Annotated in this window: 213 protein-coding genes and 1 pseudogene (1 of these 214 cut by a window edge); 136 read left to right on the top strand and 78 right to left on the bottom strand. The window is 56.0% G+C overall.

Going from position 1 to position 230686, the window contains the following annotated elements; genetic code table 11:
* The 4 genes from AC5S16_RS09990 to vapC all read left to right on the top strand — a co-directional run.
* A protein-coding gene (locus tag AC5S16_RS09990; RefSeq protein WP_493929913.1) for an FG-GAP-like repeat-containing protein crosses the window boundary here: on the top strand, positions 1-1157 show its 3' portion. The gene continues 130 nt to the left of window position 1, outside the view; only the last 1157 of its 1287 coding nucleotides appear in the window; the start codon falls outside the window, past its left edge; it ends in the stop codon at positions 1155-1157.
* 33 nt (positions 1158-1190) lie between these two features.
* A complete protein-coding gene (locus AC5S16_RS09985) occupies positions 1191-2093 on the top strand; it encodes an FG-GAP-like repeat-containing protein (RefSeq protein WP_493929912.1) in 903 nt (300 codons plus the stop codon).
* Positions 2094-2244: 151 nt separating this feature from the next.
* The gene (locus AC5S16_RS09980; RefSeq protein ID WP_493929911.1) at positions 2245-2460 is read left to right on the top strand and encodes a type II toxin-antitoxin system VapB family antitoxin; all 216 of its coding nucleotides are present in this window, start codon (positions 2245-2247) and stop codon (positions 2458-2460) included.
* Positions 2457-2852: a type II toxin-antitoxin system VapC family toxin gene (gene vapC, locus AC5S16_RS09975; RefSeq protein ID WP_493929910.1), complete on the top strand. Its 396-nt coding sequence runs from the start codon at positions 2457-2459 to the stop codon at positions 2850-2852. Before AC5S16_RS09980 ends, vapC begins: the two co-directional genes overlap by 4 nt.
* On the opposite strand, the gene AC5S16_RS09970 is transcribed toward vapC, so the two are convergent.
* From AC5S16_RS09970 to AC5S16_RS09950, 5 genes are all read right to left on the bottom strand, one after another.
* Positions 2839-3459: a thymidine kinase gene (locus AC5S16_RS09970; protein ID WP_493929909.1), complete on the bottom strand. Its 621-nt coding sequence runs from the start codon at positions 3457-3459 to the stop codon at positions 2839-2841. The genes vapC and AC5S16_RS09970 overlap by 14 nt on opposite strands.
* Positions 3456-4298, bottom strand: a complete 843-nt coding sequence (gene kdsA, locus AC5S16_RS09965; protein WP_493929908.1) for a 3-deoxy-8-phosphooctulonate synthase — start codon at positions 4296-4298, stop codon at positions 3456-3458. The genes AC5S16_RS09970 and kdsA overlap by 4 nt, the downstream gene beginning before the upstream one ends.
* A 214-nt stretch (positions 4299-4512) precedes the next feature.
* Positions 4513-5790, bottom strand: coding sequence for a lactonase family protein (locus AC5S16_RS09960; RefSeq protein ID WP_493929907.1), 1278 nt, complete (start codon positions 5788-5790; stop codon positions 4513-4515).
* A gap of 144 nt (positions 5791-5934) precedes the next feature.
* Positions 5935-7326: a lactonase family protein gene (locus AC5S16_RS09955; protein ID WP_493929906.1), complete on the bottom strand. Its 1392-nt coding sequence runs from the start codon at positions 7324-7326 to the stop codon at positions 5935-5937.
* A 248-nt stretch (positions 7327-7574) separates the two neighbouring features.
* Positions 7575-9623, bottom strand: coding sequence for a M13 family metallopeptidase (locus tag AC5S16_RS09950; protein WP_493929905.1), 2049 nt, complete (start codon positions 9621-9623; stop codon positions 7575-7577).
* A gap of 241 nt (positions 9624-9864) precedes the next feature.
* Here AC5S16_RS09950 and AC5S16_RS09945 point away from each other — a divergent pair, with 241 nt between their 5' ends.
* Together AC5S16_RS09945 and AC5S16_RS09940 are read left to right on the top strand one after the other, a co-directional pair.
* The gene (locus AC5S16_RS09945) at positions 9865-10416 is read left to right on the top strand and encodes a hypothetical protein (protein ID WP_493929904.1); all 552 of its coding nucleotides are present in this window, start codon (positions 9865-9867) and stop codon (positions 10414-10416) included.
* Positions 10359-10874 carry a hypothetical protein gene (locus AC5S16_RS09940; protein ID WP_493929903.1) on the top strand — a complete coding sequence of 172 codons (516 nt, stop codon included), beginning with the start codon at positions 10359-10361 and terminating at the stop codon, positions 10872-10874. The genes AC5S16_RS09945 and AC5S16_RS09940 overlap by 58 nt, the downstream gene beginning before the upstream one ends.
* A 200-nt stretch (positions 10875-11074) precedes the next feature.
* Here the strand turns inward: AC5S16_RS09940 and AC5S16_RS09935 are convergent, their stop codons facing one another.
* A complete protein-coding gene (locus tag AC5S16_RS09935) occupies positions 11075-12151 on the bottom strand; it encodes an MlaD family protein (RefSeq protein WP_493929902.1) in 1077 nt (358 codons plus the stop codon).
* A gap of 261 nt (positions 12152-12412) precedes the next feature.
* Positions 12413-12817 carry a holo-ACP synthase gene (gene acpS, locus AC5S16_RS09930; protein WP_493929901.1) on the bottom strand — a complete coding sequence of 135 codons (405 nt, stop codon included), beginning with the start codon at positions 12815-12817 and terminating at the stop codon, positions 12413-12415.
* A gap of 20 nt (positions 12818-12837) precedes the next feature.
* On the opposite strand from acpS, the gene AC5S16_RS09925 reads away from it, so the two are divergent.
* Positions 12838-13266 (top strand): hypothetical protein, encoded by a 429-nt coding sequence (locus tag AC5S16_RS09925; protein ID WP_493929900.1) that lies wholly within the window; start codon positions 12838-12840, stop codon positions 13264-13266.
* A 10-nt stretch (positions 13267-13276) separates the two neighbouring features.
* Here the strand turns inward: AC5S16_RS09925 and AC5S16_RS09920 are convergent, their stop codons facing one another.
* Positions 13277-14284 (bottom strand): diguanylate cyclase domain-containing protein, encoded by a 1008-nt coding sequence (locus tag AC5S16_RS09920; RefSeq protein ID WP_493929899.1) that lies wholly within the window; start codon positions 14282-14284, stop codon positions 13277-13279.
* Positions 14285-14505: 221 nt separating this feature from the next.
* Between AC5S16_RS09920 and AC5S16_RS09915 the strand changes: the two genes are divergently transcribed.
* The 3 genes from AC5S16_RS09915 to AC5S16_RS09905 all read left to right on the top strand — a co-directional run bounded on the left by AC5S16_RS09915 (position 14506) and on the right by AC5S16_RS09905 (position 19953).
* A complete protein-coding gene (locus tag AC5S16_RS09915) occupies positions 14506-14838 on the top strand; it encodes a PadR family transcriptional regulator (RefSeq protein ID WP_493929898.1) in 333 nt (110 codons plus the stop codon).
* A 9-nt stretch (positions 14839-14847) separates the two neighbouring features.
* Entirely contained in the window at positions 14848-17562 is a 2715-nt protein-coding gene (locus AC5S16_RS09910; RefSeq protein ID WP_493929897.1) for an ABC transporter permease, read from the top strand.
* Between the two features lie 645 nt (positions 17563-18207).
* A complete protein-coding gene (locus AC5S16_RS09905; RefSeq protein ID WP_493929896.1) occupies positions 18208-19953 on the top strand; it encodes a glycoside hydrolase in 1746 nt (581 codons plus the stop codon).
* A 160-nt stretch (positions 19954-20113) separates the two neighbouring features.
* Here the strand turns inward: AC5S16_RS09905 and recG are convergent, their stop codons facing one another.
* Positions 20114-22453, bottom strand: coding sequence for an ATP-dependent DNA helicase RecG (gene recG, locus AC5S16_RS09900; protein WP_493929895.1), 2340 nt, complete (start codon positions 22451-22453; stop codon positions 20114-20116).
* 206 nt (positions 22454-22659) lie between these two features.
* On the opposite strand from recG, the gene AC5S16_RS09895 reads away from it, so the two are divergent.
* Both AC5S16_RS09895 and AC5S16_RS09890 read left to right on the top strand, forming a co-directional pair.
* Positions 22660-23565 carry an ABC transporter ATP-binding protein gene (locus AC5S16_RS09895; RefSeq protein ID WP_493929894.1) on the top strand — a complete coding sequence of 302 codons (906 nt, stop codon included), beginning with the start codon at positions 22660-22662 and terminating at the stop codon, positions 23563-23565.
* Entirely contained in the window at positions 23558-24805 is a 1248-nt protein-coding gene (locus AC5S16_RS09890) for an ABC transporter permease (RefSeq protein WP_493929893.1), read from the top strand. Before AC5S16_RS09895 ends, AC5S16_RS09890 begins: the two co-directional genes overlap by 8 nt.
* A 299-nt stretch (positions 24806-25104) precedes the next feature.
* On the opposite strand, the gene AC5S16_RS09885 is transcribed toward AC5S16_RS09890, so the two are convergent.
* A complete protein-coding gene (locus AC5S16_RS09885) occupies positions 25105-26151 on the bottom strand; it encodes an alpha/beta hydrolase-fold protein (RefSeq protein WP_493929892.1) in 1047 nt (348 codons plus the stop codon).
* Between the two features lie 605 nt (positions 26152-26756).
* Here AC5S16_RS09885 and AC5S16_RS09880 point away from each other — a divergent pair.
* Both AC5S16_RS09880 and queA read left to right on the top strand, forming a co-directional pair.
* A complete protein-coding gene (locus AC5S16_RS09880; RefSeq protein ID WP_493929891.1) occupies positions 26757-27443 on the top strand; it encodes a lysophospholipid acyltransferase family protein in 687 nt (228 codons plus the stop codon).
* A 112-nt stretch (positions 27444-27555) separates the two neighbouring features.
* Complete coding sequence (queA, locus tag AC5S16_RS09875; RefSeq protein ID WP_493929890.1) at positions 27556-28617, top strand: tRNA preQ1(34) S-adenosylmethionine ribosyltransferase-isomerase QueA; 1062 nt, start codon at positions 27556-27558, stop codon at positions 28615-28617.
* Positions 28618-28892: 275 nt separating this feature from the next.
* On the opposite strand, the gene AC5S16_RS09870 is transcribed toward queA, so the two are convergent.
* Together AC5S16_RS09870 and AC5S16_RS09865 are read right to left on the bottom strand one after the other, a co-directional pair.
* Positions 28893-29126, bottom strand: a complete 234-nt coding sequence (locus AC5S16_RS09870) for an anti-sigma factor family protein (RefSeq protein ID WP_493929889.1) — start codon at positions 29124-29126, stop codon at positions 28893-28895.
* The gene (locus tag AC5S16_RS09865) at positions 29123-29749 is read right to left on the bottom strand and encodes a sigma-70 family RNA polymerase sigma factor (RefSeq protein ID WP_493929888.1); all 627 of its coding nucleotides are present in this window, start codon (positions 29747-29749) and stop codon (positions 29123-29125) included. Before AC5S16_RS09865 ends, AC5S16_RS09870 begins: the two co-directional genes overlap by 4 nt.
* Before the next feature lie 215 nt (positions 29750-29964).
* On the opposite strand from AC5S16_RS09865, the gene AC5S16_RS09860 reads away from it, so the two are divergent.
* Positions 29965-32313: a lytic transglycosylase domain-containing protein gene (locus AC5S16_RS09860; protein ID WP_493929887.1), complete on the top strand. Its 2349-nt coding sequence runs from the start codon at positions 29965-29967 to the stop codon at positions 32311-32313.
* A 272-nt stretch (positions 32314-32585) separates the two neighbouring features.
* Here AC5S16_RS09860 and AC5S16_RS09855 read toward each other — a convergent pair whose 3' ends face one another.
* Together AC5S16_RS09855 and AC5S16_RS09850 are read right to left on the bottom strand one after the other, a co-directional pair.
* A complete protein-coding gene (locus AC5S16_RS09855) occupies positions 32586-35237 on the bottom strand; it encodes an ABC transporter permease (protein ID WP_493929886.1) in 2652 nt (883 codons plus the stop codon).
* On the bottom strand, positions 35234-35587 hold the full coding sequence (locus AC5S16_RS09850) for a PadR family transcriptional regulator (protein ID WP_493929885.1): 354 nt from the start codon (positions 35585-35587) through the stop codon (positions 35234-35236). The genes AC5S16_RS09855 and AC5S16_RS09850 overlap by 4 nt, the downstream gene beginning before the upstream one ends.
* Positions 35588-35843: 256 nt before the next feature.
* Here AC5S16_RS09850 and AC5S16_RS09845 point away from each other — a divergent pair, with 256 nt between their 5' ends.
* The 4 genes from AC5S16_RS09845 to AC5S16_RS09830 all read left to right on the top strand — a co-directional run bounded on the left by AC5S16_RS09845 (position 35844) and on the right by AC5S16_RS09830 (position 39100).
* Entirely contained in the window at positions 35844-36923 is a 1080-nt protein-coding gene (locus AC5S16_RS09845) for a class I SAM-dependent methyltransferase (RefSeq protein ID WP_493929884.1), read from the top strand.
* Between the two features lie 133 nt (positions 36924-37056).
* Entirely contained in the window at positions 37057-38169 is a 1113-nt protein-coding gene (locus AC5S16_RS09840) for a DegT/DnrJ/EryC1/StrS family aminotransferase (protein ID WP_493929883.1), read from the top strand.
* Positions 38170-38279: 110 nt separating this feature from the next.
* Complete coding sequence (locus AC5S16_RS09835) at positions 38280-38774, top strand: MerR family transcriptional regulator (protein WP_493929882.1); 495 nt, start codon at positions 38280-38282, stop codon at positions 38772-38774.
* A 59-nt stretch (positions 38775-38833) separates the two neighbouring features.
* Entirely contained in the window at positions 38834-39100 is a 267-nt protein-coding gene (locus tag AC5S16_RS09830; protein WP_493929881.1) for a hypothetical protein, read from the top strand.
* A gap of 170 nt (positions 39101-39270) precedes the next feature.
* On the opposite strand, the gene AC5S16_RS09825 is transcribed toward AC5S16_RS09830, so the two are convergent.
* Together AC5S16_RS09825 and AC5S16_RS09820 are read right to left on the bottom strand one after the other, a co-directional pair.
* Positions 39271-39621, bottom strand: coding sequence for an STAS domain-containing protein (locus AC5S16_RS09825; RefSeq protein WP_493929880.1), 351 nt, complete (start codon positions 39619-39621; stop codon positions 39271-39273).
* A 21-nt stretch (positions 39622-39642) separates the two neighbouring features.
* On the bottom strand, positions 39643-40083 hold the full coding sequence (locus AC5S16_RS09820; protein ID WP_493929879.1) for an ATP-binding protein: 441 nt from the start codon (positions 40081-40083) through the stop codon (positions 39643-39645).
* 160 nt (positions 40084-40243) lie between these two features.
* On the opposite strand from AC5S16_RS09820, the gene AC5S16_RS09815 reads away from it, so the two are divergent.
* The 11 genes and pseudogenes from AC5S16_RS09815 (at position 40244) to AC5S16_RS09765 (ending at position 53255) form a co-directional block, all read left to right on the top strand.
* Positions 40244-41500 carry a magnesium transporter gene (locus AC5S16_RS09815; protein ID WP_493929878.1) on the top strand — a complete coding sequence of 419 codons (1257 nt, stop codon included), beginning with the start codon at positions 40244-40246 and terminating at the stop codon, positions 41498-41500.
* A gap of 93 nt (positions 41501-41593) precedes the next feature.
* A pseudogene (locus AC5S16_RS09810) lies at positions 41594-41943 on the top strand (four helix bundle protein).
* Between the two features lie 37 nt (positions 41944-41980).
* The gene (locus tag AC5S16_RS09805; RefSeq protein WP_493930216.1) at positions 41981-43225 is read left to right on the top strand and encodes an NRAMP family divalent metal transporter; all 1245 of its coding nucleotides are present in this window, start codon (positions 41981-41983) and stop codon (positions 43223-43225) included.
* Between the two features lie 407 nt (positions 43226-43632).
* Positions 43633-44400 carry a hypothetical protein gene (locus AC5S16_RS09800; protein WP_493929877.1) on the top strand — a complete coding sequence of 256 codons (768 nt, stop codon included), beginning with the start codon at positions 43633-43635 and terminating at the stop codon, positions 44398-44400.
* A 53-nt stretch (positions 44401-44453) separates the two neighbouring features.
* Complete coding sequence (locus AC5S16_RS09795) at positions 44454-47573, top strand: hypothetical protein (RefSeq protein WP_493929876.1); 3120 nt, start codon at positions 44454-44456, stop codon at positions 47571-47573.
* Positions 47574-47688: 115 nt separating this feature from the next.
* Positions 47689-47955, top strand: coding sequence for a 30S ribosomal protein S15 (rpsO, locus tag AC5S16_RS09790; RefSeq protein WP_493929875.1), 267 nt, complete (start codon positions 47689-47691; stop codon positions 47953-47955).
* A gap of 316 nt (positions 47956-48271) precedes the next feature.
* A complete protein-coding gene (pnp, locus tag AC5S16_RS09785; protein WP_493929874.1) occupies positions 48272-50680 on the top strand; it encodes a polyribonucleotide nucleotidyltransferase in 2409 nt (802 codons plus the stop codon).
* 176 nt (positions 50681-50856) lie between these two features.
* Positions 50857-51267 (top strand): hypothetical protein, encoded by a 411-nt coding sequence (locus tag AC5S16_RS09780; RefSeq protein ID WP_493929873.1) that lies wholly within the window; start codon positions 50857-50859, stop codon positions 51265-51267.
* Between the two features lie 102 nt (positions 51268-51369).
* Positions 51370-51543, top strand: coding sequence for a hypothetical protein (locus AC5S16_RS09775; protein ID WP_493929872.1), 174 nt, complete (start codon positions 51370-51372; stop codon positions 51541-51543).
* Between the two features lie 13 nt (positions 51544-51556).
* The gene (locus AC5S16_RS09770) at positions 51557-51946 is read left to right on the top strand and encodes a YciI family protein (RefSeq protein ID WP_493929871.1); all 390 of its coding nucleotides are present in this window, start codon (positions 51557-51559) and stop codon (positions 51944-51946) included.
* 88 nt (positions 51947-52034) lie between these two features.
* A complete protein-coding gene (locus tag AC5S16_RS09765; protein WP_493929870.1) occupies positions 52035-53255 on the top strand; it encodes an RNA polymerase sigma factor in 1221 nt (406 codons plus the stop codon).
* A 25-nt stretch (positions 53256-53280) separates the two neighbouring features.
* Here AC5S16_RS09765 and AC5S16_RS09760 read toward each other — a convergent pair whose 3' ends face one another.
* The 6 genes from AC5S16_RS09760 to AC5S16_RS09735 form a co-directional block, all read right to left on the bottom strand.
* Positions 53281-53754, bottom strand: coding sequence for a DinB family protein (locus AC5S16_RS09760; protein ID WP_493929869.1), 474 nt, complete (start codon positions 53752-53754; stop codon positions 53281-53283).
* Positions 53755-53938: 184 nt separating this feature from the next.
* Positions 53939-55279 carry a UDP-N-acetylglucosamine 1-carboxyvinyltransferase gene (gene murA / locus AC5S16_RS09755; protein ID WP_493929868.1) on the bottom strand — a complete coding sequence of 447 codons (1341 nt, stop codon included), beginning with the start codon at positions 55277-55279 and terminating at the stop codon, positions 53939-53941.
* Positions 55280-55364: 85 nt separating this feature from the next.
* On the bottom strand, positions 55365-55757 hold the full coding sequence (locus AC5S16_RS09750; protein ID WP_493929867.1) for a type II toxin-antitoxin system death-on-curing family toxin: 393 nt from the start codon (positions 55755-55757) through the stop codon (positions 55365-55367).
* Positions 55758-55759: 2 nt separating this feature from the next.
* Positions 55760-55987 (bottom strand): AbrB/MazE/SpoVT family DNA-binding domain-containing protein, encoded by a 228-nt coding sequence (locus AC5S16_RS09745; RefSeq protein ID WP_493929866.1) that lies wholly within the window; start codon positions 55985-55987, stop codon positions 55760-55762.
* A gap of 96 nt (positions 55988-56083) precedes the next feature.
* Positions 56084-57061 (bottom strand): N-acetylmuramic acid 6-phosphate etherase, encoded by a 978-nt coding sequence (murQ, locus tag AC5S16_RS09740; protein WP_493929865.1) that lies wholly within the window; start codon positions 57059-57061, stop codon positions 56084-56086.
* A gap of 106 nt (positions 57062-57167) precedes the next feature.
* A complete protein-coding gene (locus AC5S16_RS09735; protein ID WP_493929864.1) occupies positions 57168-58286 on the bottom strand; it encodes a serine hydrolase domain-containing protein in 1119 nt (372 codons plus the stop codon).
* Between the two features lie 39 nt (positions 58287-58325).
* Here AC5S16_RS09735 and AC5S16_RS09730 point away from each other — a divergent pair, with 39 nt between their 5' ends.
* The 3 genes from AC5S16_RS09730 to lepB all read left to right on the top strand — a co-directional run bounded on the left by AC5S16_RS09730 (position 58326) and on the right by lepB (position 60752).
* Positions 58326-59258 (top strand): serine hydrolase, encoded by a 933-nt coding sequence (locus AC5S16_RS09730; protein ID WP_493929863.1) that lies wholly within the window; start codon positions 58326-58328, stop codon positions 59256-59258.
* A 71-nt stretch (positions 59259-59329) separates the two neighbouring features.
* On the top strand, positions 59330-60166 hold the full coding sequence (locus AC5S16_RS09725) for a hypothetical protein (protein WP_493929862.1): 837 nt from the start codon (positions 59330-59332) through the stop codon (positions 60164-60166).
* 25 nt (positions 60167-60191) lie between these two features.
* A complete protein-coding gene (gene lepB, locus AC5S16_RS09720) occupies positions 60192-60752 on the top strand; it encodes a signal peptidase I (RefSeq protein ID WP_493929861.1) in 561 nt (186 codons plus the stop codon).
* 189 nt (positions 60753-60941) lie between these two features.
* Here the strand turns inward: lepB and AC5S16_RS09715 are convergent, their stop codons facing one another.
* Both AC5S16_RS09715 and AC5S16_RS09710 read right to left on the bottom strand, forming a co-directional pair.
* Positions 60942-61412 carry a copper resistance protein NlpE gene (locus AC5S16_RS09715; RefSeq protein WP_493929860.1) on the bottom strand — a complete coding sequence of 157 codons (471 nt, stop codon included), beginning with the start codon at positions 61410-61412 and terminating at the stop codon, positions 60942-60944.
* A gap of 71 nt (positions 61413-61483) precedes the next feature.
* A complete protein-coding gene (locus AC5S16_RS09710; RefSeq protein ID WP_493929859.1) occupies positions 61484-62164 on the bottom strand; it encodes a TetR/AcrR family transcriptional regulator in 681 nt (226 codons plus the stop codon).
* Between the two features lie 104 nt (positions 62165-62268).
* Between AC5S16_RS09710 and AC5S16_RS09705 the strand changes: the two genes are divergently transcribed.
* The 7 genes from AC5S16_RS09705 to carB all read left to right on the top strand — a co-directional run bounded on the left by AC5S16_RS09705 (position 62269) and on the right by carB (position 70452).
* The gene (locus AC5S16_RS09705; protein WP_493929858.1) at positions 62269-62664 is read left to right on the top strand and encodes a GlcG/HbpS family heme-binding protein; all 396 of its coding nucleotides are present in this window, start codon (positions 62269-62271) and stop codon (positions 62662-62664) included.
* Between the two features lie 26 nt (positions 62665-62690).
* Positions 62691-63890, top strand: a complete 1200-nt coding sequence (fdhA, locus tag AC5S16_RS09700; RefSeq protein ID WP_493929857.1) for a formaldehyde dehydrogenase, glutathione-independent — start codon at positions 62691-62693, stop codon at positions 63888-63890.
* A gap of 381 nt (positions 63891-64271) precedes the next feature.
* Entirely contained in the window at positions 64272-64895 is a 624-nt protein-coding gene (gene rpsD / locus AC5S16_RS09695) for a 30S ribosomal protein S4 (RefSeq protein ID WP_493929856.1), read from the top strand.
* Positions 64896-64955: 60 nt separating this feature from the next.
* A complete protein-coding gene (locus AC5S16_RS09690; protein ID WP_493929855.1) occupies positions 64956-65186 on the top strand; it encodes a hypothetical protein in 231 nt (76 codons plus the stop codon).
* An 80-nt stretch (positions 65187-65266) separates the two neighbouring features.
* Complete coding sequence (gene carA, locus AC5S16_RS09685; RefSeq protein ID WP_493929854.1) at positions 65267-66397, top strand: glutamine-hydrolyzing carbamoyl-phosphate synthase small subunit; 1131 nt, start codon at positions 65267-65269, stop codon at positions 66395-66397.
* Between the two features lie 148 nt (positions 66398-66545).
* Positions 66546-67133, top strand: coding sequence for an REP-associated tyrosine transposase (locus AC5S16_RS09680; RefSeq protein WP_493929853.1), 588 nt, complete (start codon positions 66546-66548; stop codon positions 67131-67133).
* A gap of 19 nt (positions 67134-67152) precedes the next feature.
* Complete coding sequence (carB, locus tag AC5S16_RS09675; RefSeq protein ID WP_493929852.1) at positions 67153-70452, top strand: carbamoyl-phosphate synthase large subunit; 3300 nt, start codon at positions 67153-67155, stop codon at positions 70450-70452.
* A gap of 61 nt (positions 70453-70513) precedes the next feature.
* Here the strand turns inward: carB and AC5S16_RS09670 are convergent, their stop codons facing one another.
* Entirely contained in the window at positions 70514-71143 is a 630-nt protein-coding gene (locus AC5S16_RS09670; protein WP_493929851.1) for a BON domain-containing protein, read from the bottom strand.
* A gap of 196 nt (positions 71144-71339) precedes the next feature.
* Between AC5S16_RS09670 and AC5S16_RS09665 the strand changes: the two genes are divergently transcribed.
* From AC5S16_RS09665 to AC5S16_RS09635, 7 genes are all read left to right on the top strand, one after another.
* The gene (locus AC5S16_RS09665) at positions 71340-72080 is read left to right on the top strand and encodes a tetratricopeptide repeat protein (protein WP_493929850.1); all 741 of its coding nucleotides are present in this window, start codon (positions 71340-71342) and stop codon (positions 72078-72080) included.
* A gap of 87 nt (positions 72081-72167) precedes the next feature.
* The gene (locus AC5S16_RS09660; RefSeq protein ID WP_493929849.1) at positions 72168-72803 is read left to right on the top strand and encodes a class I SAM-dependent methyltransferase; all 636 of its coding nucleotides are present in this window, start codon (positions 72168-72170) and stop codon (positions 72801-72803) included.
* 19 nt (positions 72804-72822) lie between these two features.
* Positions 72823-73887 (top strand): dihydrodipicolinate synthase family protein, encoded by a 1065-nt coding sequence (locus AC5S16_RS09655; protein WP_493929848.1) that lies wholly within the window; start codon positions 72823-72825, stop codon positions 73885-73887.
* A 71-nt stretch (positions 73888-73958) separates the two neighbouring features.
* Positions 73959-74219 carry a hypothetical protein gene (locus tag AC5S16_RS09650; protein ID WP_493929847.1) on the top strand — a complete coding sequence of 87 codons (261 nt, stop codon included), beginning with the start codon at positions 73959-73961 and terminating at the stop codon, positions 74217-74219.
* 151 nt (positions 74220-74370) lie between these two features.
* The gene (locus tag AC5S16_RS09645) at positions 74371-76221 is read left to right on the top strand and encodes a 2-oxoacid:acceptor oxidoreductase subunit alpha (RefSeq protein ID WP_493929846.1); all 1851 of its coding nucleotides are present in this window, start codon (positions 74371-74373) and stop codon (positions 76219-76221) included.
* A gap of 15 nt (positions 76222-76236) precedes the next feature.
* Positions 76237-77286, top strand: a complete 1050-nt coding sequence (locus tag AC5S16_RS09640; protein ID WP_493929845.1) for a 2-oxoacid:ferredoxin oxidoreductase subunit beta — start codon at positions 76237-76239, stop codon at positions 77284-77286.
* Between the two features lie 402 nt (positions 77287-77688).
* A complete protein-coding gene (locus AC5S16_RS09635; protein WP_493929844.1) occupies positions 77689-78786 on the top strand; it encodes a YeiH family protein in 1098 nt (365 codons plus the stop codon).
* On the opposite strand, the gene AC5S16_RS09630 is transcribed toward AC5S16_RS09635, so the two are convergent.
* The 4 genes from AC5S16_RS09630 to AC5S16_RS09615 form a co-directional block, all read right to left on the bottom strand.
* On the bottom strand, positions 78783-79502 hold the full coding sequence (locus tag AC5S16_RS09630) for an SDR family oxidoreductase (protein WP_493929843.1): 720 nt from the start codon (positions 79500-79502) through the stop codon (positions 78783-78785). The two genes, AC5S16_RS09635 and AC5S16_RS09630, sit on opposite strands and share 4 nt — an antisense overlap.
* Positions 79503-79506: 4 nt before the next feature.
* Complete coding sequence (xylB, locus tag AC5S16_RS09625) at positions 79507-80991, bottom strand: xylulokinase (protein ID WP_493929842.1); 1485 nt, start codon at positions 80989-80991, stop codon at positions 79507-79509.
* Between the two features lie 198 nt (positions 80992-81189).
* Positions 81190-81999, bottom strand: coding sequence for an SGNH/GDSL hydrolase family protein (locus AC5S16_RS09620; protein ID WP_493929841.1), 810 nt, complete (start codon positions 81997-81999; stop codon positions 81190-81192).
* 193 nt (positions 82000-82192) lie between these two features.
* On the bottom strand, positions 82193-84667 hold the full coding sequence (locus AC5S16_RS09615) for an ABC transporter permease (protein ID WP_493929840.1): 2475 nt from the start codon (positions 84665-84667) through the stop codon (positions 82193-82195).
* 463 nt (positions 84668-85130) lie between these two features.
* Between AC5S16_RS09615 and eno the strand changes: the two genes are divergently transcribed.
* From eno to gpmI, 3 genes are all read left to right on the top strand, one after another.
* Positions 85131-86423, top strand: coding sequence for a phosphopyruvate hydratase (eno, locus tag AC5S16_RS09610; RefSeq protein WP_493929839.1), 1293 nt, complete (start codon positions 85131-85133; stop codon positions 86421-86423).
* Positions 86424-86500: 77 nt separating this feature from the next.
* Positions 86501-87121, top strand: a complete 621-nt coding sequence (locus AC5S16_RS09605) for a DUF2059 domain-containing protein (protein WP_493929838.1) — start codon at positions 86501-86503, stop codon at positions 87119-87121.
* Between the two features lie 93 nt (positions 87122-87214).
* The gene (gene gpmI, locus AC5S16_RS09600; RefSeq protein WP_493929837.1) at positions 87215-88825 is read left to right on the top strand and encodes a 2,3-bisphosphoglycerate-independent phosphoglycerate mutase; all 1611 of its coding nucleotides are present in this window, start codon (positions 87215-87217) and stop codon (positions 88823-88825) included.
* 54 nt (positions 88826-88879) lie between these two features.
* Here gpmI and AC5S16_RS09595 read toward each other — a convergent pair whose 3' ends face one another.
* From AC5S16_RS09595 to argJ, 3 genes are all read right to left on the bottom strand, one after another.
* Positions 88880-90691 (bottom strand): capsule assembly Wzi family protein, encoded by a 1812-nt coding sequence (locus tag AC5S16_RS09595; RefSeq protein WP_493929836.1) that lies wholly within the window; start codon positions 90689-90691, stop codon positions 88880-88882.
* 160 nt (positions 90692-90851) lie between these two features.
* Positions 90852-91676 carry a thiamine pyrophosphate-dependent enzyme gene (locus AC5S16_RS09590; protein WP_493929835.1) on the bottom strand — a complete coding sequence of 275 codons (825 nt, stop codon included), beginning with the start codon at positions 91674-91676 and terminating at the stop codon, positions 90852-90854.
* Between the two features lie 212 nt (positions 91677-91888).
* On the bottom strand, positions 91889-93109 hold the full coding sequence (gene argJ / locus AC5S16_RS09585) for a bifunctional glutamate N-acetyltransferase/amino-acid acetyltransferase ArgJ (RefSeq protein ID WP_493929834.1): 1221 nt from the start codon (positions 93107-93109) through the stop codon (positions 91889-91891).
* Positions 93110-93157: 48 nt separating this feature from the next.
* Here argJ and AC5S16_RS09580 point away from each other — a divergent pair, with 48 nt between their 5' ends.
* The 5 genes from AC5S16_RS09580 (at position 93158) to AC5S16_RS09560 (ending at position 98095) form a co-directional block, all read left to right on the top strand.
* Positions 93158-93949, top strand: a complete 792-nt coding sequence (locus AC5S16_RS09580) for an ABC transporter ATP-binding protein (protein ID WP_493929833.1) — start codon at positions 93158-93160, stop codon at positions 93947-93949.
* A gap of 471 nt (positions 93950-94420) precedes the next feature.
* On the top strand, positions 94421-95191 hold the full coding sequence (locus AC5S16_RS09575; protein ID WP_493930215.1) for a thiazole synthase: 771 nt from the start codon (positions 94421-94423) through the stop codon (positions 95189-95191).
* A 64-nt stretch (positions 95192-95255) separates the two neighbouring features.
* Positions 95256-95768 (top strand): crossover junction endodeoxyribonuclease RuvC, encoded by a 513-nt coding sequence (gene ruvC / locus AC5S16_RS09570; protein WP_493929832.1) that lies wholly within the window; start codon positions 95256-95258, stop codon positions 95766-95768.
* Positions 95769-96437 (top strand): hypothetical protein, encoded by a 669-nt coding sequence (locus tag AC5S16_RS09565; RefSeq protein ID WP_493929831.1) that lies wholly within the window; start codon positions 95769-95771, stop codon positions 96435-96437.
* A 131-nt stretch (positions 96438-96568) separates the two neighbouring features.
* Positions 96569-98095 (top strand): DUF6600 domain-containing protein, encoded by a 1527-nt coding sequence (locus tag AC5S16_RS09560; RefSeq protein ID WP_493929830.1) that lies wholly within the window; start codon positions 96569-96571, stop codon positions 98093-98095.
* Between the two features lie 61 nt (positions 98096-98156).
* On the opposite strand, the gene rsmA is transcribed toward AC5S16_RS09560, so the two are convergent.
* Positions 98157-98948 carry a 16S rRNA (adenine(1518)-N(6)/adenine(1519)-N(6))-dimethyltransferase RsmA gene (gene rsmA / locus AC5S16_RS09555; protein ID WP_493929829.1) on the bottom strand — a complete coding sequence of 264 codons (792 nt, stop codon included), beginning with the start codon at positions 98946-98948 and terminating at the stop codon, positions 98157-98159.
* Between the two features lie 75 nt (positions 98949-99023).
* Here rsmA and glgA point away from each other — a divergent pair, with 75 nt between their 5' ends.
* Complete coding sequence (gene glgA, locus AC5S16_RS09550; protein WP_493929828.1) at positions 99024-100478, top strand: glycogen synthase GlgA; 1455 nt, start codon at positions 99024-99026, stop codon at positions 100476-100478.
* Positions 100479-100637: 159 nt separating this feature from the next.
* A complete protein-coding gene (locus tag AC5S16_RS09545; protein ID WP_493930214.1) occupies positions 100638-101330 on the top strand; it encodes an NYN domain-containing protein in 693 nt (230 codons plus the stop codon).
* Between the two features lie 36 nt (positions 101331-101366).
* Here the strand turns inward: AC5S16_RS09545 and AC5S16_RS09540 are convergent, their stop codons facing one another.
* Positions 101367-102749: an APC family permease gene (locus AC5S16_RS09540; RefSeq protein ID WP_493929827.1), complete on the bottom strand. Its 1383-nt coding sequence runs from the start codon at positions 102747-102749 to the stop codon at positions 101367-101369.
* Between the two features lie 316 nt (positions 102750-103065).
* On the opposite strand from AC5S16_RS09540, the gene AC5S16_RS09535 reads away from it, so the two are divergent.
* Positions 103066-106476: a TonB-dependent receptor gene (locus AC5S16_RS09535; RefSeq protein WP_493929826.1), complete on the top strand. Its 3411-nt coding sequence runs from the start codon at positions 103066-103068 to the stop codon at positions 106474-106476.
* A 228-nt stretch (positions 106477-106704) separates the two neighbouring features.
* On the opposite strand, the gene uvrC is transcribed toward AC5S16_RS09535, so the two are convergent.
* A complete protein-coding gene (uvrC, locus tag AC5S16_RS09530) occupies positions 106705-108576 on the bottom strand; it encodes an excinuclease ABC subunit UvrC (RefSeq protein WP_493929825.1) in 1872 nt (623 codons plus the stop codon).
* 282 nt (positions 108577-108858) lie between these two features.
* Here uvrC and AC5S16_RS09525 point away from each other — a divergent pair, with 282 nt between their 5' ends.
* Positions 108859-109635, top strand: coding sequence for an OmpA family protein (locus AC5S16_RS09525; protein ID WP_493929824.1), 777 nt, complete (start codon positions 108859-108861; stop codon positions 109633-109635).
* Positions 109636-109695: 60 nt separating this feature from the next.
* Here the strand turns inward: AC5S16_RS09525 and pyrE are convergent, their stop codons facing one another.
* The 4 genes from pyrE to uvrA form a co-directional block, all read right to left on the bottom strand.
* The gene (pyrE, locus tag AC5S16_RS09520) at positions 109696-110298 is read right to left on the bottom strand and encodes an orotate phosphoribosyltransferase (protein ID WP_493929823.1); all 603 of its coding nucleotides are present in this window, start codon (positions 110296-110298) and stop codon (positions 109696-109698) included.
* Between the two features lie 55 nt (positions 110299-110353).
* Entirely contained in the window at positions 110354-111409 is a 1056-nt protein-coding gene (locus tag AC5S16_RS09515) for a cytochrome c3 family protein (protein WP_493929822.1), read from the bottom strand.
* A 269-nt stretch (positions 111410-111678) separates the two neighbouring features.
* A complete protein-coding gene (locus tag AC5S16_RS09510) occupies positions 111679-112602 on the bottom strand; it encodes a CPBP family intramembrane glutamic endopeptidase (RefSeq protein ID WP_493929821.1) in 924 nt (307 codons plus the stop codon).
* The gene (gene uvrA / locus AC5S16_RS09505) at positions 112599-115427 is read right to left on the bottom strand and encodes an excinuclease ABC subunit UvrA (RefSeq protein ID WP_493929820.1); all 2829 of its coding nucleotides are present in this window, start codon (positions 115425-115427) and stop codon (positions 112599-112601) included. Before uvrA ends, AC5S16_RS09510 begins: the two co-directional genes overlap by 4 nt.
* Positions 115428-115638: 211 nt before the next feature.
* Here uvrA and AC5S16_RS09500 point away from each other — a divergent pair, with 211 nt between their 5' ends.
* Positions 115639-115812, top strand: coding sequence for a hypothetical protein (locus AC5S16_RS09500; RefSeq protein ID WP_493929819.1), 174 nt, complete (start codon positions 115639-115641; stop codon positions 115810-115812).
* 49 nt (positions 115813-115861) lie between these two features.
* Here AC5S16_RS09500 and AC5S16_RS09495 read toward each other — a convergent pair whose 3' ends face one another.
* A complete protein-coding gene (locus tag AC5S16_RS09495; RefSeq protein WP_493929818.1) occupies positions 115862-116614 on the bottom strand; it encodes a hypothetical protein in 753 nt (250 codons plus the stop codon).
* Between the two features lie 86 nt (positions 116615-116700).
* On the opposite strand from AC5S16_RS09495, the gene AC5S16_RS09490 reads away from it, so the two are divergent.
* The 4 genes from AC5S16_RS09490 to AC5S16_RS09475 all read left to right on the top strand — a co-directional run bounded on the left by AC5S16_RS09490 (position 116701) and on the right by AC5S16_RS09475 (position 119685).
* A complete protein-coding gene (locus AC5S16_RS09490) occupies positions 116701-117684 on the top strand; it encodes a hypothetical protein (RefSeq protein ID WP_493929817.1) in 984 nt (327 codons plus the stop codon).
* 24 nt (positions 117685-117708) lie between these two features.
* Positions 117709-118359: a nitroreductase family protein gene (locus tag AC5S16_RS09485; RefSeq protein WP_493929816.1), complete on the top strand. Its 651-nt coding sequence runs from the start codon at positions 117709-117711 to the stop codon at positions 118357-118359.
* Between the two features lie 9 nt (positions 118360-118368).
* Positions 118369-118812 carry an NUDIX hydrolase gene (locus tag AC5S16_RS09480; RefSeq protein ID WP_493929815.1) on the top strand — a complete coding sequence of 148 codons (444 nt, stop codon included), beginning with the start codon at positions 118369-118371 and terminating at the stop codon, positions 118810-118812.
* Between the two features lie 132 nt (positions 118813-118944).
* Positions 118945-119685, top strand: coding sequence for a DUF4892 domain-containing protein (locus AC5S16_RS09475; RefSeq protein WP_493929814.1), 741 nt, complete (start codon positions 118945-118947; stop codon positions 119683-119685).
* Between the two features lie 628 nt (positions 119686-120313).
* Here the strand turns inward: AC5S16_RS09475 and AC5S16_RS09470 are convergent.
* From AC5S16_RS09470 to AC5S16_RS09445, 6 genes are all read right to left on the bottom strand, one after another.
* On the bottom strand, positions 120314-120919 hold the full coding sequence (locus AC5S16_RS09470; protein ID WP_493929813.1) for a UbiX family flavin prenyltransferase: 606 nt from the start codon (positions 120917-120919) through the stop codon (positions 120314-120316).
* A gap of 150 nt (positions 120920-121069) precedes the next feature.
* Positions 121070-121681, bottom strand: coding sequence for a DUF4126 domain-containing protein (locus tag AC5S16_RS09465; RefSeq protein WP_493929812.1), 612 nt, complete (start codon positions 121679-121681; stop codon positions 121070-121072).
* A 9-nt stretch (positions 121682-121690) separates the two neighbouring features.
* Complete coding sequence (locus AC5S16_RS09460; RefSeq protein ID WP_493929811.1) at positions 121691-122152, bottom strand: hypothetical protein; 462 nt, start codon at positions 122150-122152, stop codon at positions 121691-121693.
* 45 nt (positions 122153-122197) lie between these two features.
* Positions 122198-123205, bottom strand: a complete 1008-nt coding sequence (locus AC5S16_RS09455; RefSeq protein WP_493929810.1) for a zinc-dependent alcohol dehydrogenase family protein — start codon at positions 123203-123205, stop codon at positions 122198-122200.
* A gap of 17 nt (positions 123206-123222) precedes the next feature.
* Complete coding sequence (locus AC5S16_RS09450; protein ID WP_493929809.1) at positions 123223-123981, bottom strand: LytR/AlgR family response regulator transcription factor; 759 nt, start codon at positions 123979-123981, stop codon at positions 123223-123225.
* Positions 123950-125110: a sensor histidine kinase gene (locus AC5S16_RS09445; RefSeq protein WP_493929808.1), complete on the bottom strand. Its 1161-nt coding sequence runs from the start codon at positions 125108-125110 to the stop codon at positions 123950-123952. The genes AC5S16_RS09450 and AC5S16_RS09445 overlap by 32 nt, the downstream gene beginning before the upstream one ends.
* Positions 125111-125249: 139 nt before the next feature.
* Between AC5S16_RS09445 and AC5S16_RS09440 the strand changes: the two genes are divergently transcribed.
* From AC5S16_RS09440 to AC5S16_RS09420, 5 genes are read left to right on the top strand one after another with little or no spacing between them, the layout of a single operon-like run.
* On the top strand, positions 125250-126446 hold the full coding sequence (locus AC5S16_RS09440; RefSeq protein WP_493929807.1) for an anhydro-N-acetylmuramic acid kinase: 1197 nt from the start codon (positions 125250-125252) through the stop codon (positions 126444-126446).
* Complete coding sequence (locus AC5S16_RS09435; protein ID WP_493929806.1) at positions 126439-127965, top strand: ABC transporter substrate-binding protein; 1527 nt, start codon at positions 126439-126441, stop codon at positions 127963-127965. Before AC5S16_RS09440 ends, AC5S16_RS09435 begins: the two co-directional genes overlap by 8 nt.
* Positions 127966-127974: 9 nt before the next feature.
* Positions 127975-129006, top strand: coding sequence for a galactitol-1-phosphate 5-dehydrogenase (locus tag AC5S16_RS09430; protein ID WP_493929805.1), 1032 nt, complete (start codon positions 127975-127977; stop codon positions 129004-129006).
* Positions 129003-129800, top strand: a complete 798-nt coding sequence (locus AC5S16_RS09425) for an SDR family NAD(P)-dependent oxidoreductase (protein WP_493929804.1) — start codon at positions 129003-129005, stop codon at positions 129798-129800. The genes AC5S16_RS09430 and AC5S16_RS09425 overlap by 4 nt, the downstream gene beginning before the upstream one ends.
* The gene (locus AC5S16_RS09420) at positions 129797-130831 is read left to right on the top strand and encodes a ComEC/Rec2 family competence protein (protein WP_493929803.1); all 1035 of its coding nucleotides are present in this window, start codon (positions 129797-129799) and stop codon (positions 130829-130831) included. The genes AC5S16_RS09425 and AC5S16_RS09420 overlap by 4 nt, the downstream gene beginning before the upstream one ends.
* Here AC5S16_RS09420 and AC5S16_RS09415 read toward each other — a convergent pair.
* Positions 130816-132108: an MFS transporter gene (locus AC5S16_RS09415; RefSeq protein ID WP_493929802.1), complete on the bottom strand. Its 1293-nt coding sequence runs from the start codon at positions 132106-132108 to the stop codon at positions 130816-130818. The two genes, AC5S16_RS09420 and AC5S16_RS09415, sit on opposite strands and share 16 nt — an antisense overlap.
* 42 nt (positions 132109-132150) lie before the next feature.
* On the opposite strand from AC5S16_RS09415, the gene queG reads away from it, so the two are divergent.
* Positions 132151-133263: a tRNA epoxyqueuosine(34) reductase QueG gene (gene queG, locus AC5S16_RS09410; RefSeq protein ID WP_493929801.1), complete on the top strand. Its 1113-nt coding sequence runs from the start codon at positions 132151-132153 to the stop codon at positions 133261-133263.
* A gap of 13 nt (positions 133264-133276) precedes the next feature.
* On the opposite strand, the gene AC5S16_RS09405 is transcribed toward queG, so the two are convergent.
* Together AC5S16_RS09405 and AC5S16_RS09400 are read right to left on the bottom strand one after the other, a co-directional pair.
* On the bottom strand, positions 133277-134419 hold the full coding sequence (locus AC5S16_RS09405; protein WP_493929800.1) for a glycosyltransferase family 4 protein: 1143 nt from the start codon (positions 134417-134419) through the stop codon (positions 133277-133279).
* 411 nt (positions 134420-134830) lie between these two features.
* The gene (locus AC5S16_RS09400) at positions 134831-135037 is read right to left on the bottom strand and encodes a cold-shock protein (RefSeq protein ID WP_493929799.1); all 207 of its coding nucleotides are present in this window, start codon (positions 135035-135037) and stop codon (positions 134831-134833) included.
* A gap of 352 nt (positions 135038-135389) precedes the next feature.
* On the opposite strand from AC5S16_RS09400, the gene AC5S16_RS09395 reads away from it, so the two are divergent.
* The 3 genes from AC5S16_RS09395 (at position 135390) to cobA (ending at position 139276) form a co-directional block, all read left to right on the top strand.
* Entirely contained in the window at positions 135390-136298 is a 909-nt protein-coding gene (locus tag AC5S16_RS09395; protein ID WP_493929798.1) for a YihY/virulence factor BrkB family protein, read from the top strand.
* A 70-nt stretch (positions 136299-136368) separates the two neighbouring features.
* Positions 136369-138546: a PP2C family protein-serine/threonine phosphatase gene (locus tag AC5S16_RS09390; RefSeq protein ID WP_493929797.1), complete on the top strand. Its 2178-nt coding sequence runs from the start codon at positions 136369-136371 to the stop codon at positions 138544-138546.
* 7 nt (positions 138547-138553) lie between these two features.
* The gene (gene cobA, locus AC5S16_RS09385; RefSeq protein WP_493929796.1) at positions 138554-139276 is read left to right on the top strand and encodes a uroporphyrinogen-III C-methyltransferase; all 723 of its coding nucleotides are present in this window, start codon (positions 138554-138556) and stop codon (positions 139274-139276) included.
* Here the strand turns inward: cobA and AC5S16_RS09380 are convergent.
* The 3 genes from AC5S16_RS09380 to AC5S16_RS09370 form a co-directional block, all read right to left on the bottom strand.
* On the bottom strand, positions 139254-140417 hold the full coding sequence (locus AC5S16_RS09380) for a YVTN family beta-propeller repeat protein (protein ID WP_493929795.1): 1164 nt from the start codon (positions 140415-140417) through the stop codon (positions 139254-139256). The two genes, cobA and AC5S16_RS09380, sit on opposite strands and share 23 nt — an antisense overlap.
* A 52-nt stretch (positions 140418-140469) precedes the next feature.
* On the bottom strand, positions 140470-141528 hold the full coding sequence (gene aroF, locus AC5S16_RS09375) for a 3-deoxy-7-phosphoheptulonate synthase (RefSeq protein WP_493929794.1): 1059 nt from the start codon (positions 141526-141528) through the stop codon (positions 140470-140472).
* A 477-nt stretch (positions 141529-142005) separates the two neighbouring features.
* Entirely contained in the window at positions 142006-142431 is a 426-nt protein-coding gene (locus tag AC5S16_RS09370; RefSeq protein ID WP_493929793.1) for a BrxA/BrxB family bacilliredoxin, read from the bottom strand.
* A 93-nt stretch (positions 142432-142524) separates the two neighbouring features.
* Here AC5S16_RS09370 and AC5S16_RS09365 point away from each other — a divergent pair, with 93 nt between their 5' ends.
* Positions 142525-143547 (top strand): UDP-N-acetylmuramate dehydrogenase, encoded by a 1023-nt coding sequence (locus AC5S16_RS09365; protein ID WP_493929792.1) that lies wholly within the window; start codon positions 142525-142527, stop codon positions 143545-143547.
* A gap of 40 nt (positions 143548-143587) precedes the next feature.
* On the opposite strand, the gene AC5S16_RS09360 is transcribed toward AC5S16_RS09365, so the two are convergent.
* Genes AC5S16_RS09360 through AC5S16_RS09345 form a run of 4 tightly spaced genes read right to left on the bottom strand, consistent with a single transcriptional unit; the run spans position 143588 to position 146102 of the window.
* Positions 143588-144310: an ATP-binding cassette domain-containing protein gene (locus AC5S16_RS09360; RefSeq protein ID WP_493929791.1), complete on the bottom strand. Its 723-nt coding sequence runs from the start codon at positions 144308-144310 to the stop codon at positions 143588-143590.
* The gene (gene modB / locus AC5S16_RS09355) at positions 144303-144965 is read right to left on the bottom strand and encodes a molybdate ABC transporter permease subunit (RefSeq protein ID WP_493929790.1); all 663 of its coding nucleotides are present in this window, start codon (positions 144963-144965) and stop codon (positions 144303-144305) included. Before modB ends, AC5S16_RS09360 begins: the two co-directional genes overlap by 8 nt.
* Positions 144965-145708, bottom strand: coding sequence for a molybdate ABC transporter substrate-binding protein (gene modA, locus AC5S16_RS09350; protein ID WP_493929789.1), 744 nt, complete (start codon positions 145706-145708; stop codon positions 144965-144967). The genes modB and modA overlap by 1 nt, the downstream gene beginning before the upstream one ends.
* Entirely contained in the window at positions 145701-146102 is a 402-nt protein-coding gene (locus AC5S16_RS09345) for a TOBE domain-containing protein (RefSeq protein ID WP_493929788.1), read from the bottom strand. The genes modA and AC5S16_RS09345 overlap by 8 nt, the downstream gene beginning before the upstream one ends.
* Positions 146103-146264: 162 nt before the next feature.
* Here AC5S16_RS09345 and thrC point away from each other — a divergent pair, with 162 nt between their 5' ends.
* The 3 genes from thrC to trxA all read left to right on the top strand — a co-directional run bounded on the left by thrC (position 146265) and on the right by trxA (position 149135).
* Positions 146265-147632 (top strand): threonine synthase, encoded by a 1368-nt coding sequence (thrC, locus tag AC5S16_RS09340; RefSeq protein ID WP_493929787.1) that lies wholly within the window; start codon positions 146265-146267, stop codon positions 147630-147632.
* Positions 147629-148552 (top strand): homoserine kinase, encoded by a 924-nt coding sequence (thrB, locus tag AC5S16_RS09335; RefSeq protein ID WP_493929786.1) that lies wholly within the window; start codon positions 147629-147631, stop codon positions 148550-148552. Before thrC ends, thrB begins: the two co-directional genes overlap by 4 nt.
* 250 nt (positions 148553-148802) lie before the next feature.
* Positions 148803-149135: a thioredoxin gene (gene trxA, locus AC5S16_RS09330; protein WP_493929785.1), complete on the top strand. Its 333-nt coding sequence runs from the start codon at positions 148803-148805 to the stop codon at positions 149133-149135.
* Between the two features lie 54 nt (positions 149136-149189).
* Here trxA and lexA read toward each other — a convergent pair whose 3' ends face one another.
* A complete protein-coding gene (lexA, locus tag AC5S16_RS09325) occupies positions 149190-149795 on the bottom strand; it encodes a transcriptional repressor LexA (RefSeq protein WP_493929784.1) in 606 nt (201 codons plus the stop codon).
* A 234-nt stretch (positions 149796-150029) separates the two neighbouring features.
* Here lexA and AC5S16_RS09320 point away from each other — a divergent pair, with 234 nt between their 5' ends.
* From AC5S16_RS09320 to flgL, 36 genes are all read left to right on the top strand, one after another.
* On the top strand, positions 150030-150707 hold the full coding sequence (locus tag AC5S16_RS09320; RefSeq protein WP_493929783.1) for a response regulator transcription factor: 678 nt from the start codon (positions 150030-150032) through the stop codon (positions 150705-150707).
* 10 nt (positions 150708-150717) lie between these two features.
* Positions 150718-151986, top strand: a complete 1269-nt coding sequence (locus tag AC5S16_RS09315) for a sigma-54 dependent transcriptional regulator (protein ID WP_493929782.1) — start codon at positions 150718-150720, stop codon at positions 151984-151986.
* A gap of 99 nt (positions 151987-152085) precedes the next feature.
* Positions 152086-152478: a flagellar basal body rod protein FlgB gene (gene flgB / locus AC5S16_RS09310; protein ID WP_493929781.1), complete on the top strand. Its 393-nt coding sequence runs from the start codon at positions 152086-152088 to the stop codon at positions 152476-152478.
* 24 nt (positions 152479-152502) lie between these two features.
* Positions 152503-152946 (top strand): flagellar basal body rod protein FlgC, encoded by a 444-nt coding sequence (gene flgC, locus AC5S16_RS09305; protein WP_493929780.1) that lies wholly within the window; start codon positions 152503-152505, stop codon positions 152944-152946.
* Between the two features lie 20 nt (positions 152947-152966).
* A complete protein-coding gene (gene fliE, locus AC5S16_RS09300) occupies positions 152967-153266 on the top strand; it encodes a flagellar hook-basal body complex protein FliE (RefSeq protein ID WP_493929779.1) in 300 nt (99 codons plus the stop codon).
* A gap of 21 nt (positions 153267-153287) precedes the next feature.
* Positions 153288-154904, top strand: a complete 1617-nt coding sequence (gene fliF / locus AC5S16_RS09295) for a flagellar basal-body MS-ring/collar protein FliF (protein ID WP_493929778.1) — start codon at positions 153288-153290, stop codon at positions 154902-154904.
* Positions 154905-154916: 12 nt separating this feature from the next.
* The gene (gene fliG / locus AC5S16_RS09290; protein ID WP_493929777.1) at positions 154917-155999 is read left to right on the top strand and encodes a flagellar motor switch protein FliG; all 1083 of its coding nucleotides are present in this window, start codon (positions 154917-154919) and stop codon (positions 155997-155999) included.
* Positions 156000-156026: 27 nt separating this feature from the next.
* Entirely contained in the window at positions 156027-156761 is a 735-nt protein-coding gene (locus tag AC5S16_RS09285) for a FliH/SctL family protein (RefSeq protein ID WP_493929776.1), read from the top strand.
* A complete protein-coding gene (locus AC5S16_RS09280) occupies positions 156761-158071 on the top strand; it encodes a FliI/YscN family ATPase (protein WP_493929775.1) in 1311 nt (436 codons plus the stop codon). Before AC5S16_RS09285 ends, AC5S16_RS09280 begins: the two co-directional genes overlap by 1 nt.
* 88 nt (positions 158072-158159) lie before the next feature.
* Entirely contained in the window at positions 158160-158510 is a 351-nt protein-coding gene (locus AC5S16_RS09275) for a hypothetical protein (RefSeq protein WP_493929774.1), read from the top strand.
* 81 nt (positions 158511-158591) lie between these two features.
* Positions 158592-160034 (top strand): hypothetical protein, encoded by a 1443-nt coding sequence (locus AC5S16_RS09270; RefSeq protein WP_493929773.1) that lies wholly within the window; start codon positions 158592-158594, stop codon positions 160032-160034.
* A 30-nt stretch (positions 160035-160064) separates the two neighbouring features.
* Complete coding sequence (locus AC5S16_RS09265; protein WP_493929772.1) at positions 160065-160514, top strand: flagellar hook capping FlgD N-terminal domain-containing protein; 450 nt, start codon at positions 160065-160067, stop codon at positions 160512-160514.
* Positions 160515-160526: 12 nt separating this feature from the next.
* Positions 160527-161828, top strand: coding sequence for a flagellar hook protein FlgE (locus AC5S16_RS09260; RefSeq protein WP_493929771.1), 1302 nt, complete (start codon positions 160527-160529; stop codon positions 161826-161828).
* 292 nt (positions 161829-162120) lie between these two features.
* Positions 162121-162267 carry a hypothetical protein gene (locus AC5S16_RS09255; RefSeq protein ID WP_493929770.1) on the top strand — a complete coding sequence of 49 codons (147 nt, stop codon included), beginning with the start codon at positions 162121-162123 and terminating at the stop codon, positions 162265-162267.
* Between the two features lie 24 nt (positions 162268-162291).
* The gene (locus AC5S16_RS09250; protein ID WP_493929769.1) at positions 162292-162552 is read left to right on the top strand and encodes a flagellar biosynthetic protein FliO; all 261 of its coding nucleotides are present in this window, start codon (positions 162292-162294) and stop codon (positions 162550-162552) included.
* Positions 162549-163250 carry a flagellar type III secretion system pore protein FliP gene (gene fliP / locus AC5S16_RS09245; protein WP_493929768.1) on the top strand — a complete coding sequence of 234 codons (702 nt, stop codon included), beginning with the start codon at positions 162549-162551 and terminating at the stop codon, positions 163248-163250. The genes AC5S16_RS09250 and fliP overlap by 4 nt, the downstream gene beginning before the upstream one ends.
* Positions 163250-163519: a flagellar biosynthetic protein FliQ gene (locus AC5S16_RS09240; protein WP_493929767.1), complete on the top strand. Its 270-nt coding sequence runs from the start codon at positions 163250-163252 to the stop codon at positions 163517-163519. Before fliP ends, AC5S16_RS09240 begins: the two co-directional genes overlap by 1 nt.
* Before the next feature lie 3 nt (positions 163520-163522).
* Entirely contained in the window at positions 163523-164317 is a 795-nt protein-coding gene (locus AC5S16_RS09235) for a flagellar biosynthetic protein FliR (protein ID WP_493929766.1), read from the top strand.
* Positions 164314-165435 (top strand): EscU/YscU/HrcU family type III secretion system export apparatus switch protein, encoded by a 1122-nt coding sequence (locus tag AC5S16_RS09230; RefSeq protein ID WP_493929765.1) that lies wholly within the window; start codon positions 164314-164316, stop codon positions 165433-165435. The genes AC5S16_RS09235 and AC5S16_RS09230 overlap by 4 nt, the downstream gene beginning before the upstream one ends.
* Positions 165432-167549, top strand: coding sequence for a flagellar biosynthesis protein FlhA (flhA, locus tag AC5S16_RS09225; RefSeq protein WP_493929764.1), 2118 nt, complete (start codon positions 165432-165434; stop codon positions 167547-167549). The genes AC5S16_RS09230 and flhA overlap by 4 nt, the downstream gene beginning before the upstream one ends.
* Positions 167550-167628: 79 nt before the next feature.
* Positions 167629-168471, top strand: coding sequence for a FliA/WhiG family RNA polymerase sigma factor (locus AC5S16_RS09220; protein ID WP_493929763.1), 843 nt, complete (start codon positions 167629-167631; stop codon positions 168469-168471).
* On the top strand, positions 168471-169469 hold the full coding sequence (locus tag AC5S16_RS09215) for a flagellar motor switch protein FliM (RefSeq protein ID WP_493929762.1): 999 nt from the start codon (positions 168471-168473) through the stop codon (positions 169467-169469). Before AC5S16_RS09220 ends, AC5S16_RS09215 begins: the two co-directional genes overlap by 1 nt.
* Before the next feature lie 9 nt (positions 169470-169478).
* Positions 169479-170231 (top strand): FliM/FliN family flagellar motor switch protein, encoded by a 753-nt coding sequence (locus tag AC5S16_RS09210; RefSeq protein ID WP_493929761.1) that lies wholly within the window; start codon positions 169479-169481, stop codon positions 170229-170231.
* 203 nt (positions 170232-170434) lie between these two features.
* Positions 170435-171127, top strand: a complete 693-nt coding sequence (locus AC5S16_RS09205) for a cyclic di-GMP-binding domain-containing protein, MshE-related (protein WP_493929760.1) — start codon at positions 170435-170437, stop codon at positions 171125-171127.
* Positions 171128-171183: 56 nt separating this feature from the next.
* Entirely contained in the window at positions 171184-171567 is a 384-nt protein-coding gene (locus AC5S16_RS09200) for a response regulator (protein WP_493929759.1), read from the top strand.
* A gap of 26 nt (positions 171568-171593) precedes the next feature.
* Positions 171594-172079 carry a chemotaxis protein CheX gene (locus AC5S16_RS09195; RefSeq protein WP_493929758.1) on the top strand — a complete coding sequence of 162 codons (486 nt, stop codon included), beginning with the start codon at positions 171594-171596 and terminating at the stop codon, positions 172077-172079.
* Positions 172080-172149: 70 nt separating this feature from the next.
* Positions 172150-172881, top strand: coding sequence for a flagellar hook-basal body protein (locus AC5S16_RS09190; RefSeq protein ID WP_493929757.1), 732 nt, complete (start codon positions 172150-172152; stop codon positions 172879-172881).
* A gap of 38 nt (positions 172882-172919) precedes the next feature.
* The gene (gene flgG / locus AC5S16_RS09185) at positions 172920-173708 is read left to right on the top strand and encodes a flagellar basal-body rod protein FlgG (protein ID WP_493929756.1); all 789 of its coding nucleotides are present in this window, start codon (positions 172920-172922) and stop codon (positions 173706-173708) included.
* A gap of 5 nt (positions 173709-173713) precedes the next feature.
* The gene (locus AC5S16_RS09180; RefSeq protein WP_493929755.1) at positions 173714-174172 is read left to right on the top strand and encodes a flagella basal body P-ring formation protein FlgA; all 459 of its coding nucleotides are present in this window, start codon (positions 173714-173716) and stop codon (positions 174170-174172) included.
* Positions 174169-174876 (top strand): flagellar basal body L-ring protein FlgH, encoded by a 708-nt coding sequence (locus tag AC5S16_RS09175; protein ID WP_493929754.1) that lies wholly within the window; start codon positions 174169-174171, stop codon positions 174874-174876. The genes AC5S16_RS09180 and AC5S16_RS09175 overlap by 4 nt, the downstream gene beginning before the upstream one ends.
* 13 nt (positions 174877-174889) lie before the next feature.
* Positions 174890-176017, top strand: a complete 1128-nt coding sequence (locus AC5S16_RS09170; RefSeq protein ID WP_493929753.1) for a flagellar basal body P-ring protein FlgI — start codon at positions 174890-174892, stop codon at positions 176015-176017.
* Positions 176014-176334 (top strand): hypothetical protein, encoded by a 321-nt coding sequence (locus tag AC5S16_RS09165; protein ID WP_493929752.1) that lies wholly within the window; start codon positions 176014-176016, stop codon positions 176332-176334. The genes AC5S16_RS09170 and AC5S16_RS09165 overlap by 4 nt, the downstream gene beginning before the upstream one ends.
* Before the next feature lie 78 nt (positions 176335-176412).
* Positions 176413-176703 (top strand): flagellar biosynthesis anti-sigma factor FlgM, encoded by a 291-nt coding sequence (gene flgM, locus AC5S16_RS09160; RefSeq protein WP_493929751.1) that lies wholly within the window; start codon positions 176413-176415, stop codon positions 176701-176703.
* A 7-nt stretch (positions 176704-176710) separates the two neighbouring features.
* On the top strand, positions 176711-176980 hold the full coding sequence (locus AC5S16_RS09155) for a hypothetical protein (RefSeq protein WP_493929750.1): 270 nt from the start codon (positions 176711-176713) through the stop codon (positions 176978-176980).
* 37 nt (positions 176981-177017) lie between these two features.
* Positions 177018-178430 carry a flagellar hook-associated protein FlgK gene (flgK, locus tag AC5S16_RS09150; protein ID WP_493929749.1) on the top strand — a complete coding sequence of 471 codons (1413 nt, stop codon included), beginning with the start codon at positions 177018-177020 and terminating at the stop codon, positions 178428-178430.
* 11 nt (positions 178431-178441) lie between these two features.
* A complete protein-coding gene (gene flgL / locus AC5S16_RS09145; protein WP_493929748.1) occupies positions 178442-179344 on the top strand; it encodes a flagellar hook-associated protein FlgL in 903 nt (300 codons plus the stop codon).
* Positions 179345-179781: 437 nt separating this feature from the next.
* Here the strand turns inward: flgL and AC5S16_RS09140 are convergent, their stop codons facing one another.
* Together AC5S16_RS09140 and AC5S16_RS09135 are read right to left on the bottom strand one after the other, a co-directional pair.
* Positions 179782-180165 (bottom strand): response regulator, encoded by a 384-nt coding sequence (locus tag AC5S16_RS09140; protein ID WP_493929747.1) that lies wholly within the window; start codon positions 180163-180165, stop codon positions 179782-179784.
* 113 nt (positions 180166-180278) lie between these two features.
* Positions 180279-181241: a UDP-glucuronic acid decarboxylase family protein gene (locus AC5S16_RS09135; protein WP_493929746.1), complete on the bottom strand. Its 963-nt coding sequence runs from the start codon at positions 181239-181241 to the stop codon at positions 180279-180281.
* A 183-nt stretch (positions 181242-181424) separates the two neighbouring features.
* Here AC5S16_RS09135 and AC5S16_RS09130 point away from each other — a divergent pair, with 183 nt between their 5' ends.
* The 4 genes from AC5S16_RS09130 (at position 181425) to AC5S16_RS09115 (ending at position 187611) form a co-directional block, all read left to right on the top strand.
* Positions 181425-183515, top strand: a complete 2091-nt coding sequence (locus AC5S16_RS09130) for a S9 family peptidase (protein WP_493929745.1) — start codon at positions 181425-181427, stop codon at positions 183513-183515.
* Positions 183516-183887: 372 nt separating this feature from the next.
* Positions 183888-184301, top strand: coding sequence for a cupin domain-containing protein (locus tag AC5S16_RS09125; protein ID WP_493929744.1), 414 nt, complete (start codon positions 183888-183890; stop codon positions 184299-184301).
* Between the two features lie 120 nt (positions 184302-184421).
* Positions 184422-184766, top strand: coding sequence for a PadR family transcriptional regulator (locus AC5S16_RS09120; RefSeq protein ID WP_493929743.1), 345 nt, complete (start codon positions 184422-184424; stop codon positions 184764-184766).
* A gap of 127 nt (positions 184767-184893) precedes the next feature.
* Complete coding sequence (locus AC5S16_RS09115) at positions 184894-187611, top strand: ABC transporter permease (RefSeq protein WP_493929742.1); 2718 nt, start codon at positions 184894-184896, stop codon at positions 187609-187611.
* A 4-nt stretch (positions 187612-187615) separates the two neighbouring features.
* On the opposite strand, the gene kdpC is transcribed toward AC5S16_RS09115, so the two are convergent.
* The 5 genes from kdpC to AC5S16_RS09090 all read right to left on the bottom strand — a co-directional run bounded on the left by kdpC (position 187616) and on the right by AC5S16_RS09090 (position 192948).
* Positions 187616-188188, bottom strand: coding sequence for a potassium-transporting ATPase subunit KdpC (kdpC, locus tag AC5S16_RS09110; RefSeq protein WP_493929741.1), 573 nt, complete (start codon positions 188186-188188; stop codon positions 187616-187618).
* A gap of 9 nt (positions 188189-188197) precedes the next feature.
* The gene (gene kdpB / locus AC5S16_RS09105; RefSeq protein ID WP_493929740.1) at positions 188198-190231 is read right to left on the bottom strand and encodes a potassium-transporting ATPase subunit KdpB; all 2034 of its coding nucleotides are present in this window, start codon (positions 190229-190231) and stop codon (positions 188198-188200) included.
* 16 nt (positions 190232-190247) lie between these two features.
* Positions 190248-191975: a potassium-transporting ATPase subunit KdpA gene (gene kdpA / locus AC5S16_RS09100; protein WP_493929739.1), complete on the bottom strand. Its 1728-nt coding sequence runs from the start codon at positions 191973-191975 to the stop codon at positions 190248-190250.
* A 3-nt stretch (positions 191976-191978) separates the two neighbouring features.
* Positions 191979-192068 carry a potassium-transporting ATPase subunit F gene (locus tag AC5S16_RS09095; protein WP_493929738.1) on the bottom strand — a complete coding sequence of 30 codons (90 nt, stop codon included), beginning with the start codon at positions 192066-192068 and terminating at the stop codon, positions 191979-191981.
* A gap of 193 nt (positions 192069-192261) precedes the next feature.
* The gene (locus AC5S16_RS09090) at positions 192262-192948 is read right to left on the bottom strand and encodes a response regulator transcription factor (RefSeq protein WP_493929737.1); all 687 of its coding nucleotides are present in this window, start codon (positions 192946-192948) and stop codon (positions 192262-192264) included.
* A gap of 41 nt (positions 192949-192989) precedes the next feature.
* On the opposite strand from AC5S16_RS09090, the gene AC5S16_RS09085 reads away from it, so the two are divergent.
* Both AC5S16_RS09085 and AC5S16_RS09080 read left to right on the top strand, forming a co-directional pair.
* Positions 192990-194483 carry an ATP-binding protein gene (locus AC5S16_RS09085; RefSeq protein ID WP_493929736.1) on the top strand — a complete coding sequence of 498 codons (1494 nt, stop codon included), beginning with the start codon at positions 192990-192992 and terminating at the stop codon, positions 194481-194483.
* The gene (locus AC5S16_RS09080; protein ID WP_493929735.1) at positions 194471-194908 is read left to right on the top strand and encodes a secondary thiamine-phosphate synthase enzyme YjbQ; all 438 of its coding nucleotides are present in this window, start codon (positions 194471-194473) and stop codon (positions 194906-194908) included. The genes AC5S16_RS09085 and AC5S16_RS09080 overlap by 13 nt, the downstream gene beginning before the upstream one ends.
* Here AC5S16_RS09080 and AC5S16_RS09075 read toward each other — a convergent pair.
* Genes AC5S16_RS09075 through AC5S16_RS09065 form a run of 3 tightly spaced genes read right to left on the bottom strand, consistent with a single transcriptional unit; the run spans position 194880 to position 196899 of the window.
* Entirely contained in the window at positions 194880-195767 is an 888-nt protein-coding gene (locus AC5S16_RS09075; RefSeq protein ID WP_493929734.1) for a flagellar motor protein MotB, read from the bottom strand. The two genes, AC5S16_RS09080 and AC5S16_RS09075, sit on opposite strands and share 29 nt — an antisense overlap.
* Positions 195764-196543 (bottom strand): flagellar motor protein, encoded by a 780-nt coding sequence (locus AC5S16_RS09070; protein ID WP_493929733.1) that lies wholly within the window; start codon positions 196541-196543, stop codon positions 195764-195766. Before AC5S16_RS09070 ends, AC5S16_RS09075 begins: the two co-directional genes overlap by 4 nt.
* Before the next feature lie 17 nt (positions 196544-196560).
* The gene (locus AC5S16_RS09065) at positions 196561-196899 is read right to left on the bottom strand and encodes a flagellar FlbD family protein (RefSeq protein WP_493929732.1); all 339 of its coding nucleotides are present in this window, start codon (positions 196897-196899) and stop codon (positions 196561-196563) included.
* 240 nt (positions 196900-197139) lie between these two features.
* Between AC5S16_RS09065 and AC5S16_RS09060 the strand changes: the two genes are divergently transcribed.
* The 3 genes from AC5S16_RS09060 (at position 197140) to AC5S16_RS09050 (ending at position 200502) form a co-directional block, all read left to right on the top strand.
* Positions 197140-198333: a flagellin N-terminal helical domain-containing protein gene (locus AC5S16_RS09060; protein WP_493929731.1), complete on the top strand. Its 1194-nt coding sequence runs from the start codon at positions 197140-197142 to the stop codon at positions 198331-198333.
* A 333-nt stretch (positions 198334-198666) separates the two neighbouring features.
* Positions 198667-200058 carry a flagellar filament capping protein FliD gene (gene fliD / locus AC5S16_RS09055; protein ID WP_493929730.1) on the top strand — a complete coding sequence of 464 codons (1392 nt, stop codon included), beginning with the start codon at positions 198667-198669 and terminating at the stop codon, positions 200056-200058.
* A 3-nt stretch (positions 200059-200061) separates the two neighbouring features.
* Entirely contained in the window at positions 200062-200502 is a 441-nt protein-coding gene (locus tag AC5S16_RS09050; RefSeq protein ID WP_493929729.1) for a flagellar export chaperone FliS, read from the top strand.
* A 111-nt stretch (positions 200503-200613) separates the two neighbouring features.
* Here AC5S16_RS09050 and AC5S16_RS09045 read toward each other — a convergent pair whose 3' ends face one another.
* The 8 genes from AC5S16_RS09045 to AC5S16_RS09010 form a co-directional block, all read right to left on the bottom strand.
* Entirely contained in the window at positions 200614-202377 is a 1764-nt protein-coding gene (locus AC5S16_RS09045; RefSeq protein WP_493929728.1) for an ABC transporter ATP-binding protein, read from the bottom strand.
* A gap of 39 nt (positions 202378-202416) precedes the next feature.
* Positions 202417-204738 (bottom strand): LPS export ABC transporter permease LptG, encoded by a 2322-nt coding sequence (lptG, locus tag AC5S16_RS09040; protein WP_493929727.1) that lies wholly within the window; start codon positions 204736-204738, stop codon positions 202417-202419.
* A gap of 31 nt (positions 204739-204769) precedes the next feature.
* Positions 204770-205120: a metal-sensitive transcriptional regulator gene (locus tag AC5S16_RS09035; protein ID WP_493929726.1), complete on the bottom strand. Its 351-nt coding sequence runs from the start codon at positions 205118-205120 to the stop codon at positions 204770-204772.
* Positions 205117-207390, bottom strand: a complete 2274-nt coding sequence (locus AC5S16_RS09030; protein ID WP_493929725.1) for a heavy metal translocating P-type ATPase — start codon at positions 207388-207390, stop codon at positions 205117-205119. Before AC5S16_RS09030 ends, AC5S16_RS09035 begins: the two co-directional genes overlap by 4 nt.
* A gap of 3 nt (positions 207391-207393) precedes the next feature.
* On the bottom strand, positions 207394-207600 hold the full coding sequence (locus AC5S16_RS09025; RefSeq protein WP_493929724.1) for a heavy-metal-associated domain-containing protein: 207 nt from the start codon (positions 207598-207600) through the stop codon (positions 207394-207396).
* Positions 207601-207649: 49 nt separating this feature from the next.
* Positions 207650-208384 (bottom strand): response regulator transcription factor, encoded by a 735-nt coding sequence (locus tag AC5S16_RS09020; protein ID WP_493929723.1) that lies wholly within the window; start codon positions 208382-208384, stop codon positions 207650-207652.
* A 6-nt stretch (positions 208385-208390) separates the two neighbouring features.
* Entirely contained in the window at positions 208391-209314 is a 924-nt protein-coding gene (locus AC5S16_RS09015; protein WP_493929722.1) for a sensor histidine kinase, read from the bottom strand.
* Between the two features lie 73 nt (positions 209315-209387).
* Positions 209388-210320: an acyl-CoA desaturase gene (locus AC5S16_RS09010; RefSeq protein ID WP_493929721.1), complete on the bottom strand. Its 933-nt coding sequence runs from the start codon at positions 210318-210320 to the stop codon at positions 209388-209390.
* Between the two features lie 213 nt (positions 210321-210533).
* Here AC5S16_RS09010 and AC5S16_RS09005 point away from each other — a divergent pair, with 213 nt between their 5' ends.
* Positions 210534-213230: a bifunctional YncE family protein/alkaline phosphatase family protein gene (locus AC5S16_RS09005; protein WP_493929720.1), complete on the top strand. Its 2697-nt coding sequence runs from the start codon at positions 210534-210536 to the stop codon at positions 213228-213230.
* A gap of 131 nt (positions 213231-213361) precedes the next feature.
* On the opposite strand, the gene AC5S16_RS09000 is transcribed toward AC5S16_RS09005, so the two are convergent.
* On the bottom strand, positions 213362-214276 hold the full coding sequence (locus AC5S16_RS09000) for a GGDEF domain-containing protein (RefSeq protein ID WP_493929719.1): 915 nt from the start codon (positions 214274-214276) through the stop codon (positions 213362-213364).
* A gap of 482 nt (positions 214277-214758) precedes the next feature.
* Here AC5S16_RS09000 and AC5S16_RS08995 point away from each other — a divergent pair, with 482 nt between their 5' ends.
* From AC5S16_RS08995 to AC5S16_RS08975, 5 genes are all read left to right on the top strand, one after another.
* On the top strand, positions 214759-214971 hold the full coding sequence (locus tag AC5S16_RS08995) for a hypothetical protein (protein ID WP_493929718.1): 213 nt from the start codon (positions 214759-214761) through the stop codon (positions 214969-214971).
* Positions 214972-215132: 161 nt separating this feature from the next.
* Positions 215133-215867 (top strand): hypothetical protein, encoded by a 735-nt coding sequence (locus AC5S16_RS08990; protein WP_493929717.1) that lies wholly within the window; start codon positions 215133-215135, stop codon positions 215865-215867.
* A complete protein-coding gene (locus AC5S16_RS08985) occupies positions 215845-216372 on the top strand; it encodes a hypothetical protein (RefSeq protein WP_493929716.1) in 528 nt (175 codons plus the stop codon). The genes AC5S16_RS08990 and AC5S16_RS08985 overlap by 23 nt, the downstream gene beginning before the upstream one ends.
* 185 nt (positions 216373-216557) lie before the next feature.
* Positions 216558-217457, top strand: coding sequence for a hypothetical protein (locus AC5S16_RS08980; RefSeq protein WP_493929715.1), 900 nt, complete (start codon positions 216558-216560; stop codon positions 217455-217457).
* Entirely contained in the window at positions 217454-218179 is a 726-nt protein-coding gene (locus AC5S16_RS08975; RefSeq protein WP_493929714.1) for a hypothetical protein, read from the top strand. The genes AC5S16_RS08980 and AC5S16_RS08975 overlap by 4 nt, the downstream gene beginning before the upstream one ends.
* Before the next feature lie 33 nt (positions 218180-218212).
* On the opposite strand, the gene AC5S16_RS08970 is transcribed toward AC5S16_RS08975, so the two are convergent.
* Positions 218213-218956 (bottom strand): hypothetical protein, encoded by a 744-nt coding sequence (locus tag AC5S16_RS08970; protein ID WP_493929713.1) that lies wholly within the window; start codon positions 218954-218956, stop codon positions 218213-218215.
* Positions 218957-219044: 88 nt separating this feature from the next.
* On the opposite strand from AC5S16_RS08970, the gene AC5S16_RS08965 reads away from it, so the two are divergent.
* Positions 219045-219812, top strand: coding sequence for a MerR family transcriptional regulator (locus AC5S16_RS08965; protein WP_493929712.1), 768 nt, complete (start codon positions 219045-219047; stop codon positions 219810-219812).
* A gap of 179 nt (positions 219813-219991) precedes the next feature.
* On the top strand, positions 219992-223309 hold the full coding sequence (locus AC5S16_RS08960; protein ID WP_493929711.1) for a TonB-dependent receptor: 3318 nt from the start codon (positions 219992-219994) through the stop codon (positions 223307-223309).
* 135 nt (positions 223310-223444) lie between these two features.
* On the opposite strand, the gene pdxR is transcribed toward AC5S16_RS08960, so the two are convergent.
* Complete coding sequence (pdxR, locus tag AC5S16_RS08955; protein WP_493929710.1) at positions 223445-224866, bottom strand: MocR-like pyridoxine biosynthesis transcription factor PdxR; 1422 nt, start codon at positions 224864-224866, stop codon at positions 223445-223447.
* 76 nt (positions 224867-224942) lie between these two features.
* On the opposite strand from pdxR, the gene AC5S16_RS08950 reads away from it, so the two are divergent.
* The 6 genes from AC5S16_RS08950 to AC5S16_RS08925 all read left to right on the top strand — a co-directional run.
* The gene (locus AC5S16_RS08950) at positions 224943-225539 is read left to right on the top strand and encodes a hypothetical protein (protein ID WP_493929709.1); all 597 of its coding nucleotides are present in this window, start codon (positions 224943-224945) and stop codon (positions 225537-225539) included.
* Positions 225536-226177 carry a pyridoxamine 5'-phosphate oxidase family protein gene (locus tag AC5S16_RS08945; protein WP_493929708.1) on the top strand — a complete coding sequence of 214 codons (642 nt, stop codon included), beginning with the start codon at positions 225536-225538 and terminating at the stop codon, positions 226175-226177. Before AC5S16_RS08950 ends, AC5S16_RS08945 begins: the two co-directional genes overlap by 4 nt.
* Before the next feature lie 252 nt (positions 226178-226429).
* Positions 226430-227695: an efflux RND transporter periplasmic adaptor subunit gene (locus tag AC5S16_RS08940; protein WP_493929707.1), complete on the top strand. Its 1266-nt coding sequence runs from the start codon at positions 226430-226432 to the stop codon at positions 227693-227695.
* Positions 227696-227736: 41 nt separating this feature from the next.
* On the top strand, positions 227737-228456 hold the full coding sequence (locus tag AC5S16_RS08935) for an ABC transporter ATP-binding protein (protein ID WP_493929706.1): 720 nt from the start codon (positions 227737-227739) through the stop codon (positions 228454-228456).
* Positions 228457-228580: 124 nt separating this feature from the next.
* Positions 228581-229285 carry an ABC transporter ATP-binding protein gene (locus tag AC5S16_RS08930; RefSeq protein WP_493929705.1) on the top strand — a complete coding sequence of 235 codons (705 nt, stop codon included), beginning with the start codon at positions 228581-228583 and terminating at the stop codon, positions 229283-229285.
* 68 nt (positions 229286-229353) lie between these two features.
* Positions 229354-230686, top strand: a 1333-nt coding sequence (locus tag AC5S16_RS08925; protein ID WP_493929704.1) for a TolC family protein, incomplete at its 3' end; no start/stop codon positions are given.

Genomic DNA, 230686 nt, shown 5'->3' with positions numbered 1-230686 from the left:
CAAAACTGTCAGTTTCTGACAATTCCGTTAACACGGGAACACCAGTGCGACTGACTGCGACTGTTGCCTCCAATGGCGCGCCTGTCATTCACGGGGAAGTCGAATTCTGCTATTTCTCAGCCGGACGCTGCGAGGATACGACCCTTATCGGCACCGCAGAATTGACTGCCAACGGGACCGCCAGCATCAAGCTGATATTGCCTCCCGGCAGGCACGATATCTACGCCTGGTTCCTGGGTACAACAACCTGCTCCAGCAGTAGTTCCATGCCTGATATGGAAACGATAGACGTGCACGGTCGCCTTTACAGTACTGCTGACATATCTATATCGGGCAGTGCTGGCAGTTATGCACTCACATCAAACGTTGGTGGATTTGGCACTGAGCCTCCGGCAGGAAGAGTGCAGTTTCTTGATGCTGCAAGCAAAAAAGCTATTGCAAGTGCGCATTTGAGCGATGCTGCAACTTTTGGTCAGACAGAAGAACTCCTGTCCACATCCAACGTGGTTTCGCAGGGAGGACCTGCCTTTTCAGCATTTTATGTAGCAGGAGACTTTGATGGAGATGGCGTGCCTGATGTTGCCGCTGCTTATCCTCCTTTTACTACTGATTCACTCGGCAACCTGGTCACTCCCTACAATCCCGTCATCATTTTCAAAGGAGATCCTCAACATCCGGGACATTTTCTGCAGGGAGCTACCTTCGTAGCAGACGCTTCGAATAATCCTCCCGGATTTATTACTTCAATGGCGGCCGCTGACTTTAACGGCGATGGAATACTGGACCTTGCGATTTGTTTTGAATACCCGGCAAGCTTCCAGTCGGGTATTGGCATTTTGCTGGGAGATGCCGCACATCCGGGGCATTTTCTGCCGATTCAGGAGTACTACGAGTCTCAGGGTTACCTTAACAACCTGGTAGTAGCGGACTTTAACAAAGACGGATTGCCAGATTTGGCATACATGAGCGCTGGTTATCTGGCTATTCGGTTCAACTCGCCCGCCAATCCAGGACAGTTCCCGCAAGCTACTCCTTACCCGCTGAATGGCGCATTGCCCGATTCTTTTGTCGCAGGAGACTTCAATGGCGATGGCTTCCCGGATATCGCCATGAGTATTACGACCCAGGGCTCAGGCCATGTAGGTCTTGCGCTGTGAAATCCGGCAAATCCTGGAGAACTGCAGTCCTATGTGTTGTATCCAGTGGAGGGTTTTATCGGAAACATGGTGGTGGGAGACTTTAACGGTGACGGGGTTCTGGATCTGGCAGGACTCCATTATCAAACTGGATTGACGGATTACCAGTTGTTCGCCCTTTATGGAGACAAAGGGCAACCGGGGAAATTCCTTCCGGAAGTTTCTCTCTATGCATACCCCGAAAATACCAGCGCTGGTTCTGCTGCAACGGGAGATTTCAATGGAGACGGAATTCTGGATATAGCCGTTCCCAACATTACGAACACTCCCAGTATCCAACCCACCCCGGTTATATTGGCCTTGGACATCTTCTTTGGCGATTTGAAACAGCCCGGTCAACCTTCACGGAAGAGTTTTCCCGGTACTTATGATTTCAGTGGTCCATTCCTTGTAGCCGACATAAACAGAGACGGCTTGTCAGACCTTGTAACTGCTATACCGGGTTCGGAATTTGTATGGTCAAGGTTATCGACTAAAGTTGCTACAGCAACAGCAGCCAATGTTTCTCCCGGACCTGCTACCCGGTACGTGTACGCCAGCTATTCGGGAGATCGTAACTACTACGGTTACCAATCCTGCGAGATCAGCCTGACCGGATCGCCTGCTGCTCCCGCCATAAGCGGCCTGACGGTCTCAAACATCACCGCAACCACAGCGACCATTTCCTGGACGACCAATGTGCCCACTTACGGCGGCGTGAATTACGGCACCACCACGAATTTTGGCAGCAAGACACCCTGGGTCGATCCGGTTTCGGCCAGCCACTCATTTACACTTTCTAACCTGTCTTCGGGAACCGCCTATGACTACCAGGCGTGGGCGGTCTCCTACTTCAACGGCTGCACCCATTGGACGACTACTTCAACCACCGCCAGCTTTACCACTGCGAAACAATAAGACAGTAGTTGCTGAAGAGGGACTGGCTTCCAGTCCCTCTTCAGCTTTTAAATGTCCGCAGGCAATTCCAATTGCTCCGACCCGATGCTCTTTTTACTTTTGAGCTGGTACACAAAAATGTGAGATTCTTACACATGGAGAGAGAGTTTGGATGCGGACGAACATCGAAATAGATGATCAGCTGCTGCAGCAAGCGATGCACGACAGCGGCGCGAGAACAAAGAAAGCTGCGGTGGAAGCCGGTTTGCGGTTGTTGGTAAAAACTCATGCCCAGGTGAGATTCCGACGGCTTCGCGGAAAAGTGCAATGGGAAGGCGACCTGAACGAATCCCGCCTGGGGCGGGTTCGTGAGTCATCGCAGGAATGACAATAATAGATACTACAGTTTGGATTGACTACCTCGGAGGGGTTACCAATCCTCATGTGGAGTGGCTCGACCGGGAGTTGAACCAGCAGCGTCTCGGATTGACCGATCTCATTCTATGTGAAGTCCTGCAGGGAATTCGTAACGACTCAACATTCAAGCGGATCAGGCAGGAACTGTCCAGGTTCGAAGTGTTTGATACAGGCGGAGAGTTCTTCGCTGTAGCTTCTGCAGAGCACTACCGCATACTTCGGTCGCATGGCTACACAATCCGAAAAACAATTGATTGCCTGATCGCAACATTCTGTTTAACTCATGGGCATTCGCTGCTTCACCGCGACCGCGATTTCGACGCTTTTGAACAGCATCTGGGCTTGCGAGTCATTCACCCCTAAGGGCACCTGCTGTTACCGCGGGCAATTCTAACTGCTCCGACCCCACAAAGGGCTCGAAATGCGCGCGGCAGCGGGCCTCATACAATCCCGCAGCGCCCACTACCACCAGCTCCTGGCTTCCGCCCAGCCTTTGCGTATGAATCGCGGGCTGGCCGCACACCATGCACACCGCCGAGAGCTTCATCACCTCGTCGGCTACGGCCATCAGGTCAGGAATGGGCTTGAACGGCTCTCCGGCAAAGGTGGTGTCGAGGCCAGCGACAATCACGCGCTTGCCCATATGCACCAGTTCCAGAGATAGAGAAACGAGGCTCTCATCGAAGAACTGCGCCTCGTCGATGCCGAGCACTTCCATCCCGTCGATCTGCGGAAACAGGGATTCGCGCAAACGGTCGACATTGGCGACCACGCTGGCTTCGAGCGTCTGCGCGCTGTGCGAGGCGATAGCAGTCTTGTGGTAGCGCAGATCGATATCCGGCTTGAAGCAGAGGACGCGCTGCCTCGCAATCCGCGCGCGCTTCAGGCGGCGAATCAGCTCTTCAGATTTTCCCGAAAACATCGGCCCGGTGATGACTTCAATCCGCCCCGGCGCATCGGCAGACGTCATCGGCGAACCGCCTGAGCCACATTCGCAGGGGCAGCGGCTTCGTGAATCGCCAGCAGCGTCTCAAGCACTCCGCGCAGATATTTCAGATCGAGAGCGTTCGCTCCGTCCGACTTGGCCTCGGCCGGATTGTCATGCACCTCAAGGAAAATGCCGTCCACTCCGGCAGCCACGGCTGCGCGCGCCAGCACAGGAATGAACTCCGGCTGCCCTCCGGAGACGCCGTTGGCAGCTGAAGGCATCTGCACCGAATGCGTGCCGTCAAAGGCCACAGGAGCAAGCTTGCGCATGATAGGCAGCGAGCGCATGTCCACCACAAGATTGTTGTAGCCGAAGCTCGCGCCGCGCTCGGTCAGAAAGACGCGCGTGTTTCCCGTCGTTGCGATCTTCTCGACCGCGTGTTTCATATCTCCTGGAGCGACAAACTGGCCCTTCTTTACATTGACTGCACGGCCGGTGCGGCCGGCGGCCACCAGAAGGTCGGTCTGGCGGCAGAGAAATGCGGGAATCTGTAGCACGTCTGCGCCTTCAGCGGCAATTTCGCAATGGCCCGGCTCATGGACATCGGTCAGCACCGGCAATCCGGTCGACTCAGCCAGCTTGCGCAGAATCGCCGTGCCTTCGACCAGTCCCGGTCCGCGAAAGCTCGTGACCGAAGTGCGGTTGGCCTTGTCATACGAGGCCTTGAAAATGTAGGGAACGCCCAGGTCAGAAGTAATGCGCTGGATGGCGTCGGCCATCTTGCGCACATGCGCTTCACTCTCAATCACACACGGCCCGGCGATAAGAAAGAGCTTGCCCGACCCGACATGCGTATTGCCAACTTCAAATTCGTAACTCACATATCGATTATAGGACTGGCCCCTTCGACTTCGCTCAGGGCAGGCTAGGCACACGCGGGACTGGCCGTCCAGGCATACGCGCTTCGCGCCATTCGTGCTCACGCTTGCTGCTAAGACTTTTTATTCGCTCCCGTTGGTCGCTTGATTTGTTCTAACTGAAATAAGAAAAGGCCCGCATTTATGCGGGCCTTTCGTGTCCGTCTGAACGTCAGGTTTAACTTCCCGCCGAGGGCGACGTGGACTGTGTCGAGTGGTTGCCGTGCGGAATCGCTGCTGCGCAGGTCGGCTGTCCGGCTGCCAGATACGGTGAGTTCTGGTTTGTGGTCAGCGCACCTGTGTTGGGATTCAGTTCGAGGCCGGTCACCGTGTTGTCGATGAAGTTTGCCGTGTACACGAATCGTCCGAGCGCCGGCTCAATCAGCACGCAGGAAGGACCTGCGCCTGTGGCATAGGAGCTGGCTCCGGAAACCGCGGAGAGGCCGCCCGTGCCCTGGTTGATAGCGTAAGCTGATACGCTTGCGCCATTGTAGTTCGCAACATACAGGTATGTTCCGCGCGGATCGACGGTCACTGCGACCGGGAAGGTTCCGGTTGCTGTCGTTCCCACCTGGTTCGGGTTAAGCGCGCCGGTCGAGAGGATTGTGTAATTGATGAGCTGGTTCTGGCGGCTGTCCGTCACATAGAGGAAGCGGCTTGTAGGATCGGTAGCCACGGCAGTGGGCGAAGTTCCGGCCTGGTACGGGCTGCCGGCATTCGTGGTCAGCACGCCGCTCCCGTCCACATCAAACGCGTAAACCTGGCCTACCGTGTTGGGCTTACTGGCGTCGTCGTTCTGCGCTGATACGTAGACCGCTGTGCCGTTCGCAAGCGCAGCGACGCCGGTCGGGCTCCAGCCCACCGGAACATAAGGTGCGGTCTGGGTGGCTCCGGTCGAATCCACATAGGTCTGGGTTACAGGAGTGCAGCTCGCCAATCCCTGGGCCGTCGTGCTTGTGCCGCCGTTCAGCGTATAGGCCGCGACATCGCCCGGGCCGGGGTTGGCGCTGCTGTAGACCGGGCCGCCCGGAGTCGTGGGCGAAAAGAAATCCACTGCATACAGAAGTGTTCCCGAACTATTGATCGCCAGCGATACCGGCTCCGATCCCGGAGTGTTGCAGGTCTGCTGCGGATAGAGCTTTCCGTCCGTGCCGATGGCAAACTCAACGATATTGTTATCGTCCTTGTTGGCAACGAAGAGGTACTTGCCATTCGGCGTGGTGACAGCGGACACAGGGTTTCTTCCGCCCGAAGGATAAGGCGACTCCTGGATCTGCGTCAGAGCGCCGGAGAGCGAGTCCACACGGTACACACCGATCTGGCCCGGATTGTTCTTCGAGGCGGTGACAAAAACATAGTCCACCGTGTTGCTGGGACTGCAGGAGGTAAGACCGAGACCTGTTGCCAGAGTTGCTGCGGCGGCCAGAAGCACCCGGCCCGATTTGCTTAACTTCATGCGCTTCCTTCGTCCTGGCCCGTAATGGCGCAGGCTTCTTGTATAAGGGATTGCTCCCGCTTGCATTGTAACTTCAGTGCGGCCACTCCTTCATCCGCAGCCGCTATTCCCGGCGGCTGCACAGATGAAGGACATGCTTTCTGCTTATGTGGTGCGTCCGCTTACCGAGCACCATGTAGGATTGCCCACTGTGTTGAACGTCGTGCCTCTGCGCAGCAGCGTCAACACGCCAGTGTTCGGGTCGAGAATGCGCCCGGTGATCTGGCTGTCGTTGAAGCTGGTGGTATAGATGTACTGGTTTGAGGTGTCCTCAAAGATGCAGTTCACGCCGGAACCGGAACCGAAGGGCTCGCCTGCGATCGGCTGCAGCGTTCCGTTCGTGGGGTCAATCGTCCATCCCGTGATCTGGCTGATCGGGTTCACGATGCCCGTTGTCGGACCGGAGTTCACGACGTACAGGTATTTCCCTTTGCTATCCACCACGAGCGATGTCGGATTGGCCGCAGTCGAAGTGTTCTGAATCGTTCCGTTGGTCAAGCCCTGCAGACTGCCACTCGTTCCAACCGTAAATGGAAGAATTTGCCCCGGGCAGGCGGCGCTTGCAGAGGGCGTGCAGGCATTCGGAGCATTATTGCCGGCATCGAGAACATAAACGTACTTGCTGCCGGAGAGGGTGGACCCTTGAGCGGTACTGATAGCCGTCATGCTGACTGCCCCCGTCGCCAGCGGCGAATTCTGCGTCTGCGTCAATTGCCCGTTGGTAGCGTTCAGCTGGTAGGGATAGACAGTTTGCGAGTCAGATGGGCTAGACAAAATGCTGCCATCAGAGGCAACAACGTTGCCGCCTGCCTCAGCAGTAAGGACGAAGCCCGATGCCACCGTGAAGTCTATTGGAGCGCAGCTGACCGGGAAATAGGTCTTCTGGGTTCCGTCAGAATTCTGCTGCTGCTGGTTGGTCACGATCGAAAGGCGCCCGGTGTTCGAATCAATGCTGAAGACCGTAATATCGCCGACGGGGTAGTACTGCCCGTCAGAGCCTTTGCAGGGATAGCTGGTGCTCGGCGACGATTGTGGCGTAATCGCAGTGGTATTGATGGGCGCGTAGGTGTCCATCGCGAAGAGAAAATGTCCCGTCGAGTCAGGGAGGATGCGCGTGGTCTTGAAGCCCTGGCTGACGTAGCTTGCCTGGAAGCTCAGTACGCCGTTGCCGCCGATACTGAACAGCGAGATGTTGGCACCGCTGAAAGTCCCGTCGGGGTTCTGCGTCCCTTGGTTCAGGACATACATGTACCGTCCGCCGCTCAGAACGAAGGTACGGACGGGATTTGTGCCGCCCGAGCCGAAGGGCGAGCCGGGTGCCGCCGTAAGAACGCCCGTCTCGGAACTTTCCTTATAGGACCCGATCTGGTTGTACTGCGTTCCAACCGTGAAGACAAATGCCGTCGTGAAGTCTTGCCGGCAAGAAACAGTCCCGAGGGTTAGGACTGAGGTAACCACTGCGGCCAAGGCGATCTGGCCAATTTTCCTAAACTTCATGCGCTTCCTTCATCCTGGCCAACAATGGGGTGGCGCAGGGAAATGGGTCGGGATGACTCCCCGTCTGCATTGTAAAACATCAGCACAGAGAACAGGATATAGCACTCAAGGTGCAAGGCTTAGATAGCAGCGCCTGCGCTTTTAGAGGTCCGTTTTATCTGTGCTGTTGTAAAGACTGTGACGATATTTTATCGGTGAGCATACAGGACCCGGAAAAATTCCCGGGTCCTGCACCCTGTGATAAAGCCCTACCAGACGCGGCAGGAGTTTTCCGGCATCATCGGCTGTCCCTTGTGGCAGCCAAAGGCTTTGCCGAACTCATCGAAGTTCTGCACCACGCCGTTCACGCGGAACATGCCCGGCGAGTGCGGATCGGTCTTCGCCCTCACGCGCTGTATCTGGTCGGTGCGGTTTTCGCACCAGACCTGCGCAAAGGCGATGAAGAACCGCTGTGGAGATGTATAACCGTCGATCTTCGTATCCGGGCTCTTCTTCTCTTCAGTGAGTGAACTCAGCAGCGCCTGGTAAGCGATGCGGATGCCGCCGTTGTCCGCCGTATTCTCGCCCAGCGTCAGCTTGCCGTTCAGCTTCGTTCCAGCGACAGGCTCGAAGCCGCCGTACTCCTTCACCTCGCAGTCGGTGCGTGACTCGAACTCCTTCTTATCGGTCGGAGTCCACCAATCCTTCACATTGCCCTGAGCGTCATACCTGCTGCCTTCGTCATCAAAGCCGTGCGTCATTTCATGCCCGATAACCACGCCGATAGCGCCGAAGTTCACTGCCGGATCCTTCGTGTTGTCAAAGAACGGCGGCTGCAGGATTCCCGCAGGAAAGTTGATGTCGTTCATCTGCGGATCGTAATAGGCGTTGACCGTCGGCGGCGTCATGCCCCATTCCTTCTCGTCCACCGGCTTGCCCAGGTGGTTGATCTCCCAGTCCCACTCAAAGGCATGCGAGCGCGCGAGATTGCCCACCAGGTCATCGCGCTTTACTTCGAGCTTCGAGTAGTCGCGCCACTTTTCCGGGTAGCCGATCTTCTGGCGGAAGGCCTCGAGCTTTACCTCGGCCTGCTTCTTGGTGTCTTCGCTCATCCATGGCAGCGCCTTGATGTCCTCATCAAGCGCCTTCTTGAGCGCAGCCACCAGCTTTTCCATATTGTCCTTGGCTGAAGGCGGGAAGTTCTCCTTCACCCAGTCCTGTCCCACGGCCTCGCCCAGGCTGCGGTCGGTAAGCGCAGTGCAGCGCTTCCACCGCGCTGTCTGCTCTGCCTGTCCCTGCAGCGTCTTCTGGAAGAAATTGAAGTTGGCGTCGGCAAATTTATCGGAGAGCCACGGAGCCATGCCATTGGCTGCATGGAAGCGCAGGTAGCTCTTGATGCTGTCGAGGCTCTGTTCGGAGATGACCTGGTTGAGCGCCTTGAAGTATCCCGGTGTCGCAACATTCAGCGTGTCGAAGCCCGGGGCGCGCAGCAGGCCGATATAGCTCGTCCAGTCAAAGTCAGGCGCAAGCGTATTCAGCTCCGTGACTTTCATAATGTGGTACACATTGTCGGGATTACGCAACTCCACGCGCGGCAGCGAGCCCTTCGCCAGCGCAGTTTCAATGTCAATGACCGCTTTCGCTTCCGCAGCTGCCTTATCGTCCGGATCGCCGATCATCTTGAAGAGATCAACCACGTAATCGTGGTACTGCGAACGGATCTTCGTCATGCGGTCATCATTCTCAAGGTAGTAATCGCGGTCGGGAAGCGACAGGCCGCCCTGGGAGGTGCTGGCAATCTGCTTGCTCGAGTCCTTCTCGTCCTGCTCGACGCCGAAGCGCATAAAGGCGGCCACGCCTTCCTGCGTCTGCAATGTGCCCAGCAGCGTTCCCAGCTGCTTTTTGTCCGAGATGCTGTCGATCTGCTTCAGTACCGGCTGGATCGGCTTGTCGCCCAGCTGGTTGGAAAGATCAGTGTTCATGCAGGAGGCAAAGAAGTCGCCGTACTGATGCTGCAGCGGAGTCTGCGGATTATCAGAGGCCTTCTTCAGATCGGCGTAGAGCAGATAGCGGTTGTGCTCGCTCAATTCATTGAAGCGCCCCCACGCCGTCTGGTCGCCGGGAATGGGATTGGCCTTACGCCAGTTGCCGCAGGCGTACTGGAAGAAGTCCGTGCATGGGTCGGCGGTCTTGTCGATAGCCGAGAGATCGAAACTGTGTGGGGCTTTTGGCTCTGCTGGAGCTGCGTTCGAAGATTTTTGCGCGATGGCGAATCCGGTGCACAACAGGAGCACCGAAGCAATACGAATGGATTGCATAACATCCTCAGAAATCGGGCTGGCACCTCTATTCGGGAAGGGATGCTGAGCCGGAATGCACAGGCTGTGATTAGGCTGTGTTGGCTCATAAGGTAACACGCGCAATGGAGGAGAAGACAGGGAATTAGAGAAGCAGGGAAATAGGGAACAGGCACAAGCCTCGGGTGCCCCAGGTTCCCCTGAGCTATGTCGAAGGTAACCTGGGGTAGTTTCTTCAACCTGCGATAAGTTAGGTGGAGTCATGCATGCGGCAGGTCTTTTCAGAAAACTCTACATCGCAGTGCTCGCGCTGGTTTATCTGCTCGCACCTCTATCTGCGCAAACGCCATACCGCTACCTCCGGGCCGGCAACCCCAGCGATGCAAATGCAAAGACACAACCCGGCTTCGCCCTGATCGGCGGCGGCAAAGACCTCGACGCAGCATTTCAGTGGCTATGCCAGCACTCCGGCGGCGGAGACTTCCTCGTTCTCCGAGCCACGGGCTCCGACGCCTACAACCCATACATTCAGAGCCTCTGCCGCCAGAATTCGGTGGCCACGCTTATCATTCCCAATCGCGCTGCCGCCTCTGATCCGTTCGTCGCTGAAACCATCAGCAAAGCCGAGGCCATTTTCATCGCCGGCGGAGACCAGGCCAACTACATCCATTTCTGGAAAGGCACTCCGGTCGAGCAGGCCTTGAACGTAGCCATCGAAAAGGGCATGCTATTGGCGGAACCAGCGCAGGCCTCGCCGTGCAGGGCGAATACATCTACTCCGCGCAGAACGATCCGCCCGAAGGTCCAGACCTGACCTCAGACATGGCTCTGACAAATCCACGGCATCGCCAGGTGGTGATCGTTCCCGGTTTTCTCCATGATCCGGCACTGGCGGGCACAATCACGGACACGCATTTCGTTACCCGCAACCGCATGGGCCGCCTGCTGGTCTTTATGGCGCACATTCTTGCAGAGGATCATCTGTCATCCGTAAAGGCCATCGGCATCGACGAGCAGACTGCAGTGCTGCTCGATCCCCATGGTCAATCGAGCATCATCGGGCATGGAGCAGCCTACTTCCTCTCGTCTGATGACAAGAACGTAGTCCTCAAAGAAGGAACGCCGCTTTCCATGAAGAGCGTACAGGCGAAAAAAGTCCTGCCCGGCGGCAGGTTCGATCTCCACACTTGGAGCGGCGATGCAACAGAGTACAAGCTGAACGTGGAATCAGGAGTAATCCACTCCAGCCAAGCAAATGGGGCCATCTACTAACCTGTCTTTAAGAAGTAATGGCTAAGAAGCGGTCAGCTTGAAGCTGAAGAAGCTACGAGAATCTTCTAAAGCTGTATCTTCAATGAAGGCACATTGAACAACTCAATACTGGGGACTGACAGAAGATTTCTAGCTGGCTGGTTTTAGCTGGCCGCTGTTTCGCTGACCGCTTGCGCCGCAGGCGCACTGACCGCCGTCTCTTAAAAAATCTTCAGATGAATCGTCAGGTACTTCTTGGGATTCTGCCGCACCGCCGTCACCAGATTATTCGTGTTCTGGATCATCTCGTCGGAGTGGTCATACAGGCTACGGTTGCGCATCAGCTGCCCGATCGTGCCTTCGCCGCTGTCCACGCGGTTCAGGATGGAATCCAGTTTGTTGACGGTGTCGTTCAGCTTGTCGGCGAATTTCGGGTCTTTGGCGAGAATACCGATCGAGCCCTTGCCCGCGTTAATATCACGCAGCAGGGCATTCAGGTTCTGGGTCGATTCTTTCAGGTTGTTGAAGACCGTCTCGTCCTTAAGGAACTTGCCGATATTGCCTTTTCCGCTGTCGATCTGATTTGTAACGTCTCCCAGCTTGTCCACTATGGCGTTTGCGCGATTGTAAAGCGTGTCATCCACAAGCAGCTTGCCGATCGATCCTTTGCCGTTGCTGACCTGGTCTACCAGTCCCTGAATCTCATTCAGAGTGCCGACCGCCCGGTTGTAAAGACCGGGATCGGTGATGAGTTTGCCGATCGATCCCTTGCCGGTATTCATGGCGTCGACCAGGTTATCGACCTTCGCGAGGATCGTATTCAGCTGCTCAATCGTGCCCTGGCTCGACTTGATCACATCGCTCAGGTTCGGTGTTTCCGTGGTCTGCATCTCGGCCCCGTCCTGGAGCGTCGACCCGGTGGCGAACTTGCTGTTGATGTCGACGACCGTATCGCCGAGCACGCCAACAGTCTCAAGGCTCGATTTCGAATCCGTACGCAGTGCCGGCAGATAGTGCTTGCTGATGCGCATCGTTACTTCCACCGGAGTCAGCTTGCGCTCGGGAATGATATGGATGCTTTTCACGCTGCCGATCGTCACGCCTTCGAGATTTACAGGAGCGCCGATCTTCAGGCCCGCGGAGTTCTCAAAGTAGGAGCGGACTGTGATCCGGCCAGAGAAAAAGCCGCCAGAGTTGCCCGACATCAGGAACACCAGTGCGGTCAGCGAAACCAGCGCTACCAGCACCAGCACACCAACTTTTAATTGGGACCATTGGACTTCCTGCTGGCTCGGCACAAACCCCCTCGATTATCCGGATATTAAAAGAACAAGTCGTGCTGCGACTTGAGGATATCAAAGACGTGCCCCCTGAGTCGCAGCATTTCCCTTGGATGACAGGCTAAAGCAAGCCGTTGCAAAAGGATAGAAGGGCAGGGAAATAGAGAACAGGGAAAACAGGGAAGTAGGCAATCAGGGAGTAGGGAATAGAGCAGGTCAGACTCCCCAGGGATGTTTCCCTATTTTCCTACTTTCCTATCTCTCTATCTCCCTGCTTCCCTATTTCCCCATGCTTTCCAACAACACTGAAGCCATGGCGATCGCATCCGTATGGGTGAGCGAAAGTGAGATATGGGCCACACCCAGCCGGTCGGCAAACTCCCGCGCCCGCCCGGAGAAGTGCAAAGTAGGCCGCTGCCCCGGAATTCTCCGCACTTCCAGTTCCTTCCACGTCACCCCATGCTGGATCCCGGTTCCAAGCGCCTTGGCCCCGGCCTCCTTGGCCGCAAACCGGGCGGCATAGCTCTCGGCAAAGTTCTTCTTACGACCGCAGTAAGCAATCTCTCCCGGAGTGAAGACCTTCTTGAGAAAGCGCTCCCCATAACGGGCAATCGACTGCGCAATCCGCTCAATTTCCACAATATCGATTCCTGTTCCGACAAGCATGAATGCACGGTAGCACATGGAGTCCCAAAGCTGGACGGTTGAAGAAACCTGCTCCCTCATCCGATCAGGTAAATGTGCTGCCTGCCGAAGAACAAATTGACTGGGATCTGAAGCTTGCCGCCTTCGCAAGCGGCGAGCCGCAGCGTACCATCCGGTTCCTGACTGCGGCGGTTATTGCCTGCGGCGGGTGGGTGCTTTCGCGCAGCTGCGCCGGTTCTGACACCGCTGAGATCACCTTCGAGTTCGCGCGCGCGGTCAGCGTTGAAATCTACAGCACGCTCATTGCCGTTGGCCTCGAGCTCAGCCGCGAGGCCCACATCCGCATTACCGGGCTCTGCCAGTGCACGAAAGAGCTGATCGACACCCGCGCCTATGACATAGCCCGCATCCATCTCCTGGTCCTGCCCCATCCAGTCACTTCCGAATTAAAGAGGGAAGAAAACCCGCCGGGCGCAAAATTATCATGACGAACCAGCTCTAGGCGTTGGTGAGATGCTCGCCCAGCAGGCTCTGGCCGAAGACGCAGAAGCTGTTGCGGCCTGTGTCTTTCACTCTGTACATGGCGGCGTCGGCATTGCGAAGGAGTTCTTCGGCTGTGCTGCCGCCTTCGGGAAAGATGGCGACGCCAATGCTGAGAGTCACGCTGATTGTCCGATCGCCGATTTCGATGGGCTGCGAAGTGTTGCGCATAATCTGCCGGGCACAGCGCTCGATGTCTTGCGCGGTGCGAAATTCGGGCATCGCAACAACGAACTCGTCTCCACCCAGGCGGGCCACGATGTCGGACTCGCGCACAGAAGAGAGAAGACGCTGCCCCACAGTCGCGAGCAGGATGTCGCCGTCAGCGTGGCCAAGAGAATCGTTGATCTGCTTGAAATAGTCGATGTCTACAAGGAAGACCGCGACCTTCTGGCCATGATTCTGCGCATGGAGGATAGCCTGGCGGAGACGCTCGTAGAGTAACGTGCGGTTGGCGAGGCCAGTCAGATGATCATGGTGCGCGAGATAGTGCACGTGATCGGAGCGGCGGCGGTGTTCGGTGACGTCGCGGCTGGTGATAGCGAGGCCATTGCCGAGCCGGACGACCTGGACGTTGAGCCAGGTGGCTTTGATCATGTCATCGTCGATGAAAACCTCACACGTGTAGGGAATGCCCGTGCGGATGACTTCACGGTATTTGTGAATAAGGCCGGATCGAATCATGAAAGGCCGAACTTCGGTGAGGACTTTGCCGTAAAGGGTTTCACGAGGTATGCCAAGGCGATGCTCGGCTCTAGGATTGATGTAGCTGAATCTGAAATCGACAATAACTCCCGAGGCGTCGGGGATGCCGTCGAAGATATAGAAATCGTCCAGAGAGCATTCGGCGGCAGCAAAGAATCGGGCATAGTCAGGAGTGCCGTGCGAACCTGCCGTCTGAAGGCGCCGGGGAAGGAATGCGTTGAAAAGAGCTAGAGTCTGGCCCCAGAAACGTTTCGTGCGCATACAAGCTTTCAGGCTCTGTAAATTCTGTAACTCAGGACGGAGGGATATCGAGAACATTATATCTTTGCCGGAGGCAGAAACCATCCCTGGAAGGGATGTTGTAAGTCCCCACACAATCCGGAGGTAATGTGGTCTTCGCCTAGTTGAGATCGCCCTTTCTTTCCTATTGACCGTCTATAAGAGCAGTGCTAACGTCTTATAGACAGTCAATAGGAGCATTCATGCCTGCCCCGCAATCCGATCTGCTGCAAGGTACACTCGACGTTCTGATCCTGAAGTCTGTCGCGCTCCAGGAACTGCATGGCATGGGCATCTCACGCAGAATTGCCCAGATGACCAACGGAGCCTTCGACGTGAAGGCAGGCTCCCTGTTTCCTGCTCTCCACCGCATGGAACAGGCCGGCTGGCTTACATCTGCCTGGGGAGAGTCGGAGACCAACCGGCGCGCAAAGTTCTATTCGTTGACCAGGGCCGGCAGAAAGCAGCTTCAGGCTGAAACAGCACGATGGGAACGGATATCCCTCGCGATGGCAACGGCACTAGGAACCAGCTAGGAGGTTTCCGTGATCACTCGACTTCGTGCGCTTTGGAAGAACCTGTTCCATCGAAATCAACTGGACAACGATCTGGATGAGGAACTTCGCGCCTATGTGGAGCTGGTGTCGGCAGAGAAGATGAGGTCGGGAATGCCGGCGGAGGAGGCATATCGCGCCGCACTTCGCGAGGTGGGAGGAGTCGATCAGGTCAAACAAGGCGTTCGGGATATTCGTGTGGGGGCGCTGCTGGACAGGTTGGCTCAGGATATTCGCTATGGCATTCGAACATTGGCGAAGAATCCTGGTTTCTCTCTCATCGCGATAGCCACGCTGGCTCTGGGCATCGGCGCGAACACGGCGATGTTCAGCCTGCTGGATCAGGTCGTCCTGCGACTGCTGCCGGTGAAAGCGCCGGAACAGCTGGTGATCGTGACCGTGCGCGGCAACAACTACGGCAACAGCATCAGCGACAACGACGTTTCATATCCGATGTACGAAGAACTGCGTGATCGGAACCAGGTGTTCTCCGGGATGTTCTGCCGATTTTCTACCGGCATCACGCTGGGAGTCGGCAATCACGCGACGCCCATCAATGCGGAATTGGTGTCCGGCTCATACTTCCCGGTGCTGGGCCTGGACGCGGCTCTGGGTCGCACGATTACACCCAGTGATGACCGCGTTCCGGATGGCCATCCTGTGGCGATGCTCAGCTACAGCTTCTGGCGGAACTACTTCCACGCCGACCGTTCGATTGTCGGGAAGACAATTTCCCTCAACGGCTATGCCATGACGGTGATTGGAGTGGCGCGGCCGGGGTTCGACGGAGTTGAGCTCGGGAAACCGGCAAAGGTATTTGTCCCGATGATGATGAAGGCGGAGATGACCCCTTACTGGGACGGCGTCAAAGACCGGCGGAGGCGGTTCAAGTGGCTGACCGCTTATGGACGCCTGAAGCCGGGTGTGAGCGCGCAACAGGCGCAGGCGTCGCTGCAGCCTTTGCTGCACGGCATCCTGGAGACGGAGGTGCAGGAGCCGGATTTTCGCAAATACTCCTCGAGGGATCGCGAGGATTTTCTGCGGAACCGGATCGAGCTTGTGCCGGGTTCCGATAGCCATCTGCGCGACCAGATGCGGGAGCCGCTGTGGGTGCTGGTTGCGCTGACCGCGGCTGTGCTGCTGCTGGCGTGCGCGAACCTGGCCAACCTGCTGCTGGCGCGCGCCACGGCACGCGAGCGCGAAATGGCGGTGCGGCTGGCGATCGGCGCGGGACGCGCGCGGATTGCACGGCAGCTTTTGATAGAGAGCCTGTTGCTCTCGGGTGCAGGAGCGCTGCTCGGGCTTGGCCTGGCATTTGTGGCGGACCGCGTGTTGCTGAACATGTATCTGCCCGCAGGCGAGGCAGCTGACTTTGCGGTGACTGCCATTCCCGATCTGCGCGTGCTTGCGTTTGCTTTGTGCATCATGCTGCTGACGGGAGTTGCCTTCGGGCTGCTGCCCGCGATGCAGAGCGCGCACACAGAGATTGTGTCCACATTGAAGGACACGGGCGGCGCAGTGGTTCGCGGCAGCATGCTGGCGCGCAAACTGCTGGTCTGCACACAGGTGGCGCTCTCGCTGCTGTTGCTGGTGGGGGCGGGACTGTTTGTGCGCACGCTGCGAAATCTAAGAAACCAGGGTCCCGGCTATCCTACCGATCATCTGCTCTCATTCACCGTGGATCCATCGCTGAGCGGATATTCCGATGAACGAACGAGATTGTTCGACGAACGATTGCGGACGACGCTTGCATCCGTTCCCGGCGTCGAATCGGTGGGCCTGTCCAGCGTGCCCCTGCTCGATGGCGCCGCATGGCAGAACACCGTTTCGGCGGAAGGCTCCGAGCCAAAGCCTATCCAGGATCAGCCCTTTCTGGACCAGATCAGCCCGGGGCTGTTTACAACACTCGGCGTTCCTCTCCTGGCCGGGCGCGATTTTACGCTGCAGGACAAAGCCGGTACCGTGATCAACGAAGCGTTCGCGCGCGAGTATTTTCCCGGACGCAATCCCATCGGCCTGCATATCGGATTCGTCGATTTTGAATCGCCCACGCGCCCGAAGCCGAATATCGAAGTGCTGGGAGTCATCAAGGATACGAAGTTTCGCGATCTGCGGGAGCCGGCCACTCCCCAGGCCTACTTCGCTTATCTCGGGTCCACACATTTCCGCGGCGTCAGCGTTTATGTGCGGACGCGATCCGATCCCCGGCAGATGGTGGATCAGGTCCAGGAGTTCATGCGGCAGTTTGATCCAAATGTTCCCGTTGTCGATCTGCAGATCATGGATGATCAGCTCGGCGCATCGCTGCGCGCAGAGCGGCTGGTGGCGAGCCTCTCATCGGTCTTCGGCGGCCTGGCAACACTGCTGGCGGTAATCGGCCTTTATGGCGTAATGGCCTACGCGGTGGCCCGGCGCACGCGGGAAATGGGCATCCGCATGGCGCTGGGAGCGACACGCGGCAACGTAGTTGGCCTGGTCATGCGTGAGGTTTCCATCCTGGTCATTGCTGGTCTGGTTGCCGGGGCTTCGCTGGCGCTCGCTTCAGCGAATCTTATCCGGAGCCAGCTGTTCGGATTGAACCCTCATGATCCATGGACGCTCATTGGCGCAGCGTTTTCCCTCTCCATTGCAGCTGGCATTGCTGGTTTCATCCCGGCTCTGCGCGCGAGCTCCGTGGATCCAACGACAGCTCTCCGGCAGGAATAAGACCTGACTGCGAGATATGGCGCTTCCGCAGTCGCGCGAAAAGGTCAGCCTATGATCTCCTGGTTCCTTTGTTCTGTAAATGCGCCAATCCTCGATTGCCGTGTATTCGCAGCTATAACGGATCATTCACGGCACAAGGCAGAGAGCTTCAGGAGCACCGGCATCTTTCGGGTGATCCCATTACATATTGGGTGAGTCTGGCATGTCGCAGATCGAGAAACGTTTCTCATTTAACGCGCAAATTTTCTGTTGACAGCGTTTATTTTTCAACCCACAATTTTCGGGCGTGGAATATCAGTAATCCACACAAATAGCTTTAGTGACCTTCACAATAACTTTCCAGGCGGAACACTGCAGACTCGCAAACCCATGGATACGGCTGCTCAGTTCCTCCTCACGGCACCTTTCCCTCCCATTAAAGTCGGGAGAAACGTTCACGTAATGAAAGAAAGGGTTTACTTCATGTCCGATATGGTTCGCTCTTCTGACAATCTCCCTCCGGACAGCCCGTGCAGAAGCCTATCGGCCTCTCTTCGCGGATCGGGAAGTATCAACCTGCAAACTGTTCGACCATTCCGAGCGGTTTTAACAATCTTTTGTGCCTGCCTGCTTTGCGGCTTGTGTTACTCAGCAGCCGCGCAAACTGTGGATCTGAACACCCGGTATCAGAAGTTCGAAGGGTGGGGCACCTCTCTTGCCTGGTGGGCCAATGTTGCTGGTGGTTACCCGGAACCCGATCGCAGCACCATCACGCGCCTGTTCTTCGATCAGGTTACGGGATTGGGACTCAACATTGTCCGGTACAACATCGGCGGGGGCGAGAACCCTGCCTATCTTCCGCCGAATTCCCCGGTTTACCTGCCATACCGTACCCGCGTACCGGGGTTCGAGCCCTCTTCGGGAGTCTATGACTGGACGCAGGATGCTAACCAGCGATGGGTCTTGCAGGAATCGAGTAATCTTGGGGTCACGATTGCAGAAGCTTTCTCGAACTCGCCCCCGTGGTGGATGACCAACAGCGGCAGCGTCACCGGCGCAGTTGGCGCTGGAGATAACCTGAACCCAGCCTATGCCAATGCATTCGCCGACTATCTGACCACGGTTGTCAAACACTTCCATGATGCCTGGGGCATTACATTTCGCACTGTGGAGCCATTCAACGAATCGAATTCGACTTACTGGCACTTTGGCGGCGGCCAGGAAGGCTGCGGGTTTGCTCCTGCAACGCAGAATTCCTTTGTCAAGGTGCTTGCTGCTTCACTGTCCGCAAAAGGCATAAACTACACCACGATCAGCGCGTCAGACGAGAACAGTGTTTACGGATCGCTATCCACTCTGGCGCAGTATGATTCCACCTCAATAGGCGATCTCTCGCAATTGAGTACGCACACCTATGCCGGCACCGCAGCACAACTGCAGAGTTATCTTGCTCAGGCAACTCAACTGAACAAGAGCCTGTGGATAACGGAGTACGGCAATGGGGACGCGAACGGGCTGACCACGGCCTCTCGAATTCTCACCGATCTGAGAAATGGGCAACCACAGGCCTGGGTTTACTGGCAGACCATCGATTCTGCCACTGGTTGGGGTTTCATCAAGAACGCTCTGGCGGACGAGACGAATACCAGTTACACCATCAATCAGAAGTACTACGTGATGGGGAACTTCAGCCGGTTTATCCGTCCCGGCTATCAGTTTGTCGGCATGACGGACAGCAATTCGGTGGCCGCATATGACGGCCTCGGAACCGTCGTCATCGTAACCGTCAATAACACCACATCGGCAAGAGATATCACCTACACTCTTCAGAACCTGCCTGGAGGGTCGTGGTCTGCTACGCCATACCAGACGTCTGCCACCCAGAACCTTGCCGCGCTCGCGTCCTTTGCCGTTGACGGGGGACAATTCGCAACCACGCTTCCAGCGCAGTCCGTGACAACTTTTGTGCTCACGAACGGTCAGAGCAGTCCACTGATTTCTGGAACAACTTACAAGATCCAGAATGTTAACAGCGGTCTGGTAATGACTGTCCCCTCAGTGAATGGCCCGGCGGTCATCCAGAAGGCCGACGAGAATGGTGATAACCAGAAATGGCTGGCCACCGCCGCGGGATCTAACTGGGTCCTGACGAATGTAGCGAGTGGGCTCGCGTTGGACGTGAGCGGCTTTTCTACCCTGTCGGGCGCTCCGGTTGACCAGGCGGGGGTAACGCACTATAAGAACCAGATCTGGATCGTAAGAGCCGACGGGTCCGGACACTACAACATCATCAATCAGAACAGTGGACTGTACGTGGACGTGACTGGCACGTCCTCCAGTCAGGGAGGACAGGTGCAGCAGGCTCCAAGCGGTGAGAAGAACCAGAGCTGGACATTCGAAACGGCTCAATAGCCATTCGGCGCGAATTGCATCCGATGGAAGTTTTTAATTGGTTGGGATGCGGTCAAGGGTACTTGTTCTTTGCGCGTTCCAAAGCGAAGACCCTTGACTGCGTCCGCAAGAAGGGCGCGAAAAAAATCGGGTGGGAAAGCGCGTATCGCCGGACGCGTCCTTAAGCCTCGACCAGGCCATAGCGCCGCTGCCAGGCCTCGCGCAGCCTCTCGCGAACCAGCTTCCGCTCGTTTTCCGACGCTTCGCCCTCCGGGCTCGACACAAATCGCGCCGCCTCCTGCTTGGCGATCTCCAGAACCTCACGGTCGCGCAAAAGGTTAGCCACGCGGAAATCCGGCAGTCCCGCCTGCCTTGTCCCGAAAAACTCGCCTGGCCCACGCAGTTGCAGATCAAGCTCCGCTAATTCGAACCCGTTCTGCGTGCGCACCATCGCCGCCAGCCGCTCCTCGGCCTGCTCGGAAACCTTCCCGCCCGTCATCAGAATGCAGTACGACTTCGCCGCCCCGCGTCCCACGCGCCCGCGCAGCTGATGCATCTGCGACAGTCCGAAACGCTCCGCGTGCTCGATGACCATCACCGTCGCATTGGGAACATCCACGCCGACTTCAATCACAGTCGTCGAAATCAGCACATCGATCTCGCTCCGCTGGAAGCGCCGCATCACAACTTCCTTCTCGTCGGAATCGAGACGTCCATGCAGCAACCCGAGCCGCAGACCAGAGAGAGCGCCCGCGCGCAGAGACTCGTACATCTCCGTAGCTGCCTTGAGCGTGGGTTTCTCAAACAGCGACGCCGGCTTCTTCTTTGCAGCCTTCTTCGCCGGCTTCGTTTCTTCTTGCGTCTCCGGAGGAGCAAAGTCCAGCTCCGGCTGGTCATCCTTCGCGCCCTCAATCACCGGATAGACCACATACGCCTGGTGCCCCTTCTCTACCTGCTCGCGCACAAACTTCCAGACCTCATCGGCACGCTCATCGGAAACCTTGCGTGTCACAATTGGAGTGCGCCCCGGCGGAAGCTCATCGAGCACGCTCAGATCGAGATCGCCATACAAAGACAAAGCCAGCGTTCGCGGAATCGGCGTCGCCGTCATCACCAGTACATCAGGCTCGGCATCCGTAGGCTTCTTCATCAGCTTGAAGCGCTGCATTACGCCAAAGCGGTGCTGCTCGTCCACAACAATCAGCCCCAGCTTGTGGAACTCGACCTTCTCCTCGATCAGCGCATGCGTGCCGATCACCACATCGGCCTCGCCTTCATAAATCCTGCGCCGGTTCAGCCGCTTCAGGTCGTCTTCAAGCGAGCCCGTCAGCAAAACAATCCTGTAGTTCTTCGACGACCGCTCCAGCAGCTTCTTCGCCGCAAGATAATGCTGCGTGGCCAGAATTTCCGTGGGAGCCATCAGCGCTGCCTGGTAGCCGTTCTCGATCGCAACCAGCATGGCCTGCAGCGCAACAATTGTCTTTCCTGAGCCGACATCGCCCTGCAGCAGCCGCCGCATGGGTGAAGGTCTGCGCATGTCGGCCACAATTTCCGCGAGAGCATTTTTTTGCGCCGCCGTAGGATGGAACGGCAGAATCTCGCGGATCGCCTCGCGCACTTTCTCATTCGTCTCAAATGCGATGCCTTCGCGCTCCTTGAAGCGCCGCCGCTTCAGCTCCAGTCCCAGCTCAAGGTAAAACAGCTCCTCAAAGATCAGCCGCCGGTGCGCCGAAGTCGCTGCAGCTTGCAGCTTCGTCATGGGAGTACCCGCAGGAGGGAAGTGGACCTGATGTAGCGCTTCGCCGCGCGAAGGCAGCTTCAGCCGCTCCAGTAAAGCAACAGGCAGCGTCTCCGGAACATGCCCCTCCAGCTCCCGGAGCAGGTTGAAAAGCACCCGCCGGATCCACCGCGAAGTCAGCTTGTTCCCGCCCAGCGACTCATACACCGGAACAATCCGCCCCACTTCCAGGAGCTTGCTCTCATCATCATCGTGGTCGCTGGGCAGCACCTCAATCTGCGGCTGAATCATCTTCAGCCCGCGCCCCGAGCGCGACGCCTCCACCTTGCCGTAGAGCGCCAGCATCTGCCCCGTCCTGAACCTGTCCTTGAGATACGTGCCGTGAAACCAGATGCACTTCATCGACGAAAGCCCCTGACCGACAGTCATCTCAAAAATCGGCATGGCCCGCGTGCGCAGCAGCGCCGCCCCGCGCACTTCCGCGATGACGCTCGCCATCTCACCCGGCTGAATCTCATTCAGCGCGCGCGGATGCAGCCTGTCCTCATAGCGGAACGGCAGGTGATACAGCAAATCTTCAACGGTAGCGACGCCCTTGGCGGCAAGCGTCTCCGCAATCTGCGGTCCAATCCCTTTGACGAACTGGACATGCGTTTCAAGCTGAGGCACAAAAGTGATCCTAGCAGGACTAACCGTCCAGGTGGACGCGCGCTTCGCGCGCCATTCATGCAGGTATATGAAGTATTGGTTCTCCTGCCGCTCCCGCTGATCGCTGCACTTCATACTCTGCGGATCTTTGCGCAAACTCAGCGTCCTCTGCGGTTACAGAAGTTTCTTAGCGAACCTTGGCGTTCTTAGCGTCCTGGCGGTAGAAGTTCCCAGCGCTCAAACGAACTAAAGTCAAATGGAACTTACCCAACATATCCCCACGTATAAATACAAAGCATTGTTACACTGGCAACACATTCTGCCGGAGAAAAACACCACGCATGACACCAGTCGTAGAGCTGGACCGCATCTCAAAGTCCTACGAAACCAAGGTCGCCGTAAAGGATCTGAGCCTGCGCATCGATTCGGGCGTCATGTTCGGTCTTCTCGGTCCTAACGGAGCAGGCAAGACCTCGAGCATCCGCATGATGGTCGGCATTACCATGCCCGACTCCGGAGCCGTCAACCTGCTCGGCAAGCCTTTTGCTCGCGAAAGCCTCAAGAAGGTCGGCTACCTGCCTGAAGAGCGCGGCCTCTACAAGAAAATGAAAGTCATGGACCAGCTCGTCTTCATGGGTGAGCTGCGCGGGCTCGACCCGGCGACAGCCGGCAAGCGCGCCCACGACTGGTGCGAGCGCCTGCAGATTCTCGACGCTGTCGAGAAGAAGACCGAAGAGCTCTCCAAGGGCATGCAGCAGAAGATTCAGTTCATCGCAACCCTCCTGCACGACCCCGAGCTCATCATCATGGACGAGCCCTTCTCCGGCCTCGATCCCGTCAACACCGGGCTGCTCCAGGACACGCTCCTCGACCTCAAGAAATCCGGCAAGGCCATCCTCTTCTCCACCCATCGCATGGATCAGGTCGAGAAGCTCTGCGACGCCATCTGCCTCATCCACCGCGGCCAGGCTGTGCTCTCCGGAGGCATGCGCGAAGTCAAATCGCGCTACGAGCGCAACCGCGTCATCCTCGACTTTGAAGGCGACAGCTCATTCCTCAACCACCCCGCCATCGCCGAGTACAAAAACTACTCCGACCACGTCGAGATCAAGCTCAAGCCGCACGCCGACGCGCAGAGCCTTCTGCACGAAGCTGCCTCCAAGGCCGCCATCTATCGATTTGAATTAGTCGAGCCGTCGCTTGAAGAAATCTTTATCCAGACCGTGGGAGAAAAAGTCGATGCGTGACATCTGGCTGATTGCAAAACGCGAATATCTTGAGCAGGTGCGCGGCAAGGCATTCAAGATCACCACCATCCTCATCCCCACGATCTTCGCCGTCGTTATCGCCATCTCCATCTTCGCCAGCAAGAACTCCGGCTCCGGCAAGCACATCGTCGTCGCCGCGAACGATGCAGCTCTCGCCGGCCGCGTGCGCGATGAGCTGGTTACCGACAAGGACGCACACATGACCGTCGACGTCCTCGCTCCCGCGTCGGACACCGACCGCCAGCAGCTGCTGTCGAGAGTCGACCAGAAAGAAATCGACGGCTTCCTCTGGCTCACCTCGGAAGCAAACGGCACCAAAGCCACCGCCACCTATATAGCCCGCTCCTCCGGCGACTTTGTGACGACCGAGCGCATCTCCGGCGTCGTCGACCACGCCATCGTGCAGCAGCGTCTTGCCGCGCACGGCATCGCCGCCGGCGACGTGGCCGCGCTCACCCACGGAGTCAAGATTCAGACCGAGCAGGTCAAGAACGGCAAGGAAGTTTCCAGCAGTAACATCGGAACATTCTTTGCCGCCTACATCATGGCCTTCCTGCTCACCTTCACCGTCATGATGTACGGCATGAACGTGGGCCGCTCCGTCATTCAGGAGAAGACCTCGCGCATCTTCGAGGTCATGCTCTCCACCGTCAAGCCCAGCGACATGCTTGCCGGAAAGCTCATCGGCATCGGCGCCGTCGGGCTCACGCAGCTCGCCATCTGGGCCATTGCGGCAGCGCTCTTTTCTTCGAGCGCCCTTGCCGCCAGCTTCATGACCGGCGCTCTCAAAATACAGATATCGCCGCTCCAGATCATCCTCTTCATCGTCTACTTCCTGCTCGGATACGCGCTCTACAGCACGCTCTTCGCCGGCCTCGCCGCCACCTGCGAAAGCGAGCAGGAGCTGCAGCAGTACGCGCCGCTGGCCGCCGTGCCCGTCTGGCTCAGCTTCAGCATGATCACCTACATCGTCAGCAATCCCAACTCGGTCGTTTCGGTTGCCATCTCGCTCTTCCCGCCCTGCGCACCTATCGCCATGTTCCTGCGCATCGCTTCGCAGTTCCCGCCGCTCTGGCAGATCATCGCCTCGCTGGTGCTGCTGCTGCTCTCCGTATGGATCGTGGTCTGGTTCGCCTCGCGCATCTACCGCATCGGTATCCTCATGTACGGCAAACGGGCGACGATCCCGGAAATGCTCCGCTGGCTGCGGTACTCCTAGATCTGCCTCCGGCGGGTCCTGCGCGGACGGCGGTGCTTGCCGCACGGGCCTTGGCAGCATGAAACATGGGAGCCGAAAAGGCTCCCATGTTTCATGCTGAACAACCTCCACTTTCTCACTCGCCACCAACCACGCTGTCATCCTGAGCGTAGCGAAGGATCTGCTTTTTGCATCGATAGTCACAAACAATGGGTGCCCGGGTGCCCCAGGTTCGCGTAGCTAACCTGGGGTTGTTTATAAAAACCTCTGCGGAGCCTCTGCGCAAAACTCAGCGTCCTCTGCGGTGAAGAAAAAGCATTTCACTTCTCAAACACCAAACACCTCTGAAAGAACGGAAACACCTCCGTATACACCCGCCCATCCTCGCCCCAGTTCCTGTCCCCGAACCCGCCGTTATATTCCTCCGCCTCATGCTTCACGCCAAATTCATTCAGCTTATGGGTGAACGCCTGGTTGGAATACACATGGTCCTGATTCCCATCGCTGCGTCCCCAGTCGAACTTGAACCCGCGCAGCGTCTTCAGATTGTCGGCATACTGCGGAACCATGGTTTCGAGCAGAAAGCTGTTATGCAGCCTGTCCGTCAGGCGGGAGTCGAACACAAGCTGGTCGCCGGTCTTGTGCGCGGGCAGGTCGACATAGAGCGGCGGCTTGTCCGGATTCGGCAGGTGCGCCTGAAAGATCGAAAGAAAGATCATCGAGAACACGTCGCTTCTCAGCTCATCGATGGACTTCACCCGCGCCATCAGCTCCCAGTTCGGCCGCGAGTACATCAGTTGCACCCCGGTCCCTGTTCCCACGGGATGCAGCGCATAGACGGAGCCGAAAACATCCGGGTGCCGCATCCCGATCCGGATCGCGCCGTATCCGCCCATGCGGTCGCCGAGCAAGCCGCGCGAATCGCGCCCGGCAATCGTCCTGAAATTCCCATCGATATAGGGAATCAGCTCTTTCACCACAAAGTCTTCCCAGTTCCCGGTCACCGGAGAATTGGTCGCCCACGAAGCTCCAACCGGCGTATTCATATCGACCGCGACCAGGATGAATCCGCCAATCACGCCCGCCGCCGTCGCCCGGTCAAAGAGCCTCTGCGCATCTTCGTGATCGAATGCCGCGCGATAGCTGTCGGCGGCATTGGGCAGGAAGTAGATCACCGGATAACGCCGTGCCGACGCATCGTACCCGGCAGGCAGATATACCGCCATCTTCCGCACCGGATCGGTGCCGATCATGCTGTGCGTAAGGCTTTCCGCCCGCAGCTCACGGCTGACAATCCGGCTTTCAGGAGCAGCAGCAAAAAGCAAAACTGTATGGCAAAGGGCAAAAACAGCAACAGCAAGGCGCATAGGTCTTTCAGCCTCCAGTGCTGATTCAGACTTCTGAGTGTTGCCCCATGTTAGCGAAAGGTAGAGATGGGCAGTTAAACTTCGTGCCGGGGGCCCCAGGTTCCCCTGAGCTGCGTGGAAGGGCAACCTGAGTGGTTTGCTTCCGGGCTGGGTGGCCCATTCAAGCCTTCAGTTGGCTTGAGTGGGTAAGTTAAGCTCTGTGTTCTCTGTGGTGAAAGATTTTGCTCTGCGAATCTCTGCGCCGCCTCAGCGTCCGAAGCCTGCCGAAGCCGAAGGGCGGTAAAAAACAGTCTGTCAAGCCCCCAAATCCTAAAATAATTCCCAACCAGCAGAAAACAAGCGAGTTAAGAAAGAAGAAACTTGGCGTATTTCCCATCCCGGACTGCTATCCTGAATATAGGGGGAGAGTTTCCAGAAGCGAGCCTGTTAACCAACTCGCCAACTCCGCTAAATAGATGAAAACAATGGAGTAGTGCACAAGCAATAGAAGAATCAACAAGATAGCGGGGGGTAACCCCCTCGTAAGCCATTGAAAACAAACAAAACGAGTTGCTACATAGGGGGAGGGGGGTACCCCCCCAAGAAGCCCGGATAGAATCAGGAGCGTGACTTTCACCTTTTCCCAGCGTCTGGCCCTGGCCATCATCCCCCGCCTGACCGCTCTGGTTCTCGCCCTCATCGGGATCACACTCAGGTTCGAGGTCATCGCCGAGGAGGGGGCCATCCTCGCCACTCCTCCGGCAAAAGGAATCTTCTGCTTCTGGCACCGCTGTACTCTGCCTTGCGGCTGGTACTTCCGCCACTTCCGCTGCTCCATCCTCATCAGCCGCAGTTTCGACGGCGAGCTCATCGCCCGCACGTTGGCGAAGCTCGGCTTCGACAGCGTGCGCGGCTCGAGCTCTCGCGGAGGAGCCGCCGGACTCCTCGCCCTCCAGCAGGTTCTCGAGCAAGGTCAGCCCGTAGTCTTTACCGCCGACGGTCCCCGGGGCCCCATCTACCAGACAAAAATGGGCCCAGTAAAGCTGGCCCAGAAGACCGGCCACGAAATCGGCAGCTTCTACCTGCTGCCGGAGCGCGCCTGGACGATGCGCTCCTGGGACCAGTTCCTCGTCCCCAAGCCCTTTTCGAGAGTCGCAGTAAGCTGGTCGCGTCCGGTATCCCCACCCCCTCCAGACGCCGACGACACAACGCTCGAAGTTAAACGCCAGGAACTGAACGAAGCCCTGGAACGAGCCCGCACCAACGCCGAGAAACATTTCACGAAAACGGGTGCCCCAGGTTCGCGAAGCTAACCTGGGGTAGTTTGAGAAACCCTCTGCGGCCCTCTGCGTAAGCTCAGCGCCCGGAGCCTGCCCTGAGCGAAGCCTAAGGGCAGTGAGCTTTTGAGAACATAAAATAGGACAAGTGCTCGTCTCCGACTTCGATTTCCATCTCCCAGAAAAGTGCATCGCCCAGAAGCCGCCCGAAGACCGCGCCGGAGCGCGCATGCTAACGCTCAGCCAGGAAACCGGAGCCTTCGAAGACCACACTTTCCGCCAGTTTCCATCGATGCTGCGCCCGGGCGACGTGCTGGTGCTGAACAACAGCCGTGTCATTCCCGCCCGCCTTTACGCCCACCGCACCGGCCTGCACACTCAGGCCGGACACAAGACCACAGGCCGCATCCAGGTGCTTCTGACCGAGCAGCTCAGCGAATGGGAATGGAGAGTGCTGGCGCGCCCCGGCCGCAAAGTCCTTAAAGGAGAAGCATTGACCTTCGGCGACAACGACCTCCATGCCGAAGTGCTCGACCACGGAGAGTTCGGCGAGCGCACGCTGCGCTTCGAGCCGGTCGCCGACTTCTACGGTGCGCTCGAGAAACTAGGCCACATGCCTCTGCCGCCCTACATCCATCGGGAAGACGAGTCTTCTGATCGCGAGCGCTACCAGACCATCTACGCCGAGCAACGCGGCTCAGTCGCCGCACCCACAGCAGGCCTCCACTTCACGCCGGAGATACTGGAAGAAATCCGCAGCCGGGGAGTCGAAGTCGTCTACGTCACCCTGCACGTCGGCCTCGGAACCTTCCAACCCGTCCGCGTCGACAAGGTCGAAGACATTCACCTGCACACCGAGCGCTACACGCTGTCCGCAGAGACGGCAAACGCAATCAACGCAGCTAAACGGGAAGGCCGCCGCATCGTCTCCGCCGGAACGACAACCGTCCGCACACTCGAACACTGCGCCCAGCAGTCAGAAGGAAAGCCGCTCGAAGCACACTCCGGAGTGACCAGCATTTTCATCTCACCGGGTTACAAATTCCAGGTCGCAGACGCGCTGCTGACGAACTTCCATCTGCCCAAGTCCACGTTACTGATGCTGGTATGCGCCTTCGGAGGAAGGGAACAGGTGCTCAAGGCCTACAAGTACGCCGTGGAAGCGGGTTACCGTTTCTTCTCTTATGGCGACTGCATGTTCCTGAACTGATGTAGGACGAGAGTGGTGTCATCCTGGGGCACAGACGAAGGATCTGCTTTTCTTCGACTGCTTGGAGTCCCCAGGTTAGCTTCGCGAACCTGGGGCAGCCATTTCGAGGATATCGAAGCAAAAAGCAGGTCCTTCGCTGCGCTCAGGATGACATCTCGGGGACATTTTCCAGCACCGCGTTCAACAAAAGAGCGGGAGAACAAACTCCCGCTCTTTTGTTGATAAGGCCCGTCTGGCAAAGACCGCTGTCGGCGCAGGACCCGCCGGAGGCAGATTTAGCATTTCTTGCACTTGGCAAGGATGGCCTTCTGCAAGCGGCTGCGCAGGTCGTTGGGCAGTTCGTAGAGTTCGTGGCTGCGGTAGATTTCGATGGTTTTGCGCGTCGTATTCATGGTGATGACGCAGTGTTCGCACCCGCGCAGATGCTCTTCGAGTTCCGCCTTGACGGAGGCAGAAACTCGTTCTTCGAGCAGATCGTCCAACATCGCGATAAATTCTGTGCAGGTCACTTCGCACCATCCCTTTTATTCTTGCGGAAGTAACGGCTCAGCCGTTCCCGCAACTGCAACCGCGCCCGCAGCAGGCGCGATTTTACTGCCGGGACGCTCAGTCCCAAAGTCTCAGCGGTCTCTTCTGTCGAGAGACCTTCTACGTCCCGCAGCACAAATACGATGCGGAACCCCGGCGGAAGCCCCTGGATCGTCTTGCGCAGGATCTCGGCCAGCTCCGACTGGCCGTACTGCTGCTCGGGATCCGGTCCCCAATCCGCCAGATCGCGCGGCATGGAGCCTTCGTCGGTCTCCACGTCCTCGTCGATCGAAACCATGCGTCCGGTGCGCCGTTTGCGCAGACGCATCAGCGATTCGTTTACTGCAATCCGCACCAGCCAGGTATAAAACTTCGAGTTGCCCTGGAACTGGTCCAGCTTCTCGTACGCCTTCAAAAAGGCGTCCTGCACTACGTCTTCCGCATCCTCGCGGTTCTGGGTAATGTGCTGGGCGATCCGGAAGACCTGGCGGTCATACTGCTTCACCAGCTTCTCGAATGCCTGTACATCCCCTTCGCGCGCCCGGTTGACGAGCAGAACGTCCGGGTGGACCTCCTCAGTCCCTTGTGTTTGGATGTTTGGCATGACAGATGGCTTCAGGAATTCGACCTTTCTTGACCGGAGCAACAAAACAAGGACTGTTCTGCTCCTCCTTCCATACTAAATGCCTGCCGGGGAAAGAGCCAAAGGCGGCAAAACAAGTGCCTAATCAGGAACGTTTTTCGCTCCCAGACAAAGGACATCACGGAATTCCTCAGCATTTCGGCTTACAGTGAAATAGGGGAGTTGCAGGCAAGCAGGTGAGCGGATTCAAAGTAACAATATTGGTCATTGCCAGCGTGGTGTCGATGACATGCTGGCCGGCGGGAGCTGCGTCGTCGACGGCGCACAAGAAACACACTTCTGCCGCTGCATCGAGTAAGCCGGGCAAATCAAAATCAGCCGGGCGCACGGCACATAAGACCAGCGTCTCGGCTCACGGTAGAAAGACGGCTCACCGCAGGCGTCGGCCGCTATCAGCAAAGGCCCTGGCCAAGAGCCACAAGCTGCGGCAGGCGTTCGTCGCTTCTTCCCAACTCCGCCCCATGGCACAGCAACTCGCGATGACGCCGAGTCCGGCTGCATTTGCAGGGGTAAGCGCCTACGCTCACTCTCATACGGGGGAGGCTGCAGCCGCAGCCTATATCGCGCTGGGGCATGCTTATTTGCTTGACCACAAATATCCTGATGCTGTCACCGCATTCCGCCAGGCAAACATTCAGGGCAACGCGCTTGATGACTATGCCGACTATCTAGAGGCCCAGGCCGACCTGCAGTCGAATAACCTGCCGCAGGCCGAGATCATTCTGAGCAGTTTCGTAGAGAAGCATCCGGACAGCATCTTTGTTCCCAGCGTTCCCGTTCTGCAGGCAAACCTGTTCCTGCAGCTGGGAGACCCACAGTCCGCGCTGCGGGTTCTCGATGCTCATAAAGGCGAGCCCATCGCGAACAAGGCCGATTATCAATTCGCGCTGGCTAAGGCCTATCAGATGGCCGGACGCTCGAATGACGCCACACAGATGTTCCGCCATGTCTTTCTCGGATTTCCTCTGAGCAATGAAGGTGCGCAGGCGAAAACGCAGCTTGCGGCGCTCGGCGCAACCTCGTCCCTTACCGTGGAAGAGCGCAGCCGTCATGCCGATGCTCTCTACAGGGCTGGACGCTTCAACGATGCCGTCGAGGAATATCGCGCGCTGGCCAACGATCCTGCTGTGACCGACGGCCTCAGGAATTCGCTGCTTGTTTCCGCTGCGGCCTGTGACTGGAAGCTGAAGCGCCTGGGCCGCGAAGAGCTCGACCGCATCCCGGACAGCAATGACGAAACCGGAGCGCGCCGTCTCTATCTGTTGATGGAAGCAGCCCGCAACCGGGATGACGGCGACGCGCAGCGCAGCATTGTCCAGCAGATGGAGCAGCGTTTTCCCACCAGCCAGTGGTTGAACGAGGCGCTCTATTCAAGCGGCAACATGTATCTGCTGCGCAAAGATTTTTCCAATGCCATCCTGTACTACGGAGAACTGGCGAAGCGCTTTCCACGCTCAGCCTATGCACCCAGCGCCCACTGGCGTGCGGCGTGGCTCAACTACCGCATGCGGCAATACTCCGAGGCATCGCGCCTCATGGATGAACAGATTGCCAACTATCGCGGTGGTAAAGAGATTCCCGCGGCTCTTTACTGGCGCGGCCGCCTGTATCAGGACCAGGAACGCCGCCCCGAACAGGCCGCTGCGTATTACCGCGCTGTCGCGCGCGTCTACCGGCACTACTACTATGCTTCGATTGCGCAGCAGCGGCTGACGGAACTTGGCAATGTGACTCCGGCAAGTCTTGCCATGCTCGACGAGATGAAGCCAGAGCCCATCCCGACGCTCTCTGACGATATTCCTGAGGATGATCCGCACGTCGTTCGCGCGCATGTGCTGGCCAATGCGGGATTGAATGAGTACATCGCGCCCGAAATCCAGGCAGGGGATGACAGCGAGGAATGGGGCGCTCTGGCTGAAGCAAAAATCTACGCATCCTACGGCGAGAACTGGCGCGCCATGCGCTCCATGAAGCGCGCAGTCCCGTTCTATACTTCAGCGCCTATCGATGCGCTGCCGCTTGAATACTGGCGCATCCTCTTCCCGCAGGCCTACTGGTCGACCATCAAAGCTGAATCGGAAAAGAATGGCCTCGATCCCTACATGGTGGCGGCGCTCATCCGCCAGGAGACCGAATTCAACCCCGGCGCTATCTCGAACAAGAGCGCTTATGGGCTGATGCAATTGCTGCCATCGGTTGGAAAGAGCATGGCGAAGGAAGAAGGCATGCGCCACTTCGATACCAACGACCTGCTTGATCCCAACGTCAACATTCGCCTGGGCACGCGCTATCTGCGGCAGACGCTCGATAAGTTCAACCGCCAGCCGGAATACACCTTCGCAGCCTACAACGCTGGCGACAACCGCGTGACTGACTGGCAATCCATCGGCAATTACACCGGTATCGATGAATTCGTCGAATCCATCCCCTTCACGGAAACACGCGAGTATGTGCAGGCCATCATCCGCAACGAGCAAATCTACCGCGAGCTGGACCACGTAACCACTGCACAAGCGAAGAAATAAACCTCCGGTGGGTCCTGTGCGGACGGCGGGATTGACCGTCCAGGCCTTCACAAAAGAAAGAGGGGAGAGCCATCTCCCCTCTTTCTTTTGAACACTGACGTGAGACAATTCCTACCCGTCGTCGCTCAGCGAGCATTCACCTGTGTGGTAAATCGTATGCAGCCGCCGGTCTCAAGTGAGGCAAGCGACCAGCGGGAGCGAGAAGAAAGCCAAACTGATGACGCCCAGTAAGAATGGCGCGCAAAAGCGCGCGTATCGCCGGACGCGCAGTCCTAATTGGTACGTAACGCGATCATCGGATCAATCCGCGAAGCCCTTCGTGCTGGAAGGTACCCGGCAAACAGCGCAACGATCCCCAGCAGCACCACCATTCCGGCAAACGTAATCGGGTCGGTCGGAGCTGTTCCGAACAGAAGAGAAGCAATCAGGTGTGCGACGCCGGTAGAAGCCACGATCCCGGCGGCAATTCCCACCAGAGCAAGCCGCATTGTCTTCCAGATCACGCTGAGCAGCACCCGCGCCTGCGTCGCGCCCAGAGCCATGCGGATGCCGATCTCCTGTGTCTGCCGCGTAACCGAATACGAGATGACGCCATAAATCCCGAGTGAAGCCAGCAGCAGGCCAAGCCCGGCGAAAATCCCGACCAGCAGCACAAAGAAGCGCCGCGGAGAGGTAGCATGGTCCACCAGAGTCTGAATCGGCTTGAATTCTGTCGCCGGCTGCCCCGGATTGATCTCCCGCAGCGTGCGCATCACGCTCGCGCCCAAAGCAGCGGGAGACAGCTTCGACCGTACTACCAGGTTCGCCCCTTCCGGACCGAACTGTTTGTTTGCCGGCAGAAACATCTGCGCGCCCGCTTCGTTCTCTGCATTGCTTTCGCGAACGTCGGCAATCACTCCGATCACCTGGACATCGGCGCCGCCTGCGCTTGCCATTCTGCCGACCGGATCCCGGCCCGGCCACAGCTCTCGTGCCACCCTTTCGTTGATGATGACGACTTTCTCGTTATTGACCAGGTCATCCCAACTGATGTCGCGGCCCCGCAGCAGACGCATCCCCATGGCCTTCAGGTAGCCGGGAGAGACAATGTAGACAAATACGCCGATTGAAGGGGAGTCGCGCCGCTGCTCTTCGCCTTTGGCCGCGATTCCCCAGCCGCGGTTTCTGCTCATGGGCAGATTGTCCGAGATGCCTGCTGCCTCTACGCCGGGAATCGCCAGTGTGCGGTTCACGACATTCTGCCAGATTGCCGCCTGCTTGGCCGCACTCCCTCCGGCATCGTAGTCCACGCTGATAGCGGCTGCATGGCTCGGCTCAAAGCCCAGGTCAACATCCAGCACCCGCAGAAAACTGCGCAGCAGCAGGCCCGCGCCCACCAGCAGCACGCAGGCCAGGGCCACTTCGGTGATAACCAGCGCTGACCGCATGCGGTCGTGCTTTCTGCCGTCGCTCGCTCCGTGGCCTGAGTCTTTCAGCGCCTCCTGAAGATTGCCGCTCGACATGCGCAATCCCGGCGCCAGGCCAAAGAGAACAGCCGCGCCTATCGCGATCAGCAGCGTCCATGCCAGCACGGTTCCATCCACGCGCACGCTGCTCAACAGCGGCAGCGCAATCGATCCCTGATGGGCCAGATACGCAGTAATGGCGTAGGCAAGCAGCAGCCCCAATACCGCGCCCACTCCGGAGAGCACCAGGCTTTCCGTCAACAGTTGACGGATCAATCTCCCGCGCCTTGCTCCCAGAGCGGAGCGCATAGCGAATTCCTTGCTGCGCGCCGCCGCCCTCGCCAGCAGCAGGTTGGAGAGGTTCACGCAGACGATCAGCAGAATCATGCCTACTGCGCACCACAGCACAATCAGCGAACGCCGCAGCTTGCCGCTTATGTAATCTTTCAGGCCGGTAAGCTGGGCTGTGTAATTTGGCTTGAACTCAGGGTGTTTGTGCTCGAAAAGGAGACGCGGAAAGATTTCATCAGCTTCTCTTTGCGCTGCCGCCAGAGGGACTCCAGGTTTCAACCGGCCAACCAGTGCCAGATCATTTCCGTCGTCGCGGAAGTCATCCATGATGTAAGGAGTGAAGAGATCTACCTTGGCTCCGGGAGAAAAGACGGAGCCGAAATCGAATGTGTCCGGCAACACTCCTATCACTGTGACCGAAGTATTGCTCAGATTAATCGTCCGTCCGATGATGGCGCGATTCCCGCCGAGCTGGCGCTTCCAGAACGGATAGCTTAACAACGCCACAGGCTGAGCATGTTTTACGAATTCCTCAGGCCGGAACAGCCGTCCCAGGAAAGGTTGGACGCCGAGAGTTTGAAAGAATCCCTCCGCCGCCAGAATGCCTGTCACAGGCACGGGCTGACCATTTCCAACAAGCTTGTAATTATCGGGCCCGGTGAAGGCGAAATAGCCGCTCACCGATTGAAAAGAGCGGTTCTGTTCCTGGAAATCCTGCGTGGCATCAGCGGTATAGGTCCGACCGGATTCGTTGGTTCCTGCTTCCTTCTCCACAATCCGCACCAGCCGTTCCGGATCATGGAAGGGAAGCGGCCGCAGCAGGATCGTATTCACTACACTGAAGACAGCAACATTCGCGCCAATCCCAAGCCCGAGGATCAGCACGGCAATGAAAGCAAAACCGCGGTCGCGGTTCAGTGTGCGAAAAGTAAAGCGCAGGTCCTGCATCAGAACATCGAGCCAGGGCAGTCCGCGGGCCTCACGCTGCTGTTCGCGCGCCTGCTGTACTCCACCGAATTGAACCAGCGCCTGACGTCGCGCCTCTTCCGGATTCATGCCGCGCTTGAGGTTCTCATCAATAGCCATGTCAAGATGCGAGGCCATCTCCTCATTTAGTTCCTGATCAAGCGGCGTCTTTCGGAAAAATGCACCAAGACGATGGAATGCCTGCCGGATGGAATGCGTCATTTCTCACCGCCTTCACTTGGCATTGCCAGAACCCGTCCCATCACTCCCGCGAGCCGCTGCCAGTACGCCGCGTCTTTGGCGAGTTGTTTCCGCCCAGTTCGGGTAATCGAGTAGAACTTGGCCTTGCGGTTGTTGTCCGAAGTCCCCCACTCGGCGGCAATCCAGCCGCGCTGCTGCAGACGCACCAGCGACGCATAAATCGTCCCCTGATTCAGCAGGACTTCATTGCCGCTGACCTGCTCAATGCGCCGCGCAATGCCGTATCCATGCAGCGAGCCCATGGCCGCCAGTGTCTGCAGCACCATCACGTCCAGCGTGCCCTGCAGAAGATCGAGTTTCGAGTCGCCCATCCATTCTCCTGTGGCAATACCACATAACCATTTCACAATTTCTGTGGGAACGCCACAGGGAACGTTATAAAAATGTCGAATGACCTCGTGAAAGTGGGGATTGCCTGCCTCTTTTCGGTGTGTTTATATAGGACTCACCTGCGATCCAGGTCTTCTCCCAAGGTTCCCGCGCATCCTCTCCCCGCGCACTGTTCAGGCCCCAGTTCTCATCGTTGATTGTCGTATTTCTACGTTTTGAATACCGAGGAGGAATCGAATGGCTACACAAACAGTTTCCCGTCCCATCGACGGGGAAAAGATGCAGACGCTGCTCCACCATGCCGTGGGCGACCTGGGTGCTGCGGCGCACGCTACGCTCATTTTGATTGGTGACAGGCTCGGGCTCTACCGGGCAATGACCAGCGGCGAGCCGCTGACTCCCGTCGAATTGGCAAGCCGCACCGGCACATACGAGCGCTATGTGCGCGAATGGCTCAACGCTAACGCCGCTGCCAAATACATCGAATATGACGCCGCCAGCGGAACGTATTTCATGACACCCGAGCAGGCATTCCTGCTGGGGCAGGGCGATCTCGCAATGGACATGCCCGGCTTCTATCACTTCATTGCTTCCTGCATGAAAGATGAGGAGAAGCTCACCGAGATCTTCCGCACGGGCAAGGGCTTCGGCTGGCACGAGCATGAAAAAGGGCTCTTCGAAGGTGTGGAGCGCTTTTTCCGCCCCAATTATCTTGCCAACCTCACCACCAGCTGGATACCTGCGCTCGACGGAGTGGAAGCAAAGCTGCGCGCAGGCGCGCGTGTTGCTGATATCGGCTGCGGCCACGGCGCTTCTACCCTGCTGATGGCCCAGACCTATCCCGCATCGGAATTCGTTGGCTTCGACTATCACGATGCGTCGATTACAACCGCGCGGGAGAAGGCCGAAGCCGCGGGATTGTCTGACCGCGTGCGTTTTGAAGTGGCAACGGCGCAGGCCTATCCGGGCACTGGCTATGACTTTGTTGCTTGCTTTGACTGTCTCCATGATATGGGCGATCCCGTTGGAGCGGCGAAGCACGTATCTCAGTCCCTGGCCAAAGATGGAACTTGGATGATTGTCGAGCCGAATGCCGGCGACGATGTGGCCTCGAACCTCAACCCGGTGGGACGCGTCTTTTATTCCGCCTCGACCATCTGTTGCGTGCCTGCTTCGCTTTCGCAGGAGGTGGGCGCGGGCCTGGGTGCGCAGGCTGGAGAAAAGAAGATACGCGAGGTCGTCACGGAAGGCGGTTTCACCAGCTTCCGCCGCGCCACGGAAACGCCATTCAACATGATCTTCGAGGCTCGTCCCTAGGGACTAGCCGTCCAGGCGCACGCGCCTTCGGCGCCATTCGTGCTGCTGCGCACATATCGCATTTTCCGTCGCTCCCGCTGGTCGCTTGGTTTGCGGCCGGCGTGGAGCATGTCAGCGATGCGACAATGAAGTCATGCAGTTTATCGACCTCAAAGCGCAGTATCAACGGCTGAAGAAAGACATCGACGCCCGCATCCAGGTGGTGCTTGACCACGGACAGTACATACTGGGGCCGGAGGTTGCGCAACTCGAAGCAAAGCTTGCCGCCCGTACGGGATCGAAGCATGCGATCGGCTGCGCCAGCGGCACCGACGCGCTGTTGCTGGCGATGATGGCGCTCGGAATTGGCCCCGGAGACGAGGTCGTCACCTCGCCATTTACCTTTTTCGCAACGGGAGAAATGATCGCCCTGCTCGGGGCCGTGCCAGTCTTTGTGGACATCGATCCGGAGACCTGGAACATCGATGCTACGAAGATCGAGGCGGCAATCACGCCGCGCACCAAGGCCATCATGCCTATCGGTCTCTACGGGCAGTGCGCGGACATGGACGCGATCGATGCCATCGCAGAAAAGCATAGACTGGCTGTGATTGAGGATGCAGCCCAGAGCTTTGGCGCGACCTATAACGGGCGCCAATCCTGCAACCTGAGCACTATCGGGTGCACCAGCTTTTTCCCTTCCAAGCCGCTTGGATGTTACGGCGACGGAGGAGCATGCTTTACCAGCGATGACAATCTAGCCCGCCGTATCTTCGAGATGCGCAATCACGGGCAAGATAGCCGGTATCACCACATCTCCATCGGCATCAATGGGCGCCTCGATACGATCCAGGCTGCTGTACTGCTGGCGAAGCTGGAGGTCTTCGACGAAGAACTCACAGCGCGACAGAAAGCAGCAGCTGCATATGACAGTTTGTTAAAAGACACAGTAAAGACACCGGTCGTTCGAGACGGATACACAAGCCCCTACGCGCAGTACACTATCGAAGTCGATGAGCGAGACGCTGTGGAACAATCGCTCAGGCAAGCAGGAATCCCGACAGCAATTCACTATCCAGTGCCGCTGCACCTGCAGCCGGTATTTGAATCTATGAAGCTTGGTGAAGGCAGTTTCCCCAATGCTGAGAGCGCAGGGAAGCGCGTCCTGAGCCTTCCCATGCATCCGTACATCGAGCAGGAACAGATTGCCCACATTGCGGATGCAGTGCGGCAGGCTGTCGCAAACACCGCGACGCTGACCAGGTGAACACGGAAGATTAACTGTCTTTATGATTTGAGGATTGACAGAACCTCCGTATCAAGGAAGAATCGCATCAAACATTTCTGATCAGAAATGTTTGAGGGTACTCCGAGCGCATGGTTGAAGACCGCTTCAGCACCCGCGATGTTCTCGAACTGACCGGCGTGACCGCGCGCCAGTTGCAGTGGTGGGACGAACAAGGCGTTGTAGTGCCCGAACGCGAAGGCCGCAACCGCATCTATTCACCTGCCGATCTGGTGGAAATCATCGTCATCGAAGAGCTCCGCCGCAGACGTATCTCGTTGCAGCAGGTGCGCCGCGTCCTGCGTTTCCTGCGCAAAGAGGTGCATGCTCGACTTGCCGACATCGTACAGGGCGATGAAGAACATCATTTGCTCATCGAGGGCAGGCGTATCTATCTAAAATCGGATTCGCGCCAGATCATCGATCTCATGCGCAATACGAACCAGCCGATGCTGCTCATATGTCTTACCGACGCAGTAAGGCGTCTCAAAGTGGATCTGAAGAATGTTCTGGCCAGCGGGCCGACAAAGTCAGTGAGCCGCGACAGGAATCAAAGGAGGGCAACGGAAAAACTTAAGACTGCGTAAATTACAGGCGAATCTCCGAGAAGCATTGTCCGAAAAAGCGAACCCATAAAGGAGGCATCATGATGTCCGCAGAACTGCAATTGCTCGAAGAATGGATCCCGGAGCAGATGGAACCGGGAACGCTATTTGTGCTCGAAAACGCAGGAACGATGGGTGACGCTCGAAATCCTTACTGGGCGGTGCTGGCATGCCCCTGCTGCGGCGCTCTGGGACTGATTACGCGGGCTCAGTTTGCCGGACTGGAATCGATGATCTGCGGCGCAAACAACTGCTCGGCTGAATATTACCTGCGGGGAGATGAGATCGAATACCGCAAGCCGCACTAGGGGACTGGCCGTCTAGGCATACGCGCCTTTGGCGCCATCTCCACGAGTGCCTTAAGCCTTGGCTCTTCGCGCCGCTCCCGCTGGTCGCTTAGATCGTGGCCGGGGTGCCCATATAAAAGAAAGGCTGCTCTGATGAGCAGCCTTTCTTTTATTGAAATGGAATATGTGATTTATGCGCGCGCGTAGGACGCGATGGCGCTGGCTTCGTCATCCTTAATATCGAAGACGGTATAGAGCTTCGTGATCTGCAGCAGGTCGTGAACCTTCTTGGTCAGGTTCAGGAGCTTCAGCTCTCCACCCTGATTGCGGACAGTGGTGTAGGCGCTCACCAGTTCACCGATGCCCGAGCTGTCGATGTAGTTCACATCGGCCAGGTTCAGCAGAATCTGCTTCTGTCCCTTACCGAGCAGGTCACGGATTGCGTCGCGCAACTGTACACTGCCTTCGCCGAGGGTGATGCGGCCGCTGAGATCCAGAATGGTTACACCGTCAACCTGACGGGTATTCAACTTCATGCTCACGAAAAAGTCCTCCTCCTTAAACTAACTGCCGGTTTGGGCGGTCCCAAGATGTTTGATGAGCGTCAGCTCGGTTCCAGGATGCAATTGCTTGAAGTGTACCTCATCCATGAAAGAGCGGATGAGAAAGATTCCACGTCCGGAGCCGCGCAGGAGATTTTCAGGGGCCAGGGGGTCGGGAAGAGTCGCGGGATCGAGCCCTTTGCCCTGGTCGGTGATGCGGATAACCAGCGAATCACCGGTATTTTCAAAGGTCGCTGTAATTCTTTTTTCCGGGTCATAGGAGTTGCCGTGAAGGACTGCGTTGACTGCCGCTTCCCGGACGGCCATGGCAACGCGGAAGATTTCATCTTCATCCATGCCGGCCTTTTTCGCCAGCTGTTCGGCGGTTTGTTCCACCCGGTTCACGCTGTCCAGCGAGGATTCGAGTGTATACGTTATCCGGCCTGCCTTGGACTCGGTCAAATGGTGTTCCTCGCCATAGTGCATCGACATCCTTAGTTTTTACCCGTTGTAGGGCAGTTTGCTTGGTTGACGGACTAATGTCAAGCAGAGCACTGAGCAAAGTCTCGATTGCACTGCAAGATACTGCGAACGCGCTGCTAAACTGCACACGAGACGCCTGATGCATGAGAAGCACAACAATGGACACAGCCTAAGTACCCTGCTGGGCACTCCTATTACGGATACGCGGGGGGAGATTTGCGGGCGACTCAAGGACATTGCCGTTGGTACAGGTACGGATGCGGGGCGCGTTGTCGGCCTGGTGCTCAAGACGCGACAGGGAGCGCAGCTGGTTTCTGCAACCGGTGTGCGGGAGACGCCCAGCGGCGTTCTCGAACTGCGCGAGCGGGCGGAGCTGCGACCGGTGCGCGGGGACGAGAATTTCATCCTGTTGCGGCAGGACCTGCTCGATCGGCAAATCATCGATGTACACGGCCACAAAGTCGTTCGCGTCAACGATGTTGATCTGCAGTGGTTTTCGCATGAAGAACAGCAGGACCTGCGTGTCCGCGAGGTCGAGGTCGGCCTGCGCGGAGCCGTGCGCCGCCTTCTGCTGGGAGTGCTGCCGAGGCGCACCCTCGATGGGCTGGCAAAGCAGCTTCCGGCGAGGGTCATTCCGTGGGATTTTGTAGACCTGATCGAAGTCGATCCGGCCCGCCGCGTGAAGCTGAAGATCGAGCACGAGCGGCTGGCCCAGATGCATCCGTCTGATATTGCCGACATCCTCGAGGAGCTGGCTCCGGCGGAGCGCGAAGCGATCATTACTTCTCTCGACGAGGAAGTGGCTGCCGACACGCTCGAAGAGGTTGATCCCAGGCTCCAGAAGGCCCTGGTCGAATCGCTCGATTCGGAAGTGGCTGCGGGAATTGTCGAGGAAATGGATCCGGGAGCGGCTGCCGATCTGCTGGCTGAGCTTCCTGACGAGCGCTCCGAGGCCATTCTGGAAGAGATGGCTCCCGAAGAGCGGCAGGAAGTTGAAGAGCTGCTCGAATTCCGCGAGGATTCTGCCGCGGGCCGCATGACTACGGAGTTTGTACAGGTGCCGTTCGAAGCCATGGTTGCTGATGGAGTCGAAGCGCTGCGCCGCTTTGAAGGCGATCCTGAAACGGTGACGGAAATTTATCTTGTAGACGAACACGACGTGCTCCAGGGCGTCATTCCTCTGGCGCGGATCGTTCTGGCAAAGCCCGAAACAAAGCTGGCAGTGCTGGCAGAACCGAAGTTCATTTCATGCCAGGCGGACGCTCATCAGAAGCAGGTGGCGGAGTTATTTGATAAATACAACCTGCGAGCGTTGCCTGTTCTGAATGAGGGTGGAAAGCTGGTCGGCGTGGTGGAAGCGGATCATGTCATTGCCTTTCTCAGAGAAGGGAAGTAGGGAGTAGGGAATAGTGACGTTGGGAATAGGGAGATAGGGAGGTGGGGATAGTAAAGCAGGGATTTAGAAGTTGATGCATGACATAGTGGCTTCATGGGAGTTTCTCATAAAGACCTGATTGTCTGGCAGCGCGCTATCCAGATGAGCGTTGCCATTTACAAACTTACCGCCGGATTTCCTCGTGAAGAATTGTATGGCCTGACTGCTCAGCTCAGGCGTGCAGGAGTTTCAGTGGCGAGCAATATCGCTGAAGGTTATGGCCGGATGTCTACAGGAGAATATAAGCACTTTTTGGGGATGCGCGCGGATCAAACTTGGAAGTTCAGACCCAATTACAAATCGCCGCAGAGCTTGGTTTTGGTGATTCCGATAAACTGCAATCAGCAGACGAGCAATCAAATGAAATCAGTAAAATGCTGAGGTCGATGCTGAAGAAACTTTGACCAGTTCCCTAATTCCCTATTTCCCTGATCCTAAATGATGCTTCGCCGCTGGAGAACCCGGATATTGCTGTTCCTTGCCGTGCTTGGGCCGGGATTTATTACAGCCAATGTCGACAACGACCCAAACGGGATATTCACCTACTCGCAGGCGGGCGCTCAGTTCGGCTATTCGCTGCTCTGGACCATTATTCCCATTACGCTTGCGCTGATTATCGTGCAGGAGATGTGCGCCCGCATGGGCGTGGTCACAGGCAAGGGGTTGAGCGACCTTATCCGCGAAGAATTTGGCCTGCGCATCACGTTTGTTGTCATGGTGCTCCTGGTCATTGTGAATTTCGGCAATGTGATCGGCGAGTTCGCCGGAATTGCTGAGAGCCTGCAGCTCTTTCATTTGTCGAAGTACATTTCCGTGCCTGTATGCGCTGTGCTCGTGTGGCTGCTTGCTGTCAGGGGCGATTACAAGAGCGTCGAAAAGATATTTCTGACTGCTTCGGTTTTCTATGTCACGTACATCATTGCCGGCGTTCTCTCCGGCCCCAGTTGGCGGACGGCAATCGTAGCCACCGTGAAGCTGCCCTCGCGCGCAACCTGGGCCCAGCACGATTACCTGTACATGGTTGTTGGCGTGATAGGTACTACCATCGCTCCGTGGATGCAGTTTTATCTGCAATCCTCAGTGGTAGAGAAGGGCATAAGCGTAAAAAAATACGCTGCCATGCGGCTGGATGTCATCGTAGGCTCCATCTTTACCGACGTGGTTGCATGGTTCATCATCGTCGTTTGTGCGGCAACTCTCTGGGCGCACAATCTGGGAGACATTTCGAGCGCCGCGGATGCCGCTGAGGCAATGAAGCCATTAGCAGGCCAGTATGCGTTTCTCCTCTTCGCCTTCGGGCTTTTCAATGCTTCCTTTTTCGCCGCTTCTGTGCTGCCGCTTTCCACGGCCTATACGGTTTGTGAAGGCCTGGGTTTCGAGTCGGGAATAGACAAAGGATTCAATCAGGCGCCGTTTTTCTACTGGCTTTACACGTTCTTGATTGCGGGCGGAGTTGCGGTTGTTCTGTTTCCCAATTTTCCGCTCGTGCCTTTCATGATCTTTTCGCAGGTGATGAACGGTATCTTGCTGCCGATCGTCATCATCTTCATGCTTCTGCTCATCAACCGCAAAGATCTGATGGGCAAATACGTCAACTCACGCTGGTTCAATGCAGCAGCCTGGTTGACAGCAATTATTGTTTCGATCCTCTCATTGATTTACATCGCCCAGCTTGTGCGGCACTGAGGCCGGGAAAAAGAAAGCCCCGACCTCTGCGGGAGACCGGGGTTCAGGAGGTTGTGTAATTCAAGAGACGTTCTTAGAGTACGGAGCCTCAAGCTCTTCGTCTTGGGCGAAATGGAGGGTTTTTCACTCCACCTTTGGTTGGAGAGCGCTCTATAATCAGCGGAGGCCCAGCGAAGGCAGGAGCAGCCGGCCCGCTTCCTCCTTTATCTGTGTTGAATACTTTACATTTATGCGAAATTTCCATGCCTGAGGAGACTCGGACAAGCAGTTGCCCGTCTTGTCTTCGACGGCCTTCGCTATCGTTTGCGCGACAGCCTCCATCCTGGTTACGGACATGGTGCGGAGGGGTTGCAGATGGGATTTTGATGTATTTCCTCCATTCTTGTCGCTGGCTCATTCCAGCAGTAATGCTTCTTGCGCTTACAGGCAGCGCTTCATCTGCGTCGGCGCAGGAGTCCTTCGCATCTCTGCCAGACGCCCCCGGCATGATCCAGCAGCAGACAAGCCAGCCGCAACCCGTGCAGAAAACACAGCAGGAACAGTCTGCAGAGGACCTGAGACACGAAGAAAAGCAGCGCATTATGGGCATCATGCCCGAGTTCAATATGACGGACAATGCGCAGGCACTCCCGCTGACCCCGAGGCAGAAATTTCAACTCTTCTGGAAGAGTTCGACCGATCCATTCATTTTTCTTACTACTGCAATCGATGCCGGAATCAGCCAGGCCGAAAACGAATTTCCCGGATACGGGCAGGGCGCACAGGGATACTTCAAGAGATTCGGCGCATCATATGCCGATACCTTTGACGGCAACCTCTGGGGCAATGCCATCCTCACGGTATTGCTGCATGAAGATCCACGTTATTTCCGCATGGGAAGCGGTCCGGTTTTGCAACGCTTTCTGCATGCCGCTACAGCCAGTGTCTGGTGTCGACGCGATAATGGCACCTGGGGCCCGAACTATGCGAACGTGGCAGGCAACATCATTGGCGGGAGCATCGCCAATGTTTATTATCCGGAATCGGATCGCGGCCCGGGCCTGGTCTTTGGGCGCGCGCTGACAGTAACTGCCGAGGGCGCCATCGGTTCTCAGCTGGTGGAGTTCTGGCCGGACATTGCGCGCAGGATCTTTCGCAAGAAGAGCCATGCAACCGGCGCACTAGCGCAGCATTAGGCTGCAGAGATTTTTCCTGTGATACCGTTATCAACGGAAACACCTCTGCATCTATGAGCACAAAAGCCGTCCGTTCGCTGTTGTTGTCTTCTTTGTTTCTATTTGCGATTGCTGCACACGCCTCCCACACAGTTGTTTTCTCTGAGTCCGGCTTTCCTTCCGCAGACTCGCCTGCCGTAAACGCCTCTGCTCTGCACACTGCATTCGCTGATGCAGAGTTTGCCGGCGCGGCGCAGCTGTCTTCTGCACTTGAAAAGCAGGAGACCGATCTGCTGGTGATGCCTTATGGCTCGGCGTATCCTGAGGCGGCGTGGCCTGCAATTCTGCGTTATCTCGACCGGGGCGGCAATCTGTTGGTGCTCGGCGGAAAACCGTTTACGCGTGCAGCGTATTCCACGGGGTCGAGTTGGCAGCTGCGCGCTCCCAGCGTGGCGGCATCGCTCGAGTTGTTTATCCATGACTACCAGGAGACACCCAGTTCCAACGGGCTCACCTATGAGCCGAACCATGATGTGCAGCCGGAAGTTTCTTCTTTCCGCTGGAAGCGTGCTTTCAGTCCTGTCATCCGGCTTTCTGTTGTGAACAAGTACGGTGATGGCGGCACCACCGGCGACAACGATGCCGATCTGACGACACTGGCGTGGGGATCGAAAGACGGGCACAAGCTGGCCGCGCCTGTCTTTGAGATCGACCACAACAATTACCGCTTTGTTGGAGGCCGCTGGATCTTCGTTGCCTGCGAGCCCGATGGCGATTTCTTCTCCAATACGCAGACACTTACTTTGCTCGCTCAACTGGCCACGCGACAGAATGACCGCTTCACGCTGCGTCCGCGGCTGCCGCTGTTTCTGCCCGGCGAACCTCTGGAGTTGCAGTACAGCGGCGCTCAGTCTTCCGGCGATCAGCTGAAGATCAGGGCCACAGCTGAAGAGGGCGGCAAGCCGGTGGAGATGACAGTGGCTGCCGATGCATCCGAATCCATCATCCTGCCTGCTGAAGCAGCGGATGGGCGCGGCCTGCACACGATAGAAGCAACGCTCGTGCGCGGCGGCAAGCCATTGCGAACCTATCGCAGCGGCTTCTGGATGCGTGACTGGAACTATCTTCTTTCCGGCCCGAAACTCGGTGTTGGCACGGACTACTTCACACTCGACGGCAAGCCTCTGCCCGTGGTCGGGACGACGTATATGTCGAGCGATGTGCAGCGCATGTACCTCATCAAGCCGAATGCCTATGTCTGGGATCGCGACATGGCGCAGATTCACGGCGATGGGCTGGATATGATCCGCAGCGGATTGTGGGCTGCGTGGGAGCCGCTGCTCACTTCGAATGGCGAGGTGAGTGAGCCGGCGCTGCGCACCATTGAGGCGTTTCTGATGTGCGCGCGCCATAACCATCTTCCTGTGCAGTTCAATCTGTTCTCGTTTTATCCGGGAAACTTTGGCGGCTTGAACGGTTATCTCGATCCTGCCGGGCTGCATGCGCAGAAGGCTTTTGTTGCTTCGCTCGTTGGACGTTTTCATGAAGTCCCGTTTCTTGCCTGGGATCTGATCAATGAGCCGAGCGCCAATGGAAACGTATGGAAAGAGCTGCCGCAGGGCGATGCGTTTGAGCAGACAGCGTGGCGCAAGTGGCTCGCGGCGAAATATCCTGATCGGGCTGCGCTGCTCGACGCATGGGCTGAGCCCTCCGTCGGAATCGGTCGCGATCTGCAGCTGCAGCCGCCGACTACTTCGCCTGAAATTACTCCTCAAGACCCGTTGGCGCTGCCCAAGGCCGGTGCGTGGAACTTTGATCCGGTGCGGTCCGGCTACAATCCGCTCAAGATTTACGATTACTACCTCTTTACGCAGGACGTTTTTGCAGACTGGGTGACACAGATCAAGGGTGTAATCCACAAGAGCGGCTCGCAACAGCTCATTACTGTCGGGCAGGAAGAGAATGGCGTCGCCAACCGCATCTCGCCTGCGTTTTATTCGCAGCTCGTCGACTTTACCGCCGACCACACCTGGTGGGACTTCGACGCGATTCTCTGGGCGACGCTGGCAGCAAAATTTCCCGGCAAGCCCATGCTGATCCAGGAGACGGGCGAGCAGCGCCGCCTTACGCAGGACGATCATCTGCGCTTCTCGGCGGAGATCGAGGGCTGGCAGCTGGAGCGCAAGATCGCCTTGGCCTTTGCGCAGGGAACGGGTGCTCTCGAATGGGTCTGGAATGTGAATGCCTATATGGCGAATGACAACGAGATTCCTATCGGCGCGGTGCGTCCTGATGAGACGGAGAAGCCCGAAGCGCGCGTGCTTGCCGATTATGCGTCGTTCATCGCGAAGAGCCCGGCCAGCTTTACTCGCATTGAAGCTCCCGCAGTGACGATTGTGACCTCGCAGGCATTGCAGTACAGCGGGCAGGATAAGCTGGCGCTTTCTGTGCAGAACCATGCGCTGCGTGCACTGTGCTACTACGATCACACGCCGGCGCGCATGCTTCCGGAGAACCGGCTTGCCGAACTGGGTCAGCCGAAGCTGGTGATCCTGCCGGCATCGCAGGCGCTGACTGATGCCGCGTGGCAGCATCTGCTCGACTATGTGGGCAATGGCGGCACGCTGCTGGTCTCAGGGCCTGCTCTCCGCAATGAGCACTGGCAGATGGTCGACCGGCTCCATGCGCTCGGAGCTGAAGCGAAAACCCTGCCGCTTTCCGTGCGGCAGTCGACGCTCGCATTACCCGGACAGTCTCCGCTTCTAGTGACGTATCCTGCGATGGCGCAGGATTCACCGATCGAGGTGTTGCGTTTTGCGGATGGGAAGTCGGTCGAATCTCTTAGCCATGGCAAGGGGCACATCCTCTGGGCCTCCGATCCGGTGGAGCTTGCGGAAGACTATACGCAGACTGCCGCGCTCTATAGCTATGCATTGCACGAAGCTGCAGTGAAGCCGTCGTTTACCGGCACGCTTTCTCCGGGAGTGCTGGCGTTTCCTACCGTGCTCGATGATGCGGTGCTCTACAGCTTCTCCAACGAATCTCTGGATGACCAGGCGGTGGATCTTCGTGACACTGTGAGCGGAGGTCGCATGAAGTTCACGCTGCCGGCACAGCGGGGTGCGTTGGTGCTGCTCAATAAGCGAGATGGGGCTGTGATTTCGGCGTCGGGGGCGACCGGAAGTGAGAAGTAACCGGGCCTTTATCCAGCTGGCTGCGAGTGGCTCAAATCGGTAATCTATGTTACTCTTATTCCAGACACTTAGGAAGTGTAACCTACTGAAATCGCAATAGGAGTAATGCACTCTCGTGCTGGCACCTGCAAAAAAGACTGAAATTATCACGCGCTTTCGCACTCATGACTCCGATACCGGCAGTCCTGAGGTGCAGATTGCAATCCTGAGCGAGCGCATTGGCGAGCTTACCGAGCACTTCAAGACCCACGCGAAGGACCATGCTTCGCGCCGCGGCCTTCTGATGCTGGTGAGCAAGCGCCGCCGCCTGCTCGATTACTTGAAGACGAACGATTCCGACCGCTACCGGGACGTTATCGGGAAGCTGGGCATCCGCAAGTAGACAACACCTTGTCTCCTACGCGCACGCGACGGGAACTTCGCACAGGATGGGAAAGCGCTGGCCGGATCGACGGCTGGCGTGTATCCATGCTTGAGGATTTTTCCGCCCATACCTCCCACATCTCTACGAGATATGGAGTGCTGACACCTGTACCGAAGAAAACTGCAGGCCTCTCCCCTGCGTCGCTTCGCGACTCCGGTCGGGATGACAGCTCCCGGACAATGCGCGTTCCCGCCCCTGCACACCCCAGAACACGAACAGCGCGTATTCCGGGGAGCTCGATAGCTCCTGCCAAGATTGAAGAAATGAGGACAATATGAAGCAAGAAGTCGCAGTTGAGCTTGCCGGTGGCAAGCGGCTGACTTTTGAAACCGGCCGCATGGCCAAGCAGGCCTCCGGTGCAGCCCTGGTCACGCAAGGTGACAGCGTGGTGCTGGCAACCGCCGTGGCCAATCCTGACGCAAAAGAGGGAATCGACTTTTTCCCCCTTACCGTTGACTACCGTGAATATGCCTACGCCGGTGGACGTATCCCCGGCGGATTCATCAAGCGCGAAGGCCGCCCAAGCGAGCGTGAAATTCTCACCAGCCGCCAGATTGACCGCCCCATCCGCCCGCTCTTTCCTGAAGGCTTCCGCAATGAGACCCAGGTCATCGCGCTCGTCTTCTCCGCGGACAAGGAAAATGATCCCGACGTCGTAGGTATTAATGCCGCAAGCGCGGCTCTGGCGCTTTCCGATATTCCGTTTGCCGGGCCGGTGGGCGCGGTGCGCGTGGGCTATGTGAATGGCGAGTTCGTTGCGAACCCGTCGTATTCTGAGCGCCGCGAAAGCTCCATCAACATCACTGTTGTCGGCACCAAGGACGGCATTGTGATGATCGAGAGCGGCTCGGAGGGCGTGACGGAAGAAGTCGTCGTTGATGCGATCGAGTTCGGTCACACCGAGATCAAGAAGATCGTTGCCGCGATTGAAGAGCTGGTTGCGAAGGCCGGCAAGCCGAAGCGCGCATTTGCTGCTCCGGAATTTGATGCTGCCTATTATGATGCGCTGAAGACGAAGGCTGGCGCCCGCCTTGCGGATGCGCTCGATACCAAAATGCATCCCAAGACCGAAAGCTACGCGCTGGTCAAGCAGATCAAGGACGAACTCGCGGCGGAAATTCCAGCCGATGAGAACGCCGCGGAAGCAAAAAAGAAGCTCGCTCACTACTATGAAACTCTGCGTGAGCGCATCTTCCGCGAGCAGGTCACGAAGGAGCGCATCCGTCCTGACCGCCGCGCCTTTGACGAAATTCGCCCGATCACGATTGAAGTAGGCGTGCTGCCGCGCACGCACGGCTCGGCGCTCTTTACGCGCGGTGAGACGCAGGCACTGGTCACTGCCACGCTGGGTACCGGTGACGACTCGCAGCGACTGGAAACCTTCGAAGGCGAGCAGAAGAAGCGCTTCATGCTGCACTACAATTTCCCGCCGTTCTCGGTGGGCGAAGTGGGCCGCATGACAGGCGTAGGCCGCCGCGAAATTGGCCACGGGGCTCTGGCGGAGCGCGCGATCTCGGCTGTGCTTCCTGCCGAGGAAGAATCGCCGTACGCGTTGCGCGTGGTCTCGGACATTCTGGAGTCGAATGGTTCCTCGTCGATGGCCTCGGTCTGTGGCGCGAGTCTTGCGCTGATGGACGCAGGCATTCCGCTGAAGGCTGCTGTTGCCGGCGTGGCCATGGGTCTGGTGAAGGAAGGCGATGACTACGCCATCCTGACCGACATTGCCGGAGCGGAAGACCACTACGGCGATATGGACTTCAAGGTTGCCGGAACGCGCGATGGCATCACTGCACTGCAGATGGACATCAAGATCAGCGGCATCACCGGGCAGATCATGCGCGAGGCACTCGAACAGGCGCGCCGCGGGCGGCTCTTCCTGCTCGACAAGATGGATGCGACGCTGAGCGGTCCGCGCACGGAGAAGTCGAAGTTCGCGCCGCAGATTCGCACGCTGCAGATTCCGACGGACAAGATTCGCGACCTCATCGGGCCGGGCGGCAAGACGATCCGCGGCATCATTGAAGTCACGGGCGTCAAGATCGATGTGGACGATACGGGCCGTGTGAATGTAGCGTCTTCTGATGCCGAGGGTCTCGAAAAAGCCCTGGCCATGATCAATGACCTCACCGCTGTTCCTGAGGTCGGCAAGACGTATCTGGGCAAGGTCGTTCGCCTGGCCGAGTTTGGCGCGTTTGTCGAGCTCTTCCCGGGAACTGATGGGTTGCTGCACATCAGTGAAATCGCCGAACATCGCGTGAAGGACGTGAAGGACGAACTGCGTGAAGGCGATCAGGTTCTGGTGAAGGTTCTTGGCATTGAAGGAAACCGTATCAAGCTCTCGCGCAAAGCCCTGCTGAAGGAACAACGCGCGAAGCTTGGTCTCACCACTGAGCCGCAGCCGGGGCAGGTGGATGTGGCTGCGTCGGCTGCTCCGAAGGAAGAGCGTCAGCCTTCTTCGAACGCCAGCACGATCACCATCGAAGGCGGCGATGATTTCGACGACGTTGACGGAGATGGAGAGGACGAAGGCGAAGAGGTCAACTTCAACCGCGCGGATGAAGCTCCGGCACATGCGGGTGGCGGAGAACGCCGTCCGGGTGGCGGTGGCGGCGGACGCAGGCGCCGCGGACGCGGAAGACGCGGCCCGGGACGCGGACCGGGTGGAAACCGCGGACCTCAGTAAAGAAAAGGCCGTGCCGAAAGGCACGGCCTTTTTACGTCTGATTAAAACAAGTGAAACGGATAAACCTGCAACTTCAACCGTTCTGTCGCATCCAACACACAATTCGTTACCAGGGAGGTAACAGCAGCTACCACCGCGAAGCGATGCGCGTCTAAGGTAGGGTAAACTGAGCGAGCATGAGTGCATCCATGTACATCGTCGTAGAGGGCGAAGATCCAGGTTTCGATATCTTCGTCAACGGACGGGCACTTGCGCGCAACGAAGATGCGCTGGAAAAGCTTGCCTACCGCCTGGGCGTGAGGCCGATGCTCGACTTCTTCTCGGCAGATGAGAACTCGATGGCCCTGCTGCTTGAAGAAGGCGCGGGTGATCCCGAATGGGCGAAGACCTTGCCTCCTCCGCAGTGGTTTTCACCGGAAGACGGCCTTGACACCATCAGCACCTTGCTTGATTTCCTGAAAGACAACCCATCCGCGCTCGGTTCGGAGACCACGCCCGTGGTCAATGAACTCGAAGAATATGAGCGCGTTCTGCGCAAAACCTCACAGCGCAGCCTGCGCTGGCAGCTAGCCGTCAGCTGGCGCTAAGACTGCGCCTTCGGGCGCCTTTTTTCTCTCAATTGCTCAATAATTCGTTCCACGATGTCGAAATCAGCCATCCCTCGTTCGTCATGGTAGTAGGAGATTTCAATGGATCGCGTGCGGGAAGAGGGCGGAAGCAGACAGGAGCAGCACTCATACATTGAGACCGTCGTTGCTGAAGGCAGCGGGCTGCAGCGAACGTCGCTGACCGAGGCGAAGACAGCGGATGAAAGATTTTTGCTCTCTCTTGTCCAAATGGCCGAGAATCGAGCGTCATGGTAACAGGAGAGAGCAAATGCAATACATTCTGATGGACTATGTAAATGAATCGGGCTGGCCCGCACTGACTCGGGCAGAGCAAGAGCATTGGCTGGGAGCTTATCGAGCATACATGCAGGCAATGACAGAGGCAGGCGTGCTCAAGAGCAGCAGCGGCCTCTATCCCACATCGTCGGCGACGACGGTACGGGTTACAAATGACAGGCCACAGGTGCTCGATGGTCCTTACGCAGATACGAAAGAGCAGATTGGAGGCTTCCACATGATTGAGGTTACCGATCTCGATGCAGCGATTGCGTGGGCGGCGCGCTCTCCTACGGCACTTCATGGAGTGGTGGAGGTACGTCCCGTACGAGAAGGAACTTTGCTGACGCGGGATATGAGCGAGGTGCTTAATCCTGCATAAACTTCTACCGCCAGGATGCAACGGACGCTAAAACCCGCATAGATAATTTTTCGCCTTCTATTTGCTTTACTGGATAACAACAATTTAGATGATCGCATCAGGTCACAGTGAGCAGATTCATAACATAGTGGGAGAAGTGGCGCGCCGCAGTTATGGCAGGCTGGTAGCTTTTCTTGCGGTTCGCGCGCGAGATGTGGCTGCTGCCGAGGATGCGCTCTCAGAGGCCTTTGCTTCGGCATTGATCGATTGGCCGAAGCATGGCTGTCCTCAAAATCCTGAAGCGTGGCTGCTTACTGTTGCCCGCAGGAAGCTGATCGACGCTGCGAGACGCAACCAGTGGAATGTCTTGGGCACGGATGAATTGGAGATTCTTGCCGATGAGCACGAAGCATTGTCAGACGCGGAAATTCCTGATCGTCGCCTGGCGCTGATGTTTGCCTGTGCGCATCCGGCGATTGAAGCAGGTGTTCGTGCTCCCCTGATTCTGCAGGTGATTCTTGGGCTTGATGCGAAGAAGATCGCTTCAGCATTTCTTACCTCTCCAGCGGCTATGGCCAAGCGGCTGGTCAGGGCCAAGGAGAAGATTCGCGAAGCGGGCATTCCGTTCCGCATTCCTGAACGAGAAGAGCTTCCTGTGCGGCTTGAGGCGGTGCTCGACGCAATTTATGCCACCTTCGCAGAAGGATGGAGCGACTTCGTCCGCGCCGATCTTACCGAAGAGTCGATTTTTCTTGTTCGGATTGTATGCGAATTGTTGTCTGAAGAACCGGAGGCGCTGGGCTTGCTGGCGCTTATACTTCATGCCGAGGCGCGACGACGCGCGCGGCGCAACAGAAGAGGCGAGTATGTTCCACTGGCCGAGCAGAATCCTGATGAGTGGAACTGGCGCATGATCGAGGAAGCTGAGTTATTGCTTCGGCGCGCCGGCACGTTTGGCAGACCAGGCCGTTATCAGCTTGAGGCAGCTTTGCAGTCGGCGCATGTGTATCGCCGGCGCACTGGTGAGGCGAATTGGGGAGAGGTCGTCGAGATTTATGACGCGTTGCTTGGGTTGACTCAATCGCCTGTAGTCGCACTCAATCGCGCCCTGGCAGTTGCGGAGATCCACGGTGCAGGCGCTGGTCTTGACGCCATGCCTGAGCTGGTCGAGTACCAGCCTTACTGGGCTGCGCGCGCAGAGCTGCTGGCTCGGTCGGGCGCGAAAGGCGAAGCGCAGTATGCATATGAAATGGCGATTGGTCTTGAGAAGGATGATGCGGTGCGGCGGTTTCTTACGCAGCGGGTGTCTGTGCTGAATTATTCAGGATGACAACTTGGAGGAGCCGTTTCGCATGCTATGCCTCCAGCTGTTTGCGGAGCAGGATGAGCTGTCCTAGGTGGTAACTGGTGTGGTCGCCTGCAAGAAGCACTTCGCGCAGCAGCGTCTGGCCGTCGCCCCAGGGAATTTGCGCATAAAGGTTGGAGTCCGGTTCGCCTACCAGTTTTTCAAAAGCGTCAATGTCCGCCTCAATGGCTTTTACGGAGGACTTCCACTCACCCGCCGATTTTGGGGCTTCAGCTTCGGGCCAGTACTCCCTGGGCCATTCAGGAAAGACATATTCGGGATTTGTGCAGAATTCTATGAGGTCATGCAGGGTGATTCGGATGTGTTCGAGCAGTTGCCATGCGGAGTAAGGTGTACCTTTGGGCTTCTTGCCATAAAATTCAGGCGGGAAATCGTTCAGAGCGCTGCGGAAATCGATGTGGGCACTGCCACCGCGCAGGAATTCAATGAGATTGTCACGAAGGATGCGGTTGTCTGTGGGCATCAGTCCCTCCGTTTCATCTGATGCGTGAAAGAAGGAACGGCTTTATTTTTGGTGGTGGTTTTGATGGAGTATTCCCACTCTATCGCAAAAAACGCGATAGAGTGGGGCGCCTTGATGTGACTACCGAAGCAAAAAGCAGGTCCTTCGACTTGCTGCTCTCCATTCAGGATGACAACCTGGAAAACTAGTTCGCCAGGGGAGTAGGCGCTGCAGGCGCATCTGCCTGGACGAGCAGTCCTTCGCGTTTGTCGGCGAAGATGTTGCCCATGCGGCGAATCTGGGCACCGACGCCGCGCAGCTTTTCTTCGATGTGCTCATAGCCGCGATCCATGTGGTAGACGCGATCGAGGATCGATTCGCCGTCGGCGACCAGCGCAGCCAGTACCAGTGATGCCGATGCGCGCAGGTCAGAGCACATGACTGCGGCAGCTGAGAGCGGAGTCTTGCCGCGGACGGTCGCGGTGCGGCCATCGACCTTGATGTTCGCTCCCATGCGAACGAGCTCCTGCACATGCATGAAGCGGTTCTCGAAGATGTTCTCGGTCACGAGGGATATACCGTCGGCCTGAGTGGCGAGCGCCATATACTGTGCCTGCATATCAGTGGGGAAGCCTGGGTACTCTTCGGTCGAGACGTCGGCGGCTTTCAGATTTCCTTCGCTGCGTACGCGAATCTGGTCTTTGCCGAGGATTTCGACACGCGCTCCGGCTTCTTCAAGCTTGCCGATGACTGCTCCGAGATGCGCGGGGTTGCAGTTGGCGACGCAGAGATCACCTCCGGTAATCGCTCCGGCAACAAGGAAGGTTCCTGCTTCGATGCGGTCGGGATTGATGCGGTGGCGTGTGCCGTGCAGCTTGTCCACGCCCTGAACACGGATGGTAGGGGTGCCGGCGCCTTCGATCTTCGCGCCCATGGAGATGAGCATGGCGGCGAGGTCAGTGACCTCCGGTTCGCGGGCACAGTTTTCCATGACGGTCTCTCCGTCGGCGAGTACGGCGGCCATAAGGAGGTCTTCGGTTCCGGTAACGGTGATCTTGTCAAAGACGATGTTTGCGCCCTTCAGGCGATCGGCGCGGGCTTCGATGTATCCATGCTCGTAGTTGATGGTGGCGCCCAGCGTTTCTAGACCTTTGATGTGCAGGTCGATGGGACGTCCGCCAATGGCGCAGCCTCCGGGCATGGCGACGCGGGCGAGTCCGGTGCGCGCGACCAGAGGCCCGAGCACGAGCGACGAGGCACGCATGGTCTTCACGATTTCATATTTCGCGACAGGGTCGGAGAGCACACGGCAGCTGATGGTGGTGCGATGCTGCGCGCGGCCGTATCCCAGCTCGACTTCGGCGCCCATGGAGACGAGCAGCTTGCGCTCGGTTTCGATGTCGCGCACCTGCGGGATATTTTCGAGGATGACCTCGTCCTCGGTGAGTATGGCCGCCGCCATACAGGGAAGAGCTGAGTTTTTGGCACCGCTGACGCGAATGGTGCCGATGAGAGGATTGCCGCCGCGAATGACGAATTTGTCCATGATGAGGTTGCTGTGCTCCTGCTTGAGCTAGTGTAAATCCGCTGCCTGTGAGTCGTGATGGAGGCCGGTACTTACTTAGATACGCTTATTCCGGTGCTGGCGTCGAGTTCTTCTCAAACCAGGCAGCCAATTCGTCTTCAGAGATATGGCCGGCGGCGAGGTCATAGAACATTAGATAAGCTTCTTGCTGGTTGGCAGAAAATGTGATTCCATTTCGTTCCAAAAAGGCAATTGCCACGACCAGCGCAGTGCGCTTGTTCCCATCGACGAATGGATGGTTTCTGACGATTCCTGAAGCATAGGCTGCTGCCAGACGGAAAAGTGTCGGCGGCTCATCAGCGCAGGCAGCGATATTTTGCGGACGCGCCATCGCGGATTCCAGCAGCCCTTCGTCCCGAACTCCTGTTGAGCCACCGTGTTCGGCGAGCTGCATGTTGTGATAGGCGAGCACGACACGTTTCTCAATCCAGACTGGCATGGTTATTCAGCGAGCTTGCGGAGTGCGTCACGATATTTGCGCATGACTTTTTTGCCAATTTCGATCTGACGGTCGAACTCTTCGTCGTAGGGAGTCAGCTGAACTCCGCCAGGCGTTTCGGTGAGGTACAGTGAGTCGCCCTTTTCAACATGAAGCTTTGCCAGAACTTCCTTGGGCAGGACGATTCCTACGGAACTGCCGACAGTGGTGATCTTGACGATAGTATTCATTGCCCCCTCCTCATGCTAATAATTATTATAACAAGATTGGGGGCAATAAAAATGCGCCCGGTCGAGGGCGCATTTTTTTATGAATGAAAAAATGCCCTATAAATCCATGACAGTGTCTTCGATGGCGCGGCGGACGTTGCCGTCGGATTGAGCCAGGCGGCGGACTGCTTCCGGCTTGTCGACGTTGGCTTTCAGCATGACAAGGGCGACCGGGACGCTGCGGCCGGCGGACTTGATGGTGGCCACCGCTGTTTCGCGGTCGATGTTGCAGGCGCGCATCAAGATGCCGATGCCGCGCTCGACCAGTTTGGAGTTCTGCATGTGCACGTTGACCATCAGGTTTTCGTACACGTAGCCAAGGCGCGTCATGGCGCCGGTGGTGATCATGTTGGTGATCATCTTCTGTGCGGTGGCGGCCTTCATGCGGGTGGAACCAGAGATGACTTCAGGGCCGACATCGGCGACGATAGCAATATCAGCTGCGCTCGATAGCGGCGTGTTTTGATTGCAGGTGATGCAAGCAGTCTTCGCACCACGTGCGCGGGCATAGGCGACAGCTGCTACTACATAAGGAGTGCGGCCGCTGGCGGAAAGTCCGATGACCACGTCTTTGCGCGTGGGACGGCGGCGGGCAATGTCGCGCTGGCCCAGTTCTTCGGAATCTTCGTTGACTTCAACTGGAGAAGCGAGAGCCTTCGGGCCGCCGGCCATGATGTACTGAATCTGCTGCGGCGCATTCGAGAAGTAAGGCGGGCACTCGCACGAATCAAGCGCAGCGATGCGCCCACTCGATCCTGCTCCTATATAGATGAGCCTTCCGCCGTCGCGCAGGCTGCGCGCCACGGAATCAATAACAAGCGCGATTTCCGGAAGGGCCTTCTTTACTGCTGCTGCCACCTTCGCATCCTCATGATTGATGATGCGCGCGATCTCCAGCGCAGACTTGGTATCAAAGCCCTGAGACGCTTCGTTTGCGCTCTCAGTGGTCAGTTCGTGGAGATTGGTGGCTGGTGAAGAATGGCCGTTGCTTGTGCGAGGAGTTTCCGTCAGCGGAGGCGTTGTGATGGTTGCCATGGGTCTACTTGGTCCTGCATTACTGCCATCGATTATTGTAGCTCTAACCGCACATGTTGGAGTGCATTTTTTGTCAGAGTGAAATTCAAATTTTTAATAACGTGTCTCACATGTCTCGAATGAGGACAGTGAGTGCAGCGTCATGAAATGCGGGGCGCACATGCTGAATCGCTTTATTCGAACGGTCAGGCCATGTGCGGTTGGTTAAAAGCGTCACAGCAAGTTGATGCTCAGGATCGATCCAGAGCGAGGTTCCGACATAGCCGAGATGCCCGATAGATGATGCGCTGAAATATTTTCCTGAGGAAGAGGGCGCAGTCGGCGTGTCCCATCCGAGAGCGCGTGATGTGTTTGCCGGCTCGCTCTGGCGCGTGGCGAAAAGACGCACTGTCTCAGGCCGGAACAACTGCCGGCCTTCTGTTGTGCGGCCTTCGGCGAGGATGCAGGCTGCGAATGTGAGAACATCCAGCGCGTTGGCGAAGAGGCCGGCGTGGCCGCCATATCCGCCAAGGACGAAGGCGTGCTCGTCGTGCACCTCTCCTTGAATGATGCGGCGGCGGAACTCGGTGTCATTGACCGTGGGCGGAATCTGGAGGCGCAGCTGCGGCGGCGGACAGAAATGTGTATGGGAGAGTTTCAGAGGAGCGAAGACCTCGCGCTCGCAATAGCGGGCGAGATAATCGCCTGCCAGCACCTCCAGCGCCTTGCCCAGAAGGATGAATCCGATATCGGAGTATTCGGCGTGCGTGCCAGGCTGCGCTGCAAGCGGCATCTCGAGGCAGGCGCGCAGCAGAGCATTGGCGGAAGTGTGCTGCTCGAAGAGGCGCGCGTAGGCAGGCAGCCCGGACGAGTGCGCGAGCAGCATGCGGAGTGTGACACGCTCCTTATGGCTTCCGGGGGCGCGTCCTATGACAAAGGCGGGCAGGATATCGCCTAGCGGTATTTCGAGATCGAGAATGCCGCGGTCATAAAGCAGCATGGCGGCTGAGGTTGTCGCAAAGACTTTTGTGATACTGGCCAGGTCGAAGATGGTTTCTGGCAGAACTGCGGGCGCATCATTTTCATAGGTGAAGTTGCCTACGGCGTCGAGAGCGACGACCTTGCCTTGATGGAAGATTCCGTATGCGGCTCCGGGAAAGGCCCGGTCAGTGGCGGCCTGCTCAAGAACCGCGCGCGCCTGGGCAAAGCGCTCGCGCTGTCCGGAAATGGAGAGAGATAAAGACATAGAAATTCGATGCGGGTGAACGTATATTAAGCGAAAAAGATGAAGACACCACGGATTTTGACAGCATTCGGCATCTGCCTGATGGTTTTTCAGACGCTCCACGCGCAGGAAGATGCAGCCCTGGAAGCACAGTTGCGGACGTTGGCGGCACTCCACCAGGGCAAGGTGGCGCTCTATGCCAGGGACCTGAACAGCGGTAAGACAATCGCGATTGACGCCGACAAGCCAGTGCCGACAGCTTCCGTCATCAAGCTGACTGTGCTGTTTGAGGCGCTCAAGCAGATCCAGGCAGGGAAGAGGCACTTTGAAGACAGGATCAGACTCACGCATGACAACCAGGTGGAAGGCTCAGGTGTGCTGATGTTCTTTGATGCTCCGCAGGTGCTGACCCTTAAGGATGTGCTGACGATGATGATTATTGTCAGCGATAACACAGGGACGAATATGGCGATTGATACGCTGGGTCTCAAGAATATCGATGACCGCATTCAATGGCTGGGGCTTAAGAATACATGGCTGTATAAGAAGGTCGCCAAGCCGGCTGTGGGGCCGATGCCTCCTGACCAGAAGCAGTTCGGGCTGGGCAAAACCACCGCGCGCGAGATGGCAGGTATGATGGAGCGCTTTGCCACCTGCAATCTGAATGCTCCGGGAGTTACGGTCAAGCCGACGGCGAAAGATCAGAAGCTCTGCGATGAAGCGATGCATATGCTGAAGAACCAGTTCTACCGCAACAGCATTCCGCGTTATCTGGAGACGCTGGACACGACGGAAGGCGAGTCGAAGATCGCCAATAAAACCGGAGCACTGGACCATGTGCGCAATGATGTGGGCGTGGTGTATGCCAAGAATGGCCCGGTGGTCATATCTGAATTTACCTATGACAACCAGGACACGAGCTGGACTCCGGACAATTCGGCGGAAGTGCTGATGGCCAAGCTGGCGAAGACGATTCTGGCCCGGTGGCAATGAAAAACGGATGGCCCTGGGAAGCGTCTACAATAATAATTGGCAGGCCCCTCATGCCAGACCAGGAGTGATTTATGAGCGATTCCATACACTGGTCAAGGATCTTCGCGGCTGGATTGCTGGCGGTTTTCAGTGTGAGTACTGCGATAGCGCAGCAAGTGGCTCCAACTCCGACGGGCGTTGACGTACCAGCACAGCAAGAGCTGCAGCCTCAGGCAAAGTCCTTTGAGGTTCCAGATGGTACAAAGGTTCTGCTGGAGCTGCGTTCCGCCGTCAATACGAAGACTGCGAAGCCAGGCGATGGTGTCTATCTTTCATCCGCCTTTCCCGTGGTGATAAATGGCAGGGTAGCGATTCCTGTGGGAGTGTATGTGCAGGGCGTGATTGATGAGGTGACGCGTCCGGGGCGTGTGAAAGGCCGCGCAGCGGTGCGGATGCACTTCACGTCGATGATCTTTCCGAATGGAAGCGTGGTGACAATTCCGGGCGTAGTGAACAGTATTCCAGGCTCCAATGGGCCGAAGGTGCAGAGAGAAGGCGAAATCCAGCAGGCCTCGAATAAAGGCAAAGACGCAGGAACGATTGCGCAGGCCACGATCGCCGGGGCGAGCCTGGGCTCGATTAGCGGTGCGATGACCGGGAGCCCGGGCAAGGGCGCGGGAATCGGCGCTCTGGCGGGCGGCGCTGCCGGCGTGATTTATACGCTGTTTACCCGCGGGGACGATGTAGTGCTCAATACAGGCCAGGGAGTGGAGATGGTGCTGCAGCGTCCGCTGACGATTACGCAGGCGAACCTGGCCGGGCCGGATGTGGCGGGACAGGCTGCGACTGTTCCATCAGCGCAGCAGCCGATGGCTAAGCCGAAGAACAATGTTTTCTGCCCGCCGGGTGGGCTGGGCTGTAACAATTAAGTAGTAAGTTAGTTTTTAAAGTTAGATGAGTAACGAGAACCCGCAGGAACAACAGCAAGGCAGCACTGGAACGCAACGCTCAAGCATTCAGCTTTGGGTGCGCGACTTCATTATTTCGGTGATGGCGTCGTTTTTTATTATTACTTTCCTCTATCAGCCGGTGAAGGTGGAAGGCACGAGCATGCAGCCGGAGCTGCGTGACCAGGACAGGCTCTTCGTCAACAAGTTTGCCTATGACTTCGAGCACATTTCGCGCGGCGATGTGGTGGTGTTTTACTACCCGCGGGACACCTCGAAGAGCTATATCAAGCGCGTGATCGGGCTGCCGGGAGATGAGATTCGCATCCATGATGGGCGCCTGTATGTGAATGGAAATGTTGTGGACGAGCCATATGTTCCGCTGAGGTTTCGCGATGTGCGCTCGATGGGAGAGATGGTCGTTCCCGAGAATCAATATTTTGTGATGGGTGATCATCGCTCCATCTCGAGCGACAGCCGTGATTTCGGTCCTGTTCCGCGCAAGCTGATTTATGGCAAGGCAGCGTTTGTCTACTGGCCGGCGGACAACATGGGCGTCGTTAGATGAATACTGGCCCCTTCGGCTTCGCTCAGGGCAGGCTATCAGGCACACGCGCCTTCGGCGCCATTCTTGCCTGTGCCAGGTAAGTTGCTTGTTTTCGCTTCCGTTGGCCGCTGGCTTTTCTGCCTATACACAAGAAAGCAGGTTCTTCGCTGTGCTCAGAATGACAGGCATCAGGCAATGCTTTCTCCTGCTCTATTTCCTGGGTGTTCCAATCCGTTTGAGTGTGTAAATGAAGCTGGACTGGATTGGTTTCTTCTCGCGGTCCAGCTGCTGTAATGTCCCGTCGTCAACGCGCAGATAATATTGGGCGCGATCCGGATTGTCAGAATTGATCTGATAGATGGTTGCATCCGGCTTGCCGTCTGTGCCGTGCAGCGTGGCCCATTGCCCGTAATCGGTAAAGCTGTTGCGGTCAATGTATTTCATGCGTAGCCGGTAAATGCCTTCCGATGGATCCTGCCGGGTTTTCTGGTAAAGCGTGAGTGTGGTGACGATGCCGCTGCAGTCGGCGCAGGGAAGCGTGCCCTGCCAGGTACCGAGGACGCGCATAGTCTTTGCTTTGGCAGCGAGACGCGCTGAATTTTTGCTGTTCGATTGAGGCTGCACTGCGAGAGCCAGGCACATTATCGCAGCGAGCAGAAAGAAATTTCTGCGCAGTTTCATCCGGCCTCCGGAGTGGCAGATGGCAAAACCACTATATATCGCCTGCGCTCCCTGGAGAGATTCGCCGCGAATTAAATACGCTTCGGTTTCTGATATGCAGCGAGAAACATGTGTACCGCTGTCCGGATATGCGCTTTTCTCTCTGCAGCTTTTGGTGCTTTGCGTACCAGCAGTGAAGCATGCAGGAGAAACTGGCCGAGGCAAAGACTGAAGAAGAGCTCCGCTGCTTTTTGCGTGTTCATCCGGACAAGCTTGCCGGAGGCGATCTGGGTTTCGAGATACTCCGCTAACTGTTCCTGTTCGCGCTCGGGGCAAAGACGCCAGAAATCACCAGCCAGCTCAGGGAATTGCGGCGCTGCTGATATCAGGATGCGATTCAGCCGCTGCATCTCGGGTGACAGCATGAAGTCCAGGAGATTCAGTCCATATGACTCCAGGACTTTCTCAATCGACTGTTTCTGCACCAGCACGCGGGAGAATTTCTGAAGCAGGATTTCGGTTTTTCGTGAGATCACTGCTTCGAAGAGCTCTTTCTTGGTAGGGAAGCGCGAGTAGAGCGTTTCCTTGGATGCTCCGGCAAGCCGGGCGATTGCAGCAACGCTGGCGCGGTCGAAGCCTTCACGCAGAAATATCTCCGCGGCTGTGTTCAGGATTTTTTCCATGCGGGCCGCGGCATGTTTTGCGGGCGGGCGCCCGGTAGTGCGTACAGAAATGTTGGTGTTTCCTGCCATTTCGCCGAGTGAATTTGCCAATCAACAAATTCTAGTCGTATTGTAGTCAGGAGTGAATAATCGAACCGCACGGTTCGGTTCTATTCATAGCCTAATCAATCCTGACTTTCACTACGGAGGGAAGAATGGTCAAACTCGAGGACGCGCGCAGAGTCATCGCAGCAGCGGAGAAAAAAGCGAAAGAAATTGGACAACCCATGAACATTGCTGTGGCGGATGAAGGAGGCAACCTGGTCTCCCATGTCCGCATGGATGGTGCATGGCTGGGCAGCATCGATATATCGATCAAGAAGGCATACACTTCCCGGGCCTTCGATATAGCAACCAAGGACCTGGCGGAGCATTCACAATCAGGAGGGCAGTTCTTCGGAATTCATGCCTCCAATAATGGCAAGATCATGATTTTTGCTGGAGGAATTCCTCTTAAGAAAGATGGAAAAGTTGTCGGAGCCATCGGTGTGAGCGGTGGTTCGGGTGAACAGGACCATGCGGTTGCCGAGGCAGGCGCAGCTGCTTTCTGAAGTACTTACAACCAAGGAGTATCAATATGGCTGGCAATCATGGCGTCGTTTATTTAGGTCCGAATCATGTGGAAGTGCAATCCATTGACGATCCGAAATTTGAAAACCCTGCAGGAAAAAAGATCGAGCATGCAGTGATCCTGAAGGTAGTGACGACGAATATCTGCGGCTCGGACCAGCACATGGTGCGCGGCCGCACCACTGCTCCTGCTGGGCTGGTGCTGGGGCATGAAATCACCGGCGAGGTGATTGAAAAAGGGAAAGATGTCGAATATCTGGAAATCGGAGATCTGGTAACGGTTCCTTTCAACGTAGCCTGCGGACGCTGCAGAACGTGCAGAGAGGAGCAAACCGGAGTCTGTCTTAATGTCAATCCCAGCCGGGCCGGCGGCGCTTATGGCTATGTGGACATGGGCGGTTGGGTCGGCGGGCAGGCGGAATATGTCATGATTCCGTACGCGGATTTCAATCTGATCAAGTTTCCTGACAAGGCGCAGGCGCTTGAAAAGATACGCGATTTGACTATGTTGTCTGACATTCTTCCGACCGGCTTTCATGGAGCAGTTTCCGCAGGCGTGGGCGTTGGCTCTACTGTGTACGTCGCGGGGGCGGGCCCGGTTGGACTGGCGGCTGCTGCCTCGGCTCAGATTCTGGGAGCGGCGGTTGTTCTGATCGGAGACATGAATCAGGAACGCCTCGCTCACGCGAAGTCAGTCGGTTTTGAGCCGATTGATCTCAGCAAAAGCGATAAGCTCGAAGACCTGATTGAAGCTGTGCTGGGAGTGCCCGAGGTCGATGCGTCAGTAGATGCGGTAGGCTTTGAGGCCCGGGGCCATGGGGCACAGAGCAAAGTCGAAGCTCCGGCGACCGTGCTTAATTCTTTAATGTCAATCACGCGGGCTGCAGGCGGCATCGGCATTCCTGGACTTTATGTGACTGAGGATCCAGGCTCGAAGGATCAGGCGGCTCAAAAAGGTTCTTTAAGTATGCGGTTCGGCCTGGGATGGGCAAAGTCTCACCGTTTCTATACCGGACAGACCCCAGTGCTCAAGTACAACCGGGCTTTAATGCAGGCGATTCTCTATGACAGACTGCCGATTGCAAAGATCGTTAATGCCACTGTCATCTCTTTAAACGATGCACCCCAGGGATATAAGGACTTTGATTCTGGAGTGGCGAAGAAATTCGTGCTCGATCCCCATGGACTGCTCAAAAAAGCTGCCTGAATTCGATAAGGGTGCGCAGCTGTATTTACGTTTAGAGTAAAGACAGTCGTCAGCCTTCGGGTTGTCGATCTCAGGGCCTCCGCGGTGCTTCGCCAAAAAGACTGCCGTGGAGGCCTTTCTTCATCGGGTATATCCTCTGCTTTCTGAAGCACATGCCCATGAAATTTCCCCAATCATCCCGCATTTTTTGCAGATCAACTCTGGATTGATTTCTCTCGCTGTATGCATGTTGCCATTAAAGTAGGACTATTTTAGTCTTAATTATGAAGTCATCGTGAAGTCTTTTGGCGAAGCACACGATGGCTTTGAGAGATCGACAGTGCTGGCTGACCAGAGGCGAGGGCATAGCTCCGCAGTCAGCACCGTTAAGGAGACGGCTGCATGAGCGAATGGAAGAAGTTCAAAATCCAGCGGTCGCTGGGAATCGAATTGCCAGGTTTAGGAAAGCCTGGCGCACTCGAAAAGCGGAGCTATCCGCCAGGACAACACGGAAGAGCCCGCAGGCGTAGTCTTTCTGAGTTCGGTACGCAGCTCCGCGAGAAGCAGAAGCTGATTTTTCACTATGGCCTGCGGGAAAGACAGCTGCGGCGCTTCGTGCGCAAAGCGCGAAGTCTCAATTCTTCCAACTGGATCGAGAGCCTGATCGGCCTGCTCGAGCGCAGGCTGGATAATGTCGTCTTCCGGCTCGGGTTTGCGCGCAGCATGGCCGCCGCACGGCAACTCGTCTCGCATGGACACATTCATGTGAACGGCCGCTGTCAGACGATTGGCTCCATGATTCTGTGGCCCGGCGATGTTATTCAACTCACAGAAAGAGCAGCTCGGCTCAATGCAGTGCAATCCTCTTTGCTTTCGCCCCGGTTGCCGCTGCCTTCGTTTCTTCAGTTTCAAAATCCAAGCACGCCCGATCGCGGAGTAGTTCTTGCTATTCCCGATTCTCGGCATGTTCCCTTCGAATTCAATAAAACGCAGGTCGCAGAATATTATGCGAAACGCGGTGTCTGACCAGCATTCGCGGGTTTTCTTCACCAATCACCAGATTTTGACTTTCATTGGAGATGCTTTATGGATGACATCAATGTGATTCTGGCAGAATGCCCAGGGCTTGGCCGCGTCCGGATTTGCGAGTGCAATTCCGTTCATCTCAGCATCGGACCCGTCACGCTCAATCTGGAGCCTGAAGCTTTTGCGCAGGTTGCCATTCTGGTTCGCAATGCAATGGATCAACTGCTGGAAATTACGACGACTACATCACTCAAAGCTGCCAATCCGAGCCGGAGCGAGGTGACGCATTAATACAGTCCCGCATCCGATAACGGTCCGCAGGACGGCTGAAAATCTGCTAGAATCTATTGAATCCACTCCATGGAGAAGCGATGCAGGCGATCCTTGCGCTCGAAGACGGGCGCATCTTCCGCGGCGAAGGCTACGGCGCCAAAGGTGAGTGCTACGGCGAGGTTGTTTTCAATACATCGTTAACCGGCTATCAGGAAATTTTCACTGATCCTTCCTATGCCGGACAGATTGTCGTTCTTACCAATCCACAGATCGGCAATTACGGCACCAATTCTTCAGACAATGAAGCGAACAAGCCTTATATCGAGGGCCTGGTCACGCGCGAATTCTCGCCGATCAGTTCGAACTGGCGCTCGCAGCTGGTGGCGGACGAATATCTGGAGCGCTTCAATGTTCCGGTAATTTCCGACATCGACACGCGCGCCCTGGTGCGCCATCTGCGCAACAACGGCGTAATGCGCGGCGTGATCTCGTCGATCGAGACCGATCCTGATGTGCTGGTGCAGAAAGCGCGCTCGATCCAGAAGATGGAAGGCACAGACCTCGCCAGCGTGGTGAGCACCAAGGCCCGCTATGAGTGGGAAGATGATGGACCCGATCCGCTCGATCAGGATGAGGATGTGATTGCTGCGCCGCGCCCTGATCTGCATGTCGTCGCCTATGATTTCGGCATCAAAAAGAACATTCTGCGCATGCTGACGGACGAGGGCTGCCGCGTGACGGTTGTTCCGGCCCAGACTTCGGCGGAAGATGTGCTGGGTCTGAATCCTGACGGCATATTTCTCTCGAATGGTCCGGGCGATCCGGAGCCGGTTGGGTATGCGCATGAGAATATCCGGCAGTTGATGGGGCGCAAGCCGGTCTTCGGGATTTGCCTCGGGCATCAGCTGATCGGGCTCGCGCTCGGCGGCAAAACCTACAAGCTGAAGTTCGGACACCATGGCGGGAACCATCCGGTGAAGCAGATGGATACGGGCAAGGTGGAGATCACGGCGCACAACCATAATTTCGCGGTCGATCCGGATTCGATCAATGCGAATGAAGTGGACCTGACACACATCGACCTGAATGACAATACGCTCGAAGGACTGCGCCACAAGTCGCTGCCTTTGTTCAGCGTGCAGTATCACCCTGAGGCAAGTCCAGGCCCGCACGACTCGCATTATCTCTTCCGCGACTTTCGAAAGATGATGGAAGAGTTCAAGAAATGACAAATGGCGGGCTTATTGGTCCCGCCATTTTTATGGGAAACGATTTAAGCAGTACAGGGAAGCTTTTCAGGATTTTTGAAGGGGCACGGCTTCAGCCGTGCCGTAAAAAGCGAAATGAGAGCGGGGCTTTAGCCCCTGAGGGATTGCAGTGAAGCTGAGGCGGGAACCAGCTACGAGGAATCGCCAGACCTACTTCGTCACTTCAGAGACGAGTGAGCGCCGGCCATTTTTCAAATATGAACGCTGGGCGAAGCTGTTTCTCGGGACGCTCTTTCGATATCGCGATGAGAGTCATTATCAGCTGCATGAATTTGTTCTGATGCCGGATCACTTCCACTTGATCATCACACCCGAGGAGAGTCTGGAAAGGGCAGTACAGATGATCAAGGGTGGTTTTTCAAGGCAGGCAGCGCTGCGATTTGAAACGAAGCACAATATCTGGCAGCGAGGATTTGCCGATCACCGGGTTCGGGATATTGAGGATTACAACAAGCACAAATATTACATCTGGCTGAATCCTGCGAAGGCGAAGTTATGCAGTTCTGCGCAGGAGTATCCGTACAGCTCGGCTTATCCGGGGTTCGTATTAGATGCGGTGCCTCAGGGGCTAAAGCCCCTTCTTCCGAATAAGACTAATGGCACGGCTGAAGCCGTGCCCCTTCAAAGATTAAAGTCATTTGCTGATCAACAATCAGCGGATTTTGATGGGGATCTCCTTCCCCGACAAGATTATTAGAGGAAAAGAGCAATAAAAGATGCCACGCAGGAATGACATCACCAAGATTCTCGTGATCGGCTCGGGGCCGATTGTGATTGGCCAGTCCGCAGAGTTTGATTACTCGGGCACGCAGGCGTGCAAGGCCCTCAAGCAGGAAGGCTATGAAGTGGTGCTGGTGAATTCGAACCCGGCCACGATCATGACTGATCCTGAGCTGGCCGATCGCACCTATATTGAGCCGCTGACGCGTGAGTATGTCGAAGAGATCATCCGCATCGAAGCGCAGATGCTCAAGGACGAAGGCCGCTCGGGCAAGTTCGCACTGCTGCCGACAGTGGGCGGGCAGACAGCGCTCAATCTCGCTGTAGACCTTGCCGATGCCGGCATTCTCGACCGGTATGAAGTGGAACTGATCGGCGCGAAGCTTGAAGCGATCAAAAAAGCGGAAGATCGGCTGCTCTTTAAAGATGCGATGACGCGCATCGGGCTTGATCTGCCGAAATCAGCGCTGGTGAATAACATTCGCGATGGCATTGAATTCACAGGAAAAATTGGATTCCCGGCGATTATTCGGCCTTCGTTTACGCTGGGCGGATCGGGTGGCGGTATCGCTTATAACCGCGAAGAGTTGATGGAGATTCTGGCTCGGGGCCTGGATTTGTCTCCGGTGCACGAGTGTTTGATTGAAGAGTCGGTGCTCGGATGGAAAGAGTATGAGCTGGAGGTGATGCGCGACCTTGCCGACAACGTCATCATCATCTGCTCCATCGAAAACATGGACCCGATGGGCGTGCACACGGGCGACTCGATCACCATAGCCCCGGCGCAGACGTTGACTGACCGCGAGTACCAGAAGATGCGTGACGCGGCTATCAGGGTCATCCGCGAGATCGGTGTCGAGACCGGCGGATCGAATGTGCAGTTTGCGGTGCATCCGATGACGGGCCGCATGACGGTGATCGAGATGAACCCGCGTGTTTCGCGCTCGTCGGCGCTGGCGTCGAAGGCGACAGGATTCCCGATTGCGAAGATTGCGGCGAAGCTTGCCGTGGGCTACACGCTCGATGAGATTCCGAATGACATTACGAAGATGACGCCGGCATGCTTCGAACCGACGATTGACTACGTGGTTACGAAAATTCCGAAGTGGCAGTTTGAGAAGTTTCCGGGAGCGGATGAAAACCTTGGGCCGCAGATGAAGTCGGTCGGCGAAGTGATGGCGATTGGCCGGACTTTCAAGGAATCGCTGATGAAGGCGCTGCGCTCGCTCGAGACGGGCAAGAAGGTTGGTGCGGAGATTCTCGATCCGAGGCGCCTGACGCAGATGTTAGTCACGCCTAAGCCGGGGCGGCTGGACTATATCCGCTTTGCTTTCCGTCGCGGTTTGAGCGTCCGTGAAGTGGCGCGCATGACTTCGATGGACCCGTGGTTCCTGTACCACATCAAGGAAGTGACGGATGCAATTGCCTCGCTGGCGGAATTTAATCCGGACAATGTGTCACCGGAGCAGTTACGAAAAGCCAAGCGCATGGGTGTCTCGGATGAGCGGATCGCCGATGTGTGGGGACTTGCGGGGCAGGAAGGTGTTGCCAGAGTGCGGCAGCTGCGGCACAGGCATGGCATCAAGCCTATCTACAAGCTGGTGGATACATGCGCGGCTGAATTCGAGAGCATGACGCCCTATCTCTACTCGAGCTATGACGAGGAAGATGAAGCTGCGCCAACGGCGAAGCGCAAGGTCATTATCCTGGGCAGCGGGCCGAACCGCATCGGGCAGGGAATTGAGTTCGATTACTGCTGCTGCCATGCAGCGTTCGCGCTGAAGGAAGACGATTACGAGACCATCATGGTGAACTGCAATCCGGAGACGGTCTCGACGGACTACGACACGAGCGACCGACTCTACTTCGAGCCGCTGACGCTCGAGGATGTGCTCGCCGTGTATGAGCATGAATCTTCAGGCGGTGCTGAGGTCGGCATGATCGTGCAGTTTGGCGGACAGACACCGCTGAACCTTGCGCTGCGGCTGAAAGAAGCAGGCGTGCCGATTCTGGGTACTTCGCCGGAGTCAATCGATCTTGCAGAAGACCGCAAGAGCTTCGGCAAGCTGCTTGAGGACCTGCAGATTCCGCAGCCTCCGGGGGCAATGGCGACGAGCGTCGAAGAGGCGCTGGAAGGCGCGGAGCGCATCGGCTATCCAGTGCTGGTGCGGCCTTCGTATGTGCTCGGCGGGCGCGCCATGGTGATCGCTTATGACAGCGATGCGGTTGCCCGCTATATGAAAGAAGCAGTCGAGTATTCGCAGGAGCGTCCGGTACTGATCGACCACTTCCTCGAAGATGCGGTGGAAGTGGACGTGGACGCGCTCTGCGACGGCCAGGATGTTGTGATTGCCGGAATCATGCAGCACATCGAAGAGGCCGGCATCCACTCGGGTGATTCATCGTGCGTACTGCCAGCGGTGGATCTTGCGCCAGCGGTGCTCGATACGATTCGCGACTATACGCGCAAGCTCGCGCTGGCGCTGAATGTGGTCGGGCTGGTTAACCTGCAGTTTGCAATTCAGCGCAAAAATGGCGAGCCGGACAAGGTTTACGTAATTGAAGTGAACCCGCGCGCTTCGCGGACAGTGCCCTATGTTTCGAAAGCAACGGGTGTACCGTTGGCTAAGATCGCTGCGCGCTTGATGACAGGCCGCAAGCTGCGCGAGTATCTGCCGGAGCAGCTGGCTGCGCGTAAGGACCTCGAAACCGGGACGCATTACTTCGTGAAGTCACCGGTCTTCCCGTGGAACAAGTTCCCGGGTGTCGATACGGTGCTTGGGCCGGAGATGAAATCGACGGGCGAAGTGATGGGCGTGGCGGACAACTTCGGCGAAGCGTTTGCGAAGGCTCAGCTCTCCGCAGGACAGCACCTGCCGCTGAAAGGTACGGTCTTTTTCAGCGTCAACGATCGCGACAAGCAGCAGGTGGTCGATCTGGCGCGGCAGTATGTGGAGCTGGGCTTCCACCTGGTGGCGACCGAAGGCACGGCCAATGTGCTGGAGCAGGTGGGGATGGTTGTGGAGCGCGTGTACAAGGTGAAGGAAGGGCGGCCGAATGTCGTGGACTTCATCAAGGGCGAGCGCATTCAGCTCATTGTGAACACGCCGCATGGGCAGGACCCGTTCTTCGATGAGAAGGCCATTCGGCGCGCAGCAGTATTGCAGCGGATTCCGACGATTACGACGATTGCAGCTGCACGGGCGGCTGCTGAAGGTATCCAGGCACTGCAGAAGCATTCAACCACGGTGAATGCGCTGCAGCACTTGCACGCGGCGCAGGCTGCTGCCCGGTAAGTAAAAAGGCTATCCCACGTGGGATAGCCTTTTCGTGCTGTTACAACGGAAAGCAGATCTGCTACCGTCTTCCGTAGAAGTAGGGTCTTCCATAGAATCTATAGCCTGGGCGTACCCACGGTCTGCCCCATATACCTATACCCGGGCCATAGGCGTAAAGATACGGCCTCGGATAATACACGGGCGGCGGAACGACGACAACCGGTGCCGGCCGGACAACTGTGACTGGTGCTGGCGGAGCTGGAGCAGTCGCAGGTTCAGGAGACACTGCAGGGGGCGCCGGGGGGACTGGCTCTTCATTCTGTGCGGTCAGCACGGGGTGGCTTCTAAAGTGTTTTCGGTGCACATGTACTGGAGCAGGTGCGGGGCATCCACAGGATGGCGCCGCGGCCTGTTCGGTGGGAAGCGTCAGATCATTCACGACCGTCCTGACCCCCTCGACTGAGGCGACATCGGAGCCTGCCAGTGTGCGCGCATCCTCCGTGTTAACCGTGCCGGTCAATGTGGCGATGCCGTGGTCGACGGCAGGAACAATGCTCTGGCCCTGCAACGTGTTATCTGCTGCCAGTTTCGTCTGGATGTCGCTCTCAATCTGCTGGTCGTTTCGCGCAGATGCAGTCTTTTTACAGCCAGCAGCGGCCAGCAGCATGCTCATCAGCACAACGGTTGTAATCTGTCCGGATCTCTGCATTCAAGAACCTCGGTTCAAGTTTTTATCCGCGCTTCTGGTGACACCCACCAGACCCTCTCCGGTTATGACACGGATTGACTGGGGAAGTTTCTTTGGGCGAGGCGATTCTTTCATTGCATATGCTAAGGTTGCCTTCGTGAGGGAAAGTATTTGTATGAGGGCATTTGGGTTGGGGCTGGCGATTGCTTTCGGAGGAATGACAGCTGTTTCCGCGCAGCAGGCACAGCCTGCACAGTCATCCTCTCCTGCTCAGTCATCCGCAATAGACCAGGGGCTTGCCGATCTTAAGAACCACCAGCCGCAACAAGCGCTCGCGGCTTTTCAGCAGGCGTTGCAGGCCAACCCCAATGATGTTGCCGCCAATCTATATGCAGCAGGCGCTGCGCTGGAGCTGTATCAGGGTAATTTTGCTGTTCAATATGCGGAGAAGGCGAAGCAGCTTGATCCGAATAATTGGAAGGTACACACCACGCTGGTTGTGGCCTATGCGGTTGCGGGCAAAACGCAGGAACGCAATGCTGAACGCGATTTGCTGCGCAAACTGCACGCTGATGCCAATGCCCCTGAGGCAATGCAGACGAACGGGTTTCTTGTCGATATGTTTCCGGTGAAACAGTATCACTTGGAAGCGATTGAGTATTTCAAGCCGCTGGGAAAATTCAATGTCTATTACCGCTTTCTTGTAAAAGATGCTCAGGTCAGGCGCGTGTGGGTGTTTACGGTGGAAAGCAACGATTTTGACCAGAAATCATGGGCCCAGGCACATGCCGAACAGGCGGCTCAAGGCGAGCGACAGTTTCAGATTTCGGGCGAAGGCGGCGGCAAGAATGTCGATTATCAGATGTTTTCCGGCAAGCCTGGTTATGATGCGGTGAAGGCGCAGATTCTGAAGATCATGAATGCGCAGACGGGGTCATTTCCTGGGGAAGGCCATTAGGATCAGAACAAACCGAGGGCATTCCGCAGCATCGAAAATCACTTGCTATAGTAATTTCAATTTCTTGATTGGAATGGGATTTTGCTTATGTCTCAATATGTCCAGTATGGCTGTGGCATCTGTGCTCCGACGTCGTGGCTGAACTTTGATGCAGGGCCAGCCTTCTGGCTGCAGAAAACATTTCCAGTATTGAAGCCGCAATTGATCAAGCGTGGATTTCCCGACTATCCGGGCAACATTCAGTATGGAGATATTGTGAAAGGCCTACCAGTGCCGGAGCAGTCAGCGAAGGCAATTTATTGCTCTCATGTTCTGGAGCACCTGGCGCTGAAGGACTTCGAAGCAGCAATCAACAATACCTATAAGTATCTGGTGAAGGGTGGGGTCTTTCGTTTTGTCCTGCCGGATCTCGAATACCTGATACGGCAATATGTCGAGAGCCATGAGATGGATGCGGCGGGTGAGTTCATGCGCGCGAGCGGCCTTGGGATAAAAGAGGCGCGTAATGGACAGAGTGGTCTGTTGCGCGTGATCTTCGGCAGGAGCGCTCATCTGTGGATGTGGGATTTCAAGTCGATCTCAGCAAAACTGGAGCAGGCTGGTTTCCGGCAGGTGCGCCGCGCGACGTTTCACGATAACCCCATGCCTGCATTTCTTGAAGTAGAAGACGAGGGTCGCTGGCAAAACTGCCTGGGAGTCGAGTGCGTTCGTCCCGAGTCATAACATCACCTAAAATAACTTCATGCTGCTTGAAGGCATCTTTCCCGCCATTACTACGCCGTTATTTTCTGATGGGCGGCTTTATCTGCAAAAACTCGAAGCGAATGTCGAGCATTATTCGCGCGCGCCGATTGCTGGGCTCGTCGTCCTGGGGTCGACGGGCGAGGCTATCATGCTGAACGATGATGAATCGCGCGATGTGCTGCGGGCCGCGCGCGAGGCTGCATCTCCAGAGAAAGTTCTGCTTGCCGGAGTTGGGCGGGAAAGTGTGATAGCTACGTTGAAGCTGGCCGAGTTTGCTGCGGAACAGCAGTACGACGCCGTGCTGGTGCGCACGCCGCACTACTATGGGGCACTGATGCGGCCGCTCGAGATGCTGACTTATTTCCGCATGCTGGCTGACCGTTCGCCGCTGCCGGTGGTGCTCTACAGCATTCCTAAATTTACGCATTACGAACTGCCTGTCGAAGTAGTAGCGGAATTGGCGCAGCATCCAAACATTATTGGGCTCAAGGATTCGAGTGGCAGTGTAGAGCGTTTGTCGCAGGTTGTGACGGCGACGCGGAATGCGCCGAAGCGGTCTACTGTGGTCACGAATGTTTTTACAGCGTTTACCAATCGCATGCTGCTCAGAGAGGCAAATGCGGAAGCAGCGCTGTTGTCTGCTGAGACTCTCGGCGCAAGTGGAGCTGCTGTTGCTGCTCCTCCCACAACCGTTACAAAAGTTGTGGCTGCACGCAAGAAGGATGTCGGTTTTCAGGTTTTGAGTGGGTCGCCACACAACGTGAAAGAAGCACTTGATATCGGAGCAAGCGGGGCCGTGCTGGCTTTTGCAGCGTGCGCTCCGCAGTCCTGCCAGGAAATTTATATGGCGTGGAAAGACAACGACCCGCAACTGACTGCGTTAAAACAGGAGCGGATAGTCGAGGCATCGCGTGTGGTTGCGGGGAAATTCGGGATTCCGGGCATCAAGTTTGCCTGCGATCTGAATGGCTACTACGGCGGCGTTCCTCGCGTTCCGCTGCTTCCGTTGAATGCGGAGGAGCAGGCGGTGGTCACCAAAGTGATGGCGGATGTGCGGCATTAGCTCAATTTAGCGTTGTAGTTTCCCAGGAGATGATGCAATAGTGAAGTTATAGCTGTTTGAGGAGTATTTTCGTGCATGACGCTTTGACAATCGGGATACCGCTCATCGCGATCATTGCGGGAATCTTATTCAATCGAAGCGATGCGAGAGACTTGCGTGCCGAGATAACAAGCAGCCGTAAGGAATTGCACCAGGAAATTGCAAATGGCCGCAAAGAGTTGCATGAAGAGATAGATTCCTTGCGGAAAGAAATTCAACTCGAGTTTCGGGAGTTTTACCGGACGCTGGGGCAACACGATGTCCGGTTGGAACACTTGGAAAAGAAGGCCTGATTCATTCTTCCATTCACGTTGTATTTCATACCGCTTAAACAGAAAATTTCCCACTGAGACGCACAAATACATCATTTCCTCCTATGGCGTCTATAATGGAATGTGAAAGATAGCATTCTTTCCACTTTCACACTGAAGGGAACTTCGCCCAATGGCGACAGGAGACGTTGCGCTAGGCCAGCAAGCCTCGGGCGCATCTGTACGCGACGCTTCCAAGCGTATTATCAATGACTTCAGCATCCAGGTAGCCACTGTCAACGGATCGGGTTCGCAGTCAGCGAACAGCGTCCTGCTCAAGAGCATTTTTGCGATGGGAATTCCGGTAAGCGGCAAGAACCTCTTTCCGTCGAACATCGCTGGACTGCCCACCTGGTACACCATTCGCGCAAGCAAGAACGGCTACATTGCACGCAAAAAAGAAATCGACATTGTGGTGGCTATGAATCCGGAGACGGCGAAGGAAGATATCCTGTCGCTGCCTGCTGGAGCGGTTGCGATTTATGAAGAGGCGCTGAACCTCAAACAATACCGCGAAGACGTTGTCTGTTACCCCGTTCCTTTCGATAAGCTCACCGCCGCGGTTTGTCCGGAAGCGCGTCTGCGCAAGCTGGTCAAGAACATGGTGTATGTCGGCGTGGTGGCCAAGCTGCTCTCGTTTGACATGTCCGCGGTAGAGAACGCGCTGCGCCGCCAGTTCGCCAAGAAACAGAAGGCCGCCGACCTGAACTGGGCTGCTGTGCAGGCTGGATATGATTACGCTGCGCAGTCGCTGACCAAGCAGGACCCTTACGCGCTCGAGCGCATGCACGAGACTGACGGCAAGATCATCATCGACGGCAATTCGGCAGCCGCGCTGGGCGCGATGTTCGCCGGCGTCACGGTGGTGACGTGGTATCCGATTACGCCCTCGTCCTCGGTTGTCGAACAGCTCATTGATTATCTGAAGAAATACCGTGTCGAGCCGGATGGCAAGGCGACATTTGCCGTTGTCCAGGCGGAAGATGAGCTGGCTGCGGTCGGAATGGTGCTGGGCGCAGGATGGTCAGGCGCTCGCTCGATGACGGCGACTTCCGGCCCAGGCATTTCGCTGATGGCGGAGTTTGTCGGTCTCGGTTACTTTGCTGAGCTGCCCGGAGTCATCTTCGATATCCAGCGTGTCGGTCCTTCAACGGGACTGCCGACGCGCACGGCGCAGGGTGATCTGCTCTCGATTGCCTATCTCTCGCATGGCGATACGAAGCACGTCATGCTGCTGCCGGGAAGCGTGAAGGAGTGCTACGAGTTTGCCATTGCGGCTTTCGATCTTTCGGAGCGGTTGCAGACTCCGGTCTTCGTGGTCAGCGATCTCGACCTCGGCATGAACAACTGGATGTCCGAGCCGTTTGCGTATCCTGAGAAGCCTCTCGATCGCGGCAAGGTGCTGACGGCGGAAGACCTGAAGCGTCTGGGAGAGTTTGGCCGCTACAAAGATGTTGACGGCGATGCGATTCCATATCGCACGCTTCCCGGCACGGACCACCCCAAGGCCGCATACTTTACGCGCGGCAGCGGACACAACGAGAAGGCGCAATACACGGAGCGTCCGGACGATTATCAAAATCTGATGGAGCGGCTGAACCGCAAGTTTGAGACGGCGCGCACTCTGGTGCCGCATCCGGTGATTGTGCAGGACGGTAAATCGAAGATCGGCATCATCGCCTTCGGCACATCGGACTTTGCAGTGCTTGAAAGCCGCGACCAGGTCCGGAAGGAATATAACGTAGAGACGGATTACCTCCGCCTGCGGGCCTTTCCCTTTACGAAAGAAGTGCACGAGTTTGTTGCCTCGCATGACCGTGTGTACATCGTGGAACAGAACCGCGACGCGCAGATGCTGAGCCTGCTGAAGCTCGATCTGCCGGCAGAAGACGCGGTGAAGCTGCGCTCGATCCGGCATTTTAACGGGCTGCCGATTGATGCGCGTTCGATCACGGATGAATTCGTGCTGCAAGAAGGGATATAGGGAAGGAATCGAACCATGGCAACAACGACAGCAACTCCGACTCCCGCGCCGAAAGTGAACCGGCTGGGTTTGCCGATTCTTGAATACCGCGGCGGCAAGACTACTCTCTGCGCCGGCTGCGGCCACAACGCTATTTCTGAGCGCATCATCGACGCGCTGTATGAGATGGGTGTGCAGCCGGAACGCGTGATGAAGCTCTCCGGCATTGGCTGCTCTTCGAAGAGCCCGGCATACTTCCTGGCGCGCGCGCACAGCTTCAACAGCGTGCACGGGCGCATGCCTTCAGTCGCTACGGGCGCGCTGCTCGGGAACAAGACAATGACGGCGCTTGGTGTCTCGGGCGATGGCGATACAGCCTCGATTGGCATGGGACAGTTTGTGCACCTGCTGCGCCGCAATCTGCCGCTCATCTACATCATCGAAAACAACGGCGTCTACGGTCTGACGAAAGGGCAGTTCTCGGCGACGGCTGATCTCGGCTCGAAGCTCAAGACCGGCGTTATCAATGATCTCCCGGCGATTGATACCTGCACGCTTGCCATCCAATTGGGGGCGACCTTTGTGGGGCGTTCGTTCTCCGGCGACAAAAAGCAGTTGCTTACCATGCTGAAGGCTGCGATCGCACACAAGGGCACGGTGCTGCTCGATGTGATCTCGCCCTGCGTGACATTCAATGACCACGAGGGCTCGACCAAGAGTTACAAGTACATGCAGGAGCATGAAGAGGCCATCAGTGAAGCGGGCTTTGTGCCGCATTTCGAGGACATCAGCATTGATTACGACGAGGGCTCGACCTACGACGTAACCATGCACGATGGCTCGCATCTGCGCCTGCGCAAGCTGCATGAGGACTACAACCCGAAGGACCGCGTTGCCGCTGTCAAGGCGTTGATGGAAGCCGATGCAAAAGGCGAAGTGCTAACCGGCGTCTTCTACATCGATACGCAGAAGCCCAGTTTTACGGATCTGCTGAACCTTGTGGACGAGCCGCTGGGAACGCTGCCCGAGGAGCGAGTCCGGCCCTCGAAACAGGTGCTGGATGAGATCATGGCAAAGCTGCGCTAAGGTAAATGAGTGCGGCTGCGAACGAAAAGCAGATCCTTCGCTACGCTCAGGATGACAGTTCTTAAAAAACAAAGCCTCTGTTGAAGGGGCTTTTGTTTTTTCTCTTGCAGTGGTAGAACTCTATTCAGGCATGGCAACTATCTTCCAACCCGCCTCTTTTCGCCACATGCATGGCTGTTGTTGCCGCTAGTCTCTTCCTGCTTCTTCCCTGAAATCTGAATCAACCTCATCTGCGAATCCTCATCGCAGTGAAATCCACTTCGGAGTATTTTATGGCTACTTCTGTAAAAGGCCGCTTCCTCTCTCTCGACAGCTGGGCAGTTCTGCTTGCGCTTGCCGGAGCCCTGCTCGTCCGTATTGGAATTTTCAAGACAGTTCCCTGGTAAGGAAAAGGAGAACATCATGGCAGATTCTGTTGCTCTTCCCCAGGCGTCTACGCAGACCCGCTCGACGAGCTGGCTCGCGAATTTTCTGCAGCTCATTCCCGGAATCCTGCTGCTGGCTGCGGTGGGTTATGCCGGTAAGTTCATTGAGCAGTTCATTGCGCGCTATGGCAAGGCGCATCATCTGGTCTTACCGAACATCGAATATGTTCTCTGGGCCATCGTGATCGGCCTGGTGATTGCGAATACCGTTGGGTTGCCCGAGATTTTCCGGCCGGGCGTGGCTACCTATGAATTCTGGCTCAAGGCGGGCATTGTGCTGCTGGGCGCACGCTTCATTCTGGGAGATATCCTGCGGCTGGGTGGCCTCAGCTTGATTCTTGTGTTCATTGAGCTGGCGCTGGCGCTTACGTTCATGACGTACCTCGGGCGTGGTTTCAAGCTTCCTCCCAAGCTCATTACGCTGCTTGCGGTTGGCTCGTCGGTGTGCGGCGTTTCGGCGATCATTGCCACGCAAGGCGCGATTGATGCGGACGAGGAGGATTCATCGTATGCCATCGCGGCTATTCTTGCGCTTGGAGCGATCTCGCTCTTCTTGTTTCCTGTGGTGGGACATGCGCTGCATCTGAGCGACCACGCCTATGGGTTGTGGGCAGGGCTTGCGGTGGACAATACAGCTGAAGCGACTGCCGCTGGCGCGATCTACTCCGATGCTGCAGGGAAGTTTGCAGTCCTCGCGAAGACCTGCCGTAATGCGCTGATCGGTTTCGTCGTGCTCGGCTATGCCATTTACTGGGCATCGAAAGGACAGGCAGAGGAAGTCAAGAACAAAGGCGCGTTTCTGTGGAAGAAGTTTCCAAAGTTTGTACTTGGTTTCCTGCTGATCTCATTGCTGGCGACAATTGGATTCTTCAACAAGCCGCAGCTGACTGCGATCGGTAATCTGTCGCGATGGGCCTTTCTGCTCACTTTTGCCGGAGTGGGATTGCGGACGAGCTTCCGCGAATTGGGCAAACAGGGCATGCGGCCGTTCATCGTTGGAGCTGTGGGCGAAATTGCGATTGCGCTGATTACGCTTGGGCTGGTTGTTGGAGCGGACCGGCTATTTCATCTTTAGCTGGTTCCGTAGACGGGCACGCTGGCTCCATGGATGACCTTGGCGTCGTCACTGCACAGAAACAAGATAACGCGTGCAATGTCCTCGGGCTTTGGCCATTTGCTGAAGTCGGCATCAGGCATGGCATTGCGATTCGCGGGTGTGTCGATGATGCTGGGGAGAATCGAGTTCACGCGGATGCCGGTTCCATGCAGATCGGCGGCGAGAGAATCCATGAGCGCCACGGCTGCGGCTTTTGATGCAGCGTATGCAGATGCGCCTGCGGCATGATCGACTGCCGCTTTCGCTGCAACATTGACGATAGCGCCGTGTCCCTGCTTGAGCATCACGGGCACTGCGGCACGAGACAACGCATATCCGGACTGGAGGTTCAGATGGAACATGCGGTCGAATACTTTCGTTTCCATCTCCCATAGCTTCAAACCGCCTGCGTATCCGCCGACTGTATTGATTAGCGCATCGAGCCGGCCGTGCTTCGCAAAAATTTCGATGATGAAGGTATGGACCGCGGCTTCATCGGTCACGTCGACACGCTGTGATTCGATGTTCGAGGCATGTACGCTGGCAGCGGTCTTTAATTCCGCGAATTCCTTCTCATTGAAATAAGGAATCACTACGCGAGCGCCTTCATTAAGAAACGCCAGCGTGACGGCGCGTCCCAATCCACCGGCGCCGCCGCTGACAAGCACAACATTGTCTGAAAATCTTTGAGCCATAGCATTAATGTCCTTCGCGAATGGCGCGCAGTGCGGGATAGATGCGCCGATAGATTTGATATCCGGCTTTGTAGCTTTCCGCTGTTGCCGGGTCGGGGTTGATCTGTTCGGCTACACGAATTGCTGAGGCGCAGGCGGCATCGGTGTCTTTCCATGTGCCAGCTCCCACTCCGGCAAGCAGGGCTGCTCCGAAAGCCGCGCCTTCTTCTGCAATGAGAATATCGCAGGGATAACCGTAGATGTCGGCCTGAATCTTGCGCCAGAGCGCGCCGCGGGCGCCGCCTCCGCCGAGGCGCACACCCTTTACCGGGATATCCAGTTCCGAGAAGAGTGTGAAGGTATCTTTGAGTGAATAGGCGACGCCTTCCAATACGGCGCGAACTAAATGTCCACGCGTATGCGAGGCGGTGATGCCATAGAAGGCCGCGGTGGCGTGCGCATCGAGGTGTGGCGTTCGCTCACCGAGCAGGTACGGAGCCCAGAGGAGTCCGTCGCTGCCTGCAGGGATTTTCTCGGCTTCCGCGGTGAGGGTATCGTAGCTTGAGTCCGGGGAAATGACATCGCGCAGCCAACGCAAGGACTGTCCTGCGGCCTGGGTCACTCCCATGACATGCCAGCGTCCGGGAACGGCATGACAGAAGGTGTGCAGACGGCCTTTGGGGTCTTTCGTTGGAGCTGCGGTTGCGGCGAAGACCACGCCCGAAGTGCCGATGGTAGCTGAGACCGATCCCGGCTGCAGAATGCCCATGCCGACAGCGCCCGCGCCTTGATCACCTGCTCCGGCGACGACTGGTGTTCCAGGGATAAGCCCCGTATTTTTCCCTGCTTCTTCGGAGATGTGAGCGCAGACCTCGGGCGATTCGAAGAGCTGCGGCAGCCACGCTTCGTCGATGCCGGAGATGCGCGCTACTTCCGATGACCAGCGGCGGTTGGTCACATCGAGCAGCAGAGTGCCGGAGGCCTCCTGCACGTCGATGGCGTAGGTTCCGGTGAGGCGGTAGCGGACGTAGTCCTTGGGGCAGAGGACGTGAGCGATCCTGGCGAAGATTTCCGGTTGATGGTCGCGTACCCAGAGAAGCTTGGTCAGGGTAAAGTTCGGGAGCGCGGGATTGCATGTAAGCTCGATGAGGCGCTCGCGGCCGATCTTCTCGTGCAGCCAGTCACATTGCGGGCCGGTGCGCACGTCGCACCAGATGAGCGAGGAGCGGAGCACGCGGCCATCACGGTCGAGCATGACGGCGCCGTGCATCTGGCCGGTGAGCCCGATGGCGCCGATATCCGATGCCGAAATTCCGCCCGCGGCAAGCGCCTTGCGGATGGATTCCTGGGCGGCACGCCACCAGTCTTCGGGATCCTGCTCGGCCCACCCGGGCTGCGGGCTGCGAAAAGGAGCGTGCTCGCTGTCTCCGGAAGCGATGACCTGCCCCTGCTCATTGATGAGTACTGCGCGGGTGCCTCCTGTGCCGATATCCAGCCCGAGAAATGCCACTCAGTTTGTCCTTGATAAAGCGAATTAGTTCCGGAGATTAATGTAACACCGGCGAGTCATTTCAGAAAAAGCTCTACCGCCCCTCGGCTGTGCTCAAGGCAGGCTCCGGACCCTCAGGGGACGCAGAGGCTCGCAGAAAAAATTTTCCTGGTTCATCTTGCTGGTTTATGCAGATGAACCAGGAGTCTAGCTATGGGTTTATTGGGTGAGGGGATAAAAGGTATTTGCGATTATCTGATAGCCAGCGTCGTTGGCGTGAATGTTATTGAGGGAGCACATCCACGTGTTCTGGCAGATTTCGACAACATCTTTCGGGACGAGCTGACCGTTGTAGAGTACAGGCACGACATTGAGGGTCTGGAAGGCATTTGCAACGTCGGCTACAGGAACTGAGTTCAGCAAATAGATTCCTGCTTCGGCGGCATTGAACTCCTGCAGAGCGGCGACTGTGGCAATGGCCTCAAGCTGTCCTGATGTGCCGGTGAGCCACTCGGCGAGGAACGGATCGTAATAATTCATGGCAACGATCTTCAGGTTTGATCCGCCTGCGTTGTGCAACGCAGTGAGAATGCTCTGGAGATTGGTTTCTACCTGTGCTTCTTTCTGCACCACACAGGATGCATCGATGTTGCCGCCGCTAACGCAGGCCAGGACATCATTTACTCCGATGTCGATGGTCACCAGGCCGACCTTGCCGGCATTGGCGGAGAGAAAAGCTTCGGCGTCGCCGAGCTGCGATTCCGACGTGTATGTATTGCACTCGCCTCCGTTGATCATGGTTACAGTGGTTTCTCCGGGGCATCCAAGATTAACCAGAGTCATGCCTACCTTCGGAGCCAGGTCCTCGGCGTAGCCATGATGGATTTCCGTTCCTCCGCCGGGCAGCGGCTGATAGCCTGCCGCCAGAGAATCTCCCAGCGCAACGTAGTAAGTCTGTGACCAGGCGTGCGCGGTCAGCAGGGATAACATACAGCTCACGATGCAGGACACAAGAATGCGCTTGCGCATCAGTACCTCCGTTTGGGTTGTTACGAGCAAGTTGTGAGGAAGGTCTGTTGAGAGCAGGCCTTAAGGAAGAAACGGAGGTAGATTAAGTTTGCTCAGTTGTGGAGGTCAAGATAGATGAAAACAATTCTCTATTTATTAACTGGAGCGCAGGCCAAATAATAAGTGTGTATCTCAGGTTCATTGTATGAACTCGTTATTCGCTGCGCAGCGCGGTTAATGGATCGACGCTCGCAGCGCGCTTTGCCGGAACCATGCTTGCGGCGATGGCTACGACAGCAACGCCGAGAATGGCAGATACATAAGTGAATGCATCTGAGGGTTTGACCCCGTAGAGCGAAGAGGCAAGCGCCTTTGCCACCAGTGCCGCCAGAGGGATTCCCATGGCTACGCCAATCACGGTGAGTATCAGGCTGTCGCGCAGCACCATCCAGATGACCTGGTGGCGTTGCGCTCCCACGGCCATGCGCACTCCAATTTCTACAGTGCGGTTATTCACGCGATAAGCGAGAGTTCCGTAAAGCCCGGTAGCAACCAGCACGACTGCGAGCAGGCCGAAGAATCCGGCGAGGCGCGCAAAGAGCAGTTGATTGGAGATGGTCTGATTAAATTGCTCCCGCTGCGTCATAGGCTCAATCAGCGGCAGATTGGGATCGATCTGCTGCACCACTTTGCGCGCGGCAGGCAGAATCGCCAGCGGCTCGCCATGGACGCGCAGTTCGACGTGCATCCTGCCTTCCATCGGCCCCTGCGTATATGCAAACCACGCCATAGGGATAGGTTCTTCATCGATGCTGCGGTACTTGTGATTCCTGACGACGCCCACGACCGTGAACTGGAGTTTCCCGTTATCACTGCCGATGCGATGCCCCAGCGGGTTCTGGTTGGGCAGGAAACGCTGCGCGAACAGCTCATTGATGACGGCGACAGGCGGTGCTGCCGCGGTGTCGGAATCGGTAAATTCGCGGCCAGCGAGTATGGGCACGCCCAGCGTATGGAAGAAATCCGGCCCGATAACATTGGCGCGAACAGTCTGCATTCCAGTGGGCACATCAGGCATCTTGCCGTCCACCATCATAGAGAAATTGTCAGACCACCATGATCCGAGGCGCTCTTCCATAACGGTTACGGACTCTACGCCCGGCAGTGCACGCAGTTTGTTAGTGAGGTTCTGATAGAAAGCGACGCTTTCCTGAGCAGAATGCACCGAAGGATTCACACCAAAAACGATGAGGCCTTCGATGCGCATGCCAAGAGGAGTGTTCTCAAGATTGCGCAGTGAGCGGACCAGCAGTCCTCCGCCAACCAGCAGTACCAGGCACAGAGCCATCTGCAATGCGACGATGATTCTGCCTGTACGGGATTTTGTTGCGTCCATGTTAGATGTAGCGGTCGAGGTCTTCAACACGAGCCCCGGGCCGGAAGAGAGTGCAGTGCGAAGCGGAGCCAATCCAAACAGGAGCGCAGTGAGTACGAGAATGCCCAGGGTGAAGAAGAGGACGATGTGGTCGGGAGCGAGGCTCGATTCAATCTGTGCCCAGGAGCCCAGGGCTTTCGTCGCGGAGACGCCGAAGAACCATGCTATAAAGCCGCCGATGGCGACCAGCAGCAAGCTCTCGGTCAGCAGCTGGCGAAAGAGCTCTCTGCGGCCTGCGCCCAATGCCAGCCGCAGCGAAAATTCGCGCTGGCGGGTTGCATTGCGCGCCAGAAGCAGCATGACCACGTTGCTCAATGCAATGAGAAGGACCAGGGCCACCATTGCCATCAGGATTCTGAGCGGCTTGCCATATTGATTGTCGTAGCCGGGAAAGCTCTTCGCGCCTGCAAAGCTCAGGACGGGCAGTTTCTCTCCTGGTTCCGGATTACCGAGGCCGATGTATGCCGCGTGCTGAAACACGGACTGCAACTGCGCTGTAGCTTGTGCTCCGGTTACATTGGGAGCAAGCCGCCCCAGCAGGCGTAGGCACCACCATGTCTGGTTCGCTATGTAGGTCTTTCCATCTTCCGGCGGATTTCCCCATGCATTCAGTTCGGGGCGGCTTTGCAGGGGGATCCAGAAGTCGGTAGAACCGCCCCCTTCTGTGCCTTCAAAGCCTTCAGCCGCAATGCCAACAATGGTGAGAGGGATTCCATTGACGTACAGCGTCTTTCCCACCACGCCTGGATCGCGCGAGAAGCGCCCGCTCCAGTAGCTGTAGCTGATGACAGCAATGGGAGCATGGCTGGCTTCATCCTGCTCTGTAAATCCTTGGCCGCGCACCAGCTTTACGCCCAGCCCGGAGAAGTAATTGCCGCTTACCATGTCCCCTTCGGCTTCCTCAGGTTGAGGGCCGTAGCGCACTGCAACCTTTCCACCAGAGAGCGGTACGTATGCGATCACCTCAGTGAGCGCGCCCTTCTGCCTGCGGAGCGCGTCGTAGACCGGGTAAGAGAAAGTATCGTTCCAGTCGACAGTGCCAGTCCGGTGTGGCGGATTCGACGTGTGCAAATAAACCAGGCGCTGCGGATCGGCTACAGGGAGCGATTTGAGCAGCACCGCATTCATCACGCTGAAGACAGCCGTATTTGCGCCGATGCCCAATGCCAGTGTGAGCACGCAAACAATCGTGAAGCCGGGAGTTTTGCGAAGCTGGCGAATGCCGTATCGCAGGTCGTTCAGAAACGTAGTCATGGGCGGGCTGCTCCAGACAGAAGTGATCGACTGTAAGATAAGCAGTTTTTCGGCCAAACGCGCGGGTCTGCTAACTCATTGAAAAACTTAAAGCCGTATTTCGCACGGAAAAGACAGGATGTCCGGAATAGAACAAGGTGCGTCCGGAACTGGACAGGAAATCTGTGAACTCGTAGTGACCTGCGCGATGAGGCATAGTGCTCGCGGATGAGTAGGAAATCAATTGGCAGCTCCAGTTCCGGCTTCTGCGAATAAGAGGTTAAACGTTTGCGTTCAGGGCAGAGGATGAGCTGCCTTTGCTATTCTGCTAAAGGCAATCTCGCGAAAATCTTTTGGGGAAGGCAATTTCATTTGCATGTCGGATTTTGTAGACATCATAGGCGGCTCTGCCGGTGAGCCGATCAGTGTGGACCGACGCCCCAGGCTCAAAGACCGGTTACGACACCAGATTTCAAGGAGTGAAATGACGGAAATAGCAGCGATTCATGCGCGCGAAATTCTTGATTCACGCGGCAACCCGACAGTTGAGGCCGATGTTGTATTGGCTGACGGTTCACTCGGGCGCGCAGCTGTGCCCAGCGGCGCTTCCACCGGCGAGCACGAAGCCGTTGAGCTGCGCGATGGCGACAAGAGCCACTATCTAGGCAAAGGCGTGTTGCAGGCTGTAGAGAATGTAGAAAGCGTGCTGGCCCCTGAATTGACGGGCATGGACGCGGCCAACCAGCGGCTTCTTGACGCGACCATGATCGCGCTGGATGGCACTCCGAACAAGGGTCGCCTGGGCGCGAATGCGATTCTTGCTGTTTCGATGGCTGCCGCGCGCGCCACAGCCAATGCTCTCAAGGTGCCGCTCTATCGCTACCTGGGCGGAGTGAATGCATCGATCCTGCCCACTCCGATGATGAACATCCTCAATGGCGGCGCGCATGCGGACAACAATGTCGACTTCCAGGAGTTCATGGTGATGCCGGTCGGCGCGGAGCGTTTCTCAGATGCGCTGCGTTGCGGCGCCGAAATCTTCCATACGCTCAAAGGCGTGCTCAAGAAGAAGGGCTATAACACCTCGGTAGGAGATGAGGGCGGGTTCGCTCCATCGCTTAAATCGAATACAGAAGCGATTGAAGTGATTCTTGAAGCTATCGACCTGGCAGGATACAAGGCCGGCGAGGACGTTGTGATTGCGCTCGATCCGGCGGCCAGCGAGTTCTACGACAAGGAAAAAAACAAGTACGTCTTCAAGAAGTCGGACAAGAGCGAAAAGACGAGCGAAGAGATGGCGCGCTTCTGGGAAAGCTGGACGAAGCAGTATCCCATCGTTTCGATTGAAGACGGCCTCGCAGAAGACGATTGGGAAGGCTGGCGTTATCTGACCGAATTGATCGGCGACCACGTGCAGCTTGTCGGCGATGATCTCTTCGTCACGAATACAGAGCGCCTGCAGCGCGGCATTGAAGAGGAGATCGCCAACTCGATCCTGATCAAGGTGAACCAGATCGGCACCATCAGCGAAACACTGGAAGCCATTACGCTGGCGCGTCGCTATGGATACACCTCGATCATCTCGCACCGCAGCGGAGAGACGGAAGACACCTTCATCGCTGACCTCGCTGTGGGAACGGGCGTGGGCCAGATCAAGACCGGGTCAGCCTCGCGCACGGACCGCATTGCCAAGTACAACCAATTGCTGCGCATCGAAGAAGAACTTGGGCAGGCTGCAGAATTTCTTGGCCTGGAAGCAGTAAACTTTGGTGAGTAAGCCATCTTAGGCAGAAACGCGCGGAAATCAGTTCAACTCCGCGCGTTTTGCTTTGCCATTAACCTCAGGAGCATATTATGCGAACTCTTCAAGCGGCCGCATTTGCGGTAATCTTCTCGGCGTCCGCGTTTGCCCAGCAAGCTGCAACGTCTGCGCACCAATCCACCGCGCCCTCATCGGCGCAGCAGTCTTCGTCTGGGAGCACAACTCCGGCGATTCAGCCTCCCGCCCACCCCATTACTTCTGCGCAGATCAAGGAAATGCAGGACCTGAGCGGCGCGGAAGAGATGAAGAAGCGTATTGTGTCGAGCGCCATGCAGTATTACCGCAATGCTTTTCCTCCTTATATTCCTTCAGACGTGATCGACGATCTGGACAAGAGCCTGCAGAATGCGGATCTCGAATCGCACGCTGCGGATATTTATCCGAAATATGTTTCGACGGAAGATGCTGCGAAGGTGATTGAGTTTTACAAATCGCCTGCAGGTCAGCGTTTCATCCAGGCTCAACCTCAGATGATGACCGAGATGCAGCGCTCCGCGATCGAAGTGGCGCAGCAGACAGCCAAGGACGTCATCACGCGGCACAAGACGGAGATTGATACGGCGCAGCAGAAGTATATTCAGGAACATCAGCAGTCGAAGCCTTCGCTGAATGCTCCGCAGAACCCTCCTGCGTCTTCTTCGCCGCAAAAATAGAATCACAGACTGGGCCTGAGGCCTTTTCAGTTGCACTAACTTCCCCTGCGCCAAAAAGCGCAGGGCTTCTACCCACAAGATCTAGGAGAAAGAGTGTCGATTCACAAGAGGCCGCTGGTCCTTACGATTCTGGATGGATGGGGCTATCGCCCGCAGGTGGAAAACAACGCAATTGCCCTGGCGCGCAAGCCAACCTATGACAAGCTGCTCGCTGAATTCCCCAATACATTGCTCCACGCCTCTGATCACTTTGTCGGCCTGCCGGATGGGCAGATGGGCAACAGTGAAGTCGGCCACCTGAATATTGGTGCGGGCCGCATCGTTCAGATGGACATTACCCGCATCGACGCCCTGATTGCCAGCGGCGATTTTTTCACCCATCCGGTAATTGCAGACGCGATGAAGCGCGCCCGTGAGGGCGGACGGCAGTTGCACTTCTTCGGCCTTGTTTCTGATGGCGGCGTGCATTCTCACCAGCAGCATCTCTATGCGCTGTTGAAAGCGGCTAAGCAGCATGGAGTGGAGCGCGTCTTCGTCCACGCCTTTATGGATGGGCGCGACACATTGCCCACGAGCGGCGCCGGATATCTGGCAGCGCTCGAGCAGAAGATGCGCGAATACAATGTGGGCAAAATCGCTTCTGTCTCTGGCCGCTACTATGCCATGGACCGCGACCGCCGCTGGGAGCGCGAGAAGAAAGCCTTCGATGCCATGGTGAAAGGGCAGGCCGAAGGCGGCGCGTATCGTGATCCGGTTGCGCGCATCAAGGAATCCTACAACAACGGCGTAACCGATGAGTTCACTGTGCCGTTCGTGGTTACAGACGAGCATGGCCTTCCGCATGGAGTGATCCGCGATGAGGACGTGTGCATCATGTTCAACTTCCGTGCCGACCGTGCGCGGCAGATTACGCGCGTGCTGGCGCGCAACAGCAACTTCACGAAAGAAGGCGGCAGGGAACTGATCAATGCTGCGGAATTGGATGAAACCATTCCGCGCAGCGAAGTCCCAAAGAACCTGCACTATGTCTGCATGACGCAGTATGACAAGCTCTTCACGCTGCCGATGGTCATTCTGCCCGAGTCGATGGAAAATCTTCTTGCGAATATGCTGGCGCAGGCAAACCTGCGCAATCTGCGCGTGGCAGAGACAGAGAAGTACGCACACGTGACGTACTTCTTCAACGGCGGCATCGAAACGCCGTTCCCTGGCGAAGATCGAGTGCTGGTGCCTTCGCAGAAGGTAGCTACGTATGATCTTGCTCCGGAGATGAGCGCAGCTGGAATTGCCGACGCTGTCACAAAGGCGGTGGAAGACACAGCATTTGATCTTGTTGTCGTAAACTTTGCGAATGCCGACATGGTTGGACACTCAGGGAAGCTGGAGCCGACCATTAAAGGCGTCGAAGTTGTGGATGCATGCCTGGGGCGTATCTACCAGACGATCCGCCAGAAAGGCGGCGCACTGTTGATTACGGCCGACCATGGCAATGCTGAACTGATGGTCGATCCTGTAACGGGTGGCCCGCACACTGCGCACACGACGAATCCTGTGCCATTTATTTTAGTGAGTGAAGACGCGAAGCATTATTCGCTAAAGCTGGATGGTTCGTTACGGGACATTTCTCCGACTCTACTGGGGTTGCTTGGCATTGAGCAGCCGAAGCAGATGACTGGCGGCGATCTGCGGCAGCGGCAGGGCTGATTTCCAGCTTTTGTCATCCTGAGCGCAACGCCATGCTCAGGATGACAGTATGGTTCAGAAAATCTTGTTCTGGCGTGGATACCAGGTGACCTGGAACTGTGCCGTGGTGTCACTTTGCGAGCCTGATTTGTAGAGCGGTACGTTCCATTGCTCGAACTGCACGGAACCGTTCAGTTCAATGTCCTTCAAAACGCGCTTGACTACGCTGAATTGGTAATCGTTCTGTGTAGTGCCGCCTGGAAGAAAGCCGGATTGTCTCCCGTGTATATCAACGTTGTAGGCCGACGCCTTTGCATTGCGATAGGAAAACTGAATGTTCTCCTGCGGGGAAAGGTGCCAGGTAAGCCAGGCCTGTCCGCCTTTACCCTGACGGCCAATCCAGTCACCCATAATAGAGCCTTTGTTGGTGTAACCCTGTCTCTGGACCGTTTCGAAGTAGAGGAACTGTCCCATCGCTGTTGAATTACTGACTGGATCAGTAGAGACTGCTTCGACACGGAGATCGAGGTGGTCGAGCCCCGGGAAGTGGGAGAGATATATGCCAGGTCGAATTGCGGCGCGGCGAGGAGCGCTGATCGGGCTTACGTCATCGTGCACCAGTGAATCGCTATAAAGTGTCAGCCACTTGCGCAGGTAGGGCAAGCGGTAAGAGAAGTCGAACGTTCCAAAACGTGCTCCGGGATCATCGCGCGAATTCTTTTCTGCAGGAGAAACATTCTGCACGCTGAAGAAGCTCTTCAGGAAGCTGTGGATTGTGATCGGAGCGTGTCCTTTACCTCCCCATATGGCGCTGCGCTCAAAGCCGAATTCGAGATTGGGAGTCGGCTTGAAACTGATCTTTTCTCCGTGCAGCCAGGGGTCGTTGGGATAAGAGTGACCTTTCAGGCTGCCGACAAAAAAGTCATAGCGTATTGGGCCGATGAGGCGCGAGAGCAGCGGAATGCGCAACGGTTCGGCGCGGTCGATCTGGAAGGCGTAGATGTTCTCTGCATTGTTGCTGAATGCGAAGCTGCCGCCTTGCCCCGGTCCCCACCAGTGATCATTTTTCCCGAAGGAGATTTCGTGATTCAGGATGCGGTACGAGAGATTGGCTTCCTGAATGCGAAAAGTGTTTGTGGATGCAATCGGGCCAAGCGGAATGGTGGCCTGACTGGGATTGGATGCGACTGGAACGCCATCTATCTGCTCGGAAAGAGTGGTGAACAGCGCGGGCGAATAGCCCGTGGCGCTGGGGGCGTGCTGGTATTCTCCGCGAACATAGAGCGCGAAGCGGCCGACCTCGCTGCGCGCGCTGAAGCCGGTGTAATTGTTGAATCCTTCCTGATAGGCGCGGCCATAGTCATTGATGATGGTCTGACCGAAGTGGTAGCTGTCACGTAATGGAGTACCGCTGATGCCACGGAGGTTGGTGTAGACGCTTTCGAGCTCCGCGTGGGCAGTGTGTTCGCCATAGTTGTTTTCAAGCCCTGGAGCTACTTCATGCAGCACGGCGAGATAAATTTCGCGCGCTTCATCGTTGCTTGTGTCGGCGTCGATTTGATCTGCCGTGTGCTGCAGCATATGCAGGACGCTTACGCGCGTCCATGGGCGCAGTCCGAGGAAGGCGGTGTCGAGATATCCCAGTCCCTGAAGGCGGATCAGGGCAGGATAGACCCAGCTGTCCAGGGGGATGTAAGCAGAGCCCAGCGTACTGACATAGGTTACGGGAGATGCCGGCGTATAGTTGGGCGGAATGGACTGCTGAGGCGCTCCGCCTCCGGAGGTGCCTTCAGATGTAATTTGCTGATCTGGATTTTCCTGGGCGATTGTGGATTGGAGCGGCAGAAGAAACGCCGTTAAAAAACAGATCGAAGAGACAACTCTCACTCGCACCTCGAACAATTGGGGTATAGGTCCATCTCTGCGGCACTATCGTAAGGCCACAGGAAGCCATCCTAAGCAGCCATGCTGTTCTCAAGGCTAGATGAAGCCCTCACCGCTGACAAGTATTGGCGGAGGTGCATAGATGAAGTTGCCAGGACAGACTTCAGAGAAAATTAAGGAAAGGATTTTCTGTTTGCACAGAAGTATTGCTTCGCTTTCGCGTAGTCTTCTTTGCCTCGGACATCGCCCGCTTTACGTCCTTCTCGAATGACTGAATGAGTTGTTGCTTCCATTGCTGAGAGAAGAGACCCTTGGCATCTAGATATTGCTCCATGCTGCGAATAGGATCCTGCTGTTTGGCAGTGAAGGTTCTGCATTCGATAACGCTTGGACCACCGCCCTGACGCGCTCGGAGAGTGCATTCATAAGCGACGCGATATACAGCGACGACATCATTGGCGTCGACTGGGATTACCGGCAATTCACCAAAGGATGGCGTGATGTTTTCTTTTACTTCGGGAACGGTTCGGAGGTAAATGATGGGCAGCTTGTTCGCGCTGGCAAAGGCGAGGGAATCCCTTACTGCATCCAGATGTCCAGCTGTGTCCGTCAGGAATGCCAGAGTGATGCTGCCATGCTTCCGGTTGCCAGCCAGCGCAGAGCCCGTGGCAATGCCGATCTGGGCCTCCAATCCTGGAGGCTTTGATACATGCGTCTTCCTCATTTGAGGGCGTGCATGCAGATGTTCGAAGAGTTTGCTGGACTTGGAGTCTTGCAAATAGCTGCCTGTCACGCCATCAGCTGAAAAAACTGTGTCGCCGCGCCGAAGATCGACGGCCGCTCCGGCAATTGCTGCTTCCTGCCCTCGAATAGAAGGCAGGCCGCGAACGATGGTGCGCGCGTGAGCCTCCAGAATGCGGTACTTCAGCATAGTGGAGTAAAGCTCGCGGAACTTTTTATCGCTGATGAGAGAAAATTTTGCGGTCATCTTTCCGGCATTCTAACAGTGAGGTTCAGGCTGTAAAGAGCTTCCTTAAATATCGGCTTATGTCAAAAAATTCTCAGGAACGTTTTCAACAGAATTGTGAAAAAGCCTGTGCAAGACTCGGCTTGAGCGAAAGGAAACTGAGAAATGACGCGGGGTCTAGCTCTCTGCACATAATTGGTTGCAGTGCAGCAGCCCTGCGGCAACAGCCTTTGCTACGTGGAGTAATCGGCGTTAATATGCACATATTCCGTTGTCAGGTCGGTAGTCCAGAAGCGGCAGCTTCCTGTGCCCAGACCTAGATCCATGCGCACGGTGAACTCGCGCTGCTTCAGATATTCGTGTGCTGAGGTCTCATTGAATTCCGCAGCGCGTCCGCCGTTGCGGCAGATCTGCTGATCGCCGAACCAGACGTTGATCCGTTCCGGGTCAACTGTGACACCGGAGTAACCTGCGGCAGCAAGCAGCCGTCCCCAGTTGGGATCACTACCCGCCCACGCTGTCTTTACCAGCGGCGAGTGTGCGATTGCTTTAGCCACTGTAAGGGCATCGCGGTCATTGGGCGCGCCTTCAATCTGCAACTCGACAACGTGGGTCACGCCTTCGCCATCGTCTACAATCTGCTTCGCGAGTGATGTGCAAACTTCTGTGAGTGCCGTGCTGAATGCCGTATTGTCTGCAGTTATTCTTGCGCCGCTGGCTCCTGAAGCAAGCAGGAGCACGGTGTCATTCGTCGATGTATCGCCATCAATGGAGATGCGGTTGAAGCTGACCTCTACGCTCCTCTGCAGGAATGTGTTCAACGCATCTGGCTCGACTGCAGCATCGGTAAAGAGATATACCAGCATCGTCGCGTGCGGCACGAGCCGGGGATGAATCATTCCGGCGCCCTTGCATGCTCCTGCGATGCGGATATGTTTGCCGTCGATCTGAAAAGACGCATAGGCGATCTTCGGCTTTGTGTCCGTGGTCATAATGGCGCGGGAAAACTGCGCGAAGTGTTCCGGAGTTGCGCCAAGCAAGGCTGCAATCTCCGGCAGTGCTGCAATGGGTTTTTCAGCCGGAAAAGGGACGCCGATAATTCCCGTCGATGATGGAAAGACCTCGTGACCTTCACAGTGGAATGTCTCTGCGGCAGCCGCGCAGACCTGAAGGCATGCATCGATTCCTGCCTGGCCGGTAGCGCAGTTGGCGTTACCGGCGTTGACAACAACAGCACGAACACGTCCGGCGCTGCGCGCAAGATGCCTGCGGTCCACAATAACAGGTGCAGCCACGACCCGATTGCTGGTGAACATAGCGGCTGCGTTCGCAGTCGTGTCAGCTGCCGAGACGGCGAGATCCAGCCTGCCGCTGGCCTTGATGCCGGCCTTCACTGCGGCAAAGCGAAAGCCAAGCGGCAGAGGTCCTTCAGGGAGCAGAGATGAGTCATTCATTGTTTGTGGTTACTCTAAACAAGATACCAACTTTAGAGAGAGGTTGATTTGTCCGGAGAAGAACAGGCGGAATTTCTGCGCATGGAGCATGTCAGCGTCGCGCGTGGCGAGGCAGTTGTATTACACGATGTGAATCTCACTATCACTACGGGAGAGCATGTGGCCATTCTTGGCCCGAACGGCTGCGGCAAATCGACGCTCATCAAGACCATCACCTGTGAGTGCTATCCAATCTTTACGCCGGAGATGCACTGCCGCCTGCTTGGGCGCGAGCGGTGGGATGTTTCGCAGCTGCGCAGACATCTCGGAGTCGTATCGGCGGATATGCCGGGCGAGCGTACTCCTGTCTCACGAGGCTGCGATGTTGTGGTTGCGGGCTTCTTTTCGGCCTCAACCATCTGGCCCAACCTGCATATCACCGAAGAGATGCGCGAGCGGGCCCAGGAGGCTATGGCTCTGATGGAAGCGAGTTATCTTGCTGACAAGCTGGTAGGCGAAATGTCAGCGGGCGAGCAGCGCCGTATCATGATTGCCCGCGCGCTTGTCCACAAACCGGAGATGCTTCTGCTCGATGAACCTTCGAATGCGCTCGATATGGCGGCGCAGCGTGAACTGCGCGAGACCCTGCGCACAGTCGCCCGGCAGGGAACAGGGATCATCATGGTGACGCATCATCTGGCCGATATTCTGCCGGAAATAGACCGGGTGATTATGATGCGCAGCGGCCGCATCGATGCCGATGGCCCCAAGGCAGAATTGATTTCAGCTCAGCGGCTGCGGGAGCTCTTTGGCGTGGATGTAACGCTGGTTGAGCGCGATGGATACTGGCATAGCTGGTGAGACTTGATTTTCCCGCGTGTGAGCGATAAGGTCTCAAGTACACGGGAAAGGAGGTTGATCCAGCCAATGAAGAATTCTGACAGTAGTAAGTGCACGATCCTACGTGAGGTGACTGAGGCTTAGAGCGCCCTTTGCTCTAGTCCTCGCATTTTGCCGAATCGGGTCCCCAACGCACGATTGTTGTGCGTTGGGGTGAGAAGCCCATCTAAGGAACGAAGGGCGCCTCAGGTCAATCTCAACAGCTCACCGGTATCCAAGGCCCGCTTTGCTGAATCTGGCAGCGGGCCTTGTACTTTTTCGGCCGATAATATTTCAAGGCGGGTAAATACAATGGCGGATGATTTGGATGATTTCTTGAGTAAGTTTCGCGGCAAGGTCAAAATTCTCGGCGATATAGTTTCACCGGCAGTTCCCGAAGAAGAGTGGGAATGTCTCTCGGATGATCCTCGTGATCCGCTCTACAATAAAGCTATGGAACCACTCGTCATTGCAGGGAAGGCATTTCAGTCGCGGCTCATTGTAGGCACAGGCAAATACAAAGATGGCCCGGAGACGCAGGCTGCCATGGAAGCCTCAGGCGCGGAGATGGTGACCGTCGCGGTGCGTCGTGTGAATCTTGACCGTTCCAAGGAATCGCTCCTGGACTATCTTGATCCGCAGCGTTACTTCCTGCTTCCTAATACTGCCGGTTGCTATACCGCTGAGGAAGCTATCCGTGCTGCGCGTCTGGCGCGCGAGGTGGGTATTTCCGACTGGGTGAAGATTGAAGTCATCGGCGACCAGGCAACGCTCTATCCTGACGTGCAAGCGACCCTTGAAGCTACTCGTGTGCTGGTGAAGGAAGGCTTCACAGTTCTTCCCTATACCTCTGACGATATTGTGTTTGCGAAGCGCCTGATCGACGTGGGTGCGTCCGCCGTGATGCCGCTGGCGTCGCCGATCGGCAGCGGGCTTGGAATTCAGAACCGGGCTACGCTGCAGATCCTGCGCGAAATGATCACTGAAGTTCCTCTAATTGTGGATGCAGGCGTAGGCACAGCTTCCGATGCTGCGCTGGCCATGGAGATGGGGGCTGAGGGAGTGCTGATGAACACGGCAATCGCTGGTGCAGCGAACCCGATCCTGATGGCGGAAGCGATGCAGCATGCTGTTCTTGCCGGAAGGCAGGCATATCTTGCTGGACGCATGGCGCGCAAGCTGTATGCCACGGCGAGTTCGCCGCTCGAAGGCATTTCACGCTAAGGCATTTTGCGCACCAATGCCAACACTGTTTCCCGCAGTCTCAATCAGATAAACTCATCTTCAAATGCGAGTCTTCGGCATTGACTGCGGCACAGAGTGTACTGGCTACGGCGTGGTGGAGTGGGATGACACGCGTCGCCAGCCGCGGCTTGTTCCGCTGGCGTCAGGCGGCATCCGGCTGCCGAAAAAAGAGCCGCTTTCGCAGCGCTTGGCTCTGCTTTATGCGGAGCTGAGCGGGCTGTTGGCCGCGCACCGGCCGGACGTCGTTGCCATCGAAGAAGTTTTCTATTCCGTCAATGCAAAATCTGCGCTCAAGTTGGGGCAGGTGCGTGGAGTAGCGCTGCTGGCGGCGGCCAATGCAAATCTTTCTGTAGCCGAATACGCCCCTCTCACCATCAAATCGACGGTGGTGGGATACGGCCTGGCGCAGAAGGAGCAGGTGCAGTTCATGGTGGCGCGTCTGCTTGAGCTGGCCAGCACACCCGAGCCGGCGGATGCAGCCGATGCGCTGGCAATTGCGATATGCCACATCCACACCACGCAGACATTAACTTTGCAGAGCGGGGCCTCGCGGTAAATGAAGAAGAAATATTTGTTTGTATTGTTTCTGGGGTTTGCTTTCAGTGCTATAGCGCAGCAGGACAAGCGGCCGCACATCCGCTTTATCTTCGAGAATCCGAAGCTGCAGCCGGCCAGCTACGTCATGGACATCTACGAGGACGGTTCCGGACACTTCCATTCTGTACCCGGAAATGCGGCATCCTCCGATCCTGAGGGGATCAGCTCGCAGCCGGTAGATGCGGATATAAAGATTGAAGAGCCGCTGCGCAGCTCGCTCTTCAAAACGGCCCGCTCGCACAATTTTTTTGATGTGGCCTGCGAGAGCACCAAGACGAAGGTTGCGTTTACCGGCAAGAAAGCTCTGATATATACAGGCCCGGATGGTGACGGCTCCTGCACTTTCAACTGGTCGCGCGATCAGCAGATTATGAAGCTGGCCGATGACCTTGTAGCCACGGCTTATACGCTTGAGGTGGGCAGCCGCCTCCTTGTGGAGCATGACCACAACCGGTTGGGGCTGGATGCGGAACTTGAGGCGCTGCAGGATGCGGTGAAGGGCGGACGCGCGCAGCAGGTGCAGAACATCTCAACACAGCTGCAGACGATTGCTACCGATGAGAAGGTGATGGAGCGGGCGCGCAACCGGGCGCGGCAGCTTCTGAACGGCGATGGCAAGGCAAGCTAGAAAAAATGCAACTTTCCATTTTTGGCAGCGTCCAAGTGAAGTTGCATCGAGCCCGCAAAAGATGAGGCCGGGTGCAAGAGTGGTGATCTATTATGTAGGAAATCAGTAGGGGATCCGGAAGGAGGTGTCCCATGTGGCACTCGAGATTTTCCCTTCGTTTCATCTCTGCGTTGTCACTCTCTCTCGCTGTTGCTGCTTTCTCTCCTGCACAGGAAAACAATAATGTTCGCTCTGTCCGCATAAGCCATGTGGAGGGCACGGTCCAGCTGCTGGGTTCGGATGGCGTCGCCTTTGACCAGGCGCACGCGAACATGCCTGTGACCCAGGGCATGCGCCTCAAAACCGGGGAAGATGGCCGCGTTGAAGTGCAGTTTGAGGATGGCAGTGTAGCGCGCGCGACTCCGAACAGCACCCTTAGTTTTGATCAGCTCCAACGCACGAGCGAAGGCCAGACAGTGACGCAGATGATTGCGGAAGGCGGCCTGACCTACTTCGAGCTCAATAATCGCGGCGGCACATATACCGTTCATTTCGGCCCTTATACGGCAACGGCAACCAAGAGCAGCCTGTTCCGAATTGATCTTGACGAGAATCCTGCGCAATTAGCTGTGTTGCGTGGCGACGTGCATGTTGAGACCGGCAATGCGAATGGCCTTGATCTTTCGAAGAACCAGACCGCGACGCTCCACATGGACGACGCAGCAAGCTACGACGTAGCCCAGAATGTTGCCACCGATTCATGGGACCAGTGGAACTCCGACCGCGACAAGGTGCTCGAAAAGATGGGGTCCAGAGCAACGATGGCCCGCGCGATGGGCGGAAATCCGGATGACCCGGCATGGAGCGATCTGGATTATTACGGCAGCTGGTACAACATGCCGGGCTACGGAATGGGCTGGATGCCTGCAGGAGTCGGCGCGGGATGGGACCCTTACGGCAGTGGCTACTGGGGCTACTATCCTTCGTATGGATACAGCTGGATTTCCGGGTATTCCTGGGGCTGGTTGCCATACCGCTGCGGTGGATGGAACTGGTTCAACAATACGGGATGGATGTGGTTCCCCGGCAATTGCGGATGGGGCAGCGGATGGTATCCGACGACAGTGTGGAATACTCCGCCAAACTATGTTCTGCCTTTGCGTCCGAAGCAGCCGGTAACTCCGGCTCGCGGCCCTGTGCACATGCCCCCGCAGCAGGCATTGATTCCGGTGAACCGCAACCCTGCTAGCGGCCCTGTATCTCCTGTCGACGGCAAGAGGCCAGTTGCTACTCCTATCAGGCTTGACGGCAAGACGATCCACCCGGTCGAGACTTCAGTCCGCATCCATAACTCCGGCCCGCTGGGTCAGGGTTTCCGGGCATCCTCAGGTTATGAGCCACAGTCCGGCGTGACTGGTACACGTGCGTCCGGACCTGTTGCTCCTGGGAATACAAATACAGGCGCAGCGCCTGCTCGTGGTTCAGCTCCTGCTGCGGGAGCACGTCCTATGCCAAGCGGTGGGGGAAGCCCACGTATGTCGGCTCCTCCGCCATCATCACCACGGATGTCAGCACCCCCGCCTGCTGCGCCGCGCATGTCTGCACCGCCAGCAATGTCCGCACCGCGTATGTCGGCTCCTCCGCCGTCCGCGCCGTCAGGTGGAGCGCGTCCTCACTGAAACTGGTGTCCCATCCTTCGCGTTGTGTTGCGGCGAAGGATGGGAACCTTCCAAAACCAATTCAATTCTCTTTGAAAGCCCTATACAGCCTCGCCATCTCTTCCAGTGAGAGCGCTTCAGCGCGTGCCTGCGGCTGAACGGCGGCTTTTTCTGTTGCATCTGCGATAGCTGAAGGGTCATATCCGGCTGAGCGCAGATTGTTCTGCAGCGTCTTGCGCTTCTGCGCAAAGCAGAGCCGCAGAAAGCGCTGAAAACCATCTGCATCTACCTCAAGCTCATCGAAGCGGGGCGCAAAGCTCAGCCGCAGCACGCTCGAATGCACCTTGGGAGGCGGCGCAAAAGCTCCCGGCGGCAATGTCATCAGGTTTTCCACGCGAGCATAGAGCTGCGTGGTGGCGGAGAGCAGCCCATAATCCCGCGATCCCGGAGCAGCAGCCACACGGTCAGCCACTTCACGCTGCATCATAACCACGGCGCGCGACACAGCGTCATGATAGCGGAAGAGGTGCAGCAGAATGTCCGAAGTGATGTAGTAGGGGAGATTGCCCACGACCACCAGCTTTTCTGCATTCTTGCGCAGGGCCGCGAGGTCAGTGGCAAGAATGTCCTGCTCGATAATCTCGGCATTGGGGTGAGAAGCAAAGCGCTCGCGCAGCTGCGGCGCCAGCTCGCGGTCGAGTTCGATGGCAATCAGGCGCTGCGCTTTATGGGCAAGCAATTCGGTAATCGCTGCCTTGCCCGGGCCGATCTCGACTACGGTCTTATCTGCGATATCTCCAAGCGCATCGATAATGCGCCGGCGGGCGTTCTGATCGGCGAGAAAATTCTGCCCTAATTTTGCTTTCTGCGGCATCTTAAGTAGGTTGTCAACTTGATGAGCTTACACTGTTTAACGAGCGTGTAAATAACAAGGGGAGCAGCCGCACACATGCAAATTGTTTTTGCCGCATCAGAATGCGTGCCTTTTATCAAGACCGGAGGACTGGCCGACGTTATCGGCTCCTTGCCGCACGAGATTGCCCAGCGCGGACATAAGGTCACGGTCTATCTGCCTTTCTATCGCCAGGTGCGCGATCACTTTCCGGAAAAGAAGATCGCCGTGCCCAGCATCACCATTCCGTTCCAGTACTACAACCGTTTTGTTGCTGTGGTCGACGGCGGCAAGCACGATGGCGTGCAGTACTACTTCATCGATAACCCCGAGCTCTTCGATCGTGAAGCCCCTTATGGCACACCAACCGGCGATTATGCCGACAACTGGGAGCGCTTCGGGCTCTTCTGCCGAGCTGTTCTCGAAGCGAGCAAGCTGCTCGGTGTGCCGGATATTTTCCACCTGCACGACTGGCAGACCTCGATGCTCTCCGTATATCTGCGCACGGTCTACTACTTCGATCCCGTGCTGCGCAATGCAGGCACAGTCCTCACCATCCATAATGCCGGATATCACGGCTGGTTTCCACCTGCTACCACCGAGAAGCTGCTGCTGCCCTGGGATATCTTCACCATGGATCGCGTCGAGTACTTTGACACGTTCGATTTCCTGAAAGGCGGCATCGTGTACTCCGACATGCTGACCACGGTGAGCCACAAATACGCCGAGGAAATTCAGACTCCCGAGTTTGGCCACGGCCTCGAAGATACGATCCACAGGCGCGCCTCAGACCTGCGTGGAATCCTCAACGGCGTGGATTATTCCAAGTGGAACCCGGAGATCGACGGCAGGATCGCCGCGCACTACTCGATCAAGGACCTGAGCGGCAAAGCCGAGTGCAAGCGCGACCTGCTGCATGCCTTCGGCGCTCCGCACCTGAAGGATGATACCGCGGTGCTCGGCATTGTCTCGCGGTTCGCGACACAGAAGGGCTTCGACCTCACCGCGCAGATCATGGAGCGGCTGACCTTCGAAAATATCTTCATAGTAGTACTGGGAACAGGCGAGCCCTATTATGAGAGCCTCTTCCGCTCTCTGCACGAGCGCTTCCCGGATAAGCTCTCCGTCCGCATCACCTACGATGAGACACTCGCACACAAGATCGAGGCCGGCTCCGATATCTTTCTGATGCCGTCGCGCTATGAGCCCGGCGGCCTGAACCAGATCTACAGCCTCAAGTACGGAACCGTGCCTGTAGTCCGCGCCACTGGCGGGCTCGACGACACCATCGAAGAGTGGGACCCCGAAAAGCGCACAGGAACCGGCTTTAAGTTTTCCGGCTATTTTGCCGACGACTACCTGAAAGCCGTACAGGATGCGCTCGCAGTCTTCCGCGACAAGGAAGCATGGCAGGCGCTGATGCGCAACGGCATGCAGCAGAACTTCTCATGGGAAAAGCCGACCGAGGAGTACATCAAGGCCTACAGGGAAGTGGCGCATCGCAGGAATTAAGCGCGCTGCCCCTGAACGCTCTCTGTGCTAGCTGGTACACAAAAGTAACTTGCAATCTATATGTTTTCGGCTTAGTATAAACAACAGATACCCCCTCGATCTTCGGAGAGAGGGCGCGAGCCGCCGTAAGGCGGCTTTGCTTTTTAGAAGGAAAAACCAATTTATACAAACGTATATGTAGACGGGTTCAACTTATATTACGGGGCCGCCAAAAATACCCCATATAAATGGCTGAATTTAGCCGCTCTCTGCGAAAACATTCTTCCTGGCATTCGCATTCATCGGCTCCGCTATTTTACTGCTTTGGTGAAACCGCTCCCATCTGACCCTCAAACAAGAATGCGACAGGGAATTTATATCCGCGCGCTGGAAACTCTGTCGAACCTAACTGTTCATTACGGCCACTACCTGCAAAGCACGGTGTCCATGCGCCTTGCACGACCATCTTCCAGAGGGCCACGCAACGCAGATGTGCTGAAAATGGAAGAAAAGGGCTCGGATGTAAACATTGCGACGTACATGTTGGTTGATGCCTTCCGAAGTGACTGTGATCAACTTGTGGTTATTACTAATGATTCTGATCTGGCAGAGCCAGTGCGAATCATCAACAAGGAGTTGAATATTCCAGTTGGAATTTTCAATCCGCACACGGCTGACACTGCGATACGTCGGGCGAGAATTACAGGTAAGCCAGTACAGAAAGCGCGTCCTAGCGTGGAATTGAAAAAGGTCGCGAGGTTTTATCGGGAAATTACGTCTGAAGGGCCTGCGTCTCATACCGCTTTGAGTCAGTTTCCGAATGAACTGATTGATGCTAACGGCCGCACTATCAGAAAACCTACAGCATGGTAGCGCCGGCTGATTGTCAAATTGAGATAAGCTGGCCGATTACTTCAAAGACCGGGAGTACCGTTTGCGGATTATTACGAACAGCGGAACTCCCGCGAGAATAATCGCTGTCCCGATCAGCGAGTTGCGCAGGTTCTCTGCATACGAGAAGTACAGCAGCACCGCAGATGCCGCGATGAACAAAGCTGGAAGCACCGGATATCCCCAGACGCGGTAAGGGCGCGGCGTATCCGGCTGGCGCTTGCGGTACACGAAGATCGTCGTCGCGGTAATCATGTAGAAGAGCCACTCGGCAAAGATGGCCAGCTCGAACAGCTGCTGAAAGCGCCCAACGACAAGCAGCAGCAAGGTGCTCAGCAGCCCCTGAACGACCAGCGATGTGGACGGGCTTTGAAAGCGCGGATGAATATGCGCCATCCGCTGGAAGAAGAGCCCGTCGCGCGCCGCGGCAAAGGGAATGCGTCCGCCCGACATAATTGTGCCGTTCAAAGTTACAAATATACTCAGGGCCATGGCTGCTGAAACCAGTACGGCTCCTGCGTGTCCGGAAACAACAGCCATGGCCGCAACCGCGGGCCGCGGCGAGTTCGCAATCTGTGCAGCAGGAAGGATGTACTGGATGGCGGCGTTAGTCGCCATGTAGAGACCGCCGACAATGAAGAGCCCCGCGATCAGAGCAATGGGCAGGCTGCGCTCAGGACGCTTCACTTCGCCGGCAACCATGGTCAGGTCATTCCATCCGTCATACGCCCACAGCACAGCGATCATCGCGACCATAAAGCCGCCGAATCCGCCCTGCGCTTCCTCGAACGAGGTTTTGAAATTCACGAGCGATCCAGCGTGCGATGTGAAGCAGAACCCGGCGATGACGACAATCAGAACGCCCTTGAGCCAGGTGAAGACAAGCTGGAAATCGCCCGCCTTCTTGATGCCGAGATAATTCAGTCCGGTGATGAGCCAGGTTGCGGCGATGGCAAAGAGCTGCGACCAGTAGAGAAGGGTAGATCCATGAAAGACCGGCTGCTCGAGCCATGCGAAGACGCCGAAAATGGCGAGCGTGCGCGCCAGGCCGCTGGTCACGCTGGCAATGGAGGCGGGCTTGGCTACGGAAAACCATGTCCACATATAAAGGAATGCGGGCAGGTCGCCGTAGGCATTGCGGATATAGACGTACTCGCCGCCCGCATAGGGCATCATTGCGCCCAACTCGGCATAGGTCATCGCGCCAAAGAGAGAAAGCAGTCCGCCGACAATCCACGCGAGGTATACCAGGCCGGATGAGCCAACGGCGCGCGTCATTTCATGAGGAACAAGGAAGATGCCGCTGCCGATGATGGTGCCGACAACAATGGCAGTGGCATGCGAGGTGCCCAGCACGCGGGGCAGATCGTGAGTTTGCAGTGTTTCCTGCGTCGTGGGCAATGCGCGGAACTCCATTCGGCGGAGAGCTTAACTTCCTTCCAGTCTGCCTTATACGGCGTGTTTCCGCCATGAGATAAACGCGGTTTTGCCGAGCAGGAGCCTTTTCCGGATTGGCCGATAACAAATCGCTATGACCTGTAGAAAAAGAAGTTGTATGGACAGCTAGATATGTAGATTTTCTCTTGACCTTCATACTCCGTTCGCGGGATATTTGAATTCTTCAATACATCAGGCCCTAAATTTCACGGGCAATGAGGACGCTTGCCCTCATTGCCCGGCAAAAAACATACGATGTCGAAAAATTTCTGGAGGCAAAGTGAATCTCTGTTGGTTTCTCAGGCGTTGGTTTGCGTCTGCGGCGGTTGTCGTTCTTATCACAGGCATGGCCGCAGCGCAGACAATCTCAGGGACAATTACTGGCACAGTTAAAGACTCTTCTGGCGCCGTAGTCCCAAACGCAACTATAACCATTACAAATACCGATCAGAACGCTATTGTCTTTACGGCAAGGACCAATTCAGCGGGGCAATATACTGCACCCTTCTTGGCGGTTGGCAAATACTCCGTTGCTGCGGAAGCAGCAGGCTTCAAAAAAGTGGAGCATGCTGGAATCAAGCTGGACGTGAGCCAGAATCTAACGCTCGACCTGACTCTGGAACCCGGCAGTGAGCAGCAGACCGTCAACGTGACTTCATCTTCGTTGCAGGTTGATCTGCAAAGCTCACAGGCACAGACCATAATCGGCAGCACGCAAATTAAGGAACTGCCGCTGGCCACACGTAACTACGAGCAACTGGTGGCACTGATGCCCGGCGTTTCGACAGGACTGGCTTCCGACCAGCTTTATGTGGGCGCCAGCAATCCAGTGGGCACTTCAAACCAGATCAATTTTTCCATCAACGGCAGTCGCCCGACGCAGAACACCTGGAATATTGACGGCGCGGACAATGTGGACCGCGGTGCAAACCTGACGCTGCTGGCCTATCCCAGCGTCGATTCAATCGCGGAATTTTCCGTGCAGCGCGCCAGTTACAACGCGGAATATGGCCGCAGCTCAAGCGGGCAGATCAACGTAATTACAACCGCGGGCACCAACCAGTTCCATGGCGATCTGTATGAATTCTTCCGCAACGATGTGCTGAATGCGAATACGTATCTGAACAATAGAAACAACATCAAGATTCCACCGCTGCGGTACAACGATTTTGGTGGAACAATCGGCGGGCCAATCTGGCGGGACCGCACGTTCTTTTTCTTTTCAGAAGAAGCGCGGCGCGTGATTACGTATACGAACTTCAAGGCCAATGTTCCCAGCACAGCTGAGCTTCAGGGCAATCTTTCTGCTTCTCCGACACCTGTGTGTGTGCAGTGGAGCGCGCCGGGCGGGACTTGCCTGCAGACGGGCTATCAGGTGACAAATATATCGCCTGCAGCACAAGCATATGTGACGGATATTTTCTCGAAGTTTTCGCAGCCGGATGATCCCAACTGCACCAAGGGATGCACCCTGACATCGATTGGCAGGAACGTCTTCAACCTGCACCAGGAAATTGTGCGCGTTGACCATGTGTTCAGTCCAAGCTTCCGGATCTTCGGCCGTTTTGAAAATGATGCGATTCCGACGACGGAGCCGGGAGGACTATTTATCGGCAGCCAGTTGCCCGGCGTTGCGACTTCGTCGACTGAATCGCCGGGACGCATCTTTACAATTCATGCTACATGGGCCATTTCGCCCATGCTGATCAATGATGTGGGCTACAGCTATTCGCATGGCGGCATTCTGAGCTCGCCGATCGGGTTGACGGCAGGGAAGAATTCGCCGGATATCACATCGGCAATCAGCCTGCCATATTCGTCTTCTTTGAATGTGGCGCCGGTTCTGGCATTCACCTATTTCACAGGAATTTCAGACCGCGGACAGTACCGTGATTTTAATGACGACAACAATGTCTTTGATCATCTTTCGAAGGTGATCGGGCGGCACTCGACGAAATTCGGCGTGACTTATCACTGGTACCAGAAGGATGAAAACTCGGCATCCGGAAACCAGGGCAACTTTGCCTTCCCGACGGCGGCGCCCAATGGCACAAACAGCGAGTACCAGGAATGGGCGAATTTCCTGACGGGCAATGCCAGCTCATTCGGCCAGGCATCGCAGGATTTCCGGGCTGTGATCCGGCAGCAACAGTGGGAGCTGTATGCGCAGGACACTTTCCAGGTGAGGCCGAATCTGACGCTTACCTACGGATTACGCTATTCGCAGTTCCGCCAGCCGACGGATGCGAAGGGACACCTGACAAACTTCGATCCGGCGGCGTTTGATCCTTCAGGTGCTCCGGCGATTGATCCCAGCACGGGTAAACTGGCTGGAACCGGGAAACAGTTGAATGGCATCATTGTCGGCGGGCAGAACTCGTCGTATGGCGATGCTGTAAATCAACAGAACAACCTCAGTTTTGCACCGCGCGTGGGTTTTGCCTGGGATCCGCAAGCTAACGGCATGACCTCTGTTCGTGGCGGTTATGGAATATTTTTTGACTCGTCAGCTGTGAGCCGCTATGAGATCAATGTGTTCACCAACCCACCATTTGTAAACAGCCTTTCGCTGGGGCCAACACCGCTGGATAATCCTGGCGGGACGGCGCTGGTGTCGAGCTATCCCTCACCACTTGCGGCGGTCGCGACCAAGTGGCAGACGCCGTATGCTCAGGAGTGGAATCTGGATGTGCAGCGGCAGTTCACTGGACAGTGGCTGTTCGACGTTGGCTACTACGGAGCAGCGGGTAGACATCTTCTGGGAGAAGTGGACCTGAACCAGCCTCTTCCGGGTGCCTATGTTACGGCCCTTGCTCCCTATGGCGTGACCGGACCTCCGACACGCGGCAAGACGACGCAGCAGCTGAACTATATCCGGCCTTACAAGGGATACGACTCGATCAATTCGCAGATCACCGAGTTCATGTCGAATTACAACGGCCTGCAAGTGGCACTGCAGAAGCGAATCGGTCCTCGTTCGCTGGTAAATGTGAACTACACGTGGTCGAAGGCGATGACCAATGCATTTAACGATACTTCTCCGGCGCAGAACACCTACAATCTTGCGGCGGAGTATGGCCCTGCGCGCTATGACCGAACGAATATCCTCACCGCCAACTTTGTGTATGATCTGCCATTCTTTGAGAACCAGTCAGGCTTTGTTGGACACACTCTGGGCGGCTGGGAACTGACGGGCATTATCAATTCGTATTCGGGACTTCCGTATACAGTTACAGGTGTGCTGAATGACCCGGCCGGTCAGGGTGTGCTCGACGGCAACAGTGCAGTCAGCGGGCGGCCGGACCTGGTAGGTAATCCGAACGCATCCAGCCAGGCGAGCGGTCCAATACATAACAACAACGGCAACCAAGTGTGGTTCAATACTTCGGCCTATGCCCAGGTATGCCCAACTGTGAATGGAGTTACTACCTGTCCTACAGGTGCGCGGCCGGGCAACTCGCATCCGGGCAGTGCGCGGGGACCAGGACTGTGGCGCGCCGATCTGGCCCTTTACAAGACCATAAAGTTTACAGACCGCATCAACATGCAGTTTCGCGCGGAGACGACGAACGTATTCAACCACACTAACCCCGACGTGGTCAGCACTTCGGCTACATCGAGTCTGTTCGGAAAGGTCACATCGTATCGCGATCCCCGCGTTCTGCAGCTGGCATTGAAACTTTATTTCTAGGCAGCTCTCATGAGTCTTCGTCTCTGGCCTGCTCTTTTAAAGGAGCAGGCCTTTTTTTAAGTAGTCTCAAGCCGAGATCATGTCAAATGCAGAAAAATGAGGGCCAGCTGGACGATGGAGCGAAGCGTTTGTGCGAACAGGGACTGGCTGTGTGCTTCTCCATACGGGGTTGCTTTCGAAGAGGCGACTACTTATATCGCGAGCAATACGCAGTGAAAGAAGGGAAATTCACTCATTCAATACTGGAAGCGGATTGGGATGAAAGTGCGCGTGAATCTGCTCGGCGGTTTTGCGCGGCACGACGGCCGTCAGTGCTTCGAGATCGGCATTCTGCACGCTGCGCAGGCTGCCGAAATGTTCGAGCAGGCGCGTGCGGGTGCGTGCACCTACTCCGGGAATTTCCAGCAGCTCTGAGTCGCGGTCGCGCATCTCGCGACGCTTGCGGTGGTAAGCGATGGCGAAGCGGTGCGACTCATCGCGGATGCGCTGCACCAGATGTAACACCGGAGAACGGCGATCAAGCACGATCGGATCGTCTTCCTGCCCGTAGAGATAGATGATTTCTTCGCGCTTGGCAATCGATGCGAGCGGCTGGCTGGTGAAGCCGAGCTCTTCGAGAGCTGCCGCTGCGGCATGAAGTTGTCCCAGTCCACCGTCGATCAGGATCAGGCTGGGCATGGATTTGTTCTCATCCGCAATGCGCTTATAGCGGCGCGTGACCACCTCGCGCATCGCGGCAAAATCATCCACGCCTGTGACAGTCTTGATCTGAAACTTGCGGTAGTCGGATTTCTTCATCGCGCCGTCTTCCCACACCACCATGGACGCGACCGTTTCCGCGCCCTGAATGTGCGAGATATCGAAGCACTCGATGCGGCGCGGCAGTTCAGGCAGCACGAGCGAGTCCTGCAACGCTTCCTGAATGGCTTTCTGGCTAGGCTGCATGACACGGAAGCGCTGATCGTAGCCCTGCTTCGCGTTCTGTCCGGCGAGATCGACGAGTGAGCGCTTCTCGCCGCGCTGCGGCACGCTGAGCTCGATCCTGTGGCCTGTCTGCTGGCTTAAGAGATCAGCCAGTGTGGTGCGCTCTGTGAAATCCACCGGTACGTAGATGCTGCGCGGAACATACTGCTGGTCGATGTAAAGCTGCTTCAGCAGGGCCGAGAAGAATGCTCCGGCCTCAAAGGCGACCGGCTGCCTGGCTTCGGACTCTTCGCTTTCTTCCGGCTCCAGAAACTCGGGCAGGTCTTCCCAGAAAAATTCGCGGCGGTCGACGATCTTTCCTCCGCGCATGTGGAAGAGGTTGACGGCCAGCATTCCGTTCTCGAAGTGATAGCCGAAGACATCGGCATCATCGTTCTCGACAGATGCGATGCGCTGCTTCTCCTGCAATTCAGAAACGGTGCGGAGCAGGTCGCGATACTTCGCGGCGAGCTCATACTGCTCGCTGCCTGCGGCCACATGCATGCGCTCTTCAATCGACTTGCCCAGTTCAGCGGCGCGGCCTTCTAGGAACATCTGCGTATCCCGTACAGCTTCGCGGTAGGCTTCGGGCGTGGTCAATCCTTCCACGCACGGGCCAAGACAGCGCTTGATGTAGTACTGCAGGCACGGACGCGGGTGGTATCGCGAGAGATCGACCTTGCAGCTGGGAATCAGGAAGCTGCGGTGGATCAGATCGACGATGCGATGCGCCAGGTTTCCCGGAAAATAAGGTCCATAGTAGGCGCTGCCGTCCTTGCGCAGGCGCCGGGTCACGAACACTTTGGGATAGCGGTCCGCCAGCGTAAGCTTCACGTAGGGATAGGTCTTGTCATCGCGCAGCAGGATATTGAAGCGCGGCTTGCGTTGCTTGATGAGATTATTTTCAAGCGCCAGTGCCTCATGCTCGTTGTCAACCAGGATGTAGTCGAGATCGATCGCCTCGCGCATGAGCGAGCCGGTCTTGGCGTTTGCCTGCGAGGCTTCCAGCAGATACGACCGCACTCTCGATCGCAGGTTCTTGGCCTTGCCGACGTAGATCACCTCTCCGTCGGCGTTCTTGTACAGATACACGCCGGGCCGCGTGGGTAAAGTGCGGATTTTCTCTTCTAAATCCATGGGGAAGGGCCCTGTCTTTCAGTTTACTGTTTCTTCGCCTTTCACTCGCCTGAATTGCATAGAACCAGGTAAAAGCTACTCATGGAAAGGGTGTTGAAAAGGTGAAGGCCAGACTTGTTATTTCTCCTTTAACTGATACACAGCAAGCTATTTACTTGGTTTTCATCATTTTGGCAATGAGCTTGCAGTTGTTTCCACTGACAAGAGAGGGAAGGCTTGCTTTTCCTCACATTTTTGCTAACGCGGACACGCAGTCGTAAATAGAAATGGAGTGAAAATACGATGACTCGCACAAGCAGAACCACACTGCAAACAGTTTCGGCGCTGGGAGCGCTGTCGCTGCTCTTGGTTAGCGGATGCACCACAAAGAACTACGTCCGTAGCCAGACTACACCTGTCATTGAAAAGACCAATGAACTGGACGATGCGACGGCCACCAATAACCGCAATCTTCACGATGTAGACCAGCGCGCACAGGCGGGCATTACTCAGGCGCAGAACAGCGCAAACCAGGCGCAGCAGTCGGCACAGAGTGCGGGCACAGCGGCATCGCAGGCTAACCAGTCGGCACAGGATGCGGTGAACCGCGTCGATTCGCTCTCCGGAGTTGTTGCCAATCTGGACAACTACAAGCAGCTCTCAGACGTACAGGTCAATTTCGCCTTTGATAAGGCAGACCTGACGCGCGTCGACAAGCAGAAGCTGGACGACCTTGCTGGACAGTTGAATGGTCAGAAGAGCTATATCCTTGCTCTGACCGGCGGCACCGACTCCACCGGCCCGGCTGATTACAACTACGGACTCAGCCAGCGCAGAGCGCAGGCAGTGGTGCAGTACCTGGCATCGAAATACAACGTGCCGGCGCACCGTTTCTATCTTGTAGGCATCGGTAAGGACCAGGCTGTGGCATCCAACGGCACAGCTTCAGGCCGCGCCAAGAACCGCCGCGTCGATGTGCAGCTGCTTTCGAATATGGCTGGAGATGGCCAGACGACCGCTCAGTCGTCCGGTACGGTCAAGCTTCCGCAGGAAGGGCAAGTCAACACTCCGCAGCGGTAATAACCCCTCAACCACAGCGAGAAAAGGCGAACGGATGTATTCCGTTCGCCTTTTGTATTTTCAGAGCGCCAGCTGACGGATGTGCGCAGCGCGCACATCGTTCGCAGTATAGAGTGAAAAGAAGGGTGCCCCCTGCGCTGCAGCCTCCACAGCCGCCCGGCCACTCACCTCCTCACGTTCTACGAGACAAGCCACTCCAATCACTTTCATTCCTGCTTCACGGGCGGCTTCAATACCTATGATCAGTGATGTTCCTTTGGTGCATACATCATCCACGATGACGACCGGTGCGTCTTTTTCCAAAAAGCCTTCGATGCGGCGTCCGGTGCCGTGCGTCTTTTCTGCTTTGCGGATGAGGAACCCATGAATGAGCGGGGAGCCGTGATGCTGTTGCGCATACCATGCGCTCGCATTCGCGAGGTTGCATACCACCGGATCAGCGCCGAGCGTAAGCCCTCCCACCGCTGCCGGCTTGAGCTTATGCTGGTGCAGCAGTTCCAGCAGGGCAAGGCCGGTCAGGCGTCCGCCCTCGGCGTGCAGCGTAGTCAGGCGGCAATCGATGTAGTAATCGCTGGTGCCACCCGACGAGAGCTTGAATTCACCCAGCTTGAACGAGATGCGTGCCAGAAGATGGAGCAATTGGTCGCGGTAGTTGGTAGTCATCAAGGATGATTGTAGACTTGCTTGCGAACAAGGGAAGGCTTATGACTTTTTGTTCTTAGTTACCGACCCTCCACGGTGAGGTTGTATTCCATGCCCTGAGCTGACTGACCGCCCATGCATTCGACTTGCCGGTATGACAGGAAGTGCAGGGATTCGGAATGCCGGACTGCTCTGTTTCAAGAGGCGAAATAAATCGAAATGTGTGGGCTGCGACGTAGCCGCCTTTGATGGTCTGTTCGATTGCCGGCATGTGGCAGGCAGTACATTGGCTTCCCGGGCTGTTTGCAGAATGATGAGTGTGTTCGCTTACTGTTCCTTTAAGTCCGGCTGGGTTGTCTTTGTTATGGCAGCCAAGACAAAGAGCGTTGCCCTTTGCAACAAGGTTGGATTCGTTCTGTGTGCTGTGAACGTTATGGCAGTCAAAACAGCGGAGCTGGCGGTGATACATATTGCTCTGTACAAAGTCGTTGCCCTGCATCCGGTTCTTGTGTGCGGTCAGGTCGGCGTATTGATAGAAGTCCGTAGTTCCGGGCTTGAGATCTTCCAGTTTCCAGAAATCGGCAAGACGCTCACCCGGTAGAAAGCCGACGGGCCAATCGTAGTATTTCCCATTGATAGGGTTATTCAACGGCCGCCCCTGGCTGTGGCACTGGATGCAGGTGTCGTTCCCGCGCACGTAATCGAGCTTGCCGGGATTCACGATGTTTTCTCGCGTTGGATGGGCAACGTGTTCGCTGCCGGGCCCGTGGCACTTTTCGCAGCCCACATTCCATTCGGTAACTTGCCTGGTTTCCACGTTGTAATTGACAGAATGGCAGCCGTCGCACGTAGGGCCGGTTGGCCGGTCGAAATTATTTGGCCCGTAATAGGGGACCCACCAGTCCGTCCCTTGCTCGACGTGGTAGGGCAGCCAGCGCTTTGCAGCTATGTCCCACTGAGCCGGCAATGGGTAATAGTCATCGCCGCGCTTTGTGAAATAGCGCTGCTTGTAGCGGCTGCCATATACAAAAGCAACTTCGTCAAGACCGAAAGTGCGCAGAGGATCAGCGTGGCTGAAATCGCCGAGCACCGCTTCCGGATGTTGTTTGGGATCACGGACTACATTCGCCATCCGCGTCTTTTTCCAGCCGCTGTAGATTTCCTCATGGCAGTGCCTGCAGCTGTCAGAGCCAACAAAATGCGCACTCTGCTTCGAGCTTTGTGCGCTTGCGAGGCCCGAAAAAAACAGCAAAACTGCTGTCCACATCCAAATGCACGCAGCCGTCCGGAGATGACTCATAGGAATCTCAGTCAAGGTTCCTATTCATAGCAGGTCGATATGAGCACAACCTTAAGGCGGTTGAAACTCATTTGCTGGGATAAAAAAGCGGGTGAATCACATCAACCGTTCAGCCGTTCCAGGTGACGGAAGCCTTCGGTTTGCAGCAGCAATCCTGAAAACAGCGTGAAGTTGTAAGCGGCATGCACAACTGTGCTGGCGGCAAGAGAGTTCAACCGCAGCCGCACGACGCAGAGGGCTATGCTGACCAGTCCAATCAACAGCAGCGGGCCCCACGCGCGCGAAACCTGCTCCGCATGCAGCAGAGCGAAGGGAACGGTTGTCAGCAGCACGGATAATGGCACGGTCATCCATGAGAAAGACTCAGCAGAAAGAATTTCACGCCGCATCAGCCAGTGGAAGGCATGAATAAGTCCGGGAAGCAGAAAGCCGCGAAAGGCAAGTTCTTCAATCATGGGCGCAAAAGTGATGCCGAAGAACAACATCATCCATGCACCCAGCGGCGAGCGCACCATGTCCTGCAGAATGGGCGGGTTCTGCGGCATCGGAATGGGCAGATAGCTTTGCAGGATAGTGATGCCGACGCCGAGGCCGATTCCAAGCGAGCCGAGACGCACAAATTGTTGGCGCGCGACTTCAACATTCCAGTGAATGCCCTCAGAGAAAGGCCGCTGCCAGAGCACGGTGAAGACGACGATAGTCGTAAAGCCGATCAGCAGATAAACAAATGCCTGCGTGGGGATAGCGAGGCGTGCATCGCTGTTCATCAGTTCGAAGAGGGCGCGATAGTTTTTACCGTGCAATTTAGGAATGAAGCTGGCTACCAGCAGGCACAGCGATTCTCCGACAAAGAGCGCCGGAATTCCCATCAGAAAGAAAAGCACGGCATGGCCGAGATGAGGCAGGTTATCCTCCGACGCTTGCGGCAATTCGTGAGGTTGCTGCTCAGGCAAAAGGATTTCTTCTTGCATCTGTGGCGGCTCATTCGGGCCGGTCGGCGTCAACGAGATGGGATCGAGCGTCATTGCACCAGTGCTTTCTTCGCCGCTTTTCGTTTGCCATTGGAGCTCGGCTCGGGCTGCATGTAGTGCTGGCGCAGGAATTCTCCGGTAAATGAACCGCTGGCACGCGAAATCTGCTCCGGCGTCCCTTCAACGACAATCTGGCCGCCATCTTCGCCGCCTTCGGGGCCAAGGTCGATGATCCAGTCGGCGTTACGGATCACGTCGAGATTGTGTTCGATGATGATAACGCTGTTGCCGAGATCGGTGAGCCGGTGCAGCACTTCGAGCAGTTTGCGCACATCGTCGAAGTGCAGGCCGGTAGTTGGCTCGTCGAGCAGGTAGAGAGTGCGCCCAGTCTGGCGCTTGGACAGCTCGCGGGCCAGTTTCATGCGTTGCGCCTCGCCGCCTGAAAGCGTCGTAGCCGACTGGCCCAGATGAATATATCCCAGCCCGACATCCACCAGCGTCTGTAATTTTTGTTTTACCTGCGGAATGTCGGCGAGAACGGGCAGCGCATCTTCAATGGCAAGATCGAGAATATCCGCAATGGAATGGCCGTTGAATTTGACTGCCAGCGTCTCCTGATTGTAACGGCGACCGTTACAAACCTCGCACTGCACGTAAACATCGGGCAGGAAGTTCATTTCAATCCGGCGCTGACCCTCGCCCTGGCATGCCTCGCAGCGTCCTCCAGCAACGTTGAAGGAGAAGCGCCCGGCTTTGTAGCCTCGTTCGCGCGACTCAGGCAGCATGGCAAAGAGATCGCGGATCGCAGAAAAAACTCCGGTATACGTCGCCGGGTTCGAGCGCGGAGTGCGGCCGATCGGCGACTGGTCAATGCGGATGACCTTATCGATGTTCTCGAAGCCGGTAATGCGCGTGTGCTCGCCGGGCTCTTCGCGCGATCCGTAAAGCTGCTTCGCCAGAGCGCGGTAAAGAATATCGTTGACCAGTGTGCTCTTGCCTGAGCCGGAGACGCCGGTCACCACGGTCATGACACCCAACGGGAACTTTGCCGTAATGTCGCGCAGATTGTGGCTGCGTGCGCCTTCGACAGTAATCCACTTGCCATTGGGAGAACGCGGCAGCAGGCGATGCAGCACGCTGATCTCGCCCGCAAGATAGCGGCCTGTCAGCGATGCGGGCGTCTGCATGATGAGCTGTGGCGTACCTTCAGCTACGACGTGTCCGCCGAGCTTGCCTGCTCCCGGCCCGAGATCGAGAACATAGTCGGCGTGACGGATCGTGTCCTCATCGTGCTCGACGACAAGAACGGTATTGCCCAGATCGCGCAGAGATTCGAGCGCGTGGATGAGCCGCTGGTTGTCGCGCTGGTGCAGACCGATCGAAGGCTCGTCCAGCACATAGAGCACGCCGCGCAGGCGCGAGCCGATCTGCGTGGCCAGGCGGATGCGCTGGCCTTCGCCGCCGGAGAGCGTCGCCGCGCTGCGATCAAGCGAGAGGTAGCCCAGCCCGACAGCATTCAAAAACTCAAGCCGTTCGACCACTTCACGGCGCAGGCGTTCGGCAATCAGCGCCTCACGCTGCGAGAAAGCAAGACCGCGGGCGGTTTCGACAGAACGGCGCAGAGATAGAGCAGTGAAATCCGCAATCGAAAGCCCTCCTACCTTGACGGCAAGCGACTCCGGCCGCAGGCGCCTGCCCTTGCACACCGGGCAGGTTGAAGCCGACATGTAGTTCAGCATCCACTCGCGGTAAGCATCGGATTTCGACTCTTCGACTGCATCGCGCAGATACGCGAGGATGCCGTGAAATCCGGTGCGCGGCGCTTCAGTCTTTCCGGGACCGTAGAGCAGGATGTCCTGCTGCTTTTTTGGTAGCTGCTCGAAGGGCTTCTTCAAGTCGATCTTGTAACGCTGCGCTGCCAGGTGAATCAGCTTGAGAAGATACTGCGAAGCCGACCCTGGCCCAAGCGCGCCATCGAGCAGCGGCTTCGACCAGTCGGTGATGATCTTCGCCGGATCGAAGTCGTAGATGCTGCCCAGCCCATGGCATTCAGGACATGCCCCATAGGCGCTGTTGAAGGAGAAGCTGCGCGGCTCCAGTTTCGGTATGTCGAGACCGCAATCAGGGCAGGCCATCGACGAAGAGTAAAGCTGCTCGCCTCCACCGGAGACGGCGATGAGCACGAGGCCATTCGCCATCTGAAGCGAACGAGCGACCGCCTCCTGGAGGCGTTTCTCCACTCCGGGCTTGAGAACGATGCGATCAATCACTGCTTCGATGGTGTGATTCTTGCGCTTTTCGAGATTTACCTGCTCGGCCAGGTCGCGCAGTTCGCCGTCAATGCGCGCACGAAAGCCCTGCTGATCGAGCTCGTCAAGCAGATCTTTGAACTCGCCCTTGCGCCCGCGCACTACCGGCGCGTAGATGGTGACGCGCTCGCCCGGGGCAAGCGAAAGGATGCGCTCGACGATCTGCTCATGCGTCTGGCGCGAGATTGGCCGTCCGCAATTGGGACAGTGGGGCACGCCGACCGAGGCATAAAGCAGGCGCAGGTAGTCGTAGATTTCGGTGATGGTGCCGACGGTAGAGCGCGGGCTGCGGCTGGTGGTTTTCTGCTCAATCGAGATGGCCGGGCTCAAGCCTTCAATTGAATCCACATCTGGCCGCTCGATTTGATCTAAGAATTGCCGCGCGTATGCCGATAAGGTCTCCACATAGCGGCGCTGGCCTTCGGCATAGATGGTATCGAAGGCGAGCGAAGACTTGCCGGAGCCGGAAAGCCCGGTGACAACGGTCAGAGTGTTGCGCGGAATCTGAACGTTGATGTCGCGCAGGTTATGCTGGCGTGCTCCGCGTACTGTGATGTGAGTGATCGACATGCAGAAATGAAAAGTTGGGGAAAATCGCAGCTATCGCAGGCGGCTTTCCTTGCTAAATCGTTTGGTGGCCGTTCAAATCGGTACAGGTTACTAAGGGTATCTTAGTTGGCAATAGAAAACCGGGTCAATGTACACCCATTTCTGCGAGAATAGGCATCGTAGTTGTTACAGAAACACAGGCAAATGCAGGATTGCCGGAAATGAACATTTCATGCAGGACGCAATGAATCTGGTGGTATTAGCATGCGCGGCGGTAGCGGCGCTGGCTTTTGGAGTGCTGGCGGCATATGGAATCTGCCGGGCAGCTTTTGCCGCGCTGAGGATTCACGCACGCTCGTATGCTGCTGCTCCGCAACCCAAACCGGAAATTGCGCGCGTCGTTTAGCAGAAGATTTTCGAGGAAGACAGAAGGCCGCCTGAAGAGGCGGCCTTTTCTATTGCGGATTTGCCTGCTGCTGTTGCTGCTGCATCTGCCGCGCGCGTATGTCCTGTAGTTCCTGCAGGAGCTGCTGTGGTGTCTTTACGCCATTGTTCGATCCCGGCTGCCCTGGCTGTTGCTGTTGCTGTTGAGACTGGTCCGGCGGCGGGTTTCCATCAGATCGCGGAGGCACTGGAGGCGGCGTATCGGGTGTGTCGGGCGTGTCCGCCGTGGTGTCAGCATCATCCGCGCTGGCGTTATTGTTCGGCGAAAAGGCCTGTGCCTGCGAAGCCTGTGGCCCCTTCGCAAGGCCGCTGCTGCGGGGCGTAAGCAGCAGTTGCCGGGGCGCCCCGTTCTCGAGACTGCCTGACATCACCACGTTATAACCCAGGCCATCGAGCAGGGAAGCCACCACTTCGCGTGGAGTTCCCGGACCGTAGCTGCCGAAAATACGTTGGTCGCGCGAAACGCCGTCGACCGTCATCCCGGTCTTCGAAGAGATATTCTGCAGAATGCCGGAAAGCGAGGAATTGTCCGCTTTGACTATCAGCTTCCCGTTATCAAACTGAATCTGCGCCGGTTTTGCGGGATCATCGAGCAGCGATGTTAGCCTTGGCGGAGGCGGAGCTGCTGCCGGCTGCGGATCTGCAACCGCTGGCGATGGCTTGACGCGCGGGTTCGGAGTGCTTTGCGCCCATGTTATGGTGGCAGTGACTGCATAGAGCACGACGAAAAACACGACTTGGCGAAATGGCAGAGAAGAACGCATTCAGTCAGAGACCCTCTCGTCAGAGAGCCTCTATGTACTAGACTAGCAGTGGTTTGAATTTGCTCGCGAAAATTTGTTTTCGACGTATGAATTGCTGGCGATTTATCTTCCTTTCATTTGCCCTTCTGCCGGGAGTGGCAGGTGCTGTCACCTGCACCACGCAATCGCAAATGACAGACGCGCAGAGAACCGCCTACCTCCAGGGAGTGCACAGCCTGACCACGCAGATCCAGTCGGGAAACGTTTCTGCTGTCAAAGCGAACACCATAGCCAGCGTAGCGGCGCAGTTTGATCCCATCGCCGCAACCATCCAGTCCATCTCGCCGAACCTGCAAGGTGCTACGTTTGCCATCCAGAACCTCTACAACCTGAATGCCTCGGAATTAAAGGCTGCGGCCGACACGCAGTTTTTTTGCAGTGTTGCGGGTTCGCAGATGATTATCACCATTTCTCTGTCGCAGTTGCCGCCGGGCAATTATGCCCTGGCGCTGGTACACGCCACCGGAGGCAAGCAGCCGCAGCAGATGGCCATCATTCTGGCCAATGATCCAACGGGAAGCGCAAGCTGGAAGCTGGCCGGCTTCTTTGTCCGTCCGCTCACCTATGCCGGGCATGACGGCGTCTGGTTCTGGACGCAGGCCCGCGACTACGCAAAGAAGAAGCAGGAGTGGAACGCTTATCTCTACTATCAGACTGCCGCTTACCTGCTTGCTCCCGTCGACTTCATCTCCAGCCCGAATCTTGAAAAGCTTCTGAAGGAAATGGACAGCGCGCGTCCCGACGGCCTGCCTGGAAACGAGCCGATGTCGATTGTCGCCAATGGCCAGACCTACCAGGTCACCAATCTGCATACAGATGGTTCGCTCGGCCAGCTCGACCTGGTGGTGAATTACAAGACGGCCGATGCTTCTGATCCTGTCGCGACGCGCAGCCGCAATATTGATGTCATGAAGGCGCTGCTTACCCAGCACCCCGAGCTGCGCGAAGGTTTTCACGGCCTCTGGGTGTATGCGAATGCAGAGAACCAGCGCCCGTTTGGAATTGAACAGCCAATGAACCAGATTCAATAAGTAAAAAGAAAGAAGCTCTTTCCCATGGCGAACGTGATGGAGAAAACTTTGTCTCAGGCGATTGCGCAGCGACGCGCCACGCCCAGCTTTGACGGTTCCCCGATTCCCGACGAGGATTTGAAAAAAATTCTGACCGCAGGCCTGCATGCCCCCAGCGGCTACAACATGCAGCCCTGGCGCTTTGTCGTAGTGCGTAATCCTGAGCAGAAGCGGCGCCTGCGTGGAGCAAGCTTCAACCAGGCGAAGGTCGAAGAAGCTTCCGCAGTCATCGTTGCCTGCGGAGATGCCGATGGCTGGCGCAACGGCGATCTGGAAGAGATGCTGCGTCTGGGCCGCCAGGGTGGCATGCCGGAGAATTATGCGGAGCAGGCAAAGGTCAACATCCCTAACTATCTTTCCAATCATCCGAACTTCCCTATGTGGCTCAACCGCCATGTCATGATCGCTTTCACCAGTATGTTGTGGATGGCGGAAGTGCTGGGCTATGACACTGCTCCCATGGAAGGCTTTGAAGAAGAAAGAGTGCACGAGGTGTTGAAGCTGCCTCTCAGCTATCGCGTCGTTGCCTTGCTCGGCATCGGGCACCTCAAGGGAAGCGACAAATTTAACGGCGGACGCTTCAGCATGGCCCGCACTGTATTCGCCGAAGAGTACGGCAAGCCGATAAAGCTGTAATCTCACCTCATGCAGCGCGAATATCCCGCTGCTCCGGTCATTGGTGTCGGAGCGGTCATCCTTCATGAAGGCAAAATTCTGCTGATCCAGCGAGGAAAAGAGCCGCTCAAAGGCGAGTGGTCCATCCCCGGCGGCGCGCTGGAGCTGGGAGAGACTCTGCACCAGGGCATCCAGCGCGAGGTGCGTGAAGAGACTGGGCTCGAAGTCGAGCCAATGCAGATCGTCGAGGTGCTCGACCGCATCGCCCATGATGACAATGGCGCAGTGCGTTATCACTATGTTCTGGTGGATTTCCTCTGTCGCGTTACTGGCGGCAATCTATGCTGCGCCAGCGACGCCGCAGATGCCGTATGGGCTTTGCGCGAAGAGCTGAATTCTCATGGGAAATACCGCATTGCCCCATTCACGATAGCGGTGATTGAGAAAGCATTCAGACTGTCCAGCACAGCGTGATGGATCGGAAGAATTTGGGTCAGTATTGCGTGTAGAGCAGAGGATAGCTGAGGTTCCGTCTAAAAATTGACTTACTCTGACTTAAGGTGGCTTTCTTCAAGAATTCACAAGAATGTTTTTAAAATAGCGGGCATGAGAGCCCGTCGTTTCCTGTCTTCTGCAGCCGTTCTTCTTGCGTCCACCGCTTCTGTCGCGCTGGCTTCCGAACCGGTCTCGGACTTTCCCGGCGCTTCGGATCTTCACATTCTGACGAGGCCGGCGAACAGCTTCATCATCGGCGCGATGCACATCGACAACGATGAGTACGCGGTTCCGCTAGGGCCGGTGGAGCGTACCGGCGGACTTGGCAAGAGTATGACCGTGACCGGGCCGATCGACACGCTGGCTTATGCGGGGCCGAAGACGGCCTCGTCGCTGACGACCTATACCACACTGGTGAATCAGCTGACGGCCTCGGGCTACACGGAGGTTTGGAGCTGTGCGCGCAAAACGTGTGGGAGCGCGTTCACGCTGGCCAACATTTTGGACAAACCTGTGATCGATGCGACGCATACAGGCGATTGGGCCACGTGGATGATCAACTACCTGGGTGCGACCAACGACGATATCCGCTATGGCGCGTTTCGCAAGGGCAATGAGTACATGCTGGTGATAGGCGCATTGGCTCCGGGTTATCCTTCAGGCGCGCTGGTGATTCGGGTGAACGGCCCATCGAATGAGCCGGTTATGCACGAAGCCGCGACAGCAGCACAGGACAATGGGCAGACGGCTCAGTCGCCAGCGGCTTCGGAGACGAAACAGACTAACTCGGCCACGACTGCGGAAAAGGTGAAGTCGAAGGCGAAATCGATCTGGAATTCGATTCCGCGATAGTTTCGTGGCAGATCTGAGGCGGCGCGTTTCTCTTTCGCGGTTACGGTGAATCCATAAAGGTCAATCCACCTGCCAATTCGCCTCAACGCTCGGGAGCCGCCTCTACCAAATTGACGGCGAACTTCGAGCGCTTACCTTAGGCCCGGGGTCTCCACTTTAAAACAGACGCAGTAAAAGTGAATCAGCTCTCTGAAAATGTCAAGTATCCCAGGGAAATATTGGCCTGTAAGCTGCTCATTTCAGGATATAATCGTTACAACGATCAATGGCATGATATTTCCTCTCTTTCTGATATTCTGAAAATAAGAACGAAATAACAGAAAAGCTCGCCTGGCCCAGGCGAGCTTTTTATTGCCCGGAATCAGGACTTTACACGGAACCTGCCTGTTTTCAATACTTTGCCGGACTAAAAATAGAAACCTTGTGTTTTCAAAGACTTAACGCCCTGGGGGAGGGGGGAGGAGGCCCCCATGGAGGATCAGATCTTATCCGTTTTAGACTGGGTGGCTGTAGGAGGGCTGGGTGGCCCATTCAAGCCCGGGTTTGGCTTGAGTGGGGTGTGCGGCTAAGGGGGCAGCACGATGGTTCTCTCATTCTTGAAACAACACCGGTAAAAAGTGAATCAGCTCTAGCCTTCCCCCTTCCAGACATAAGCATCAGGCTGCGGAAGTCCGATATGTGCGAGTACCCGCGCCACAAATTGCTTCGCCATCGCCATCGAATCTACGGGATGGTTATAGAACGCAGGAATCACGGGATAGATCGTAGCCCCGGCATCGGCGGCCAGCGTCATATTGCGCAGGTGGATTTTGTTAAACGGCGTCTCCCGCACGCAGAGAATCAGAGGATGCCGCTCCTTCAAGCACACGTCTGCGGCGCGCTCGATCAGGTTCTGCGCCAGGCCGTTGGCAATGCCGGCCAGGGTCCCCATGCTGCAGGGAAGAATAATCATGCCGTTCGAAGGATAGCTGCCGCTGGCGATAGGCGCGCCGATGTCAGATTCAGCATACTGATGGATCTTTGAAGAAGGATGCCCAAGCAGCTTTTCTGCCAGAGCATTGCGCCCGCTGAAGCGGAGCTCTTCCGCCAGCACACGCAGCGCGCTCTCTGAGACCACAAAATGAATGCGTGAGACACGCGGATCGGCATGAAGTGCCTGCAGCAGTTGCTGGCCGAAAACGGAGCCGCTGGCTCCGGTGATAGCGACGGTGAGGTTAAAGGATTCGTGGGTCATCGAACGACAGGTACTTGAATCATCTTAGAGCGAATTAGTTTTATTGTGATCGCTGATCGAATTGTCATCCTGACCGGACCCTGAGCAACGCGAAGGGGAAGCGGAGGGGACCTGCAGTTTCCTCCGAAGTATACTCATTCGTAATCCGGCCTAAAGCTGCGAGGGAGCATCCGCAGGTCTTGGCTTGGCCCACATCCGGCGAATGAAGCGCGCCAGCCAGCGGATGATGATGACCGCCAGCACCAGGAATACAAGCGCAATGCCGGCAGCAACATAGGGATGGCGCGTTGCCAGCCAGGTGACGCCTACGGCCATGACATCTTCGCTGGTGCTCAATGCAATATTCGAGATTGGCTCCGGGCTTGGCGTAACTGCGGCGCGTACTGCTGTCTTCGATCCATGCGCGACGACCGCGATGCCCGCGCCGGCTACCGCGGCAAGAAGCTGCATCTCCGGCGAGAGCTGCGCGCTTGCATGATAGGCCAGCAGGGCAGCGACGGGAATGCGAATGAACGTATGCAGCGCGTTCCAGACCATATCAAAGCCGGGAATCTTGTCAGCGAAGAACTCGATGACGAACATCACGCCGCTCACGATAATTACCCACCAGTTGCTGAGAACATCGAGGCCGACCGGCAGCGCAACCCAGTGCGCATGGGCCAGCAGTCCGAGCGTGAGCAGGGTTGCGTAGACATTCAGCCCGGCGGCAAAGCTCGCTGCAATGATGAGAGCGGCGATGGTAGACGGAGTGAAAGATTCCATAGCTGTTCCTTAGCGCTGGCAGCTTGCCGGGTGCTTCTGCCCATTGACGATCACCCAGCCATTATCGGCTCCGCGATGGGTCGCGCAGTGGACATCGTGAATGCCGGCCGCGAAGCGTCCGCGCGAAGGAAAGAACGCCTGTCCATAAGCAAAAACCTGTGCGTTCACCGGCGCGGTTACTACGCCATCAAGGTCGTCATTCGTTACCACCTCTACCAGGCGCGTATTGCCGTCAGGGAAGGTCACACGCAGCGGCAGAACCTGGTGGCTGCCATGCGGTCCGCCGCGCTGCGTACGTGACGAGCTGACGGTGATGCCGCACACCATAACGTTGTCCACTGTCCTGCTTTGATTCGCACTGAGCAGATCGCCAAGCTTCTGGTTGACCTGCGGCGAGCAGTTCTGCGGTATCGGCACATCCCTCTGTGCCATCGCAAACGGAGCAGTCATGCAGGCAGCAAGCAAAATCATCTTTCGAATCGGCATCGCAAAAGAATGGTACAGCAGTCCGCGCCTTTAATCATCAGCGATCTGGATCACCGCAGCCCCGTCGATAGAGTCGTGATACACAGCAGCCAGCGCCTCATTGACCTGATCGAGCGGAAACACGGTAGCGCGCGGACGAATGCCGATCTCCGCTGCCAGCTTCACGAAATCATGCGCATCTTTCCGCGTCATGTTGGCGACGCTGCGCAGCTGGCGCTCGCCCCATAACAGCGAGTCGTAATCAAACTGCGGCATGCGATCGAGATGAATCGCATTGATGGCGACAATCCCGCCCTTGCGCAGCGAGCCGAGCGCCGCCAGCACCACATCTCCACTGGGAGCGAAGGTCACAGCGCGATCAAGCGGGACCGGAGGGCACTCTGTAGCTTCACCCACCCAGTTGGCGCCCAGCTCACGCGCCAGCTGCTGATGCGACTGGCCGCGCGTGGCCACATAGACCTCGCATCCCCAATGCTTGAGCACGTCGATCGTAAGATGCGCCGAAGCCCCAAATCCAAAGAGCCCGACTCGGTCTCCCGGCTGCACCTCGGCAACACGCAGACTGCGAAAGCCGATGATTCCGGCGCAGAGCAGCGGCGCCAGTTCTATAGCCGAAGCAGCTTCAGGAAGAGGAATGCAGAAATCAGCACGGGCAATCGCGTACTCGGCGTAGCCGCCATTCACGCTGTAGCCGGTAAAGACAGGATGATCACAGAGATTCTCAAAGCCCTTATGGCAGAGCAGGCAGGTGCCATCCACGCCGCCCAGCCAGGAAACGCCCACGCGCGCTCCCGCCTTCAAGCCCATAACATCCTTGCCCAACGCATGCACGCGGCCAACAATCTGGTGTCCGGGAGTGACCGCGGGCTGCAGCGGCGGCAATTCTCCGCTGGTGATGTGCAGGTCCGTCCTGCAGACGCCGCAGGCTTCCACCTTGAGAAGAACCTCGCCTGCGCCGGGCTGCGGTACAGGCAGTTCCTCCATCTGAAGGGGGCGCTGTTCTATCGGCGCATTGTGGTGAAGGACGGCAGCTCGCATCACCTGCGATTCTAAATCTACCGTCCGATCAGGTTCCGGATGACCGCCGAAAAGTTCCGCCCCGAGGTCAGCCGCGTGCCATGCTGCATCTCCACCTCATACGTACCTGCGGCCAGCGGATGAATCGCAGCAATGTGCGCAACATTGACGATGTAGCGGCGATGAATGCGAAGAAATCTTTTCGCATCAAGCATCTCTTCCATCTTGCCCATGGTTTCGTTCAGCAGATGAGTTTTGCCGCTGCAGTGCAGTTCCACGTAGTTGTCCGCGGATTCGATCCAGTCAATCGAATCCGCTGCAACAAATTCATAGTGGTTCGTCTTGCGCACGACAAAGCGCTGCGATTCCTGGGTTCGATAATTTGCCAGCAGCGCTTCAAGGCGGAGCGCAAGATGCGACTGCTGATCCCATGCAAGCCTTTCTCGCGCGCGGCCCAGCGCCCGCTCGAGGCGTTCCTCATCCAGAGGCTTGAGCAGGTAGTCGAGCGCATTCAGTTCGAATGCTTCTATGGCGTGTTCGTCATAGGCAGTCACAAACACCGTCAGCGGCATCTGCTGCGGCCCGACAGTGCGTACTACATCAAGCCCGGACGCATCAGGAAGATGAATGTCGAGCAGCACAAGATTGGTCTCGCCGCGTTGGATCGCGTCGATGGCCTCAGACGCATTCGCACATTCACCAGCGATGCCGGCATCCGGAATCGCTGAGAGCAGTCTGCGAATGCCGTTGCGAATCGCAGGCTCATCATCCACGATAAGAATGCGCAATGGCACCATGCGTGGCTGCGTTGCGGGTGTGGAAAGGAAGCTCGATGTGGACAAGGGTTCCTCCGTTCTGCAGCTTCTCGACGGAAAGCTGGTGGCTCTGGGGATACATGCGCATGAGCCGCTCGCGCGTTGAGCCCAGGCCAACGCCCAGACGCAGGCTCTCAAGCGAATCATGCGATGGCCCATTGCCATTGTCTTTCACCGTCAGAATCAGGTGATCTGAATTTTTTTCGCTGGCAACCTCAATCCTTCCTGTACCGGATATGTCACGAAGTCCGTGCAGGATGGCATTTTCTACGAGCGGCTGCAGCAGCAGGCTCGGCACCAGCGCCATTTCTGTTTCCGGATCAATCTCCACGCTCACATGCAGCCGGTCTCCAAAACGGACGCGCTCCACGTCGAGATACGCATTCATCAGCGCGATTTCCGCATTCAGGCTGATCTCCGCCTGGTAGTCGCGCCGGAAGGCAGCGCGCAGCAGCTCGCCGAGACGGGAGAGCATCTTTCGCGCGAGCCGCGGTTCATCCTCCGCAAGCGCTGAAATATTCTCGAGCGTATTGAAAAGGAAATGAGGCTTCAGCCGCAGGCGCAGAGCTTCCAGCTCAGCATTCTTCAGGCAGGTTTCCAGCTTCGCATTTTCCACAGCAAGTTCAGCGGCGATCCGCTGCTGCCGCTCCAGACTGATAATCGTCCGGATAATGGCTCCTGCAATCGCAACCGTGCAGTAGAGAATGAAGGCAAATCCCATCTCTCCCCAGGCCATGGTGTGGAAAAATTTGTATGCATCGAAGTTGCGCTCCACCAGCCGCCACAACAAATCCGAGGATTTCATCACCACAAACGACAGTGCTATGCCAAACAGCAGGAGCATCTGAATGCTGTGTTTCCAATTTTCGCGATTCAATGGAAAGCGCCGCTCGATGCGAAAGACCAGTGGAGTAAACAATATCCACGGATAGTAACAGGAGAGCCACTCAGCAAATTCCCGTAACGAGGCGCTTGCATGTGCTCCATCTGTGCCGATAACGTGACGCAGATATGAAAGCGAAGCGATCAGCGTCCACGCAAAAAAGATTGACAGCCAACCGGGATAGCGCAAGCCAGATTGTATGCGTGTGCGGAGTGTGTCGTGCAGCACAGTCCCATTCTCCGTTGATTGCATCCTATGACTGAATATAAATCGGGCCAAGCGAGGGATATATTGGGTGAAGCGTTGCTGCAGTTCGTCGAACGGTGAATGATTACAATGTGGCTTTACCCCCTAGAGGTGCTGACTTTTGCCCATTCATCCGTCGTCTCCTGTCTCTTTCCGCCCCATGATTGTCGCCGGCGTAATGAGCGGCACCTCTGCCGATGGCATCGACGTTGCCCTGGTTCGCATCAACCCTGACCGCGGAAATCTGAAGCTCGAGTTGCTGGCGCATCAAGCCTTTCCGTATCCAGGTGTCCTACGTCAGGCAGTGCTGGCAGCTATGGATGCGAAATCCATATCAACCGCAGAGCTTGCCCGCCTGAACTGGAGGCTGGGCCAGGCCTACGCAGAAGCCATCCGCAAAACGCTGCTGGCACATCCCTGCAAGCTTGAATTAATCGGATGCCATGGACAGACCATCTACCACCAGGGCATACCCGCGCACTATGCCGGCAGGCAGGTCGCATGCACATGGCAGATCGGCGAGCCAGCTCTTATAGCGGCAGAAATGCGCGTCCCGGTAGTCAGCAATTTCCGCCCAGCGGACATGGTTGCCGGCGGACAGGGAGCGCCGCTCGTGCCGCTGCTCGATTATGTGCAGTTCGCTGATGCAAAACGCGCACGCGTCCTTCAGAACATCGGCGGCATCGGCAACCTGACACTCATTCCACCTGCTTCCGGCATGGATTCGCTTTTGGCTTTCGACACTGGCCCGGGAAACATGGTCATCGATGCATGGATGCAGCAGCTGTTTCAGCAACCCTATGACCGCGGCGGAAAAACAGCAGCGCGCGGACGCATTCTCAATGATGTCGTAGCAGTTGTCTTGAAAGAACCATACTTCAAGGCAAAGCCGCCAAAATCCGCAGGGCGCGAAGAATACGGCACAGCCTTTGCGGAGAAATTTCTGCAAGCCTGCCGTAAAGCCGGCGGCACAGATGAGGATGCGATCAGCACAGCTGCAGCTCTGACTGCGGAGAGCATCACGCTTGCTTTCACCCGATTCGTGCGCCCGAGGCTGAAGCCCAATGCTCCTGTCGATTACATCGTTTCCGGAGGAGGAGCGAAGAACCGCACTCTGATGAAGATGCTGCGCGAACGCCTTGAGCCTCTCGGATGCACGCTGCTCGATACAAGCGCAACCGGCATTCCCGTCGATGCGAAAGAGGCCGCGGCATTCGCACTGCTTGCATATCACACCTGGCACAGGCGTCCTGCAAATGTGCCGTCAGCAACCGGAGCGAAACATCCAGCGATTCTGGGGCAGATCAGCTATGTTTAAGCCCTTTACGCTGCTCCTGATGATCGTTCTGTTCGGAGCCGCCGTAGGATGCAAGCGGCAGCAGCCAACAGGCAGCACAGTCACAGTGCTGATTGAAAGCAGTCCGACAAATCTCGATCCGCGCATCGGTATCGATGCGCAGTCAGAGCGTATCGATTCTCTGCTCTTCGATTCGCTAGTGCGCAAAGATGACCGTTTCAACTTGCAGCCGTGGCTTGCCAAGAGCTGGGACACACCCGATCCGCTGACGTACATCTTTCATCTGCTCGATGGGGTGCATTTCCACGATGGCCGCTCTCTGACTTCAACAGACGTAAAGTACACGCTCGACACTATCCTTCAGGGTAAAGTCATCAGCGTAAAGGCAAATGCTTATCGCACGATTGATCATATTGACGCGCCCGATCCACTGACGATTGTCGTTCATCTAAAGAAGCCTGATCCGGCGCTATTGTGGAACCTGAGCGATGGAGGCTTTGGTGTGGTGCCGGCAGGCAGCGATCGCGACTTCTGGAAGCACCCTGTTGGCAGCGGACCGTTTCAGTTCGTCAGCCAGGAGCAGGACAAGGATGTCATCATCGAGCGCGCGCCGCATTCTTGGCAGCCTCAGCCTGCAATCGAAAGAGTGCGTTTTGCCGTTGTTCCTGACGCCACCACGCGCGCGCTTGAACTGCAGAAGGGCTCAGCTGACGCTGCCATCAATGCATTTCCTGCCGACACAATATCCGCATTACAGCGCGAGCACAATCTGCAAATCGATGCAGGTCCCGGCACCACTCTGATCTATCTCATCTTCAACACACGTGATGCCATACTGCATGATGCACGCGTGCGTTGCGCCATTGCGCTGGCCATCAATCGGACGCTCATCATTCACTCGCTCTATCGCGATCAGGCGCGACTGGCTGAAAGCGTGCTGCCGCCCGAGCACTGGGCGTGGAATGGCAATGTCGATTCCCATGCTTTCGATCTCGCTTCTGCAAATGCAATGCTCGACGCGGCCGGATACCCACGCAAGGCCGACGGCATCCGCTTTCACATCGGCATGAAAACCTCAACCGATGAGACCAGCCGTCTGCTTGCCATGGTCGTACAGCAGCAGCTCTCGCAGGTGGGCATCGCTGTCGACCTCCGCAGTTATGAGTTCGCAACCTTCTATGCAGATGTCAGCCGCGGCATCTTTCAGCTTGCGCCTTCGCGCTGGATCGGCGGCAACGAAGCTCCGGACATCTTTCGCTACTCATTTGCAACATCCAGCTTCCCACCTCATGGAGCCAATCGCGGATTTTATACAAATCCCGAGGTAGACCACCTGCTTGATGATGCGGCCTCGGGTCTTGATCAATCCCGCCAGCAGGCAGACTACGTGCGTGTGCAGCAGATTCTCGCAAGGGAGATGCCTACCATTAACCTTTGGTATCTGGACGCGGTATTGGTGCATAGCCGCCGGCTTCAGAACCTGCACCTGTCGCCCTCGGGCAATTATGATTTTTTGCGCAACGCAACTGTAAAGGAATAAAAAGACATCATGAAGGCTCTTCTGCTTTCCGAATACAAGAAGCTTGAAGTTACAGATTTACCCAGCCCCACACCCGGCCCGGGAGAAGTGCTGGTGAAGGTTGCAGCGTGTGGCATCTGTGGCAGCGACGTCCACGGCTATGACGGCTCCTCCGGTCGTCGCATTCCTCCCATCGTGATGGGCCATGAAGCCGCAGGCATCGTTGCAGAAACAGGAAGTGGCGTGACTGGATTCAAGCCAGGCGATCGCGTCACCTTCGATTCCACTGTCTACTGCGGAGCGTGCAGCTACTGCCGCCGCGGCGAAGTAAATCTCTGTGATTTCCGGCAGGTCGTAGGCGTCTCATGCGGCGACTACCGCCGCGCTGGCGCATTTGCCGAATACATTACTGTCCCGCAGCGTATTCTCTACCACTTGCCTGATTCGTTTGCCTTTCCTGAAGCTGCCATGCTTGAAGCCGTCTCAGTAGCATTGCATGCCGTGCGCCTCTCGGAATTGAAAGGTGGCGAAACAGCGCTTGTGATCGGGGCCGGCATGATTGGTCTGCTCACCCTGCAGGCAGCACGCGCTGCAGGAGCATCGCGCGTGATTGTTACGGATGTGGACGCAACGCGACTCAAGCTCGCAAAAGAAATGGGCGCTGATGAAGTGCTGGTTTCTGGCCCGGATATTGCGAAGCATATCCATGACGTAGACATTGCGCTCGAAGCGGTGGGAAGAAATGAGACTGTGTCCCTTGCTATTGACAGCGTGCGCAAAGGAGGAACGGTGACGCTGATCGGCAATATCGTGCCCGAGGTGACCTTGCCATTACAGAAAGTAGTGACACGACAGATCCGGCTGCAGGGAACTGCAGCTTCAGCCGGAGAATATCTGCAGGCCATCGAACTGATGACCAGCGGAAATATCCGCGTAAAGCCCCTCATCAGCGCGGTTGCTCCGCTCGAAGATGGCCCGCAGTGGTTTTCACGCCTCTATGCGCATGAGCCGAACCTGATGAAAGTGGTACTGGCACCATCTCCGCTGGAGAGCGCGCAATGAGCGAGTTGTTCGATCTCACAGGGCAAGTTGCGATTGTGACCGGCACCAGTCGCGGCCTGGGGCAATATTTCGCGCGTGCTCTTGCCAGGGCTGGAGCTGATCTCATCCTCACCAGCCGCAAGCGCGAAACGCTCGCAGACTTCGAAGCAGAGATTAAGAAGATAGGTCGCCGTGTGCTCTCTTTGGAACTGGACGTCCGCGATCAGGCCAGCATCGAGCGCATGGCGAAGGATGCAGAAGCCGCTTTCGGTCAGATACACATCCTCGTCAACAACGCAGGATGCAATGTACGCAAGCCCGCGCTCGACATAACCTGGGATGACTGGAACTTTGTTCTCGACACCAACCTGCGCGGCAGCTTCTTCGTGGCGCAGGCCATCGCGCGCGGAATGGTCCCACATCAATACGGCCGCATCATTAACATCGGCTCGGTGACAAGCGTCTTCGGATATGCTGGCCTTGCTCCATACACTGCGAGCCGCGGAGGCATCCGCCAGCTTACCATGAGTCTCGCCGATGACTGGGGCAAACACGGCGTCACAGTCAATTGCCTTGCTCCCGGATGGTTCAAGACTGCGCAGAACAAAGTGCTCTACGAAAACCAGGAATGGGTCGACTACCTGGTCGATCGCATACCGTTAAAGCGCCCCGGCGCCCCGGATGACCTCGATGGTGCTATTGTTTTTCTTGCATCGGAATCGAGCCGTTACATCACCGGGCAGACGCTGCTGGTGGACGGCGGCATCTCGACCGGATCAACACGCGCAACTGTCAGTGCAAAGGAAAAGGAATGAGGAAAGCACGAAAGTGGATGATGCTGTGCGGTCTCGTCACCGCAAGTGTTTTGAGCAGCTTCGCGCAGAGCAAAAGTGATCTGCGGGTGTACTTCATTGACGTGGAAGGCGGCCAGTCAACGCTCTTCGTTACGCCCGCAGGCCAGTCGCTGCTCATCGATACAGGCTGGCCCGGCCACGATGGCCGTGATGCCGATCGTATTGTCGCCGCAGCGAAGAAAGCCGGCATCAGCAAAATTGACTACGTGCTCCTGACGCATTTCCACACTGACCACGTTGGCGGAGTGCCGCAGCTTGTCGCGCGCATTCCGGTGGGCACGTTTATCGATCACGGCCCCAATCGTGAAACATCCGATAAAGCTACTGAACAAGGCTACGAAGCGTATCAACAGGCGCTTTCATCTGGAAAGTACAAGCATATCGTAGTGAAGCCGGGAGATGAACTTCCCATCAAAGGAATCAAGAGCCTTGTCATCAGCGCAGACGGTGATCTGATCGATCATTCTCTGGCGGGCGGCGGAGAAGAGAACACATATTGCAAAGCATCAGAGACAAGGCCTCCTGATCAAACAGAGAATGGGCGCTCTCTTGGCGTGTTGCTCACTTTTGGCAAAGTGCGAATTCTTGACCTCGGCGACCTTACATGGGACAAGGAGATGCAGCTTATGTGTCCGGTGAACAAGCTGGGCCATATCGATATCCTCGTCGTCTCCCATCACGGCTGGTATCAAAGCTCGAGCCCTGCGCTGGTCGATGCGATTCATCCGCAGGTAGCCATCATGGACAATGGCGCAACCAAAGGTGGATCGAAGGCCACGCTTGAGACATTCAAGAAAGTTTCTGGCCTCGAAGCGCTCTGGCAGCTGCACTACTCCGAAGAAGGCGGCGCTGACAACACCGCAGATGGTTTCATCGCCAACACAAAAGGCCCGGATACCGGCAACGATCTTGAGCTCTCTGTAGAGCACAGTGGTACTTTCATCATCCTGAATTCACGCACAGGGGTGAAGGAGGGCTATACCGCAAAATGATCTTCACCCGGAATAGGTTCGATCTTCCCCAGCAGGAAGATGTAGCCTGCGATTCCGGCGACAAGATAAGCCGCCGCAACCCCAAAGGCCAGCGCGAAGGAATGCCGCGCCGATACAAGATACCCAGTTACAATCGGCGCGGCGATGCCTGAGATCTGGTTCGCAAAATTAAGAATGCCGCCAAGCGTTCCCACGCTGCCGCGCGGCGCGATTAGCGAGGGGACTGACCATCCCACAGGTGCTGCAGCTGCCAGCCCGCCAATCGAAACGCTGATCCAGAAAAGCGCCTGTGCCGGTGTGTGTGCGTACGCCGCTCCGAGAATGCCGAGTCCAAGGGCCGTGCCGCTAACAAGCACAACCTGGCGGACGCGGCTCGGGTTCCAGCCGCGCTGGATCAGAGCATCCACCAGCCAGCCTCCAACAAAAAGATCAGTAATGGTTGCAAATAGCCACGGCACTCCGGTGTAGAGAAAGGACTGCAATAAATCGATGTGCAGCGTCCGCGATAGGTAAACCGGAAGCCACGTCAGAAGAAGATAGAAAACATAGTTGTAGGAGCCAAATCCCAGTGCAAGGCCGATGACTTTCTTCTGCTGTAAGAGATAGCCAAGCGAAGCATGCTCCGCCGGAAGCGCGGGCACGTATTGCGCTGCGTTGCCATGCACAATATAGCTGCGCTCAACCTCCGTAAGTTTACGATCCTCCCCGGGATCGCGATAAATCCAGTAAAAAAGCAGGAAGTAAAGAAAACTGATCATCCCGGTAACTGCAAAGCTCAGCCTCCACCCGATATGCAGCAATAGAAGGCCAATCAGCGGAACTCCTGTTGCCGGAGCAAACTTGGCTGCGGCATCGAACAGGCTGGTCGCAAAGCTGCGTTCTTCCTGGGGAAACCAGTATCCAACAGCCTTGGCATTTGCGGGAAAAGTTGGCGCCTCACCAATCCCGAGAAGAAATCGCGCGGCAAAAAAGCCTCCAATGTCCGGAGTCAGCGCGGCAGCAAACGACGCCAGGCTCCAGAGAAAAGTGCTGATCCGGCCAACACGGCGTACGCCAAATTTATCGAGCACCACCCCGATGGGCAGCTGGCAAAGCGCATAGGTCCAGTTATAAGCGCCCAGCAGGTAGCCGAAGGTGATATCAGAGATGCCGAACGCCGCATAGAGCGCAGAATGCGAGACCGAAAGGTTGACTCGGTCGAAGTAGTTCACCAGCACTCCCAGGCCCAGCAGGAATGCAATTCTCCAGCGCCGCCGCGGAACAGTTTCTGTGCTCAAGGTCACCTGCCTTCTCAACTAACATAAAGGAGAGCACACCCCATGCAGCTATCTCTCCAGGAATTCATCGCAAAGCAGGCCGCAGAGGCAGGCTTTTCCGCCGCCGGAATCGCTGCCGTGCCTGAGCCGGGATCCCCGGAAGATCAGAGCGGCCGCGAGAGTTTCGCGGCATGGGTCGAGCAGGGAAATGCAGGCGAAATGGAGTACCTGAAGCGCCGCAATGAGCAGGGCCAGCTGGTGCGTTCATCGTTGCGCGTGGCTGTGCCGTGGGTCAAATCTGTCATCGTATGTGTTACAAATTACAATTCTTCGCAGCCGCTTTCGATTCACTCTGCCCCTGAAGGTTCCGGCTGGATTGCACGCTACGCATGGACTGGACAACAGGCAAACGACGGCAGCCTCGTTCCCAGCGATTATCACAAGGTTCTCTTAAAGCGCCTGGAGAAGCTCGACGCGGCGCTTAAAGAATCGCTGGGGTCATTCGAGTCAAAATGCTACGTTGATACCGGGCCACTGGTCGAGCGCGTTTATGCACGCTACGCCGGCATCGGCTGGACAGGGAAGAACACCTGCATCCTCAACCAGAAGCTTGGCTCCTGGTTCTTTCTGGGAGTGATTCTGACCTCGCTGGAAGTCCCGGAAGGCCAGCACGCGGAGCTGGCTGCAGACCGCTGTGGAAGCTGCACGCGCTGCATTGACGCTTGTCCAACTGGGGCGCTTACTGGGCCGCGTCAGATGGATGCAAGCCTATGCATCTCTTATCTCACGATTGAGAAACGAGGCGAGATTCCTCACGAATTGCGTGAAGGCATAGGCCGCCAGGTTTTCGGGTGTGACATCTGTCAGGATGTCTGCCCATGGAACCGCAAGGCCCCGATCGCCGCTGATCCGGAACTACAGACGCGAACTGAACTGGTGAATCCTGCGCTCGACTGGCTTGCGGAATTGAATCAAGAAAATTTCGCACAACTCTTCTTCGGCTCGCCCGTCAAGCGGTCGAGATTTGAAGGGCTGCAGCGAAACATCGCCATCGCCATGGGCAACAGCGGACTCAGACGTTTTCTACCCAAGCTTTATGAGTGGTCACAAAGCGACGATACCATTCTGGAGGAAACTGCTCTATGGGCGATTCAACGCATTGAGAACCGCCTATAGAGCAAGAATTGTATTAGGCAACTTTTTCCCAGATCTGCTCGCCCGGAATATCTTCGGGCCACATTCTCTTGTAAATATTTTCAAGCGCGTGCATAGCATTGTGAGGATTGAATTTATTTCTCAAGATGCGAATAGCTCCGTGGCTCAATCTCTCCAATGAGTCCGGTTGTTCGCTCAAATACGAAACAGCATCAAACGCCTGGTTCGACATCGACTCATACGCTTCATCAAGAACGGACCAGTAATCATTCGAGTGCGCCGCGTTCGCGCCGCTCCAACCGTTGCGCTCATTTTTCGGCAGCTGCATAATATAGCCGTTTTTGCCGTTGGTCACCATTTCCGGCAGAGCGCAAACATTTGTAGTCAAAGCCGGCACTCCCCAGGAGAATCCTTCAAGCACTGAAAATCCGAAAGTATCGTGCAGAGTAGCGAGAAGCAGGAGATGTGACCGTTCCAGAATTCGCTGGACATCCTGGTTGGGCAAAGCTCCATGAAATGTGACATTCGGCAGGTCCATGTATTTCAGGTCTGCGGCATATCGCTCCGGATCGGGATGGTCCATATGCTCACCTTGCGCATATCTCATCGCCGACACGATATGAATGTTAACCTTCAGTCCCATGGCAGCGGTCTTCTTCGCCAGCCGCAATGCAACAATGCCACCCTTGCGGGCAAAGTTGTTACCTACAAATGCAATTTCTAGTGTTTCTCCTTTTTTCAATTCTCGAGGCTGGTTTCGCTTTACCGGCACGGTGGGATAAATCACAGACAGCTTGTCCATAGCGTGTGGAAGTTTTTTCCAGTCCCGGTTTTCCAGCTGGAAAATTTTCGTAGCCCAATGCGACATGGCTACGATGCCAAGGCACTTCGGAATGAGGACCTGCTCTCGCAGAAGTTTTTCGAGTATCTTTGAACGATTGTGCGTTCGAGGCAAACCCGACTCAAAAGTTACAACCCATGGAGTTCTTGGCGCCAGTGGGATTTTATTCATGCAGTGCATGATCTGGTAGCGCTGCGTATGAGAATGTAGTGCGACTGCATCGGCAGCTTCCCAGAACCGGCCAAGATTGTAAAAGCGCGTTGATGTTGTATATTTCCTGACAGCTTCGGGCAGGTTAAACATCATCAGGTAATTATCCGGAATCAGTACTTTCATGAGACACAACTCTCCCTCTGAAGCAGCTTGAAATAAACCTGAAGGCAGAGGAGTGCTCGTCCACTTTCTTCGTTCTAAAGGATGTTGCGTATTGTGTGCCGCGCTGGAGCTGCAGCTGTCTAGAGATGTTTTTTACTGATAGAGACAACTCTTCTCAAAAAGGTTGGACGATTTTGGATGAACAGTGTGAGTGAAATGCATGTTCAATCCAAAAGATAGTCTGAGATAGCCCAAGATAGTAGAGGGCTTGGCATGCAATTCAGAGAGATACCACCCCTGTCATCTCCACAGGACTAAGGAGAGCAACAGGTCGCGTGCATGGCAACACAACCCTCTGGCAGGCAGAATCAAGGATGGCATCCGGCCCCTGCTTCGATCCCGGGGCCGGTCTCAAAGAAAGCCGTGGGAATTCTAGGTATTGCGTACCACGTTGGCTGCATTCAGCCCTTTGGGGCCCTGCTGGCACTCAAATTGCACCGGCTCGCCCTCATTTAATGTTTTATATCCAGAGTCCTGGATGGCAGAGAAATGGACGAATACGTCCTCTCCGGTTGAACGCTGGATGAATCCATAGCCCTTGGCTCCATTGAACCACTTCACAACGCCGTTCTCTTTCACGCCTACTCCTTTCGCTATAGCTCCAAGAAAGCCTGTAAAACACGAAAAGCCGCCATTTCCGCATTGGCAGCTCTTTTGAGGAGACAGGATTTCCGGAAACTGACCCGAAACACAAACAAATGGCCTTCCAACAGATACTTGATCCGTCTAAAAAGACAAATCGTGCCATAAGTTATGGCAGCAAATGGGTATGGAAAGCAAGAAAAAAATGCAGGGTAAGTGTAAGATTTTTAAGATGTTACCTTAGGACAATGTCCTCCAGTAACTAGAAGTCACACGTATGAAAGATTCTCAAGGGGCTTCCAATATGACGTTCACTGGCCCGGCTTGTTAGCATCACCGTTAAAGAGATATGTCTTTAGTTGTGGAGCAGAAAGCAAAGGATACACCGTCCAGACGGCCCGTTGAGGGGTTATGGGGGCATGTCGCTTCATTAGCTCGCTACCTAGTACAGACCGAGGTGCACACTTACGCCTTCAGCGTGGCAGCAAATGCCATTCTCTCGCTTTTTCCATTTATTGTCTTGATGTTTACACTGACGCGCCGAGTCTTTCATTCGCAGGCCATGGAGGATGTCATCGGGGACATGCTGCGGTATTTTCTTCCTTCGAACCAGGATTTTGTGGTGCGCAACATGAGCCTGCTGGCCAATCCCCGCGGCGGCGTGCAGATCGCTTCCATCGTGATGTTGCTCATTTCCTCCTCTGGAGTATTTCTTCCCCTGGAAGTGGCGTTGAACCGTGTCTGGGGAGTCACAAAGAATCGCACCTACATCATGAATCAGCTCCTCGCACTCGGGTTGGCGATCGGCGTAGGCTTGCTGGCGCTGACCTCCATTGCCTTTACTGCCGGCCAGAATAGAATTCTGAAGTTCCTCTTCTTTGGAAAGACCGACAATATCGTTTATTCGTTTTTTGAGAATGCATTCCTGCAAATCACCGCTGTTTTTCTGAGCATTGCCATCTTTTCTGTTATCTATTGGGTATTGCCGAACCGCAGACTTCCTTTAAAAGCGGTTTTGCCGACGGGAATCGTAACTGGGCTGCTCTGGGAAGGGGCAAAGATAGTGTTTGTAAAGGTACTGCCGCTGCTTGACCTCCGCTCAGTGTATGGACCATTTTCCGTTTCCGTCACGCTGATGATCTGGGCCTTCCTGACAGGGCTTCTGCTGCTGGCGGGGGCGCAATCATCGGCAACGCGCCACGCTCTCCGCTTAGCGCACGAGGCCGACGTTGAGGCCGCCCAGAAAGCGGAAAACTGAAGCTTTTTTCGCGATTGGCGTGGTTCGCGCTACACTCAGTCCAACAGCCGAAAGCAAACACAGGGCGAATATGGGACGGGTACGAAATTTTGAAGCTCGCGTCTTCCATGCGGTTCGACGCGAGCCTCCACAGAGCAGGGTGCACCGTCTCGCCTTCTGGCTGCTGGTTATTTACCTTGCCCTGATGCCCCTGCGCCTGCTCCCGGGCATGACTGGCCATTTCTTCAGTGGTCTTGGCGCCTTCACGCTTACTCTGCTGGTGATCTTCTGTATTCCTCTTCTGTTCCGCTGGATCTTCGGCAGGTTCCTGTGGAAGCTGCGCAATCGTCTCATCATGACTTATCTGCTGATGGCGCTGACGCCGGTGGTTCTGTTTGTACTGATGGCGATTATTGCGCTCTATCTGTTCAGTGGGCAGTTTGCCATCTTCGTAGCAACCACGCAGATTCAGGGAGAACTCGAACGCTTTGCAACCGAGAACCTGGCGTTAGCCACCCATGTAGCGCACGATTTACAAGGCAGGAGACCGGCAAATATTGCACTGCCAGAGGGGCTCCGTCTGCCTGGTCACGAGGCTGAGGGGCTGCAGGTAGCTGCATTTCAGGATGGCAAACCGGTTCCGGTTCTTCCCGCTGAATACCAGGCACCCGGCATAACGCAGGTTCCGATGTGGGTGCATGATCAGTTTCACGATGAGTTCAGGGGTTTGGTAAACGATGACCGAAAACTCTATCTGCGCGCCATCAATTCATACACAGGCTTTGGTCACACAACAACCGTTATCAGCAGTCTTCCTGTAGACAAGGCCAGCATCGATCAGATTGCTCATGGGATCGGCAGGATCGAGATCCTGCCGAATCTACCAGCAGAGACTCCGTCAACTCCAGTTCAACCGAATACAAAAATCACCGTCCGCGATCAGTCTGAGCCGGAAATAAATGTCGAAGTCAACCACAGAAAATTAACGAACCAGGAGATTAAGAAAGAATCAATCACTGGTGGAACTCTCCGCGGGGCGCAGCACTTCTATGACATTCCGATCACATTCTATTCGGCGTCGCTTGCTGCGCCTCTGGAAACAATAGACTGGGCCACCGGCAAATCTCACAGCTCGCCAACCATCGTAACTTCGCGTCCCTCGCTGCTGTATGAGCGCCTCTTCATTACGTCTCTTCAGGTCGCTACCGTCGTGCAGAATGTGCTGATTGGCGTAGCCGTTTTCTTCGGAGTGCTGGAACTGGTTGCCTTCATTATGGCGATGCGGTTGAACCGTACCATTACGCGATCGGTCAATGATCTCTACGATGCTACGCTCGAAATTGACCAGGGAAACCTGGCGCACCGGATCAAGGTCGAACGCAATGACCAGTTGGCATCCCTTGGCCGCTCCTTCAACCGCATGTCGTATTCCCTTGAACGCCTGCTGGCCGAGCAGCGTGAAAAAGAGCGCCTGCAGAGCGAGCTCACAATTGCGCAAGAGGTTCAGGCAAACCTCTTTCCCCGCGGTGCAGTTTCGCTGCCCATGCTGGAACTGCACGGCGTCTGCTATCCAGCACGCACTGTCAGCGGCGATTACTATGATTTCCTGGTCTTCGGCGATTCTCAGCTCGGGTTGGCGCTCGGCGACATTAGCGGCAAGGGAATTTCCGCTGCTTTGCTAATGGCCACACTGCACTCCGCAGTGCGCGCCTATCGTTTTGCTGGCGAGGACTTGGTTGCTGTCCCAAATCTGCAGGCGAAGAATATTTCGGGGAATGGAAACGTAAACGAAATAGATCCGTTCCTCGAGCCGGCACGCATCCTCACGCAATTGAACCGCCATCTCTACCGCAGTACACAGCCGGAGAAGTATGCGACCTTGTTCGTTGCACATTACGATGGCTCGAGCCAGCAGCTCACTTATTCCTGCGGAGGACAATTGCCGCCGCTGGTTCTGCGCAACGATGACACCATTGCGCGATTAGGCTGCGGTGGCACCGTCGTCGGCCTGCTCGAAAATGCCACTTACGACCAGGGCGTCGAACAGCTGCAGGCAGGCGATATCCTCATCGTCTATAGCGATGGAGTGACGGAGCCTGAAAACGATTTCGGAGAATTCGGAGAAGACCGGTTGTTAGACGTGGTGCGACGCCATCGCGACAAGCCGCTCGACGCCATCTCCGAACAGGTAATGCAGGCTCTGCGCAACTGGATCGGCGGTCAGGAACAGCCCGACGACATTACACTAGTACTTGCACGCCAACGATAATGAAAGAATGAAGCATGCAGAAAAAGGCAAGGTCTATCTAGTAGGTGCAGGACCGGGCGATCCCGATCTACTGACGATGCGCGCCGCTTCCATGATCCAGACAGCTGACTGCATTTTTCACGATGATCTCGTCGCTCCCGAGATACTCAAGCTTGCGCGCGCCGATGCAGCAGTAGAAAACGTCGGCAAGCGCTGCGGCAACAAGGCTGTTACACAGGATCAAATCAATGATCTGCTGATTGAAAAAGCGCAGGCGGGGGCGAGTATCGTGCGCCTGAAGACCGGTGATCCGATGCTCTTTGGTCGTGCTGCTGAAGAGATAGAAGCATTGCGGACGGCCGCAGTTTCTTTTGAAGTAGTGCCTGGCATTACCGCTGGATTTGCCTCCGCCGCTGCGCTGCATGCCTCGCTCACGGACAGGCGTCTTGCGTCGAAAGTCATCTTCCTGACAGCGCATCGCGCAAAGAGCGGAGAAGAAGCCGGCTTCGATCCGCTGCCACACGATGCGACCCTCGTGATCTACATGCCCGGTTCCAATTACACTCGCCTGGCAAAGCAGCTAACAGATGCCGGCATCGAGCCTGAAACTCCATGCATCGTTGCATCGAGCGTGTCTACCTCTCAGGAAAAGGCCGTCCACACGACTATCCGCGACCTAGCTCATCTCGCATCTTTGCCGGCCCCCTGTGTTGTCCTGGTGGGAAAAGCTATTGCACCCGGAACGCCTTAACAACAATCGCATTCGGTTGCTTCCCGGCAGGCAGCATGGTGAAGAGCGAGCCAATGCGGTTGGTCCCCGAAGGTGACCGGCTGATCACGCGCACCACCGCAACATCGCCCGAACGCGTGTCGGCTACCAGCAACAGATGCCCTTCCGCAGAAAAGGCCAGTGCATCTGGGCCGCCGCCCACAGGAACTGAGTTGATGCGTCTGCCATCGTCGATCGAATAGACGCCGATTGCATCCGCATTGAAGTTGCTTACCCACAGCGTCGAGTTGTCCGCGCTCACAATCGAGCGCACAGGGTGCGCGCCAATCAGATAGGCTCCGCCAACTTCATTAGTTGTGATTGTTATTTCCGAGATCGTATCGCTGTCAAAATTGGAGACAAAAATCTCGCCGCCATCAGGCTTCAGCGCAATGTGAACTGGAGTTTTGCCAACATCAAGAAACGTGAGCAGGCGATCGGCATGCTCACTCGCGAGAGGGCTTTCAGGCTGCGCCAGCCCAATGACCATGATCTGATGCCCACCAGAGCAGGCAATGACAGCCTTCGAAGAATCACGCTGAATGACCGTGTCCGTCGCTCCCGGGCAGCCGCCAAAAACACTGCGCACTTTATACGAATGCGGATCAACCACGGTCACACTGCCGCTAGTGCGGTTGCTAACGACAAGGCTATGGCCATCCGGAGAAATGCGCGCCATCCCCGGCGCCTCTCCGACTCCGATGGCCCTTATTTCGCGCCGCGCGCCCAGATCAATCACAGAAACGTTGTTCGATCCTGGGTTGGCAACATAGGCGCGAGTTCCCTGAGCGTCTACATCGATGAAATAAGGCTTGCTATGGACCGGAATCGTCGCTGTGACAATGTTCTTCTCTGCGTCGATTACACTGACAGAGTTGCTGCCCGTGTTGACCGCATAGATTTCATCCCGCACCGGATTTGCCGCAATGCCACTGGGGTTCGCGCCCACCTGCAGCACTCTGTCCTGCCGCAGATTTACCAGGTCAAGAACCGTGACTGTATTGCTCCCGCCATTGGTCACGTAAGCGTATTCACGATAGTTGGAAGGGAATTGAGGAAAATCATGCGGCCTGCACGCCATGAATGGAAGAAGGCACACGAACAGCCAGGCGAGCTTCGCCAATACATTATGCAATTGGAAAGGCTGATAGTCTTGCGGAGCCGCCGGCATTCCCCTATTTTGCAGCAGAGACTTCCGTAATCTCGATGCCGTGTGGCACGTTTCTCCCGAGAACTGCCGCAATCTGTCCGGCCTCTTCCATCAGTTGTACAAACTGTTCCGGATAGATCGACTGCGCACCGTCTGAGAGCGCCTTATCGGGTTGGTTATGCACTTCAACGATCAACCCATCGCAGCCCACGGCAATTGCCGCACGGCCCAGCGGAATGACCTTGTTGCGCTTGCCCGTGCCGTGGCTCGGGTCAACGATAATCGGCAGGTGACTCAGTCGCTGCACCGCAGGCACAATGCTCAGGTCGAGCGTGTTGCGCGTGTGGTCAGCAAAGGTGCGAACGCCGCGCTCGCACAGAATCACCTGATAGTTGCCTTCGCTCATGATGTACTCAGCAGCCATCAGAAACTCTTCAAGTGTGGCTGCAATACCGCGCTTTAAGAGAACTGGTTTGCGCTTTTTACCCGCAGCCCGCAGTAGCGAGAAGTTCTGCATGTTGCGCGCGCCAATCTGGATCACGTCCGCATATTGGTCGACCAGCTCAAGAGCTTCATGGTCGATTGCTTCGGAGACAATCCGCAGACCAAATTTCTCGCGGATCTCTGCCATGATCTCCAGTCCCTCTTCACCAAGCCCTTGAAAGGAGTAAGGAGAAGTGCGTGGCTTATATGCTCCACCGCGAAAGAATTGCGTGCCTGCATTGGCCACCTGCTCGGCGACAGCAAAAGCTTGCTCGCGCGTTTCAATTGAGCAGGGCCCAGCAATCATGGCAATATTATGTCCGCCAATAGTGGCGTTAGTTCCGGGGAAGTGGATGACTGTGTCTTCTTCCTTGGCGTCGCGGCTCACCAGCTTATAGGGCTTTGAGACCTGGATAACCTCAGCTACGCCGGAAAGCTCTTCAAGATTTCCCTGGTCGATCTGCCCTTGATTGCCGGTAATGCCAATGGCAGTGCGCTGCGCTCCTGGCAGGGGATGGGGGCGGAATCCTAATTGCTGAATATGATCGCAGACTGCCTGAATCTCTTCCGGCGTAGCCTGCGCTTTCATGACGACGAGCATAGTAGAGCCTTTCCTGGTGCTTCAGTTCAAGTTTAACGGGAGCACCAGGCAGAGGCAATGAAGGTGTTCAACTGCTAACGACCCAGCCTGCAACAAAAAGTTTTCTTGAACGAAACTTTTGTTTTAGCAATTGTGTCTTTAATCAACAGGGAAACAGTGCCTGACCGCACGTGTTTCTTTCATAGCAGCAAACCCTCCTCGGACAACGAGGCTGCTGCAAAGTGGCCTCGTTGTTTTTTTATTCTACTGCTGAAAAGCGACGCATCTCATCCAAAAAAATGTGTTGGATCATGTCTTTGTGTTAAGGAAAGACACCGAGAGTTTTAGATGCGCGGCACCTGTATATGAGTGACCCAAGAATCAGAATATTCAGGCAAGGGAGGAATACTCTCCTAATTAAGCCCTGCGAAATAAAAAGCCAGACGAGGCTAAAAGCTCTCATCTGGCTTTTCCTGCGATAGCAGTTGTAGAAATAGGCTAAACAGTTGTTTTTGCGCAAAGCTCGTTGAAGGCTCGCGCCAGTTCCTGAGCGATGGCTTGCGCTGTATTGTTCTCAATCACAAAGCGCTGCATAAGGTAAACCAGCTTACCGTCGCGCAGAATGGCAATGGCAGGTGAAGTGGGAGGATTACCTTCGAAGTATGAGCGGGCGCGCTCGGTGGCTTCGCGGTCCTGTCCGGCAAAGACGGTGATGGATTGATCGGGAAGAGCGGCGTTTTGCAACGCGAGCCGTACGCCAGGGCGCATCTTGCCGGCGGCACATCCGCAGATCGAATTGACGACCAACATTGTTGTTCCGGGCTTCGCCAGCGCCGCGTCTACTTCTTCTGCGGTGCGCGCTTCCTTGATGCCTGCGCGGGTCAGCTCCTCGCGCATCGGGATCACCATAATTTCTGGGTACACTTTTCTGCTCCTCCGGCCTGGACTTAGCCAGCCACTGCTTCCATTGTACGAAGCTCATAAGCTGCTACGCCAGTCCTGATAATGTTGAGATTGATGCGCCTGCTTGAAGAAGTTTTGCTTGCTCCATACACGACATTTGGCATTGGCGGCCCGGCGCGCTGGTTTGTCGAAGCATCCAGCGAAGACGAAGTGCTGGAAGCGGTGAAGTTCGCACGCGAGAAGGATGCGCCTTTGTTTGTGCTTGGCGGCGGCAGCAATCTGCTGGTGAGCGATGCGGGTTTTCGTGGTCTTGTTCTAAGGATTGCGCTCAAAGGAATCGAGCAGAGCGGGCCAAGTTTTTCTGCGGCGGCGGGCGAAGAATGGGACACATTTGTAGCCAGAGCTGTATCACAGAACTATACGGGAATTGAATGTCTTGCGGGTATTCCTGGAAGTGTTGGTGGAACTCCTGTGCAGAACGTTGGAGCATATGGGCAGGAGGTTTCCGGGACGATCCATTCGGTACGCGTGCTTGATCTGGAGTCAGAAAGCTTTGTCACCTTGAGTGCTGCCGAATGTGGATTTGCATACCGTCGCAGCATCTTCAACAGCATGGCGCGCGGGCGCTACATTGTGACGTGGGTTGAATACGTTTTAGTACCGGATGGCAAGCCAATAATTTCCTATGCAGACTTAAAGCGATACTTTCAGGATCGCGGAGAGCCTTCGCTTGAGGAAGTCAGTGCTGCTGTGCGCGAAATCCGCCGCCAGAAGGGGATGCTGATTGTGCCGGGCGATCCAGATTGCAGGAGTGCGGGCAGCTTCTTCAAGAATCCTGTCATTTCGAAAGAGCGCTTTGAAAAAATCGCAGATCAGATGAATGGCGTGACTGCGCCACATTATCCGGACAAGGAAGGGTACGTAAAGCTTCCGGCAGCGTGGCTGCTGGATCAAGCTGGTTTTCACAAGGGCTATGCCCTGGGACGCGCTGGAATCTCCAGTCGCCATACATTGGCGTTGATTAACCGTGATGGCGCATCAGCGAAAGATATTGCGGCATTGCGCGACCGGATTGTTTCGACGGTTGATGAGAGATTCGGAATCCGACTGGAACCTGAGCCGGTCTGGGTTGGGTGAGCGTGATACCTCGGGGGAGCTAAAGCCCTCGCTTGCCTCTCTAACTGCTGACTCCCAATTGTTGTAACAATTCTTGCCGCCAGCGTGCGAGCACTTCGTGCACCGGGCCTTGCGTTTTTATGCGGCCTTTTTCCATCACTACCACTTCTGCTTTCGTCTGGTATGCCTCGATGGGATCATGCGAGACATAAAGTGCCGGCACTTCGTGTGTTTTGAGCCATGGGGTCAGGTCGGCGAGGATGGATGTTTTGAGCTCGGCATCGAGGCCCGTGAATGGCTCGTCGAGCAGAAGCAATGCGGGTTGCGGCGCCAGAGCGCGGGCCAGGGCGACGCGCTGGTATTCTCCGCCTGACAATTCTGCGGGCAACCGGTCCGATAGCGCATCGAGGCGGAAGATCTCAAGCATTTTCTGAATGCGCAGATTGCGTTCGCTGCGAATGAGGCCATGTAGGCCGAATGCGACGTTGCGGTGGACGGTCATGTGAGGAAAAAGTGCCGGATGCTGCGTCAGGAATCCGATGCTGCGTCTGCCTGCGGCAATGGCGACACCGCTTTGTGTGTCGAGCAGGGTGCGATTTTGCAGGGTGATGCGGCCGCGCTGTGGAGTGAGAAGTCCGGACAAGATGCGGAGGATGGTACTTTTGCCCGCGCCTGAGGGGCCGAAGAGAACGGTCCATGGCGCTGTGAGTTGGAAGCCTGCTTCGAGGTGAAATGCACCCAGGTTGTGGGTGATTTCCGCGGTAAGGAATGGAGCTTCAGGCACGCCGCGCCTGCTTTCTCAAGCTGTAAACAAGAATCAGGGCAAACAGAGATACGACGAGAAGCAGAAATGCGGTGTGGTTTGCTTCGGTGTAACGGAAGTCCTGGACCTGGTCGTAGATGGCGATGGAGAGTGTGCGCGTTGCGCCGGGGATATCGCCGCCGATCATGAGCACTACGCCGAATTCGCCTATGGTGTGCGCGAAGCAGAGCACTGCGGCAGCGAAGAGCGATCGCCGTGAAAGCGGCAGCAGGATTTCAAAGAGAGTGCGCAGACGGCTTGCTCCGAGCAGGTGGGCGGCGTCGAGGATCTCCGAATCGATGGCGGAGAAGCCCGTCATCACCGGCTGTACTGCAAAGGGCAGGCTGTAGATCATCGAGCCGATCACAAGCCCACTGAAGGAGAAGGCTAGAGGATGGCCGGTGAGGTGAATCAGGAAGCGTCCAATGGAGGTGCGCGGCCCCATCAACACAAGCAGGTAAAAGCCGAGGACTGTCGGCGGCAGGATCAGAGGCAAGGTTGCGATTGCTTCCACCAGAACTTTCCAGCGCGCTTTGCCAAATGCCAGCCACCATGAGAGCGGAATCGTAAGGAATAGGAGCAGTGCAGTGGTAACGGCAGCGAGTTTCAGAGTGAGCCAGAGTGCTTGCAGGTCCATCAGCGGGCCGGCTCCAGCCCGCGCGCGGCAAGTTCTTTCTGTACTGCTGAGGAAAGCAGGAAATCGAGAAGCTGGTGCGCGGCTGTTTTGTTCGAAGAATTCTTGAGAATGACTGCGCCCTGCTCAATGGGTGGATAAGAACTTTTCGGCATGACAACATAATGCCCGCTGGCTCGCAGGCGATCGGAGAGTGCCGAGGTCAGAGAGATCAGTCCGACCTGCGCGTTTCCTGAGTCGACGTATTGTGCGGTCTGCGCGATGTTTTCAGCTACGACGAGTTTTGGTTTGAGCTGATCATAGAGGCCGAGGTTCTTCAGTGAGGCTTCGGCGGCGCGTCCGTAAGGTGCATGCTGGGGATTGGCGATGGCGATGGTTTTCAACTCGGCGGCGCGTAGTGTGTCGACGGAAAGATCGTGGAAGGCTGAATCGTTGCGCGTCCAAAGAACGAGTGTTCCGCGTGCGTAGGAAATGGGCTGCGTTGACTCGGCAAGTCCTTGAGTGATGACGTGCTGCGGGAAGGAGAGATCGGCGGAGAGGAAGAGATCAAAAGGGGCGCCGTTCTCGATCTGTGTAGCGAGCGTGGCTGAGGACTGGTATGACGCGTCCACATGAATGTGTGTTTTTGTTTCGAATTCAGCAAGGATTGGCGGCAGGACAGGCTGGAGGTCCGCGGCGGCGGCGAGGCGCAGATTTTGTGCGGCAGCCAAAGGTGCGAATAGCAGCAGAAGCAGCAGCTTATACACGCAGCACCATAACTTCGGTGGATTTGATCAGCGCAGCGACGGTCTCTCCTACTTCAAGCTGCATCTCGCGGGCGGCTTCGGCGGTGATGATCGAGTGGATGACCTGCCCGCCGATGGAGAGCTTGACCTGGGCGAGAAGGCCATCGATCTTGAGCTCAACGATGCGGCCCACAAGCTGATTGCGTCCGCTAAGTGTTCGCATCATTTGGCGCCGGGGCGTCTCGGGGCGCCTGGCTTTGTGCAGATAGCTGTCCAGCTCTGATTCGGGGATACGGTAATGTCCGCCGGGCGTTTTCACGGCTTTGAGCTTGCCGTGATAGAGCCATTGCTTCACAGTCGGATAGGAAATTCCGAGGCGAAGAGCGGCTTCCCGTGGAGTAAGCAACGATGCCATCCTGCGATTTTATACGATATTCGATTTTCATATAGACAATTCATAGTGGCTTCATCGGGTGCGTGCGAGGCTGAAAATTCCTGGCTTCTGACTGTTGGGAATGAAGAGGGATTCAGGCTTAAAGAAACAGTTCTGCGCTCAGATGCTAGGCTAGGGATATCCATGGAAAATTTTGGACATCAGCTGCGCTGCACCGGCTGCGCGCGTGTGGTGGAACAGCACGAATTGAAAGAAAACTTCCGCTGCGAGGCGTGCGGCGATCTCTTTGAGGTGATTTATCCCTCGTGGAGCGCAGGCTATGCGGCGGCGGAGGCAAAAAAACCGAACGCAAGCGCGATGCGCTGGCTGTGGAAAGAGCGCTGCGGCTCGAATGAAGAGGCTGACCAGAGTGGGGTCTGGCGTTTTCGCGAGATGCTGCATATTCTGCGTGACGAGCGGAACATCGTTTCTCTGCGCGAAGGAAATACGCCGTTATATCAACTGCGTCGCGCAGCAGACTCGACTGGTATAGAGAGGCTCTATGCCAAGCATCAGGGTATGAATCCCACGGGGTCGTTTAAGGACACGGGCATGACGGCCGCGCTGTCAGTTGCGCATGAGTTCGAATACCAATGGGTCGCCTGCGCTTCGACGGGAAATACATCGGCTGCAATGACTGCTTATGCTGCGCGCGCCGGAATGCGCAGCCTGGTGCTGATCCCTGAGGGGAAGATCGCCTGGGGCAAGCTTTCGCAGGCAATGGATTACGGGGCACTGACAATTCAACTGAAAACGGATTTTGACGGCTGCGTGCGTGTGCTGACGGAAGTGGTGAAGCGGGCTCCGGTGTATCTGCTGAATTCGGTGAACCCCTATCGTTTGGAAGGGCAGAAGACACCGGCGCTTGAGATTGCTGAGTCCTTTGACTGGGAGGTTCCTGACCACGTGATTGTTCCTGGAGGAAACCTCGCCAACAGCTCTGCGCTGGGCAAGGCGTTTCTGGAGATGAAGCATCTTGGACTGACGGCGCGATTGCCCAGAGTTTCTGTAATTCAGGCGGAAGGTGCCAACCCGCTCTACCGCAGTTTTCAGGAGAGCGGCGGCGAAACGCTGCATCCGGTGAAGGCGCATACGCGCGCATCTGCCATCCGCATCGGCAATCCGGCATCATGGAAAAAAGCGGCGCGCGTCATCCGTGAGACAGGAGGGTGGTGCGAGCAGGTGAGTGAAGCGGAGATCGCGCTGGCTAAGGCGGAGATCGGCGCGGAGGGAATTGGATGTGAGCCTGCGTCTGCCGTAACCCTGGCGGGACTGAAGAAGCTTGTACAGCAAGGCAAGGTGCATCTGCATGAAACAGTGGTGCTGCTGCTTACCGGGCACACACTGAAGGATTCTGATTACACTATTGCCTATCATCGTGGCGACCTGCTGAAGTCGGAAGAGATTGGTTCACTGCGGCCAGAGATTGAGCTGACACGGCGCAACGCGGTGGAACTTGAGGCTTCAGCCGACCAGGTGTTACGCGAACTGGAGGCGGTGACGAGCCGATGAGTGCAGAGACGCTTACTCTTCGATTGCCGGCAACATCAGCGAATCTAGGACCGGGCTTTGATGCACTGGCACTTGCGTTGTCACTGTATCTGGAAGTTGAAGCAACTCCAGCGAAGGAATACTCGATTGACGCGACAGGACGCAATGTTGACATATGCGGGGCGGTCGAGCGAAACCTGTTACTGCACACCTACAAAACGATCCTTGCGCAGCAGGGTGTGGAAGCAATACCCTTGGCGATCAAGATGCGGAACGGCATCCCCATTGGAATGGGGCTCGGTTCATCGGCGGCGACGCGCCTGGCGGGAGTGGCCATGGCATCGCACTTTGGCAGTCTTGGGTGGGACCGCAGCCGCATTCTGACAGAGGCCTCCCGGGTGGAAGGCCATCCGGACAATACGGCTGCCTGCTGGCTGGGGGGGCTCACCGCTGCGTGCTGGAAGAATGACGCGGTTGAGGCGATCTCGCTTACGCCACGCGTTTCGTGGCCGGTGCTGGTCGTGTTGCCGCAGGAGCCATTATCCACAACGCTTTCGCGAACAGTGGTTCCGCTGAATTTCAGCCGTGCAGATGCAGTTGCGAATCTTCAACGGGTGGCTTTGCTGACAGCGGCATTTGCGACAGGGCACGGCGAATTGCTGGCGACTGCTGTGGAAGACAAGCTGCATCAGCCATACCGGGTCGAGGTATGTCCTTTATTAAAAAAAATGCTGCCCCTTTCCGGAAAAGAGGAAATTCTGAGTGTCACCTTGAGCGGAGCCGGACCTTCCGTGCTGGTTCTGATTGAATTTCCGAGTCAGATTGACGCTGCAAAAGAGTTGATTCTACAGCATGTTGCGGGCGAACTGGTAGAAATCATCGACTGCCAGATTGAGGTTGCTTCTGCCAATTGCCGGGTGGGGCAGCCTGTTACAAAATAAGTTATGGTTACTTTTGGATTACCTAAGTTTGCTTTACACCACCGACCATAGGTATTAATTTCGCATTCGTGGGCAGTTCTGGGGGAGGGCTGCTCTAGCGCCTGTGGCTCCGATTTGGAGCCCAGGCGCTTTTAGTTTGTGTGTGTGCGAGCGGGTCATGGCTGTTGCGACCTTTCGTGACCATATATCATCAAACGAAGTGAATTTTGTGGTCCTTATTGTTTGGGCCAGAATTCTGAGAAGGAGGAGCATGGCGGGTCTGGCGGTAGTAGAGGTAAACGACACAAATTTTGAGCAAGAGGTACTCCAGTCGGATCAGCCTGTTCTGGTGGACTTCTGGGCAGCCTGGTGTGGGCCTTGCAAGGCGCTGGGGCCGATCGTGGATGAAGTGGCATCCGAATACAGCGGCAAGCTCAAGGTGATGAAGATGGATGTGGATCGCAACCAGGCGACGCCGATGCGGTATGGCATCCGCGGTATTCCTGCATTGCTTCTCTTCAAGGGCGGCAAGGTCGCCGACCAGATTGTCGGCTATGTGCCCAAGGACACGATTGCACGCAGCATCACTCGCGTGATCGACTAAGATTTGTAAGAGGGATTTGTTGAAAAGGCCTGCAATCAAGCAGGCCTTTTTCATTTATGCGTACTTGCGAAGTACACCAAGAGCGCGTCCCTGGATGGCAACCTGGGCTGCCGGGACATAGATCGGATCCATTTCTATATTGGAAGGCTGCAGGCGCACCATGGAGCCTTCGACATAATAACGTTTGAGCGTGGTTTCTGCGCCATTCACCAGCGCCACCACGATTTCTCCTTCTCGCGCGGCTCGGGTTTTTTCCACAAGAACATAGTCGCCATCCACAATATGCTCGTCGCGCATGGAATCGCCGTGCACCTGAAGCACAAAGACATCGCGGTTGCCGATGATGTCGGCCAGGGAAATGCTTTCCGAAGTTTCTAGGCCTTCGACGGGAAATCCAGCAGCGATGCGGCCTGCGAGCGGAAGGCGATCGAGTGTACGCGACTTGCTGCGGGCAGGCAGAATGTCAATCGATCGACTGCGATTGTGGGCACGCAGCAGGAGCCCTTTGTTCTGCAGGTTGGTAATGTGCTTATGGACTGTCGCCAGAGACTTGAGGTTCAGCCCGTGGGCGATCTCTTCAAACGATGGCGAGTAGCCGTTGCGCTGCACGAAGCTGGAGATGAAATCCAGCACCTCTTTTTGCCGCCGTGTGACTGCCATACGGCCATTGTAGCGAATAAAAAGCGAATTGCCAGTAATTTTTTTCTGAAGTTGATTTGGAAACGTCAAATCTGCACGTCAAGAAGGTTAAGAAAAATCTAACTAGTCATTCCCGTTTTGAACCGCTCATTCTCTAACGTTCCATTTCAAAACCAGGCCCGATTTTCCTCTCAAGCATTTCTTGTGTTCCACCAGCGATACAGGAGAAGTTGAAGGTGCAGCGAGGAATTCAGGATGCGTTTCTTAGTCGCAGATGACGATCAGGCTCTGGCGCGGTTCCTGCGCCGGGGGTTCGAGGCGGATGGCCACCAGGTGACTCTTGCGACGGATGGACAGGCAGCTATGGACATTTTTCTCGAAGAGGCTCCTGATCTCGCCGTTCTCGACCTGAACCTGCCGCGCAAGGATGGAATAGAGGTCCTTGAGTTTTTTCGTTCGGTCAGCGATGAAACACCTGTCCTCATATTGACTGCAAGGCATGAAGTAGAGACAAGAATCCGCTGCCTTGAGATGGGCGCTGACGACTGCATGCTGAAGCCGTTTTCGCTGAGGGAGCTTCGCGCCCGCTGCCGCTCATTAGTGCGCCGAAGGAAGACGGCAGGACTGGTGCTGCGCTATGGGGACCTGGAGCTGAACCGGGTGGATCGTTCCGTGACACGGGCGAGTGAGGCTGTGCAGCTCACCAACAAGGAATTCGCATTACTGGAATGCCTGTTGTTGAACCGCGGGCACTGCGTTTCCCGCATGGAGCTGTTGCAGCAGGTGTGGGAAACGAGCCCCGATGCGGGGACCAATGTTGTGGATGTGTATGTGAACTACCTGCGCCGAAAATTAAAAAACACGGGGGAGATTCCGCTCATCCAGACCGTGCGCGGGCAGGGTTATTCGATCGGAATGCGGAATCACTCATAAGGGAGGGATTATGGCTACTGCTGCCTCGATTGTAAAACGCTCTGTGTCTGCTCCGGCCAGGACTGCGGTCCTTACCAGCGCTGATCTCTCGTTTCGCCAGCGTGTGAAAGAAACGCTCGCCGGATTGCATTGGGACGTTCGTGAAGCGGCTGGCGGGGCGGAGACCCTGTCCCATCTCGACAACGCTCTGGCGGAAGCAGTCATTATGGACTCATGGCTGCCTGATCTCGAGATTCAGGAATTTATTGCAGAACTGGACCAGCTTTATCCTGAAGTCGATCTGGTGACTGTTGATGGCGCGAATACTGCGAAGGCAGCGCACAGTCCGCGCAGAAATGAAATTCACTATGCGCTGCGCCGCGCACAGGACGAGGATGGAGCGATCTGGAACAGTGCTCCGGTGATTGATCGATCCGAGGAAACTCAGAAAGCTTCAGGAGCTTCAATTGCAGAAGGGTTGTCCAAAAGTGTAACTACTCTGGATACAAAACCAACCATGGTGGATTCTTCGTGCAGATTGCCTGAATTTATCGGAAATCATCCGGTGATGTTAGAGGTGAGCAGGCGCATCCGTATGGTGGCGCAGCGAAACACAACCGTCCTGGTGCAGGGACCTACGGGGACAGGCAAAGAACTGGTTGCGCGGGCGCTTCACAGATTAAGTGCGCGTTCCTCGCGGACGTTTGTTGCCTTGAACTGCGCTGCCATTCCTGAGGCATTGCTTGAAGCTGAATTGTTTGGCCATACGCGAGGCGCTTTTACCGGAGCCGTTCAGGGACGCATCGGGCGTATCGAGGCTGCGCATGGCGGAACACTGTTCCTGGACGAGATTGGTGAGATGCCATTACCACTGCAGGCCAAGCTGTTGCGTTTTGTAGAGTGCGGCGAGCTGCAGCGCGTGGGAGAGAACGAACCTGTGCGCGTTGATGTTCGGATTATTGCTGCTACGCACCGATCGCTCGCCAAGCTTGCTTCACAGGGGGCATTCCGCGCCGATCTTTATTACCGGCTCTCTGTATTTCTGGTGAAGACGCCGGCACTCTCCGCCCGCAAAGAGGATCTGCCATTGCTGGTCGAGTACTTCCTCAAGAAAATGGCGCAGGAGAGCCCCGCAAAATCAATCACTGCTGCGGCAATGGAGAAGCTGGCAATGTGCAGTTGGCCGGGAAATGTGCGTGAGCTCGAACATGTTCTGGAACGCGCATGGATTCTCGCTGAGCAGTCACATGAGATCGGTGTGGACGAAATCGAATTCGGCGAGCAGACCGGAGATTTCTGAGACTTTTCTAATCCAGCCGACCGTTTCTTGGCTCATTCTGTGCAGACAAGAAAGCGCAACCCCTGTCTATCGGCAGGGCATGAGAAAAGGTGAGAGTGTATGCAGATTCAAACTCCGGTAAGTGATGCGCTGGAGCGGTACCTTGATCTGTCGAACACGGAGTTGAAGCTTACGGCGCAGAACATGGCGAATATTGATACGCCTGGATACAAGGCGGTCGGGTTCAACTTTGCGGGCGAGATGGAAAAATCAATCGGCGAATTATTATCGGGCCAGATGAAGAATGGTGTTGCCCGAAAACCATTCACGCCGGCGGCGGCGCGTATCGGTCTGGTAGATGGTCTGCTTGAGAGGCCTGACGGCAACAATGTATCGATGGATCGCGAAAGCCTGAATATGGCCGAGGCGCAATTGCAGTTCCGTACTGGAGTGGAGCTGTTGAAGCGTGAGTCGCAGCGTGTGATGGATGCGATTCATGTGGACAGCAAGTAGCTTAAGCGGTGAAAGGGGCGAGTTATGAATCTATTCGGTGTTCTCGAAGTGAGCGGATCGGCGCTGAAGGCTGAGCGTATTCGTGCCGAAGTAGTTGCAGCGAATATGGCGAATGCGGAGACGACAAGGACAGCGGATGGAGGACCATACCGCAGGCAACATGTAGTTTTCTCTTCATCGGCTGCTGAGCCAACAACGTTTGCCGGGCAGTTGATGTCGCAGACCGAGCCGCACATGGGAGGAGTGGAAGTATCTGCGGTTGTTCAGGACCCTGTCAGTACGCTGCGGCGCTATGATCCAGGTCATCCTGATGCGGACAAAGATGGCTATGTGAGCTATCCGGACATCAATCCATTGACGGAAATGGTAGATATGATGGGCGCCACTCGCGCGTATGGGCTGAACAGCTCGGCGGTCCAGGCGGAGAAGAGCATGATCAGCTCATCGCTCGACATTCTTAAATCGTAACGCGAAACTCGAGGTCCACTATGCAGACAAATTCCATTACCGCGATAAGCAACATTGCCTCATTGGAAGATTCACTTTCGCAGAAATCTTCTGCACCGGGCGCTCCATTTGCCGGACTTTTTGAGGATGCTATGAAAAACATGCGGCAACTGGAAGACAAGGCTTCGCAGGCGGTCCAGGGATTGCTCGATGGCAGCGGTGTGGACGTGCATACCGCGATGATCGCGACGAGTGATGCCGATGCTGCATTTGAGCTGGCGCTTTCTGTGCGCAACAAGGGCATGGCTGCCTTCCAGCAAATGATGAATATGCAGTTCTAACCGGCAGAGAGACGACGCTACATGGAAGAGAACCAACAGATGCAGCCGGCAGCACCGCCTTCCGGACTCCGTCAGAGTGTAAATGCCATGATGGGGCCACTGCTCGCGCGTCTTCGCGGGTTGGAGCAGCGGCAGAAGGTCTGGTTTCTATGTGCCGCAGGCCTCGCAATTCTTTGTTTTATTGGTGTCCTGTGGTTTGCTACGCGCACAGACTGGAAAGTGCTCTATGCGGGCCTCGAGCCGGCGGACACGCGGGAGATCAGTTCGGAGTTGACGGCTGCGAATATTCCTTTCGATGTTTCTCCGGATGGCGCGACCCTGCGGGTACCGGCGGCCAGTCTTGACAAGGCGCGGCTGGCGACGACAGCCAAAGGTGGTCCTAAGAGCGGCCGCATGGGCTTTGAGCTCTTCGATAAACCGAACTGGATCGGTTCGGAGTTTGATGAGAAGGTGAATTATCAGCGCGCTCTTGAAGGGGAGCTCGAGCATACCATCAACACGCTCTCTGATGTTGAGTCATCGCGGATACATCTGGTGATGCCGCATGATTCATTATTTTCAAGTATGCAGCGCGACGCCAAAGCCTCGGTGGTGCTGAAACTTCGCCGCCGCTCCTTGAGCGACGATCAGGCGGATGCGATTCGTAATCTTGTGGCAAGCGCAGTGGATGATCTGCATCCGGAGAGTGTCACTCTGCTTGATGCTGATGGACATGCGCAGCTAGGGAAGCGCAGCACCAGTGCTGAGGTCGAGGCGCACGAGCAGTCGCTCGAAGAGAAATTGATTGCGACTCTGGAGCCTGTTGCCGGGGTGGGAAATGTTCGCGCATCGGTCAATATGGAGTACGACAACTCAAGCGCCGATGAAGTCGATGAGACTTATGACCCGAATAATGTGGTGACGCTGTCCATGCAGCGCTCAGAGCAGAGCTCCGGAACGCAGCCCGGACCGGCAGGGGTTCCGGGCACGGCAAGCAATGCGCCGAATGTAAAGCCGCCTCTTTTTCCAACTCAGGATGCGGGAACGCAGAATCTTCGTCAGGAGAGCGGCACCTATGGGGCTTCAAAACATGTGCGGCACACGGTACAGAACGCTGGAAAGTTGCGGCGCGTGACTGCGGCTGTGTTGATCAACCACCGCATGACAATGATGGGCGACAAGATGAGCTGGCAGATGCGCACATCGGATGAAATGAAGCAACTCACAGAGCTTGCCCAGACAGCGATTGGTTTCGATAGTGCACGCGGCGATCAGGTGAATGTTGAAGACATCGCCTTCCAGGAGAATTCGATTCTTCCACCCAACCCTGTGCAGCAATTTCTCAACCAGGCGGCACGTTCGGAGGCTGCCTGGAAATATGGAATATTGCTGGCTGCACTCATTTGCCTGGTGTTCTTTGTTGTGCGCCCTATGATGCGCAGGAATGCACCAGCAGAAAATGCCTTAACTGCCACTGGAACGGAAAATCCTCAGTTGCCGAAAGGCTCAGAACAGCCAGCACTCGTTGAGGCAGAAGATGAGAGGACTCTTTTTGAGAAGAAGCGTGCGCAGGCCATGTTTGACGCGGTATCAGAGCATCTTCGTCAGGAGCCGACGCAGGCAACGCGCCTGCTGCAAAGCTGGATTCACGCGGAATAGGGAGAGATGACAATGGCAACTGCTGCCACCATGCCCACGGATACTACGACTCTTATGTCGCCTCCGCCCACGGAGAGACGGCTTTCTATGCGGCAATTGCCGGGAATCAAGAAGGCGGCAATCCTGGTTGTCGCGGTTGGTGACGAATTGGGCAAGAAGATTTTTCAGAACCTTTCTGACCCAGACGTGCAGCGGCTGACCGAAGAGATTGCCGAACTGCGTAATATTCCGCCTGATGTCTCACTGAGGGTCATCGAGGAGTTTTACGAGATGATCGAGACGCAGAGGTACATGATGCATGGCGGTCTCGAATATGCGACAAAACTGCTGGTCGAATCCTTTGGCAAGCAGCGCGCTGAAGATCTATTGGCACTGGTGAAGCGCGCGCAGGAGGCAAGTCAGGGAGATTTGGCCATGCTGCAAAAGGTCGATCCTCAGCAGCTGGGCAAGTTCCTTGATGGCGAACATCCGCAGACGGTGGCCCTAGTGCTTGCGCATCTTGATCCCAAGCGTGCATCACTTGTTCTGAACAGCCTCAGTGAAGAGAAAAAAGTGGCTGTAGTGCGGCGCCTGGCCGAGATGCGCCAGTTCTCGCCTGAAATGGCACAAAAGGTGGCGGTGATTCTGCACAAGCGCCTTCAAACGGTTGGAGACACGAGTCGTAAAGCTTATGCCGGATTCAAGGCTGTGGCCGACCTGTTGAATAGGCTTGACGCTGACCAGGCAAGGAAGATACTCGAACAGATTGAAGAAGAAGAACCAGAAGTAGCCATCAACATCCGCAACCTGATGTTTACCTTTGAGGACCTGGTGACGGTGCCGCTGCAAAGCATGATCGATCTGGTGAGCGCGCTCGACAAGAGGACGCTGGCGATGGCGCTCAAAGGTGCACGCGAGGATGTGCGCGCGCATATCTTCCGAGCGATGTCGTCGCGTGCTGTCGAGATGCTCAGGGAAGACATGGAAGTTCTCGGCCCTGTACGCACGCGTGAAGTTGCTGCCGCGCAGAGCGAAATTCTAAACACTGCGCGCAAGCTTGAGTCAGAGGGAAAGGTCATTCTCAAAATCGAGCAAGGCGATGACCTTCTCGTATAGCCGATGAGTGGAGAAACCAGATTGCAGATGGCAGAACCAAAGATACGCCGCATGGAGTATCGCGTGACACGGGCGCTGGTTCCAGTAGTAGACGAACCGAAGCCGCTCGAAACACAATCAGTCGAGGACGACCGCAACGAAGAGATACAGCGCTTGAAGGCCCGAGCCGATGAACTCGAACAGCACTTGGAAGAACAGGCCCGGCAGTTTGCCGCCCAGATAGAAACAGCGCATAAAGAAAGCTTTGAGAGTGGACGACATGCAGAGTCAGCTCTTCGCGTTTCTGCGCTCGACAGGATTGCGAGCTCTCTTGCTGGAGCGCTCGACGATTTCTGCAAAGCACGCGACGGCTATCTGGGTCAGGTGGAGCGCGAAGTGGTACGTCTGGCGCTCAGCATTGCGGCACGCATCCTGCACCGGGAAGCGCAAATGGACCCCTTGCTGCTTTCTGGAGCCGTGCGTGTTGCGCTGGGACAACTTGCAGAAACGACGGAAGTGCATCTGCGCGTGCCTGCAGCGGAATATGGGTTATGGAACGAAATGGTCCAGTTGATGCCCAACCTTCCTTTGCGGCCACATCTGATCTCTGATGATGCATTACATACGGGTGAATGCTCGCTAGAGACAAGTCTGGGAAGCGTTGAGTTGGGAGTGAAGTCACAGCTGGCTGAGATCGAGCGTGGGTTCTTCGATCTTCTGGAACAGAGAGAGCCTGTGCGTCGTGATGAGTTTGCACAAGCTACGGCACAACCAAAATCATAATGGGGCTGCTTGACACATATTTTTCGCGTCTCGGACAGCGGTCTTCCTTCCGCTGGCAGGGGAGGGTGCTTGAGGCTGTAGGCCAGACGATTGAATCATCCGGCCCACTCTGTTCGGTTGGCGAATGCTGCGAGATTCTAGATGCCGACGGGTATGCGCATCTGGCTGAAGTCATCGGTTTTCGCGGGAATCGTGTACTTTCCATGCCTCTCGAAAGCACGGAAGGCATTCGTTTTGGAGACAAAGTTTCAGCTCTTGGTTCCAAGCCATATCTTGAAGTGGGAGATGCACTGATTGGCCGCGTATTGAATGCATCCGGTCAGCCGATTGATTTTGGACCGCGACCCGTGGTGCAGTCCGTAGTTTCTCTTGACCGCGACATTCCACATCCGTTGGAACGGAGCGCCATCCTAAAACCGCTGGGTACTGGCATTCGCGCTATTGACGGAATGCTTACAGTTGGCCGAGGCCAGAGGATAGGAATCTTTGGTGGGTCGGGTGTGGGCAAGAGCACACTGATTGGAATGATGACGCGAAACACTGAAGCCGATGTGATTGTGGTAGGTCTTGTAGGGGAGCGCGGGCGCGAGGTCGGCGAGTTTCTGAAAGACAGTCTTGGAGCGGAGGGGCGAAAGCGCGCAGTGGTTCTGGTGTCGACGTCGGACCAGAGCCCCCTGTTGCGGTTGCGTGCTGCGCTTTCGGCCACGGCCGTTGCTGAATATTTCGCAGGGCAGGGGAAAGATGTGCTGCTGGTGCTCGATTCATTGACACGCTTTTCCATGGCTGCGCGAGAGATTGGTCTTGCTGCAGGAGAACCGCCGACGGCGAAAGGTTATACGCCTTCTGTTTTTAGCCGGATGGCGCGGCTGCTCGAACGGGCAGGGCAATTTCGTAATGGAAGCATTACGGCTTTCTATACAGTCTTGATGGAGGGCGACGATCAGCAGGATCCGATCGTGGATGCTGCGCGGTCATTTCTCGATGGACACATCATGCTGTCACGCGATCTAGCTGCAGAAGGATGGTATCCGCCAATCCAGGTGCTTGATTCCGTGAGCCGACTGATGCCGGCAATTGCGTCGGAGGAACAGAAAACGGCAGCGGGGCTGGTGCGACGCATGCTGGCCATATATGCGAAGTCGGAGGACCTGATCCGGATTGGAGCCTATAAGCAGGGCGCAGATGCTGAGCTTGACCGGGCCATTCGCTCACGCGCATGGGTGCGTGAGTTTCTGATCCAGCGCTCGGATGAAGACGTTTCCTTTGCCGAGGGCAGCAGCGCTCTAAAGTCTTTGGCCGCGCGGGTGTGACATGAGGAGCGCGTTCGACTGCCTGTATCGCTTGCGTCTGCTTCTTGAAGATACCAGCCGCCGTGAGCTTGAGATGTGCCTTAAGGAATTGGCGGGAATCGAAAAAAAGATGCAATGCCTTGAGGAGATGCAGAGAGAGGGTATCCGGCAGATCTTTGAGGGCATTGCGAAATTGGGTCCATCGTCCTGGAGCGAGACAATGACGGGGATGAGATTAGCGTCGTCCCAGAAGGCAGCTCTTATGGGTGCGCTTCAGGGGAAGCAGATAGAAGTGGCGCGAGCGAAGGCGATCTATCTTGAACGCCGCAAGGAGCGACTTCAGGCGGAGAGCGTGATGGAGGCCCGTCGTCTGCGTGTCGAACTGGAATGTGATCGCAGAGAGCAGAGGGCAATCGATGACTGGTTCAATCAGCAAAATCGTCTGAAAAAAACACGATAGGTTGCAAGCCTGAGATTCTTCTAACCATTTAATCCATCTTCTGGCCCATTACTTGCAAAAGAAGTAATGGAGACAGGAGCCGTGCGAATTTTTCCAGGTGTGCCAAATGAGGCGAACATATCTCAGATTCATGGCAATGCACAGGTGGCCGGAGTAAAGGGAAGTGTGTTTCCTAAGCCCGAGAGCCACGATCTGTTGTCCATACTCAGTGCGATTGTCGCCCAGGAACCCCTAAGTGGTGCGGCAGAGCAGATTGCCAATCAGGTTGCGGGCAAAGATAAGGCGCCACTGGAAAAGCAGGAAGATTTGAAAGGCTTGAATGCCGATGCTTCCGGAACCGTTGAGTTGATTTCTGCGCCGCCTGTGGCTCCCACGCTTTCGGCTATGGATAGAAAGCACCTGTCTAGTCGAGAGGTAACGGGAAAAGATACAGAATCAGGAAAAGCTGGAGAGAAAAATATCGTCAAAAAGCCAAACGCTTCTGCGGATGACATAAATAATATCGGGCTGACTGCAGCTCCTGTTGTTATGCAGACTCCCATCCCGCCCGCAGTATCCAGGAAGGAATGGAGCAGAGATAGATCACAGATATCGACTATTCCGGTGCCCCAGGTGATGACGCATCAAGAGGCTACAGTTCCAGGCGCAACTGCAGTGGAGAAGGAAGGAAAGCCTGATACAGAAATGAGTGATGTACGGTCTGTGCCCGAGGGTGAGAAGGAAATTGTGCCTATAGACGCGAAACAACCAGGTACAGTTATTAACGAGGATATTGTGCCTCAAATAGTTACGGCACCTGCTGAACAACCTCCTCATATAGAAAGAGTCTCATTACCCGATGCGCGGGAACCGAACGCTCTTCGGACCTCGCAGATAATTGCACCCTTACAGTCGTTACAGCAGCGCATTCAGGCTCAGAAGTCTAAGGATTCTCCAAAAAGCACGACTGAACCTATCAGCATTGCCTCCACGCGCATGGAAAATATCGGGCTTGCTGGGCATGCTCAGGCTTTTTCTCTGCCTCAGAGAATGTTGGGAAATAGGGACGTCGCTGTATCGAAGAGCGAGGGTGTTCCACCATCGCCGACGGGACTGTTTCAGCGGATGGATTCCGGAGATTCTCAGACTACGCTGCTCCGGGCAAATCCGCATGAGATCGCTGTAGGCGTGCGGGATCCTTCGCTTGGCTGGGTAGAAATCCATACACAGTTTTCTTCGGGGCACTTGAACGCTTCACTAACGGCCACATCTCCGGAGACACATGCAAAGCTTGTGGCGGAGACGCCGGCACTGGCGCAATACATGGCTGAGCGCGATGTTCCGGTACACACTGTAAACGTGGCCATGCAGGGAGGGGAGGCGGGTGGAGGGCAATCACGCTCAGGTTCAGAGAACGCGCAGCAGTACGCATCTGGACCGGAACAAAAAGTATTGCACGACGGACATGTGCAGGCCCTGAGTTCCGATGAAGAAATAGTGAACCTTGACGTAGAAGGCGCGCCGCGCATCAGCGTGCGGGCGTGAGGGAAAGAATTCAGTATGAAAGGAAAGAAAATGCAGGCACTGCAACATTCCACTTTGCCGAGGGCTGTCGCGCTCGACACTCCATCTGATTCAGGCAGTTCATCGTCCAGTTCAAATGACGACACCACTATTACCGCAAATGATTTTCTGACTCTGCTGGTGGCGGAGATGAAGAACCAGGATCCGACCGCCAGCACTGATCCGAATGCTTATATTGATCAGCTGGTGCAGGTCAACAGTCTCGAGCAACTGGTCCAGATCAACCAGGAGGTTGGAAGCCTAGATCCGAGTTCCGGTTCGGACTCAAACTCGGGGAGCGGTGACGTAGTTTCCCGGAGTGCCCTGGGAGCAGCTAGCCGGCTGGCTACGGCTCTTGCGTCGAAGCACACGGATCATAAGGCGCAAGATACAAACGCTGCGCTTGCGTCTCATATTTCATCAAAAACCAAAACGAATTTCACCAGTCATAGTTCCGAATAATGCGGAGGAGATATGCCATCGTTTTTTATTCCACTTTCAGGTCTTGAGGCCGATAACACGGCGCTCAATACCATAGCCAACAACCTTTCCAACATGAATACCGTGGCTTACAAGAGCCAGGATGTGCAGTTCAGTGATTTGTTCTATCAGGAGGTGGGGTCAAGCGGTTCCGGCGATCCGGAGCAAGTTGGAGCGGGCACGAAAGTCGGCGCCATCAGCACGGATTTTTCTTCCGGGACAGCGACCCCTTCTACGGGTAATCCGCAGGATGTAGCGTTGAATGGCGACGGTTTCTTTGTTGTCCAGAGCGGCACGGGGCAGGAATATACGCGTACTGGCAACTTTGTTCTCAGCTCGGATGGTCACTTATTAACTCAGGCGGGGCAAGAGGTAATGGGATATTCTGCCACCAATGGCGTGGTGAACACTAACTCTCCTTTAGCCGCTATTCAAATCCCGGTGGGACAGGTGGAGCAGCCCCAGGCAACCAATTCGATGTCAGTGACTGCGAATCTCGATCCCTCTGCCACGGCAGGTGCGCCTGTACAGGGGCAACAAACGGTTTACGATTCACTGGGAGAGAGTCATTTAGCAACCGTGAGTTTTTCTAAATCAGCGACGCCAGCAAATACATGGACCTACACTGTTTCTATACCGGCTAGCGACGTCACTGCAGCAGGAGCCGCTGCCGGTACAAACACTGCGACAGGCACACTGGTGTTTAACCCGGATGGCAGCCTTGCTTCGATTAATGGCACTGCTGTCAGCCCGACTGGCAATCCCAATCCAACCATTACATTCAGCGATCTTGCGGACGGTGCTAATAACTTGAGCTTTACTCTAAGCCTTTACAACAACGGCAATAGTACGGTCGACCAGGTGGCATCGTCGAGCACCAGTGCGGGTTCTATTGGCAGCTCAGCGATCGCCGGGATTACACAGAATGGTTATGAAGCCGGCCAATATACTGGCTTTTCCGTCGATTCGAGCGGCATTATTTCGGCATCGTTCAGCAATGGTCAGTCACAGACGATTGGTCAGCTTGCGGTCGCTAGCGTCACGAATGAACAAGGTCTAACCAAGCTTGGAGATGGCAATTATCAGACAACTCTGGCATCGGGTCAGGCTACTGTCGGTACTGCAGGAGTTGGCGGGCGCGGCACAATAGAGGATGATGCACTGGAAGGCTCGAATGTCGATGTTTCGACCGAGTTCTCTAACTTGATTGTGGCGCAGCGTGCTTTTGAGGCGAATGCTAAGTCGATCACAACCTTCGATACGGTTACCCAGGACACCATCAACATGATTCACTAATCTGACGGGCCGGACAGTTCCCAGGGGCTGTCCGGTCGCCTTTCTTAGAACCTTCTAATCTCCTTCGTTCCATTCTGGTCGCCCTCTTGCACTTCTCTGGGGCATGACGCCAGAAACGCAGATATCCCCTGACAAGGCAAGCGAAGTCCCGTCGGTTGTGACTCTTATTGAAGAGGGGAAGAGTGCAGCCTCCTCCTCCTCGCAAAAGATATCGCTGACAGCCCTTGCAGCCAAACTTCCCATTCAGCTTGACCTTCGGGTCCCAATACCGTCTTTCCGGGTGCAGAACCTTTTGTCTCTTGAGAAAGATCAGATCGTGGAAACGATCTGGCAGCATACGGAAGATCTGCCTCTCTGGTCGGGTGCTGCGCAACTGGTCTGGTCTGAATTTGAAGTGGTTGATCAGAAACTCGCTGTGCGTGTTACCCGCTTAGCGTGAGAGAAGATTCCGGAGATGAACAGCATGGAACCACTTGCGGAGCACGTTGAGAAGCTTCATTCACTGAAGGACTTGATATCGGCCTACATGCATTCTTTCGGCAGACGAACTCATAGTGCCAACAGAGTTTTATACATCGAGGAAAGGTTGTCACTTGGCCCGAGGAAGACGTTGTTCCTGGTGGCCTGCAGCGGCAGGAAGTTCCTCGCGGCCACGAGCTCAGACACAATCGTGTCAATTACCGAAATCGGTTCTGTCGATGAGCAGAGGGTGGAAGCAATATGAGTGCGGCTCTCCTCCTTTTCACAAAAGCGCCGAAGCTGCTTCCTCTGCCCGGGACTGAGCAGCATCTGGTGAACAATAACGGCGTGCCCTGGACCATTGTTTTTGCCCTGACGCTGATCACGCTGCTTCCTGCGATTCTGCTTTCCATGACGCCGATGGTGCGTCTGCTGGTGGTCTTTCATTTTCTGCGCCAGGCATTGGGAACGCAGACTGCGCCAAGCAATCAGGTGCTGATGGGGCTTGGGCTGATGATGACCTGGTTTCTGATGCAGCCAGTCCTGACTGCGGTAGATCAGCAGGCAGTCGAACCGTTTCGTCAGGGGCAGATCTCCGGCATGGAGGCTATTGAGCGTGGTGCCGGGCCGCCAAAGCAATTCATGCTGAAGTATGCGCGTGAGAAGGACCTGGGACTGTTCAGTTCAGCAGCTCTTGTTGCCCGTCCGAAAACGCCTGCTGATCTGCCGCTGCGGGTAGTGGTGCCGGCCTATATGCTGTCGGAATTGAAAGCCGGTTTTGTCATCGGCGCGGTGTTGTTTCTGCCGTTTCTTCTCGTTGACATGGTCGTGGCTTCTATCACGACTTCTATCGGAATGTTTCAACTGCCGCCTGTTGTTGTCTCGACGCCATTGAAGATTCTACTGTTTGTCATGGTGGATGGATGGAACCTGCTGGCAGGTTCTCTGCTAAGGAGCTTTTGATGGGACCGGACCAGGTAGCTGAGATGATGCGGCATTTGCTGCGCGAGGCATTGATTGTCAGCGCTCCGGTGCTGGTGCTGGCAAGCGTGACCAGTTTTCTGTTGAGCCTCTTCCAGACATTGACCTCGTTGCAGGACCAGACGCTATCCACGGTACCGCGCATCGTGATCGTCGCCATGGTACTGCTGGTCGGATTGCCCTGGTTCCTGCGCCGGCTGGTTTTTTTTACTGTGACGCTCTATGGCGATCTTCACCGGTATATCGGCTGACACATGAATGAGATTCTCACGCGCGGCAACCTTGACTGGAGTCATTTTCTCTCGGCACTGGTGCTGGCCATGGTTCGTCTCAGCGGAATGGTGGCGGCAGCTCCGTTCTTTTCTTCGCTGGCCATTCCGAGACAGGTAAAGGCAGTCTTTGTTTTTGCTGTCTCTGCGCTGATCGCGCCTGCTGTTGCGGCGTTGCCGATGGCGCATGCCGAACTCGGAGTCATGCCGGTTCTAGGGGAATTGAGCGCAGGTCTCATCTTTGGTTTTTCGCTTACGCTGATGAATGAGATTTTGCTCTTTGCCGGTCAGGTGCTGGGCGTGCAGTTCAGCTTTTCACTGGCGAATCTGCTGGATCCAAACTCACAGGTCGAAACGCCTCTGCTGGCGCAGATGTTCTCCATGATGGGCGTAACGGTATTAATTGCCGGAGGCTTTGATCGTACGATTCTGGCTGCGCTGATGCGCAGCTACACAAGTGCTCCTCTGGGCGATGTATTTGTAAGTAGGGAACACACTCTGGCATTTGTCTCCATGATGGGGGGAGCTTTCTTTGCTGCATTGCAGCTGGCCGCGCCTGTTCTGGCTGCGACCATGCTGGTGGAAATTGCAGTCGCCTTGGTTGGGAAGATGTCTCCACAGCTTCCAGTGATGGCGATTACGGTTCCGGCCAAGACCATCACGGGATACATTCTTCTGCTTGGCTCTCTAGCGCTATGGCCCCGCTTTATCGAGAGCCATTTCATACGTCTACTTGATGTGGCTGAGAACATGATGCGCCAGGGGGTGGGGCGCGGATGAGCGGAGAGCGCACGGAACGGGCAACGCCGCGGCGCAGGCAGAAGGCCCAGGAACAGGGAGACCGCGTCCGCAGTCGCGAGCTGACAGCCGCATGCGCTACTCTGGCCGGTGTGCTGGTTCTTGGTTATATCGCGCCTCATTGGGCTTCCATGTGGTCGGGCGTGATGACAGCGATGCTTGCCGCAAGCCTACCTTCGTCCTGGAATGATGAAACGGTCATGCAGCAGGCCCTTACTTTGCGCCACGTTATTGTTGTATCGCTTTCGCCTCTGCTTCTTTTATGCGGGGCAGTAGCCTCAGCGGCCTTATTGTCAGCACTGGCGCAGGGTGGTGGGGTGCAATTCCACTTTCAATCTCTGCAGCCGAAGTTTTCGCGCCTGAATCCGGCGGCCAGCATAAAGCAGATGTTTTCTCTGCAAGGGGGCACGCGGTTGTTGAAATCAATGCTGCCGGTAGCAGCGCTTGTGCTGATTGCTCTTCGCAAGATCAAAGATCAGACGTTGCTCCCGTTCATGAGCGTTGAGCATCTGCCGCAGATGTTTGCTTCGGCTTATGCGTTGCTGTCTGATACAGCCTGGATTCTCTTCGGATGGTCGGCGATCGATTATCTGGTTCAGTGGAGAAGCTGGGAAGACCGCCTGCGGATGAGCAAGCAGGAAGTCCGCGAGGAGATGAAGGAGAGCGAAGGAAGCCCGCAGGTGCGCAGCCGCATCCGCGGCCTGCAACGGCAAATGCGGCGGCGCAAATTGAAGGCCGATGTACAGCGAGCGAGCGTTGTGATTACAAACCCGACACACTATGCCGTCGCCTTAAGCTTCGATTTTGAAACGATGGATCCACCAAAAGTTCTGGCAAAAGGGCGCAACCTGCTTGCTGAGCAGATCAAGTCAGAGGCCCGTTGGGCAGGCATTCCTATCATTGAAAATCCGCCACTGGCCCGCTCGCTCTATCGTTCGGTCGAAGAAGGACAGGCAATCCCCATGAATCTGTATGCAGCGGTTGCTGCGATTCTCGCTTACCTCTATCGCAAACAGGTTGAAGAGAAGGTCCGTCGCCAGCGTGAGGAAGAGCGGCGCCGGACTGCACTGGCGCAAAACACCAAAGCAGGAGAACCATGATGAGTACGACCATTGTTGCTCCCTCGGCAGTAAAGACGATTCAATCGCAGAATTGGGCCAGCCGACTGCTTGGAATCGGAAAAGATCTCTGGCTTCCTGTCGCTGCCATCAGCGTTCTTTTTGTGATGCTGGTGCCTGTGCCGTCGATTGTGCTCGACCTGCTGCTGGCCTGTTCTTTTTCGGCATCAGTGCTGGTTTTTCTATCGGCGGTGCAGCTACGCCGCGCGGTGGATTTCTCGGTTTTTCCCAGCCTGCTGCTTCTGCTGACACTCTTCCGGCTTTCTCTGAATATTGCGTCAAGCCGGCGCATTCTGCTGCATGGAAGTGAAGGGACCGCGGCTGCAGGCAGTGTGATTGAAGCTTTTGGCCAGTTTGTTGTTGGCGGAAATTACGTAGTGGGCTTTGTTCTTTTCCTTGCCCTCATCGCCATTCAGTTTCTTGTAATCAGCCACGGTGCCGTACGTACGGCTGAGGTGACTGCTCGGTTCACTCTTGACGCCCTACCGGGTAAACAGATGGCGATCGATGCGGATCTGAATGCGGGCCTGATTGATGAGGCCGCAGCGAGAAAAAGGCGACAGGCAATTGCGCAGGAGGCAGAGTTCTATGGCGCGATGGATGGCGCTGCACGCTTCAATCAGCGTGATGCGCTGGCGACGATTCTAATTACGGCCATCAATATCGTTGCCGGCTTACTCATCGGAGTCCTGCAGCAGGGCGTAGCTCTGTCGGAAGCAGCACGCACATACACGGTGCTGACCGTAGGCGATGGGCTGGTGACGCTGATTCCTTCTCTGCTGGTATCGGTAGCTGGCGGCATGGTGTTGACGCGAGCGAATACAGCTTCGGGGCTGACTACAGAGCTGGGAACGCAACTGCTGCGTCGGGGTACAACACTCTATATCGCAAGCAGCGTGCTTGGCGCTCTCTGCCTTGTGCCTGGTCTGCCGAAACTTGCCTTTCTGTTTCCTGCTCTTGGGCTCGGGTATCTCGGTTGGCAGATTTCAAAAAAGCAGGTCCGTGAAGCCATGGAAGAGCCTGAGAAAAAGCAGGCAGAAAAGGTTCAGACAGAAAATATCGCATCCCTGCTGAAAGTGGACGAGCTGAGTCTTGAGATTGGTTTCCAGTTGATTCCGTTGGTGGATGAGAAACAGGGCGGCCAGATGCTGGCACGAGTGCGTGCTTTGCGCAAGAATCTGGCGTCAGAGCTGGGTTTTGTTGTCCCGCCCATTCATATTTCTGACAATTTGCGCCTGCGCCCGCGCGAGTATGTTTTCTATCTGCGTGGAATGGAAATTGGCCGGTGGCAGACGGAAGGCAATGCTCTGCTGGCAGTGCACTCCAGCCAAAACACACATCCACTACCTGGAAAGGATACGGTGGAGCCAGCCTTTCAGGCAGCGGCGCGCTGGATTGCCCCTGCGCTTGAGAGCCAGGCACTAGCTGCCGGTTATTCCGTTGTCGATGCGATGACGGTGATCAGTACACATCTGGCTGAGATGATCCGTCAGCATGCGCATGAGTTGCTGGGCCGCGCGGAAACGAAGCGTCTGCTAGATGCCCTCAATGAGTCGCATCCCAAATTAGTTGATGAGCTTGTGCCCAAGGTGCTTACGCTGGGCGAAGTACAGAAGGTTCTGCAGCAGTTGCTGCGGGAGCAGGTATCCGTCCGCAACTTAGGCTCAATCCTTGAAGTTCTGATCGAGACCGCGCCAGTCAATAAAAGTTTGCCTCATCTGGTGGAAGCAGTGCGTCAATCGATGGGGCGGCGCCTTATTCAGCCACTGCTTGAAGACGATGGGACACTGCGCGTGTTCCAGGTGGATCCCGCGATCGAGGAAGAGATGATCGCCGCCTTCCTCTCGGATGCGGGAGCACTTCAGCTCTCTGACGGGCGGCCGCAAGGCGTGGCATGGTTCAAGCGCCTGGTCGATTCTGTGAAGCAGCTAATAGCTCAGCAGTCTTCTCTGGCTACTCCCGTGCTTCTCTGTTCGAGTCCGGCGCGCTACCATCTGCGCCGCTGGCTGGAGCCGATTCTTCCGAGGGTTGCAGTGTTTTCCATGGCGGAGATTCCTCCTGAAGTGCGTGTGCGGTCGATAGGGATAGTACGGTGAACGGATCATGAGTATGTGGAATCTGGAAAGTATGGCAGAGCGGCCATTGACGGACGAGGAGATCAGGCAGAGGGGAGTGATGTTGACGCTTCGAGGCTCCGTGAAAAACAAACAGGTAAAAGCTCGGGAACAGAAAGGCTCGCAAGCCGGCGCGGGCGAGAATGTCAGATTCACCCCAGAGCAGGAGCAGATGATGGTCGAGCATCTGCCCATCGTGCGTTATATTGCGCGGCGCATCCATGAGCGGCTACCGCAGCATGTGGAGATGGAAGAGCTGGTCAGCGCGGGAGTGCTGGGCCTGATGGATGCTTTTCAAAAATTTGATCCAGCCAAGAAGGTACAGTTTCGCAGCTATGCGCAGTTCCGTATACGCGGCGCAATTTTGGATAGTCTGCGCACTCTTGACTGGAGCCCTCGCGACCTGCGTCGCAAAGGGCGGGCGGTGGAGCAGGCCATCCGCGCGTTGACCTCGCGGATGGGGCGCTCGCCCTCTGAGAACGAGATTGCTGCCGAAATGGGCATGGAGCTGGGCGACTATCAGCAATTGCTAGGGGAACTGAAAGGGCTTGAAATTGGCACACTCCATCTTGAGCGCTCTGAGGATTCTGGAGAAGAGGAGCTGGCCTATGTGCCCAATCGGCAGGAGGATGATCCGTTGTTCCGTTGCCTTGAAGGTGAGCTCAGGGAGCGGCTTGCTGGGGCCATCGGAAATCTGCCTGAGCGCGAACGGCTGGTGATGACGCTCTACTACTACGAAGAGATGACCATGAAAGAGATTGGCCTGACGCTTGGCGTCGTAGAGTCGCGTGTTTCGCAGATCCATGCATCAGCTGTACTGAGGTTGCGCAGTATGCTGGCTGATCTTGCCTCAGGATCCACGCTCACTAACAAGAATCGCGAACGGAGAAACCTGGAGAAGTAATGGACAACGAAGGAATGCCCAAGGTAGAAAGAAGCCTCAAGCAGGATGAAATTGATGCATTGTTCCAGGCGGCCCGGGCCCGTTCGAAGGCTGCTGTGCAGGAGACCCGCTCAACCGTTCAGGCGTACAGTTTCTCGCGCGCTGGACAGATCAGCAATGAACAGATGCGCGCCATCAGTCTTCTGAATGACATCTTTGCGCGCAATCTTACGCATAACCTCGGGGTTTGGCTGCGGAGCCGTTTCCGCGTCAACCTTGTTTCGGCCGAACAGATGCCCTTCAATGAGTTCATGCTGCGCATTCCGGATCTGGCGTATGTCGGTTCTGTGCGGCTCGAGCCGCTGCGTGCTCTCTCTGTTCTGCAGCTTGATCTTGCCCTAGCGCCTCCCATGATTGATCTGTTGCTCGGCGGGGAGGGCAAGCCAGATCGCATGCGCGAGCTGACTGACATTGAGGAATCGATTCTCACCAGTGTCGCTGAGGTTATCTGCCGCGAACTAAGCACGGCATGGCAGCCTGTGGGCTTGAGTTTTATCTTTGAGCGCCGCCAATTACACACGCAGATTGCGCGCATTGTGCCTGTTTCAGAAAAGACTCTGTGTCTCAGTTTCGAAATCCAGATGCCTGGCGCCAGCGGTTTGTTGAATCTGGCTTTTCCTGCGGTTGTCTCGAATACAGTGTTGCGACGTCTGGTTGGCGACTGGAGCCGTCAACATCGCCATTCTCCTGAAACCCGACAGCGCATGCAGGAACGGGTTGGATTAATCAAAGTTGGCGCAGCGTTGCAATTGCCACCTGTGCGTCTGGCAGGCCGGGAACTCGAATCACTTCAGGTGGGCAAGATTCTGAAGCTTCCACTGACAGCTTCTCATCTGGCGGAATTGCGTATTGCCGGGGTGCCGCTCTTTCAGGCGCATCCTGTGAATCATGAAGAGCAACGTGCTGCGCACCTGACCGGCGTCGCAGCAGTCGCCGCACAACCGGCCCAAAGTTTTTGAGGAGGGGGAGTGAAGACATTTCTTGATGCATGGCTGCTGGAAGCGCCGATGGCGTTCAGCCAGGAACTGTCCGGGATGGTGAAGCTCGTAGTTGCGGAACCGATGCGGGAAGTTGCGGAAGTCCTTTCCTGCCAGGTGGAGGTGAGGGGAGCGCTGCGCGGTTCTTTCTGGATAGTGATTGACGCGGATGGACTGAGCCGCCTGCTGATAGCAGCGCATGTTACAGCGGATGAGCCCGACCGTAGCCGCGACACTGAGCTCTGGCATGGCATGATTCGCCAAGCTGCTGAGCGAGCAGCGAAATCAGCGGGCAGAGAAGCCGGTGCTGCGGTATCTGTTTCATCAGTGCAGGGAGCGCCTCGCCCGGAAGGAAAGGGCCTTGCATTTTATGAGATACGCTTTGGCGAGACAGCAGTCCGTATTGCATTTGGCGACCAAACCTTTGCTGCGCCGGTGGCAAAGATGAAGCCGCAGACAGAGCCATCTTCTCCGATCAGAGGTATTGATCTATTGCTCGATGTGGAACTGGATGCCTCGCTGCGCTTCGGTTCACGGGAGATGCCGTTGAGTGAAGTGCTGGAACTGGGTCCTGGCGATGTGGTGCAGCTCGAACGGCACGTGACTGATCCGGTAGATCTGCTTGTCGGGGATAAAATTGTCGCCCGCGGAGAAGTTGTCTTGGTGAATGGAAGCTTTGGCCTCCGGGTGACCGAAGTTGCAGAACCTCGGAAATCACTGGAGAGTATACGATGCCTGTTCTGAAAAAAGATGACGCGGAAAACGCATCGCCAGTTTCATGTTTTGCTGGTGACTCGGGCGCCTTTTTCCCTGAATGCGGGAATTCTCATTGCAAGAACGGGTGGATGCGTTTGTGGCGTAGCCGCCGGTTCCCCATATTCGAAGGCAAATGGGCATGCTGCCGCGACTGTCTGAGGCAGTTAGTTGGGGCTGCCGTGCAGCGCGAAATGCGTGATAGAAACGATGGGCCGGGGTCTTATCAGCATCGCATTCCGCTGGGATTGATGTTGCTTTCGCAAGGGCACATTACACAGGAGCAGTTGCGCTGCGCTCTCGATGCACAGAAGAAGGCAGGTTCGGGACGTCTGGGTGGCTGGTTGGTGGAGCAGAAGGCGGTTGCTGAAGAACGTGTGGTGCATGCGCTCAGTGCACAATGGAATTGTCCGGTATTTTCTGTAGAGCGGTTTGATGCCACTCGAATGGCTTCTGTTCTGCCACGATTGCTGGCAGACAGTTACAGCGCTTTACCTCTGCGTCTTGCAGGACGACACTTTCTTTATGTAGCTTTCGAAGACAGAATCGATCCTTGCATTACCTATGCACTGGAGCGGATCTCTGGCTTGAAGGTCCAGGCTGGCCTCATACATGATTCGGAATTTCGCCGTGCACATCGGGAACTTCTTCACACATCGTTTCCAAAGGTGCGGCTACTCGAAGCCACAAGTCTACGTGGCGCAGTGCTGGCAATGACAGCGATGATCGAAGAGTGTAAGCCGAAGGAAGCACGGATGGTGAGAGTACACAACTATTTCTGGCTCCGGCTGTGGCGCGGCACAGATGTTGAGGGCGAGTTGGACAAGCCGCTTCCGTCCGCCGATAAGGTTGAAGATATGGTCTGCTCCTTTTCCACAACTGGATAAACCTTCTGTAGGAGTGTAAAAATCTGCCGATAAGGGTTGGTGAACGAGGAGTGTTCATGAGTGAAATAGCTGCCCTTATTGTCGATGATTCTTCGGTGATGCGGAAGATTGTCGAGCGGGCCTTGCGCCAGGCCGGATTGTCCTTGAGCAAGGTGCACGAGGCCTCAAGTGGCGTGGAGGCCCTTGATGTTCTGAAGAGCGAACGTGTCCACCTCATTCTTTCCGACATCAATATGCCCATGATGGATGGTCTCGAATTTCTGCGGCAGCTGCGCGCGCAGGAACTGGCACCTGAGGTCCCCGTAGTCATGATTACGACTGAGGGCAGCGAAGAACATGTGAAGGCAGCGATTGTCGCTGGCGCACAGGGATACATCCGCAAGCCCTTTACTCCTGAGCAGGTAAAGGATCGCGTGCTGCCGCTGCTTGATCTTGCATGAAATTTGATTCATTTCTGGAGAAGAGAATGGCAACGCAGGTTCGGGATCTGGTTCAGGAAAGTGCATATGCGCAGAATCTGGATAGTGCAGTCGATGAAGTCTTTCGTCTGATGATGGGCGTGCCCTGCGCGCCGACTGAGGAATGTGTTCTTGAAGAAAGAGAAACCATCACGGCCGTTATAGGCCTGGCCGGGGTCCTGAGCGGGGCCTGCACATTACGCTGCGATCTCAAGTCTGCGCTACGGATGGCAGAGTGCATGGTGGGAATACGTCCTACAGAGCTTGATGCGATGGTAAAGGACGCGATTGGTGAAGTATGCAACATGGTGGCTGGAGCATGGAAGGGCAAACACTCTGTGCTTGCCTCGGGGTGTATGCTTTCTACTCCTGCTGTGGTCACCGGCACGCACTACCAGCTGCATATGCAGCAGCCCGAGTTCCGTATGGACCGCAACTACAGCTTTGAGCAGCATGGCATTAGCATCAGCATCATCTGCGAATCCATTCAATAGATTTTTCTAATCTTTACTCATTCCATTTGGCTCTCCTTTTGCACACTCTATCAGCGAAAGGAGCTAGCAGGTGGACAGCGGTTATTACGCAGCTTTTTCCGGATTGCTTGCGCGCACGGAAGCGCTCGATGCGGCAGCCAGCAATCTGGCTAATGCGAATACCAACGGCTTCCGCGCTCAGCGCGAATACTTCCGCAATGCCATTGTTGGCCCAGATGCTTTGCGTTCGCAGGTCAACCAGATTGTCAACAACTATGGTGTGCTCGGCGGCAATCAGCTCTATCTCGGTCAGGGAGCTCTGACGCACACAGGCAATCCGCTCGATCTTGCTATTGAAGGCTCCGGCTTTTTCGAGATTCAAACCAAACAGGGCATGCGTTACACGCGCGATGGATCCTTTCGCCGCGCACTTGACGGCACCCTTGTGACAGCAGCGGGCGAGCCCGTGCTCAATGCGCAGAACAAGCCCATTCAGGTTCCCACAGGAGATGTAGTTGTCGGCGTTGATGGCGTCATTTCGGTGGGAAATGCAGTCGTAGGCAAAGTGGGGGTCTTCGATATTCCCGCATCCGCACTCATCCCTGAGGGTACAAACCGCTATACCACGACTGCAGGTACGAAACCGGCGGCTACATCGGCAGCGATCCATCAAGGCGCACTTGAGTCTTCGAACCAGGATGTGATTCAGGGAACCGTGAATCTCATTCTCGTGCAGCGACAGGCCGAGATGATGCAGAAGACACTCTCAAATTTTTATGGAAATTTCGACAAGACTGCCAGCGAAGATCTTCCCAAGATCTGAAGCACAGCAGGTCTTAGAGCAGAGGAGAACAGACAAGCATGATCCGAGCTTTGTATACGGCAGCCAGCGGCATGAGCGCGCAGCAACTCAATCTCGACACTATTGCCAACAATCTGGCGAACTCTTCGACATCAGGATTTCGCCAGCGTCAGCTGCAGTTTCAGGACATGATCTATCAGAACCTGGTGACTCCCGGCGCGGCGCAGAGCCAGCAGACTGTCTCTGCTGGTCTTCAGGTTGGTCTTGGCACAAAGTCGGCGGCAACTGAAATCATCATGACGCAAGGCGACCTGAACAATACGGGCAATTCCTTGGATCTTGCCATCCAAGGAAACGGCTTCTTTCAGGTATCGCGTCCTGACGGCACGATTGCTTACACGCGCGCTGGAAGTTTCCATTTGAATAATCAGGGTCAGATAGTCACTATCGACGGTGACCCGCTGATTCCCAGCATTACCATTCCGCCAAACGCAACCTCAATCACGATCACGCAGTATGGCGTAGTGAATGCAACTTTGCCGGGTCAGCAGAATCCGACGCAGCTCGGCCAGATTCAACTTGCCACTTTCGCCAATCCCGAAGGGCTGAACAGCATTGGTTCGAATCTGTTTACGGCGACACTTTCCTCCGGTCAAGCCGTGCTTGATACTCCGGGAGGTACGCAGGGCCTGGGAACTCTACAGCAGGGCTATCTTGAAAACTCGAACGTCGATGTTGTCACCGAGTTCGTCCAGATGGTGCTCGCACAGCGCGCATACGAAAGCAATTCCAAGGTCATTCGCGCTGCCGACGATATGTACAGCCAGGTAAACAATATGGCGCGGTAACAGCGATGAGACGAGTTCTGGTTCCATTTTCACTGGCGGTGCTATGGCTGGGGGCGGCGTCCTCTTCGAGTGCGGCGTGCGACGGCCACATGACTGGAAGTGCTGTCGATCATTACATCAGCGATGGCGTATTGCATCGCCGGTGGGCTGTCATTGCCGACTGCGCACATCCCGGCCGGCCATGGATCGCTAAAGAAACAACACCACCTTTTGAGCAAGTGACCATTCGGGCTGCTACAGCAGTACAGGTTCGACTACTGGTTGCCGCAGGCGCGAAAGTCATCCTCTGGAAAGATACCGGCGAATCCAGAATGCAGCTGACGGGAACAGCGTTGGAGCCCGGACGATTGGGCGATGAGATACGTGTACGTGTCGGTAATGCTTCAGGAGCAGTGATCGAAGGAAGGATCAAGGGAGCGACTCTGGTGGAACTGATCGGGCCAGTCAGGTGGAACTCGCAATGAGGCAAATCTGCACGGCAATTCTCTGTCTTCTATCAGGTGCAGTGTGCCTGGCTGCAAGCGCCAAGCCTGAGAAACAACCCAAACCCACACCACCAGATATTGCACTGAATTCCTATATTGAGCGCGTTCGTGCAGAGAGTGCAGCAGAGGAGCGCTCGCCTGGCGCCATATGGACTCCCGACGGCAGTCTGACGCGGCTTTCTGCCGATGTGAAGGCATCGCATGTGCACGATCCCATTGCTATTGTCGTTTCAGAAAGCCTGACTGCCTCCACAGACGGTACGGTGAAGAATTCCCGTGCGTCGAATGCCAGTTCGCAGGTTTCTTCGCTGCTTGGCAAGTTCAGCGGCGGAAATGCGCTCAATAACCTGTTAAATCAGACTTCATCTTCGGGGCTGAATGCGCAGGGGCAGAGTGTGACTGATTCGAGCCTGAACACTACGCTTGGCGGGGAAGTAGTCGATATGCTGCCTAACGGGATGCTCGTGATTCAGGCGGTACGGCAGGCGACATTCAACCAGCAGACACAGGTGATCAAGCTGCGAGGTCTGGTACGTCCAGAGGACATAAACACTCAGAACCAGGTGCTGTCTACCGCGATCACAAGCCTTGAGCTTGAAGTTGTCGGCAAGGGCATCATCAATGATTACACCTATCGGCCCAATGCGGTCGTCCGTTTTCTGCAAAAGCTTTTGGTTTTTTAGGGATTGCAATCCTATGCGTGATTCTATAACTCGACGTCTGCTTGTCGTCGCTCTGCTGTTCTTTGCTGCAAAAACGCTTGCAGCTGCTCCGCGCATCAAGCTAACGCGGGTGAAAGATGTGGCTACAGTTGAAGGCGTGCGCGACAACCAGCTTGTCGGCTATGGCATTGTAGTTGGACTTCGCGGCACGGGTGACAGCCAGCAGACGGTTTTTCCATTACAGACGCTGGTCTCGACACTCCAGCGCATGGGGATAAATCTGCAGCAGTCACCGCAGTATTCTCAGATGCGCACACAAAATATGGCTGCAGTCTTTGTTTCCGCTACACTGCCTGCTTTCGCGCGGCCCGGGAACAAGATCGACATTACGGTCTCTTCCGCAGGCGATGCGCGCAGTCTCGAAGGCGGTCTTTTATTGCTGACTGCGCTTTATGGACCGGACGGGCAGATCTACGCTGAAGCTCAGGGGCCACTGACCCTCGGCGGATATGCCATCGGCGTCAATGGCAACCTGCGGCAGTACAATCACCCAACCACGGCGCGAGTTCCGGATGGAGCGATGGTAGAGCGTGGCGTGCCGCTTGATCTTTCGCGGATGCATTCACTGTCGCTGCTGTTGAACGATGCTGATTTTCGCACCGCTGAGATGATGGCAGCAGCCATCGATAAAGAAATGGGGCGCCACTTGGCTCATGCAGTCGACAGCAGGCGTATTGCGCTGGCTATTCAGCCTTCGGAAGATGTTCCCGCCTTGCTGGCGCAGGTTGAGTCGGTCGAAGTAGAGACCTATCCGCGGGCCAAAGTCGTGGTGAATGAGCGCACTGGAACTGTGGTCATTGGTGGAGATGTGCATCTGCAACCCGTCTCCATTCTGCACGGTGGTCTGTCGGTCAATGTAGTGACGGAGTATCGGGTCTCGCAGCCCGCTCCGTTTTCCCAAGGAACGACGCAGGTTGTTCCCCAGACGACCATTCAGGCGCAGGACCAACCGGTAAACCGAATCGAATTGAAGCAGGGGGCTACTGTGGATGATCTGGTGCAGAATCTCCAGCAGATCGGGGCTTCAGCCCGCGATATTATTTCCATTCTTCAGGCGATGAAGGAAGCCGGGTCGCTGGAAGCCGAATTGGAGGTCTTATGAATTCCGTGGCATTGCCGCCGTTGTCTGAAAACAGTACACCTGTTAAACCGAACCCGAAGCTTGAATCAGCAGCACATGAATTTGAAGCTAGCTTGATGAAGGAATTTCTTAAGCCATTGCAGCAGGATAGTTTATTTTCCGATGAGGGCGGCGAGGGGGATGGCGATTCTTTGGGCAGCGCTGATACGTTGATGAGCTTTGGTGCGGAAGCCATGGCTAAAGGGATTTCAGAGCATGGAGGTTTCGGTATTGCTCGACAAATTCTCAGCCATTTCCAAGAGGCAATCGAATCTGAAAATATGGGTTCGCGTTCATGAGAAATCGCAGAGAATTGCCAGGCAATTGTTACTAAAGTTTCATCCTGACTTGCCGATAATGGCAATGAGGAGCAAGAGATGAACGTCAACGACGGTCTGCACAATCTGCCGGAGGTCCTGGGGGTAACAGAAACCGCGAGAGTTTCTCCGGTGCAACGGCAGGCGGCTTCGGCCAATTCTGCTGCAGTCGGGATACAAGATCGTACAGAACTCAGTTCAGCGGCAAGTCTTGCGAACGAAGCAATGCAGACATCCGATGTGCGCATGGACAAGGTAGCAGCTGTCCAGCAGGCACTGGCGAATGGAACATATAACGTGAGCCCCGGAGACGTTGCCAATAAGCTCATCGAGCAGATGTTGAATAAGTAGAGCATCCATGTCTCAGATCGGTTTTTCTCCGGTGCCCATCCTGTCTCTGCTGGATCGAGCGATCAAGGCATTGGCCAGAGCGGATGCAGCATCCACAGTTGAAGTGTTGTCTGATTGCGAACGGCTTGCTATGCCTGCTTCGCAAGAAGAGTTCAGCCGGGCGCTTACTCAGAAGGCAGTTTTTGAAAGATTACTGGAGCAAACGAGCGCAAATTTGCGTGTGCTTCACAGCAAGAGAAGCGAATTCCGTTATGGCCGTCATCGCGGTGATTCATAAAGAAGTCGAGAGCGAATACAGATAGAAGGCAATTGATATGGCGACACTGAATTCAGCATTCAGCATTGCAACCGGTGCACTTGACGCAGATCAAGCGGCACTCAACATCATTGCAAACAACACTTCGAACGCTAATACTCCCGGTTACACCAATCAGGTGCCGCAGTGGGAGGAAAACGATACGGTAACCATCAATGGTACTGGCTACGGACAAGGCGTAACTATGACCGGGCCGCAGTCGCAGCGCGATCTGGTGCTTGAACAACGCATCCAGCAACAGACACAGCTGCAGCAGGACAGCAGCGCCAGGTATACGGCTTTAGATCAGATACAGAGCATCTTCAGCTCGGCCACTTCTACGAGCTCTTCTGCTTCTTCGCTGGATATCGGGCAAAGCATTTCGAATTTCTTTAGTGCGCTTTCATCCTTACAGGCCGATCCAGCAAACACTTCTTTGCGTCAATCAGTATTAAGCGCTGCGAGTACTCTAGCAGCATCATTCAACTCTGCTTCTTCCCAACTGTCGAGCGAACAGGGCTCACTCGATCAGCAGACGTCGACGATTGTGAATCAGGTGAACGCACTCACGACAGCCATCGCGCAATTGAATCAGCAAATCTCAGAGCAGTCTCCGAATAGTGATGCCGGACAGCTCGAAGACCAGAGACAATACGATATCCAACAGCTTTCGCAACTGATTGGTGTCCACGAGATCACAACTGAAGACAATGGCCTGACGATCACGACGTCGAGCGGCGCCCCGCTGGTCGTGAAGGGAGAGGCATTTTCGCTAGGCACCTCGCTCTCTGGCGGCACGACACAGATTTTGGACTATCAAGGCAACAACATCACGTCGAGTCTTGCCGGTGCTGGTGGTCAACTGGGCGGTGTGCTGACGGTGCGCGACCAGGATATTCCGCAGATGCTGAGCAGTCTCGATACCCTAGCATTTGATCTGGGATCTGAGTTGAATACAGCAAATGAAGCGGGTTCAGACAGCAACGGCAATCCAGGCACAGCTATCTTTAATCTACCTTCAACCGCTCCTGGAGCTGCGAGTTCGATCTCAGTGGCCCTTACGGCCCCGTCGCAGATAGCTGCGGCAGCTACAGGTAATGGATCGTCGGATGATACGAACCTTGTGAGCATGTTGCAATTGCAAAACCAACCCGTCGTGGGCGGAGACACGCCTTCAAGTTATTATTCGAGCTTCGTCTCCGCACTTGGCAGCCTGGTCTCTCAGGTTTCGACAAATAACACGGCGCAACAAGCCTCACTGACGCAGCTGACATCGCAACGCGATTCGCTGTCCGCAGTAAATCTGAACGACCAGGCAGCAGCTCTTGAAAGCCTGCAACAGGCATATCAAGCGGCATCGAAGGTCTTCACTATCCTCGATACCGTTATGGCGTCTGCTATAAACCTTGGCGTTGAAACCACGGTTGCCTAAGAGGAAACACCATGCGATTCGATCCTTTTTATCTCAACAGCGCTGTTACTGCTCTCGATCAGACTTCGGCGATGCAACAGCAGCTTACTACCGAGCTTTCAAGCGGAGTACGCGTCAATTCCCTGAGCGATGATCCGGTGGCGGCCGGTCAAAATGTTCTGCTCTCGTCGCAGCTAAATCTAGATGTCAGCTTTTCGCAGACACAGAACTCTGTTGTTGGCAGACTGCAGGTGGCCGACTCCACTCTCGGCAGCGTGGTTACGCAACTGACTCAGGCACTTTCGCTGGCGACGCAGGCTAACAATGGAACATTGAATGCGAGCGACTTACAGTCGATCGGGACGCAACTCTCTGGCATACGCGATGAGATTGTTTCGCTTGCGAATACAACCTACATGGGCGAGTATATTTTCTCCGGAAGTGCAGGCACGACCGCACCTTTCGCATTGGATACATCGGCAACACCGAATACCGTTACATATAACGGAGATTCTGTCGTCTCATATGTCATGACATCCGGTGGGCAGAAGATCCAGGCCAATGTTCCGGGCAGTGATATTTTCGCTGATGGAACCTATAACGTCATTCAGACGTTGAACAGTCTTATTTCTGATTTTTCCTCAGGCACCGCTTCAGCAAGCGCTGTCTCTGACACGACAGCTTTGAGCTCAGCGTTGAACTATGTAGGTCAGCAGCGGGTAAACATTGACAACTCGATCACGCAGCTTGAGGCTGGGCAAAGCCACTCACAGACTGAGAGCACACAGATCACTGCCGCACAGACCAGCTTGATGCAGGCCGATGTGGCCCAGATTTCCACCCAGCTCAGCATGGCTGAAACCCAGCAGACCGCATTGACGCAAGTCATCAATCTGCTCGAAAAGAACAATGGAAACCTCTTTAGTCTGTTGTAATGGGAAAAGGCTGAAGCAGAAAGTAATGATTCCTCATAATGATTAGCTGTTTTCGGAGCCAGGACGGCTTCGCCGATAGCTCCGCCCACGGCTCTTCAAAAGGAAGACCTCGCGGCAGAACGGGCACTCCCACGGATACAGGCCGAGTCTTGGATAAACATGCTCCTGCATGAAACCGCGGCGTTGAACTCGGACCATTTCGACGTGTTCGCAGTTAGGGCAACGGCGTTTCGCCTTGTTCATGAGTTGCTTTAAGTCCCCGAAATCCCGATAAAAAATAACATCGAAGCGTAATAATAGCGCAAATTTAGACACGCTGCTTATGCTTCGGGTCACAAAATATGTCTATTTTAGTTATAGATTTTTTGTGTCTTGACAAGCAGGAGAAACTAACAGAACTGTTCAGATTAAAAAGGGAAGAGGAGGGCCCGCCGGAGTTAAGCTGTCCGGCCGAGCCGTGCGCTGGTCATCGATTGCGCCAGCTCAATCAATTCACTGGGAGGGATCGGTTTCAGGCGGTAGAAAACATTCAGATTCTGGTATTCGGTTTCCCCTTCAGGGAGTCCGCTAAGAACCAGAATGGGTAAAGCAGGGAATCGCCGGCGAAGCTCTGCTACAAGCTGTGGCCCATTCATCTGAGGCATCAAATGGTCAGTGATGACCAACCCTACACGATGCGCAAATTCAAGATCGTCCAGGATGTAGAGTGCTTCCTGGGCGTCCTTGGCAATCAGTACATTATGACCGGCGCTTGCAAGTATGGCTTTTCTGGTCATAGCTTGCACTGCATCATCATCAACCAGAAGTATTGTTAGGGGCATATCTGCATAACTGGGGAAAATAATTCCAACTGATAAAAACTGATGCCACTTTTCTGACAGCAGTTGTATTTGGGTGCTTTTATTTCTTCGAGTGAGTGCTAATACCAGCCAAATTACATGCTCGCCAATACAGAGTCAACTCCTTTAGCCGCGAGTGTGGAGCGAAAATAATCCAGGCTGAGTTTGAGGCCTGTTTCGAGATCAATTTTCGGTTCCCAGTCCAGAAATTGTTTTGCCCGGGTAATGTCCGGTTTGCGCTGCGTAGGATCATCCTCTGGGAGAGGTTCATAGACGATCTTGCTCTTCGAGCCGGTTACGCGCAGTACTGCCTTGGCGCAATCGAGAATCGTCCATTCATTCGGGTTTCCAATATTAACGGGCAGGTTTACATCGGAACGAGAGAGACGCAGGAATCCGTCTATTTCATCAGACACATAGCAGAAGCTGCGTGTCTGACCTCCATCACCATAAACTGTCAGATCCTGGCCCTGCAGGGCCTGAACCATAAAGTTAGAGATTACACGGCCATCATTGGCTTGAAGGCGAGGGCCATATGTATTAAAGATGCGGGCGAGCCGGATATCCACTTTGCGGTAGCGGTGGTAAGCCATGATGAGGGCTTCAGAAAAGCGCTTGCCTTCGTCATAAACAGAGCGTGGTCCGATAGGGTTTACGTTGCCCCAATACTCTTCGGTTTGCGGATGGACCGTAGGGTCGCCGTAGCACTCTGAAGTGGATGCGTGCAGGAACTTGGCCTGATATTTATGTGCGATTTCAAGCGCGTTGCGGGTTCCGTAGGAGCCGACTTCCAGGGTTTCTATTCCTAGACGGCTGTAATCCTGTGGACTGGCCGGCGAAGCGAAGTTGAAAATGTAGTCCACCTTGCCAAAGTCAAAGGATGTACAAATGTCGTGCTTGCGAAACTCGAAGCGTGGTTCATTCCGGTGCTGCTTCAAGTTTTCGAGCGTACCTGTGCAAAGATTGTCGATTCCGATGACTGAATGGCCTTCGCCAAGAAGAGCGTCTGTAAGATGAGAGCCGAGAAATCCTGCTGCACCGGTAACGAGAACTCGCATAGTCAATGGTTTGTCTCTCGAAAAAGGAATGAGTTTAGACGCCGCCTTAAGCGGTTGAACAAACTAGCCCTAGAATTCATGCGGGACTAGGTCTCTAGGATAGCAGGGGGAAACTTTGGGGTTGCATGTATACTCCGGCTATTCCCAGCAGTAGTGTTATGAGCCTTTTCCCGGAGACTCCTGATGATTTCCGCACCTAAACTGCTTTTGCTTGGTTCATGCCTTCTTTCTTCTCCCCTTTCAGCACAGACCTTCACCATTGAGCAGGCACTGAGTGCTCCGTTCAATTCACTTCTGACAGCAGCTCCTGCGAAGAGCCGATTTGTCTGGATCAGTGACCAGCAGGGGCGGCGCAACGTGTGGGTTGCCATCAAGGACGGCAGTGGCAAAAGTTACACTGCGAATCAGCTCACTAAGTATTCCGATGATGACGGGCAGGAGATTAGCGGGCTTGCCTGGACTCCGGATGCTGAGACAGTGCTTTATGTGCGCGGTGGCGACTCCGAGTTTCCGGGAAAGCCTGCACCGAATCCAGCATGGATATCGGCTGGTGTTGAGCAGCAGATATGGATGGTTTCCGCTCACGGTGGTGAGCCGCACAAGCTGGCGGATGGGAGTGATCCGGCGGTGTCTCCTGATGGTGATTTTGTTGCGTATCTGTTGAAGGGGCAGATATGGGCAATTCCGCTGAAAGACCCAAATGCGAAACCGGAACAATTGCTCCATACGCGAGGTGGCGCTTCGTCGCTTTTGTGGTCGCCGGATGGAAAATTCCTGGCGTTTGTCAGCCGGCGTGAGGACCACAGTTTTATTGGTCTGTATGTTCGGGAGACGAAAACGCTGCGGTATCTCGATCCGGGAACCGATCATGATGGAGAGCCTGTCTGGTCACCGGACAGTAAGAGCATTGCCTTTGTCCGCGTTCCGTTCAGCAAGCATGCTGCTCTTTTCGGGCCGAAGAGGACCGATATTCCATGGTCGATTCGTGTTGCTGACGCCGAGAGCGGGCATGGACACGAAATATGGCGCGCGCAGGAAGGCATGGGCAGCGTCTTTCATGAAACGGAGAGCAAGCATCAGCTGATCTGGAGCAGCAGTCATTCGATCATCTTTCCCTGGGAGCGCGATGGATGGCTGCATCTTTATTCCGTTTCTGAAAATAGCGGTGAAGCAAAGCTTCTGACTCCTGGTGAATTTGAAGTGGACAGCGTCACCAGTAATCCAGATGGGAAGTCAGTTGTTTACTCATCGAACCAGAATGACATTGACCGCAGGCATATCTGGAAGATCGATACTGCTTCCGGCCACGTGGCTGAGTTGACCCATGGTGATGGGATTGAAACCTTTCCTGCCGTGTCAGGTGAGAGCATCGTTGTCCTGCGCTCCGATGTTCGTGTGCCGATTCGTCCTGCTGCGGTGGAAGCGAACGGCGCATTGCAGGACCTTGCTCCGCAGGCGGTGCCGGCATCATTTCCAGCGAGCAGCTTTGTTGTTCCTCAGCAGGTGATTCTGTCAGCTGCTGATGGCCTGCGGATTCATGGGCAGCTGTTTTTGCCGAAGAATGCCGGTGACGGGCATCGACATCCAGCGGCGATTTTCTTTCATGGCGGATCGCGGCGCCAGATGCTGCTGGGCTGGCATTACATGCAGTACTACTCGAATGCTTATGCGATGAACCAGTACCTGGCCAGCCTGGGGTACGTCGTGCTGTCAGTGAATTATCGCAGCGGCATCGGGTATGGCGAGGAGTTTCGCGAAGCATTGAATTATGGTGCGACGGGAGCGAGCGAATTCAACGATGTTCTGGGGGCCGGGCTATACCTGCGCTCGCGTTCTGATGTAGATCCTGCCCGCATTGGGGTGTGGGGCGGCAGCTACGGAGGGTACCTGACGGCCCTTGCCCTGGCGCGCGCTTCGAATCTCTTTGCTGCCGGGGTGGACATGCATGGGGTCCATGACTGGAACCTGGAACTGGGCAACTGGCTGCCAGCGTACGATCCTTCGGCTGACCCGGAAGCGGCGCGGGTGGCCTGGAATTCGTCTCCGCTATCGTCGGTGAACACGTGGCGTTCCCCGGTGCTGCTGATTCAGGGGGACGATGACCGCAACGTACAGTTCTCGCAGACCGTGCAATTAGCGGAAGCTCTACGAAAGCAGAAAGTGGAGATAGAGGAGCTGGTCTTTCCGGATGAGATTCATGACTTTTTGTTGCACCGAGATTGGGTGGCTGCCTATAACGCCAGTGCTGAGTTCTTTGGGAAGCACCTGAAATAAGCTAGTGGGGACCCCACCCCCTATGTTTTGTACGGGGATTGTTTATTTTCATTGATTTACGGGAGATAGTTCATTACGGAGATCGTTTGTTTTCAGTGAGTTAAGTTTTTTGCTTTTTCTGTCCGGTTTACACGGATCGTTTACTTTCAATCAATTACGCACTCAAACTTAAAGGGCATGACTTATGAGCCATGCCCTTTTCTTTGATCTAATTCCAGAATAGCAAATTCAGGCATAATTCCCTGCAAGTATTTTGACTGAGTAAGTCTATTGAAATCTGGTGATTGCTGAATTTGTCCATTCCCAGGGGCTTGACACGACTTACGTGGAGTTGAAGCTTCAAGCAATTGTCAAAAAAGGAGGAGATCCGAGATGAAACCGATTGTTGATTTTGGGCGTTTTAAAGTGCTGGAAATCGCACAGCAGTTTCCCGAGACTGCGGACACCCTGCTTCTGGATACCTATCTGACAAATGAAGAAGCAGCGAGTGCACGTATATTCCGGGTGTACAGAGGTACCCCTCCTCACTATCACGAAGGAAGCGACGAATACCTGTACGTGCTTTCCGGCAAGGGCACATTCTGGATGGGGGATGCATCGAACAGCGGGGAGTTCGCTCCTGGTGACTTTCTGTTCTTCAAGCGCCGCACAATACATGCGCTCCCTGAAATTTTTGAGGAGCCAGTGGTTTTCCTTTCCATTGACGCGCCGCGGCGAGATCCCAAAGACATTATTTTTGTGAATCCGGAAGATGGCACTCCGGAGAGCTTTATCAAAGGAGCCTGAATCGGTTTCAGGCTCCCCTGGCGGGGTCCTTTCTAGAAATGCACTGCTGTAATCCATAGATCCTAATTCCATAACATTTCCCCTTGACATTCGACCTGAGCGTGTTTAGCTTTAGGTCGAATGACGACTAGAGAATCGGACGAACAACTGGAGCTTCTGCAGGGGACGCTGGATCTGCTCATCCTGCAGACGCTTGCATTTGGACGTGCGCATGGTCATGCCATTGCGCGATCTATTGAGCACAGGTCGGAAGAAGTGCTGCAGGTGGGGCACGGGTCACTCTATCCTGCGCTGCAGCGGCTGATGAAGCTCGGGCTTATTGTGGCGGAGGACGGCGTCTCGGAGAACAACCGCAAGGCGAGGTTCTACCGGCTTACGGCGAAAGGCAGGGAGAAATTGTCGCGCGAAACATCGAAGTGGCAGCGGCTTTCGCGTGCGATTGCCCGCATTCTATCGCCGGTTTAATTGCGTATTAAAGCCTACCGCAGAGGACGGAGTTTGCGCAGAGAAATTTTCACCACCCTGCGGCTTTGCTCAGGGTTGGCTCCGACCGCAGAGAACACAGAGGCTTTTTCACAGAGGGACTTTTGCCATGTATTGGAAGAGGCGCAAAGACAGTCTGGAAGATGAAATCCAAACGCACATTGATCTTGAGACGCGGGAGAACATCGAGGCGGGGATGTCTCCCGAGGAAGCGCGGCATGCCGCGATGCGCAAGTTTGGAAATGTTCTGCAGGCGAAGGAGAAGTCGCGCGAAATCTGGGGTTGGCAATGGCTGGAGCGGCTTGGGCAGGACGTGGGTTTCAGCCTTCGCGTTTTGCGTAAATCTCCGGGATTCACGATCGTAGTAGTTCTTACATTGGCGTTTGGCATTGGTGCGAATGCAGCCATCTTCACTCTGGTGAATGCAGTGCTGATGAAGAACCTGCCTGTGGCTGATCCGAAGACGCTGATAAGGATTGGAGACAGCGACGATTGCTGCGTAGGCCAGGGAAGACCGGATAACGGTGGCTACAGTCTGTTCCCAACAGCAGCGTGGCAGCTTTTAAAGAAGAATGCGCCAGAGTTCGAAGAACTGGCGGCGATACAGGCAGGATTTGAATGGCGTCCGGTGACGGTGCGGCGCGATGGAGCGAAGGAAGCGCGCTCGGTGATGGGCGAGTTTGTTTCCGGCAATTATTTTTCTGTTTTTGGGCTGAGATCCCAGGCGGGGAGACTATTTACCGATTCGGATGACGTTGAAGGCGCGCCGATGACGGCGGTCATGAGCTATGAGACCTGGCAGCGTGATTATGCGGGCGATCCCTCGGTTGTGGGCAGCACATTCTGGATAAATACAAAACCGGTAACGATTGCGGGGATTGCGCCAGAGGGGTTTTATGGCGATCGCATGTCGAGCACGCCTCCGGATTTCTATTTGCCGATTGGGACAATGCCGGTGCTGGCAATCGCTTCTTATGTGCATGAGCCAAATGTTCAGTGGCTGTACATGGTTGGGCGAGTGAAGCCGGGAATGCGGATTCCGGCATTGCAGGAGAAGTTAAGCGCACTGGTGAGGCAATACTGGGCCGCGAACCGGCCTTATTACTCCGGGAAGGGAAAGGCAGACCTGGCCAAGGTGCACGTAGCGCTTACGCCTGCAGGCGCCGGTATCCAGAACATGCAGGAAGCTTACGGGGCGCAGTTGCGTATGCTGATGGCGCTCTCGGGACTTGTGCTGCTGATTGCGTGCGCGAACATCGCAAATCTTCTTCTGGTGCGGGGCATGGCGCGGAAGACGGAAATGTCCGTGCGAACGGCGTTGGGTGCGGCGCGAGGAAGAATCATCCGGCAACTGCTGACGGAGAGCGTGGTCCTTTCTGTGATGGGCGGGATGGCTGGGCTGGCGGTGGCATATGCCGGAACGAGAATGCTGCTGGCGCTGGCGTTTCCCGGAGCGCAGGGTGTTCCCATTCATGCAAGCCCGTCCGTGCCTGTGCTCGGATTTGCATGTGGACTGTCGCTGGTGACCGGCATTCTGTTTGGCGTAGCTCCGGCCTGGATTGCCGCGCAGGCAGAGCCGGCGGATGCGCTGCGCAGCGGATCGCGGACAACGGCTCATGGCGCTTCGTTGCTGCAACGCGGACTGGTAGTCCTGCAGGCGGCGTTATCATTGGTACTGCTGGTAGGTGCGGGATTATTCTCGCGCAGCCTCTATAAGCTGCAGAGTACCGATCTCAAACTGGAATCAACCAACCGTTATATCGCTCATATCAATCCGCAGGCCGCAGGCTATAAACAGACGCAAGTGGAAGCGCTCTACCGAACGATGGAAGAACGGTTCCATGCCGTACCGGGTGTGGAGAAAGTGGGCATCAGCTCATACACGCCTATGGAGGACAACAATAATGGCTGGAGCGTCCAGGTACAGGGCAAACCAGACCCGAATATCGAGTCTTCCTGGATCAAAATAAATTCAGAATATTTCGATTCTGTGGGAACGCGCGTTGTCATGGGACGAGGGATCACTCCGCAGGACACTTCTACCTCGCGCGCAGTGGCGGTTGTAAACCAGAATTTTGTGAAGAGGTTGTTCAAGCCAGGCGAAAACCCGATCGGGCACCATTTTGGCTCGCCTGGGCCGGAGTCAGTGGGAGATTTTGAAATTGTCGGTATAGTGGAAAACACGGTCTATACCAGTGCCCGTTGGGCGGACCACCGGATGTATTTTGTCCCACTGGCGCAGAGGCCATTGAGTGATAAGGGGCCGATTGAAAATGACGGAATGATGTATGCCGGAGCCATCGTGTTGAAGACGAACAGACCGATCGACAACATGGAGGCACTGACAAGGCAGACGCTTGCGAGCATCAATCCCAACCTGACAGTGGTGAAGTTCCAGACATTCGATCAGCAGATTTTTGATCAGTTCAGCCATGAACGCCTGGTTGCACGATTGACGGTGATGTTTGGCGCACTGGCGCTGCTGCTGGCAACGATTGGTCTTTATGGAGTGACTGCATATACAGTCGCGCGGCGGACCAGCGAGATCGGCATCCGCATGGCCCTGGGTGCGAAACGCGTCCGGGTGATTGCGATGGTTATGCGCGGAGCGATGATTCAGGCTGTGCTGGGATTGGCTATTGGCATTCCGATCGTCCTGCTCTGCGCGCGGTATGTAGAGTCGCAGCTCTATGAGATGAAGGGCATGGATGTGGGTGTGCTGGTGGTTTCAGTTCTTACGCTTCTGGCAGCGGCTTTGGTGGCGGGACTGATTCCGGCGCGCCGCGCGGCTTTGATCGAGCCTGCGCGGGCTTTGAGGACGGAGTAAGACATCAGTGTGATTGTGGCAGCTCGTCCAGGGCGAGATTCAGTTCAAGAACATTGACTCGCGGTTCGCCGAGGAGTCCGAACTGGCGCTGCTGGATGTGAGTTGTTACCAGGTTGTGTACTGTGGTTTCGTCGAGTCCGCGCGCCTGGGCAACGTGATGCACCTGGAAGAGGGCGGCAGCGGGTGTGATGTCAGGATCGAGTCCGGAGCCTGAAGCCGTGACCAGATCGATCGGTATCGGCTGGCCGTTGGCTTCCTGCTGGTATTTCGTCACATCTCCCTGAATACGAGAAATCAGTTTCTGACTGGATGGCGCGAGGTTTGATCCTCCGGAAGAAGTGGCGTCATAGCCGTTGCCTGCTGCCGAGGGACGGCTGTGGAAGTACTTATCGCTGGTGAAGCTCTGTCCAATGACGCGCGAGCCGATGATCTGGCCGTTGCGTGAGATAAGCTGTCCATCGGCCTGACTGGGGAAGAGCAGATGCGCGATGCCAGTGATGGCGAGTGGATAGATGAGCCCGAGCAATAGGGCAGTTACGAGAGTGAAACGGATCGAGATGATGAGTGTCTGTTTCATGGAAAATCCTCAGACCAGGTGAAGGCCGTTCAGAACGACGTCGATGAGCTTGATTCCGACAAAAGGGACAATGATGCCGCCTACGCCGTAGATCAGCAGGTTGCGCCGCAGCAGCGCCTGCGCTGATTTGGGCTCGTATTTCACACCACGCAGCGCCAGCGGGACGAGCGCGATGATGATGATGGCATTGAAGACCACCGCGGAAAGAATGGCCGAGTGCGGCGTCTGCAGATGCATGATGTTCAGCGCATTCAGCACGGGGAAGACGCCGGCGAACATGGCCGGGATGATGGCGAAGTATTTTGCGACATCATTCGCGATAGAAAAAGTTGTGAGCGCGCCGCGCGTCATGAGGAGCTGCTTGCCGATCTCGACAATTTCGATGAGCTTGGTCGGATTGGAGTCGAGGTCGACCATGTTGCCGGCCTCTTTTGCGGCCTGCGTGCCGGTGTTCATGGCGACGCCGACGTCGGCCTGCGCGAGCGCAGGAGCGTCGTTGGTGCCGTCTCCGGTCATGGCGACGAGTTTGCCCTTGCCCTGCTCGCGCTTGATGAGGTTCATCTTGTCTTCAGGCTTGGCTTCGGCGAGAAAGTCGTCGACTCCCGCTTCACGCGCGATGACGGCGGCGGTGAGCGGGTTGTCACCGGTGATCATAATAGTGCGGATGCCCATTGCGCGCAGGCGAGCGAGGCGGTCACTGAGGCCGCCTTTGACGATGTCCTTGAGGTAGACGACGCCGAGCGCGGTGTTGTTTTCAGCAACGACGAGCGGCGTGCCGCCGAGGCGGGCGATCTCTTCAACCTTGTCTGAGACTTTGCGCGGAAGGCTCGAGTTTTTTTGCTCAAGAAAACGCGCAATTGCATCTGCGGAACCTTTGCGAATCATGGTTCCGGGCAGATCAACGCCGGACATGCGAGTCTGCGCGGTGAAGGGCACGAATTGCGCCTGCATGCCGGTGAGGTCGCGTCCGCGGAGATTGTATTTTTCTTTTGCCAGTACGACGATGGAGCGGCCCTCGGGTGTTTCGTCAGCGAGTGATGCGAGCTGTGCGGCATCAGCCAAGCGTTCGGTGCTGATGCCTGGAGCGGGATAGAACTCGGTGGCCTGACGATTGCCGAGAGTGATGGTTCCGGTTTTGTCGAGAAGCAATGTGTTGACGTCACCTGCTGCTTCGACGGCACGGCCTGACATGGCAAGAACGTTGTATTGCACCAAGCGATCCATGCCGGCGATGCCGATGGCGGAGAGCAGGCCGCCGATCGTGGTTGGGATCAGGCAAACGAGCAACGAGACAAGAACGAAGACGGTCTGCGGCGCGTTGGAGTAGATCGCAAAGGGCTGCAGGGTGGCGACGGCGAGCAGGAAGACGATAGTGAGTCCGGAGAGAAGAATGCTCAATGCGATTTCATTCGGCGTCTTCTGACGCTCTGCGCCTTCGACGAGCCCGATCATGCGATCGAGAAATGTCTCGCCGGGATTCGATGTGATGCGGACGATGATCCAGTCAGAGAGAACGCGTGTTCCCCCAGTGACGGCGGAGCGGTCGCCTCCGGCTTCACGAATAACGGGTGCGGATTCGCCGGTGATGGCGGACTCATCGACGGAGGCCACGCCTTCGATGACTTCACCGTCGCCGGCAATGAACTGTCCGGCTTCTACCTTGATGATGTCTCCTGCGCGGAGCTGCGGGCTGGAGATGGCTTCCGTTGTGCCGTCTTTTTTGATGCGATAAGCCATGGTTTCGCCCTTGGCTTTGCGCAGAGTGTCTGCCTGGGCCTTGCCGCGGCCTTCGGCCATGGCTTCAGCAAAGTTCGCGAAGAGCACAGTGAACCAGAGCCAGAGCGTAATCTGCAGGTCGAATGCGAAGCCGGGGCGCTGCTGGACGAGGTCCTGAATGAGCAGGCCGGTTGTGACCACGCTGCCAATCTCAACCACGAACATGACGGGGTTCTTCACCATCACGCGCGGGTTGAGTTTCGTGAGTGCGCCAACGATTGCCTGGCGCAGGATTGTTGGATTCCAGAGGCTTTGCCGTTTTGCCATTGCTTTCTCCGCTGCGCTAAAAGAGTTGTCCTGCGCGCAGCAGCAGGTGTTCAAGGATGGGCCCGAGGCTCAGAACGGGGAAGAAAGTCAGCGCGCCAACGATGAGGATGATGCCAGTCAACAGCACAGTAAACAGGCTGGTGTTGACGGGGAACGTTCCCGGCGAGGGAGGGATGCTCTTTTTCTGCGCGAGATTCCCGGCGATGGCAAGCATCGGCACCATCATGAGGAAACGGCCGATGAGCATGGTGAATCCGAGGCTGAGGTTGTACCAATGAGTGTTGGCGCTGAGTCCGCCGAATGCGGAACCATTGTTTCCTGCTCCTGATGTGAAGGCGTAGAGGATTTCGCTCAAGCCGTGGGGGCCGTTGTTGGCGAGAGCGCTGAGGCCCATTGGAGCTCGCACGGAGATGGCGGTGAGCACGAGAATGACGAGCGGGAAGATGAGCACGTAGAGCATGGCCATCTTCACGTCATAGGCTTCGATTTTTTTGCCCAGATATTCCGGAGTACGCCCGACCATGAGACCAGCGATGAAGACGGAGAGCACGACGTAGATCAGGATTCCATAGAGGCCTGCGCCTACTCCGCCGAAGACGATTTCACCCAGCATGATGTTTGCGAGGGGGATCATGCCTCCAAGGGGCATGAAGGAGTCATGCATGGAGTTGACAGCGCCGCAGCTGGCGTCAGTGGTGATGGTGGCGAAGAGCGCGGACTGCGAAATGCCGAAACGTACTTCTTTGCCCTCCATATTTCCGCCGGATTGCAAGGCGCTGACATGCTGATCTACTCCGTGAAGCATGGGATGCGGCTGCGATTCGGCCCAGTAGGCGGTAATGAATCCCGCGAGGAAGAGCACAGACATGCAGGCAAAGACAGCCCATCCGTGGCCGGGCGATCCGGTCATTCTGCCCAGCGTGACGGTAAGCGCAGCGGGGATGAGGAAGATGGAGAGCATCTCGACGAAGTTGGTGAGCGGGGTTGGATTCTCGAATGGATGTGCGCTATTAGCGTTGAAGAAGCCGCCGCCGTTAGTGCCGAGCATCTTGATGGCTTCCTGCGATGCTACGGGTCCCTGCGCAATGGTCTGCGTTTGATTGGGCTGCTCGAGTGTCGCAACAGTGGTGTAGGGCTTGAGGTTCTGTACTACTCCTTGCTGAACGAGGAAGCCCGCGTAGACGATGCAGATGGGGAGCAGAACATAGAGTGTGGCGCGAGTGGCGTCAACCCAGAAGTTTCCGATGGTCTTCGCTTCCTTGCGTGTAATGCCGCGCACCAGTGCAATGGCAGCTGCGATGCCAACGGCAGCGCTGAGGAAGTTGTGATAGGCGAGACCCATCATCTGCGTGAAGTAACTCATGACGGCTTCGCCGGTATAGGACTGCCAGTTCGTGTTCGTGGTGAATGAGGCAGCGGTGTTCCATGCAAGATCGGGAGTAACGCCGGCAAAATGCTGCGGGTTCCAGGGGAGCCAGTGCTGGGCGCGCTCGATGATATAGGTGAGCAGCAGGGAAACCAAGCTGAAGAGCAGGAGAGCTATGGTGTATTGGCTCCAGCCCATTTCTTCATCGCTGCGCACGCCGAAGAGCCGGTAGAGGAGGCGTTCGACCGGCTTGAACAATGGGTCAGCAAAGGTACGTTCGCCTTGAAAGACGCGGGCCATGTATATGCCGAGCGGGCGCATGAGCACCACGAGGACGACGAAAAGAAGCAGTAACTGAAGCCATCCGTTGGCTGTCATTTTTTAGAATTTCTCCGGGTAAAGCAGTGTCGCCACCAGGTAAGCCATGACGAAGACTGTGATCACAAGAATGATTGCTGTAAGTAGGGTCATGACTTGATTACCTCAGACGGCCACAGGCGCGCACGTACACCAGTGCGACGAAAAAGAAGATGATGGTGATAACAAATATCGAAATGTCCCACATGAAGACACACCTCTCCAAGCTGTTTTCAGTAGACAGGGAGGACACTAAGCCGTGCGTAAGGAATTCGTAAGGAAGTCGTAAACGCGGGTATTGGCGAGGCTATTCTGCGCCTTCGGGGAGGAAACGATAGCCGACCCAGGGCTCGGTCTGGATGTACTCTTTTGCTGAATCGCCTTTGAGTTTTTTGCGCAACTGACCGACGAAGACGCGCAGGTATTCGGGCTGCTGGGCGGACTGCGCCCCCCAAACAGAAGTAAGCAGCGCGCGATGCGTGATGACCTTGCCGGGATTGCGGGCGAGATGAAGGAGCAGATCAAACTCTTTCGGCGTCAAGTGAACTGAATTGCCGTTCACGGTCACGCTGTGGGCTGCGGGATCGATGACGAAGTCTCCGACTTCGATGGGCGAGTCGGTATCGCGATCGGGAGCGCGACGCAGATGGGCGCGGACGCGTGCGAGGAGTTCCTGGGTGCTGAAGGGTTTGGTTACGTAGTCATCGGCGCCGGCGTCCAGGGCTTCGATTTTGGTGCGCTCCTGGTCGCGCACAGAAAGCACAAGGATGGGTACACTGCTTTTTGCACGGATGGCACGCGAAAGTTCGATGCCGTTCATGCCAGGCATCATCAGGTCAGTGATGATGAGGTCGGGAGGCCATTCCTGCACGAGGCGCAGGGCCTCTTCGGGTTCGTTTGCGGTGCGGACATCGTAGCCCTGGGCGGAAAGCGAAGCGCGCAAGACGCGCGTGATCTGAAGCTCATCATCCACAACCAGGACTCGTGCAGGCATACTTACCTAAAGTATCATCGCGGTTGAGTTTGCTGCCAACAATGCAGGAGAAGAATGGAAATACGGGATTGAACGTGGCGCGCTATGCGGTTTCTACCGCAGTGGTTTGTGCGCTTGTAGTTCTGTTCCGTTTTTTAGTGCATGTCAACCCGGCTACGGTTGCGCTTAGTTTCCTGGTTGTAGTGCTGCTAACCGCTTCACGATGGCGGCTTGCCCATTCTATTTATCTCTCGATTCTTTGCACGCTGCTTTATAACTTTTTCTTTCTGCCGCCATTTGGAACACTGACCATTGCTGATCCGCAAAACTGGGTTGCGCTCTCGGTGTTTCTGGCGACGGGTGTTCTGGTGAGCCACCTGGCGGACAACGCGCGCAGGCAGAGAGAGCTTTCCGAGCAGCGCCGCAGAGAAGTGGAGCGGCTGTATGAATTCAGCCAGCAGCTGCTTCTGCATGAGGACATGCACACGCTGGCTCGCGAGACGCCGTCAATCGCAGCACGTGTTTTTGGGTTGCGCGCAGTTGCCATCTATGTGCGGGAGCAGGATGCGGCTTACTACTCTGATCCCGACAATGAATTGCTTCCTGCGGTCGATTTGAAGCGGGTGGCGCAGAATCCGGATCCCGGAATTCGCCGGGAATCCCAGATATACATTGCGCCATTGATGCTAGGGCTGCACTGTGCCGGGACATTTGCTGTTGTGGACGGCGGGCACTCGCAGCAGATGTATGAGGCGATGGGTGGCTTGATTGCGATTGCGCTTGAACGCACGGCGGTGCTGGAGCGGACGAGCCGGATGGAGGCAGTCCGCGAAGGTGAGAGACTGCGTAACGCGCTGCTCGATTCGGTTACGCATGAGCTTCGTACTCCGCTGACGGCGATTCGTGCAGCAGCGACCAGTCTGATTGCCCAACCAGCTCTGCCTGACCAGGAGAGGCATGAGATGTATGCGATTGTGGATGAGGAGAGTCAGCGCCTCGACCGGTTGATTGGGGAAGCGGTGGAGATGGCCCGGCTGGACTCTGCCGGATTGCAGGTTCGTCCCAGCGAGCAGAATGTTCGTGAGGTGATTGAGGCTGTTTTGCAGGAAGAAGATGTGCGCCTCCGTGCCCGTACAGTGGAGTTGCATGTTCCTGTGGATATTCCGCGCGTATCGATGGATGCGGAGCTTGTCAGGAGGGTGCTGCGGCATTTGCTCGAGAATGCGATGAAGTATTCTCCGGCAAGATCGCCTATACAGATTACCGCCGAAGTTGCGGACGAACGGCTGCTGGTGCATGTGGCAAACCAGGGCGCGGGCATCGATCCGGCGGAACAGCCGTTTATCTTCGACAAGTTTTATCGCGGGAGCAACCAGCGCGAGCGCGTGGAGGGAAGTGGCCTTGGCCTGGCGATTGCGAAGGCCATTCTGATTGCGCATGGCGGCGGCATCGAAGTAAGAAGCGAGCCCGGCAAGGGGGCGGTTTTCACATTCTGGCTGCCGCTGGAACAGAGCCGCACGGCTGAGATGGTTGGAGGTGGTGAATGGCGAGCGTAACCGGAACAGCGAAGACGCATACAGAATATCTGATTTTCAACACAAGAAAGCGGCGCGAGATTGTGCTGATGACGCCGCAGCTTGAAGAGATTGTGTCGCGGAGCGGCATCCGCGACGGGTTCTGCTTTGTCTCGCCGATGCACATAACTGCGGCGATCTATGTGAATGATCTCGAGAGCGGCCTGATTGCGGATATCGAAGAGTGGCTGGAAAAACTGGCTCCTGTGCGGGCTGACTACAGGCATCATCAGACGGGCGAGGATAATGCCGACGCGCATTTGAAGTCGCTGCTGCTGCACCATGAGATCACGCTGCCTATTACTGAGGGAAAGCTTGATCTTGGGACGTGGCAACAGGCCTTTTATGCGGAGTTTGACGGACAACGACGCAAGCGTGTCATTGTGAAACTGATGGGAGTGGCGTAGCCGAGGCCTGCGTCGTGTTATCGACGCGGGGGATTGCCGCGTTGACGGTTTGAGGACTGGAGCGCGAGACATCGATGGATGGAGCGCGAGGCACGGTCATCATGGGAAGCACGATGATGTCGACGCGGCGATTTTGCGAACGTCCGTCGGGAGAGATATTGCTGGCGACAGGGTGAAATTCCGCATAACCGGAGGCGGAGAGACGCACCGGGGCAAAGCGATGGCCTACGATGAACATCTTTGCCATGCGTGTGGCGCGCGCTGTCGAGAGCTCCCAGTTTGAATCGAACTGATCGTTGTGAATAGGCACGTTGTCTGTGTGGCCTTCGATGCGGATGTCATATGGAGTCGCACGCAGGGCTTCGGCGATTTCGTCAATGGCTTTGATGGAGTCAGGATGCGGAGCTGCGGAGCCGCTGTCATAGAAACCGGCCTCGCGCAGGGAAATGATGAGGCCATCGTGCCCGATACGCAGCGCGACGACATGATGGGCGATCTGGTTGGAAAGCAGTCCTTCGAGCTGCTTTTTAAGGCGCGCGAGGTCATGCTGTACTTCGGGCGAAGCGAGAATCTGTTCGCCAAGAACGATGTTCATGGGTGATACAGCCGAGTCGGGTGAAGTGGCGAGCGCTGTGGCCATGGCTTTTGCATCCGGAACCTTGTTTGCTGACTGAAAGAGGCCCAGGGACTTGAACGCTTCGTTGATGGCCTGTGCCGCTTCTGCCTGTTTGTACTGGTCGGCCTTGGAACTCGCGTACATCACGACGAAGAACGCAAACATGAGAGTGATGAAATCAGCGTAAGAAACGAGCCAACGTTCGTGGCTGGTGCCGTGCTTCGGCTTTTTGTCCTGCTTCATGCGGCCTGCACCTCCTCACTCTTCTTCTTTGGCGATTGTGTCTGGAAACTTTGTAGCTTGGCTTCGATCATGCGAGGGTTCATGCCTTCGAGAATGGAGATGACTCCTTCGAGTGTCATCTCCTTGAGGCGTTGTTCTTCCGCGATGCGATGGCGCAGTTTGCCGGCCGCAGGGAGAAAGAAGATGTTGGCGCAGCCTACGCCATAGATAGTGGCGACAAAAGCCACGGCGATGCCTTTGCCTACTTCGTCCATGTGATCGAGATGCTGCATGACCTGGATCAGTCCCATGACAGCACCGATGATTCCGATGGTTGGGGCGAAACCACCGGCAGACTCAAAGACTGCCGGGATGGCGTCTTCCGCGTGGGCCTGGTTTTCGAGGTGAAGCTCCATGATCTTGCGCAGCTCTGCGGGCTCTGTGCCGTCAACAGCGAGCATGAGGGCCTGCTTGAGGAATGGATCGGTGATGGTCGGCAAATCCTGATCGAGGGAGACGATGCCGCTGCGCCGCGCTTTGTTGGCAAAGCCCAGCAGCAGCTTTACTGTGGCGTCGGTATTGGTTTTCTTGACGAAGAAGACACGAGCCAGCCGCTTGAAAGACTTTCCTATGGTTACCAGCGGGAACTGCAGCATGACCGCGCCGAGCGTTCCGCCGAGAACGATCATGGCGGCAGTCGGCTGCAGGATCTGGCCGATGTGTCCGCCTTCAATCAGCAGGCCGGCGAGGATTCCGGCCAGCGCGAGTATGACTCCACTAAAGCTGCTTTTATCCATGATGTTTTTTCCAGGAGTTAGCTTAGGATCGGATCCCGGCGACGGCGGCGCTGCTGCGCTGCCTCATCGGTCTCTGGCACTTCACTGTTTTTGGCCGCGATGACGCGCAGGCCCGATGCTTTTGCCGCGGCTGCGAGAGCGTTCAGCCCATCGGCAGAGGCCGGCATCAGCACATCTTTGAGAAGCCGCGCGCGGTAGGCGGTGATGCGCTCGACGACTTCCTGGCAGAGCTCAGAGACGACAATCTTTTCGCCGTTAATGAGTGTGAGCATGGTGTCCGGCGACGACTCGACGTACTTGATGAGATCGCTGTTGACGACCATGAGGTTCCCGTTGAGCCGGGTAAGTTCAATCATGAGTGGATGAGGCCCTCCTGCCTTGGCAAGGAACTTATCGGCAGGATGGGGAAAAGATTGATCTTTTCGAGCTGATCCGGCCGTCTGTCCGGAGTGATACGCACGCCGGATGCCAAACTCAGGTCGGTTCATAAAGTGCCTTACTCCTGCGCCGATGAAGGCAGTGGGTAACATGGCTGCCAGGCACCCGAAGCTGGCAACCGAATTCAACCTTCAACGCAGAAGAGGAGCACTACTTATATGTCACTGGGTGTCCTGAACAATATTTCCGCGCTGTATGCGGAAAATAACCTGAACCAGACGCAGTCGAGCCTGCAGAATACGCTGACTCAGCTTTCGTCTGGCTCGCGCATTAATTCCGGCGCGGATGATGCTGCCGGGCTTTCGCTGGCAAACGGTCTGACGGCGTCTTCGACTGCGCTTTCGCAGTCCGCGAAGAACGCTTCTGAAGGCGTGGATTTTCTGCAGGTCGCCGACGGCGCTCTTTCGCAGGTGACCAACCTTTTGAACCGTGCGGTCACGCTGGCAACGGAGGCTTCTAACGGCACGCTGAACTCTACACAGCAAGCGGCAACGCAGGCTGAGTATTCCAGCATCATGACGGAAATTTCTACCATCAACTCAAACACGGAATACAACGGCATCAATGTCTTCAGCCAGGGTGCAAACATCTACACCTCGGACGGTACAGTAAGCCAGTCGTATGCCACATCTGCTTTGGGCAGCACGAATTCAAACTCTTTGGGCCTGGGGTCGGAGGTATACACCGCGGGAAGCACGTTGACAGCAACCACAGCCCAGGTGGGCAAGAACGACAGTTATGGCAACACCATGAAGAGCACGGACGTCATCCTGTCGGCAACCGACTCCAATGGAAAAAGCGTTACTATCGATCTGACCGCCATGGGCAACGCCACGGCGACCGGAACCACCCTCTCGGACACCACAGCGATTGAAATCACCAATGGAAAAGCTTATTCAGGAGCTGTGGCGAAGGCAACCGCAATAGGGACGGACGACTATGGCGCAACCATTGCTGTAAATGACTATGTATTCACGCCTACCGCTTCCGGCACGAAGGTTGATCTTGGTGCTGCAGACCCAGGAACGGCCACTAATGCCGCGTATGCGGGCACCGCTCTTAACAGCACATCGCAGGCCGAGAGCGCTCTTAATGCGATTACAGCGGCAATCTCACAGGTTGCTTCTGCCCGTGGCACGGAAGGCGCAGAGATCAACACGCTTACCGCGGTTGAGAACGTGCAGACGACCCAGTCCACCAACACGACCTCGGCAGAGAACGACGTGATGGCCACAGACTATGCTTCAGCGACCTCGAACCTTTCGAAGTTCGAGATCCTGAGCCAGACGGGCATCAGCGCTCTGGCGCAGGCCAACAGCACGGAACAGCTGGTCACCAAGCTGCTTCAGTAACCATCAATCCACTTCAACCAGGCAGAGGGCTTTTGTGGCCCTCTGTTTTTTCTGTTTCTAGGAGTCGTTAGGGTGATGTGGCTACCGATGCAAAACTGCAGGTCCCTCCCTTCGGTCGGGATGACAAGTTTTTATACTTTCGGAAAGCATGGGGCAGCCGAACATCCTGCGAAACCTCCCACGTTAGCTTCGCGAACATGGGGCACCCGTTGATGCGGCTATCGAAGCAAAAAGCAGATTCTTCACTGCGCTGCGCTTCGTTCAGGGTGGCATTGGCAAGAGAAGACGTGTTCGCGTCTCAAGTCCACGCAGAAAGTAACCGATAACAGAAGCATGGGAACGGTAGGGCTTTCATTTGGGTCGCCAACGAGCGGGCAGGGGTTTGATGTGACCTCCACGGTCAATCAGATCGTGACAAACATGCAGGCTATTGAGACGCCGTGGAAGAACCAGCTTTCTGCGCTGCAGTCGCAGGATACGGTGTTGAGCAGTATCGGGACTGATTTGAGCTCGCTGGCGACGGCGTTACAGTCGCTTACTGATTTTCAGGGCGTGCTTGCTGATAAGCAGGGTTCCAGTTCTGATACGAGTGTCCTGCAGCTGACCTCGGCTTCTACTGCCGCTATTGCCGGGAGCCATACGATTACGGTTCAGAATTTGGCGAGCACTTCGGCTTATGTGAGCAGTGCGATCTCCAGCGCCAGCGATGCATTGAGCGGCAGCATTACTATCAATGGAACTGAGATTACGATTGACTCTTCGAATAACACGCTGACTTCACTGGCGAGCGCCATCAATTCCGGCAACTATGGCGTGATTGCGAATGTCATTAACGGGGCTTCCGGCGCACAGCTCTCTCTCGTGAGCAAAACGAGCGGCTCGGGCGGCAGCATCAACATCACAGGCAACACTCTTACGGACACGAGCACATCCGGTTCTCCGGCAGTGAGCTTCAGCCAGACGCAGCCGGGTGCTGATGCGCAGCTTACGGTGGATGGGGTTTCTATTACAAGCGCTTCCAACACGGTTACCAATGCCATTCAGGGAGTTACGTTCCAGTTATTAAGCGCCTCTCCTGCTGTGAATGGCCAGGCTGAAAGTGTTCAGGTAGAAATTACAAACAATAATTCAGATGTCGAATCGGCGATCAATACCTTTGTGACGGACTACAACAAGGTGATGCAGGACGTTAACACGCAGGAAGGTAATGATTCGAGCGGCAATCCGGAACCGCTGTTCGGCAGTCCCACGCTGGCAAGCATTCAGCAGGCGCTGCAGTCGGCACTGGTGTTCGTGCAGGGCTCCGGCGCGATTACTTCCATTACGCAACTCGGCATTACGACAAACACCGATGGTACGCTTTCCCTGGATGCGGATACGCTGGACAGCGTCCTGAACAGCAATTATCAGGATGTGGTGAATTTTTTCCAGCCCAGCGGCTCGTTCACTTCGTTTGGCGGGAATTTCTCGACGGTTGTGGACAACCTTGGCAGCGACTCTTCAAATGGAGTGATTACGCTGGCCTTGCAGCAGAACTCTGCTGTCGAATCGCAGCTGAACACGAACATCAGCAATGAAGAGGCAACCATCAGCGAACAGAAGACACAGCTGACTACAGAGTTAAATGAGGCGAATTACATTTTGACTTCCATTCCGCAGCAACTGCAGCAAATTAACGAAATATACAGCGCCATCACGGGCTATAACCAGAATCAGAACGGATAGCAGATGCAGAACCGGAACTATCAGCAACAATCAGTTGCCGGAATGAATGGTGTGGAATTGATTGTCGCCTTATACGACGGCATGGTGCGGTTCCTGAATCAGGCCATTACGGCTACGGAATCAGGAAATGTGCATGAGCGGCGCATTGCGGTGAAGCGGGTGCTCGATATTCTGATGCATTTGCAATCGCAGCTGCGCATGGATGTGGGTGGGCCGGCGAAATCACTCTCGGAATTTTATGCTGCGGTTTTCGCGCTGTGTCTGGAGGGCTCGAGGCTGGCTTCTGCGGATCGTTTTCGTGAGGCTGTGAAATGTGTTCTGAATGTGCGCGAGGCTTGGCAGCAGGTGGCGCAGGATCCGGATGTTCGCAGGATGTATGCTCCGCAGGGTCCGATGCGGAACATTAGCGGGGATTCGGTTCAAGCTTCCGGATGGACGGCTTGAATTCCGTTGAAGGATATTGATGAGAATGATGTCATTCCTCGTCGAAAAAGAAGCAGGTTCTTCGCTTTGCGAAGGATGACAGAATTGAGAGTTGCGTTTCTTCCAGAAGTTCTAGTGAGTTATGGCGAGTTCTTCTTCGAGCAGCTGTTTCTGGAAGAGATTGGCGTAGTGTCCGTTGCGGGCCAACAGCTCTTCGTGTGTGCCTAGTTCTACGATGCGACCTCCTGACAGCACTGCGATCTGATCGGCATGCCTCACGGTGGAGATGCGGTGGGAGATGAGGATTGTTGTGCGGCCCTTCATGATGCGGCGCAGTTCTTCGAGAATCTGCTCTTCGGTGTAGGTGTCCACGCTGGCGAGCGAATCATCGAGGATCAGGATGCGCGGATTGCGGAGGATGGCACGAGCGAGTGTAGAACGCTGCTTCTGTCCACCGGAAAGAGTGACGCCGCGTTCGCCTACCATAGTTTCGAATCCGCGAGGGAACTCTTCGAACTCTTTGCGAATGTGGGCGGCTTCGGCTGCGCGCAGAACTTCATCCTCAGTCGCGTAAGGCACGCCAAAGGCAATGTTTTCGCGGATGGTTTCGCTGAAGAGGAAGGTTTCCTGCGGGACGAAGCCTATGTTGGCGCGGAGCACATCGAGCGGGTACTCGCGCACGGGGCGGCCGTCTATGAGAATGCTTCCGGGAATGGCGTCGTAGACACGGGCAATGAGATTCACGAGTGTGGACTTGCCTGCGCCGGTTGGACCGACTAAAGCGAGGCTGCTTCCTGCTGGGACCTTGAGGGAAATGTTGTGCAGAATTTCCGCATGGCTGTTATCACTTGCATAAGAGAAATTCAGATTGCGGAACTCGATTTCTCCGCGCAATGTCCAGTCATCGGGAATCGCAGTGTTGGCGTCGCGGTCGTCGATGGTGGGCTTTGCCTTTAGAAGCTCATCGATACGGCCTACGGATGCTGTGCCGCGCTGGAAGAGATTGACGACCCACCCCAATGCAATGATCGGCCAGGTAAGCATCAGCATGTAGGTATTAAAGGCCACAAAATCGCCGACAGTGATGCGATGCGAGAGGACTTCGTGCCCGCCAACAAGGAGCGAGATGGCGAGAGCGAGTCCGAGAATGAACTCAAGCGTAGGCCATAGCATGCCCATGAGCTGCACCAGGCGAAGTCCGCGGCGAATGTATTCCTGGTTTGATTTTTCGAATGCCTCGATCTGCGCTTCTTCCTGCGCGAAGGCGCGGACCAGGCGCGCTCCGGAGAAGTTTTCCTGCGCCTGGGCGGAGATGTCGGAATACATGGCCTGGATGCGCTCGAAGCGTTCATGAATCTTGCGTCCCATGGCTTGCACGAGAATGCTGGCCAGGGGCAATGGCACAAGAGCGACCAGAGTGAGAAACGGGCTGATCTTGAGCAGGAAAAACAGGGCGCCGATGGAGAACAGCACGGTATTCGCACTGTACATAATGGCGGGGCCGAGGAGCATGCGCACGGCGTTGAGGTCGTTGGTCATGCGTGCCATGATGTCGCCGGTGCGGTGCTGCTGATAGTAGGAAGCGGATTGCTTTTCGAGCTGGAGGAAAAGATCGTTGCGCAGGTCAAATTCTATTTCGCGTGAGATGCCGATGATGATCCAGCGGGTGAGAAAGAGGAAGACGCCCTTGGCCAGGGAGACAGCCACGAGGAGCGCGGCGTAAAACCAGATTTTTTTTTCGGTTACTCCCTGGTTCAAGTCGTCGATGGCGATGCGGATGACCTGCGGGAAGAATATCCAGATGAGGTTGCTGAGGACGACTGCTACTCCGCCCCAGAAGAAGCTGCGCCGGTAGCGGCGCATGTAGGGAAACAGGGGCTGAAGATTTTTAAACATGGACCTATTGTAGATTCCTGCGCCGGGCGAAAAGTCGCATCAAGTATGTGCACGGAGCAGCAGATAGCTGCCGGCAAGGCCGAAGAGGATATCAGGCGACCAGGCTGCGAGAAAGGCCGGTAGCAGATTTACATTTCCCATGGCTTCGAAAGTCCCATCGACGAAGAGGTAGGCGATAGCTACTCCAATGGCGACGGCAATGCCGGTCAGCGATCCACGGCGGCCCATCGACAGGGCGAAGGGAATGGCAAGAATGGCCATGACCAGGGTGATGAGCGGATAGGCGATTTTGCGGTTTAACTGCACGCGCAGACGCATGGTGTCGAATCCGCTCTGGCGGAGATCGCTGATGTAGCGCTGCAGTTCGTTGAAGCTCATCTCCTGAGAAAGGTGCGTTTCCTTTTTGAAGTATTGCGGTGCTTCAGCGATCTCGGGGAACGTATTGACTTCGAATGTGCGATAGCTGGTAATTTCCTCGCCGCTGAAGCTGCGCTCCCAGCCATGCTCAAAAATCCAGCGGTTTAGCTGGGGATCCCAGTGAGCTCCTGTGGCAAAGATGCGCCGCGAGAGCGAGAAGGTCGCGGGGTCGAATTCAAAGACCGTGATGTTGGCGAATCGGTCATTGTCCGAGTCGAAGAACTCATAGTAGAAGATGCGTCCGGGTTTGCCGGGCTGTTGCAGGCCAAACATCCATTTGCGGTTCAGCTGCTGGTAGGTTTGTGCTGGCTTGCCCTTAATGATGTTGCGGAGCTCTTCCTGCCTGCGGTTTGCGGAGGGGAGATATACTTCGTCAAAAACAAAGAGCGAAATTGCGAGGACCGATGCAATAGTCAGCACCGGCACGACGAGTCGATACAGGCTTATGCCGGAAGCCTTCATGGCGGTGAGCTCGCTGTTGCGATTGAGCAGGCCGAAGACGACGAGCACGGCGATCAGCACGCTTAACGGCGTGAGGATGTAGATCATGTTCGGCGTGAGGTTGGCAAGATATTCGCCGACGATGACGAGTGGGGTCTGATTGCGGATGATGTCGCCGAGCAGCTCGAAGAAGGTGAAGACGAGCATGAGCATGACGAACGCAACCAGCACCATGAGGAAGGTACTGAGAAACTGGCGCAGGATGTATTCGTCGAGGATGAGCGGGAAGCGTCCGCGGACATGCCGTCGTGAAGCTTTCTGTTCTTCAGGAACAGGAAGTTCCTGCGCGGCGGAAGCTTTTTTCAGCTTGAACCATGAGCCGACCGAGGCGATGGCGGTGATGGTCGCTCCTCCGGTCGACATTTGCCGCAGGAAGAAGATGCCACTCATTCCAAACACCAGGTTGGCCAGCCAGACGCCGGGGATCACAGGCAGCTTATTCTGGCGCGCCAATGCCACTCCTGTATAGGACAGGATGTAGTAGACAAATACGAGCAGAATGGTGAGCACGAAGCCGGCGCTCTTGCCGCCGCGCTTGGATGATATGCCGAGCGGCACTCCTACCAGCATCAGTACCAGGCATGCCGCGGGATAGGCGAAGCGCTTCTGTAACTCAATTTGATACCATTTGCCGCCACGCTGCTGCGTGCGATTGAGAAGCTCGCGATTCGACATGGCTAGAACGGGAGCATCGTTGTGTCCTAAATGTGGATCAGTTGCTGCGGCTACCTCAAGCGGCATGTCAGTCTGCTGGAAGGTCGAGACGTTGTATGCGTCCGGCTTGTCGGGAGAGAGCTCATGCTGTGCGCCGTTGCGCAGGCGCATGATGAGCGTGTCGTTGTCGCTGCTGGCTACCGTAGCTTCTTCCGCGGATGTGATTTTGGGAGAGACGGGATCGCTGAGATCCGCGAGAAAGACCTGGCGCCAGTTTGCCGCGCCTGTCCCTGCGCGCACGTTTTCTACGTAAAGGACAGCATTTTTCAGATCTTCGTAAAAGACGCGGGGCTGTACTGCGTAAGCCACCTGCGTGTTCTTCAGGTCGTCTTCGAGCTGCAGCAGCTTTGCTGAAGCCGCGGGAGCAATGTAGAGGCTGTTCGCCATTCCTACGCTCCACGCGCAGATGGCTACGACGCCGACAATGCCGACGAAGCGCCAGACTCCGACGCCGGAGGCGCGCATGGCAGTGATCTCGCTGTCGGCAGCGAGGCGGCTGAGGCCCAGGAGGACACCTACGAGCACCGACATGGGAATGGTGACGGTGAACATGTTGGGCATCATGAGGAAGAAGATTTCAAAGACGGTGCCCATGGAAGTGCTGTTGCGCACCGCGACCTCAAGCAGAGGGCCGAGCTCTTTCATGAAGAGGACGAAGGTGAAGAGCACGCCGCCGATCAATGCGTGCGAGAGCACTTCTCTCAGAATGTAGCGGGTCAGGATACGCACAACGTATGTCCGCTACCAGTTTACAGCGCGGTCAGCGCGAATGCCGGTAGACGAGGTCGAGCAGCTCGTCGTATGTGGCTTTGGCGCTGTCCGGGCCTTTTTTGATGGCGTCGGTAGCGCAATGCATCAGATGGTTGTGCATCAGGTGGCGGCTGGCTCCGCGCAAGGCTTCCTGCACGGAGGAAATCTGCACAAGGATGTCGGCGCAGTAGCGTTCCTCTGCGACCATTTTTTCGATGCCGCGAATCTGGCCGGCAATGCGCGCGAGACGACGCAGGGTGGCTGCTTTAATTTCGGGGTCGACTTTTACTGCCTTGCGCTCATCTCCACAGGCGCAATGGGCGTCGCTTAATTTGTTCGCGGAAGTGGGTTTTCTGGTCATGCTTTGAAGCCTTTCAGGCGGAGGCTGTTGCTTAATACGCTGACTGAGCTCAGGGCCATGGCGGCGCTGGCAATGACGGGGCTCAGCAAAATTCCGATTGCCGGGTAGAGAACTCCGGCGGCGATGGGGATTCCGAGAACGTTGTAGCTGAGTGCCCATCCCAAGTTCTGGCGCATGACGCGCTGTGTCTGGCGCGCGAGTTGAATGGCTTCAACGATCTGTTTGGGATCGCCATGCAGGAGGATTGCGTCTCCGGCTTCGCGCGCGAGATCGGTACCTGTACCGATGGCGAGTCCCGCGTCGGCTTGCGCGAGCGATGCAGCGTCGTTGATGCCGTCGCCGACCATGGCTACTTTGTGGCCTGCTTCCTGCAGTGCGCGGATCGCGGCGAGCTTGTCTTCGGGGAGGAGCTCGGCTTTTACTTCATCGATTCCGGCTTCGGCTGCGATTTTGTCAGCGGATTGCTGATTGTCGCCGGTGAGCATGACGGTTTTCAGCTTGAATGCATGCAAAGCTGCGATGGCATCTTTGGCTCCGGGGCGCAGAGTGTCGTGTGCTTCCAGATATCCGCGGTAGGTCTTGTCTACGGCTATGTGAAGGAGAGTGCCGTCTGAATTCTTGTTTGCGGAGGCTTCGATGGCTACGCCTGCTTCGCTCATCATGGCGGCATTACCTGCGGATACTGACGATCCATTGACGAGTCCGATGACGCCTTTTCCCGGGATTACGCGTAGGTCTGTTACAGGTGATATCTCAATGCCTTCCGATTTTGCTCGCGCAGTGACGGCATGGGCGAGGGGATGTTCGGACTGCTGTTCCAGAGATGCAGTGATGGCGAGGAGTTTTTTCTCATCCCATCCGTTAGTGGGATGGACTGCTGTAATCTCCGGTTTGCCGATGGTAAGGGTCCCGGTCTTGTCGAGCACCACGGTGTCCACATTAGCGAGGCGTTCGACGCTTTCGCCTCCTTTGAAGAGAATGCCAAGCTGCGCGCCTCGTCCGATGGCGACTGTGAGGGCGGCGGGCACGGCGAGCCCCATGGCGCAGGGGCAGGCGATGACGAGCACGGCAACTGCGACAGCGAAGGCGCGGCTGAAGCCTCCTGTGTGGTCGAGCACGGCCCAGGCGATGAAGGTAATTGCAGTGATGGCGAGCACCACGGGTACGAAGATGGCGCTCACGCGGTCTGCCAACTGCTGCATAGGGGCTTTGGAAGACTGCGCCTGTTCCATAAGCCGGAGCATTTGCCCGAGCACGCTGCCTGCGCCGACTGATGTTGCGCGATAGGTGAGAGCTCCGTCGAAGTTTACCGAGCCACCGATGAGGTGATCGCCTTTGCTGCGAACCACCGGAGTCGATTCGCCCGTAATCAGCGACTCATCAACGCTGCTGGTTCCGACGGTGATGATGCCGTCGACAGGGATGCGTTCTCCAGGACGGACCACAAGCAGGTCGCCGGATTGCACGGAGGACAGCGGCACTTCGACTTCGTCATTGCCGCGCAAGACATGCGCGGTTGCAGGCTGCATTTTTGCGAAGGCCTCCAACGCATCAAGCGTGCGATGCCGGGCGCGTGCTTCGAGCCACTTGCCGAGAAGAAGGAATCCGAGGATCAGGAGCACGGATTCGTAGTACACATCGGGCTGCATTCCATGCTTCAGGAAGAACTGCGGAACGAGCGTTGCAGCTACGGAATAGAGAAATGCTGCGATGGTACCAATTGAGACCAGCGTGTTCATGTTGCTGGTGCGGTGGAGCGCTGCTTTCCAGGCTCCGCGGTAGATGGGAAGTCCTGCCCAGAACATGCCGATGAGCGTCATTCCGAGCAGCGTGTATTCAAGCGCGAGATGCGGAATGCGGTAGAGCCAGGGCAGGGCAGTCATCAGTATCCGGTCGAAGATATTGCCATGTGCGTGCATCAGCGGCATGGAGAGGAGCATGGAAAGCGCGCCGCCGATGATGGTGGCGAAGGCACGCAGCTTGAGGGTGCTCTCATCTCCGGCGTCGTCATGACCGTGGTTGTGCATATGGTCGCCGTGATGTTCTTCCGGCATGGCGGCGTCGTAGCCTGCTTCGCGTATAGCTCCGATCAACTGCTCAGGTTGCGCGACGGATGGATCAAAGGTGACTCGCGCACGATGATTCATCAGATTTACCTGAGCTTCGCTGACACCGGGTGTTTCGCGCAGTGCTTTTTCTATATGAACCTGGCATGCGGCGCAGCTCATGCCTGTTACCGGCATGATTACGGTTTTTGAATGGCCAGCCATGATTTACTGCTCCAGATGCGCGGAATAACCTGATCTGGTGAGCGCGTCCAGAAGGGATGATTCAGGGGTGGCTTCGGGGACTGCAACGCGGGCAGCGCCGACGCGCACTTCCTTTACTTCTGAGTCTGCTACCTTCTGCAACGCCTGCGTGACGCGGCGGATACATGCTCCGCAATGCATGCCGTCGATCCGCAGTGTAACTTCCTTCATGGATATACCCCCTACCCCTATTATATGCCTGGAGGTATGAAAAAGATTCTTATTCTCCCTGAGGGGAAAATCGGTAACCCACGCCGCGCACGGTTTTGAGATACACGGGATTGGCGGGCTCGTCTTCGATATACCGGCGGAGGCGGACGACGAAGTTGTCGATGGCGCGCGTATCTGTGTCTTCGCGCACGCGCCATACCTGTTCGAGCAGCTCCTTGCGGGAGATGATGCGGCCGGGGTTCTGCACGAGATAGCGCAGGAAGTCGGCTTCCATCAGAGTCAGATGGACGCGCTTGTCCGGCATCGTGAGCTCCAGCGCTTCGAAATCGATGCAGCGTTCGGCGAATTCATATCTTGAAGGCTCCTCAACTAGCTGCTGTTCCTCTGCCGATGCCGGAGTGTGCCATGCCACACGACGCAGAAGCCCGCTGAGCCGTACAAGCAGGATGGAGAGGTCGAAGGGTTTTGGCAGGTAGTCATCGGCGCCGGCGGCGAAGCCCAGCAGAACGTCTTCCGGGCGGCCACGCGCAGTCAGCATCAGGATGGGGACATAGTTCTGCTGCCCGCGGAGCTCGCGTGCGACGGCGAAACCGTCTTTGCCGGGCAGCATGATGTCGAGGACGATGGCGTCAAATTTTGAGCCATTATTGAGAACTGCCAGTGCAGCTTCTCCGTCGGCGGCAAGCTCGACTTCATAGCCCTCGGCCTGGAGGTTGAAAAAGAGTCCCTGCGCAAGATGCGTTTCGTCTTCTACTACGAGGATGCGGGCTTGAGCTTGTGCCATAGGGCTCTAGTCCATCTGAGCATGAGCAGCGGGTGCAAGCAAGCGGGGCAACTGCAGGCGGATGGTTGTGCCGTGGCCTTCTCCGGCGCTTTGCGCGCTTGCGTCTCCGCCATGCTGGCGGGCAATGGTGCGGACAAGGAACAATCCCAGACCTGTGCCTTTGGTGCGGAGAACGTTGCGTACAGGAACGCGATAGAAGCGCTTGAAAATACGCTTCAGGTGCATAGGGGCAATGCCGATGCCGTTATCCGAAATGCTCAACACCATCCATGCATCGCCTTCAGCAGTAAGCTGAACACGGGCGTGCAGGCCGTTGGGAGAATACTTCACAGCATTGCCGAGGATATTCATCACCGCGGTCTGCAGCTCATCCGGATTGCCGCGGACGAGCATGGGCGTATTGTTCTCGGAAAAGGTGATCGAGTCGGGCGCCAGGTGATGCTGCAACGCAGTTGTCTCAATGCATTTGCGAACCAGAGCGGCCATGTCGATTTCGGTCCTAACCTGATTGCGTGCACGCTGACCTACTTCACCGGCCTTCAGCACCTGTTCCACAGTGGCCAGAAGGCGTTCACTGTCGGCGAGCATGATGGTGTAGAAGTCCTGCCTCTGTTCTTCTGTAAGCGCGCGCCGCTGCAGGGTTTCAAGATACAGGCGGATGGAGGTGATGGGTGTTTTCAGCTCATGGGTGACGGCATTCAGAAAGCTGTCGTGGCGCTCGTTGCGCCGCACTTCGCGCACGAGAAAGATGGTGTTCAAGACGACGCCGGCGATCAGAAGCAGGAAGAAGGGGATGCCGACCAGCATGGGCCAATCGCGGCGCCAGTTCAGGATGATCCAGCCGACATTCAGAGCGACGGCCACGCCTACCAGGCACACGCCAAGGGTGATGAAGAAGATCATGGCGGGACGTCGTCGTGTAATGCGCATAACAAATGGAAACGCCCGCTTTGCTTGCGAGCGGGCGTGAATCAGGATGTCATATTTATTTTAACGCTGCCCGTTATGCCACTCCGGCAGGTTTGGGATTTTGGGGATCGTACTGCGCGATCTTGACGTCCTTTGCGAGGCCGATGGCCTTGAGCAGCCAGATGCCATAGTAGTTCGGATCGAACTCATACCACTTCAGGCCGTGGCGGGCAGACACAGGATGAGCATGGTGATTGTTGTGCCAGCCTTCGCCTCCGGTGAGAAGAGCAACCCACCAGCTATTGCGCGAATCATCGCGAGTCTCGAAGCGGCGCGATCCCCACATGTGGGTAGCTGAGTTGACGAGCCAGGTTGCATGCAGGCCAACAACTACCCGCAAGAAGATGCCCCAGAGCACCCAGCTCCAGCCACCGATGGCGAGCAGGATGAATCCGAGAACTGTGAGCGGCACCCAGTGGTATTCGCTGAGCAGGACGTGAAAGCGGTCCTTGGTGAGGTCGGGGGCGTAGCGCGCGTGAATGGCGGTTTGCGAGTGCATGGTTTCACCGCTCAGGATCCAGCCGACGTGTGCCCACCAGCCACCTTCGGTAGGGGTGTGCGGGTCGCCGGTGTGATCGGAGAGTTGATGATGGACGCGATGCGTCGCTACCCAGAAGATGGGTCCGCCTTCGAGAGCGAGTGTGCCACATACTGCCAGGAAATACTCAACCCATTTCGGTGTCTTGTAGCCGCGATGCGTCAGCAGGCGGTGGTAGCACATGCCGATGCCGACATTGACAGCGAAGACATAGAGTACGGCGGCAACGATGACGGCGCTCCACGAAAAGAAGAACAGCGCAGACAACGCCAACAGGTGGAACGCGACCATAAAGGAGGTCGTAAGCCAGTTCGGTTTGCCGCCCTGTGCAGCACGGCCCAGCGTGGGTATCTCGGGCTTTGCGGCATAACCTTTGAGCGGGGTTTCGGTTTCAGCTACCAGCGGTTCTTCCAGCAATTCTGTTGACATTGGAATACTGCATCCTCGGGAAAAAGTTTCTTCCTAGATAGACCGTATCAGCGTGATGGGACGAGTCTTGTAAGACTTTTGTAATGTTGGTGTGGTACCTTGCTGCCTTCAACCCCTATGAAACCGAATTTCTTATCGCTCCCATTGCTGATGGCTTTGTGCTTTCCTGCAGGTTTAATTTCGCAAACCATTCCTCTGCCTACGAGTAAGCAATTGATTGAGCCTGTTCCGGGAAATCCACAGAAGCTGAACAGCCTGCCGATGATGACGGCCTGGTCGCCTGACCATCGCTACCTGGCGCTGGTGAATGCCGGGTTCAGCACGGTTGAGTCGAACTATGAGCAGTCGATTGCTGTGCTCGATACCGAGACGGGAAAGCTGGCTGATTTTCCCGATGAACGCACAGGCGTCAGCTCGGGTCAGACGTTTTATAACGGGCTTGTCTTCAGCGCGGACGGGTCGCACGTCTACGCGAGCATCGACTCACTGGCGCAGCCGGATACGGGAAATGTGATTGCGGTTTACAGCTTCACCGGAACCGCCCTCAAGCCGGAGCGGACGATTACGATTCCGTTGCAGAAGCTTGCTGACGGCCATGTCCAGAACGCTATTGGCAAGAATGTTCCAGCGGGCATGGCGGTGCCTGCGCCGACAGGGTTGGCGGTGGTGAAGAGCAGCGCCGGGGCAGAGCAGATTCTGGTGGCGGATGAGTTCTCTGATGACGTGCTGCTGGTGGATGCTGCGTCCGGGAACATCGTTACGCGGTTCGATCTGGCTGCCCATCCGACGATTCCTTCTTCCTATCCGATTGCGGTAATCGCCACGAAAGACAACCATCGCGCCTTCGTTGCCTTGTGGAATGGCTCGGCAATTGCCGAACTGGATCTTGCAGCGGGCAAGGTGGTGCAGCAGCTGCCTTTGATGCCTCCGGATGTTGCGACTGCTCCCAGCTCGCATCCGGCAGCATTTGCTTTGAGCCGTGACGAGAAGATGCTGTACGTGGCGCTGGCGAATCGCGATGCTGTTGCCGCGGTGCGCATTGACAAAGGCCAGATGAAACTGGCGGGAACGCTCAATACACAGCTGCCCGGACAGCATTACTTCGGCGCGATGCCCGATGCGCTGGCACTTTCTGATGATGGCGCGACGCTCTATGCCGCCAATACCGGATCGAACGCGGTTGCTGTTTTTTCTACGCGCAGGATCAAGTCGGGATCAGAGGCGCAGGGCTTTATTCCAACGGAGTGGTATCCGACAGGGCTTGCAGTCAAGGGAAACCATCTCTATATCGCAACCGGAAAGGGCAAGGGAACTGGCCCGAACGGAGCGCCGCAGCCCCAGCCGGCGAATCCGCCGCCAACGCTGACGCGCCGGATGCAGCGGCCTCATACCTATATTGGAACGCTGCTCTATGGCTCGCTGGCAACGGTGGATATGGATGCAGCGATGCGTGATCTGCCGCAGTTAACCAAGGAAGTGGTCGCAAGCAACATGATGCAGGCTGCTGAGCAGCACCTGAAGTTCCAGAGCGGGACGAATCCGATCCATCATGTGATTTACATCATTAAGGAAAACCGCACCTACGACCAGATCTTCGGCGACCTGGGGGCGGGCAACGACGATGCCTCGCTCACAATGTACGACAAAAGCATTACACCCAACCTGCACAAACTCGCTCTGCAGTTTGGGGTGCTCGATAACTTCTATGATTCCGGCGAGGTTTCGGGCGATGGCCATGTCTGGTCGAACGCTGCCATCAGCAGCGACTACACCGAGAAGACCTGGCAGCAGGGATATCGCGGCAGTGGCCGCGTTTATGACTTTGAGGGCCAGGTCGAGAAGGGCTACCCGCTCAAGGAAGGTATTCCGGACATCAACGAGCCGGCGAGCAGCTATATCTGGACTGACTTAGCCAAGCATGGGAAGACCCTCTACCATTTCGGCGAATTTATTTCGACCACGTTCTGCACGGAATCGAAGGAAGCGCCAGGCCAGAAATCGCCGCTGGCCGGAACTCCTGAGCCTGCGCCGGAGCAATGCAAGGTTGCGGCTATTCATAAGGGTGAACCAATTCCAGCGAATTATGGCGGAGGCGTGAGTCCCTATCCCTGGGCAATCCCGTTTATCGCGAAGAGCATTGCGACCAAGCCTGAGCTGGAAGGGCACTTCGATCCTTTGTATCCGGACTTTGAGCTAACTTTTCCAGATCAGCTTCGCTTTGAGGAGTTTCAGACGAATCTCCGCAAATGGGTCGCTGACCGCCAGCAGGGCAAAGATACGATGCCGAACTTTGTGATGCTGCGCATGGGCAATGACCACACTGCGGGAACTTCGCCGGGCAAGCCAACGCCGCAGGCATCGGTTGCGGACAATGATCTTGCCGTAGGACGCGCTGTGGAGGCTGTCTCGCATAGCCCTTACTGGGACGACACGGCGTTTTTCATCCTGGAAGATGATGCGCAGGATGGAGCCGACCATGTGGATGCGCATCGCAGCATTGCGCTGGTAGTGAGCAAGTATTCACCGCGCGCAGCGCAGCCTACGGTTGACTCAACGTTCTATACAACAGTGAGCTTTTTGCGCACCATGGAGGACTTGTTGGGTATTCCTCCGATGAACAACAACGATGCGCTTGCACCGCTGATCGCTCCGCTGTTCAACGGAGCGGGCGACCAGCCTGCTTATGAGGCCGATTATTCCAATCGTGACAATGGGCTGATTTATACCGCGAACACTCCCAAGTCTCCTGGGGCAAAGGAGTCGAGCAAGATGGACTTTACCCATGAGGACCGGGCCGATGCGCGCAAACTGAATGTGATTCTCTGGCGGGATGCAATGGGGAACAAGCCGGTTCCGTGGATGATTCTGCATCCTCATGCTGCGCACAAGGATGATGACGATGGAAATTGAGTTTCAGGGAAATAGGGAGTAGGGAATAGGGGAATAAGCCCCGGCTTCGTCGAGGGGAGCGCTGGGAGCTGCAAACCTCCCACCCTGACTTCTATCAGGATGGGCGCACTCATATTTATCCCAGGTTAGCTCTAGCGGAAGACACGCTGTTCGATAGTGTTGTCCGCGAGCGAAGGGGATTGTTCTCCCTGCTGGCCGTAGAAGCGGATGCAGTTTCCTCCGGCCAGTTTTGCGTCGGCTAAGGCGCGCTCGGCTTCGCGAAGAACGATGAGCGGGGCTCGTCCGCGGCTGGTGGCAATGCCAATGCTTGCCGTGACGGGAATGACATCGCGATGAATATGATAGGGCCTTGCCAGGATGGAGTCCTTCAGGCGCTCCGCCATGGCGAGGGCGTGTTCGGCGAGGCAGCCAGGCAACCCGATGAGAAAATCATCTCCCCCGCATCGGCCGAGGACGTCATAGCTGCGCAGATAGCGCTTCAGGCGCTGGGCCAGCTCTTTCAGGACCGAGTCTCCTACGGGGTACCCATACTGATGATTCACAAGCGAGAAGCGGTCGAGGTCGAGCAGCAGCATGCACAGAGGGGTGCGCATGCGCTGTACGCGGTCGGTCTCCTGGAAGAGATTGCGCATGACGGTTTCCCGGTTCAAGAGACCGGTGAGCGTGTCATGGGACGCGTGGAAGTGCAGGGCGTTCATCTGCTCGCGCATCTCGTGGTAAAGCTGCTGTACCCGTTCTGCGGTTCTGAGGCGGACGAGAAGATCGATGTCATTCACAGGCTTTAGGAGGAAATCGTCCACTCCGGCAACAGTAGCGGCGTTGATGATTTCAGCGTCAGGGGAGCCGCTCAGCAGCATCAGCCAGGTCGAGTGCTGGCGGGTGCGCCGCTTGATTTCGGCGATGATCTCAACTCCGCTCATGTGCGGCAAGTTATTGTCCAGAATGGCGATGGACGGAGCGTCGGGGGCGAGCAGCCGCTTGAAGGCTTCCGTGCCATCGCTGGAGATCTCGACCCGATACTTCCAGGATTCCAAGAGTGCATGCATGGAAGCGGCTGATTCGTCGGCGAGGAGGATAGATGAGGTTTTTTCAGAGCTGATGGGCATGGCGGACTAGTCTCACACCAAGGTCTATCGGGACTCTTGTAGATTTTCGTAAGGGGCTGTCTGAAAGCAAGGCATGACCGGTGAAGCTGGATAACTGATTCAGGAGCGAAGATTTTCTCTGATTCTATTGGTCTTATTGTTGGGTAAAGCTCCTAATCTATCCAAAATTTCTTAAGAAAAGTCAAAATAATGAAAAAATTTTATTGACTCTGGCGAAAATTGAGTAAGAATTTCAATATTGGACCAACCGGGTAGTTTTTAACGCCATCTATATAGCATTGGTAATCTGCAGAGAGCGTATCCCGGGATTCGCGGTCATTCGCCTTTTCGTACGACATAACTTAATTTACTTCAATCGGCTTGCAAGTCCCGTAAGGGAAGTGCTCCCCGTTAGATTAACCCCCTTAACGTTGGAGTGAGCTATGATTCCCGCTGTTACCACCACGCACGCCATTCCGCAAAAGCTGCTGCCTGCGCGCATTCATACCCATGCACGCGTAGCTATCTGTCATCACTGCTTTCAGGTTCTCGGAAGCACACAGACCCCTGCTGACCGGCAAAAGCTGGAAGCAGAGCACATCTGCAAAGAAAAGCTGAATGCCAAGAAGCCTGCTGCAGCGCTTCCGTTCAGTTGAGATTTGCAGCTGATTCTGCAAGGAAAAACGCGCCTGAGAAGGCGCGTTTTTTGTCATGAGAGTTATCTACAAAAAAAATTTACTTAACCAGATGTTAATGCTATCTATATATCTTCGGTAACGCATACAGTAACTTGATTTTCGTCCGAGGTTGAGAGGTCATGAGCGCATTTGATGGATCAGTCAAGACTCCCCTTGCTGTAGCAAATCCGGGAACAGACCAGAAACTTCCTCCCGCGGGTTCCCTCAGCTACGGGGGCATTACTTCGCAGACAGCATTATCCGGCACGAATGGTGTGGATACTGCCCTGGTGAAGGGCAACGAGTGGCAGCATTTTACGGGTAACTACACGGAATTTATTGACGCGAATTATGACCTGACGATCAAGGGCAAGCGCGTGGAGCTGGTCAAGTCCGACCATAAGTCAACGATTATCGGCAAGACTAACCAGACATATGTGGGCGTGTTTAACGAGACGAATGTTGCGCCTGCAAACTATCACTATGTGCACACGCTTACGGTGACACATGCGCAACCGAGCCATGTGCAGCAGCCAACGAAATATCAGCGGCATGAGAACAGCGTGCTGGAGTATTTCCAGGAACACTTTGACCACTCATGGTTCAAGGTCGGCGTTACCGGCATAAACATTGATATTACCGCTCTTATTAAGCTCCAATGGGCTTCTATTTATCTGCAGGATTCGATCTTTCGCAACAAGAATACGGCGGCGATCGAAACACAAGCTGCGCCGTTGTCCGCCAGAATGAAGGGCCTTTTAGGCAGGATAGACTGGACTGAGGTAGGAGTAGCCATGGCCCGTGCGCACGGGGTTCCGATTGATGTACAAGCCGGAGGGGACATCAACTTCTTTGTCATACCGCCAGGGCTTTGATTTTGTCTGCATGGGAGCACGGATGGTGGCCCTTTTAGCTTCAGGATTCAACGTAGAACATCTCGGCAGAGCACGCATCATGGTGGTGAACCCGCCGGTGATGTGGGTATCCATTACGTGTTACATGGTTGCGGCGATTGGCCTGTTGATGCTGCTTGGTGGATTGAGCTCGCGCAGCCGTTCGACGGGGTTCATCGGAGCCTTCATGCTGGTCGTTTGCGCCTTCATTGGTTGGACCACGGCAGTTCCTTCAACGGCTGTGCTCGATAAGGATGCCGGAATGATGACGGTTCATATCGGGTGGGCGCATTCTACGTCGACCTATCCACTGGAGCAGGTGAAGTATGCCACGGTGGAAACGTCTACGGCAGCATACCGGCTGGTATTTGTGCTGGACGATGGGCACCGGGTAGGCCTGGGGTCGTATTCGGACCAGGGCGGGCAACCGGAGGCGGCGCATGCAGTGAATGAATTTCTAGGCGCGGACGATACTCAGCAGCCATAGCGATTTCTGAATGGAGAAATGATCGTGGCTGCTTAGATGAGCAAAGATAAGGACAGAAATCTACCGCCAAGACGCTAAGTACGCCATAGGTTTACTTTCGTCACAGAAGATCACGGAGTACCAAGGTTTTCGCAGAGAAAAACAGCCTTATTTCAAGGCAATCAAATCCTAAAAAGACTTTACATATGAGTGGAACTGAAGCTGTACAAACAGATCTTCGCCGCCGTCGTCTGGAACCTGTCGAGCAGGATGCCCTGCTGAAGCCTTTCCTTCGTGCCAGAGAATTGGAGGACGTTTCGCTTTACTGGGCGCCGGTCGATGTTTTTCCCATGAGTTTTCGTGTGCGTACATGGTGGATGTCGTTCCTGACACGCTTCAAGGAATTGATGGCGAAGCAATCGCTGCGGCAGGAAAATTTTCTGCAATTCAAAACGATTACGCCGAATCTTTCGCGCCAGTTTACATCTAAAGCCATGGATTTCTTTCCGCTTCCAGGGATCAGCCTGAGGCCGGGTGGCAGCCTGCCAGACATACCGGATATCGAACAAGCAAAGAAAGATGCCATGCGCGAAGACTTCGACATGAATAAGTACATTGCTGACTACACCTACTGGTTTGTGAACAAACAGGACGAAGAACAGCGCACGCATTTTTTCGGTGCTGGAGGAATGAGCTTTATCTGGCTGAAAGAGGATCCGGCGACGCGGCCGCCCGATCTGAGATTGCCGCGCGCGGCGCGCAAAATCATAGAAGACCACGGGAGAGACATTGACAGCCAGTTGCGCGCGACCTATTCGTTGCAGGACGCTTTCCTGAAAGAGAGTAAGAAGGTCTTTGGGCAGGGCATTGCAGAGGATCCGCTATTCAAAAGTGTTCCGTTTGTGCTGCCGCTGCTTTCAAGCGAGCACTTTTTCAGAGCTGGAGCGGAAACGCGCGAGGAATGGTTTCAGGTTTTTGATGGGTACCTTATCGAAAGCAAGGATGACAAGGGTGTTCTGCTGGCGTTAAAGACGCCTGATTTTGATCCGAAATTAGCCGGCCTGCTCGACGAGATGCGCGCAGAGGGAATGGAGTATCCCCTGTGATCCGAGAGGCACTGAACATTTCCTTTCCTGTTGTTCCTGAGCCGTTTGAAGCGGCAAGCATTGAGTTGAAGGAATTTCCGGCAGCGCGGGAAATTCGTGAGTTGTGGCGCAGCTTTCTTGTGCCGTGGACGCGTGCACTGGTGAGCCAGCACAACCTGCATCCTGCGGCATGGATACAAGGAACGAGCCTGCATGAAGGAGATACGGCCGATCTTGTGCGCCGGCATGGCGCAAAGTGGCTTCCAGATGTTGGACTGGGTGTGTGGCCGGATCGCGAGCCTCCCAGGCTTTGGACAGACGACGACTTCAATGAACTGGAGCCAGGCCAGAAGCCGCCTCCGCTGATGAACACGGTGTTTCATGTGTCCGGCGGAGAGGCCGCGACGGAAGATGCTCTTGGAATTTTGGCTGGATCGGGGACGCTGGTGTATGCGCTGCTTGAGACAGGTTCGCAGGCATTTCATGAGAAGATGACGGACTTGTTTCTGCCTACAATTCGCGAAGAGGCATTGCGCGGATATTCGTTCTACATTCCGCTGCTCGATACGCGGTCGCTCAAGGCGGTGGATAAGTTCGGTGCAGATAATCCTGAAAATCTGTTGCATCTCTGGCTAGGAGATGCGCGGCTCTTTCTCCAGGAAAACAAATCTGAGGGAAGTGCGCTTGTGCTTTCAAGGGTGCCCGGAGCGGTTGCTGCTTTGCGGGAGTGGATCGAGCGGTAGAGCTCCGGGTGTTGTTGAAGGTCCTGCCGTCGATTAATGAACTTTGGTCTCCGGAATGTAACTCATATCCTGGCGGAAACGCGCTGTTTCTGTTCGGTAACTCTGAATCAGCGGAAGGCTTTCTCCTGATTTTTCCTTTGCGTGTTGAGCGACGAATTGCATGAGGCTTCCTGTGAAGCCTGCCTGCTCACCCAGGTCAGACTGTTTGTCGGCCGGCAGCAGAAGAAGATATTCCACGGTTCCATTCGCTGGGCGGAGCAGGGCGTACTTCACCTGAGATTGAGGTAATTGCCGCAACGCATCGGATACGAGAGATTCAAATTCTCTGCCTCGTCCCGATTCGATCTGGAAATACATGAATGTAAGAAGCGTTGAGCTTAGTTGCGTCGCAGCGAGATTGGTTAGAGCGGGAACAGCTTCATAGGCGGAAATAGAGCGAATGTCTGCAAACGGGGCGACGTTGATTTCGTTATTCGCGACGTCGGCTGCGGGTGAGACGGGGTGGTCAAAATCTGACCATGCATGGAAGAACGTACCGTCTGTGAAGTATCCATCATGATCGCCGGAGATGATGTTCCAGCCGTACCATGTCCATGTGTCGGCGTTGCTGCGATGCCATTCGAGATGACGTTTGTAGCCTTCTTCCATGTCGCGGGTCATTCCAGGCTTAGGCTGCCAGACTACGATGCGGGCTACATTCCTGTCCTGTGCATGAGATGCAGCCGCCGATATCACGAACAACGATCCGAAGAGTCTAAGGGTTTGCAAGAGCTTCATATCTCTCCTCTTCTTTGAGTGCAACATTCCAGTGCAGGGGAAGGTGCAAGGAGTTTCTGCAGAGATTGAGGTATCGTGTTTACCAGCTATGTATCGCATCGGTGAATTCGCAGAACTGGGCGGAGTCACGACGAAGACTCTGCGCTTTTATGACGAGATCGGATTATTGCGTCCTGCGGGAACTGACCCGCGGACTCGTTATCGCCACTACCTGCCGCAGCAGTTGAAAGACCTGACTGCGATTCTTGCTCTCAAGGAACTGGGCGTTCCGCTGGCTGATATTCATTCGGCTATCGGGAAGGCGGGAGCACAGCAGGATCGCCGGAAAATTCTGGAAAAGCTCAGGATGACGATTGAGCAGTCGATGCGGGAAGCGGCGCAAACGCTGCGATGGATCGATGCGGCTCTTGCTGAATCGAGTCAGTCTAACCTTGTGAATGCTGTGGTGGTGAAGAGGCGTCCAGCGCTACGCGTTGCTTCTGTCCGCGCACGAGTAAAACAATATGACGATATTATGCCGCTGGAAGCGGAACTACTTCGTGCTCTGCCGGAAGCATGGACGGGCGGTATACGTGGCGTGCTTTGGCACAAGTGTGCGGACTGCGGTGTTCTGGAGGGCGAGCCGTTTGTGGAATTGAAATGCGATGTACCGCGGCGGAGATTCTATGAGGTGCGAGAGTTGCCGGCGGTTACCGCTGCATGCGCTTATTCCGGACTCGACGATAGTTCTGCAGAGAGCGCTTATGATGCGATTCGCAGATGGATGCGGGTTCGCGGTTACCGCTTAGGCGGGGCCAAGCGAGAAATCTATCTCGGATCGACATTGGAGATCCAATTTCCATTGCACTCGAATTGAATTTCGGCGTGATCTTTGAACGGTATACCACCCGAAGAATTATGTTCACCCCTATTCGGGTCGAGTTTGAAGAAGTATCCCTATAATGGCCGGTGATGAGATCAGGCCGGGTTTACTTTGAAAGATTCTGGATAATCAAACTGCTGGCTGCGCTATGCATTGCGCAGTCTTTTCTTTTTTTGGATTTGTGTTGGCCGCAGGAGGGCAGTTCGCTTTCTTCATGGCGTGGCGTGGTGCGCAGCTCCAATGGCAAGCCGGTGAGCAAGGCCACAGTGCGGCTGGTGGGACAGGGCCATAAGCACGCAGCTGTGACTGCTTCCGACGGAAGTTTTGCTATCAGGAATCCGCAAGCAGGGGAGTATGCGCTTTCGGTTGAGGTGGATTCGAAAACATTTGATGCGTCGAGTCCGGTGATGCTGAGGGGAGACTCGCCTGCAGTTGCGATTACTCTGGCTGGCGAGGGCAAATTGTCTGTAGTGGAGCAAGGCTCGCAGTCGGCATCGACGGGAGGCGAGCAGCTGTCGAGTCGCTCGGTGAGCGAGCTTCCGCTGAACAAGCGCGACTTCAGTCAATTATTGCTGCTGGCTGCGGGGACGATGACCGATGCCAATGGCGCCACCAATTTCACACAGCAGTTTGCGATCAATGGTCAGCGCGGTGTAGAGGCTACATTCGCGATGGATGGAGCCGATACGAGCGATCCGGAGATGGGCGGCGGCACGTTTACGAACTTCAATGTAGATGCGGTTGAGGAGATTCAATCCAGCTCGGGTTGGATGCCGGCGGAGATTGGACGGGGCGCGGCAGGATTTACGAACATCATTACTCGCTCGGGCAAGAGCGGCTTTCACGGATCGGTTTTTGAGTTCCTGCGGAATTCGGCGCTCGATGCGCGGAATTATTTTGATCATCCGCCGGTGGGGAGAATTCCGCCATTCCGGCGTAATGAATTTGGATTCACGAATGGCGGACCGGTTGTGCTGCCGCATATCTATGATGGGCGAGGGAAGACATTCTACTTTGGCGAGTACCAGGGTTTCCGGCAAGTGCTGGGCACGACACAGGTGCTGGCTGTTCCTACTGCTGATGAACGCGCGGGCCTGAATACCACTGCGTATGCGGGTGATACGCTCTTTGTTCCGGTGGATGCGCAGATTGCCCGCGTGCTGGCACGCTATCCGTTGCCGAATTATCCTCACGGATCGTTTGGAGCGCACACCTATGCGACGTCTTCGAAGGTGAATACGGATGCGGACCAGTTCTCGATACGCATTGACCAGAAGATCGATGACAAATCGCAACTCTTCGGCAGATTTACTTACGACAATCTGAACGGGCCGACGACCAATCCGGATCAGACGGCAGTAGATCCCAGTTTTGGCATTGAATACATTGACCGCCAGCGGAATGGGGTGCTGACTTACTCACGTACAGTTTCGCCGCGCTATTCGTTTGAGTCGTCTATCAGCTTTACGCGCACTACGCCGTCGTTTCCTACTCCGAATCACACGGACCCGGGGATCAAGTTCAATGATGGATTGTTTGAGGCCTTCAATTCAGCGGCTGGTTCGGTGATGACTTCGTTTGGCAATCTCTTTCAGGCGCGACAGAATTTTTCTTACATCGCAGGGAAGCATGCCTGGAAGTTTGGCGGCGAGATTCGCCTGAATCGCGATACGACATATTACGGAACCAGCGTGAATGGAGAGTATGACTTTGGTGGAGGCACGGCGTATTCACCAGTGGAGATTCGGTCACAGAGCGGTACGCATGATGTTCATGTCGGCGATCCACTGCCGGATACGCTTTCTGCGCTGCTGACGGGGAGTCCTTTTGCCTATAATGTTGCCGTTGCGCCGCCTTATTTTTCAGGCGGCGATCATATTGGCCCTGCGGCGATCAATCGCAATAACTTTTCTTTCTACGTGCAGGACACGTGGAAGATATCCGACCGTTTTGTGCTGGATTATGGGGTGCGCTACGAAGTGTATTCGCCGATTACGGAGCGGGCGAAGCGGACCTCAGGCTTTCTGGATGTAGGAGGTGTGCAGAAGTTTGTCGTGAATCCGCAGCCTGGATACCAGACGAACTATAACGGCTGGGGACCGCGAGCACAGCTTGACTGGCGCGTGGCGGAGAAGCTGCATCTGCGCGCGGGCGGCGGAATAACGACGATTCCGCCGAACATCTGGCAGGATAATTTCCTGACCGGGTCGACGCCGTTCGTGGTGTATCCGCATGTAAGCGCTACGCGCGGCGCGCAGATTCACTATGGTTTCCAGATCACTCCGGATGTACTGCCGCGCGCGTATACGCCTGAGGGGCAGGACATTTTCGCGAGCGATAACACGAAGAAAGTTCCGGCGAATACAGTTTTCGATGTAGACCGCTATGAGCATGATATGGCGACACTCACGCCGGGGCATCAGATCACGGCGCTGAGCCTCAGCGGTATTGATCGCTCGTTCGGCAATGGCTATATGGGGACGTGGACGCTAGGACTGGAGCGGCAGTTTGGAAATCTTACAGCTACCGCTGGTTACGTTGGAACCATGGGGGTGAGGCTGCCGCGTGGAATTTATCCGAATGCGTATGCGGGAGCAGGCCCGGAGTTTGCGCCTCACACGGAATTTGACAGCGAAGGCAATGTGATCGGCGGCTTTGGTCCGGAGTCGATTATTGACGACACGGCGCACTCAACCTATCACGCGCTGCAGACTTCACTGCAGGGTACGGTGCAGCATGGTGGGCCGGGCATACAGGCAAGCTTTACATGGGCAAAGTCGCTGGATGATACGAGTACGGTGGTCGGCGGAGGAACCGGATCGACGGGCGCGACGGTGCAGGGCTCGCCGCAGAATCCGTTTGATACTCATGCGGAAAAAGGGCCTTCAGCATTCGATGTAGCACGCTCGTTCAGCCTGAGTGTGGCCCAGGATCTGCATCTGGATTCTGTTGAATTTCTTGCCCCGGTCAGCAAGAAAGCGACAGGCGGATGGGAAATCCTCAGCATATCGAGCATTACGAGCGGCTCACCATTTACTGTGTATTCCGGTATACAGCAGACGGGAGCGGGCTCGAACGGCGCGGACCGTCCGGATCAGATTGCAAAGCCGAATCTGTCGACGGCGCGCAAAGTCCGCGAAGATTATTTTGGGCTGGGAGCGGACAATGCTTCGTTTTTCTCGATTCCGGTGAACCTGCCTGGGGGAACGGGACCGAACAGCGGATACTTTGGCGCGCTCGGACGCAACACTTTTCGCGGGCCAGCTTACTACAACTATGACTTTGCGGTGATCAAGGATACTCCGTTTGGCACGCGCGCCAGCGGTAGTGAACTGATGGACCTGCAGTTCCGCGCGGAGTTCTTCAACCTATTCAACATTGTGAATATGGGGTTGCCCGCGAATACGCTTAAAGGTACGGGGTTTGGGGAGATCAGCAAGACGGCCGGGACTTCACGGCAGATTCAATTTTCGTTGAAGCTGATTTATTAGAAGCAACCGCAAAGACGCTAAGGACGCCAAGGTTTCGCGAAGAAATGCAGAGCTGCTATTACAGCAGAGAACACCTTCTACCACAGAGGACACCCTTCGGCTGCGCTCAGGACAGGCTCCAGACACAGAAGGTTTTTACAAAATCTCACTCAGGCGTCGGATGCCTTCGCGGATTTCTACCTGCTTCAGGCGCGCGTAGCCAATGATGAATCCTGTGCGCATGGGCTTTTTCAAAAAATAAGGAGCGATGCCGTAGATGCCGACTCCGCATGCGGCTGCTCGCTGAACCAATGTTTCTTCTGAGACGCGATGGTTCGGCCACAGGACGAGATGAACTCCTGCGGCGTCTCCGGTAACTTCTGCCTTGTCGCCGATGTGCTTGTGAATAGCGTCGAGGAGCGCTTCCCGGCGCTGGGCGTTGCTGCGGCGAACGCGATGGAGTGCGCGCTCGTACATGCCGCTGATGATGAATTCAGCCAGTGTGCGCTGCTCGAGTGTTGCTGTATGGCGATCACAGAGCCACTTGGCTGCAGTGAAGGTGGGCACGAGTGGTTTGGGCGCAATCAGATATCCGATGCGAAGCGACGGGAAGATAGTGCGGGAGAAGGTCCCGATGTAAATGACGCGGCCTTCGGGGTCGAGTCCCTGCAGAGACTCCAGCGGCTGACCGTCGTAGCGGAACTCACCGTCGTAATCGTCTTCAACGATGATGGCATTGTTGCGCTTGGCCCAGGCAAGCAACTCAAGGCGACGGGGCAGGGTGAGGACGACTCCTGTAGGGAACTGATGCGATGGAGTGACGAACGCGGCGCGTGCGTCGCCGGGAAGCTTCGCTGTGATGAGGCCATCACGGTCGACGGGTACAGGGTGAAGACGGATGCCGGCAGTGCGGAGGATTTGTCTTGCTCCCTGATAGTGCGGGTTTTCAATAGCGGCGAGCTGGCCGCGTTCGAGCAACACGCGCACAACGAGATCAAGCGCCTGTTGCGAGCCGTTGACGATCAGGACCTGTGAGGGATCGCAGACGACGGCGCGCGACCGCCGGACGTGCGCCGCGATGGCTTCCTGCAGAGGCAGGCTGCCGGCAGCTGAGCCGTAATCAAGGTCACGGAGGGCCGCATTGCGCGAGTTCCGCAGCAGAATGCGCCGCCATGCTTCGAAAGGGAAGGTCTGTATGTCGCTTCTTCCGTAAGCGAAGTCGTATCGAAGCGGCGGAGAGCGGCGCTTTGGAATAGTGATCTCACTTGCAAAGCGGCCAAAGCTCGACAGCCGTAATTTTGCCGAGAACTCTTTCTCCCTGCGGCGGTTGAGGTTCAATCCTGAAGACACGTAAGTCCCGGAGCCGTGGCGTCCGGTGATGAAACCTTCGGCTAGAAGCTGGTCATACGCAAGAAGGACGACTGTGCGCGAGACCTGGAGCTGATGGGCAAATTCGCGCGTGGACGGAAGGCGTTCACCCGGGTGGAGTGTCCCGGAGAGAACGGCCTTGCGGAGGGCGAGATAAATCTGGCGGAAGAGCGGTTCGCCTTCTTTAGAAAGTGGTATTACCAAATCCATAAAAAGTGGTCATACAAAACTACCAGATTTTCCTTCAGGATAAGCATTGAAAGTTATTGGATTGCAGGAGGAGAAGGTGAAAGATCGACTTGGAGCAGCGGCTCTTATAGCGGTAATCGCCATGGCGCCGGCATTTCTGACTCATGCACAGCAAAATTCAAGCGCGGCAAAAGACAACTCTACAGAGGCGGATTCCCAGAGGGACGGGAGCCATGATTTCGATTTCGAGATAGGCAGCTGGAAGATTCACCTGAAGCGCCTGATGCACCCGTTGTCGGGATCTCATGACTGGGTGGAGTTTGACGGGACTTCTGTCACGCGGAAGATCTGGGATGGCAGTGCCAGCCTTGAAGAGTTCGATACTGACGGACCGTCGGGCCGTGTCCAGGGCCTGACTCTACGCATCTACAATCCGCAATCTCACCAGTGGAGCGAATACTGGGCCAACAGCAAGAGTGGCTCTCTTGGCCTGCCGCCTACGGTTGGAGAGTTCAAGAATGGCCGGGGCGAATTCTACGATCAGGAAGAATGGCACGGCAGAATGATCTTCGTGCGCTATGTCTGGTCGGATATCACTCCCAGCTCCGCGCACTTTGAACAGGCGTTCTCTGAGGATGGGGGCAAGACGTGGGAAGTAAACTGGATCACTGATCAGACAAGGGTGAAACCATGAATGTGACAGAGAGGGCTCAGGTAAGGAGGGCTCCCAAGCGAGGGGCCTACGATTCCGAGACGATTTACGCAATTCTTGATGCGGGATTTCTGGCGCACGTGGGGTTCAGCATGGCTGGACAGCCTTTTGTCATTCCTACGCTCTATGGGCGGAGCGGGGACAAGCTTTATCTGCATGGCTCAGCTGCCAGCCGGATGATGCGTGAACTCGAAACAGGCGTGCCTGCGTGCGTGACGGTCACGATTGTGGATGGCCTGGTGCTGGCGCGGTCGGCATTTCACCACTCGATGAATTACCGGTCGGTGGTGGCGTTCGGGACGGCGCGGAAGATCGACGGCTCGGAGCAGAAGACGGAAGCGTTGCGGGTAATCTCGGATCATCTGATTGCCGGGCGCTGGGAGGAAGTGCGCGGGCCTTATGAGAAAGAGCTGAAAGCTACCTCGGTGCTGGAGTTTTCGATCGAAGAGGCTTCGGCAAAGGTGCGGACCGGGCCTCCGGTGGATGAGGAAGAGGATTATGCGCTGCCGGTCTGGGCTGGAGTGCTGCCTTTGAAGCTGGAACCACAGAAGCCAGTAGAGGATCCACGGCTTGCGGAAGGAATTGATGTTCCGGAGTATGTTTTGGAGTACCGGAGGTAAGCTTTTTCCTCAAACTTGGTCCTGGCCAGAGAAATATTCAGCTGTCTTGTTCAGGCAGTTCTTTCAGCAATCCAAGACAGGCTTTTCGATTCAATTGCTCTCCATTTTAAGAGTGTCCGGAAGTGGACACCTTATTCCGGAAATGGCCAGTTAAAAGAGAATCTGCGGTTTTCTCGACCCATTTATGTATTTGAATAAAAATAAGTTACAAGCTTGCAGCGAATGGCGCGCGAGTTGCAGGTGATGTAACTGATGGATATCGCACGGCCCGATATTAAGAAGAAGAAGATTCGCCGCCAGGTTGTGATTGGCGCGATTGCGTTGGTTGTTGTTGCTGCTGCCGCGGCGGCTGTCATGCGGCTGAAGCCTGCTGCTCCTACTGTAGACGCCAGTACGATCTGGCCGGACACAGTCAAGCGCGGCCCGCTGGTGGTGCAGGTGCATGGGCTGGGAACGCTGGTTCCTCGTGAGGACAGTATCGAGCTGATTCCGGCACTGACGGATGCGACAGTGGTCCGTATCCGTGTTCTGCCCGGCACCAAGGTCACTCCGGACACCATTCTGATGGACCTGACTGATCCTCAGCTGCAGCAGCAGCTGTTAAATGCTCAGTTGGCGCTTAAGGGTGCAGAGGCTGATTACAAGAGCCTTCAGGGCACGCTCCAGAGCACTCTAATGGATAAGAAGACTACCGCTGCCCAGACGAATGCCGACTACAGCCAGGACAAACTGCAGGCCGAAACCGACAAGCAGCTCTATAACCTGGGAGTGATTTCAGGCTTGGCGTACAACAAATCAAAAAATACAGCCGACCAGCTGACGGTCCAGCATCAGCTCAGCCAGGAGCAGCTGGATGTAAACCAGAAGGCGATCGAGGTCCAGCTCGCTTCAGCGCAAACCAAGATCGACCAGGCCAAAGCGCTGCTTGCCCTGTATCAGAAACAGGAGAGTGCGCTGCAGGTTCGTGCCGGGATTAGCGGAGTGCTTGCTCCGCTGGCTACTCCGGTGCAGGTAGGCCAGCACGTGACGGCGGGAACATCGGTGGCCGAGGTTATCCAGCTCGACAAGCTGAAGGCTGCTCTCCAGATCGCGGAAACCCAGGCGCACGACATCCAGCTGGGGCAACCAGCCGAGGTTGACACCCACAACGGCATTGTTCAGGGGCATGTGATAAGAATTGATCCCTCAGTCGTGAACGGAACGCGCACGGTTGACGTATCACTGGATGGGCAGCTGCCACCAGGCGCTGTTCCTTCGCTGAGTGTGGACGGAACGATTGACCAGGAACGCCTGACGGACGTGGTGTATGTGGGGCGCCCTGCTTTCGGAAACCCGAACAGCACGATCAGCCTGTTCAAGATGGAGCCGGACGGCAAGACAGCAGCGCGGGTGCAGGTGAAGGTGGGCAAGGCTTCGGTCACGCAAATTCAGGTGCTGGAAGGCCTGAAGGAAGGCGACCGGGTGATTCTGTCGGATATGTCGCGGTATGACGCTACCGACAAGGTTCGTTTGGAGTAATAACCAATTCAGCGCGGGCAACAGCGAGGAGCAGAACAGACATGGACAATGGACAGCCGTTGATCAATATTGAAGGTCTGACGAAGGTCTTCTATACCGATGAGATCGAGACGCATGCGCTCTCGGGGATTCATCTCACCGTCAACAAGGGCGAGTATGTGGCAATGCAGGGACCTTCAGGATGCGGCAAGTCGACGCTGCTTTCGATTGTCGGGCTGCTCGATACGCCTTCTGCAGGCAAATACCTGCTGAACGGGCATGCGGTCGAGAACCTGAACTTCGCGCAGCGCTCGCGCATCCGCAACCAGGAGATCGGCTTCATCTTCCAGAGCTTCAACCTGATCGGCGATCTTACGGTGTATGAGAATGTCGAGCTGCCCCTGACTTATCGCACAGGCATGTCGGCTGCGGAGCGCAAGCGGCGCGTACAGGAGTCACTGGAACGCGTGAGCATGGCGCACCGCATGAAGCACTATCCTTCGCAGCTCTCAGGCGGTCAGCAGCAGCGTGTGGCTGTGGCGCGTGCTCTGGCTGGTTCGCCGTCGATTCTGCTGGCGGACGAGCCGACCGGAAACCTGGACTCACGCAACGGCGAAGCGGTGATGGAACTGCTGGCGAACCTGCATAAGGACGGCGCGACCATCGTGATGGTGACGCACGATCCTCGCTTTGCGCGCCATGCGGAGCGCAATGTACATCTCTTCGACGGCAAGGTGGTGGCTGAGGGAGATGCGCTCGAGCAGGTGATGGAAGCGCGGTAGTTCTACTTCGCAAAAACTCGAGTGGCGAATATTATTCGTCGCAATAAAATCCCCAGGCTAGTTTCGCGAACCTGGGGCACCCTCGGTCTTGCGCCTAAAGCGTGGAACAGGATGACAATTCATCATGATTGAACTGAAAAACGTTGAGCGCAGTTACAAAACGGGGGCAGGGCAGACCTGGGTGCTGCGCCGCATCAACCTTACGATCCGCGAGGGCGAATTTTTGACCATTATGGGGCCTTCGGGGGCGGGCAAGTCGTCGCTGCTGAATGTGCTGGCGCTGCTCGATGACCAGTGGCAGGGAGAGTACTGGTTCAAGAATGAGCCTGTCCATAAGATGAACCGCAAGCAGCGCGCGGAGCTGGCGAAGCGGAACATCGGCATGGTCTTTCAGAGTTATCACCTGCTTGACGATCTGACGGTGCAGGAGAATATCGACCTGCCGCTTTCCTATAAAGACATTCCGAAAGCTGAGCGGCAAGGGCTGGTGGCCGATACGCTGGACCACTTCCAGATTGTGGGCAAGAAGGACCTGTATCCGTCGCAGCTTTCCGGTGGACAGCAGCAGCTGGTGGGCATTGCGCGCGCGGTGATTCATAAACCGGCGCTGCTGCTGGCCGATGAGCCGACGGGAAATCTGCATTCCACGCAGGCGAAGGAGATCATGGAGCTGTTCAAGAAGCTGAACCAGGAAGGGACAACGATCGTTCAGGTGACGCACTCGGAAGTAAACGCATCTTATGGCGACCGCGTGATTGAAGTGCGCGATGGATGGATGGTGAAGGACACGGCGAATCCGCAACTAGGCGCGGAGGTGAGCGCATCGTGAGAGCAGGCCCCGGGTTTCAGCAACAGTTGGCAGCGGTTGCAATGTGCTGCCTCGTTTCTTTGAGCAGCATGGCGCAGACGGCTCCGCAGCAGCAACAACCAACATCGGAGCCAGCGCAGCAAAGTGCGCCGGCGACACCAGATGCTCCCAGCACACCTCAGCAGCAACCAGCGCCGGTGAGTATCGCTCAGCAGGACCAACAGGCGAGGCAGGCGGTGACTTCGCAGCAACAGCCATTTCATGTGGAGATGCCGCGTTCGCGCAACCCATTGTCACCATACATGCCCAGCGATGTGCCGCCAGTCAATCTCACCAATTCACCGCGCCTGCAGAACCTGCAGCGTGACGGCAAGCTCTATCTCTCGCTGCGCGACGCCATCGAGCTGGCACTTGAGAACAACCTTGATCTTGCCTACTTCCGCTACAACTTCCCAACAGCTCAGGCTGACTTGCAGCGCACTAAGGCTGGAGGTCAAGTGAACGGTGTGAACACCAGCATCGCGCAGGGAACGCAGGGCGGCTTCAGCTCATCCGGTGTAGGCGGTGGGGGAGGAGCAAGCAGCGGAGTTACAGCGGCCGGCGCCGGAGGGCTCGTTACATCTACCCTGGGGGGCGGCGCTGCCGTCAGCTCTTTCGATCCGCAGGTTACCGTGCAGGGCCTCGTCGACCACACATCAGCCATCCAGATCAACCCAATTCAGTCCGGAGTGCCGATTCTGAAGCAGAACACAATCGAGATACTGTCTAGCTATTCGCAGGCTTTTTCACTCGGCACAAATTTCACGGTTACCGACTATGGCCTTCGCCAGACCACGAACAGCATCTACAACGTCCTCAGTCCTCAGCTCACCACGAATTTTAATGTGACGATCAACCAACCGCTGCTACGAGGTTTTGGGTTTGCTACAAACCAGCGTTATATCCATATTGCCAAACAGAATCTCCAGCTCACAGACCTGGCTTTCAGAGCACAGGTAATTGCCACCATTTCCCAGGTCGAAAACATCTACTGGGACCTGGTCAGCGCATATCAGGATGCCCAGATCAAGGAACGTTCGCTTACCTATGCCAACGAGACGCTGTCCGCCGATCAGAAACAGCTGGAATTGCAGAACATCCCTGCGATGCAGGTGATGAAAGACCAGGCCGCGGTGGCTACTGCCGAAGGCGATCTTACCGTTTCCAGGGCGACGCTCAGGCTGAACGAGCTTCTCATCAAGGACGCACTCACCAAAACCGTCGATGATCCCACGCTGGCTGATATGCCTGTAATACCGCTTGATCTCATGGGAACACCGGATCCCAAGGCAACAGAGCAAATCGATCAGCTTATTGCCGAGGCCGAAAAAAACCGTCCCGACGTCGCGGAAGACCAGATTGCCATGCAGATCGCGCAGAACA

This window comes from Acidobacterium sp. FHG110202_01, assembly GCF_059115305.1.
Note: the sequence above shows the minus strand (reverse complement) of the source record. Positions and strands in the feature narration are given on the sequence as shown.

Bases quoted from the DNA above. Each gene is read 5' to 3' on its own strand.
- AC5S16_RS09955 (WP_493929906.1), bottom strand. From the start codon at position 7,326: ATGAAGTTTAGGAAAATTGGCCAGATCGCCTTGGCCGCAGTGGTTACC.
- AC5S16_RS09425 (WP_493929804.1), top strand. From the start codon at position 129,003: ATGAGCGAGTTGTTCGATCTCACAGGGCAAGTTGCGATTGTGACCGGC.
- AC5S16_RS09735 (WP_493929864.1), bottom strand. From the start codon at position 58,286: ATGTCTTTATCTCTCTCCATTTCCGGACAGCGCGAGCGCTTTGCCCAG.
- AC5S16_RS09025 (WP_493929724.1), bottom strand. From the start codon at position 207,600: ATGAAGGAAGTTACACTGCGGATCGACGGCATGCATTGCGGAGCATGT.
- AC5S16_RS09635 (WP_493929844.1), top strand. From the start codon at position 77,689: ATGGCAGATTCTGTTGCTCTTCCCCAGGCGTCTACGCAGACCCGCTCG.
- AC5S16_RS09240 (WP_493929767.1), top strand. From the start codon at position 163,250: ATGGGACCGGACCAGGTAGCTGAGATGATGCGGCATTTGCTGCGCGAG.
- fliP (WP_493929768.1), top strand. From the start codon at position 162,549: ATGAGTGCGGCTCTCCTCCTTTTCACAAAAGCGCCGAAGCTGCTTCCT.
- AC5S16_RS09800 (WP_493929877.1), top strand. From the start codon at position 43,633: ATGCTTCTTGCGCTTACAGGCAGCGCTTCATCTGCGTCGGCGCAGGAG.
- AC5S16_RS09235 (WP_493929766.1), top strand. From the start codon at position 163,523: ATGAATGAGATTCTCACGCGCGGCAACCTTGACTGGAGTCATTTTCTC.
- AC5S16_RS09590 (WP_493929835.1), bottom strand. From the start codon at position 91,676: ATGACCGCAAAATTTTCTCTCATCAGCGATAAAAAGTTCCGCGAGCTT.
- AC5S16_RS09065 (WP_493929732.1), bottom strand. From the start codon at position 196,899: ATGATTGAACTTACCCGGCTCAACGGGAACCTCATGGTCGTCAACAGC.
- AC5S16_RS09420 (WP_493929803.1), top strand. From the start codon at position 129,797: ATGAGGAAAGCACGAAAGTGGATGATGCTGTGCGGTCTCGTCACCGCA.
- AC5S16_RS08970 (WP_493929713.1), bottom strand. From the start codon at position 218,956: ATGAAGCTCTTGCAAACCCTTAGACTCTTCGGATCGTTGTTCGTGATA.
- AC5S16_RS09205 (WP_493929760.1), top strand. From the start codon at position 170,435: ATGCGTGATAGAAACGATGGGCCGGGGTCTTATCAGCATCGCATTCCG.
- carA (WP_493929854.1), top strand. From the start codon at position 65,267: ATGCAGGCGATCCTTGCGCTCGAAGACGGGCGCATCTTCCGCGGCGAA.
- AC5S16_RS09890 (WP_493929893.1), top strand. From the start codon at position 23,558: ATGCGTGACATCTGGCTGATTGCAAAACGCGAATATCTTGAGCAGGTG.
- AC5S16_RS09020 (WP_493929723.1), bottom strand. From the start codon at position 208,384: ATGGCACAAGCTCAAGCCCGCATCCTCGTAGTAGAAGACGAAACGCAT.
- flgL (WP_493929748.1), top strand. From the start codon at position 178,442: ATGCGATTCGATCCTTTTTATCTCAACAGCGCTGTTACTGCTCTCGAT.
- AC5S16_RS09815 (WP_493929878.1), top strand. From the start codon at position 40,244: ATGCATGAGAAGCACAACAATGGACACAGCCTAAGTACCCTGCTGGGC.
- AC5S16_RS09395 (WP_493929798.1), top strand. From the start codon at position 135,390: ATGTCTTTAGTTGTGGAGCAGAAAGCAAAGGATACACCGTCCAGACGG.
- AC5S16_RS09260 (WP_493929771.1), top strand. From the start codon at position 160,527: ATGCCATCGTTTTTTATTCCACTTTCAGGTCTTGAGGCCGATAACACG.
- flgM (WP_493929751.1), top strand. From the start codon at position 176,413: ATGAACGTCAACGACGGTCTGCACAATCTGCCGGAGGTCCTGGGGGTA.
- modB (WP_493929790.1), bottom strand. From the start codon at position 144,965: ATGGACCTGCAAGCACTCTGGCTCACTCTGAAACTCGCTGCCGTTACC.
- AC5S16_RS09435 (WP_493929806.1), top strand. From the start codon at position 126,439: ATGTTTAAGCCCTTTACGCTGCTCCTGATGATCGTTCTGTTCGGAGCC.
- AC5S16_RS09750 (WP_493929867.1), bottom strand. From the start codon at position 55,757: ATGCCAGTCTGGATTGAGAAACGTGTCGTGCTCGCCTATCACAACATG.
- AC5S16_RS09450 (WP_493929809.1), bottom strand. From the start codon at position 123,981: ATGGTGCCATTGCGCATTCTTATCGTGGATGATGAGCCTGCGATTCGC.
- AC5S16_RS09140 (WP_493929747.1), bottom strand. From the start codon at position 180,165: ATGCCCCTAACAATACTTCTGGTTGATGATGATGCAGTGCAAGCTATG.
- kdpB (WP_493929740.1), bottom strand. From the start codon at position 190,231: ATGGCAAAACGGCAAAGCCTCTGGAATCCAACAATCCTGCGCCAGGCA.
- fliD (WP_493929730.1), top strand. From the start codon at position 198,667: ATGGGAACGGTAGGGCTTTCATTTGGGTCGCCAACGAGCGGGCAGGGG.
- AC5S16_RS09365 (WP_493929792.1), top strand. From the start codon at position 142,525: ATGCGCCTGCTTGAAGAAGTTTTGCTTGCTCCATACACGACATTTGGC.
- AC5S16_RS08930 (WP_493929705.1), top strand. From the start codon at position 228,581: ATGATTGAACTGAAAAACGTTGAGCGCAGTTACAAAACGGGGGCAGGG.
- AC5S16_RS09615 (WP_493929840.1), bottom strand. From the start codon at position 84,667: ATGACTACGTTTCTGAACGACCTGCGATACGGCATTCGCCAGCTTCGC.
- AC5S16_RS09320 (WP_493929783.1), top strand. From the start codon at position 150,030: ATGCGTTTCTTAGTCGCAGATGACGATCAGGCTCTGGCGCGGTTCCTG.
- AC5S16_RS09575 (WP_493930215.1), top strand. From the start codon at position 94,421: ATGGAACCACTCGTCATTGCAGGGAAGGCATTTCAGTCGCGGCTCATT.
- AC5S16_RS08965 (WP_493929712.1), top strand. From the start codon at position 219,045: ATGTATCGCATCGGTGAATTCGCAGAACTGGGCGGAGTCACGACGAAG.
- AC5S16_RS09645 (WP_493929846.1), top strand. From the start codon at position 74,371: ATGGCGACAGGAGACGTTGCGCTAGGCCAGCAAGCCTCGGGCGCATCT.
- AC5S16_RS09945 (WP_493929904.1), top strand. From the start codon at position 9,865: ATGCATGCGGCAGGTCTTTTCAGAAAACTCTACATCGCAGTGCTCGCG.
- AC5S16_RS09285 (WP_493929776.1), top strand. From the start codon at position 156,027: ATGGCAGAACCAAAGATACGCCGCATGGAGTATCGCGTGACACGGGCG.
- trxA (WP_493929785.1), top strand. From the start codon at position 148,803: ATGGCGGGTCTGGCGGTAGTAGAGGTAAACGACACAAATTTTGAGCAA.
- AC5S16_RS09830 (WP_493929881.1), top strand. From the start codon at position 38,834: ATGATGTCCGCAGAACTGCAATTGCTCGAAGAATGGATCCCGGAGCAG.
- AC5S16_RS09855 (WP_493929886.1), bottom strand. From the start codon at position 35,237: ATGACGCATTCCATCCGGCAGGCATTCCATCGTCTTGGTGCATTTTTC.
- flgC (WP_493929780.1), top strand. From the start codon at position 152,503: ATGAATCTATTCGGTGTTCTCGAAGTGAGCGGATCGGCGCTGAAGGCT.
- rsmA (WP_493929829.1), bottom strand. From the start codon at position 98,948: ATGCCGCAGAAAGCAAAATTAGGGCAGAATTTTCTCGCCGATCAGAAC.
- AC5S16_RS09765 (WP_493929870.1), top strand. From the start codon at position 52,035: ATGATCGCATCAGGTCACAGTGAGCAGATTCATAACATAGTGGGAGAA.
- AC5S16_RS09125 (WP_493929744.1), top strand. From the start codon at position 183,888: ATGAAACCGATTGTTGATTTTGGGCGTTTTAAAGTGCTGGAAATCGCA.
- flgB (WP_493929781.1), top strand. From the start codon at position 152,086: ATGCAGATTCAAACTCCGGTAAGTGATGCGCTGGAGCGGTACCTTGAT.
- AC5S16_RS09895 (WP_493929894.1), top strand. From the start codon at position 22,660: ATGACACCAGTCGTAGAGCTGGACCGCATCTCAAAGTCCTACGAAACC.
- AC5S16_RS09490 (WP_493929817.1), top strand. From the start codon at position 116,701: ATGAATTGCTGGCGATTTATCTTCCTTTCATTTGCCCTTCTGCCGGGA.
- queG (WP_493929801.1), top strand. From the start codon at position 132,151: ATGCAGCTATCTCTCCAGGAATTCATCGCAAAGCAGGCCGCAGAGGCA.
- AC5S16_RS09050 (WP_493929729.1), top strand. From the start codon at position 200,062: ATGCAGAACCGGAACTATCAGCAACAATCAGTTGCCGGAATGAATGGT.
- AC5S16_RS09280 (WP_493929775.1), top strand. From the start codon at position 156,761: ATGGGGCTGCTTGACACATATTTTTCGCGTCTCGGACAGCGGTCTTCC.
- AC5S16_RS09315 (WP_493929782.1), top strand. From the start codon at position 150,718: ATGGCTACTGCTGCCTCGATTGTAAAACGCTCTGTGTCTGCTCCGGCC.
- AC5S16_RS09480 (WP_493929815.1), top strand. From the start codon at position 118,369: ATGCAGCGCGAATATCCCGCTGCTCCGGTCATTGGTGTCGGAGCGGTC.
- AC5S16_RS09515 (WP_493929822.1), bottom strand. From the start codon at position 111,409: ATGGCGAATGTAGTCCGTGATCCCAAACAACATCCGGAAGCGGTGCTC.
- AC5S16_RS09115 (WP_493929742.1), top strand. From the start codon at position 184,894: ATGTATTGGAAGAGGCGCAAAGACAGTCTGGAAGATGAAATCCAAACG.
- AC5S16_RS09640 (WP_493929845.1), top strand. From the start codon at position 76,237: ATGGCAACAACGACAGCAACTCCGACTCCCGCGCCGAAAGTGAACCGG.
- AC5S16_RS09605 (WP_493929838.1), top strand. From the start codon at position 86,501: ATGCGAACTCTTCAAGCGGCCGCATTTGCGGTAATCTTCTCGGCGTCC.
- AC5S16_RS09500 (WP_493929819.1), top strand. From the start codon at position 115,639: ATGCAGGACGCAATGAATCTGGTGGTATTAGCATGCGCGGCGGTAGCG.
- AC5S16_RS09840 (WP_493929883.1), top strand. From the start codon at position 37,057: ATGCAGTTTATCGACCTCAAAGCGCAGTATCAACGGCTGAAGAAAGAC.
- AC5S16_RS09170 (WP_493929753.1), top strand. From the start codon at position 174,890: ATGCGTGATTCTATAACTCGACGTCTGCTTGTCGTCGCTCTGCTGTTC.
- flgG (WP_493929756.1), top strand. From the start codon at position 172,920: ATGATCCGAGCTTTGTATACGGCAGCCAGCGGCATGAGCGCGCAGCAA.
- AC5S16_RS09970 (WP_493929909.1), bottom strand. From the start codon at position 3,459: ATGACGTCTGCCGATGCGCCGGGGCGGATTGAAGTCATCACCGGGCCG.
- pnp (WP_493929874.1), top strand. From the start codon at position 48,272: ATGAAGCAAGAAGTCGCAGTTGAGCTTGCCGGTGGCAAGCGGCTGACT.
- AC5S16_RS09155 (WP_493929750.1), top strand. From the start codon at position 176,711: ATGTCTCAGATCGGTTTTTCTCCGGTGCCCATCCTGTCTCTGCTGGAT.
- acpS (WP_493929901.1), bottom strand. From the start codon at position 12,817: ATGTGCTACCGTGCATTCATGCTTGTCGGAACAGGAATCGATATTGTG.
- cobA (WP_493929796.1), top strand. From the start codon at position 138,554: ATGAAGCATGCAGAAAAAGGCAAGGTCTATCTAGTAGGTGCAGGACCG.
- AC5S16_RS09485 (WP_493929816.1), top strand. From the start codon at position 117,709: ATGGCGAACGTGATGGAGAAAACTTTGTCTCAGGCGATTGCGCAGCGA.
- AC5S16_RS09850 (WP_493929885.1), bottom strand. From the start codon at position 35,587: ATGGGCGACTCGAAACTCGATCTTCTGCAGGGCACGCTGGACGTGATG.
- flgK (WP_493929749.1), top strand. From the start codon at position 177,018: ATGGCGACACTGAATTCAGCATTCAGCATTGCAACCGGTGCACTTGAC.
- uvrA (WP_493929820.1), bottom strand. From the start codon at position 115,427: ATGTCGATCACTCACATCACAGTACGCGGAGCACGCCAGCATAACCTG.
- ruvC (WP_493929832.1), top strand. From the start codon at position 95,256: ATGCGAGTCTTCGGCATTGACTGCGGCACAGAGTGTACTGGCTACGGC.
- AC5S16_RS09015 (WP_493929722.1), bottom strand. From the start codon at position 209,314: ATGCGCATTACACGACGACGTCCCGCCATGATCTTCTTCATCACCCTT.
- AC5S16_RS09565 (WP_493929831.1), top strand. From the start codon at position 95,769: ATGAAGAAGAAATATTTGTTTGTATTGTTTCTGGGGTTTGCTTTCAGT.
- AC5S16_RS09475 (WP_493929814.1), top strand. From the start codon at position 118,945: ATGAGAGCCCGTCGTTTCCTGTCTTCTGCAGCCGTTCTTCTTGCGTCC.
- AC5S16_RS09660 (WP_493929849.1), top strand. From the start codon at position 72,168: ATGTCTCAATATGTCCAGTATGGCTGTGGCATCTGTGCTCCGACGTCG.
- AC5S16_RS09835 (WP_493929882.1), top strand. From the start codon at position 38,280: ATGGTTGAAGACCGCTTCAGCACCCGCGATGTTCTCGAACTGACCGGC.
- AC5S16_RS09345 (WP_493929788.1), bottom strand. From the start codon at position 146,102: ATGGCATCGTTGCTTACTCCACGGGAAGCCGCTCTTCGCCTCGGAATT.
- kdpC (WP_493929741.1), bottom strand. From the start codon at position 188,188: ATGAAACAGACACTCATCATCTCGATCCGTTTCACTCTCGTAACTGCC.
- AC5S16_RS09455 (WP_493929810.1), bottom strand. From the start codon at position 123,205: ATGCGAGCTGCCGTCCTTCACCACAATGCGCCGATAGAACAGCGCCCC.
- AC5S16_RS09135 (WP_493929746.1), bottom strand. From the start codon at position 181,241: ATGCGAGTTCTCGTTACCGGTGCAGCAGGATTTCTCGGCTCTCATCTT.
- AC5S16_RS09030 (WP_493929725.1), bottom strand. From the start codon at position 207,390: ATGGCTGGCCATTCAAAAACCGTAATCATGCCGGTAACAGGCATGAGC.
- AC5S16_RS09165 (WP_493929752.1), top strand. From the start codon at position 176,014: ATGAATTCCGTGGCATTGCCGCCGTTGTCTGAAAACAGTACACCTGTT.
- AC5S16_RS09070 (WP_493929733.1), bottom strand. From the start codon at position 196,543: ATGGATAAAAGCAGCTTTAGTGGAGTCATACTCGCGCTGGCCGGAATC.
- AC5S16_RS09915 (WP_493929898.1), top strand. From the start codon at position 14,506: ATGCCTGCCCCGCAATCCGATCTGCTGCAAGGTACACTCGACGTTCTG.
- AC5S16_RS09250 (WP_493929769.1), top strand. From the start codon at position 162,292: ATGGAACCACTTGCGGAGCACGTTGAGAAGCTTCATTCACTGAAGGAC.
- AC5S16_RS09760 (WP_493929869.1), bottom strand. From the start codon at position 53,754: ATGCCCACAGACAACCGCATCCTTCGTGACAATCTCATTGAATTCCTG.
- AC5S16_RS09200 (WP_493929759.1), top strand. From the start codon at position 171,184: ATGAGTGAAATAGCTGCCCTTATTGTCGATGATTCTTCGGTGATGCGG.
- AC5S16_RS09075 (WP_493929734.1), bottom strand. From the start codon at position 195,767: ATGAAGCAGGACAAAAAGCCGAAGCACGGCACCAGCCACGAACGTTGG.
- AC5S16_RS09690 (WP_493929855.1), top strand. From the start codon at position 64,956: ATGGATGACATCAATGTGATTCTGGCAGAATGCCCAGGGCTTGGCCGC.
- AC5S16_RS09465 (WP_493929812.1), bottom strand. From the start codon at position 121,681: ATGGAATCTTTCACTCCGTCTACCATCGCCGCTCTCATCATTGCAGCG.
- AC5S16_RS09805 (WP_493930216.1), top strand. From the start codon at position 41,981: ATGCTTCGCCGCTGGAGAACCCGGATATTGCTGTTCCTTGCCGTGCTT.
- AC5S16_RS09175 (WP_493929754.1), top strand. From the start codon at position 174,169: ATGAGGCAAATCTGCACGGCAATTCTCTGTCTTCTATCAGGTGCAGTG.
- AC5S16_RS09080 (WP_493929735.1), top strand. From the start codon at position 194,471: ATGGCGAGCGTAACCGGAACAGCGAAGACGCATACAGAATATCTGATT.
- AC5S16_RS09560 (WP_493929830.1), top strand. From the start codon at position 96,569: ATGTGGCACTCGAGATTTTCCCTTCGTTTCATCTCTGCGTTGTCACTC.
- AC5S16_RS09885 (WP_493929892.1), bottom strand. From the start codon at position 26,151: ATGCGCCTTGCTGTTGCTGTTTTTGCCCTTTGCCATACAGTTTTGCTT.
- AC5S16_RS09960 (WP_493929907.1), bottom strand. From the start codon at position 5,790: ATGAAGTTAAGCAAATCGGGCCGGGTGCTTCTGGCCGCCGCAGCAACT.
- AC5S16_RS09495 (WP_493929818.1), bottom strand. From the start codon at position 116,614: ATGCGTTCTTCTCTGCCATTTCGCCAAGTCGTGTTTTTCGTCGTGCTC.
- lexA (WP_493929784.1), bottom strand. From the start codon at position 149,795: ATGGCAGTCACACGGCGGCAAAAAGAGGTGCTGGATTTCATCTCCAGC.
- AC5S16_RS09770 (WP_493929871.1), top strand. From the start codon at position 51,557: ATGCAATACATTCTGATGGACTATGTAAATGAATCGGGCTGGCCCGCA.
- fliE (WP_493929779.1), top strand. From the start codon at position 152,967: ATGCAGACAAATTCCATTACCGCGATAAGCAACATTGCCTCATTGGAA.
- uvrC (WP_493929825.1), bottom strand. From the start codon at position 108,576: ATGGATTTAGAAGAGAAAATCCGCACTTTACCCACGCGGCCCGGCGTG.
- recG (WP_493929895.1), bottom strand. From the start codon at position 22,453: ATGAAGTGCAGCGATCAGCGGGAGCGGCAGGAGAACCAATACTTCATA.
- AC5S16_RS09120 (WP_493929743.1), top strand. From the start codon at position 184,422: ATGACGACTAGAGAATCGGACGAACAACTGGAGCTTCTGCAGGGGACG.
- AC5S16_RS09655 (WP_493929848.1), top strand. From the start codon at position 72,823: ATGCTGCTTGAAGGCATCTTTCCCGCCATTACTACGCCGTTATTTTCT.
- AC5S16_RS08990 (WP_493929717.1), top strand. From the start codon at position 215,133: ATGAGCGCATTTGATGGATCAGTCAAGACTCCCCTTGCTGTAGCAAAT.
- AC5S16_RS09180 (WP_493929755.1), top strand. From the start codon at position 173,714: ATGAGACGAGTTCTGGTTCCATTTTCACTGGCGGTGCTATGGCTGGGG.
- AC5S16_RS09525 (WP_493929824.1), top strand. From the start codon at position 108,859: ATGACTCGCACAAGCAGAACCACACTGCAAACAGTTTCGGCGCTGGGA.
- AC5S16_RS09090 (WP_493929737.1), bottom strand. From the start codon at position 192,948: ATGCCTGCACGAGTCCTGGTTGTGGATGATGAGCTTCAGATCACGCGC.
- AC5S16_RS09705 (WP_493929858.1), top strand. From the start codon at position 62,269: ATGGTCAAACTCGAGGACGCGCGCAGAGTCATCGCAGCAGCGGAGAAA.
- AC5S16_RS09715 (WP_493929860.1), bottom strand. From the start codon at position 61,412: ATGAAACTGCGCAGAAATTTCTTTCTGCTCGCTGCGATAATGTGCCTG.
- AC5S16_RS09980 (WP_493929911.1), top strand. From the start codon at position 2,245: ATGCGGACGAACATCGAAATAGATGATCAGCTGCTGCAGCAAGCGATG.
- AC5S16_RS09230 (WP_493929765.1), top strand. From the start codon at position 164,314: ATGAGCGGAGAGCGCACGGAACGGGCAACGCCGCGGCGCAGGCAGAAG.
- AC5S16_RS09845 (WP_493929884.1), top strand. From the start codon at position 35,844: ATGGCTACACAAACAGTTTCCCGTCCCATCGACGGGGAAAAGATGCAG.
- AC5S16_RS09665 (WP_493929850.1), top strand. From the start codon at position 71,340: ATGACAGCTGTTTCCGCGCAGCAGGCACAGCCTGCACAGTCATCCTCT.
- AC5S16_RS09130 (WP_493929745.1), top strand. From the start codon at position 181,425: ATGATTTCCGCACCTAAACTGCTTTTGCTTGGTTCATGCCTTCTTTCT.
- carB (WP_493929852.1), top strand. From the start codon at position 67,153: ATGCCACGCAGGAATGACATCACCAAGATTCTCGTGATCGGCTCGGGG.
- AC5S16_RS09670 (WP_493929851.1), bottom strand. From the start codon at position 71,143: ATGCAGAGATCCGGACAGATTACAACCGTTGTGCTGATGAGCATGCTG.
- AC5S16_RS09510 (WP_493929821.1), bottom strand. From the start codon at position 112,602: ATGACGCTCGATCCCATCTCGTTGACGCCGACCGGCCCGAATGAGCCG.
- lepB (WP_493929861.1), top strand. From the start codon at position 60,192: ATGAGTAACGAGAACCCGCAGGAACAACAGCAAGGCAGCACTGGAACG.
- AC5S16_RS09265 (WP_493929772.1), top strand. From the start codon at position 160,065: ATGCAGGCACTGCAACATTCCACTTTGCCGAGGGCTGTCGCGCTCGAC.
- AC5S16_RS09950 (WP_493929905.1), bottom strand. From the start codon at position 9,623: ATGCAATCCATTCGTATTGCTTCGGTGCTCCTGTTGTGCACCGGATTC.
- AC5S16_RS08980 (WP_493929715.1), top strand. From the start codon at position 216,558: ATGAGTGGAACTGAAGCTGTACAAACAGATCTTCGCCGCCGTCGTCTG.
- kdpA (WP_493929739.1), bottom strand. From the start codon at position 191,975: ATGACAGCCAACGGATGGCTTCAGTTACTGCTTCTTTTCGTCGTCCTC.
- vapC (WP_493929910.1), top strand. From the start codon at position 2,457: ATGACAATAATAGATACTACAGTTTGGATTGACTACCTCGGAGGGGTT.
- AC5S16_RS09220 (WP_493929763.1), top strand. From the start codon at position 167,629: ATGTTGACGCTTCGAGGCTCCGTGAAAAACAAACAGGTAAAAGCTCGG.
- thrB (WP_493929786.1), top strand. From the start codon at position 147,629: ATGAGTGCAGAGACGCTTACTCTTCGATTGCCGGCAACATCAGCGAAT.
- AC5S16_RS09865 (WP_493929888.1), bottom strand. From the start codon at position 29,749: ATGCCAAACATCCAAACACAAGGGACTGAGGAGGTCCACCCGGACGTT.
- AC5S16_RS09725 (WP_493929862.1), top strand. From the start codon at position 59,330: ATGAGCGATTCCATACACTGGTCAAGGATCTTCGCGGCTGGATTGCTG.
- glgA (WP_493929828.1), top strand. From the start codon at position 99,024: ATGCAAATTGTTTTTGCCGCATCAGAATGCGTGCCTTTTATCAAGACC.
- AC5S16_RS08940 (WP_493929707.1), top strand. From the start codon at position 226,430: ATGGATATCGCACGGCCCGATATTAAGAAGAAGAAGATTCGCCGCCAG.
- flhA (WP_493929764.1), top strand. From the start codon at position 165,432: ATGATGAGTACGACCATTGTTGCTCCCTCGGCAGTAAAGACGATTCAA.
- AC5S16_RS09195 (WP_493929758.1), top strand. From the start codon at position 171,594: ATGGCAACGCAGGTTCGGGATCTGGTTCAGGAAAGTGCATATGCGCAG.
- AC5S16_RS09060 (WP_493929731.1), top strand. From the start codon at position 197,140: ATGTCACTGGGTGTCCTGAACAATATTTCCGCGCTGTATGCGGAAAAT.
- AC5S16_RS09035 (WP_493929726.1), bottom strand. From the start codon at position 205,120: ATGACCAGAAAACCCACTTCCGCGAACAAATTAAGCGACGCCCATTGC.
- AC5S16_RS09920 (WP_493929899.1), bottom strand. From the start codon at position 14,284: ATGCGCACGAAACGTTTCTGGGGCCAGACTCTAGCTCTTTTCAACGCA.
- AC5S16_RS09745 (WP_493929866.1), bottom strand. From the start codon at position 55,987: ATGAATACTATCGTCAAGATCACCACTGTCGGCAGTTCCGTAGGAATC.
- AC5S16_RS09630 (WP_493929843.1), bottom strand. From the start codon at position 79,502: ATGGCTCAAAGATTTTCAGACAATGTTGTGCTTGTCAGCGGCGGCGCC.
- murQ (WP_493929865.1), bottom strand. From the start codon at position 57,061: ATGGCAACCATCACAACGCCTCCGCTGACGGAAACTCCTCGCACAAGC.
- AC5S16_RS09470 (WP_493929813.1), bottom strand. From the start codon at position 120,919: ATGACCCACGAATCCTTTAACCTCACCGTCGCTATCACCGGAGCCAGC.
- AC5S16_RS09085 (WP_493929736.1), top strand. From the start codon at position 192,990: ATGCAGGAGAAGAATGGAAATACGGGATTGAACGTGGCGCGCTATGCG.
- AC5S16_RS09430 (WP_493929805.1), top strand. From the start codon at position 127,975: ATGAAGGCTCTTCTGCTTTCCGAATACAAGAAGCTTGAAGTTACAGAT.
- AC5S16_RS09010 (WP_493929721.1), bottom strand. From the start codon at position 210,320: ATGTCAACAGAATTGCTGGAAGAACCGCTGGTAGCTGAAACCGAAACC.
- AC5S16_RS09000 (WP_493929719.1), bottom strand. From the start codon at position 214,276: ATGCATGCACTCTTGGAATCCTGGAAGTATCGGGTCGAGATCTCCAGC.
- aroF (WP_493929794.1), bottom strand. From the start codon at position 141,528: ATGCTCGTCGTCATGAAAGCGCAGGCTACGCCGGAAGAGATTCAGGCA.
- fdhA (WP_493929857.1), top strand. From the start codon at position 62,691: ATGGCTGGCAATCATGGCGTCGTTTATTTAGGTCCGAATCATGTGGAA.
- AC5S16_RS08945 (WP_493929708.1), top strand. From the start codon at position 225,536: ATGAATGTGACAGAGAGGGCTCAGGTAAGGAGGGCTCCCAAGCGAGGG.
- fliG (WP_493929777.1), top strand. From the start codon at position 154,917: ATGGCAACTGCTGCCACCATGCCCACGGATACTACGACTCTTATGTCG.
- eno (WP_493929839.1), top strand. From the start codon at position 85,131: ATGACGGAAATAGCAGCGATTCATGCGCGCGAAATTCTTGATTCACGC.
- fliF (WP_493929778.1), top strand. From the start codon at position 153,288: ATGGAAGAGAACCAACAGATGCAGCCGGCAGCACCGCCTTCCGGACTC.
- AC5S16_RS09730 (WP_493929863.1), top strand. From the start codon at position 58,326: ATGAAGACACCACGGATTTTGACAGCATTCGGCATCTGCCTGATGGTT.
- AC5S16_RS09775 (WP_493929872.1), top strand. From the start codon at position 51,370: ATGGATCGCGTGCGGGAAGAGGGCGGAAGCAGACAGGAGCAGCACTCA.
- murA (WP_493929868.1), bottom strand. From the start codon at position 55,279: ATGGACAAATTCGTCATTCGCGGCGGCAATCCTCTCATCGGCACCATT.
- AC5S16_RS08935 (WP_493929706.1), top strand. From the start codon at position 227,737: ATGGACAATGGACAGCCGTTGATCAATATTGAAGGTCTGACGAAGGTC.
- AC5S16_RS09780 (WP_493929873.1), top strand. From the start codon at position 50,857: ATGAGTGCATCCATGTACATCGTCGTAGAGGGCGAAGATCCAGGTTTC.
- pdxR (WP_493929710.1), bottom strand. From the start codon at position 224,866: ATGGATTTGGTAATACCACTTTCTAAAGAAGGCGAACCGCTCTTCCGC.
- AC5S16_RS09215 (WP_493929762.1), top strand. From the start codon at position 168,471: ATGGACAACGAAGGAATGCCCAAGGTAGAAAGAAGCCTCAAGCAGGAT.
- pyrE (WP_493929823.1), bottom strand. From the start codon at position 110,298: ATGACTACCAACTACCGCGACCAATTGCTCCATCTTCTGGCACGCATC.
- argJ (WP_493929834.1), bottom strand. From the start codon at position 93,109: ATGAATGACTCATCTCTGCTCCCTGAAGGACCTCTGCCGCTTGGCTTT.
- AC5S16_RS08995 (WP_493929718.1), top strand. From the start codon at position 214,759: ATGATTCCCGCTGTTACCACCACGCACGCCATTCCGCAAAAGCTGCTG.
- AC5S16_RS09795 (WP_493929876.1), top strand. From the start codon at position 44,454: ATGAGCACAAAAGCCGTCCGTTCGCTGTTGTTGTCTTCTTTGTTTCTA.
- AC5S16_RS09405 (WP_493929800.1), bottom strand. From the start codon at position 134,419: ATGAAAGTACTGATTCCGGATAATTACCTGATGATGTTTAACCTGCCC.
- AC5S16_RS09095 (WP_493929738.1), bottom strand. From the start codon at position 192,068: ATGACCCTACTTACAGCAATCATTCTTGTGATCACAGTCTTCGTCATG.
- AC5S16_RS09620 (WP_493929841.1), bottom strand. From the start codon at position 81,999: ATGCGCAAGCGCATTCTTGTGTCCTGCATCGTGAGCTGTATGTTATCC.
- AC5S16_RS09390 (WP_493929797.1), top strand. From the start codon at position 136,369: ATGGGACGGGTACGAAATTTTGAAGCTCGCGTCTTCCATGCGGTTCGA.
- AC5S16_RS09045 (WP_493929728.1), bottom strand. From the start codon at position 202,377: ATGTTTAAAAATCTTCAGCCCCTGTTTCCCTACATGCGCCGCTACCGG.
- thrC (WP_493929787.1), top strand. From the start codon at position 146,265: ATGGAAAATTTTGGACATCAGCTGCGCTGCACCGGCTGCGCGCGTGTG.
- AC5S16_RS09460 (WP_493929811.1), bottom strand. From the start codon at position 122,152: ATGATTTTGCTTGCTGCCTGCATGACTGCTCCGTTTGCGATGGCACAG.
- rpsD (WP_493929856.1), top strand. From the start codon at position 64,272: ATGAGCGAATGGAAGAAGTTCAAAATCCAGCGGTCGCTGGGAATCGAA.